General features: G+C 68.1%; 232 protein-coding genes and 1 pseudogene (1 of these 233 cut by a window edge). 126 read left to right on the forward strand and 107 right to left on the reverse strand.

Features of this window, described 5'->3' with window-relative positions; genetic code table 11:
• Positions 1 to 111: 111 nt before the first annotated feature.
• Entirely contained in the window at positions 112 to 489 is a 378-nt protein-coding gene (locus ACFVBH_RS24210; protein WP_354985689.1) for a VOC family protein, read from the forward strand.
• Between the two features lie 148 nt (positions 490 to 637).
• The gene (locus ACFVBH_RS24215) at positions 638 to 1054 is read left to right on the forward strand and encodes a nuclear transport factor 2 family protein (protein WP_379004718.1); all 417 of its coding nucleotides are present in this window, start codon (positions 638 to 640) and stop codon (positions 1052 to 1054) included.
• Positions 1055 to 1140: 86 nt separating this feature from the next.
• On the opposite strand, the gene ACFVBH_RS24220 is transcribed toward ACFVBH_RS24215, so the two are convergent.
• Positions 1141 to 1578 (reverse strand): DUF6069 family protein, encoded by a 438-nt coding sequence (locus ACFVBH_RS24220; RefSeq protein ID WP_379004720.1) that lies wholly within the window; start codon positions 1576 to 1578, stop codon positions 1141 to 1143.
• 156 nt (positions 1579 to 1734) lie between these two features.
• Between ACFVBH_RS24220 and ACFVBH_RS24225 the strand changes: the two genes are divergently transcribed.
• Genes ACFVBH_RS24225 through ACFVBH_RS24240 form a run of 4 tightly spaced genes read left to right on the forward strand, consistent with a single transcriptional unit; the run spans position 1735 to position 3412 of the window.
• A complete protein-coding gene (locus ACFVBH_RS24225) occupies positions 1735 to 2145 on the forward strand; it encodes a nuclear transport factor 2 family protein (RefSeq protein WP_379004723.1) in 411 nt (136 codons plus the stop codon).
• Positions 2146 to 2193: 48 nt separating this feature from the next.
• The gene (locus tag ACFVBH_RS24230) at positions 2194 to 2739 is read left to right on the forward strand and encodes a TetR/AcrR family transcriptional regulator (protein ID WP_379004725.1); all 546 of its coding nucleotides are present in this window, start codon (positions 2194 to 2196) and stop codon (positions 2737 to 2739) included.
• Complete coding sequence (locus tag ACFVBH_RS24235; protein ID WP_379004728.1) at positions 2739 to 3086, forward strand: DMT family transporter; 348 nt, start codon at positions 2739 to 2741, stop codon at positions 3084 to 3086. Before ACFVBH_RS24230 ends, ACFVBH_RS24235 begins: the two co-directional genes overlap by 1 nt.
• Positions 3086 to 3412: a DMT family transporter gene (locus tag ACFVBH_RS24240; protein WP_379004730.1), complete on the forward strand. Its 327-nt coding sequence runs from the start codon at positions 3086 to 3088 to the stop codon at positions 3410 to 3412. Before ACFVBH_RS24235 ends, ACFVBH_RS24240 begins: the two co-directional genes overlap by 1 nt.
• Before the next feature lie 38 nt (positions 3413 to 3450).
• Here ACFVBH_RS24240 and ACFVBH_RS24245 read toward each other — a convergent pair whose 3' ends face one another.
• The 14 genes from ACFVBH_RS24245 to ACFVBH_RS24310 all read right to left on the reverse strand — a co-directional run bounded on the left by ACFVBH_RS24245 (position 3451) and on the right by ACFVBH_RS24310 (position 16568).
• Positions 3451 to 4299: an alpha/beta fold hydrolase gene (locus ACFVBH_RS24245; RefSeq protein WP_379004732.1), complete on the reverse strand. Its 849-nt coding sequence runs from the start codon at positions 4297 to 4299 to the stop codon at positions 3451 to 3453.
• Positions 4296 to 4967: a hypothetical protein gene (locus tag ACFVBH_RS24250; RefSeq protein WP_379004734.1), complete on the reverse strand. Its 672-nt coding sequence runs from the start codon at positions 4965 to 4967 to the stop codon at positions 4296 to 4298. Before ACFVBH_RS24250 ends, ACFVBH_RS24245 begins: the two co-directional genes overlap by 4 nt.
• Before the next feature lie 41 nt (positions 4968 to 5008).
• On the reverse strand, positions 5009 to 5965 hold the full coding sequence (locus tag ACFVBH_RS24255; protein ID WP_379004736.1) for an MlaD family protein: 957 nt from the start codon (positions 5963 to 5965) through the stop codon (positions 5009 to 5011).
• Positions 5962 to 7032, reverse strand: coding sequence for an MlaD family protein (locus ACFVBH_RS24260; protein WP_379004738.1), 1071 nt, complete (start codon positions 7030 to 7032; stop codon positions 5962 to 5964). The genes ACFVBH_RS24255 and ACFVBH_RS24260 overlap by 4 nt, the downstream gene beginning before the upstream one ends.
• Positions 7029 to 8132 (reverse strand): MlaD family protein, encoded by a 1104-nt coding sequence (locus ACFVBH_RS24265; protein ID WP_379004740.1) that lies wholly within the window; start codon positions 8130 to 8132, stop codon positions 7029 to 7031. Before ACFVBH_RS24265 ends, ACFVBH_RS24260 begins: the two co-directional genes overlap by 4 nt.
• Positions 8132 to 9133 carry an MlaD family protein gene (locus tag ACFVBH_RS24270; protein WP_379004742.1) on the reverse strand — a complete coding sequence of 334 codons (1002 nt, stop codon included), beginning with the start codon at positions 9131 to 9133 and terminating at the stop codon, positions 8132 to 8134. Before ACFVBH_RS24270 ends, ACFVBH_RS24265 begins: the two co-directional genes overlap by 1 nt.
• Positions 9121 to 10125: an MlaD family protein gene (locus ACFVBH_RS24275; RefSeq protein WP_379004744.1), complete on the reverse strand. Its 1005-nt coding sequence runs from the start codon at positions 10123 to 10125 to the stop codon at positions 9121 to 9123. Before ACFVBH_RS24275 ends, ACFVBH_RS24270 begins: the two co-directional genes overlap by 13 nt.
• Positions 10122 to 11189: an MlaD family protein gene (locus ACFVBH_RS24280; RefSeq protein ID WP_379004746.1), complete on the reverse strand. Its 1068-nt coding sequence runs from the start codon at positions 11187 to 11189 to the stop codon at positions 10122 to 10124. The genes ACFVBH_RS24275 and ACFVBH_RS24280 overlap by 4 nt, the downstream gene beginning before the upstream one ends.
• A gap of 4 nt (positions 11190 to 11193) precedes the next feature.
• Entirely contained in the window at positions 11194 to 12057 is an 864-nt protein-coding gene (locus ACFVBH_RS24285; RefSeq protein ID WP_354985787.1) for an ABC transporter permease, read from the reverse strand.
• Entirely contained in the window at positions 12054 to 12908 is an 855-nt protein-coding gene (locus ACFVBH_RS24290; RefSeq protein ID WP_379004748.1) for an MlaE family ABC transporter permease, read from the reverse strand. The genes ACFVBH_RS24285 and ACFVBH_RS24290 overlap by 4 nt, the downstream gene beginning before the upstream one ends.
• A gap of 333 nt (positions 12909 to 13241) precedes the next feature.
• The gene (locus ACFVBH_RS24295; RefSeq protein ID WP_379004750.1) at positions 13242 to 13388 is read right to left on the reverse strand and encodes a DUF1059 domain-containing protein; all 147 of its coding nucleotides are present in this window, start codon (positions 13386 to 13388) and stop codon (positions 13242 to 13244) included.
• 376 nt (positions 13389 to 13764) lie between these two features.
• Positions 13765 to 15054 (reverse strand): lipase family protein, encoded by a 1290-nt coding sequence (locus tag ACFVBH_RS24300; protein ID WP_379004752.1) that lies wholly within the window; start codon positions 15052 to 15054, stop codon positions 13765 to 13767.
• A gap of 197 nt (positions 15055 to 15251) precedes the next feature.
• On the reverse strand, positions 15252 to 15809 hold the full coding sequence (locus ACFVBH_RS24305) for a helix-turn-helix domain-containing protein (protein ID WP_354985707.1): 558 nt from the start codon (positions 15807 to 15809) through the stop codon (positions 15252 to 15254).
• A 123-nt stretch (positions 15810 to 15932) separates the two neighbouring features.
• Positions 15933 to 16568 (reverse strand): TetR/AcrR family transcriptional regulator, encoded by a 636-nt coding sequence (locus ACFVBH_RS24310; protein WP_379004755.1) that lies wholly within the window; start codon positions 16566 to 16568, stop codon positions 15933 to 15935.
• A gap of 111 nt (positions 16569 to 16679) precedes the next feature.
• Here ACFVBH_RS24310 and ACFVBH_RS24315 point away from each other — a divergent pair, with 111 nt between their 5' ends.
• Positions 16680 to 18341 carry an MFS transporter gene (locus ACFVBH_RS24315; protein ID WP_379004757.1) on the forward strand — a complete coding sequence of 554 codons (1662 nt, stop codon included), beginning with the start codon at positions 16680 to 16682 and terminating at the stop codon, positions 18339 to 18341.
• On the opposite strand, the gene ACFVBH_RS24320 is transcribed toward ACFVBH_RS24315, so the two are convergent.
• Positions 18243 to 18893, reverse strand: a complete 651-nt coding sequence (locus ACFVBH_RS24320; RefSeq protein WP_379004759.1) for a winged helix-turn-helix transcriptional regulator — start codon at positions 18891 to 18893, stop codon at positions 18243 to 18245. The genes ACFVBH_RS24315 and ACFVBH_RS24320 overlap by 99 nt on opposite strands.
• Before the next feature lie 119 nt (positions 18894 to 19012).
• Here ACFVBH_RS24320 and ACFVBH_RS24325 point away from each other — a divergent pair, with 119 nt between their 5' ends.
• Together ACFVBH_RS24325 and ACFVBH_RS24330 are read left to right on the forward strand one after the other, a co-directional pair.
• Entirely contained in the window at positions 19013 to 19501 is a 489-nt protein-coding gene (locus ACFVBH_RS24325) for a hypothetical protein (protein WP_379004762.1), read from the forward strand.
• Between the two features lie 293 nt (positions 19502 to 19794).
• Positions 19795 to 21387 (forward strand): GMC oxidoreductase, encoded by a 1593-nt coding sequence (locus ACFVBH_RS24330; protein WP_379004764.1) that lies wholly within the window; start codon positions 19795 to 19797, stop codon positions 21385 to 21387.
• A 3-nt stretch (positions 21388 to 21390) separates the two neighbouring features.
• Here the strand turns inward: ACFVBH_RS24330 and ACFVBH_RS24335 are convergent, their stop codons facing one another.
• Positions 21391 to 21948 carry a helix-turn-helix domain-containing protein gene (locus tag ACFVBH_RS24335; protein ID WP_354985711.1) on the reverse strand — a complete coding sequence of 186 codons (558 nt, stop codon included), beginning with the start codon at positions 21946 to 21948 and terminating at the stop codon, positions 21391 to 21393.
• Between the two features lie 243 nt (positions 21949 to 22191).
• Here ACFVBH_RS24335 and ACFVBH_RS24340 point away from each other — a divergent pair, with 243 nt between their 5' ends.
• Positions 22192 to 23481: a GDSL-type esterase/lipase family protein gene (locus ACFVBH_RS24340; protein WP_379004767.1), complete on the forward strand. Its 1290-nt coding sequence runs from the start codon at positions 22192 to 22194 to the stop codon at positions 23479 to 23481.
• Between the two features lie 80 nt (positions 23482 to 23561).
• On the opposite strand, the gene ACFVBH_RS24345 is transcribed toward ACFVBH_RS24340, so the two are convergent.
• On the reverse strand, positions 23562 to 24482 hold the full coding sequence (locus ACFVBH_RS24345) for a replication protein RepA (RefSeq protein ID WP_354985713.1): 921 nt from the start codon (positions 24480 to 24482) through the stop codon (positions 23562 to 23564).
• Positions 24483 to 26058: 1576 nt separating this feature from the next.
• Between ACFVBH_RS24345 and ACFVBH_RS24350 the strand changes: the two genes are divergently transcribed.
• A complete protein-coding gene (locus ACFVBH_RS24350; RefSeq protein ID WP_354985714.1) occupies positions 26059 to 26307 on the forward strand; it encodes a hypothetical protein in 249 nt (82 codons plus the stop codon).
• Between the two features lie 930 nt (positions 26308 to 27237).
• Positions 27238 to 28974: a hypothetical protein gene (locus tag ACFVBH_RS24355; protein WP_379004770.1), complete on the forward strand. Its 1737-nt coding sequence runs from the start codon at positions 27238 to 27240 to the stop codon at positions 28972 to 28974.
• Between the two features lie 47 nt (positions 28975 to 29021).
• Here the strand turns inward: ACFVBH_RS24355 and ACFVBH_RS24360 are convergent, their stop codons facing one another.
• Positions 29022 to 29786, reverse strand: a complete 765-nt coding sequence (locus ACFVBH_RS24360; protein ID WP_379004772.1) for a hypothetical protein — start codon at positions 29784 to 29786, stop codon at positions 29022 to 29024.
• The gene (locus ACFVBH_RS24365) at positions 29787 to 30704 is read right to left on the reverse strand and encodes an AAA family ATPase (protein WP_354985717.1); all 918 of its coding nucleotides are present in this window, start codon (positions 30702 to 30704) and stop codon (positions 29787 to 29789) included.
• Positions 30705 to 31019: 315 nt separating this feature from the next.
• On the opposite strand from ACFVBH_RS24365, the gene ACFVBH_RS24370 reads away from it, so the two are divergent.
• On the forward strand, positions 31020 to 31589 hold the full coding sequence (locus ACFVBH_RS24370) for a hypothetical protein (RefSeq protein ID WP_379004775.1): 570 nt from the start codon (positions 31020 to 31022) through the stop codon (positions 31587 to 31589).
• Between the two features lie 1541 nt (positions 31590 to 33130).
• Here the strand turns inward: ACFVBH_RS24370 and ACFVBH_RS24375 are convergent.
• Positions 33131 to 33499 carry a hypothetical protein gene (locus tag ACFVBH_RS24375; RefSeq protein WP_379004777.1) on the reverse strand — a complete coding sequence of 123 codons (369 nt, stop codon included), beginning with the start codon at positions 33497 to 33499 and terminating at the stop codon, positions 33131 to 33133.
• A gap of 548 nt (positions 33500 to 34047) precedes the next feature.
• On the opposite strand from ACFVBH_RS24375, the gene ACFVBH_RS24380 reads away from it, so the two are divergent.
• Positions 34048 to 36174: a hypothetical protein gene (locus ACFVBH_RS24380; RefSeq protein WP_379004779.1), complete on the forward strand. Its 2127-nt coding sequence runs from the start codon at positions 34048 to 34050 to the stop codon at positions 36172 to 36174.
• 221 nt (positions 36175 to 36395) lie between these two features.
• Positions 36396 to 36860 carry a hypothetical protein gene (locus tag ACFVBH_RS24385; RefSeq protein WP_379004781.1) on the forward strand — a complete coding sequence of 155 codons (465 nt, stop codon included), beginning with the start codon at positions 36396 to 36398 and terminating at the stop codon, positions 36858 to 36860.
• A 48-nt stretch (positions 36861 to 36908) separates the two neighbouring features.
• On the opposite strand, the gene ACFVBH_RS24390 is transcribed toward ACFVBH_RS24385, so the two are convergent.
• From ACFVBH_RS24390 to ACFVBH_RS24425, 8 genes are read right to left on the reverse strand one after another with little or no spacing between them, the layout of a single operon-like run.
• Positions 36909 to 37778, reverse strand: coding sequence for an alpha/beta fold hydrolase (locus ACFVBH_RS24390; protein ID WP_379004783.1), 870 nt, complete (start codon positions 37776 to 37778; stop codon positions 36909 to 36911).
• Between the two features lie 28 nt (positions 37779 to 37806).
• Complete coding sequence (locus tag ACFVBH_RS24395; RefSeq protein ID WP_354985723.1) at positions 37807 to 38772, reverse strand: enoyl-CoA hydratase/isomerase family protein; 966 nt, start codon at positions 38770 to 38772, stop codon at positions 37807 to 37809.
• Between the two features lie 34 nt (positions 38773 to 38806).
• Positions 38807 to 39127 (reverse strand): hypothetical protein, encoded by a 321-nt coding sequence (locus ACFVBH_RS24400; protein WP_379004785.1) that lies wholly within the window; start codon positions 39125 to 39127, stop codon positions 38807 to 38809.
• A gap of 2 nt (positions 39128 to 39129) precedes the next feature.
• Positions 39130 to 39357, reverse strand: coding sequence for a ferredoxin (locus ACFVBH_RS24405; protein WP_379004787.1), 228 nt, complete (start codon positions 39355 to 39357; stop codon positions 39130 to 39132).
• The gene (locus tag ACFVBH_RS24410; protein WP_379004789.1) at positions 39354 to 40661 is read right to left on the reverse strand and encodes an NADH-ubiquinone oxidoreductase-F iron-sulfur binding region domain-containing protein; all 1308 of its coding nucleotides are present in this window, start codon (positions 40659 to 40661) and stop codon (positions 39354 to 39356) included. Before ACFVBH_RS24410 ends, ACFVBH_RS24405 begins: the two co-directional genes overlap by 4 nt.
• Positions 40662 to 40671: 10 nt before the next feature.
• Positions 40672 to 41064, reverse strand: a complete 393-nt coding sequence (locus ACFVBH_RS24415; protein ID WP_354985727.1) for a Rieske 2Fe-2S domain-containing protein — start codon at positions 41062 to 41064, stop codon at positions 40672 to 40674.
• Position 41065: 1 nt separating this feature from the next.
• Complete coding sequence (locus ACFVBH_RS24420; protein ID WP_379004791.1) at positions 41066 to 42214, reverse strand: amidohydrolase family protein; 1149 nt, start codon at positions 42212 to 42214, stop codon at positions 41066 to 41068.
• 20 nt (positions 42215 to 42234) lie between these two features.
• Positions 42235 to 43326, reverse strand: a complete 1092-nt coding sequence (locus tag ACFVBH_RS24425) for an amidohydrolase family protein (protein WP_379004793.1) — start codon at positions 43324 to 43326, stop codon at positions 42235 to 42237.
• A gap of 227 nt (positions 43327 to 43553) precedes the next feature.
• Here ACFVBH_RS24425 and ACFVBH_RS24430 point away from each other — a divergent pair, with 227 nt between their 5' ends.
• The 18 genes from ACFVBH_RS24430 (at position 43554) to ACFVBH_RS24515 (ending at position 62089) form a co-directional block, all read left to right on the forward strand.
• Positions 43554 to 45194, forward strand: a complete 1641-nt coding sequence (locus ACFVBH_RS24430; protein WP_379004795.1) for an FAD-dependent oxidoreductase — start codon at positions 43554 to 43556, stop codon at positions 45192 to 45194.
• 23 nt (positions 45195 to 45217) lie between these two features.
• Entirely contained in the window at positions 45218 to 46081 is an 864-nt protein-coding gene (locus tag ACFVBH_RS24435; RefSeq protein WP_379004797.1) for an alpha/beta fold hydrolase, read from the forward strand.
• 1 nt (position 46082) lies between these two features.
• The gene (locus ACFVBH_RS24440) at positions 46083 to 47747 is read left to right on the forward strand and encodes a bifunctional 3-(3-hydroxy-phenyl)propionate/3-hydroxycinnamic acid hydroxylase (RefSeq protein ID WP_379004799.1); all 1665 of its coding nucleotides are present in this window, start codon (positions 46083 to 46085) and stop codon (positions 47745 to 47747) included.
• Positions 47704 to 48675 (forward strand): 3-carboxyethylcatechol 2,3-dioxygenase, encoded by a 972-nt coding sequence (locus ACFVBH_RS24445; RefSeq protein ID WP_379004801.1) that lies wholly within the window; start codon positions 47704 to 47706, stop codon positions 48673 to 48675. Before ACFVBH_RS24440 ends, ACFVBH_RS24445 begins: the two co-directional genes overlap by 44 nt.
• Positions 48672 to 50417, forward strand: a complete 1746-nt coding sequence (locus ACFVBH_RS24450; RefSeq protein ID WP_379004803.1) for an FAD-binding protein — start codon at positions 48672 to 48674, stop codon at positions 50415 to 50417. Before ACFVBH_RS24445 ends, ACFVBH_RS24450 begins: the two co-directional genes overlap by 4 nt.
• On the forward strand, positions 50414 to 51718 hold the full coding sequence (locus ACFVBH_RS24455; protein ID WP_379004805.1) for an LLM class flavin-dependent oxidoreductase: 1305 nt from the start codon (positions 50414 to 50416) through the stop codon (positions 51716 to 51718). The genes ACFVBH_RS24450 and ACFVBH_RS24455 overlap by 4 nt, the downstream gene beginning before the upstream one ends.
• 14 nt (positions 51719 to 51732) lie before the next feature.
• Complete coding sequence (locus ACFVBH_RS24460) at positions 51733 to 52581, forward strand: coniferyl-alcohol dehydrogenase (RefSeq protein WP_379004807.1); 849 nt, start codon at positions 51733 to 51735, stop codon at positions 52579 to 52581.
• Entirely contained in the window at positions 52581 to 53570 is a 990-nt protein-coding gene (locus ACFVBH_RS24465; RefSeq protein WP_379004809.1) for a cyclase family protein, read from the forward strand. Before ACFVBH_RS24460 ends, ACFVBH_RS24465 begins: the two co-directional genes overlap by 1 nt.
• 33 nt (positions 53571 to 53603) lie before the next feature.
• Positions 53604 to 54221 carry an NADPH-dependent FMN reductase gene (locus ACFVBH_RS24470; protein WP_379004811.1) on the forward strand — a complete coding sequence of 206 codons (618 nt, stop codon included), beginning with the start codon at positions 53604 to 53606 and terminating at the stop codon, positions 54219 to 54221.
• A 46-nt stretch (positions 54222 to 54267) separates the two neighbouring features.
• Positions 54268 to 55110, forward strand: a complete 843-nt coding sequence (locus tag ACFVBH_RS24475) for an alpha/beta fold hydrolase (protein WP_379004813.1) — start codon at positions 54268 to 54270, stop codon at positions 55108 to 55110.
• Entirely contained in the window at positions 55107 to 55973 is an 867-nt protein-coding gene (locus ACFVBH_RS24480; RefSeq protein ID WP_379004815.1) for an SDR family NAD(P)-dependent oxidoreductase, read from the forward strand. Before ACFVBH_RS24475 ends, ACFVBH_RS24480 begins: the two co-directional genes overlap by 4 nt.
• Positions 55970 to 57172 carry an NAD(P)/FAD-dependent oxidoreductase gene (locus tag ACFVBH_RS24485; protein WP_379004817.1) on the forward strand — a complete coding sequence of 401 codons (1203 nt, stop codon included), beginning with the start codon at positions 55970 to 55972 and terminating at the stop codon, positions 57170 to 57172. Before ACFVBH_RS24480 ends, ACFVBH_RS24485 begins: the two co-directional genes overlap by 4 nt.
• Before the next feature lie 13 nt (positions 57173 to 57185).
• Positions 57186 to 57380: a ferredoxin gene (locus ACFVBH_RS24490; protein ID WP_354985742.1), complete on the forward strand. Its 195-nt coding sequence runs from the start codon at positions 57186 to 57188 to the stop codon at positions 57378 to 57380.
• Positions 57381 to 57431: 51 nt separating this feature from the next.
• A complete protein-coding gene (locus ACFVBH_RS24495) occupies positions 57432 to 58664 on the forward strand; it encodes a cytochrome P450 (protein WP_354985743.1) in 1233 nt (410 codons plus the stop codon).
• On the forward strand, positions 58658 to 59443 hold the full coding sequence (locus tag ACFVBH_RS24500) for a 2-keto-4-pentenoate hydratase (RefSeq protein ID WP_379005869.1): 786 nt from the start codon (positions 58658 to 58660) through the stop codon (positions 59441 to 59443). Before ACFVBH_RS24495 ends, ACFVBH_RS24500 begins: the two co-directional genes overlap by 7 nt.
• Positions 59444 to 59489: 46 nt before the next feature.
• Positions 59490 to 60422: an acetaldehyde dehydrogenase (acetylating) gene (locus ACFVBH_RS24505; protein ID WP_379004820.1), complete on the forward strand. Its 933-nt coding sequence runs from the start codon at positions 59490 to 59492 to the stop codon at positions 60420 to 60422.
• Positions 60419 to 61453, forward strand: a complete 1035-nt coding sequence (dmpG, locus tag ACFVBH_RS24510) for a 4-hydroxy-2-oxovalerate aldolase (protein ID WP_379004822.1) — start codon at positions 60419 to 60421, stop codon at positions 61451 to 61453. The genes ACFVBH_RS24505 and dmpG overlap by 4 nt, the downstream gene beginning before the upstream one ends.
• A gap of 318 nt (positions 61454 to 61771) precedes the next feature.
• Positions 61772 to 62089: a DUF222 domain-containing protein gene (locus ACFVBH_RS24515; protein ID WP_379004824.1), complete on the forward strand. Its 318-nt coding sequence runs from the start codon at positions 61772 to 61774 to the stop codon at positions 62087 to 62089.
• A gap of 62 nt (positions 62090 to 62151) precedes the next feature.
• On the opposite strand, the gene ACFVBH_RS24520 is transcribed toward ACFVBH_RS24515, so the two are convergent.
• On the reverse strand, positions 62152 to 62655 hold the full coding sequence (locus tag ACFVBH_RS24520) for a hypothetical protein (RefSeq protein WP_379004826.1): 504 nt from the start codon (positions 62653 to 62655) through the stop codon (positions 62152 to 62154).
• A gap of 117 nt (positions 62656 to 62772) precedes the next feature.
• On the opposite strand from ACFVBH_RS24520, the gene ACFVBH_RS24525 reads away from it, so the two are divergent.
• On the forward strand, positions 62773 to 63015 hold the full coding sequence (locus ACFVBH_RS24525) for a DUF2789 family protein (RefSeq protein ID WP_379004828.1): 243 nt from the start codon (positions 62773 to 62775) through the stop codon (positions 63013 to 63015).
• A gap of 102 nt (positions 63016 to 63117) precedes the next feature.
• Positions 63118 to 64413: a hypothetical protein gene (locus tag ACFVBH_RS24530; RefSeq protein WP_379004830.1), complete on the forward strand. Its 1296-nt coding sequence runs from the start codon at positions 63118 to 63120 to the stop codon at positions 64411 to 64413.
• A 47-nt stretch (positions 64414 to 64460) separates the two neighbouring features.
• Here the strand turns inward: ACFVBH_RS24530 and ACFVBH_RS24535 are convergent, their stop codons facing one another.
• From ACFVBH_RS24535 to ACFVBH_RS24570, 8 genes are all read right to left on the reverse strand, one after another.
• Positions 64461 to 65129, reverse strand: a complete 669-nt coding sequence (locus tag ACFVBH_RS24535) for an HAD family hydrolase (RefSeq protein ID WP_379004832.1) — start codon at positions 65127 to 65129, stop codon at positions 64461 to 64463.
• A gap of 122 nt (positions 65130 to 65251) precedes the next feature.
• Positions 65252 to 65872, reverse strand: a complete 621-nt coding sequence (locus tag ACFVBH_RS24540; protein ID WP_354985754.1) for an SAM-dependent methyltransferase — start codon at positions 65870 to 65872, stop codon at positions 65252 to 65254.
• The gene (locus ACFVBH_RS24545) at positions 65869 to 66618 is read right to left on the reverse strand and encodes a PIG-L deacetylase family protein (RefSeq protein ID WP_379004834.1); all 750 of its coding nucleotides are present in this window, start codon (positions 66616 to 66618) and stop codon (positions 65869 to 65871) included. Before ACFVBH_RS24545 ends, ACFVBH_RS24540 begins: the two co-directional genes overlap by 4 nt.
• Positions 66603 to 67577, reverse strand: a complete 975-nt coding sequence (locus ACFVBH_RS24550; protein WP_379004836.1) for an acyl-CoA dehydrogenase family protein — start codon at positions 67575 to 67577, stop codon at positions 66603 to 66605. Before ACFVBH_RS24550 ends, ACFVBH_RS24545 begins: the two co-directional genes overlap by 16 nt.
• The gene (locus ACFVBH_RS24555) at positions 67570 to 68304 is read right to left on the reverse strand and encodes a glycosyltransferase (RefSeq protein ID WP_379004838.1); all 735 of its coding nucleotides are present in this window, start codon (positions 68302 to 68304) and stop codon (positions 67570 to 67572) included. The genes ACFVBH_RS24550 and ACFVBH_RS24555 overlap by 8 nt, the downstream gene beginning before the upstream one ends.
• A 141-nt stretch (positions 68305 to 68445) precedes the next feature.
• Positions 68446 to 68580, reverse strand: coding sequence for a hypothetical protein (locus ACFVBH_RS24560; protein ID WP_379004840.1), 135 nt, complete (start codon positions 68578 to 68580; stop codon positions 68446 to 68448).
• A 92-nt stretch (positions 68581 to 68672) separates the two neighbouring features.
• Positions 68673 to 69161, reverse strand: a complete 489-nt coding sequence (locus ACFVBH_RS24565) for a hypothetical protein (RefSeq protein ID WP_379004842.1) — start codon at positions 69159 to 69161, stop codon at positions 68673 to 68675.
• 115 nt (positions 69162 to 69276) lie between these two features.
• The gene (locus tag ACFVBH_RS24570; RefSeq protein ID WP_379005871.1) at positions 69277 to 70167 is read right to left on the reverse strand and encodes an aminoglycoside phosphotransferase family protein; all 891 of its coding nucleotides are present in this window, start codon (positions 70165 to 70167) and stop codon (positions 69277 to 69279) included.
• A gap of 299 nt (positions 70168 to 70466) precedes the next feature.
• Here ACFVBH_RS24570 and ACFVBH_RS24575 point away from each other — a divergent pair, with 299 nt between their 5' ends.
• Entirely contained in the window at positions 70467 to 70589 is a 123-nt protein-coding gene (locus tag ACFVBH_RS24575; protein ID WP_354985760.1) for a hypothetical protein, read from the forward strand.
• A 44-nt stretch (positions 70590 to 70633) separates the two neighbouring features.
• A complete protein-coding gene (locus ACFVBH_RS24580; protein ID WP_379004844.1) occupies positions 70634 to 71101 on the forward strand; it encodes a hypothetical protein in 468 nt (155 codons plus the stop codon).
• A 60-nt stretch (positions 71102 to 71161) separates the two neighbouring features.
• Here ACFVBH_RS24580 and pip read toward each other — a convergent pair whose 3' ends face one another.
• Positions 71162 to 72133, reverse strand: coding sequence for a prolyl aminopeptidase (pip, locus tag ACFVBH_RS24585; protein ID WP_379005873.1), 972 nt, complete (start codon positions 72131 to 72133; stop codon positions 71162 to 71164).
• Positions 72134 to 72506: 373 nt separating this feature from the next.
• Here pip and ACFVBH_RS24590 point away from each other — a divergent pair, with 373 nt between their 5' ends.
• Positions 72507 to 73067, forward strand: a complete 561-nt coding sequence (locus ACFVBH_RS24590) for a GNAT family N-acetyltransferase (RefSeq protein WP_379004846.1) — start codon at positions 72507 to 72509, stop codon at positions 73065 to 73067.
• 208 nt (positions 73068 to 73275) lie between these two features.
• Here ACFVBH_RS24590 and ACFVBH_RS24595 read toward each other — a convergent pair whose 3' ends face one another.
• On the reverse strand, positions 73276 to 73839 hold the full coding sequence (locus tag ACFVBH_RS24595; protein ID WP_379004848.1) for a GNAT family N-acetyltransferase: 564 nt from the start codon (positions 73837 to 73839) through the stop codon (positions 73276 to 73278).
• Positions 73836 to 75188: a helix-turn-helix domain-containing protein gene (locus ACFVBH_RS24600; RefSeq protein ID WP_379004850.1), complete on the reverse strand. Its 1353-nt coding sequence runs from the start codon at positions 75186 to 75188 to the stop codon at positions 73836 to 73838. Before ACFVBH_RS24600 ends, ACFVBH_RS24595 begins: the two co-directional genes overlap by 4 nt.
• A 384-nt stretch (positions 75189 to 75572) precedes the next feature.
• On the opposite strand from ACFVBH_RS24600, the gene ACFVBH_RS24605 reads away from it, so the two are divergent.
• The 5 genes from ACFVBH_RS24605 (at position 75573) to ACFVBH_RS24625 (ending at position 78307) form a co-directional block, all read left to right on the forward strand.
• A complete protein-coding gene (locus ACFVBH_RS24605; protein WP_379004852.1) occupies positions 75573 to 75917 on the forward strand; it encodes a hypothetical protein in 345 nt (114 codons plus the stop codon).
• Positions 75914 to 76048, forward strand: a complete 135-nt coding sequence (locus tag ACFVBH_RS24610; protein WP_379004854.1) for a hypothetical protein — start codon at positions 75914 to 75916, stop codon at positions 76046 to 76048. The genes ACFVBH_RS24605 and ACFVBH_RS24610 overlap by 4 nt, the downstream gene beginning before the upstream one ends.
• Positions 76049 to 76169: 121 nt before the next feature.
• On the forward strand, positions 76170 to 76982 hold the full coding sequence (locus tag ACFVBH_RS24615) for a DUF1206 domain-containing protein (protein ID WP_379004856.1): 813 nt from the start codon (positions 76170 to 76172) through the stop codon (positions 76980 to 76982).
• Positions 76983 to 77055: 73 nt separating this feature from the next.
• Positions 77056 to 77406 (forward strand): YybH family protein, encoded by a 351-nt coding sequence (locus ACFVBH_RS24620; protein WP_379004858.1) that lies wholly within the window; start codon positions 77056 to 77058, stop codon positions 77404 to 77406.
• A gap of 271 nt (positions 77407 to 77677) precedes the next feature.
• Positions 77678 to 78307, forward strand: coding sequence for a TetR/AcrR family transcriptional regulator (locus ACFVBH_RS24625; protein WP_379004860.1), 630 nt, complete (start codon positions 77678 to 77680; stop codon positions 78305 to 78307).
• A 36-nt stretch (positions 78308 to 78343) separates the two neighbouring features.
• Here ACFVBH_RS24625 and ACFVBH_RS24630 read toward each other — a convergent pair whose 3' ends face one another.
• Positions 78344 to 80044, reverse strand: a complete 1701-nt coding sequence (locus ACFVBH_RS24630; protein WP_379004862.1) for a hypothetical protein — start codon at positions 80042 to 80044, stop codon at positions 78344 to 78346.
• Positions 80045 to 80553: 509 nt separating this feature from the next.
• Here ACFVBH_RS24630 and ACFVBH_RS24635 point away from each other — a divergent pair.
• Complete coding sequence (locus ACFVBH_RS24635; protein WP_379004864.1) at positions 80554 to 80772, forward strand: hypothetical protein; 219 nt, start codon at positions 80554 to 80556, stop codon at positions 80770 to 80772.
• 46 nt (positions 80773 to 80818) lie between these two features.
• Here ACFVBH_RS24635 and ACFVBH_RS24640 read toward each other — a convergent pair whose 3' ends face one another.
• On the reverse strand, positions 80819 to 81703 hold the full coding sequence (locus ACFVBH_RS24640; protein ID WP_379004866.1) for an alpha/beta fold hydrolase: 885 nt from the start codon (positions 81701 to 81703) through the stop codon (positions 80819 to 80821).
• Positions 81704 to 81870: 167 nt separating this feature from the next.
• Between ACFVBH_RS24640 and ACFVBH_RS24645 the strand changes: the two genes are divergently transcribed.
• Positions 81871 to 82476 (forward strand): dihydrofolate reductase family protein, encoded by a 606-nt coding sequence (locus tag ACFVBH_RS24645; RefSeq protein WP_379004868.1) that lies wholly within the window; start codon positions 81871 to 81873, stop codon positions 82474 to 82476.
• Positions 82477 to 82649: 173 nt separating this feature from the next.
• Here the strand turns inward: ACFVBH_RS24645 and ACFVBH_RS24650 are convergent, their stop codons facing one another.
• Positions 82650 to 82784 carry a hypothetical protein gene (locus tag ACFVBH_RS24650; RefSeq protein WP_379004870.1) on the reverse strand — a complete coding sequence of 45 codons (135 nt, stop codon included), beginning with the start codon at positions 82782 to 82784 and terminating at the stop codon, positions 82650 to 82652.
• Between the two features lie 449 nt (positions 82785 to 83233).
• Here ACFVBH_RS24650 and ACFVBH_RS24655 point away from each other — a divergent pair, with 449 nt between their 5' ends.
• The 3 genes from ACFVBH_RS24655 (at position 83234) to ACFVBH_RS24665 (ending at position 84690) form a co-directional block, all read left to right on the forward strand.
• Positions 83234 to 83623 carry a hypothetical protein gene (locus ACFVBH_RS24655; RefSeq protein ID WP_379004872.1) on the forward strand — a complete coding sequence of 130 codons (390 nt, stop codon included), beginning with the start codon at positions 83234 to 83236 and terminating at the stop codon, positions 83621 to 83623.
• A 261-nt stretch (positions 83624 to 83884) separates the two neighbouring features.
• Positions 83885 to 84232 (forward strand): hypothetical protein, encoded by a 348-nt coding sequence (locus ACFVBH_RS24660; protein WP_379004874.1) that lies wholly within the window; start codon positions 83885 to 83887, stop codon positions 84230 to 84232.
• A complete protein-coding gene (locus tag ACFVBH_RS24665; protein ID WP_379004876.1) occupies positions 84229 to 84690 on the forward strand; it encodes a MerR family transcriptional regulator in 462 nt (153 codons plus the stop codon). The genes ACFVBH_RS24660 and ACFVBH_RS24665 overlap by 4 nt, the downstream gene beginning before the upstream one ends.
• A 372-nt stretch (positions 84691 to 85062) precedes the next feature.
• Here the strand turns inward: ACFVBH_RS24665 and ACFVBH_RS24670 are convergent, their stop codons facing one another.
• The 6 genes from ACFVBH_RS24670 to ACFVBH_RS24695 all read right to left on the reverse strand — a co-directional run bounded on the left by ACFVBH_RS24670 (position 85063) and on the right by ACFVBH_RS24695 (position 92691).
• Positions 85063 to 85746, reverse strand: coding sequence for a helix-turn-helix domain-containing protein (locus ACFVBH_RS24670; protein WP_379004878.1), 684 nt, complete (start codon positions 85744 to 85746; stop codon positions 85063 to 85065).
• 347 nt (positions 85747 to 86093) lie between these two features.
• On the reverse strand, positions 86094 to 86399 hold the full coding sequence (locus tag ACFVBH_RS24675; protein WP_354988728.1) for a DUF1540 domain-containing protein: 306 nt from the start codon (positions 86397 to 86399) through the stop codon (positions 86094 to 86096).
• Positions 86400 to 86555: 156 nt separating this feature from the next.
• On the reverse strand, positions 86556 to 89015 hold the full coding sequence (locus tag ACFVBH_RS24680; protein WP_379004880.1) for a CoA transferase: 2460 nt from the start codon (positions 89013 to 89015) through the stop codon (positions 86556 to 86558).
• 127 nt (positions 89016 to 89142) lie between these two features.
• Positions 89143 to 90270, reverse strand: coding sequence for a M24 family metallopeptidase (locus tag ACFVBH_RS24685; RefSeq protein ID WP_379004882.1), 1128 nt, complete (start codon positions 90268 to 90270; stop codon positions 89143 to 89145).
• Positions 90260 to 91495, reverse strand: a complete 1236-nt coding sequence (locus tag ACFVBH_RS24690) for a M24 family metallopeptidase (RefSeq protein ID WP_379004884.1) — start codon at positions 91493 to 91495, stop codon at positions 90260 to 90262. The genes ACFVBH_RS24685 and ACFVBH_RS24690 overlap by 11 nt, the downstream gene beginning before the upstream one ends.
• A gap of 26 nt (positions 91496 to 91521) precedes the next feature.
• The gene (locus ACFVBH_RS24695; RefSeq protein WP_379004886.1) at positions 91522 to 92691 is read right to left on the reverse strand and encodes an amidohydrolase family protein; all 1170 of its coding nucleotides are present in this window, start codon (positions 92689 to 92691) and stop codon (positions 91522 to 91524) included.
• Positions 92692 to 92825: 134 nt separating this feature from the next.
• Here ACFVBH_RS24695 and ACFVBH_RS24700 point away from each other — a divergent pair, with 134 nt between their 5' ends.
• On the forward strand, positions 92826 to 93437 hold the full coding sequence (locus tag ACFVBH_RS24700; RefSeq protein ID WP_379004889.1) for a hypothetical protein: 612 nt from the start codon (positions 92826 to 92828) through the stop codon (positions 93435 to 93437).
• Between the two features lie 24 nt (positions 93438 to 93461).
• On the opposite strand, the gene ACFVBH_RS24705 is transcribed toward ACFVBH_RS24700, so the two are convergent.
• Entirely contained in the window at positions 93462 to 94112 is a 651-nt protein-coding gene (locus ACFVBH_RS24705) for a TetR/AcrR family transcriptional regulator (RefSeq protein WP_379004891.1), read from the reverse strand.
• Between the two features lie 198 nt (positions 94113 to 94310).
• On the opposite strand from ACFVBH_RS24705, the gene ACFVBH_RS24710 reads away from it, so the two are divergent.
• The 4 genes from ACFVBH_RS24710 to ACFVBH_RS24725 all read left to right on the forward strand — a co-directional run bounded on the left by ACFVBH_RS24710 (position 94311) and on the right by ACFVBH_RS24725 (position 99291).
• Complete coding sequence (locus ACFVBH_RS24710; RefSeq protein WP_379004893.1) at positions 94311 to 95555, forward strand: diguanylate cyclase domain-containing protein; 1245 nt, start codon at positions 94311 to 94313, stop codon at positions 95553 to 95555.
• A gap of 135 nt (positions 95556 to 95690) precedes the next feature.
• Positions 95691 to 96212, forward strand: a complete 522-nt coding sequence (locus tag ACFVBH_RS24715) for a 2Fe-2S iron-sulfur cluster-binding protein (RefSeq protein ID WP_379004895.1) — start codon at positions 95691 to 95693, stop codon at positions 96210 to 96212.
• Positions 96209 to 97204, forward strand: coding sequence for an FAD binding domain-containing protein (locus ACFVBH_RS24720; RefSeq protein ID WP_379004897.1), 996 nt, complete (start codon positions 96209 to 96211; stop codon positions 97202 to 97204). The genes ACFVBH_RS24715 and ACFVBH_RS24720 overlap by 4 nt, the downstream gene beginning before the upstream one ends.
• The gene (locus ACFVBH_RS24725) at positions 97201 to 99291 is read left to right on the forward strand and encodes a xanthine dehydrogenase family protein molybdopterin-binding subunit (protein WP_379004899.1); all 2091 of its coding nucleotides are present in this window, start codon (positions 97201 to 97203) and stop codon (positions 99289 to 99291) included. Before ACFVBH_RS24720 ends, ACFVBH_RS24725 begins: the two co-directional genes overlap by 4 nt.
• Positions 99292 to 99339: 48 nt before the next feature.
• Here the strand turns inward: ACFVBH_RS24725 and ACFVBH_RS24730 are convergent, their stop codons facing one another.
• The 8 genes and pseudogenes from ACFVBH_RS24730 to ACFVBH_RS24765 all read right to left on the reverse strand — a co-directional run bounded on the left by ACFVBH_RS24730 (position 99340) and on the right by ACFVBH_RS24765 (position 106741).
• Positions 99340 to 100170 (reverse strand): hypothetical protein, encoded by an 831-nt coding sequence (locus ACFVBH_RS24730; RefSeq protein ID WP_379004901.1) that lies wholly within the window; start codon positions 100168 to 100170, stop codon positions 99340 to 99342.
• A gap of 197 nt (positions 100171 to 100367) precedes the next feature.
• Positions 100368 to 100967: a hypothetical protein gene (locus ACFVBH_RS24735; RefSeq protein ID WP_379004903.1), complete on the reverse strand. Its 600-nt coding sequence runs from the start codon at positions 100965 to 100967 to the stop codon at positions 100368 to 100370.
• A gap of 72 nt (positions 100968 to 101039) precedes the next feature.
• Positions 101040 to 101570 (reverse strand): twin-arginine translocation pathway signal, encoded by a 531-nt coding sequence (locus tag ACFVBH_RS24740; protein ID WP_379004905.1) that lies wholly within the window; start codon positions 101568 to 101570, stop codon positions 101040 to 101042.
• Positions 101567 to 101938: pseudogene (locus tag ACFVBH_RS24745) on the reverse strand (hypothetical protein); the annotation flags it as partial. The pseudogene ACFVBH_RS24745 and the gene ACFVBH_RS24740, both read right to left, overlap by 4 nt.
• Before the next feature lie 636 nt (positions 101939 to 102574).
• Positions 102575 to 104179 carry an FAD-dependent oxidoreductase gene (locus ACFVBH_RS24750; RefSeq protein ID WP_379004907.1) on the reverse strand — a complete coding sequence of 535 codons (1605 nt, stop codon included), beginning with the start codon at positions 104177 to 104179 and terminating at the stop codon, positions 102575 to 102577.
• A 37-nt stretch (positions 104180 to 104216) separates the two neighbouring features.
• Entirely contained in the window at positions 104217 to 105581 is a 1365-nt protein-coding gene (locus ACFVBH_RS24755) for a cytochrome P450 (protein ID WP_379004909.1), read from the reverse strand.
• Positions 105582 to 105629: 48 nt separating this feature from the next.
• Positions 105630 to 105824: a ferredoxin gene (locus tag ACFVBH_RS24760; RefSeq protein ID WP_354988712.1), complete on the reverse strand. Its 195-nt coding sequence runs from the start codon at positions 105822 to 105824 to the stop codon at positions 105630 to 105632.
• Between the two features lie 56 nt (positions 105825 to 105880).
• Positions 105881 to 106741, reverse strand: a complete 861-nt coding sequence (locus tag ACFVBH_RS24765; RefSeq protein WP_354988711.1) for a mycofactocin-coupled SDR family oxidoreductase — start codon at positions 106739 to 106741, stop codon at positions 105881 to 105883.
• 102 nt (positions 106742 to 106843) lie between these two features.
• Here ACFVBH_RS24765 and ACFVBH_RS24770 point away from each other — a divergent pair, with 102 nt between their 5' ends.
• The 9 genes from ACFVBH_RS24770 to ACFVBH_RS24810 all read left to right on the forward strand — a co-directional run bounded on the left by ACFVBH_RS24770 (position 106844) and on the right by ACFVBH_RS24810 (position 116241).
• Entirely contained in the window at positions 106844 to 107506 is a 663-nt protein-coding gene (locus tag ACFVBH_RS24770) for a TetR/AcrR family transcriptional regulator (RefSeq protein ID WP_379004912.1), read from the forward strand.
• A gap of 109 nt (positions 107507 to 107615) precedes the next feature.
• A complete protein-coding gene (locus tag ACFVBH_RS24775) occupies positions 107616 to 108380 on the forward strand; it encodes an ABC transporter permease (RefSeq protein ID WP_354988730.1) in 765 nt (254 codons plus the stop codon).
• 10 nt (positions 108381 to 108390) lie between these two features.
• The gene (locus ACFVBH_RS24780; protein WP_354988709.1) at positions 108391 to 109236 is read left to right on the forward strand and encodes an ABC transporter permease; all 846 of its coding nucleotides are present in this window, start codon (positions 108391 to 108393) and stop codon (positions 109234 to 109236) included.
• A gap of 56 nt (positions 109237 to 109292) precedes the next feature.
• A complete protein-coding gene (locus ACFVBH_RS24785) occupies positions 109293 to 110396 on the forward strand; it encodes an MCE family protein (RefSeq protein WP_379004915.1) in 1104 nt (367 codons plus the stop codon).
• Positions 110396 to 111418 carry an MCE family protein gene (locus ACFVBH_RS24790; protein ID WP_354988707.1) on the forward strand — a complete coding sequence of 341 codons (1023 nt, stop codon included), beginning with the start codon at positions 110396 to 110398 and terminating at the stop codon, positions 111416 to 111418. The genes ACFVBH_RS24785 and ACFVBH_RS24790 overlap by 1 nt, the downstream gene beginning before the upstream one ends.
• A gap of 2 nt (positions 111419 to 111420) precedes the next feature.
• Positions 111421 to 112440 (forward strand): MCE family protein, encoded by a 1020-nt coding sequence (locus ACFVBH_RS24795; RefSeq protein ID WP_379004917.1) that lies wholly within the window; start codon positions 111421 to 111423, stop codon positions 112438 to 112440.
• A complete protein-coding gene (locus ACFVBH_RS24800; protein WP_379004919.1) occupies positions 112437 to 113681 on the forward strand; it encodes an MCE family protein in 1245 nt (414 codons plus the stop codon). The genes ACFVBH_RS24795 and ACFVBH_RS24800 overlap by 4 nt, the downstream gene beginning before the upstream one ends.
• Positions 113678 to 114820, forward strand: coding sequence for an MCE family protein (locus tag ACFVBH_RS24805; RefSeq protein WP_379004921.1), 1143 nt, complete (start codon positions 113678 to 113680; stop codon positions 114818 to 114820). The genes ACFVBH_RS24800 and ACFVBH_RS24805 overlap by 4 nt, the downstream gene beginning before the upstream one ends.
• A 2-nt stretch (positions 114821 to 114822) precedes the next feature.
• A complete protein-coding gene (locus ACFVBH_RS24810; RefSeq protein ID WP_379005876.1) occupies positions 114823 to 116241 on the forward strand; it encodes an MCE family protein in 1419 nt (472 codons plus the stop codon).
• Here ACFVBH_RS24810 and ACFVBH_RS24815 read toward each other — a convergent pair whose 3' ends face one another.
• The 5 genes from ACFVBH_RS24815 to ACFVBH_RS24835 all read right to left on the reverse strand — a co-directional run bounded on the left by ACFVBH_RS24815 (position 116242) and on the right by ACFVBH_RS24835 (position 118653).
• On the reverse strand, positions 116242 to 116610 hold the full coding sequence (locus ACFVBH_RS24815; RefSeq protein ID WP_354988702.1) for a hypothetical protein: 369 nt from the start codon (positions 116608 to 116610) through the stop codon (positions 116242 to 116244). It lies immediately after the preceding gene.
• Positions 116607 to 116861, reverse strand: a complete 255-nt coding sequence (locus ACFVBH_RS24820) for a hypothetical protein (RefSeq protein ID WP_354988701.1) — start codon at positions 116859 to 116861, stop codon at positions 116607 to 116609. Before ACFVBH_RS24820 ends, ACFVBH_RS24815 begins: the two co-directional genes overlap by 4 nt.
• Before the next feature lie 49 nt (positions 116862 to 116910).
• Positions 116911 to 117435, reverse strand: coding sequence for a hypothetical protein (locus ACFVBH_RS24825; protein ID WP_379004924.1), 525 nt, complete (start codon positions 117433 to 117435; stop codon positions 116911 to 116913).
• Positions 117436 to 117515: 80 nt separating this feature from the next.
• Positions 117516 to 117998, reverse strand: a complete 483-nt coding sequence (locus ACFVBH_RS24830) for a hypothetical protein (RefSeq protein WP_379004926.1) — start codon at positions 117996 to 117998, stop codon at positions 117516 to 117518.
• 88 nt (positions 117999 to 118086) lie between these two features.
• Entirely contained in the window at positions 118087 to 118653 is a 567-nt protein-coding gene (locus ACFVBH_RS24835; RefSeq protein WP_379004928.1) for a hypothetical protein, read from the reverse strand.
• Between ACFVBH_RS24835 and ACFVBH_RS24840 the strand changes: the two genes are divergently transcribed.
• Both ACFVBH_RS24840 and ACFVBH_RS24845 read left to right on the forward strand, forming a co-directional pair.
• The gene (locus ACFVBH_RS24840; protein ID WP_379005878.1) at positions 118625 to 118849 is read left to right on the forward strand and encodes a nickel-binding protein; all 225 of its coding nucleotides are present in this window, start codon (positions 118625 to 118627) and stop codon (positions 118847 to 118849) included. The two genes, ACFVBH_RS24835 and ACFVBH_RS24840, sit on opposite strands and share 29 nt — an antisense overlap.
• 335 nt (positions 118850 to 119184) lie before the next feature.
• Entirely contained in the window at positions 119185 to 119697 is a 513-nt protein-coding gene (locus ACFVBH_RS24845; protein WP_379004930.1) for a hypothetical protein, read from the forward strand.
• A gap of 116 nt (positions 119698 to 119813) precedes the next feature.
• Here the strand turns inward: ACFVBH_RS24845 and ACFVBH_RS24850 are convergent, their stop codons facing one another.
• Entirely contained in the window at positions 119814 to 120098 is a 285-nt protein-coding gene (locus tag ACFVBH_RS24850; RefSeq protein WP_354988695.1) for a hypothetical protein, read from the reverse strand.
• A gap of 56 nt (positions 120099 to 120154) precedes the next feature.
• Positions 120155 to 120988, reverse strand: coding sequence for an SDR family oxidoreductase (locus tag ACFVBH_RS24855; RefSeq protein ID WP_354988694.1), 834 nt, complete (start codon positions 120986 to 120988; stop codon positions 120155 to 120157).
• Between the two features lie 81 nt (positions 120989 to 121069).
• On the opposite strand from ACFVBH_RS24855, the gene ACFVBH_RS24860 reads away from it, so the two are divergent.
• Together ACFVBH_RS24860 and ACFVBH_RS24865 are read left to right on the forward strand one after the other, a co-directional pair.
• Entirely contained in the window at positions 121070 to 121537 is a 468-nt protein-coding gene (locus ACFVBH_RS24860) for a cobalamin-dependent protein (RefSeq protein ID WP_379004933.1), read from the forward strand.
• A gap of 23 nt (positions 121538 to 121560) precedes the next feature.
• A complete protein-coding gene (locus ACFVBH_RS24865) occupies positions 121561 to 122517 on the forward strand; it encodes a TIGR03564 family F420-dependent LLM class oxidoreductase (protein ID WP_379004935.1) in 957 nt (318 codons plus the stop codon).
• Between the two features lie 208 nt (positions 122518 to 122725).
• On the opposite strand, the gene ACFVBH_RS24870 is transcribed toward ACFVBH_RS24865, so the two are convergent.
• Positions 122726 to 123733: a 2Fe-2S iron-sulfur cluster-binding protein gene (locus ACFVBH_RS24870; protein WP_379004937.1), complete on the reverse strand. Its 1008-nt coding sequence runs from the start codon at positions 123731 to 123733 to the stop codon at positions 122726 to 122728.
• 76 nt (positions 123734 to 123809) lie between these two features.
• On the opposite strand from ACFVBH_RS24870, the gene ACFVBH_RS24875 reads away from it, so the two are divergent.
• From ACFVBH_RS24875 to ACFVBH_RS24890, 4 genes are read left to right on the forward strand one after another with little or no spacing between them, the layout of a single operon-like run.
• On the forward strand, positions 123810 to 125222 hold the full coding sequence (locus tag ACFVBH_RS24875; RefSeq protein ID WP_379004939.1) for a class I adenylate-forming enzyme family protein: 1413 nt from the start codon (positions 123810 to 123812) through the stop codon (positions 125220 to 125222).
• Entirely contained in the window at positions 125200 to 126105 is a 906-nt protein-coding gene (locus tag ACFVBH_RS24880) for an acyl-CoA dehydrogenase family protein (protein WP_379004941.1), read from the forward strand. Before ACFVBH_RS24875 ends, ACFVBH_RS24880 begins: the two co-directional genes overlap by 23 nt.
• Positions 126092 to 127180, forward strand: coding sequence for an acyl-CoA dehydrogenase family protein (locus tag ACFVBH_RS24885; protein WP_379004943.1), 1089 nt, complete (start codon positions 126092 to 126094; stop codon positions 127178 to 127180). The genes ACFVBH_RS24880 and ACFVBH_RS24885 overlap by 14 nt, the downstream gene beginning before the upstream one ends.
• Before the next feature lies 1 nt (position 127181).
• The gene (locus tag ACFVBH_RS24890) at positions 127182 to 127949 is read left to right on the forward strand and encodes an enoyl-CoA hydratase/isomerase family protein (protein ID WP_379004945.1); all 768 of its coding nucleotides are present in this window, start codon (positions 127182 to 127184) and stop codon (positions 127947 to 127949) included.
• Positions 127950 to 128114: 165 nt separating this feature from the next.
• Here ACFVBH_RS24890 and ACFVBH_RS24895 read toward each other — a convergent pair whose 3' ends face one another.
• On the reverse strand, positions 128115 to 130205 hold the full coding sequence (locus ACFVBH_RS24895) for a CocE/NonD family hydrolase (protein WP_379004947.1): 2091 nt from the start codon (positions 130203 to 130205) through the stop codon (positions 128115 to 128117).
• A gap of 245 nt (positions 130206 to 130450) precedes the next feature.
• Between ACFVBH_RS24895 and ACFVBH_RS24900 the strand changes: the two genes are divergently transcribed.
• The gene (locus tag ACFVBH_RS24900) at positions 130451 to 131557 is read left to right on the forward strand and encodes an AraC family transcriptional regulator (protein WP_379004949.1); all 1107 of its coding nucleotides are present in this window, start codon (positions 130451 to 130453) and stop codon (positions 131555 to 131557) included.
• A 38-nt stretch (positions 131558 to 131595) separates the two neighbouring features.
• Here the strand turns inward: ACFVBH_RS24900 and ACFVBH_RS24905 are convergent, their stop codons facing one another.
• Complete coding sequence (locus ACFVBH_RS24905; protein WP_379004951.1) at positions 131596 to 131781, reverse strand: hypothetical protein; 186 nt, start codon at positions 131779 to 131781, stop codon at positions 131596 to 131598.
• Between the two features lie 31 nt (positions 131782 to 131812).
• A complete protein-coding gene (locus tag ACFVBH_RS24910; protein ID WP_354988683.1) occupies positions 131813 to 132577 on the reverse strand; it encodes an SDR family NAD(P)-dependent oxidoreductase in 765 nt (254 codons plus the stop codon).
• A 53-nt stretch (positions 132578 to 132630) separates the two neighbouring features.
• On the opposite strand from ACFVBH_RS24910, the gene ACFVBH_RS24915 reads away from it, so the two are divergent.
• The 3 genes from ACFVBH_RS24915 to ACFVBH_RS24925 all read left to right on the forward strand — a co-directional run bounded on the left by ACFVBH_RS24915 (position 132631) and on the right by ACFVBH_RS24925 (position 136116).
• On the forward strand, positions 132631 to 134061 hold the full coding sequence (locus ACFVBH_RS24915; RefSeq protein WP_379004953.1) for a class I adenylate-forming enzyme family protein: 1431 nt from the start codon (positions 132631 to 132633) through the stop codon (positions 134059 to 134061).
• Complete coding sequence (locus ACFVBH_RS24920; RefSeq protein WP_379004955.1) at positions 134054 to 135202, forward strand: thiolase family protein; 1149 nt, start codon at positions 134054 to 134056, stop codon at positions 135200 to 135202. The genes ACFVBH_RS24915 and ACFVBH_RS24920 overlap by 8 nt, the downstream gene beginning before the upstream one ends.
• Before the next feature lie 137 nt (positions 135203 to 135339).
• Positions 135340 to 136116 (forward strand): ArgK/MeaB family GTPase, encoded by a 777-nt coding sequence (locus ACFVBH_RS24925; protein ID WP_379004957.1) that lies wholly within the window; start codon positions 135340 to 135342, stop codon positions 136114 to 136116.
• A 57-nt stretch (positions 136117 to 136173) separates the two neighbouring features.
• On the opposite strand, the gene ACFVBH_RS24930 is transcribed toward ACFVBH_RS24925, so the two are convergent.
• Both ACFVBH_RS24930 and ACFVBH_RS24935 read right to left on the reverse strand, forming a co-directional pair.
• Positions 136174 to 136986, reverse strand: coding sequence for an acyl-CoA thioesterase (locus ACFVBH_RS24930; protein ID WP_379004959.1), 813 nt, complete (start codon positions 136984 to 136986; stop codon positions 136174 to 136176).
• A 43-nt stretch (positions 136987 to 137029) separates the two neighbouring features.
• Positions 137030 to 137683 (reverse strand): TetR/AcrR family transcriptional regulator, encoded by a 654-nt coding sequence (locus ACFVBH_RS24935; RefSeq protein ID WP_354984427.1) that lies wholly within the window; start codon positions 137681 to 137683, stop codon positions 137030 to 137032.
• Between the two features lie 175 nt (positions 137684 to 137858).
• Here ACFVBH_RS24935 and ACFVBH_RS24940 point away from each other — a divergent pair, with 175 nt between their 5' ends.
• The 6 genes from ACFVBH_RS24940 to ACFVBH_RS24965 all read left to right on the forward strand — a co-directional run bounded on the left by ACFVBH_RS24940 (position 137859) and on the right by ACFVBH_RS24965 (position 142108).
• Positions 137859 to 138857 carry an acyl-CoA dehydrogenase family protein gene (locus ACFVBH_RS24940; RefSeq protein ID WP_379004962.1) on the forward strand — a complete coding sequence of 333 codons (999 nt, stop codon included), beginning with the start codon at positions 137859 to 137861 and terminating at the stop codon, positions 138855 to 138857.
• Complete coding sequence (locus ACFVBH_RS24945; protein WP_354984425.1) at positions 138841 to 140022, forward strand: acyl-CoA dehydrogenase family protein; 1182 nt, start codon at positions 138841 to 138843, stop codon at positions 140020 to 140022. Before ACFVBH_RS24940 ends, ACFVBH_RS24945 begins: the two co-directional genes overlap by 17 nt.
• 2 nt (positions 140023 to 140024) lie before the next feature.
• Complete coding sequence (locus ACFVBH_RS24950) at positions 140025 to 140816, forward strand: enoyl-CoA hydratase (protein WP_354984424.1); 792 nt, start codon at positions 140025 to 140027, stop codon at positions 140814 to 140816.
• Positions 140817 to 140919: 103 nt separating this feature from the next.
• Positions 140920 to 141414 (forward strand): hypothetical protein, encoded by a 495-nt coding sequence (locus ACFVBH_RS24955; protein WP_379004965.1) that lies wholly within the window; start codon positions 140920 to 140922, stop codon positions 141412 to 141414.
• Positions 141415 to 141515: 101 nt separating this feature from the next.
• On the forward strand, positions 141516 to 141851 hold the full coding sequence (locus ACFVBH_RS24960; RefSeq protein WP_354984422.1) for a DUF6247 family protein: 336 nt from the start codon (positions 141516 to 141518) through the stop codon (positions 141849 to 141851).
• 2 nt (positions 141852 to 141853) lie between these two features.
• Complete coding sequence (locus ACFVBH_RS24965) at positions 141854 to 142108, forward strand: hypothetical protein (protein WP_379004967.1); 255 nt, start codon at positions 141854 to 141856, stop codon at positions 142106 to 142108.
• 3 nt (positions 142109 to 142111) lie between these two features.
• Here the strand turns inward: ACFVBH_RS24965 and ACFVBH_RS24970 are convergent, their stop codons facing one another.
• The 3 genes from ACFVBH_RS24970 to ACFVBH_RS24980 are packed head-to-tail and all read right to left on the reverse strand — an operon-like array spanning position 142112 to position 145661.
• Positions 142112 to 143053, reverse strand: a complete 942-nt coding sequence (locus tag ACFVBH_RS24970) for an HpcH/HpaI aldolase/citrate lyase family protein (protein ID WP_379004969.1) — start codon at positions 143051 to 143053, stop codon at positions 142112 to 142114.
• 38 nt (positions 143054 to 143091) lie between these two features.
• Complete coding sequence (locus ACFVBH_RS24975) at positions 143092 to 144276, reverse strand: CaiB/BaiF CoA transferase family protein (RefSeq protein ID WP_379005881.1); 1185 nt, start codon at positions 144274 to 144276, stop codon at positions 143092 to 143094.
• A gap of 8 nt (positions 144277 to 144284) precedes the next feature.
• Positions 144285 to 145661, reverse strand: a complete 1377-nt coding sequence (locus ACFVBH_RS24980) for an LLM class flavin-dependent oxidoreductase (protein ID WP_379004971.1) — start codon at positions 145659 to 145661, stop codon at positions 144285 to 144287.
• A gap of 68 nt (positions 145662 to 145729) precedes the next feature.
• Between ACFVBH_RS24980 and ACFVBH_RS24985 the strand changes: the two genes are divergently transcribed.
• Positions 145730 to 146401 (forward strand): GntR family transcriptional regulator, encoded by a 672-nt coding sequence (locus ACFVBH_RS24985; RefSeq protein WP_379004973.1) that lies wholly within the window; start codon positions 145730 to 145732, stop codon positions 146399 to 146401.
• Between the two features lie 64 nt (positions 146402 to 146465).
• Positions 146466 to 147152 (forward strand): ANTAR domain-containing protein, encoded by a 687-nt coding sequence (locus ACFVBH_RS24990; RefSeq protein WP_354984417.1) that lies wholly within the window; start codon positions 146466 to 146468, stop codon positions 147150 to 147152.
• 14 nt (positions 147153 to 147166) lie between these two features.
• Here ACFVBH_RS24990 and ACFVBH_RS24995 read toward each other — a convergent pair whose 3' ends face one another.
• Complete coding sequence (locus ACFVBH_RS24995) at positions 147167 to 147388, reverse strand: hypothetical protein (RefSeq protein ID WP_379004976.1); 222 nt, start codon at positions 147386 to 147388, stop codon at positions 147167 to 147169.
• A 568-nt stretch (positions 147389 to 147956) separates the two neighbouring features.
• Between ACFVBH_RS24995 and ACFVBH_RS25000 the strand changes: the two genes are divergently transcribed.
• On the forward strand, positions 147957 to 148148 hold the full coding sequence (locus ACFVBH_RS25000; protein WP_379004978.1) for a hypothetical protein: 192 nt from the start codon (positions 147957 to 147959) through the stop codon (positions 148146 to 148148).
• Between the two features lie 128 nt (positions 148149 to 148276).
• On the opposite strand, the gene ACFVBH_RS25005 is transcribed toward ACFVBH_RS25000, so the two are convergent.
• Positions 148277 to 148792 carry a hypothetical protein gene (locus ACFVBH_RS25005; RefSeq protein WP_379004980.1) on the reverse strand — a complete coding sequence of 172 codons (516 nt, stop codon included), beginning with the start codon at positions 148790 to 148792 and terminating at the stop codon, positions 148277 to 148279.
• 211 nt (positions 148793 to 149003) lie between these two features.
• Between ACFVBH_RS25005 and ACFVBH_RS25010 the strand changes: the two genes are divergently transcribed.
• Complete coding sequence (locus tag ACFVBH_RS25010; protein ID WP_379004982.1) at positions 149004 to 149552, forward strand: ferredoxin; 549 nt, start codon at positions 149004 to 149006, stop codon at positions 149550 to 149552.
• Positions 149553 to 149580: 28 nt separating this feature from the next.
• Here ACFVBH_RS25010 and ACFVBH_RS25015 read toward each other — a convergent pair whose 3' ends face one another.
• Both ACFVBH_RS25015 and ACFVBH_RS25020 read right to left on the reverse strand, forming a co-directional pair.
• Positions 149581 to 150192 (reverse strand): TenA family protein, encoded by a 612-nt coding sequence (locus tag ACFVBH_RS25015; protein ID WP_379004984.1) that lies wholly within the window; start codon positions 150190 to 150192, stop codon positions 149581 to 149583.
• 438 nt (positions 150193 to 150630) lie between these two features.
• Complete coding sequence (locus ACFVBH_RS25020) at positions 150631 to 151341, reverse strand: enoyl-CoA hydratase/isomerase family protein (RefSeq protein WP_379004986.1); 711 nt, start codon at positions 151339 to 151341, stop codon at positions 150631 to 150633.
• A 283-nt stretch (positions 151342 to 151624) separates the two neighbouring features.
• Between ACFVBH_RS25020 and ACFVBH_RS25025 the strand changes: the two genes are divergently transcribed.
• The 7 genes from ACFVBH_RS25025 (at position 151625) to ACFVBH_RS25055 (ending at position 157930) form a co-directional block, all read left to right on the forward strand.
• Positions 151625 to 152035: a VOC family protein gene (locus ACFVBH_RS25025; protein ID WP_379004988.1), complete on the forward strand. Its 411-nt coding sequence runs from the start codon at positions 151625 to 151627 to the stop codon at positions 152033 to 152035.
• 269 nt (positions 152036 to 152304) lie between these two features.
• Complete coding sequence (locus ACFVBH_RS25030; RefSeq protein WP_379004990.1) at positions 152305 to 152739, forward strand: NUDIX domain-containing protein; 435 nt, start codon at positions 152305 to 152307, stop codon at positions 152737 to 152739.
• A 107-nt stretch (positions 152740 to 152846) separates the two neighbouring features.
• On the forward strand, positions 152847 to 154136 hold the full coding sequence (locus ACFVBH_RS25035) for a hypothetical protein (RefSeq protein ID WP_379004992.1): 1290 nt from the start codon (positions 152847 to 152849) through the stop codon (positions 154134 to 154136).
• Positions 154133 to 154921 carry a hypothetical protein gene (locus ACFVBH_RS25040; protein ID WP_379004994.1) on the forward strand — a complete coding sequence of 263 codons (789 nt, stop codon included), beginning with the start codon at positions 154133 to 154135 and terminating at the stop codon, positions 154919 to 154921. Before ACFVBH_RS25035 ends, ACFVBH_RS25040 begins: the two co-directional genes overlap by 4 nt.
• 272 nt (positions 154922 to 155193) lie before the next feature.
• Complete coding sequence (locus ACFVBH_RS25045) at positions 155194 to 156429, forward strand: MFS transporter (RefSeq protein ID WP_379004996.1); 1236 nt, start codon at positions 155194 to 155196, stop codon at positions 156427 to 156429.
• 144 nt (positions 156430 to 156573) lie between these two features.
• On the forward strand, positions 156574 to 157383 hold the full coding sequence (locus tag ACFVBH_RS25050; protein ID WP_379004998.1) for an IclR family transcriptional regulator: 810 nt from the start codon (positions 156574 to 156576) through the stop codon (positions 157381 to 157383).
• A gap of 154 nt (positions 157384 to 157537) precedes the next feature.
• Positions 157538 to 157930, forward strand: a complete 393-nt coding sequence (locus tag ACFVBH_RS25055) for a peptidase inhibitor family I36 protein (protein ID WP_379005000.1) — start codon at positions 157538 to 157540, stop codon at positions 157928 to 157930.
• Between the two features lie 142 nt (positions 157931 to 158072).
• Here ACFVBH_RS25055 and ACFVBH_RS25060 read toward each other — a convergent pair whose 3' ends face one another.
• The 3 genes from ACFVBH_RS25060 to ACFVBH_RS25070 form a co-directional block, all read right to left on the reverse strand.
• On the reverse strand, positions 158073 to 158942 hold the full coding sequence (locus tag ACFVBH_RS25060; RefSeq protein WP_379005002.1) for a GyrI-like domain-containing protein: 870 nt from the start codon (positions 158940 to 158942) through the stop codon (positions 158073 to 158075).
• A gap of 327 nt (positions 158943 to 159269) precedes the next feature.
• The gene (locus ACFVBH_RS25065; RefSeq protein WP_379005004.1) at positions 159270 to 160364 is read right to left on the reverse strand and encodes a hypothetical protein; all 1095 of its coding nucleotides are present in this window, start codon (positions 160362 to 160364) and stop codon (positions 159270 to 159272) included.
• Between the two features lie 225 nt (positions 160365 to 160589).
• Entirely contained in the window at positions 160590 to 160991 is a 402-nt protein-coding gene (locus ACFVBH_RS25070) for a hypothetical protein (protein ID WP_379005006.1), read from the reverse strand.
• 141 nt (positions 160992 to 161132) lie between these two features.
• On the opposite strand from ACFVBH_RS25070, the gene ACFVBH_RS25075 reads away from it, so the two are divergent.
• Both ACFVBH_RS25075 and ACFVBH_RS25080 read left to right on the forward strand, forming a co-directional pair.
• A complete protein-coding gene (locus ACFVBH_RS25075) occupies positions 161133 to 161495 on the forward strand; it encodes a nuclear transport factor 2 family protein (protein WP_379005008.1) in 363 nt (120 codons plus the stop codon).
• Between the two features lie 114 nt (positions 161496 to 161609).
• Positions 161610 to 161843, forward strand: a complete 234-nt coding sequence (locus tag ACFVBH_RS25080; protein WP_354984397.1) for a hypothetical protein — start codon at positions 161610 to 161612, stop codon at positions 161841 to 161843.
• Between the two features lie 4 nt (positions 161844 to 161847).
• On the opposite strand, the gene ACFVBH_RS25085 is transcribed toward ACFVBH_RS25080, so the two are convergent.
• The 7 genes from ACFVBH_RS25085 to ACFVBH_RS25115 are packed head-to-tail and all read right to left on the reverse strand — an operon-like array spanning position 161848 to position 167516.
• Entirely contained in the window at positions 161848 to 162636 is a 789-nt protein-coding gene (locus tag ACFVBH_RS25085) for an acyl-CoA dehydrogenase family protein (protein ID WP_379005011.1), read from the reverse strand.
• 2 nt (positions 162637 to 162638) lie between these two features.
• Positions 162639 to 163757, reverse strand: a complete 1119-nt coding sequence (locus tag ACFVBH_RS25090) for an acyl-CoA dehydrogenase family protein (RefSeq protein WP_379005013.1) — start codon at positions 163755 to 163757, stop codon at positions 162639 to 162641.
• Positions 163754 to 164170, reverse strand: a complete 417-nt coding sequence (locus ACFVBH_RS25095) for a nuclear transport factor 2 family protein (RefSeq protein WP_354984394.1) — start codon at positions 164168 to 164170, stop codon at positions 163754 to 163756. Before ACFVBH_RS25095 ends, ACFVBH_RS25090 begins: the two co-directional genes overlap by 4 nt.
• Entirely contained in the window at positions 164154 to 165374 is a 1221-nt protein-coding gene (locus ACFVBH_RS25100) for an amidohydrolase family protein (protein ID WP_379005015.1), read from the reverse strand. The genes ACFVBH_RS25095 and ACFVBH_RS25100 overlap by 17 nt, the downstream gene beginning before the upstream one ends.
• A 4-nt stretch (positions 165375 to 165378) precedes the next feature.
• On the reverse strand, positions 165379 to 165726 hold the full coding sequence (locus ACFVBH_RS25105; protein ID WP_379005017.1) for a hypothetical protein: 348 nt from the start codon (positions 165724 to 165726) through the stop codon (positions 165379 to 165381).
• Positions 165710 to 166978, reverse strand: a complete 1269-nt coding sequence (locus ACFVBH_RS25110) for an aromatic ring-hydroxylating dioxygenase subunit alpha (protein WP_354984391.1) — start codon at positions 166976 to 166978, stop codon at positions 165710 to 165712. The genes ACFVBH_RS25105 and ACFVBH_RS25110 overlap by 17 nt, the downstream gene beginning before the upstream one ends.
• 4 nt (positions 166979 to 166982) lie before the next feature.
• Positions 166983 to 167516, reverse strand: a complete 534-nt coding sequence (locus ACFVBH_RS25115) for a carboxymuconolactone decarboxylase family protein (protein WP_354984390.1) — start codon at positions 167514 to 167516, stop codon at positions 166983 to 166985.
• Between the two features lie 230 nt (positions 167517 to 167746).
• Here ACFVBH_RS25115 and ACFVBH_RS25120 point away from each other — a divergent pair, with 230 nt between their 5' ends.
• The 12 genes from ACFVBH_RS25120 (at position 167747) to ACFVBH_RS25175 (ending at position 180982) form a co-directional block, all read left to right on the forward strand.
• On the forward strand, positions 167747 to 169129 hold the full coding sequence (locus ACFVBH_RS25120; RefSeq protein WP_354984389.1) for an ABC transporter substrate-binding protein: 1383 nt from the start codon (positions 167747 to 167749) through the stop codon (positions 169127 to 169129).
• A 29-nt stretch (positions 169130 to 169158) separates the two neighbouring features.
• Positions 169159 to 171285, forward strand: coding sequence for an ABC transporter permease (locus ACFVBH_RS25125; RefSeq protein ID WP_379005021.1), 2127 nt, complete (start codon positions 169159 to 169161; stop codon positions 171283 to 171285).
• The gene (locus ACFVBH_RS25130) at positions 171263 to 172051 is read left to right on the forward strand and encodes an ABC transporter ATP-binding protein (protein ID WP_354984387.1); all 789 of its coding nucleotides are present in this window, start codon (positions 171263 to 171265) and stop codon (positions 172049 to 172051) included. Before ACFVBH_RS25125 ends, ACFVBH_RS25130 begins: the two co-directional genes overlap by 23 nt.
• Positions 172048 to 172875 (forward strand): ABC transporter ATP-binding protein, encoded by an 828-nt coding sequence (locus ACFVBH_RS25135; RefSeq protein WP_379005024.1) that lies wholly within the window; start codon positions 172048 to 172050, stop codon positions 172873 to 172875. Before ACFVBH_RS25130 ends, ACFVBH_RS25135 begins: the two co-directional genes overlap by 4 nt.
• Positions 172872 to 173243: a hypothetical protein gene (locus ACFVBH_RS25140; RefSeq protein ID WP_379005027.1), complete on the forward strand. Its 372-nt coding sequence runs from the start codon at positions 172872 to 172874 to the stop codon at positions 173241 to 173243. The genes ACFVBH_RS25135 and ACFVBH_RS25140 overlap by 4 nt, the downstream gene beginning before the upstream one ends.
• On the forward strand, positions 173215 to 173523 hold the full coding sequence (locus ACFVBH_RS25145; protein ID WP_379005029.1) for a hypothetical protein: 309 nt from the start codon (positions 173215 to 173217) through the stop codon (positions 173521 to 173523). The genes ACFVBH_RS25140 and ACFVBH_RS25145 overlap by 29 nt, the downstream gene beginning before the upstream one ends.
• A 271-nt stretch (positions 173524 to 173794) precedes the next feature.
• Positions 173795 to 174961 carry an acyl-CoA dehydrogenase family protein gene (locus ACFVBH_RS25150; RefSeq protein WP_354984432.1) on the forward strand — a complete coding sequence of 389 codons (1167 nt, stop codon included), beginning with the start codon at positions 173795 to 173797 and terminating at the stop codon, positions 174959 to 174961.
• On the forward strand, positions 174961 to 175725 hold the full coding sequence (locus ACFVBH_RS25155; RefSeq protein ID WP_379005031.1) for an SDR family NAD(P)-dependent oxidoreductase: 765 nt from the start codon (positions 174961 to 174963) through the stop codon (positions 175723 to 175725). Before ACFVBH_RS25150 ends, ACFVBH_RS25155 begins: the two co-directional genes overlap by 1 nt.
• Complete coding sequence (locus ACFVBH_RS25160) at positions 175725 to 176555, forward strand: enoyl-CoA hydratase/isomerase family protein (RefSeq protein ID WP_379005033.1); 831 nt, start codon at positions 175725 to 175727, stop codon at positions 176553 to 176555. Before ACFVBH_RS25155 ends, ACFVBH_RS25160 begins: the two co-directional genes overlap by 1 nt.
• A gap of 3 nt (positions 176556 to 176558) precedes the next feature.
• On the forward strand, positions 176559 to 177704 hold the full coding sequence (locus tag ACFVBH_RS25165) for a thiolase family protein (protein WP_379005035.1): 1146 nt from the start codon (positions 176559 to 176561) through the stop codon (positions 177702 to 177704).
• Positions 177705 to 177719: 15 nt separating this feature from the next.
• Positions 177720 to 178871 (forward strand): acyl-CoA dehydrogenase family protein, encoded by a 1152-nt coding sequence (locus ACFVBH_RS25170; RefSeq protein ID WP_379005037.1) that lies wholly within the window; start codon positions 177720 to 177722, stop codon positions 178869 to 178871.
• A 71-nt stretch (positions 178872 to 178942) separates the two neighbouring features.
• Positions 178943 to 180982, forward strand: coding sequence for a nitrate- and nitrite sensing domain-containing protein (locus tag ACFVBH_RS25175; RefSeq protein ID WP_379005039.1), 2040 nt, complete (start codon positions 178943 to 178945; stop codon positions 180980 to 180982).
• A gap of 85 nt (positions 180983 to 181067) precedes the next feature.
• Here ACFVBH_RS25175 and ACFVBH_RS25180 read toward each other — a convergent pair whose 3' ends face one another.
• From ACFVBH_RS25180 to ACFVBH_RS25215, 8 genes are all read right to left on the reverse strand, one after another.
• Positions 181068 to 182489, reverse strand: a complete 1422-nt coding sequence (locus tag ACFVBH_RS25180) for an aldehyde dehydrogenase family protein (RefSeq protein WP_379005041.1) — start codon at positions 182487 to 182489, stop codon at positions 181068 to 181070.
• A 2-nt stretch (positions 182490 to 182491) separates the two neighbouring features.
• Complete coding sequence (locus tag ACFVBH_RS25185; RefSeq protein ID WP_354984377.1) at positions 182492 to 184198, reverse strand: thiamine pyrophosphate-binding protein; 1707 nt, start codon at positions 184196 to 184198, stop codon at positions 182492 to 182494.
• Positions 184188 to 185114 carry an SDR family NAD(P)-dependent oxidoreductase gene (locus ACFVBH_RS25190; protein ID WP_354984376.1) on the reverse strand — a complete coding sequence of 309 codons (927 nt, stop codon included), beginning with the start codon at positions 185112 to 185114 and terminating at the stop codon, positions 184188 to 184190. The genes ACFVBH_RS25185 and ACFVBH_RS25190 overlap by 11 nt, the downstream gene beginning before the upstream one ends.
• Positions 185115 to 185145: 31 nt before the next feature.
• Positions 185146 to 186969 carry a flavin-containing monooxygenase gene (locus ACFVBH_RS25195; protein WP_379005044.1) on the reverse strand — a complete coding sequence of 608 codons (1824 nt, stop codon included), beginning with the start codon at positions 186967 to 186969 and terminating at the stop codon, positions 185146 to 185148.
• Positions 186970 to 186997: 28 nt separating this feature from the next.
• The gene (locus ACFVBH_RS25200; RefSeq protein ID WP_379005046.1) at positions 186998 to 188368 is read right to left on the reverse strand and encodes an SRPBCC family protein; all 1371 of its coding nucleotides are present in this window, start codon (positions 188366 to 188368) and stop codon (positions 186998 to 187000) included.
• 27 nt (positions 188369 to 188395) lie between these two features.
• Positions 188396 to 189241, reverse strand: a complete 846-nt coding sequence (locus ACFVBH_RS25205; RefSeq protein ID WP_379005048.1) for an SDR family NAD(P)-dependent oxidoreductase — start codon at positions 189239 to 189241, stop codon at positions 188396 to 188398.
• 7 nt (positions 189242 to 189248) lie between these two features.
• A complete protein-coding gene (locus ACFVBH_RS25210) occupies positions 189249 to 190847 on the reverse strand; it encodes an SMP-30/gluconolactonase/LRE family protein (protein ID WP_379005050.1) in 1599 nt (532 codons plus the stop codon).
• Between the two features lie 408 nt (positions 190848 to 191255).
• Entirely contained in the window at positions 191256 to 192071 is an 816-nt protein-coding gene (locus tag ACFVBH_RS25215; protein ID WP_379005052.1) for a FadR/GntR family transcriptional regulator, read from the reverse strand.
• Positions 192072 to 192196: 125 nt separating this feature from the next.
• On the opposite strand from ACFVBH_RS25215, the gene ACFVBH_RS25220 reads away from it, so the two are divergent.
• The 5 genes from ACFVBH_RS25220 to ACFVBH_RS25240 are packed head-to-tail and all read left to right on the forward strand — an operon-like array spanning position 192197 to position 197413.
• Positions 192197 to 193363 (forward strand): acyl-CoA dehydrogenase family protein, encoded by a 1167-nt coding sequence (locus ACFVBH_RS25220; protein WP_379005055.1) that lies wholly within the window; start codon positions 192197 to 192199, stop codon positions 193361 to 193363.
• Between the two features lie 23 nt (positions 193364 to 193386).
• Positions 193387 to 194334, forward strand: coding sequence for an acyl-CoA dehydrogenase family protein (locus tag ACFVBH_RS25225; RefSeq protein WP_379005057.1), 948 nt, complete (start codon positions 193387 to 193389; stop codon positions 194332 to 194334).
• A gap of 3 nt (positions 194335 to 194337) precedes the next feature.
• Positions 194338 to 195120 (forward strand): enoyl-CoA hydratase/isomerase family protein, encoded by a 783-nt coding sequence (locus tag ACFVBH_RS25230; protein WP_379005059.1) that lies wholly within the window; start codon positions 194338 to 194340, stop codon positions 195118 to 195120.
• Positions 195117 to 196343, forward strand: a complete 1227-nt coding sequence (locus ACFVBH_RS25235; RefSeq protein ID WP_379005061.1) for an acyl-CoA dehydrogenase family protein — start codon at positions 195117 to 195119, stop codon at positions 196341 to 196343. Before ACFVBH_RS25230 ends, ACFVBH_RS25235 begins: the two co-directional genes overlap by 4 nt.
• A complete protein-coding gene (locus ACFVBH_RS25240; protein ID WP_379005063.1) occupies positions 196343 to 197413 on the forward strand; it encodes an acyl-CoA dehydrogenase family protein in 1071 nt (356 codons plus the stop codon). The genes ACFVBH_RS25235 and ACFVBH_RS25240 overlap by 1 nt, the downstream gene beginning before the upstream one ends.
• 23 nt (positions 197414 to 197436) lie before the next feature.
• Here ACFVBH_RS25240 and ACFVBH_RS25245 read toward each other — a convergent pair whose 3' ends face one another.
• The gene (locus ACFVBH_RS25245; protein WP_379005065.1) at positions 197437 to 197772 is read right to left on the reverse strand and encodes a hypothetical protein; all 336 of its coding nucleotides are present in this window, start codon (positions 197770 to 197772) and stop codon (positions 197437 to 197439) included.
• A gap of 160 nt (positions 197773 to 197932) precedes the next feature.
• On the opposite strand from ACFVBH_RS25245, the gene ACFVBH_RS25250 reads away from it, so the two are divergent.
• From ACFVBH_RS25250 to ACFVBH_RS25260, 3 genes are all read left to right on the forward strand, one after another.
• Entirely contained in the window at positions 197933 to 198328 is a 396-nt protein-coding gene (locus ACFVBH_RS25250) for a hypothetical protein (protein ID WP_379005067.1), read from the forward strand.
• Between the two features lie 140 nt (positions 198329 to 198468).
• Positions 198469 to 199776, forward strand: a complete 1308-nt coding sequence (locus ACFVBH_RS25255; protein WP_379005069.1) for a DUF1254 domain-containing protein — start codon at positions 198469 to 198471, stop codon at positions 199774 to 199776.
• Between the two features lie 240 nt (positions 199777 to 200016).
• Complete coding sequence (locus ACFVBH_RS25260) at positions 200017 to 200871, forward strand: hypothetical protein (RefSeq protein WP_379005071.1); 855 nt, start codon at positions 200017 to 200019, stop codon at positions 200869 to 200871.
• A gap of 29 nt (positions 200872 to 200900) precedes the next feature.
• Here ACFVBH_RS25260 and ACFVBH_RS25265 read toward each other — a convergent pair whose 3' ends face one another.
• On the reverse strand, positions 200901 to 201272 hold the full coding sequence (locus ACFVBH_RS25265) for a hypothetical protein (RefSeq protein WP_379005073.1): 372 nt from the start codon (positions 201270 to 201272) through the stop codon (positions 200901 to 200903).
• A 534-nt stretch (positions 201273 to 201806) separates the two neighbouring features.
• Between ACFVBH_RS25265 and ACFVBH_RS25270 the strand changes: the two genes are divergently transcribed.
• The 6 genes from ACFVBH_RS25270 (at position 201807) to ACFVBH_RS25295 (ending at position 208480) form a co-directional block, all read left to right on the forward strand.
• Positions 201807 to 203174 (forward strand): helix-turn-helix domain-containing protein, encoded by a 1368-nt coding sequence (locus tag ACFVBH_RS25270; RefSeq protein ID WP_379005075.1) that lies wholly within the window; start codon positions 201807 to 201809, stop codon positions 203172 to 203174.
• A gap of 14 nt (positions 203175 to 203188) precedes the next feature.
• On the forward strand, positions 203189 to 203860 hold the full coding sequence (locus ACFVBH_RS25275; protein ID WP_379005077.1) for a RibD family protein: 672 nt from the start codon (positions 203189 to 203191) through the stop codon (positions 203858 to 203860).
• Between the two features lie 172 nt (positions 203861 to 204032).
• A complete protein-coding gene (locus tag ACFVBH_RS25280; protein ID WP_354984360.1) occupies positions 204033 to 204455 on the forward strand; it encodes a DUF6325 family protein in 423 nt (140 codons plus the stop codon).
• 13 nt (positions 204456 to 204468) lie between these two features.
• The gene (locus tag ACFVBH_RS25285) at positions 204469 to 204768 is read left to right on the forward strand and encodes an SHOCT domain-containing protein (protein WP_379005079.1); all 300 of its coding nucleotides are present in this window, start codon (positions 204469 to 204471) and stop codon (positions 204766 to 204768) included.
• A gap of 169 nt (positions 204769 to 204937) precedes the next feature.
• Positions 204938 to 205849: a formylglycine-generating enzyme family protein gene (locus ACFVBH_RS25290; RefSeq protein WP_379005884.1), complete on the forward strand. Its 912-nt coding sequence runs from the start codon at positions 204938 to 204940 to the stop codon at positions 205847 to 205849.
• Positions 205850 to 205975: 126 nt separating this feature from the next.
• On the forward strand, positions 205976 to 208480 hold the full coding sequence (locus tag ACFVBH_RS25295) for an arylsulfatase (protein WP_379005081.1): 2505 nt from the start codon (positions 205976 to 205978) through the stop codon (positions 208478 to 208480).
• A gap of 200 nt (positions 208481 to 208680) precedes the next feature.
• Here ACFVBH_RS25295 and ACFVBH_RS25300 read toward each other — a convergent pair whose 3' ends face one another.
• Positions 208681 to 209520: a LysR family transcriptional regulator gene (locus tag ACFVBH_RS25300; RefSeq protein WP_379005083.1), complete on the reverse strand. Its 840-nt coding sequence runs from the start codon at positions 209518 to 209520 to the stop codon at positions 208681 to 208683.
• Positions 209521 to 209625: 105 nt separating this feature from the next.
• Here ACFVBH_RS25300 and ACFVBH_RS25305 point away from each other — a divergent pair, with 105 nt between their 5' ends.
• The 4 genes from ACFVBH_RS25305 to ACFVBH_RS25320 all read left to right on the forward strand — a co-directional run bounded on the left by ACFVBH_RS25305 (position 209626) and on the right by ACFVBH_RS25320 (position 212911).
• Positions 209626 to 210351 (forward strand): SDR family oxidoreductase, encoded by a 726-nt coding sequence (locus ACFVBH_RS25305; protein ID WP_379005086.1) that lies wholly within the window; start codon positions 209626 to 209628, stop codon positions 210349 to 210351.
• 40 nt (positions 210352 to 210391) lie between these two features.
• Complete coding sequence (locus ACFVBH_RS25310; RefSeq protein ID WP_379005088.1) at positions 210392 to 211312, forward strand: NADP-dependent oxidoreductase; 921 nt, start codon at positions 210392 to 210394, stop codon at positions 211310 to 211312.
• Between the two features lie 30 nt (positions 211313 to 211342).
• Entirely contained in the window at positions 211343 to 211861 is a 519-nt protein-coding gene (locus ACFVBH_RS25315; protein WP_379005090.1) for a MarR family winged helix-turn-helix transcriptional regulator, read from the forward strand.
• Between the two features lie 144 nt (positions 211862 to 212005).
• Positions 212006 to 212911 carry an LLM class flavin-dependent oxidoreductase gene (locus tag ACFVBH_RS25320; protein WP_379005092.1) on the forward strand — a complete coding sequence of 302 codons (906 nt, stop codon included), beginning with the start codon at positions 212006 to 212008 and terminating at the stop codon, positions 212909 to 212911.
• On the opposite strand, the gene ACFVBH_RS25325 is transcribed toward ACFVBH_RS25320, so the two are convergent.
• Positions 212904 to 213860 (reverse strand): LysR family transcriptional regulator, encoded by a 957-nt coding sequence (locus ACFVBH_RS25325; protein WP_379005094.1) that lies wholly within the window; start codon positions 213858 to 213860, stop codon positions 212904 to 212906. The two genes, ACFVBH_RS25320 and ACFVBH_RS25325, sit on opposite strands and share 8 nt — an antisense overlap.
• 121 nt (positions 213861 to 213981) lie before the next feature.
• Between ACFVBH_RS25325 and ACFVBH_RS25330 the strand changes: the two genes are divergently transcribed.
• Both ACFVBH_RS25330 and ACFVBH_RS25335 read left to right on the forward strand, forming a co-directional pair.
• Positions 213982 to 215262 carry an MFS transporter gene (locus ACFVBH_RS25330; protein ID WP_379005096.1) on the forward strand — a complete coding sequence of 427 codons (1281 nt, stop codon included), beginning with the start codon at positions 213982 to 213984 and terminating at the stop codon, positions 215260 to 215262.
• Between the two features lie 24 nt (positions 215263 to 215286).
• A complete protein-coding gene (locus tag ACFVBH_RS25335) occupies positions 215287 to 217185 on the forward strand; it encodes an alkyl/aryl-sulfatase (RefSeq protein WP_379005098.1) in 1899 nt (632 codons plus the stop codon).
• Between the two features lie 105 nt (positions 217186 to 217290).
• Here the strand turns inward: ACFVBH_RS25335 and ACFVBH_RS25340 are convergent, their stop codons facing one another.
• The 4 genes from ACFVBH_RS25340 to ACFVBH_RS25355 form a co-directional block, all read right to left on the reverse strand.
• Complete coding sequence (locus ACFVBH_RS25340; protein ID WP_379005100.1) at positions 217291 to 218196, reverse strand: hypothetical protein; 906 nt, start codon at positions 218194 to 218196, stop codon at positions 217291 to 217293.
• Between the two features lie 421 nt (positions 218197 to 218617).
• Positions 218618 to 218866, reverse strand: a complete 249-nt coding sequence (locus ACFVBH_RS25345) for a Clp protease N-terminal domain-containing protein (protein ID WP_379005102.1) — start codon at positions 218864 to 218866, stop codon at positions 218618 to 218620.
• Positions 218859 to 219188 carry a hypothetical protein gene (locus ACFVBH_RS25350; protein WP_354984346.1) on the reverse strand — a complete coding sequence of 110 codons (330 nt, stop codon included), beginning with the start codon at positions 219186 to 219188 and terminating at the stop codon, positions 218859 to 218861. The genes ACFVBH_RS25345 and ACFVBH_RS25350 overlap by 8 nt, the downstream gene beginning before the upstream one ends.
• Positions 219185 to 219439, reverse strand: coding sequence for a MarR family transcriptional regulator (locus ACFVBH_RS25355; RefSeq protein ID WP_354984345.1), 255 nt, complete (start codon positions 219437 to 219439; stop codon positions 219185 to 219187). Before ACFVBH_RS25355 ends, ACFVBH_RS25350 begins: the two co-directional genes overlap by 4 nt.
• 256 nt (positions 219440 to 219695) lie before the next feature.
• On the opposite strand from ACFVBH_RS25355, the gene ACFVBH_RS25360 reads away from it, so the two are divergent.
• Complete coding sequence (locus ACFVBH_RS25360; RefSeq protein WP_379005104.1) at positions 219696 to 220952, forward strand: hypothetical protein; 1257 nt, start codon at positions 219696 to 219698, stop codon at positions 220950 to 220952.
• Here ACFVBH_RS25360 and ACFVBH_RS25365 read toward each other — a convergent pair.
• The gene (locus ACFVBH_RS25365; protein ID WP_379005106.1) at positions 220949 to 221599 is read right to left on the reverse strand and encodes an HAD family hydrolase; all 651 of its coding nucleotides are present in this window, start codon (positions 221597 to 221599) and stop codon (positions 220949 to 220951) included. The two genes, ACFVBH_RS25360 and ACFVBH_RS25365, sit on opposite strands and share 4 nt — an antisense overlap.
• Before the next feature lie 119 nt (positions 221600 to 221718).
• Positions 221719 to 222962: the 3' portion of an alpha-(1->6)-mannopyranosyltransferase A gene (locus tag ACFVBH_RS25370; protein WP_379005108.1), read on the reverse strand. The gene runs 337 nt beyond the window's last position; 1244 of the gene's 1581 nt are visible here — the last part of the coding sequence; the start codon falls outside the window, past its right edge — the gene reads right to left on this strand; it ends in the stop codon at positions 221719 to 221721.

A 222962-nucleotide genomic window follows, 5' to 3' on the forward strand; every position in this document is an offset into this window, starting at 1 on the left:
GCGTCGCGGTGCGGCCGAAGAGCTTTCATCCGAGTCGGCGGGGCCGCCTGTGGTAACCATGGACGTGGAGCGGCCCGGCACCAGGCGGAGGCCGGGAGCCTCGGGGTAGCCATGACCGCAATTGCCAGATTCGGAGCGATCGCGCTCGACAGCGACGACCCGCAGGGACTCGCCGCGTTCTACCGCGCGCTGCTGGGTTTCGACCTGTACTACGAATCCGACGACTTGATCGTGCTTCAGGGCGAGCACATGATGTTGACGGTCGAGCGGGTGGCCGGACATCGGCGGCCGGACTGGCCGAGCGGTGAGGTGCCCAAGCAAATGCACCTCGATCTGTTCGTGTCCGATCTCGATGCCTCCGAACACGCGGCGATCGAGATCGGAGCGAGCAAGCCGGATTTCCAGCCGGCCCCCGATCGCTGGCGGGTACTCGTCGACCCCGCGGGCCACCCTTTCTGCCTGACCCTCCCGCCTCGCGCCAAAGGATGATTCCGCGCGACTCGATCTGAACCCGCACGCATTCTTCGTGTTTCGATCACCCGCAACGGAAATCGCTAACGGGAAGCCCGGTTCGACCCCACGCACCCGCCGCACGTGAACTACACTGTGTAGTAGAAGTGCCGACGAGGGAGTTCCAGTGGATGACGATGTGATCGCACGGTTCTGCGCGGCAACCGAAGCCGGCGACATCGACGCCGTGCTAGGGACTCTCGCGACCGACGCGGAGCTGGTGTCGCCACTGGCCGGTCGCGCCATCTTTCGAGGCCATCATGATCTGCGCGTGCTGTTCTCGATTCTGCTTCCCGAGCTGACCGGCTTCACCTGGCGCCACGTGGTCAGGGGTGACCGAACTGCCGTCGCGGTCGCCGAAGCGCGTGTCCTGGGCGTGCGAATCGGGGACGCGATGCTGATCGAACTGGATACCCACGGCCGGATACAACGCCTGACGCCACATATTCGCCCCTGGCTCGGACTGACGCTGCTGGCGATCGCCTTGCTCCCCAAACTCGTTCGCCATCTGCCCGTAATCCGGCGGGCCATGTCGCATAGCTGATTCCAACCGGTGGCGCACCATGCCGCGCGGGGCAGAGACACCGCAGGGCCCGCATCCCGAGGGATGCGGGCCCTGCCGAAGGCCGATTACCGAATCAGCTTGCGCCGCATCGCTTCGGTGGCGAACACCAGCGCCGGCACCAGGGTCAGGTGGGTGACCGCCAGGGCAACGGTCGAGGCGGTGTCGAAATCAGCGGCAATGGTCAGGGCGATGGTGCCGACCGCCAGCACCGAGCCGATCACCGCCGCCACGCGCAGGATCCCCGGCCACTTGTACGACAGCAGCGCCGCCGCGGTGAGGCCGATCAGCAGCGGGACGACGGTCAGCATGAGAATTCCGCCGGGCGCGACACTTTGGACCTTTCCGTCGGTGGTCGTCTCGAATGATCCACCCGCGGCCGCGCCGAGCAACCAGACGATCATGTTCGCCACTACGGCCCCGGCAATGGCGCTCAGCACGGCGACCGGGCGGCTCAGGGCGGGGATGGACACTTTGCGAACGGAGTTGGTGGCTGCGGTTGTCATGATGACCTCCGGTGGAAGAAGCGGTGCGGTTCTCGTGTGCCTCCCATAGTGAAACCTCAATAATTGTTCAGGTCAACCCCTTTGCTCACCGCCCTCGAAACGGCAACGTCGCATTTCCGCCAGCACGTGCGACGGGCGGCCGTGAGGATCGGGGGAATGACAGCCGATCCGATGACCACCCTGCACGCCTTCTACCTGGCCGAGGCCGAATACCTCACCGAGGGCGCCGAATTCGAACGGATGGCCGCGCACTTGGCCCCGGACATCGTCATGCACCAGGCGCCCAGCCTTCCCTACGGCGGCGAGTGGCACGGCCACGAGGGTTTTCGGCGGTTCATCGCCGCCATGGGCGAGAGCTGGGATGGACTGTGGTTCGACGAGCAGCAGTTCCTCAGCGCCGACGATCGGATCGTGGTCCACACCCGCGGACGGCTGCGCGCGCGACGCACGGGCCGAACGCTGAATACGTCTCTGCTGCAATGGATCAGCTTCCGGGACGGCTTGATCACCGAGTTCCGCCCGTACTACCTCGACACCGCGGCCGTGCTGGCCGCGCTCGCCGACTGATCGGTCCGCGCCTGTTTACTTTACCTTCCGGATGGTAAAGTAAAATCCGTGGTTACCAATGCGCGAGCCAAGATCCTCGACGGAGCCCTCGAGCTCCTGCGTGTGGAGAACGGCGGCAGCATCACCCTCGATGCCGCCGCCAAACAGGTCGGCCTCACCAAACCCGGTCTGATGTACCACTTCCCGACCAAGGAAGCCCTGATGCTCGGCGTCGTCGACCATGTCGCCGCCCGCTGGGAACGCAAGCTGATCGATCATCTGGGCTGCGAGCCACAGCAGGCGAGCGCGACGCAGCGGATCGCCAGCTACGTCGAGGTCGCGCTGACCGGGTCGTTCGATCGCGCCGATTTCGCGATCTGCGCGGACGCGGTCTACCACCCGGCGCTCACCACGACCTGGGTCGCGCGATTCGAGCCCTGGCTCGCCCTCCCGCCCGAACTCTCCGCGGCACAGCGCGCCCGGCTCACCGCGGCGCGGCTGCTGGCCGACGGGTACTGGACCGCCGCCGCGACCGGCGTCTTTCCCGTTCCCGAACACGAACGCGCGGCGCTGCTCGCGGTCGTCAGAGATCTCTTGAAAGGCACGAACCCCTGATGCGGAAATGGTTACTGCTGGTGGCCGCGATCGGGCTCGAGGTCACCGCGACCCTGTCCCTGCGGGCCGCCCTCGATCACCCGGGCTGGTACATCCTGGTCGCCACCGGATACATCGGCGCTTTCATAGCGCTGAGCCTGCTCCTGCGGGCCGGCATGGCCCTCGGTGTCGCCTACGGCATCTGGGGCGCCAGCGGTGTCGCGTTGACAGCGGTGCTGGCCGCCGTCCTGTTCGGCGACCCCCTCACCGCCGCGATGGTCGCGGGCATCGCCCTGGTCATCGCCGGGGTCCTGTGCGTCGAACTGGGCTCGCACCCCGCCCCCGCCGAGCAGGAAGGCGCGCACTGATGGGCTGGTTGTTCCTGGCGTCGGCGATTGTCGCGGAGGTCTCGGCGACGCTGTCCCTGCGGATGGCCTCCCAGGCGGACGCGAACAAGTCCTGGTACGGCGTCGTCGCCGCGGGCTATGTCGCCGCGTTCACCTTCCTCACCCAGGCGCTGGCCCAGGGCATGGGAATCGGTGTCGCCTACGGCATTTGGGCAGCGGCCGGCGTCGCACTCACCGCGCTGGCGTCCCGGGTCCTGTTCGCCGAACCGCTCACCAAGGTCATGATCGCCGGCATAGCCCTGATCGTGGCAGGCGTGCTCCTGATCGAACTGAGCACCACGCACTAGCGCGAATGACGCGGGCGCGGTGCACGTTCGACCTCGGTTCAGCCCACGATGCGGTGGATGATCGCCGTGCTGAGCCGGGCGGGCTCCTGTTCCGGGACCCAGTGACCTGTTGCTGCCAGCTCCACGAATTCATAAGGCGCGGTGACGTGTTCGGCGCAGCCGTAGGCCGCCGAACGGGAGACCGCCATGTCGTCGGCGCCCCAGACGAAGGTCGTGGGCACCGTCACCGGGGGTACCTCGTGCCAGCTGGTGCCCCGGGCGCGGTACCAGTTCAGTGCGGCGCTCATCGCGCCGGGCTCGGAGAGCAGGCGGATGTGGGCGTCGGCGGTTTCGCGGGTGAGTGCGTCGCCGTAACCCAGGCGGAGGGCGGCGGCGTCGTTCGTCAGCAGCAGGTCGGCGGTGCCGTCCTGTTCCAGGAGGCCCAGATACGCCGACATCTCCTGTTGTTCGGGGTCGGTGCCGATCGCCCGGGCGAAGGCCGCGGGGTGCGGCACCGAGACCGCGGTCAGGGATGTCACGCGGTCGGGGTGGTGGGCGGCGGTTGCCCAGGCGACGATCGCGCCCCAGTCGTGGCCGACGAGGTGGACGGTGTCGAGCGCGAGGGCATCGCACAGGCCGACGACGTCGGCCACCAGTTCGCTCAGGCGGTAGGCCTCGACCGGATGGTGGCGGGCGCCGGCGGAGTAGCCGCGCTGGTTCGGGGCGTAGCTGGTGATCCCGAACGCGCTCAGGTGCTGGGCGACCGCATGCCAGGAGGCGGCGCTCTGCGGGAACCCGTGCAGGAGCAGGGCCGTCGTGCGCTGCGCGGTGGAAACCGGTCCCGCGCGGTGCACCTCGAAGTTCGAGTCGCCCACCGGGACCAGCAGGGTCGGTGTCGCGGTGGTCATTTCGCGGGGAAAGCGTTCTGCAGGCCGCCCACCTCGGTGATCTTCCAGGCGGCGTTGCGATCGATGGTCAGGGAGTAGGTCACGGTGGTGGTCGCGCCGTCGGGGGTCTGGGCGCTGGTCGAGGTGACCTCGAGGTAGGCATTGATCTTGTAGATGCCGCCCGCTTCGGAGAGGATCGAGGCCGAGAGCGGGGTGGCCTTGGAGGTCCACTGCAGCGGGAGCAGGATCTGCTCCAATTGCGGGGCGGTGGCGTCGAACTTCGCGGACAGCTGCGGGGTGGTGCCCGCTTTCAGGCGGGTCAGCCACGCTTTGGTGTCGTGGTAATCGATGGTGGATGCCCCGACCGCGTAGTCGGTGGCGACCTGCTCGGCGTGCCGCTCGTCGGCCGCCCGGGAATCACGATCGGCCAGTTCGGATCTCGCGGAGTTGTAGAGCATCCCCAGGACGATGATCACCACCAGCGGCAGCACCAGCGCGACCGCGTTCCGCAGGGTCGACAGGGAGATCGAAATCGAGCGCTGACCGTTGGCGGGCGCGGGCGCGGGAGGGGACTTGGGGGTCTTCGCCAAAACCGCAGGCGCCGTGCCGGTCTCCGTCGCAGCCGCACCTGTCTCGGCCGCCCCGGACTCCGGACCGGTCCCGGTGCCGGCGTCTATCCGTGTTGTCATCGCTGTGGTCCTCTCACCGAAATGTGCTGTGGCCCCATCAATTACTTGACCCCGAGCCGAAAGTGCAGTGTGCCGTCGGCGTCGACGCTCTGCAGCGCCTGTCCCAGCAGCGCGCCGATGTCCAGCGCCGGTACGCGACCAACCGCGTCGGCGACCACCGGCTGCAGCATCGGACCCAGCTGCGCGGCATCGGGCCCGATGCGGGCGATCAGCTCGGTCACCTCCCGCAGGAAGGGAACCAGCCCGTCCCCGGTGAAATACGCCGAGACCGGCCGGCTCTCGGCCAGCGCCGAACCCGACTCCACGATCTTGTTCAGCGTGGTGCCGAACGCGCCGAACTCGGGTCCCGCGGTGGCCAGCGAGGGCCCGAGCCAATCGATGTCCCCACCGAGGGTCTGGATGTCGTCGAAGAGCTGCCGCACCGGCCCGGTCCGGCTGAGCAGGGTCGCGGCCAGCAGCGAGGTCGAGCGCTGCAGGGTCTGCACGGCGGGATCGGTGCCGGTGAAGGCCCGGTCGAAGGTGCCGACCAGGTTCGAGATGACCGCCGGATCGAACTGTGCGAGCAATCGCACGAGTTTCGCCGAGAGCGCGGTGATCGTCATGGGCATGCGTACCCGATCAGCCGGAATCCGTTGCCCGTCTTCGAGATACGGGGCGGTCGCGGTCGCAGGTGAGAACTGCACGTAGGGTTCGCCGAGTGCGGAGAGCTGTTCGATCCGTACGGTGCTGGACAGCGGAATCCGGTAGCGGTCCTCGATCCGCAGCCGGACCAGCACGCCCGCGGCGTCCTTGCTGACGGATTCGGTGCGCCCCACCTGCACCCCGGCCAGCAGGATCGGCGCGTTGGGCCCGAGTCCGCCCGAATCGTCGAGCAGCAGTTCGGCATCGACGTAGCCGCGCCGGGGGTCGACGTGCAGCACCCCGAACGCCATGTACGCCACCCCGGCGACCAGGACCGCGACGATGGCCGAGAGTGACACGACCGCGCGAACATTCATCGCACCGCTCCGATCATGCGCAGGGTGCCCAGGATCCGGCCGGTCTGCTCCTCGGGCGAGCCCGTGCCGGGCACACCGCTCACCCCCGCCAGGTTCACCTTCGGTCCCTGCTCGGCGAAGGGGATGATCTTGTTCTGGATCAGGTCGACGAGTTTCTTCATCGTCGAGGGCGAATCGGTGTCCAGGGGGTGCGCGCCGAAGAGCATGGGCACGACCGCCCGGGCGGTGCCGTCCAGCGATTGCACGACGGGTGCGAGCCAGGTCAGACTGGGTGCGACCGGGCCGAGCGCGGTCAGCACGAAGATGACCCCGATCTCGGCGTTGATGGTGTCCACGGTGTGCTGCACGCCGTAGGGGGTCAGCAGGACGTCGAACATCGGCAGGTTCTGCACCAGGCCCTGATCACCGGTGGCGGCGAGCCCGTTCAGCAGGGTGTCGACCGAGTTCAGGTTCTCCCCCATGTCCATCAGGTCCGCCCCGAGCAGTCCGGCCAATCGCGCTGTGTCGGCGGGGTTCTCGGGCATGACACCGTTCATCGTGGTGACGATGGTCTGGATGTCGGTCACCGCGCCGCTGCCCACGAACGCGGAGAGTCCGGCGAAGATGTCCTCGATCGGCAACGCGGCGATGGTCTGCGCGAGTGGAATCGTGGCCCCGGGTTCGAGCACCGAACCCGCGGCGGTAGCGGGCACGCTCAAGGCGATGTGCACATCGCCCAGCGGTGTCTCCTGCCGCAGTGCGGCCGTGGTCTCCGCGGGCAGGCGCACCGAGGTGCGCACGGCGACCTCCGCGACCACGTATCCGCGCCGGCCCGCGATCGTGGCGGCGGCGGGATCGGGGTCGACGAGATCCAGCGCGGTGAGTTCGCCGACGCGCACGCCGTCGGCGAACACCTTCGCGCCAGGGGGCAGGTTGAGCACGTCGGCGAATTCGATGCGCAGCGGGTAGGTCGGGCCGTCGACTCCGGAGCCGGGAACGGTGATCTCCGACGGCTTCCACCCGCAGGCGGTGAGCGTCAGCAGCAGGGCCAGCACCGCGCCGAGCCGGCGGCCGATCCGCCGGTTCATCGTGCGCTCACCGCGCTCAGCAGGGCGGGAAGCAGGGGCACGGTGATGGCTCCGTTCGGATTCGTCCGGCACTGCTGCCCGGTGATCGCCTGCACCCCCGCGCAGACCGCGACCGTATCCTGCTGTGCGAGAGCGATGCTCGGCCCGGCGTAGCCGATGCGCGTCTGCCCGGTCGCCGGGTCCTTCGCCGAGCCGAAACCGCCCGCGATCGCCGGGACCATGGCGATGAGCTCACGCAGCGAACCGACGCCGGACGCGATGAGGCCGGCCAAGTTCTCCACCGAATCCAGCGCGCGCAGCGCGGGCGAGGCGAACATCACGATCACATCGTTGATCTGGGGCAGCGTCTTGCTCAGTCCGTCGACCAGATCGATGATCGGCGGGAAGGCGATGAGGTTGATGTCGTTGAAGGTCTGCGGCAGCCCGGTGATCGTTTCGCGCACCTGCGACCAGCCCGCGCGCGCCCGCCGGGTGAGCTCGCCCAGGGCGTCCAGGAGTGCGCCGATGTGGCCGATGGCGGCGTCGGGCGCGGCCAGCGCCGTTCCCAATTGGTTGATGATCGCGTTGAGTTGGTCGCCGGTGCCGCTGGTGGCCCGGTCGAGCGCGGTCAGTCCCGCACCCAGCGCGGCCTGCTCGGCGGGGTCACCGGCGCCTTCGAGCTGATCGGCGAGATGCGCCAGCGCGTCGAAGGTCTCCGAAAGGCTTTTGGGGGTCAGTGTTTTGGTGATGCACTCCCCCGGGTTCCAGCCCGCGCCCGCCGGTTCGTCCCCGACCAGGGTGAGGGTGCGGTCCGCGAGCAGGGTGTCGCTGACGGTGACCGCGCCGACATCCAGCGGCAGGGTGCGATCGGCCCGGACGGTGAACCGCACCCGGGCCACGGTCCCGGCGAGGTCGATGCCGGTGACCTCGCCGACGCGCACCCCCAGCACGGTGACCGCGCTGCCTTCGTACAGCCCGATGCTGTCGGGCATATCGGCGCAGTAGGCACGGGTGGGCGGGGATTCGTTGCCCGCGGTCAGGGCGATGGCGCCCGCGGCGATCACCACGAGTGCGACCGTGGCGGACATCAACGCGCGCGAGCCCAGGATCCTGTTCAGCATCAACACACACCTCCCGGCACCGGGACGCAGATGCCCGCCACGGTCGCCGCGGATTGATCGACCGAGATGCCGCCTTCGGGCGGCAGCAACGGTAAGAGCTTGTCGCCCATGGCTTTCAGGGACACGATCAGCTCACCCAGCCGAGTGGCGAGCTGCTCGAGCGGTGGTATCGCGTCGGCGAGCGGCTGCGCGCGTTCCTTCAGTCCGCGATCCCAGGCGGTGCCCAGCGGCGCCAGATCCTGCAGCACCGCCGCCAGGTCGTTGAGCGCGTTCGCGACCTGGGTCTTGTTGTTCTGGATGATGTTCACCATCGTGCCCAGCGTGGTCACCAGGCGCGCGAGGACATCGGAGTTCTCGCGCATGGCGGTGAGGTACTCGTCGGCGAAGTTCAGGGTGCGGGAGATGTCGCTGTTCTGCCGGTCGAGGAGACCGACCAGATCCTGGGCGGCCTGCACCGCGGACCGCACCGATTCCGGGCTCTTGTCCAGTGAGTTCGAGAGCTGGGCCAGGTTCTGCCGCAGCACGGTGCCGTCGACCTCGCGTACCGGGCGCACCGCGTCCTGGAACGCCGCGGTGAGGTTGTAGGGGATGCCGACGCGCTCGCGCGGGATGACACCGTTGCCCAGAGATTTGGTGCCCGCCGGTTCGACGGCGAGGTAGTAGCCGCCCACCACGGTGAGCATGCGGATATCCAGAACGCTCTGGTCGCCGATGAACGTCTCGCGCCGCGCGGTGAATTCCATGGCGACCCGATCCGCGAGCAGGGTCAGCGATTTCACCTTCCCGACCGGGATGCCCGCGATGCGCACGTCATCGCCCGGGCGGATGGTCCCGGCCTGGGTGAGTTCGGCGCGGTAGGTGGTCTCGGGGGTGGTGCCGGTGAGATAGACGACGCCGATGCCGGTCACCAGCAGCACGACCGCGCACAGGCCGCCGATCCCCCAGCGCAGGTCGGTATTGCGTGGTTCGCCCTGGCGGACACGAGATTTCAGGAGTTGCACAGCGTGATCCTCTGGCCGGCGATCAGGATTCGGAGCGGCTCGGGAGCCTGTGCGCTGCCGCGCGAGCAGCCCGGTTGCGCATCCGGGCCGGTCCGGGGCAGCGCCGCGGTGACCGACTGGATCAGCCCGGGCATCCGGTCGAAGACCGCGACCGCGTCGTACGGGTCCGGGAACGCCTGTTTGAGCAGTGCGTCCAGGTCCCGGTCGCGGGCGCCGGTGAGTCCGAGCACGGTCAGCATGCTGCGCAGCGGCTGCAGCACCGGGGGAATCTGGTTCGAGAAGTTCACCAGCCCGGGCAGTTTCTCGGCGATGACGACGAACAGGTCGGTGAGGCTGCCCAGGAGCCGGACGGCGTTGCCGGAGTCCCCGCCGATGTGCTCGGAGACCCGGGACAGGTTGGCCACCAACGTACTCAGGACGGTTTGCCGGTCCGAGGCGTACCGGCTCAGTTTGTCGATCGCCCCCAGCGCCGGACCCAGTCCGGTGCCGTTGCCTTCGACGACCGCGAGCAGGCTGGTCGTGAACTGGTTCAGATCCGCCGGGGACAGCTCGCGCAGCACCGGCTGCAAACCGTTGAACAGCGTGGTGATGTCGAAGGCCGAGATGGTCTGATCGACGCCGAATGTGGTTGCTGCGCTGCGACGTTCGCCGGGTTGATCGGGCTGGTCGATCTCGAGGTACCGGAAGCCGGTGAGGTTCTGATAGCGGACAGCGACCTTGGTGTTGGTGAACAGCGGGCGGTCCGCGACGACGGTGAACCGCACCCGGGCCAGGGTGCCCGCCAACTCGACGGCGACGACCTTGCCGACCTGCACCCCGTACAGGCGCACGTCGTCACCGGGCCGCAGTCCGTTCGCGTCGGCGAACATGGCCGTGTGCGTGTCGGTTTCGCCGTCGACCGGGCGGGTGATCAGCGTGAACACGCCCGCCAGAACCAGGACCATCGCCGCCACCGCGAGCAGGACGCGAACGAACAGTGCACGGGTGCTCATGGCTGTCCCTCGTTCGGGTTCGGCAGGCCCGTCACAGCGGCCAGCGGCGCGGCCAGACCGGGCACGAGATCGAGATCGAGATCGATCCGCACGTCCAGCACCGGTCCGTCCGGGCCGGGTCGGAATCCGCGGGCGAGCCGATCGAGCAGTTCACTCGACTGTGCCCCGGCCCCCTGCGGGTCCGGAACCGCGGCGCTGATTCTGTCCAGCACCATCGTCAGCACGGGCAGCAGTCCGCCGAAATACGGTCGCGCCGTGCCGAACAGGGCTGTCACCGCGGGCAGCAGTTCGTTCTGCACGCTCGGCCACATGTACGCGAATTTGGCGATGTGCTCCTCCTCGCTGAGATAGCCGTTGGCGTAGCTGGCGTGCAGCACGGTCAGTCCGCCGGTGACCATGGGTGGCACCCCGGCCAGGGCCGCGCCGTACCGGTCGAACAGCTCCGCGGACGGCCGCTGCGCGGTCTCGACGTAGGAGCGCGCGGTGGTGCCGATGGCCTGCAACAGCGGGGTGAAAGCGCCCAGATCCCGGGAGAATTTGTGCAGCAGTTCGGTCAGCTGCGGGGTCAGGACCTGCTGGGTGAGATCGCCCGTGGAGTTCAGCAGCGCCGCCAGGGTCGCGTCGCGCAGGCGATCGGCGTTGCCCCCGGTGAGGTCGACGGTCGAGCCGTCCTCCAGGGCCGCGCCGGCGCCCTCGGGATGCAGTTCGAGCGCGCTGATGCCGAACAGATTGCCCGGCACGTAGTCGACCGCGAGTCCGGTGGTGAGTCCGAACAGCTGAGATCGCTGCAGGCTCAACTCGATTCGGCGCTGGCCCGCGCGGGCGAACTCGATCGTGGTGACCGATCCGACGCGGACGCCGTCGAGCCGGACGTCGGTGCCGGGACCGATCCCCTCGCCGACGTAGCCGACGACCAGTGCGACATCGATGCCGTCCGCCGGTGCGGACTCCGGGGCCACCCGCCAGGCCGCGCCCGCGACCAGTGCGATCGCGACGGCGCAGATGCCCAGGATGCGGGCGCGACGCGGCCCGACTTCGGTTCCGGGAAGGGTGTATTCGGGCATGGGCTCACCCCGTGAATGTGATGGGGGATTGAAATCCCCAGAGCAGGATCGTGGCGACCATGTCCAGGGCGATGATCGATACCAGACTCGCGCGAATGGCGCGCCCGGACCCGATGCCGACGCCCTCGGGACCGCCGGTGGCGAAAAACCCCTGATAGCAATGGATCAGCACGACGGCGATCGCGAAGATCATGACTTTGACGGTCGCGGCGAACACGTCCCAGGCCAGCACGAATTGGTCGAAGTAGTGGTCGTAGGTGCCTGACGGGGTGCCGTGCACGACGGTCACGATCACCTCGCAGGAGAAGTAGCTCAGGATGAGCGCGACCACGAAAGCCGGTGCCACCGCGATGATTCCGGCGATGACGCGGGTGGTGACGACGAACGGAACCGACCGGATGCCGAGCGATTCCAGGGCGTCGATCTCTTCCGAGATGCGCATCGAGCCGATCTCGGCGGTCATGCGGCAGCCGGCCTGCGCGGCGAAGCCGACGCCCGCCGCGATGGGCGCCAGTTCGCGGGTGACGCCGAACGCGGAAATGAGCCCGCTGAGCTGACCCAGCGACAGCAGATTGAGCGCGCTGTAGGCCTCGATGCCGATCGATGCGCCCATCGCCGCGCCCATGAGCAGCATCAGCGGCACGACGCCGCCGCCGACGATGATCGAGCCACGGCCCCAGGTCATATCGGTGATGACCGAGATCGTCTGGCGGCGGTAGTGCACCAGCGTGTACGGGATCGAGGACAGCACCTGCCAGCAGAAGCCGAGTACGAAACCGAGCGCGTCAATCGGGCGCATGGGTTGCAGGCGGCGCTCGAAGCGGATCGCCCAGCGCAGTCCGGCGGGCCGGTACGGCGCGGCCATCAGGCCATCCTGACGGGCAGGAACATGGTGACCACCTGGGTGATCGCGGTGTTGAGCACGACAACCGCCGCGACCGACATGACGACCGCGGCATTGACGCCGTCGGCGACTCCGCGCGGTCCGCCCTTGGCCTCGAGGCCGCGCTGACAGGCGATGATCACCACCAGGAATCCGAACAGCGTGGCCTTGATGAGCGACACCCACACGTCGATCGGGGTGGTGAAGGAACCGAAGGACTGCCAGTAGCTGCCCGGGGTCACCTCGAGCGCGGTGACCGCGACGGCGAAACCCGAAGCGATGCCGACGAAGACGATGAGGATGTTGAGCAGCGGCGCGACCAGCATCATGGCCGCGATGCGCGGCACCACGAGTCGCTGCACGGGATCGACGCCCATCACACGCATGGCGTCGATCTCCTCGCGCACGGTGCGCGCGCCCAGATCGGCGGCGATGGCGGCGGCTCCGGCCCCGCCGAGCAGCATCGCCGTGGCCATCGGCGCGCCCTGTTTGATCACCCCGAGCCCGCCGGCCGCGCCGATCATGGAGTCGGCGCCGAGCTGGGTGACGATATTGCCGACCTGCGCGGAGACGATGACACCGAACGGGATGGCCATGAGCACGCTGGGCACCGCGGTGACCCGGATCAGGAACCAGGCCTGCACGAGGGTTTCGCGAACTTGGAATCGGCCACGAGCGGCATCGGTGGCCCCGATCGCTATGGCGTGCGCGCCGATTCGGAGTGCGCGCCCGAGGGTGGCCACGCTCGAGAGTACGGTTTCGGCGAAATTGCGCCGGAGTACCGCAGCCGGTTTCGGCGGTGGTTCGATCGCGTCGCCGTATTCGGATTCGAGCACCGTCCGAAGCCGGGAATTAGCGTCATTGCTCTGTGTCATGGATTCCGACGTCGCTGTTCTACTTCGAGGTTCCCGACCGGCGATATCGGATTTTCACCGACCGCCTCGGGCGCCACGTGGACGAGGAAACGAACTCCGCGCGGGCAGCGTTCGTGGGCTACGCGGTGACGCTACCATATGAGCTGGACCACATTCCAGACATCATTCCAGATTAGTGCGCAGTTTTCCGCCCGACAGTGGAAGCGATGATCCGCCCGCCGTGAAGCCACGGCCTACTGCTCGTAAACCGTTGAACACCAAGCAATATGAGAGATGCCGACAGCCGGCACCGGCTCAGTACGCGATGAAGAGAATTTCCTCGCGTGAGTAGTCGTGGGTGGGATGCACCTCGGCCAGGTGCGCGCGAGTCTTGGTCACGAGGTCTTCCTCATCGGTCCCCCGGATGTACTCGCCGCAGGGGCAGTTGAGCCGTGTCTTCATTGGATTCCCTTCCGTCGCAATGCGAGCGAGTCCACCGCGGCAGTTCGCGGGGCACACCCTCCGACACCAAAGCATAGCGGTGTCCAGACAGATGTCCATAAGAAATGTCGGGACGACTCGACGAGATTCACCGCGATCGCGGTCGAGAATTCATTCGGCTTTCAAATAGTGAACGGCGTTCATTTCATCTATTAGCCGATACATCCCGGACCGGGGCACTCCATGCGACACCCAATCCTGGGGCGTCGCGAACGGAACGTCACAGTGACGCTTCACCGTGAAGGCCCACAGCCGGATCATCACACCCTGTGGCGGACACGCCGAGTGCCGCAACGGTCGAATACCGTTGCGGCACCGGCGCTATGAAAGGGACCGGCTACAGGTCAGCGGTCAGCGGATTGCCCGGGGCCACGCTCGCGCAGTTCGACCCCGCCGGTACACCGTCGAAGCGGGCATCGATCCAGGCCATCGCGCCGGTGGTCCAGACCGCCAGGGTCGGGATGTGGCTCAGGCCGTCGTACTCGTGGTACTCGACCGCGCTGTTGCCGGTCGCGCAGTACTGCCGCACGAGACTGCGCACATCGCCCGCGACCATGACGCCGTCGCCGCGCCCGACCGTGGGATTGCTGCCGGGCGTGCCCTCGATGTCACCGCCGGCGCCCTGCGCGATGTACAGCGGAATGGTCGGCGTCGGTGCCGAGCCGAGGTTCACCTTGTCGACCGTATCCACCAGCGCCTGAACGCTGTTCGGATCCGCGTACTCCGGCTTGACCAGCTGCTGCCAGGACAGGCCCGGGTACTGGAAGAGCACGTTCGCGATGGACGCGTCGTGCAGCGCGGCCACGACCTGACGGCCGCGATCGCTCAGATAGGGCGAAAGGTCGATGTCGTACGACCGCGCGATGCCGATGATGGCCATACCGGCCACACCCGCCCAGCCCAGACTGCCACTGACATACCGCAGGTTGTGCGCCGGATTCACCAGCAGTCCGCCCTGGGTCGCGCCGACGATCTTGTCGTTGACCTCGGGGGCGTAGTCGGGGGCGAGCGCGGCGGCCCAGTTGGTGGCGATCGCGCCGCCGGAATACCCGACGAGCCCGATACGGGTGTCCGCGGTCAGACCGGTTTCCCGGGCCTGGGTCGCGGCGCGAATGGAATCCAGAGTGGTCATGCCGTATTCGGGTCCGGCCGCGAAATCCGCCTGCGGCCCTTCGGTGTCGGCGATGATCGCGGTATAGCCGCGCGAGAGGATGTCCGCGATCAGGATGCTCTCGGACGAGAGCACCATGCCGCCGAAGCTCAGGTCACCCGCGATCGAGCGCGAGGGACCGTGCTCGGGACTGAGCGAATCGTAGAACGACTGGTACGCAACGGCTTTCGCCGGATCGACCCCGCCGGGCGGCAGCAGGACGGACGTGACGTTGGCGATCGGGCGGAGCTGCGCGTCGGTGGTGCGATACAGCAGCTGGATCGCGGTGATCGGGGTGGGGATGGACGCGATGTGATAGCTCAGCGTCCGGGTCGCCAGCACGGTGCCGGGTGCGAGATCGCCCAGGGGCGTGGCGCCGCGGTAGGTGTAGAACGAATCGGTGGCCGCGTACGCCGCGGGGGCGGGCACCGTCGTGGACGCGAAAGCGACCGACAGCGCCGCGATCGCCGACAGCATCGGGGCGACCGTACGTGCTCTTCTCAACTTTTTCCCCTCGAAAGCCCGCGAGTAACCCCGCCCACAACCGGACGTAATTGTCCGGTTACCGGTTGGTAGTGTGTCCGCCCTCACCCGGCCGCGTCAAGAGCGAGATCGAGGAAAAAATGAAAATCTGACGTTTCGCCTATGGTCAGCGGCGGTCCGGACCGGACCGGTCAGCGCCGCAGCGAGCGCAGCAGCAGCTGCCAGGACTTGTCGGCGATCGTCGCCCGCTGGTCCTCGGGCGTCCGATTCAGCAGCGCCCCGAGCATGCCCACCGCGAGGAAGATCTCCTCGGCGGTCGCATCGGCACGGATGCTGCCGCGCCGGGTCTCGTCAGCGAGCTTCTCCCCCAGCAGCCCGTAGAGCCGGCCGATCACCTCGGTCAATCGCGAATCGCTGAGATCAGCGCCCGCCAGCGAGTCGAAAAGCGGTGTTACCGTGGTCATTTGCTGAAATATCTGGTCCAGGAGCTCATCCAGGGTGGAGTCCACATCGGCGGCCAGGGCCTCGAGTTGCTCGATATTCTCCCGGAATACGGCCAGGATGATCGCCTCACGATTGGGGAAGTGCCGGTACAGACTTCCCTGCCCCACGCCGGCTTCGCGCGCGATCAGACTCAACGGCACGTTCAGCCCGTGCGCGGCGAAAGCGCCGCGCGCGGCTTCCAACAGCGCGGCACGGTTCTCCGCGGCCGCGGCCGGGCCTTTGTTGACACGTCTTGGCGAGCTCACGCCATTGACGTTATCGGGTGCGGTTCCGGCCCGAGCATCGGTCCCACTCACCGGGACCGGCCCGGAAGCGAAGTCGTTCGCTCGGCGGTTGCGCGTCGAACGGTCGCCGCCATCCGGACCCGGCTACTCGCGCGCGGTGCGGGCGGTCAGGAAGTCATCGACCAGGCGGATGCAATCGGCCTCGGTGACGGGCTCTCCGCCGAGCAGGCGCTGGAAGACGATGGGGCCGACCAGTTGCGCCAGCGCCAGGGCTCGTTCCCGCTCCCCCACCGGTTCCCGCATCTCGAGGCTGTCCAGTACCTCGTCCAGCGGGCGCCGGTACTGCTCGATGATCCGCTCGCGCAGTGACGTAAAAGCCGGGTCCGCACGGTAATCGGCGTGCTCGGCCGTCGCGAGCCAGGCCATGGCCATGACATTGATCGGTGCGTCGTTGATGACCGCGGCCTGGCGGGTGATCAGATCGATGAGCCGGGTGCGCAGGTTTCCGCTGTCCCGGGCCTCGACCACGGGTGGCAGCAGGGCCTGCAGCGCGGTGGCGCGCAGGTGTGCGGCACTGTCGAAATGCCGGTACAGCGTGGTGCGGGCGACCTTCGAGATCCGGGTGACCGCTTCGATGGTCACCGCCTCGATCCCGCCGGCGGTCAGCAACGAGGTGGCCGCCCGCAGCAGATGCGCGCGCGAGCGGGCTTTCCGCGGGTCGCCGTCACCGTCGATCGGCGTCGTGAAATCGGCTTCCGTCGAACTCTTTTCGATTTTCACGCCGATACCATCGCTATTACCGGTTGTGTTACTGGCACTTCTACCGTCCCCCTGGCAAGTGTGCTACTGGTAGTAGCGTAACGCTACCTTCAGTACCTTTGGGAGACGCCGATGACTTCCGGCCCCGCCCGACTATCGACGATGCAGCGCTGGACGCTCGTGCTGTCCTGTCTGGCAATCGTTCTCATCATCGCGTCGATGGCCGCGCTGTACACCGCGCTGCCCCAGATCGTGTCCTCGACGGGTGCGACGCAGCAGCAGCTGACCTGGATCGTGGACAGCTACACCCTCGCGCTGGCCTGTCTGGTGCTGCCGGGCGGGGCGCTCGGCGACCGGTACGGGCGGCGAGCGGCACTCGTCGTGGGCCTGGCGATCTTCGCGGCGGCCTCGCTGGTGCCGGTGTTCGTGGACGGGGTCGGCTGGCTCATCGCGGCCCGGGCGGTGGCCGGTGTCGGCGCGGCCCTGGTGATGCCCTCCACGCTGTCGCTGCTGACCGCGAGCTTCCCCGAATCTCGGCGCGGGCTGGCGGTCGGCATCTGGGCGGGCATGGCCGGCGCGGGCGCCGTGGTGGGCATCATCGGGTCCGGGGTACTGGTGGAACACTGGTCGTGGCAATCGATTCCGCTGGCCATGGGCATCGCGGGGGCGGTCTTCACGATCGCCTCGTGCACACTGCCCGAATCCGCGGATCCCGCGCGGCCGCCGTTCGATCTGCCCGGCTCGGCGCTGTCCAGTCTCGCGGTCGGGCTCCTGGTGCTGGCGATGGTCGAGGTTCCCGCGCGCGGGTGGACGCATCCGGTGCCGTGGGGTGCGATCGCGGGTTCGGTGCTCGCGGGCGCGGTGTTCGTGGTGGTCGAATTGCGAACCCGGCATCCGCTGCTGGATGTTCGGCTGTTCCTGCGCCGCGGATTCGGCAGCGGCGCACTGTCGGTCGCGATCCAGTTCCTGGTCTCGTTCGGGTTGTTCCTGCTCATCGTGCAGTACATGCAGCTGATCCTGGGCTACGGGCCGCTGTGGTCGGCGCTGGCGCTGGCGCCGATGGTCGGGCCGATGATGCTGCTCTCCCCCATCGCGCCCCGCATGGCCGAGCGGTTCGGACTGCGCGTCCCGACCGTACTCGGCCTGATCACGCTCGGCATCGGACTGCTCTCGGTGGCGACCCTGTCCACCGACAGCGGCTACGCGGATCTGGTGTGGCCGTTGCTGATCACCAGCACCGGCATCGGACTGGCCACCGCGCCCGCCACGGCCGCGATCGTGTCCGGGGTGCCGACCGGCAATCACGGGGTGGCGGCCGCGGTCAACGACGCCGCGCGGGAAGTCGGCGCGGCGGTCGGCATCGCGCTGGCGGGCAGCATGCTCGCGGCCGGCTACAGCGATCGCATCACCTCGACGGTGGCGGCGCTGCCCGAGCAGCTGCGCGGACCGGTCTCGGATTCTCTCGCAGCCACTTTGCAGGTCACCGCCCACCTCGGCCCGCAAGCCGACCCCCTCGCGCAGGCCGCGTCGGCGGCGTTCGTCCACGGCACCGGCCAGGCCGCGATCGCCCTGGGCGTGCTGACCCTGGTGAGCGCGGTCGTGATCGGGTTCTTGGCGCCGGGCCGGGTCCGCGCGGCTCCCAGCGTCGAATCGAGCAGCGTCGAATCGGATGCCGCCGAATCGACTACCGCCGATTCAGGCAGCGCCGAAGAGCCGGGCCAGGGTGGGCAGGACCTCGAGGTCGCCGGTTGCGGTGAGCGCGCCCTCGGCCACGGCTCGGGCGAGCGTTTGTGATCCGGCGTTCAGCGCGGCCAGGGTTCGCGCGTCGGTGACCAGTCGCGTGCGGGCGGCCGGTGCCGCGGTAGCGCGAATGTCGATGGTGGCGCCGGTGATGGTGAAGCCGAAGGTGTGGCCGTCGACGGCGAGTTCATAACTGCCGTCGGCTGTTCCGTCGGCCCGGTCCCGATCGAAACGGACCTCCAACGCCAGGGCGACGAGTTCGGGATCCAGGTACTGGTCGTCGGCGAGTTCACCCAGGCGAGCCGATCCCCAGCGCGAGAGCTCGTACAGGACCGGACGTAGCGCCTCCCCGTCGGCGGTGAGGCGGTAGACCGCCGACGCCGCGGGCGGCGGCAGGGTGTCGCGGGTGATCAGCCCCGCGGCGTCGAGTTCCTTGAGGCGCTGACTGAGCAGGCCGGTGCCGATGCCGGGCAGGCCCTCGAGCAGATCCTTGAATCGCTTGGGCCCCAGCAGCAGATTGCGCACGATCAGCAGCGACCACCGCTCCCCGAGCAGATCCAGGGCGGCGGCGATGCCGCAGTACTGGTTGTACGAACGCTTGGCCATGGTTCAGAAAGTTTAGTCTCCTACAGCATCTACTTCAGTATTATGAAGTGTGTAGTTCAGAATTAGTAAGCATTGCCGTTCGGATCGGCGTTCGCCGACCTCGTCCAGGAGGCACTCTCATGACCAATTCCCCTACCGGACCGAGCACTTCGTCCCACGCGTCGCACTCTCCCGAATCGCACGCCGACACCGGCAATCCCACGGGTCCGGGCCCGGCACTCCGCGTGCTGGCGGGTGGCCGGCTGTTGCTCGCGGCCGCGGCCCTGGCTGCTCCGCGCCGATTCGCCGCGGTCGTCGGCGTCGCGAGCTCCCCCGAACTGACATACATGACAAGGATTTACGGCGCCCGGGCCCTGGCGATGGGCTTGGGCTACCTGACCGCGTCCACACCCGAACGGCTGCGCTGGCAGCGGCTGGGCCTGATGGTGGACATCGCCGACACCGGAACCGGTCTCGTCCACCTGGCACGCCGGGATGTTCCCGCCAGAGCCGCGATCGCCATGGTCGCACTCACCGGGTCGTATGCGGTCGCGGCTGCGGCCGACGTGATGGCTCGACGCGGACAGGTCGCCCGCAGCGATCTTCGACCCCGGAAACATGCTGCGTAGACCAGTGTTTGAGCATCCACGACGACCCGATGTCACTTAACGTCGTACATACGACATCCTATAAGACAGTACCTACGACACTAACTACGCCCTAGAGACGATCACGTCGCGCGACGGCAACTCGGGGCCGTGCGCGACGCATTCGGCGAGACCCTGCCCACCACCGCCGATGACGACCCGCCGAAAACCGCCCCTTTATCCGGACAACACTGTCCGGTATCGTCCACGCTCGACAGCTGCCTTGTGGCGACCGTCACGCCCTGGCTTCTCTCCCCCCCGAAGGGTCTCTCCCGATGACAGCACTTTCGCGCCGGTCGATGATGACCGGTGTCGCCGCCGGTGCCGCACTCCTGGCCACCGGCGCCCTGACCCGGCCGGCCCCGGCCGCGGCCCGGGTCAACCGGGTCGAACTCACCCGCGAGGACCACCGCGTCGTGGTGATCGGCTCGGGCTTCGGCGGCGGCGTGACCGCGCTGCGCCTGGCCCAGGCGGGCGTGCAGGTGACAGTGCTCGAACGCGGATTGCGCTGGCGCACCGGACCGAACGCCGAGACCTTCCCGCGGGCGTCCGCACCCGACAAGCGCATCCTCTGGTACCGATCGAGCCCCAACCTCTTCGGTACCCCGATGGTGTTCGAGCCCTACACCGGTCTGGTCGAGGCCGTGCCCGGAACGAATATGACCGCGCTGTGCGCCTCCGGCGTGGGCGGTGGCTCGCTGGTGTACCAGGGCATGTCGCTGCAGCCCACCGAAGACCTGTTCAACACCTGGTTCCCCCAGGAGCTGGACTGGGCGACCCTCAACCGGGTGCATTACCCGCGCGTGGCCCAGATGCTCGGGCTCGCCGAAGCCCCCGACGAACTCATCGCGACCGACAACTACCGGGTCGCACGGATTTTCGCCGATCGCGTCCGGCAGGCGGGGATGCCGCTGTCCAAGATCCCGATGCCCATCGACTGGAACTACGCGCTCGCCGAGCTGCGCGGGGAGATGAAGCCGTCGTATTCCAACGGCGACGGTGCGATGGGCGTGAACAACGGCGGCAAGCATTCGGTCGATGTCACCTACATCGAGCAAGCCGAGGCCACCGGCCGGGTCCGGGTCGAAACGCTGCACGAGGTCACCGACATCGAGCGCGGGCGCGACGGACGCTGGGTGGTGCACGTGCAACGCCTGGACACCACCGGCGCGGTCGTGGAGAACAAGATCCTCACCACCGGGGCCCTGGTCATGGCGGCCGGAAGCCTCAACACGACACGGCTGCTCGTGCGCGCGAGCGCCAAGGGCCAGATCACGGATATGCCCGACGGCCTGGGTCAGGGCTGGGGCACCAACGCCGACCGGATCTATCTCTGGAACGACCCGACGGCGAATTTCGGTGCCGCACAGGGCGGGCCGGTGGTGTACGGCAGCAAGAACTGGAACGACCCGAAGTCCGCGTTCACCATCATCCAGGCGTCGATTCCGCCGATGGGCGTCGACGCCGCCAGCACCATGATGGTCGGCTTCGGCGTCAGCGCGGACCGCGGTCACTTCAGCTACGACACGGCGCGGGACGACGCCACGCTCTACTGGCCGCAAAACGGCGACGGCGACATCCAGAACAACCACATCGGCCCGGCGGCGCATCGCATCGCGGCTTCCACGGGCACCCTGGTCGATACCAACCTCGCGTTCAACTCGACCTGGCATGCCCTGGGCGGGGCCAACATGGGCGTGGTCTGCGACCTGGACGGCCGGGTCAAGGGTCAGCCCGGCCTGTACGTGGTCGACGGCGCGCTGATCCCGGGCACCACCGCGGCCTGCAATCCCTCGATGACGATCGCGGCACTGGCCGAACGGGCCCTGGACAACATCGTGGCCCGCGATATCGGCTCGCTCATCTGAGCATCAACGAAAGAGGCCGTGCGACAAGATATTCCACGCCTGCCGGGAGACCTGCTCCCGGCAGGACGGGTCGGTCTTGGTCAGCAGGGCCGCCAGCATCGACAACGCCATGATCACATCGGCGGCCGTGGCCTCGGTCCGCACGTCACCGCGCTGCGCGGGGTCGTCGATCTTGCCCGAGATCAGGACGAACAACCGGGTCGCCGGTTCGGTGAGCCGTGCGTCGAACGTGGATTCGGGGTCGATGAGCGCGATGAGCGCGGCCGAGTCGGTGAGCTGTTCGACGATCATGTTCAGCAGTTCGCCCAGCGAGCGCCCGGGATCGGCCGCGCGCGCCTCTATTTCGGCGATGTTGTCGTCGAATACCGCGAGCGCGATCGCTTCCCGATTCGGAAAGTGCCGGTACAGCACGCCCTGACCCACACCTGCGGTCCGCGCGATCGCCGACAGCGGTGCGTCGAAGCCGTTCTCGGCGAAAATCGTTCGCGCCGCCGCGAGAATCGCCGCCCGGTTTCCAGCCGCTGCGCTCGGCCCCTTGTTGGTTCGGCGTGCGGTGGTCATCACCTGGAGATTACCGGAGCCGGGCGCCGCCGATCGCGATACCCGTCGCCGATCGGCGCACGAGAACGACCGTTCGACGCCACATTTCGACCTCCGGGCGCAACCCCGATGGGTGTCCACCACACGAATGCCAGTCTCGAGTCCGCCCGCCGACAGCGCGGCTACAGAAGGAATTTCATCATGCGAACAGGCCGAAGACGTCCTGGCTCCCGGTCCCGCCGACCGTCCCCTCGCCGCGGTTCGATGCTCGCCTGCGCGGTGCTCGGTGCGGTCTCGATCGTGGTCCCGGCCGCGTCGGCGACCGCCGATCCCGCCGTACCGGGCTGCGGCGCTGATCATTTCGTGGCCGGTTGGACAGCGAGCGTGACCGACGCGGTCACCCCCTTGGACCCCACCGGCACCGTCGTCCCGTCCGTGGTCTCGGATCAGAGTTTCCGGATGATGATCACCCCGCACCTGGGCGGTTCGACCCTGCGCATCCGGTTGAGCAACCGGTTCGGATTGACTCCGGTCACGTTCGGCGCGGTCACCATCGGGACGCAGGACATCGGCGCGGCGGTGCGGAATCCGCGACCGGTGACCTTCGGCGCGGGTCGCTCGGCGGTGGTGCCGGCGGGCTCGGAGATCGTGAGTGATCCGGTCGAGCTGAGCTTCGCGGCCTTCACCCGGCTGGCGGTGAGCATCCACGTCGCCGGGACCGCGGGACCGCCGACCAAGCACTGGAACGCCAACGCCACCTCGTACTACTCCCCCACCGGCAGTGGCGATCTGACCGGCGGCGACAGCGGTGCGGGGTTCACCGAGAAGACCTATTCGTGGCTCTACGTCGACGCACTCGAGGTCTCGGCCCCGGCGTCGACCCGGTCCATCGTCGCGTTCGGCGACTCGATCACCGACGGCATGATCACCAACTCACCGGTCGGAGTACCCGCCGAGATCGCCCTGGCCGACACCGACGGCCGCTACCCGGACGTGCTGCAACGCCGGCTGGACGCGGCCGGAATCCCCCTGTCCGTGGCCAACGCCGGTATCGGCAGTAATCGGCTGGTCACCGACGGGCAGCCGCTGATGCTCGGCCCCAGCGGAATACAGCGCTTCCGGCGGGACGCGCTCGAGCAGGCCGGGGTCGCGGGCGTGCTCGTTCTCGAGGGCATCAACGACCTGGGACTGCCACCGCAGGCGAACGCGGACCAGATGATCGCCGGTCTCCGGCAGGTGGTGGCCGAGGCACGGCAGGCGGGGGTGAAGATCTGGCTCGGCACGATCCTGCCCGCGGCGGATGCCCTGGTCAACGGCGTGGCCATCGCACCGGCGAGTGAAGACTTCCGGCAGCGCATCAACGCGTGGATCCGCACCCAGCAGATCGCGGACGGCGTGGTCGATTTCGATGCCGCGCTGCGTGATCCCACCGATCCGACGGTGCTCGCGCGCGCGTACAGCGGCCCGGACCGGCTGCATCCCAATCTCGCCGGATACCGGGCGATGGCCGACGCGGTGGATCTGACGATGCTCGCCGAGGCGCTCGACTGCTGAATCGTGCACGGACTGCAACTACTCGACCCCGCTCCGACCGGGGGATGTCCGCGAATTATGCGCGGACTGCAAGCAGTAGGTCAGGCGCGGGCCAGGGCCCGGAACCCGGGCGAGGCCGGAATGTGCGGCAGGCCCGGTCGCAACACCACACCCTGTTCGGTGGTATCGACGTTGGCCTGCGGATACACGACCAGAACCTGTTTGAGCGCGGCGGTGAAGTCACGCCGGAACTGGTGACGGCGACGGCGATCGGACGAGTCCGCCCCGGACCCGAACTGCGCCATGAGCGATTCCCACGGCACGGTCGTCTCGCGCTTGACCGAGAACATGCGATAGGTCAACCACGCGTAGATGTCCAGGCGCAGCGCCGAACCGCCCAGGGCCTTGATGGCGTTCATGTCCAGCGGAACCGGATGGGCGGTGACCTCGCGGAAGAACTCGTCGCTGAGCCGGACGGTCGAGGTGAACAACGACGGCTGCTCTTCGTCGGTGTCGGTGCCGCACCAGATGTTGTACGCACTGGCGACGTAGAGTTTCGCGCCGATCCGGCGGTTGGCGTCGCCCTTGTACTCGATGGTCAAGGTGGCGTTGAACAGGCGATGCGATTGGTTGCGCATCCGCGTGAGGGAACCGTTCTTCCCCCCGGTCGCGGTCAGGCCCATCGCGCCCATGAAGTCGGTGAGACTGTCCCCCAACACGATTTCCTGCGATCCGGTCCGCACCGCCTCGGTGGAGAGGAAGGTCAGGATCAGCCGTGGCATCGTGCCGTAGGGGTAACCGATGGACTCGGGTTTGTTGTTCTCGTCGGTGGTCATGCCCGGCTGCACCGTCAGGGATAGGTCACCGTTGCGGCGGCCCCACGCCGGAACGTCACCCGGATCCCGATACGGTAGCGACGTCTGGGTGAACACGCGAGCCAGGTAACCGACCTCCTGTTCGCCATCCCATACCTCGGCGGCAGCGCGCACGATGTCCAACGGAGTTCGTTTGGGTCGTGGCATGGCCCCTAGTTTTGCATGATCACAGCGAAATTCCAGTTCTCACCGACCCCGTGTCCGGTTTCGGACGCCTCTTTCCTATCGTTCGCCCCGTCATCGCACGCATAACTCGCGGACACCCGCAGGTAGCGCGCGGGATCGAGCCGGGACGGGCACGCATAACTTGCGGACCGCCACCGAAACATCACCCGGTCAAGACCCCCTGTCGCGGTGCGCCCGGCGCATAACCTGCGGACATCGGCACGTCGGACCGTCGGGCTTCCCGACGTCGGACCGCCAGCCGGCGTCGGGAAGCCGGCCGTATCATCAGGCTCCGACCTGCGGTTCTTCGCGTCCCGCAACGCATAACTCGCGGACATCGGGGGAATCGAGCCGTCCGGACAGCGGATGAGCCGCGCGCGGGCCCCGATGCCACCGTGGTGCGGACAGGTGTCGGCACCGCTTCTGACCAGGGCGTTTCCCGCGACGCAGACGCATAACTTGCGGACATCGCCCCGGTGACGGGCGGTTCGGACGTCACGCATGGCTTGCGGACACCGAAACCCCTTGCCGCCCACGCATAAACGGCGGACGGGCACGCATATCCGGCGGACACGGCACGCATAACTCGCGGACACCGGCGTCCGCGCATAACCGGCGGACACCGCACGCATACCTTGCGGACACACCGCAGCCGATCACGCATACCTTGCGGACGCTGACCGGGTAATCACGCATAGCTTGCGGACGGTGGATAACCGGCGTCCGCGTGTTATGCGTGCGGTGAACGATGATTCTCCACGGGCGAGGTCGTCGTAGTCGCTGGCTGCCGGATAAATTCGCGGACGTCGTGTCCGCGTGTTATGCGCGGCGAATCGCGGGATGCCGCGCATAATAGGCGGACACTTACCGGGGTGAGTTATCCACGCATATCTCGCGGACGTCATACACAGTCCTGTGGACAACTCGGCCGCCGCACACGGATGTCCGCGCATAACACGCGGACATCCGCATTGCCGTTTTCCCAGGACGGCGCGCATAACTTGCGGACGCCGCACGCATAACTTGCGGACGCGGCCCTCGTATTTCCGCAGGTGACACGCAGTAAATGGCGCCCCCATGTAGTTCTTCCCTGTTAGAAAAATCCTGTAGTAGGCTGGCGTCGGCTGTGAACAGAGACCTCGCACGGCCACTCCCAATGACTCCCAGCAACTCTCGCTGCGGTTTCCTCGCTCCCGCTGTGTCCGGGCATGATGTTTGCCCTGATCAGCCAGCGAATCCGGCTCGTATGGGCCGTTGAACGGGTTGCGTCGCAACGTCATTGACGAATCTGCCGATCCACCCCTCGCGCGGCCGCGTACACTCTTCGCGAATCCCGCTCTTGCGGTGAAGACTTCGGATATCCCGGCGCACTCGTCCGGTGCTGCTTTCCCTTTCACGGCCTCACCTGCACAAACGGAGGGCCGGTGCGACCGGGGATTTCCGACGCGATAGCGGGGAGCGGCGTGTCGTTGCGTGTCAACTCGACGGGGGATACATTTCAGTGAAAGATACTTGTTGTACCCATAATTCGGTATCCATCCTTGGCGAGGAGGAGCTAATGGCAGCGGGTGACGCACACACGGGCAAGAAGCCCATGGGCCGCAAGAGTCTCGGGCCGCGGCACGAGACCAAAGTCCGCTACCCCCAAGAGCTCGACCTCCAGGATCTGGCCCGGACCAACGGCTACACCAGCGTCAACCAGTTCATGTCGGACATGCTGTGCGTTCTCGCCGGCCGACCGGATCTGGCCACCCCCCAGGCGGTTCAGACCGTCCGAAGCTTCGAGGAGTTCGCCCAGGCATCGTGATCGCGCTTCCCAGACAACTTCATAGGTAGGCAGAAAAGACCGAAAGCCCTGGCCGTCAGGGCCAGAGCTTCACGGTTAGGTCGATAAGTCAGGGTTGCCGCCCCTTCTCGACCTGCGCCCGCCTTCGGATATCAGCACCCCCATCAGTCTTGCAAACGCCAAAGGGTGCGTATCCGACCAATCACGACAATCAGAAAAGGCTATGGACAGCTCTGAGGATACCGCATGTCCGTGTACCCATGCACGGCAACAGCGGAGTGTTACCCCTCCCCCGGACGGCGTGTCGCTTGCGTGTTCTCGTTTTCGGAGCGAGTCGTCGTCGAAATCGCAGGTCTCTGGTAGCAAAGCTGCATCACGAAGCTCGCTGCCGGAGGACTTCGTGAGAGCTGCTGTACCCCACCAAGCTTGCCCGTCGTCGACCTCAACGGGAGCTCTGCCCACGCGTCGATGAACCGTTCCGCGTTCCGGTAGCACGGGATCGTGCCACCGCCCGCGAACGAATCGTCCCGCGTCCCCGCCCGAGTTCGGTGACCCCGCATACCCGGCCGGCGTCATGACCCGTCGCGCCCCGCACTGCTTCGAGGAGGAAGCCCCCACAGTTCGTCGCTGAACCCACACCCAGACAACGTCATATGGGCATCGAACGAGTCGAGACAGACCACTCCCCCGGAGGGGAGGGCCTGAATCGATATCGAGACTACGGCGAGGCGACCAAACCGCCCCAGACCGAAAGGTTGCGGACCGAGCTGGAACTCGGGATCCGCCGGTGCCACCGTCTTGCAACGGAGGCTGCGCTTGCTCAGCACCTCTGAGGGTAGAGCATGCCCTCACGAGAGTTCCACCCCAACAGTGCGTGACACACCGATGGCGTATGTCACGAATCGGAAACGCACGGCCCGGGTGCGTGAAAAATGTGACACACGTCCGGTTTTGCCGGACATTCACGACATCTCGCCCACGGCCGTCGCCGCTCTCGAGGCCGAGTTGTTCAGGGGACCATGGGTTCTCATCGCCGCGGACAACACCTCCCCCGCTCGCGCCCGGAACCTGTCCGCGGCACGGGCAGACCTCGCGGCGGGCACGGCGCGGTCGATCGCGGGCCGGGTCCGGCCCGGCATCCTGGTCGCGGACATCGACCCACCGCCGGGATACGCGCTCGTGGGCGACGCCTGCGCGGAATCGCTGGTGAAATGGTGTGTGGACCAGGGGCTGCCGTATCTGGTGCGCGAATCGGGCCGCCCCGGTGGCAGGCACGTGCTCACCGCCGCCCGTACGCGACGACATCGGCGGCAATGGCGACAACTGTGCGCGCGCCTGTCCCGGCAGTACGCGATCGACGTCGACGATCGCACCGGAAAGACGCTGCGCCTGCTCAGTTCTCCGCACCGCCAGGGACTGCCCTGCCCGATCCTGTCGTGCACCCTGACCCCGGCCGACATCACCGCCATTCCGCACGCCGCACGCGATTGGGACAGGGGCGTGTCCGGACGGACTCGATTCCGAGGCGCGAGCTCCGGGCAGGGCGCACGCGACGGCTCCCGCTCCGCCCGGGAGTACGGCAAAGCCTGCGCACTGGTCCGCGCCGGTTACCGCGCCGCTGACGCCTGGCATATCGTCGCCGTCGCGGGCTCGAAAGCGCTGACGCGCGGTCGGCGCTGGTGGCAGCGCTACGAGTGGATGCCCGCGGTGACCACGGTGGCAGCCGAGCAGGGCCGTACCGAATCCGAGGCGTGGGCGTTGGCCCGAACGGCTTGTCCCCCGGGGTATGCCCGCATTCGACGCGAATGGTGGCTGGTGCTGTGGGAGCGGGCCGTCGTCGAAGCCACGACCAGCCGCCCCCGGCGATTGCACGTGGGCGACGTCCACGTCGATCTCGCTCGCGACTCGGCCCGCGAAATCGACGTGCTGCGCACGGAACTGGCCACGGCCGGCAACGCGGTGCTGCCGACCCTGCCCATCCGCCCGCAACGCCGTGCCAGCGTCACCAGGGTGCTGTTTCACCTGGCCGAGGTGCTGGTGAAGCGCAACGGCTCGATCAGCGTGCGCGATCTGGCCGAGCGAACCCTGATGGATGCCAAGACGGTTCGGGCGGCGCTGGCGGTGTGCGTGCGGGCCGGTCTGCTGGTGGTGGTCCACCGGTACAGCGGCGGTGCGAAGGACACGGCGGCCTACGGGGTGGGCCCGGAGGTGACGGCCGGGCACGGCGACCACCAAACTTCCCCCACTAGCTGTAGCACCCCCGGGCGTGCCTCCCTCCCCCGCTTGCGCGCCCAGCACGCCGCCGACCGCCACCGCTGGGCACTCCGGTGCGACGCCCTGGCTCAACTGCTGCCTGGAGAGCGTCTGGCCACCAGCAACGGGCGCTCGGCGAAACTGCTGCGCTCCCTGCACCATCAACGCCGCTGGGTCCGCGCGCTCGATGCCGCCCAGCTCGAAACTCGCCGGGCACTGCGCCGCCGCCTGCTGCACGGCATCGACGCGACCGTGCGCTCGGCCTGGCTGAACTGGCTGGGGTTTCGCAAACGGCTGGTCCAATCCGTAGACCGTCTACAGTCCGACAATTGCCGCGATGAGGACCTCTACGTCATCGGTCTCGCCGATGACACCGTGCATCGCGGGCTCCGCGGTGCACGATGGCAGCCGAAAGGGGACTCGTACGCGGCTTGATGCGCCCTTGCCCGGCGGGATCCCGGGGCTTTCGGCAGAGCGGTTGATCAGACCGCGGCCTCGGCCTCGAGGTCGCCGTCGTCCGCGCTCTCCTCGGCTTCGCTTGCGAGCGCCGCGATCTCCTCGGCTTCGCTTGCGAGCGCCGCGATCTCCTCGGCTTCGCTTGCGAGCGCCGCGATCTCCTCGGCGAGGTAGAGCCGGAGCGCCTGGTCCACCAGGGCGCTGCGGCTGCCCGCGTGCCACTCGTCGGCCAGCAGATCGAGCGATTCGACGTCGGTCGAGATGATGCCCGCCAGCGGAATCTTCACCGGAGGTTCGGCGTGACGACGGCGGCGCGGCCGGGAACTGTCGACGCGCTGGAACAGCCGGCCCTTCGGCTTGGCCTCGACCTGCTCGGTGAAGTGTTCGCGCAGTTCGGTTTCGAACTGCTCGATCGCGTCCAGGACGACCTCGCCGTAGCTGCGGCCCCGGCCGCGCTGCTGCTTCTCGGCGTGGGTGAGCCGTCGAAGCGCGTCGGCGACAACCGAAGCCACGTGCGCCTCGGGGGTGGACTGGGTGGCCCGGGCCCGGGCGGGGGCCTGGCGAGTGCGCTTGCTCGCCGCGGGCTCGGCCGCCGGGGCGGGACGGGCGGCCGTCTTTCGCGCGGGTTTGGGCGCGGGCGCCGGTTCCGGAGTTTCGACGGCCCGGAGGGTTTCGACCACGGCCGGAGGTGTGGGCAGGGTCGGCGGCACCGCTGCCGGAGGCGGCGGCGGGGGGAGCAGATCGTCGATGTCGTCGAGATCGTCGGACTTGAAGGCGCCCTTCCGGCTCATTTACACAACCTCCTTCGCGCGTTCGCCGGCAGCGAGGCGAACGAGAATTTCCTTGGTCAGCGCCTGATAGTCCGAAGCCAAGGGTTCCGCGTCACGTGACCAGCGTTTGACGGGCGCCTCGCTCGAATCCTCCCCGCCCTTGGGCGGAGTGAAGTCGATGAGCTCCTGGGGCGTGAGATGGAAGGCGCGTGCGTCGAGCGCGGTGGCCTTGTCCTGCCGGACGAAATTCCGGAACGGCTCGATGCCGGTGCCCTCGAGCAGATCCATGATCTTGCCGAGGGTGTCCTCGTTGCGGCGGACCGCGCGCGGATTGCAGTCGAACAGAATCATTCCCATGAGTTCGACGAGAGCGCCGTTCTTGCGGGCCCACAGGTAGCGGCGGGCGAGCAGTTCCGCGCCGTCGATGCTGCCGTCGTCCTCCTTGGTGGGAACGACCAGCCAGCTCACCACCTGGAGCAGAAGATCCAGGACGCCGCGGTCGCCGGGGCCGGAGTCGATGAGCACGAGATCGTACCGACCGGTGTCGATGAGTGCGTCGAGCGCGTTGAGCAGATTCTCCCGCGGATCGATCCCGTGCTGTTCGGCGTTGGAGACCACCGTGCCGGCCATCGCCAGCAGCTTTCCGCCGCAGACGAGGTCGAGTCCCGGGCGGACATCGAGCACCGGTTCGAGAGCGGAACCGTATTGGAGGGTCATGGCCAGCGAGCGCCCCTCATCGGAGTTCTTCACCCCGAGATCGCGCATCGTGCAGTTGCCCTGCTGATCGGCGTCGACCACGAGCACGCGCTTGTTGCGCTGTGCGACGGCCACCGCGATCGCGGCGACGATGGATGACTTGCCCACTCCCCCCTTCTGATTGGCCACCAGGATGGTTCGTCTGGCAGCTCGGGAAACGGGTAGCAAACGCGTACTGGTCACGGCGGCGACAGTACCCGAGCGAAGATCGTCGAAACAACAACCGCGAGGGGGTGTGTCGCGGTATGTCCTCGTGTCGGTGCGGTCGTCCGAGGTACCGCCAAATGCACTCCACTACAACTGATCTGCTGGTCAGCCTGTTGAGCGGTCGTAGCGGGCGGCTTTGGAAGGGCGGGTACTGCGGTCTAGGAACAGACCGGTGTGTCGACACGCCGAAGGGGCTTGTGGACGGTCGTTGCTTCGGCGGCGCGGGCTGTCTTCGCCGAGGTCGTGACGAGGGTCGGTGAAAGCACCTGTGGGACAGCATGGTGGGAGGTAGTGCCGGTGATATCCGTTGCGATCGTCGTCGAGACCTGTCGTGCGGCCGGATTCGCTGTCGAAGAGAAGGCCGATGACACGACCGTGGATTCGGTCGTCGTCGTGGTCTGTTCGACGTTCGGAGCGGATACCTCATCGCATGCCGCTGCGGTGACAGTAGCTGCGGCGGTACCGATGACCATAATCACGCGCGTACCGGCGGCTATGTCTCTGGCGATAGGAAAGCCCTTGGCTCTCACCTTGTCTCGGGGCATAGCCGAGGTCCGAGATGTGACCTTCTGGATTGCCGAACGAGATGTCTTGACCATGACCGAGGCAATGACCTTGTTGTGCGCCGATTCTGTGGTCGCCGAACGTATCGGCAGTACGACACGAGATACGGCATTTGCCAAGGTCGCAGATGGGGAAGTCGATTCGATCGGATCGGCGGTAAGTGCACGGGTGGCAGCGCTGATCTTTGTTGCGGGCGTAGGGATCGCCCGTGCTGTGCTCGCAGGAACTGTCATCGCACAAGCCGTTTCCAAGGGGATGCATACACCCTCGAGGAAGACCGAGCCTGCGGCCGTCTGATTGGCGATAGAAGTCGCCTTTATAAATACCTGGCCGCGTACCTGATGGAAGGCCTTGCTGTGCGCAGGCTTCCCTGTCGCTTGGACGGCCCGAGTCCGGGGCAGTGAAGTGGCCATGTCTACGGCATTGGAAACCGCCTTGGGCACGGTCCCGCAGGTGCCACTGAATCCGGCAGCCGATGCGGTCGAACCGGAGGTGATCTCAGCGGCAGTTCGTACTCCACCGGAAAGTGCTCTACCTCTGGGTTTATATGCGGCGGTATCGAATCCCCTGCGGGCACCCGTAGTTGAGGCAACACCGAAGGTCGATGAACCCGCCCGCTCTACCGTCTTGCATAACGTCGTATCTAACGTCGTACACACAGTCGGAGCTACTGTCTTGCGTACGACGTTACATGCGACCTTACGACTGGCGGCAGTTACTGTCTGATTGAAAGTTCGCAGCTCAGAGCAAGTATTTGAATCAAGTCTGACAGATCTGAAAGTGTCTCTGATGCTGACGAGTTCAAGACTTGAACCGGATCTGGAAGGGGCTGTCGCGAGTCTTCTTCGAGTGTCATGGTGTCTCACGATGTGTCCTCCTTCCTGGGGTCTCCGGCCTGTATCGCTCCGTGGAAGTCTAACCATTTCCCAGGTGAAAAGCCTGTTGCGACAGTCATGAATCCGTTCGATCCTCGGCGGCGGCAGGGGAGGCCGGGTGGTCCCCTCCCCTCTCGTCCGGAAGTTGTGGCTCGTGCGCGTGGTGCGCGCAATCCTGATCTGCCGGTCATTGGCCGTGCGTGTCCATATGCTGCCGAACCATGTGCGGCAGAGCTGTCGGTGGCGGTGCGACTGCGCGACCCGTATGGCTACATCGAATGCCAAGTTGCCGACGTGAATCGACCGCTCCGCGCTACCGTGCGGACTGCGGACTGCTGACCGGAGTGCCGGTGAGTTTCGGGTGGCACACGGGCGTGCTGCCTGGCACGAGGACGACGCTGGGGAACGGCGTCCCGCGCTGATTCGCCGGCGCACTTCGCGTGCGCGTCCGTGCAGCGCTCTGTCGTGCTGAGCGGGACTTCCCGGCGCACCGCGGGGTTCGGAGAAGGGCCGCGTCGACGACCGCGGCAACTCCGATCGAGTCGGCGCAGGCGTAGTCGTCGAAGCGCCACCACGCCATCCGACGCGGGCGGGGATGTTCACGCGATGACCGGTGATGGCCGGAAGGGAGGCGGTCGCAGATGTCGGGTGCGCGAAGTCGGCTTCTGCATCCGCGCACCGGGTGCTTCTTGCTTCGATGGCATGCCATGCTGACGAATGCCGCTCAGGGAGGGGAACTGTCAACGGCAGGGCCGGCCGAGAACGACACCTTGCACGGCCGCAGTAGTCGTCGGCGGATACGGGTACGGCGTCACGCGGGCGCTTCGGCGAGCGACGAGGCCGCGGTGGAGCGATCGGGCGAGGGTGAGCCCGACGTGGGTGGAGCAATCCGAGGACACGAAGGCTTGTCGGCGAATCCGCGTGTGTGTCTCTGCGAATCGAGGTTCAGCGCTGGTGGCGCGGTCACGATGCCGACGGACATCCTCCTTTCGCGCGCGTGTCCAGCGTGCCCGCGGTGCGTGCACGAGAACGCTCAGCGAGCGTCGAATCGAGCCGGCGATATCGCCCGCGGTTGATCGTCGATGCTCGGATGGCCGGAATCGCACCGGATCTCGGCGGGCCCTTGTTACTGATCTGCGGACCGTGGGTCATGTCGACGGGGGAGTGCGCGATCGGGAATTCATGTGCGGAAACCCGCTGAGCACGGGGTTTGCTGGTGGAATGCTCGAATCCACTCGAAATCGGCTGTTTTCGTCGAAGTTCACCCCTTTTGAGAACTACAAAACCCCGCAAAGGCCCCTGAATGATCTTCTGCGCGAAGATCACTGCCATCTGGCACCCGTGTGTGATTTTGCGGAGAAAGTCGCTCAGCGTGGAATATGGCGGCATCAGCCCTCTGGCCTGGGCATTCGGTTGCCGCGCCGGGTGAAAGCGGCTCCGGGACGGGCTGATCGGCCTCGGGTGGGGGAGGGGAGGGGGGCGAGTCGGGACCCCGGCACCCGCACGCCTCGTGCCGCCGCCTCGTGTCCCGGCTCGCCATCGAACGGGACCGCGCCGCCCTGTACGCGCGAGCGACCTCGTCGGCCGGAATTCGCGGTCGTGTACCGAGATCCGAAGCGGTAAGATTTTCCGTGTCGAAACCGGCTGAACCGGCAGGTCAGCGGCATGATGGTGCTGGTGACGAGATGCGAACGGGTTGTTCACGAGGTCGCCGGACGTCGGGGTTGTCCGGGGTGAACTATGGCCGGTCCCAGCCACATTGACGTTTTTTGTTCTGGCGCATGATAATTTGCGTTCCGGTGGCTCGACAATGAATTGCCCCAGCTCAATTGATGTTTCGATGTCGATCGGCGGGTGTTCACCGGGCAGGAAGGCACACAGTGACGACCGACCTCGCGGCGATCGGGGGCGAAAACAGCGGCGAATTCGCCGTTCCCGCGGTGTCGCCGGGCACCCGGCGGATGTACGACTCGTCCTGGCGACGCTTCGAATCATGGTGCGCGGCGAACGGCTGCGTCTCCCTGCCCGCCGACGCCGAGAGCGTGATTCGGTACCTGACCGAGGCGGCGACCCCGCGCGGACGGGGCGAACGCACCTACCGGACGGCCACGTTCGGAGTCTGGCTCGCCGCCATCGGCGATCGGCACCAGGCCGCCGGATTCCCGCACCCCGGCCGGGATCCCCGGGTCACGCTGGCCCTGCGTGATATTCGTGCCCGTGCTGCCTCGGCCGGGTCGACCCCGGCTCGCGAGGCCCCGCGGCTCAGCGTCGAGGAGCTGTCGGCGCTCGTGGCCGGCATCGAAGCGGACGCGCGCGGATGGGCCGCCCGGGCGCTCGCCCGCCGCGACATCGCGCTCCTGGTCCTGGGCTCCGACCGCCGCCTGAACCACAGCGCCCTGACCCGGCTGTACATCGAGGACGTGGGGCCGGACGACGGTGGGGGAGGGGAGGGGCTGCGGGTCCGGATCCGCCGAACACGCGGTGACGGCGCGGAATACGTGTTCCTGGCCAAGGATCGGTCCGACAGTCGCCGCTGCCCGCCCTGCGTGGTGCACCGCTGGCTCTGTGTCCTCGCCGCCTACGACCGGGCCGAAAGCGGTGCCGCGGAGCCGGATCGGCTTGTCGTGCCGGGAGCGGACCCTACGGCGCCGGGGGAGGCCGGGACCGGTATTCCGGGTGCGGAGGGACTCATGGCCGTGGACCTGACGGCCGGACGCGGAGCGCTGGCGGTCACCCGGTTGATGGGTCACGACGACGTGGACCCCGAGGAGCACAGCTGCGAGACCCCATTGCCCGACGTGCCTTCGAGGACAGCTCCGCTGTTCCGGCCGATGCGCGGCGGTGTTCCGCACGAAAAACAGCCTCTGACCGCGAGTTCCGTCGGCCGAGTATGGCAGCGGCGGGCCGCGGCGGCCGTATCGCGAGCGACCATCGTTGCCGAGCCGGGCGCGTGCCGGGAGGCGGCCGCGCGGGAACACTCACCCGTGCAGCCCGATTCGGCCGTCGCGGGGCACCCGGTGGGCCTCGCCGAGCGCTACCACCGTGGTTGGGCGACGTTCGCTCGCTGGTGCGCGGCCACCGATCGGCGGGCCCTGCCTGCGACACCGACCACCGTGGCCGCCTACCTGCATGAACACCCCGGCAAAACGGCCACCCAGCGCGGCCGACTGACGGCGGTGAATCAGGCGCATATCGCCGCCGGCCTGCCCGCGCCGGGCAGGGCCGCGGCTCTGCGCGGCGCGCTCAATGCACATCGCGCACATCGGCATTCCGCTCTGCGCCGGCGGGTCGAGCGGCTGCTGCCGCAGCTGCCGGTCTGGGGGTGGACCGCGGGACTGTTCGGCCGTCGCAACGCCGCGCTGCTGGTGCTGGCCGCCGCCGGTCTCACCTACCCGCAGATCGCCGCCCTCACCCAGCGCGACCTGCGCTCGAGTGGTGAACACGTGATAGTCGGCGATCACCTGGCGCTGCTGGAGCCGACCGGCGACCCGGCGACCTGCCCGATCGAGGTGCTGTGCCGCTGGACCGACGCGTTGCGTCTGGCTCCGCACCCGGCCGGTCGCGGCCGCCTCGCCCACCACCTGGGCCGCCGGGACCTGCCCGCCACCGGTCTCGATGTCGCCCACGAGCACCTGCCGCTGTTCACCAGTTTCGATTCCCGCGGCTACACCCCCATGCACGATTACGAGATGCTCTGGCTGCAACCGTTGTCCGCCACCGCGATCGCCGCGATCGTCGCCGCCCATGTCCGCGGCCCGGTACCGGCCTACCGCCTGATGTCCGAGGCCGCGCGCACCGAGCAGCTGCCCGAACCCCCCGAACCGGTGTTCGTCGAACCGATCCTGGCCGACACCTACGACGCCGGAATCGCTGCCCGCCACCGCGATCACGAGCGCCTCGACGACCTCGACGAGCTGTGGGACGACTTCGACGATCAGGCCGACGAGGTGGCCCGCATGCTCGAACGCGCACTCGCCCTGGCCCAGGGGACGCCGGACGCCACGTGACGATTCGGCGCCGGTACACCTATGACCCCTGCCTGAAACGTGGGAACATGTATATATGCGCAACTAACGATTAAAGGGCGACATGTCGCCGCTCGGAACGAGCCCAAGTCACGAGAAAACGAAAAGCCGCATCGAAGGAGCCGGCCCGGCATCGCGAAAGACCCCCGAACATGTTGTGGCGGAACGGTTCCGGTGATCGGCCTGGGAGATAGCATGGGCACATGCGAACCGCGGTGCTGCGAGTGAACGTCGATCCGACGAAGGATCTCGACGATGCCCGGCTCGCCGCCGGCCTCGCACGGCTACGGGAACAGGCGGGGGAGCGGTCCGTCGTGATCGAGGACGCGGCCGGGGCGGTCGACTCGCGCGAGATTCAAATACTGGTCGACACGACCGACGCGGGGATGGCCCGCCGCGAGGTGGTGCGCTGGTGCGCCGGCGTTTTCGGAACCGTCCCGACCGTAGGCCCGGTGACCTTCCTCAGCCGCGGCACCGACGCCGACGCCCACGGCGTGCTCGCCGGTTTCGGTCTCACCGGCGATGTCGAACGCGCCCCCGACGCGTCCGGTTTCGACGTCGTGTCGGTAACCCTGCGCGCGTCCGACCTCGACCGGGTACCCGAGAGCCGGGTGCAGACCGCCCTGGAGGCGGCCCTGAACTGCGAGGTCCGAATCCTGCTCGGCTGATTCCGCGCAGGACGCAAACGACCCTCGTCAGAGCCATTGGCGAGAAAGTCACTGGTCCGCAAGGAATTTCAGGATCTCCGGGGCGGCCAGTACCCAGGTGTCGAACATGTTGTAGTGGTCGGCGCGGCCGGTCACGAAGTCTTCCATCGCGCGCTCCCAGGCGTCTTCGGGCCAGGGGGGATCGATCAGGACCGAGTTCTCGATCAGGCAGTGCACCTCGAGGGAGGTTCGTTTGGGGTGGTCGAGGTCTTTCGCGCCGCCGCGAATGATGAGGGTGGGGGCCTGGATCCGGTCGAACAGGTCGTCTTCCACGCCGGGGATCGTCTGGCCGGGTTTGGGGACGTAGGCCTGGAGCCAGAGTAGTGACAGGCGCAGGAAATCCTCGCGATCCAGACTCAGCAGGCGGTCGCGATTGCGCGGATTGGCCTCCACGCGTTCGCGCCATTCCCGCAGGCGCAGCAGGCCTTCGATACCGCGGCCGCGCACCGCCTGCAGGCTCGGCAGGATGTAGTGGGCGCCGAGGTTGAGGGTGCCGTAGATGCCGCCGACGATGTTCCAGAGCACCAGGCGCGACACCAGTTCCGGGTACAGGATCGCGGTCAGCATGGAGTCGCGGGCCCCGCCCGAACCGCCCGCGAGCACGCAGGGGCCCAGCTCGAGCGCGGTGAGCAGCCCGCGCAGCGTGTCGGCGCGCATATGGGATTCGGTCCGGCCGAAGAACTGGACGTCGGACGCACCGCAGTTGGGTCGGTCCCACAGCAGCACCCGGTGCCCGCCGGCCACCAGGGCTTCGGCCAGGGGCCGCAGTCCGGGAATGTCCATCCCGTAGCGGCCGCCGGGGGTCAGCACGATGAGTTCGCCGGTGTCGCCGAGGATTTCGTACACGACGTGGCCGTCGTTGATCACTACCGAGGGCATGACGGTCCTGTCTGGATTCGGCGCCGGTCTAGGACGCGCGCTTCTTGGCCTTCTTCTTGCGGCCGGATTTGCTGAGCCGGAAGTCGGGCGGGAACGCGGCGTCGTTGTCCTTGACCGCGGTGTTCAGGCCCGCGGCGTGGGCATCGGCGAGCATGAGTTCGTCGGCGTCGGGGCGGGCGTACCCGCCGAAGGATTCGAAAATGCCGCTGAGCAGGCTGCCCATGTACTCGCCCTGATGCTGCTTCATGATCTCGAAGAAGATCTTCTGCATGAAGACCGTGTCCGTCGGCCGGTTGCGGGCGCACGCCAGCGCGTACTTCTCGGTCTCGGCTTCCAGATCCGCGCGGGTGACGACCCGGTTCAGGAAGTTGCAGTCCAGCATCTCCTGCGCGGTGAAAGGCCGTCCGGTGAAGACCATTTCCTGGAATTTGCGCAGGCCCATGGTCTGCGCCCAGGTCCACATGCGCGGTCCCCAGCCGTAGTAGCGGAAGGAGGGGTGCCCGAACAGGGCGTCGTCGGAGGAGATGACGAGGTCGGCGTCGGTGGCCTGGTAGAAGTGCCAGCCGTAGCAGTACCCCTTGACCTCGACGATGCTGATCTTCTTGAACTCCTGCAGACTGCGGCAGCCCGCACCGGGATTGGCGTACCACTGCCCGATACTCGCGCCGTGCCGGAAGGATCCCGGCGGGGGATAGCGCACTTCGTCGGGTCCGATGCGGTATTCGCTCAGGCGGGGACCCTGGTCCGGATCGTTCTGGACCTCTAGGAATTCGGGCAGGTCCGCGCCGGTGCCGAAGTCCTCGCCTTCGCCGCGCACGATCAGAACCTTCACCTCGTCGTCGATGTTGGCCCGGTGCAGCAGGTCCGCGTAGCGCAGGCGGGCGGCCATGGTGGGGGCGTTGAGGTGTTCGGGGCGATCGAAGGTGATCGTCGCGATCCGGGTCTGGGGATCCTTGCTGTATCGGATGATCTTTTCCGGGTCGGGCGCGGACATGGTGCGGTTCCTTTCGCGGTGTGGGACGTGCGGTTCAGCGCGAACGCCACACCGTCATGGCCACCGTGGTCAGGTCCAGGGTTTCGTCGAGGGGGATCTCGCCCGCGCGAGCGCGGCGGAAGAATTCGGCGAGTACGGTCTCGGGTTCGCCGTCGAGTTCGTAGACCGCCAGGTAGCGGTGTGCGGGGGAGGGTTGTCCGGGGATGTCGGTGGCGGCGATCTCGTAGCGGGCGCCGCCGGTGACGCCGGGGACCGCGGTGACGTCGGCCAGGTGTTTGGTGTCGTACCAGTCGTTGAATTCGGCGTCGCGGCCGGTGACGGCGTTGGAGAAGACGAGCAGTTTCGAGCCGGACATGGTCAAGCCTCCGAATTGGGTTGGGGTGCGGTGGTTTCGGGCATGGCGATGATGGCGTGTACCGGGCAGTCCAGCAGGGCGCGCAGTACGGCGTCCTGGTCGCCGTCGGCGATCTCGCCGTTTCCGGCGAGCGCGGCGTAGCCCCAGTCATCGAGCGGGAAGTGCGCAGGTGCGTGTTTGGCGCACAGGCCGAAGCCGTCGCACAGGGTGCGGTCCAGGCGGATTCTCACGGGATGAGCTCCTGCTCCACCGCGAACGGGGTGTCCGCGAGATATGCGTGCACCGCGCAGTCGGGGCATCGATTATCCAGGTGCGCTTTAACTTCGGTGTCGAAGCGGTCCAGCAGGGTGGCGGCGGCGTTGGTGGCGGCGTCGAGCGTGCCGCACGCGCCGCGCCCGCGCAGTACCCGCGACCAGCGCCGGAGCCGGGCCAGGTCGCCGGTGTCTGCGAGCCCGTCGCGCAGGGCGGTCGCGACCGCGGCCATGGCGGCGGTGCCGTTGAAGCAGGATCCGCACTGTCCGGCGTTCTCGCGGCGGAAGTAGTCCAGGATCGCCGCGGCCACCGCGACGGGGCATTCGGTGGTGAGCAGGGTGAGCGATCCGCAGCCCAGGGCGAACCCTTGTGCGCGCAGGGATTCGGGGTCGAGCCGGGCGCTCACGATGCTTCGGTCCGCCAGTCCCGTGAAGTATCCGCCCAGCAGTGCGCCGCGGACCGTGTCGTGTGAAATTCCGTGCAGGGTAAGCAGATCGGCGAAGCGATAGCCGTGCGGCACCTCGTACAGGGCAGGCGGCCGGTCACCGCCGGTGACCGTCGCGAGGAAGGTGCCCGGGGAGTGCTCGGTGCCCGCCGTGCGGAAGGCGTGCGCGCCGTGCCGGTGAATCCAGGCCAGCTGGGCGAGGGTTTCGACATTGCTGACGACGGTGGGACGCTGGTGCACCCCGTGCTCGAAGGGGCGCGGTGGTTTGTCCGAGGGCAGCGCGGGCCCGCCATTGATGGCCCGAACGGCCGCGGTTTCCTCACCGGCGACGTAGGCGGGGTCGACGGTCACCAATTCGATGGCGGGACCGCCGAATTCGCGAGGATGCTCGTCCAGTTCGGTGAGCGCGGCGTCGACGCGGCTCGCGGCTCGGGGGTCGGAGAGGTACAGGTAGGCGCGGTCCGCGCCGGCCACGGTCGCGGCGATGCGCAGCCCGTCCAGGACCAGGTGCGGGCGGTGGCGCAGCAGCCACTTGTCCTTGATCGAGACCGGTTCGCCCTCTTCACCGTTGGCGACGACCACGGTCCGTTCCCCGCGGGCGTGCGCGGCGGCGACGGTGGCTAGTTTGGTGGCCAGGGGGAAGGCCGCGCCGCCGCGCCCGCGCAGGCCGCTCGCACGGACCTCGTCGAGAACGGCTGTGCCCGAGGCGATCGGCCCGTAGCCGCCGGATTCCCGGTAGGCGGGCAGGTCTTCGGGGTCGGCGAAGGTGCGCAGTAGCCGGGGCGGGCCGCCCAGGGCCGAGACGGTGAGCCCGCGATGCGGGTGAGCGTTCAACATCGAGTCCTGTTCACGCGGTGACGATGACGTCGTCGCCCGACACCCGGACCGGATAGGTGCGGATGCTCCATTCCGGTTTGACCGCGGTGGTGCCGGTGGCGAGTTCGAATCCCCATTGGTGCCAAGGGCAATAGATGAATTCGCCGTCGCGCACCATGACCGAGTCGCCGGGTACGGATTCGTCCAGCACGGTGCGCCCGCGCGCGCGACCGGAGCACAGCGGTCCGCCTTCGTGCGGGCAGTAGTTGGCGATCGCGTAGAACACCCCGCCCACGTTGTACACCCCGACCCCGTGCCGGCCGATGGGCACGACTTTCGATGCGCCGGGCGGTATTTCGGCGACGGTGGCCACCACGTGTTCGCGGCCCTGGGCCAGGCGGGGCCGCTCGGGTTCCTCGCCCATCTCAGAACACCACGCGCCGCTGGCCCTGCAACGCGGGCACCATGTCGGGCAGGTGATAGGTCTCGATGCCGTTGAGGCACATGACCTTTTCCCGAGCTGCCGGGGGCAGGTGCTTGACCAGCCAGCGGGGATCGTCGAAGGTCCAGTGCGGGTAGTCCGAGGAGTAGAGCAGGATCTTGTCCGCTTCCATCCATTCGAACGCGCGGGTGAGCTCGGTCTTGTCCTCGGGGTAGTCCAGCGGCTGGGTGGTGAACCTGATGTGCTCTTTGACGTAGTCGCTGGGCTTGCGCTTGATGCCGGTGAACGATCCGCGCCGGGCGTAGATGGCGTCCATGCGCCACATGAGCGGCAGGATCCAGGTGAAGGCGTGTTCGACGAACACGATGCGCAGGGCCGGATGCCGGTCGAAGACGCCGTCGAAGATGAGGCTCATGATCTGGTTGGCCGCCAGCAGTGAGTAGGTGACCATGAAATCGTGGTTGTAGCTGGGGAATCCGACCGGCGGCATGGGCATGGTCTCGAACGCCCCGCGGCTCAGGTGGCAGCTCACGACCAGGTCGTGCTTGGTGGCCGCGGCCCAGATCGGATCGTATTTGGGGTCGCCCCAGGACGGCCGTGGCTCGGCTTTGATGAGGATCTGGGCCATGTAGTCGTGCCCGGCCCAGAATTCGATTTCGCGCAGTGCGGCGACCGGGTCGTCGATGGCCACGCAGATCGATCCGCGCCAGCGTTGATGCCAGTTGTTGCGCGGGTCGAGCCAGTGGTTGGCCAGCCAGTGGTTGATGCCGGTGGCCAGGGCGGAGGTGGCTTCGGGGAGCCGGGCGGCCTTGACGGTGGGTTCGAGGATCGCGATGTCGGAGCCCGCGTCCAGGATCAGCTGCCGGAAGGCCAGTTCGGGGTCGCTGCCGGGGAATTCGCCGTCGGCGGGGAAAGTGTCCACGCGCATGGCGAGCGAATGCGCGTAGTCGGGGGCGTCGTAGAGGATAGTGTCTCCGACGCGGTGGCTCAGGAAGTAGGAGCTGCGCAGCGGTTCGGGGATGTACTGCACGAGTTCTCCGCGCCGGGGCACGGGGTGGACGTCGGAATCCACCACGCGCAGCGGAACCAGTTCCGGGGTGGTCTCGGGAACGCGTTCGTGTGCCAAGGTCATGGTCGTCCTCCCTGCGGCGTTCAGCGGGCCGCGGCCGGTGCGGGGATGTCGATGCCGTACAGCCGGGCGGCGTTGCGCCAGTAGAGCTTGTCGCGCTGGTCGGGGCGCAGGGTCGAGGGCAGCGCGTCGAGATCGGCGCCGTGCCAGTGCGGGTAGCTCGAGCCGAACATCACCATGTCGGCCTTGCCGGTGAATTCGAGCCAGTCGCCGGCGAATTCGGTGTCCCCGGGTCCGTCGAGCGCGCCGTGCACGAAGTGCACGTGCCCGGGCAGGTAGTCGCTCGGCATCCGCGGGGCCCACGGGGTTTGTTCCAGGTGCGGGCGGCCGAAGGTGTCCATGCGCCAGCTGAAGGGGGTGAGCATGTCGCCCGCGCCGTCGGCGAAGACCACGCGCAGGCCCGGGAAGCGCTCGAAGACGCCTTCGGCGATCATGTTCATCAGGTGGTAGACGTAGTTGAGCGCCATGAAGCCCAGGTACTGCTCGTAGGTGCGGGTGTGCCCGGATGGGGTGGGCGGCAAGCCGATCGACTCCCCGGTCTCGATATGCATCGCCACCGGTAGCCCGGCCGCGGCGGCGGCTTCCCACAGCGGCCAGAACTGCGGTTTGCCGTACAGTTCGCGCGATTGCAGCGGGATTCCGAGCTGTACGACGCGGGGATGCTCGCCCCAGCGGGCGATGTCGCGCAGTGCGCCGGTGATGTCCTCGGGGTTCACGCGCAGGGTGCCGCGAAAGCGGGCGCCGTGGACCTCGTGTTCGAGCCAGCGGGTGACGAGCATGTCGTTGTGTGCCGAGAGCACCGCGGTGGTCAGGTGCCGGTCGGGCAGGATGCCGCGGGTCATGGGGTGCAGCACGGCCACATCCACGCCGCGGTCGGCGAACAGGTGCTGGGCCACCAGGTCGGGGTCCGAGCCCGGGTAGCTCTTGCCGGGACCGCGGGTGCCGGGGGCGTATTCGCCGCCGGGTGCGCCGTACCAGTCCATTTCGGCGTCGGGGATGCCGCGGCTGTTGAAGGGTTCGCGCAGGTGCGCACGCATATCGGCGTTGGAGGCGAAGAAGATGTGCACGCTGGCGTCGATCACCGGGGTGCGGGTGCCGTCGGGCAGCAGTCTCATCGCGCGCCTCTCACCTCATCGAAACGTCGTTCTCGTTTGATGAGAACAGTACTCTCGCGATTTTCACAGAGCAAGACTCCAACGTTCGCGCAGGGCCGATGTGTCGACCGGACACGTCGGCGGGGTTTACGAGCTCTCACGGGTAGCCGCACACCGACAGATGGAGATTGCGATATCGAGGTAGTGAGAATACGATTCTGGCTATTCGAGAATCGAGGTCTAGAGCTGTGTCTTCGCAACAGGATTCGAACGACCGTGCCTGGGATACCGAGGTCGACGTCGTCGTACTGGGCAGCGGCGCCGCGGGATTGACCGCCGCGCTGACAGCGGCCACCGCCGGCGCCTCGACGCTGGTGTGCGAGAAGGCCGCCACCGTCGGCGGCACCAGCGCCGTCTCGGGCGGCATCGCCTGGATCCCGGCCCACGACCGCGCCGCCGATGGACCGCTGAGCGTGGCCGATGCCCTGAGCTACCTGCACGCGCAAGCCCTCGATTCGATGGACGACGACCTGGTGGAGGTCTTCGTGCGCACCGGCGCGCGCATGATCGAGTTCGTCGAAGCGCACAGCCCGCTGCGCTTCGAAGTCGCCGGCGCCTTCCCCGATTACAAGCCCGAACTGCCCGGCGGCCGCCCCGGCGGCGGCCGCTCCCTCAGCGCCGTCGCCTTCGACCTGGCCAGGCTCGGACCCTGGCGCGACCGGCTGACGGCCTTTCCCGCCGACTGGAGCAACGTCGGCTTCGACGCCGAAACCCGTGCGCGACTGCACGCTTCGGCGGCCGCGGACGCCGACCTGTGCGTCGCCGGGACCGCACTGGTGGCGAGCCTGCTGGCCGGGGTCCTGGCGGCCGGGGTCGAGATCCGCACCGCGTCGCGAGCGGTCGAGCTGATCGCCGACGCGCAGGACACCATCACCGGCGTACGCCTGGACACCGCCGACGGTCCGGTGCGCGTGCGCGCCCGCGGCGGCGTGGTCCTGGCCACCGGCGGCTTCGAATGGGATCCGCGCCTGGTGCGCGCGTACCTGCGCGGGCCCATGCACGGTGCGGTGTCCCCGCCCAACAACACCGGCGACGGGCTGCGCATGGCCATGGCGCACGGCGCGGAGCTGGGCACCATGAGCGAAGCCTGGTGGGTGCCGATCGTGCGCATCCCCGGCGACACCATCGACGGCCGACGACGCAGTCGCAGTGTGCGATTGGAGCGCACCCGCCCGCGCAGCATCATGGTCAACCGGGCCGGTCGGCGCTTCGTCAACGAAGCCGGTGAATACAACGCCATGTCCGGCGCCTTCCACTACCTCGACCCGCGCGGCGGGTACGTCAACGATCCGGGCTGGATCGTCTTCGACGCCGAACATCTGCGCCGCTACGGCTTCCTCGGCATCGCGCCCGGGGACCCGGTGCCCGAATGGTTCTGTGAGTCGGCCGATCTCACCGAGCTCGCGGCCAAAACCGGTATCGACCCGGCCGGGTTGAGCGCGACCGTCACCGCCTGGAATCACGCGGTGGCCCGCGAACACGACCCGGATTTCGGGCGCGGCTCGAGCGCCTACGACGGCTACTGGGGCGACGAGCACGCCGCGACCGCGGCCGGGCGCACCCTCGGCCCCTTGGACACCGCCCCCTACTACGCGGTCCCGGTCACCGTAGGCGCCATGGGCACCAAGGGCGGACCGCGCACCGACCGCGACGGCCGGGTGCTGCACGTGAACGGCGCGGTCATCCCCGGCCTGTTCGCCGCGGGCAACGCCATGGCCGGTGTCACCGGCCGCGCCTACGGCGGGGCGGGCGGAACCCTGGGCCCCGGCATGGTTTTCGGCTTCCGCGCCGGGCACGCGGCCGCGACCGGCAAATCGGCAGAGCTGTGAACACGGCAGAGGGAGGCACGAGAGTGGCCGAGTACGAGAGCATCTGGAGCGACCTGCAGGGGGTCGCGTTCACCCAGGGTTACCTCGATGTGGGCGGGGTGCGCACCCGCTACCTGCACGCCGGTGAACGGGACAAACCCACGCTGGTGCTGCTGCACGGCTCAGGCGGGCACGCCGAGGCGTACGTCCGCAATCTGGCCGCGCACGCCGAGCACTTCTCGACCTGGTCCATCGACATGCTCGGGCACGGCTACACCGACAAGCCCGGGCATCCCCTGGAAATCTCGCACTACGTCGAGCATCTGGTGCGCTTCCTGGACGAGATCGGCGTGGACCGCGTCCACGTCAGCGGCGAATCGCTCGGCGGCTGGGTCGCCGCGCGCTTCGCGATCGACCACCCCGGGCGCGTGCACCGGCTCGTGCTCAACACCGCCGGCGGCTCCCAGGCCGACCCGCAGGTCATGGCCCGCATCGTCACCCTGTCCATGGCCGCGGTCTCGGACCCGGACTGGGACACCGTGCAGGCCCGCATCACATGGCTGATGGCCGACAAGACCAAGGGCTACGACGACATCGTCGCCAGCCGCCAGCGCATCTACCGTCAGCCCGGATTCGTGGCCGCCATGAGCGACATCATGGCCCTGCAGGACCCGGTCATCCGAGCCCGAAACCTGCTGGGCCCGAACGAGTACGGCTCCATCACCGCCCCCACCCTGGTGCTGTGGACCAGCGACGACCCCACCGCCGACGTGGCCGAGGGCCGCCGCATCGCAGCCATGATCCCGGGCGCGCGATTCGAGCTGATGCCCGGCTGCGGGCACTGGCCGCAGTACGAGGACGCCAAAACCTTCGACGCCCTGCACGTGGGCTTCCTGCTGGCGGACTGAGATGACCGCGAAATCCCTTGTCACCGAAGTCGACGTGCTGATCGTCGGCGCCGGCCCGGTGGGGCTGACCCTGGCCAACACGCTCGGCGGGCACGGGGTCCGGACCCTCGTGGCCGAGGAACGACCCACCCTGATCGACTACCCGCGCGGGGTCGGCCTCGACGACGAATCGTTGCGCACCTTCCAATCGATCGGGCTCATCGAGCAGGTCCTGCCGCACACCACCCCCGACCAGATCATGCGATTCGTCGACGCGGACCGCCGGCTGCTGGCCGAAATCGCCCCCGTCGACACCTCTTTCGGCTGGCCCAAGCGCAACGGATTCGTCCAGCCGCTGGTCGACGCCGAACTGCTGGCGGGGCTCGAGCGCTTCGAAACCGTCGAAGTGGCCTGGTCCTCGGCCATGGCCACCTGCGTGGACACCGGCTCGCGCGTCACCGTCGAACTCGACACCCCTGCCGGCCCGCGCCTGATCAGCGCCGCCTACGTCGTAGGCTGCGACGGCGGGCGCAGCGCCACCCGCAAACAGCTGGGGGTGTCCTTCGAGGGCACCACCTCCCCGACCCGCTGGCTGGTGGTCGACATCGCCACCGACCCGCTCGGGCACCCCAACATCGAGGTCGCCGCCGATCCCGCGCGCCCGAACGTCTCGGTGTCCATCGCCCACGGCATCCGCCGCTTCGAGTTCATGATCCACGACCACGAAAGCGATTCCCGCGCAGCCGATCCGGCGTTCGTCGCCGGACTGCTCGGCGCGTTCGTGCCCTATCCCGAACGCCTGGACATCATCCGGCAGCGCCTGTACACCCACCATTCACGCATCGCGGGCCGATTCCGGTGCGGGCGAATACTGCTGGCCGGGGACGCTGCGCACCTGATGCCGGTCTGGCAGGGCCAGGGCTACAACAGCGGCATCCGCGACGCGGCGAATCTCGGCTGGAAACTCGCCGCGGTGGTCACCGGCCGCGCCCGCGACAGCCTGCTCGACAGCTATGACCAGGAACGGCGCGCGCACGCACGCGCCATGATCGACCTGTCCACCCTCGTCGGGCGGGTCATCTCACCCACCGATCGCCGGGTCGCCGCCGTCCGCGACGCCCTGGTCCGCGCCGCCGCGGCGATACCGCCGGTCAAGAACTACGTCCTGGGTATGCGCTTCAAGCCGATGCCCCGGTACGACCGGGGTGCGGTGGTCCATGCGCATTCGCGGTCACCGCGCTCGGCGGTGGGCACCCTTTTCGTGCAGCCGCGCGTGGACACCAGAGAACACACCGGCGTCCTTCTCGACGATGTCCTCGGGCCCTGGTTCGCGGTGCTGTGCTGGAACAACCAGCCGCGCGCGGTGCTCGGCGAGAGCGAGTTCGCGCGGTGGAAAGCCCTGGGCGCGAAGTTCATCGCCGCCCGCCCGCACACCCAGCTGCACTGGGCCGGGCACGACGACCCCGACGTGACGGTGGTCGGCGACCGCACCGGCGCGCTGAAACGCTGGTTCGACGGCCACCGCGACTCGGTGCTGTTCCTGCGCCCGGACCGCTGTATCGCCGGGGCCACCATCGCGCAATCGGCCCCCGAACTCAGCGCCGATCTGCTGCGCGCCCTCGCCCTGACCCCAGGAGGAAACGATGCCGCTGGCCCTGTGCTGCGTCTCGCACAGCCCGCTTCTTGAACTCCCCGGCCCCGACCGCGAACTGCTCGACGACGTGAGCGCGGCGGTGGGCGCGGCCGCGCACTTCGTGCGCGAGTTCGATCCCGAACTGGTGGTGACCTTCTCACCCGACCACTACAACGGCTTCTTCTACCGCACCATGCCGCAGTTCTGCGTCGGCACCGCCGCGCACGCGGTCGGGGACTACGGCACCTACGCCGGAGCGCTGAACGTGGACGGCGACCTCGCCCTCGAACTGGCCGAAGCGGCCCTGCACGCCGGGATCGACGTCGCGGTGTCGGTGGCCATGGACGTCGACCACGGCACCGTGCAACCCCTGGGGCAGCTGTTCCCGGACGTGGGCGCGGTGCCGATCGTGCCGATATTCCTCAATTCCGTTGCCGCGCCGCTCGCCCCGATCCACCGCGCCCGGGCCCTGGGCACCGCGGTCGGAGAATTCCTGGGGACGCTCGGCAAACGCGTCCTGGTCCTGGGATCGGGCGGACTCTCGCACGATCCGCCGGTGCCGACCCTGGCCGGCGCCACCGGTGCCGTCCGCGAACGACTCGTGCACGGCGGCCCCGTGACCGCCGAACGGCGCGCCGCACGCGAGCGCCAGGTCATCGCCGCCGCACAGGAATTCGACTCCGGGGTAAGCACGCTGCGACCGCTCAACCCGAGCTGGGACCGGGAATTCCTGACCCTGCTCGACGACAACCGGCTCGAACAGGTCGACACCTGGACGAACCCGTGGATCACCGGGGAAGCGGGCAACTCCGCCCACGAGATCCGCACCTGGGTCGCCGCGTTCGCCGCCCTGGCCACCCAGGGCCGATACGACGTGCGCGACCGCTACTACCGGCCCGCGCCCGCGCTCATCGCCGGATTCGCGCTGCGCACCGCGCTCCCGGCCGCCGGGGGCGCACCGAACGATCGGAGAGCCGCGTGAGCACCGAAACAACGCCTCCCGCACCACCTTCGGAAGGCGGGTTCGACCACACGGTCGACGTGCTCGTCATCGGATCCGGCGGCGGCGGGCTCACCGCGGCCCTGGCCGCGCGGGCGGCGGGCCTGCGCACGCTGGTCGTCGAGAAATCCGCGCACTACGGCGGATCCACCGCGCTCTCCGGCGGCGGCATCTGGGTGCCGGGCGCCCCCGCGCAACGCCGCGACGGCTACACCCCCGACCCCGAACAGGTGCTGGTGTACCTGCGCGCCATCACCGAGGGCCTGGTCAGCGACGCCCGCCTGCGCGCCTACGTCGAGCAGGCCCCCGCGATGATGGAGTTCCTCGAAAAGCTCAGCACGCGGCTGGAATTCGTGTGGAAGCCCGGCTACGCCGACTACTACCCGGAACTGCCCGGCGGCTCGGTGCAGGGCAGCACCATCAACGTCCCGCCGCTGGACCTGCGGGTGCTGGGCGAGGACGAAGCCACCCTGCTGGCACCGCTCGCGCTCGCGCCCAAAGGGATCTGGCTCGGGCCCAAGGACCTGCTCCAGTTCTACCAGGTGCGCCAGTCCTGGCGCGGCAAAGCCGTGCTGCTCAAACTCGTCTGGCGCATGGTCCGCGCCCGGGTCTTCGGCGACCGCATCGCCGCCATCGGCCAATCCCTGGTCGCCCGGCTGCGACTGGCTATGCGCGAGAACGACATCCCACTGTGGCTCAGCGCCCCCATGACCGAATTGATCACCGACTCCGGCGGCGCCGTGCTCGGCGCGGTCATCGAGCGGGACGGGCATTCGCAGCGGGTACGCGCGCACGGCGGGGTGGTGCTGGCCACCGGCGGCTTCGAACAGGACATGGCCTGGCGCAAGGAACACGAGCCGGTCATCGATCAGAACTGGAGCTTCGGCAATCCCGCCGCCACCGGCGACGGCATCCGCGCCGGGATGCGCGCCGGCGCGGACACCGAGCTGATGGACGAGTCCTGGTGGTTCCCCGCCATCCAATGGCCGGACGGGCGTATGCAATTCATGCTCAACGAACGCATGATGCCCGCGCAGTTCATCGTCAACGGCGCGGGGGAGCGGTACATCAACGAGGCCGCGCCCTACATGGACTTCGGGCACGCCATGCTCGCCGGCGAACGCGCCGGGGTCACCCACCTGCCCAGCTGGCTCATCACCGATGACCGCTCGTGGCGGCGGTATGTGATCGCCGGTCACCTGCCCCTGCCCAAGATCCCGTTCGCGCCGGTCCCGACCGGGACCGCGATCCCGCCGCACTGGCTCGAATCCGGCGTGGTCAAGACCGCGAACACCTGGGAAGCGCTCGCCGAACAGATCGGCGTGCCCCCGGATCGCCTGCGCGCCACCGCCGAACGCTTCGACACCCTCGCCCGCGCCGGCCACGACGACGACTTCCGTCGCGGGGACAGCGTCTACGACAACTACTACGGCGATCACACCCTGCCCAACCCCAACCTGCTGCCCCTGGGGAAACCGCCCTACTACGCCTTCCGGATGGTCCTGGGCGATCTGGGCACCTCCGGCGGTCTGCGCACCGACGAGCACGCGCGCGTGCTGAGCGCGGACGGCACGGTGATCGACGGGCTCTACGCGACCGGCAACGCCACCGCCGCGGTCATGGGCCGCAGCTACGCCGGGGCGGGCGCCACCATCGGCCCGGCGATGACTTTCGGATACATAGCGGCCCAGCATATTTCGGCAACCCACGGAGGAAACCAATGAAGATATCCCTGTTCTACGAGTTCGCCCTGCCCAAGCCGTGGGTGCCCGAAGACGAGCGACTGCTGTTCCAGGAGGGCCTGGCCGAGGTCGAGGCCGCCGACAAGGCCGGTTTCTCCACCGTCTGGCTCACCGAGCACCACTTCCTCGAGGAGTACTGTCACTCCACCGCGCCCGAGATCTTCCTGGCTGCGGCGAGCCAGCGCACCAAGGACATTCGGCTCGGATTCGGCATCATGCACATGCCGCCGGCCATCAACCACCCCGCCCGCGTGGCCGAACGCGTCGCCACCCTGGACCTGATCTCGGGCGGGCGCGTGGAATTCGGCACCGGCGAATCCTCCTCGGTCGGCGAGCTCGGCGGATTCATGATCGACCCGGCCGACAAGCGCGGGCAGTGGGAGGAAGCCCTCGACGTCGCCATCCGCTGCATGACCGAGGACCCGTTCACCGGATTCAAGGGCGAACACATCGAAATGCCCGCCCGCAACGTCATTCCCAAGCCCTACCAGCGCCCGCACCCGCCGGTGTGGGTCGCCTGCACCCGGCCCTCCTCGGTGCAGATGGCCGCGCAGAAGGGCATCGGCGCGCTCAGCTTCGCCTACACCGGGCCCGAAGCGCTCGGTGACCGTGTGCGCGGCTACTACAAGGAATTCGAAGAGAACGCCGCCCCGACGATCCCGGTGCTCAACCCGAACATCCTGGCCATCGGCGGCGACCTGTCGATGATGGTGGCCCCCACCGACAAACAGGCCATCGACCGGCTCGGCGTGGGCGGCGGGTTCTTCTCCTTCGGCATCATGCACTACTACATGACCGGCCAGCACACCCCCGGCCGCACCGGGGTGTGGGAGAAGTACCTCGACGCGGTCAAGGGCGACGAGACCCTGGCCTACGGACCCGGGCGCGGTGCGATCGGCTCCCCGGAGACCGTGCGCGAATTCCTGCGCGGCTACGAGGCATCCGGGGTGGACGAGATCATCCTGCTGCTCAACCCGCGCAGCCACGAAGCCACCATGGAATCGATCGAACTGATGGGCAAGCACGTGCTGCCCGAGTTCATCGAACGCGACGAGAAGGCCGTCGCCGCGAAGGCCAAGCGCCTCGAGCCGATCATCGAGCAGGCCGAGAAGCGCCGCAAGCCCCTGGCCTCGCCCGCGCTCGACGAGAACTACGCCTTCGGCGGACTGCCCACCGGGCGCGGCGGCGACTACATCGCCAACGAGGTGCCCGAGGCCATGGCCGAAATGGACCAGGGCCGTGAGGAAGCCGCCCAGCGGCTCGACGACCAGCCGCAGAGCTAGCACGGGGCATGGCGATGGAATCGATCGAACAGAGCTGGCGCTATGACGGGCGCCGAGCGGTGGTGACCGGCTGCGCGTCGGGCATCGGCGCGGCCGTGGCCCGCCAGGTGCGCGCGCTCGGCGGCACCGTGATCGGCCTGGACGTGACCGAGAACGCCACCGGCGTCGACGAATTCCATCGCCTGGACCTGGCCGACCCCGGCTCGATCGACCGCGCCGCCGCCGCGGTCGGGGAGCGGGTGGACACCCTGTTCAACATCGCGGGCGTCTCCTCGGGCATCGGTGACCCGCTGCGGGTGGTGACCATCAACCTGCTGGGCACCCGCCGCCTCACCGAGGCCATCACCGCGCGCATGGGCGCGGGCGCGACCGTGGCGAGCGTGTCGTCACTGGCCGCGACCGGCTACCTCGAGCACCGCGAGCAATCCGACGCGCTGCTGGACACCGCCGACATGGCCGAGGGAATCGACTGGTGCCGTGCGCATCCCGAGGCCCTGGCCGACGGCGGCTACCGGCTGTCCAAGGAAGCCCTCATCCACTACACGATGCGCCGCACCGTGCCCCTGGGCGCGCGCGGCATCCGAATCAACTGCACCGCACCGGGAGTCACCGAGACCCCGATCCTGGATCAGCTGCGGACCGCCTACGGCCCCGGCTTCCTGGACGACATCGGCAAACCGCTGGGCCGGGTCTCCACCCCCGGCGAACAGGCGGCGGCCCTGGTGTTCCTCAACAGCGCGGCCGCCGGCTACATCACCGGTCAGGTGCTGTGGGTCGACGGCGGCAACCTCGCCGCCCGCCTGGCGGGCGAATCCGCCATCCCGGCCGCCGCGGCGGCGACCAGCGTTGAAAGCGAGCCATAGTGGCCAACCTGACCGAATTCCATCGCGTCGCCGAACAGGTGCGCAACTGGGGCCGCTGGGGCGCGGCCGACGAACTCGGCACCCTCAACCTCATCACGCCCGAGAAAGTCGCCGCAGCGGCGGCACTGGTGCGTCACGGCAAGGTGTTCTCCCTGGGCATCGACTTCGGCTCCGCCGGACCCCAGGGCGCCTTCCAGTTCCGCAGCAACCCGGTGCACGTCATGACCGTCGACGGCGGCGACGCCCGCACCCTGGCCGAGTACGGCCCGAAATGGTTGCGCAACAGCGTCGCCCAGGAACTGAGCGCCTTCTTCGCCGACAATCCGTTCCGGTTCAACGACGACCTGATCATCATGCCGCTGCAGGCCGCCACCCAGTGGGACGCGCTCTCGCACGTCTACTACGACGAGCAGCTCTACAACGGCTTCCCCGCCAGTTCGGTCACCAGCCTGGGCGCGGTGCACTGCGGCATCGACAAGGTCGACGGCAAGGGCATCACCACCCGGGGAGTCCTGCTGGACCTGGTCCGCCATCGCAAGGCCGACACCTACCTGGCCGCCGGGCAGCCCATCACCCCCGAAGAGCTCGACGAAGTCGTTGCCGCACAGGGGGTCACGGTCGGCTCGGGTGACATCCTGCTCATCCACACCGGCTGGATGGCCCGCTTCCACGAGACCGGGGACGGGGCCGAAGCCTATTCCGGCCTGGACTGGCGCTGCGCGCAATGGCTGCACGAGCGCGACATCGCCGCGGTGGCCGCGGACAACCTCATGGTCGAGGACACCGTCTCCGGGGTCGAGGGCACCTTCCTGCCCATGCACATGCTGTGCCTGCGCGACATGGGCCTGATGCTCGGCGAGTACTGGGACCTGACCGCGCTGGCCGCGGACTGCGCCGCCGACGGCGTCTACGAATTCCAGCTGATCGCACCGCCCTTGCGCGTGGTGGGCGCGGTCGGCTCACCCATCAATCCCATCGCCATCAAATAGCGACGGGCACTACGGGAAACACGAGGTTCGGTCATGAGCGTGAGTACGGCATCGGCGGACACCGCCACCGGCATCGACGGGGATCCGCGTCCGTTCGTCGTGGGCATCGGCGGCACCCTGCGCGCGGGATCATCTACCGAAAAAGCACTGCGGCAGTGCCTTTCGGCGGTGGAACGCCAGGGCGGGCGCACCGCGCTGTTCAGCGGCGAGGACATCAACCTGCCCATGTACAACCCGCACGACCTCGAGCGCACCCCCGCGGCCGCGGCCATGGTGGCGGCCCTGCGCGCCGCCGATGCCGTGGTCATCGGCTCGCCCGGCTATCACGGCGGGGTGTCCGGGCTGGTCAAGAATGCCCTGGACTACATCGAGGACCTGCGCGGGGACGCCACGGTGTACCTGGACAACAAGCCGTGGGGCGTGATCACCTGCGCGTACGGCTGGCAGGCCGCGGTCGCGACCCTCGGCCAGCTGCGGGTGATCGGCCACGCGCTGCGCGCCTGGCCCACCCCGCTCGGCGTGGCGATCAACTCCGCCGATCCGATCTGGAACGCCGAGGGCGACCTGATCGACGAGACCGTCAGCGGCCAGCTCGAGATGCTGGCCACCCAGATCCTGACCTTCGCCGCGGCCGGGCGGGCTTCCTCGTGACGGCGGGACTCGCCGGGACTTCGGCGCGGGCTCCCGAGGGGTTCGCGTGAGCACCGTCCGCCGCACGCTGGTCGTGGACGGCGCGGTCACCAGCTATCTCGAGGCCGGGGCGGGCGAGCCGGTCGTGCTGTTGCACGGCGGCGAATTCGGCGGCAGCGCCGAGATCGGCTGGGAGCACACCATCGACGCGCTCGCCGCGCACTACCGGGTGCTCGCTCCGGACATGCTGGGCTACGGGCAGTCGGCCAAACTCGTCGACTTCACCGACGGGCGCGGACTGCGCATCCGCCACATCGCCCGCTGGCTCGGGCTGCTCGGCGTCGACTCGGCGCACTTCGTGGGCAATTCGATGGGCGCGATCAACCTGCTGGTCGACGCCACCTCCGCCGCACCCCGGCTGGCCATGCGCAGCCTGGTCGCCATCTGCGGCGGCGGGGAGATCCAGCAGAACGAGCACCTGCGCGCCCTGCAGGAGTACGACGCCACCGTCGCCGGGATGCGCGCCATCGTGACCGCGCTGTTCCACGGCAGCTCTTTCGCCGCCGATGAGGTGCTGGTGGCCCGCCGCCACGAGTCCAGCGTCGCGCCCGGCGCGTGGGAAGCGCTGGCGGCGGCACGTTTTCGGCGACCCGGCCTGGACGCGCCGCCACCGCCGTCCGCCGACCGCGCCTACGACCGCATCACCGTGCCCGCGCTGCTCATCGAGGGCGAGCGCGACAAACTGCTGCCCGCCGGCTGGGCCGGGCAGCTGGCGGACCGCATTCCCAAGGGCCACGCGGCGGTCGTGCCCGAGGCCGGGCACTGCCCGCAGCTCGAGCGGCCCGCGCTCGTCAACGCGCTGCTGCTGGAATTCCTCGGCGCGCAGACCGGAAAGGAACAGCTGCCATGACCGACGAACTGGCGGGCAAGGTCGCCGTCGTCACCGGCGGCGCGAGCGGGATCGGGCGGGCAACGGTCGCCCGCTTCGTCGCCGCGGGCGCACGCGTGGTGGTCGCCGACCTCGATGCCGAAGCCGGTGCGCGCTCGATCGCCGCGCACGGTGACAATGCGGTCTTCGTGACCGCGAACGTGGCCGACCCCGAACAGGTCCGGGCGCTGGTGGCACACGCGGTGACCACGTTCGGCGGCCTGCACGTGATGTGCAACAACGCCGGCATCTCCGGGACCATGCACAAGACCTTTCTGCACGACGACCTCGCGGACTTCACGAAGGTGCTGGGGGTCAACCTGCTCGGGGTGATGGCGGGCACCCGGTACGCGGGCGAGCACATGGCCGCGCACGGCGGCGGGTCGATCATCAACCTGTCCTCGGTCGGCGGGGTGATGGCCGGCGGCGGCGTACAGACCTACCGTGCGTCCAAGGCCGCGGTCATCCACTTCACCAAATCCGCGGCGATCGAACTGGCGCAGTACGACATTCGCGTCAACTGCCTCGCGCCCGGCAACATCCCCACCGGCCTGCTGGCCGCCTCGGCCACCGCGATGCGCTCGGAGGTGAGCGAGAAGTTCACCGCCGCCGCCCGCGCGGCCATGCGCGCGGACCGGCCACTGCAACGCGAAGGCACCCCGGAGGACGTGGCCGAGTTGGCGCTGTACTTCGCGGGCGACGTCTCCAGGTACGTCACCGGGACGGTGGTGCCGATCGACGGCGGCACGGTCGCGGGAAAACCGTTGCGGTCGTTGCGGAAACCGGACGATGCAGCCGCCACCGAGAACGGGTCGGCGCGCCGGCCGGTCGCGGAGCGGTCATGAGCACCGGGCGCGGCGCGCGCCGCACCGGGGTCCTGGTGGTCGGCGCCTCGGCGGCCGGGCTCGCCACCGTGGAAGCCCTGCGCCGCGAGGGCTACACCGACCCGATCACCCTGCTGGGCGGCGAACACCACCTGCCCTACGACCGGCCGCCGCTGTCCAAACAGGTGCTCTCGGGCGCGTGGCGACCCGAACAGACGCTGCTGCGCCCACCCCGTCAGCTCACCGGCTTCGACTGCGACTTCGTACTCGGAAAGCCCGCGCTCGCACTCGATCTCGCAAGCCGCACGGTCAGCACCGCGACCGGAGAGTTCACCGCCGACCATGTGGTCCTGGCCACCGGAGCCACACCCCGGTTGTTCCCCGGCACCGAGGGCATCACCGGCGTGCACGTGCTGCGCACCCTGGACGACGCCCTGGCCCTGCGCGACGCCCTGCGGACCGCCCGGCGGGTCGTCGTGGTCGGCGAAGGCGTCCTCGGCGCCGAAATCGCCGCCACCGCAAGCCGATCCGGTCTGGACGTCACCCTGACCGGACCGCAGAGCGCGCCCATGGCCGCCCAGCTCGGCCCCCTGGCCGCCGAGCGGCTGGCCGCCCTGCACACCGGTGAAGGCGTGCGGCTGCGACTGGGTGTCGGAGTGCGGGGCTGCACCGCCCGCGACGGCGCGGTAACCGGTGTCGTACTGGAGGATTCGCACGAGCTGCCCGCCGACCTGGTCGTGATCGCCATCGGCGCGATACCGATGACCGACTGGCTCATCGACAGTGGGCTGACCTTGGACAACGGCATCGTCTGCGACGCCCAGGGCCGCACCGCCCCCGGCGTCTACGCGGCCGGCGACGTCGCCCGCTGGCACCACCCCGCCCTCGGAACCGCGATCCGCCTGGAGAACCGCACCAGCGCCACCCTGCAGGCCGGGGTGGTCGCGGCGACCATCACCGGCGTGGAGCGGGCGCATCAGCCGATCCCGTACTTCTGGACCGATCAGTTCGACGCCAAGATCCAGGTGCACGGCCTCATCACCGCCGACGCGAACGCCCGTGTCGTGGAAGGCGATCCGGCCGACGGCCGATTCGTGGTCGCCTTCGATCGCGCGGGCGTGCCCGCCGCGGTCCTGGGCTGGAACATGCCCAAACAGGTCGCCGCGTACCGGCGTGCGCTCGTCGAGGTCTATTCCCCGGCCCCCGTGCCCGCACCCTAGAAAGCGAAATCCCATGAAAGTCACTGTCGATCAGGTCAAATGCGTCGCGGCCGGGCACTGCGTCATGCACGCCGAGCAGGTCTTCGACCAGCGCGACGAGGACGGCATCGTGGTGCTGCTCGACGCCGATCCCCCCGCCGAACTCGCCGCCGACGTGCGGCAGGCGGCCGCGGTATGCCCGGCCACCGCCATCCACGTCGAGGACTGAACCCATCGCCGGGGGCTGACGCCCGGTCCCCGGCTGCACCCAGGAGGAACCGTGTCCGACACCGTCACCGACGCGACCACGGCCGATATCGCCGAGTACCCGATGCACCGTTCCGCGGGCTGTCCCTTCGCCCCGCCCGCGGAAGCGTTGCGGCTCAACCGGACCGCGCCGCTGAACCGGGTGCGGATCTGGGACGGCAGCACCCCGTGGCTGGTCACCGGCTATCAGGAGTACAAGACCCTGATGTCGGATCCGCGCGTGAGCGTCGACCACCACCGGCCCGGGTTCCCGCACTGGAACGAGGGCATGGCCGCCATCGCCGCGAGCCGCCCGAACTCGGTGTTCACCACCGACGGCGAGCAGCACAGCCGGTACCGGCGCATGCTCACCAAACCCTTCACCGTCAAACGGGTGAACCTGCTGCGCGAGGTCATCCAGCGCGTCACCGACGAGCACATCGACGCGATGCTGGCCGGACCCAAACCCGTCGACCTGGTCGCCGCGCTCGCCCTGCCGGTGCCGACGGTCATGATCAGCGAAATGCTCGGGGTGCCCTACGAGGATCACGAGTACTTCCAGGAGCAGGCCACCGCGAGTGTGGACCGCTACGCCACGGCCGAGCGCGCCGCCGAGAGCCGGGTCGGGCTCTCGCGCTACCTGGTCGAACTGATCAAGACCAAACTCGAGTCGCCCGCCGAGGACGTGGTCTCCGACATCGCCGAACGCCTGCGCTCGGGGGAGATCGATATGAGCGAGGCCGCCCAGCTGGGCACCGGCCTGCTCATCGCCGGGCACGAGACCAGCGCCAACATGATCTCCCTCGGCACCCTGGCCCTGCTGCAGAACCCGGACCAGTTCGCGCTGTTGCGCGACAGCGACGATCCCAAACTTGTGTCGAGCGCCGTCGAGGAGCTGATGCGCTATCTCGGGATCATTCAGAACGGGCAGCGCCGAATCGCGCTGGAGGACATCGAGATCGGCGGGCAGACGGTGCGCGCCGGGGACGGCCTCATCTTCGATCTGGCCCCCGCGAACTGGGACGAGCGCGCCTGGGAACAGCCCGAACGACTCGACCTGACCCGTCCGGCCGCCCAGCACGTCGGCTTCGGCTTCGGGCCGCACCAGTGCGTCGGCCAGCAGCTGGCGCGCGCGGAGCTGCAGATCGTCTTCCGGACCCTGGTCCGGCGAATCCCGAACCTGCGCTTGGCGATTCCGTTCGAGGAGGTCACCTTCAAGGACGACCGCCTGGCCTACGGGGTCTACGAACTGCCGGTCACCTGGTGAGTGCCGGGCTGCGCGACGGCCTGGCCGCGCGCCTGGCCGCCGCGGAGCGGTCGGGCGTGCCCATCGGGCCGCTCACCACCGAGCATCCCGAGCTCGACGTGGTGGACGCGTACGAGATCCAGTTGATCAATATTCGGCGGCGCGTGCGATCGGGGGCACGCGTGGTCGGGCACAAGGTCGGACTGTCCTCGCTCGCCATGCAGGCCATGATGGGCGTCGACGAACCCGACTACGGGCATCTGCTCGACGACATGGAGTTGTCACCAGATCGCCCGGTCCGCACCGCCGACTACCTGTGCCCGCGCGTGGAAGTCGAGGTGGCGTTCCTGCTGGGCGCGGATCTGCCCGGCGCGGACTGCACCGAAGCCGACGTACTGGCCGGGACCGCGGCGTTCGCGCCCGCGCTCGAGCTCATCGACTCGCGGATCGAGAACTGGTCCATCCGGTTGTGCGACACCATCGCCGACAACGCCTCCTCCGCCGGGTACGTGCTCGGGCGCGAGCGGGTCGCGCCCGGGGACATCGACATCACCGCGATCGAGGCCGTGCTGTCTCGCGACGGCAGCGAGGTCGCGCGCGGGCGCAGTGACGCGGTGCTGGGCAATCCGGCCACCGCGGTCGCGTGGCTGGCCCGGACGGTGGACCGGTTCGGGGTCCGCCTGCGCGCGGGCGACGTGGTGCTGCCCGGCTCGTGCACGCGCGCGATCGACGTGCTGCCCGGCAGCGAATTCACCGCCGACTTCGCGGGTTTGGGCGCGGTCGGCCTGCGCTTCGAATAGCTCGTCTCCGGAATTCGAACAGCCCGCCTCTGGAACAGGGAGTGTCATGTCTGCGAAAAGCCCCGCCGCGCCGGCCAAGGCGTCGGTCGCCATCGTCGGGTCCGGCAATATCGGCACCGACCTGCTCTACAAACTGCTGCGCTCACCCCGGCTCGAACCGCGCTGGATGATCGGAATCGACTCCGCCAGTGAGGGATTGCGGCGCGCGGCCGGATTCGGCCTGGACACCACCGACAAGGGCGTGGACTGGCTGCTGGATCGGGCCGAGCTGCCGGACCTGGTGTTCGAGGCCACCTCGGCGGGCGTGCATCGCGCGGCCGCGCCCCGATACGCGGCGGCGGGAATCCGGGTGGTCGATCTGACCCCGGCCGCCGTCGGTCCCGCGGTGATCCCGCCGGCCAACCTGCACGCGCACCTGGACGCACCCAACGTCAACATGATCACCTGCGGCGGGCAGGCCACGATCCCGATCGTGCACGCGGTGTCGCGGGTGTGCGAGGTGCCGATCGCGGAGATCGTGGCGTCGGTGTCCTCGGTGTCGGCCGGGCCCGGAACCCGCGCCAATATCGACGAGTTCACCACCGTGACCGCGCGCGGCGTCCAGGACATCGGCGGGGCCGGGCGCGGCAAGGCGATCATCATCCTGAATCCGGCCGAGCCGCCGATGATCATGCGCGACACCGTGTTCTGCGCCATCCCCGAGGACGCGGACCGCGCCGCGATCACCGATTCGATCCACCGCATGGTCGGCGAGGTGCAAACCTATGTGCCCGGCTACCGGCTGCTCAACGAACCCCAATTCGATGAGCCGTCGGTCAACTCCGGTGGCCGGGCCCTGGTCACCACGTTCGTGGAAGTCGAAGGCGCGGGCGACTTCCTGCCCCCGTACGCCGGCAACCTCGACATCATGACCGCGGCCGCCACCAAGGTCGGCGAGGAGATCGCCGCCACCCTGCTCGGGAAGGACTCGCAGCGATGAGCGACCACTGGGACATTCGCATCACCGACACCTCCCTGCGCGACGGCTCGCACCACAAACGCCACCAGTTCACCGGCGACGAGGTCCGCTCGGTCGTGGCGGCGCTGGACGCGTCCGGGGTGCCGGTCATCGAGGTCACCCACGGTGACGGGCTCGGGGGCTCGTCGTTCAACTACGGATTCTCCAAAACCCCCGAGCAGGAACTGATCCGGATCGCGGCCGAGACGGTCACCACCGCGCGGATCGCGTTCCTCATGCTGCCCGGCGTGGGAACCAAGGACGATATCGCGCGGGCGCAGGACAACGGCGGGGTCATCTGCCGCATCGCCACCCACTGCACCGAGGCCGATGTCTCGATCCAGCACTTCGGCCTGGCTCGCGAATTGGGTTTGGAGACGGTCGGATTCCTGATGATGTCGCACACGGTCACCCCCGAGCGCCTGGCCGCGCAGGCCCGGATCATGGCGGACGCGGGCTGCCAGTGCGTCTACGTCGTCGACTCCGCGGGCGCGCTGGTCATGGAAGGTGTCACCGACCGGGTCGCGGCCCTGGTCGCCGAACTCGGCGACGACGCCCAGGTAGGGTTCCACGGCCACGAGAATCTCGGCCTCGGTGTCGCCAACTCGATAGCCGCCGTGCGCGCGGGCGCGAAGCAGATCGACGGCAGCACACGACGATTCGGCGCGGGCGCGGGCAACGCCCCCGTGGAGGCGCTGATCGGCGTCTTCGACAAGATCGGCGTCAAGACCGGTATCGACTTCTTCGCCATCGCCGACGCCGCGGAAGACGTCGTCCGCCCCACGATGCCCGCCGAATGCCTCCTGGACCGCAACGCCCTGATCATGGGCTATTCCGGGGTGTACTCGAGCTTCCTCAAACACGCCGTGCGCCAAGCGGATCGCTACGGGGTCCCCGCCCACCACCTGCTGCACCGCGCGGGTCGGCGGAAGCTGATCGGCGGGCAGGAGGATCAGCTGATCGACATCGCCCTCGAGATCCTGCGCGAACGCGAGGATCCGCCGAGTCGGTGAGCAACAGGGGCGCAGGGCCCGTGGTGCATCGATCGGCACGGCGCGGAACTCGGTGCAGGAGGGGACCGTCTCGCAGCTGAAACAGCGGTTGTCCCGGAGCTGGAACAGCAGTGTCTCGATCCCGATGTATCCCAGCTCAGGCCCATGTTCGAACGGCTCGTCGACGAATCACGTGCGTATCCTGCCGCAAGGTGCGTGCGTGTTTCGCCGCAAGGTGTGTGCGTGTTCTGCCGCTGCTCGGACGCGCGTTTTGCCGAGGGCGTGACCACCTGCCGGGTTGATCGAACATATGTTCTAATTCGATGTATGCTGACCCGCGTGACCAAACATTCGACCGCGCTGGCGCCGAGTGCTCCAGCCCCGGGCTGGCCGGATCTGACCGACGCAGACCTACTGCGCACCCTCGTCGAAACCGAACGCCGTCGCCGCCGGCTGGACGCCGCGATGCGCGCGGCGGTCTCCGAGGCCGAGCGTCGCGGGCTGGCCGTGGACACCGGCTACCGCGACACCGTGGATCTTCTGATCGACCTACTCCGGATCAGCGCCCACGAGGCTCGCCGCCGGATCGAATACGCGGTACCCCACCCCCGCCCGCGCGCCAAGAAAGTATGGCGCGTGCTGGCGGCGGCGAGCTGACCCCCGCGCGGGTGGTCCGGTTCGATCGCGGACCCGCGAGGCCGTGATCGAACCGGAGTCGGTCACGAACCCGACGAACCACCGAAGAGCGGCAGCACGAGCGCCGCGGAACCGGACGTGGATCCGGAGTTCAAGGAACTGCCGATGATGTTGCAGGTGGTCGCGACCGCGGACCCCAGCGACAGCGAAAGATTCGGGTAGCTCGACGGGTTGGGCGGGCAGATGCTCACCTTGACCGACCGGCTGGAGCTGCCCTGGCTGACGGTGACCGTGTACGCCCCCACGGCGGGCGGGGTCCAGGTGATGTCCACGAACCCGTTGAGCCCGTCCGAGCTACCGAACGGGGTGCCCTGCCCGATGGTGGTCCCGTTGATCGACAAGGTGACCGGACTGAGCCGGTCGGCCCCGCTGGTCGTGACCGAGACCTGGCAGGGAACGGATGGCGTGGCGCACCCAACTCCGAAGGAGTCGACGGTGGCATGGGCGGCCGGTGCCAGCAGCGCAGGCAGGGCGAGTGCGGGCGCGCAAAGTAGCCCGGCGGCAGCGACCCGGGATGAGTTGACCATGGCAGGGGATCGTATGCGAAGCACTGTTGTTTCAACTGCGAAGCGCTGCCCCTGCTTTCCGGGGGTAGGCAACCGCTGTGTAGTCCGGATCTCCTCTGTCACAGCTAGATTCAGAGGATGGACTCCGAGGATGACGAGCAGTACACGCTACAAGAACTGTTCGAGATGCTGGGACTGCCCAGCGCCCCCGCGGACATCGATAGTTTCGTAACCCGGCATTCGATAACGAAGCGGGGTGTCCACCTGTTCGACGCCCACTTCTGGACTCGGCACCAGCGGGAATACTTCTGGGATCTACACGAGGACGGACACTGCGAACAAGCCTTCAACGAACTGGACGAACTCCTGCGGCGCACCTGAAGCCGTCGCGGTCGACTTCATTGCCTGCGCACAAGAACCGCTGTCCCCGAACAATTTCGGCGGCTCGGAGGCAGGACGCGTTGTGACCGATACGGTGTCGAGGTGGAAGATGTAGCCGGTATGGATTGGCGCCTGTGGTCCAATGAGGGCTGGCTGTCATCGTCGGATGTGTCGATGCTGATCGAGCTCGGGCATGTCGAAGCAGTTGAGCGGCTATCGGTTCGCGGCGACTGGTTCTGTGCGCGGGGACTCGCGGACCTACATCGGTCGCGGGCGCAGTACGACGCGGCGATCGAGGCGTTGCGGCCGTTCGCCGACACCGGTTGGTGGACCGCCATAGAGTCCGTGGCCGAGCTTCTGGCCGAAGCCGGGCGGATCGATGAGGCTGTCGACCTGTGCGTCCCGAATGTCGCGAACGGTGAACGCAACGCCATCGGGTACTACGCGAACGTGCTGGCGGGCACTGGGCGCGCCGAGGAGGCGTTCGATCTGTTGCTGCCGCACATCGATGATTGGTGGCACGCGCGGGCACTGATGAGGATTGGTGTCGAATTGGGCCGCGAGGAAGCACTTGCGCCACTCCTCGAGGAGTCGCTCGAACGTCTCCGGTCGCCCGGTGCAGAAGTTCCCGGCGTTACCTTCCATATCGAGATTCTCGCGGAGTTGCTCGAAGCGCAGGGTCGACTCGATAGGGCAATCGCTGTGCTCCGCTCGGATCTGTACTCCAGCAATATCGTTGAGCACTTGGCTTCATTGCTGATCCGTCATCACCGCTTCGATGAGTTACGCGAACTGCTCATTTCACGTCCCGATGCCAGGGAGATCTGGCACATAGTCGAATCCCTTCCCGCGAACTCCGATATCGATCGCGTCGCGGCCGCCATCCGGGCGATGCCCGAGCCCGCAGCATGTCATGCGACGTATCACCCGAGTGCGGCGCTGGGGCAGTTGCTGATCCGAGCAGGCCGAACCACCGAGGGGGTGGTGGAGCTGCGCAAGGCGCTGGATCCCGACGATCTCGTTTCCCTGCACTTCTTCTGGATGCTGCTCGTCGAGTACGGATGTGTGGACGAAGCCCTGTCGCTCATCGACGACTGCGCAGTCCTGACCGGCGCGATGACCCCAGATCTGCTGGATGAGCGCGTATCTGTGCTCGCTGCGGCCGGCCGCACGATCGAGGCGATCGAGGAGCTGAGAAGCCGCCCCGCTGCTCAGCAATCAGCCGATGCGACATACCTTTCCCAGCTGTTGGTCTCGGTAGGCCGGATCGATGCGGCCGTCGAGGTGCTGGAACCCGGCTTTCGCGCAGGAAACCACATTGACGACATGGCGAGATTGATGATCCGCCAGGGGCGGGTAGCGGAAGGCCTGGAACTCCTGTGCCGCGCCGAGCGCTAGGCGGGTCGGGTTGTGCACCGGGACTGACGTCGCGCGGGGCTCCGACCTCACAGCAACGCTGCGATCGGGCTGTCGTCGAGGTGATGCAGCAACCGCGCTACGTCGTCGCACACGTACGCCGCACCCTCCTGCTCGAGTTCGGCTCGGGCGATGCCACCGCTGAGTACCCCGACCGCCGGTACCCCGACCGGGAGGCACGCGCGCACATCCCACACCGTGTCACCGACGAACACGGCGCGGTCGTTGGGAACGCCGGCACGATCGAGGGCGACCCGCACGATTGCGGGGTCCGGTTTGGCTGTGTCCACGTCCTCACCGCCGGTCACCGCGTAGAGCGCCGCGTCGCTGTCGAGTAGCTTGCGCAGCACCGCGAGCTCGTCCGGCGGCGCGGAGGTGGCGAGCAGTACCCGCAGCCCTCGCGAGGACAGCTCGGCCAGGATCTCGCGCGCGCCCGGCAGCAGCGTGAGTTCGTCGGCCGAATCCAGATAGAGGCGACTATGCCAGTCATCGGCTCGGGCGGACGCGGCGTCATCGAGCTCACCGGCCAGGGTCTGGATCAGCTGGTCCCCGTCCATGCCGATGGCGCGGTGGATGCGCCATGTCGGCACGATGACATCCACTTCGGCGAACGCCCGATGCCACGCCCGGGCGTGCAGATAGTTGGAGTCGACCAGCGTGCCGTCGACATCGAACAGAACCGCTGCGGGCTCGGACATGATCTACCTCCTGCTTCGTCGGTGAAGGTTCGTTGACGGTGGAGCCGCGCCGTCCGGCGCGGAGATCCGGGGCTCGCGCCGGTACCCGTCCAGGCCGGTCGAGGGCGCGAGCACGTGCGTGGTCACACGATGCCCTCGCGTTGTGCGACCGAGCGCTGGTCGCCCGCAACCGGGGTGAACACCTCGAGCAGCATGTCTTCATCGCGATACCGCGCAAGGCGTACCAGCCCTGGATGTTCGGCGACGATCATGTGAACTTGTTCGCCGCTGAGGGGGTAGTCCGGAGCCGGGTGGAGCCAGTGCACGCACAGCAGCGTGCCGTCCGGCTCGAGGTGCTCGACGGTCCTGTCGAGGGCGATCCGCAATTCGTCGCCGTCGAGGTAGTAGCAGACTTCGCTGAAGACGATCAGGTCGAATTGTGTACCGGGCCAGTCGTCCCCGAGCGCCCAGACCGTGAAGTCGACAGTATCCGCACCATCGCCGAGTCGCAGGGCGGCGGTGCGCAGCGGCTCGTCGGTGATGTCGGTTGCGGTGATCCGGTCGCAGACGTGGGCGAGCTCGGCGGTGAGAGTGCCGATACCGCAGCCGGGTTCGAAGGCGTGCCGATAGCGGGGCCGGGGCAGGGCGGCGAGTGTGAGCGCGCGCTTGCGGCGCTCGTACCAGCGGGTGGCGAACTGCCACGGGTCGGCCTCGCGCCGGTACAGGGCTTCGAAGTAGCCGGCAGGCAGGCGGTTCGGGGTCATAGCAGGAAGGTTTCGGTCGGACCGGTGAAGCGGCGCAGGATGTGCTGCGGCAGGATCGGCTCGTCCCCCGGCAGATCCGACAACGGCTGCGTCTGGCTTCGGAACCGGCTCAGCGCACGGCATTTGGCGCTGTGGGCCGCCGGGGGTAAGGCCAGCGTTCTTGCTCGGGAGTGCTCGAGCAGCGGATTCGCCGGTGTGGCCCAGTGCCACATCCAGATCGGGTACTGCAGCAGTCGCGCGCCCGTGCGTGCGCACGCCGCCGCGGCCGCGCGCCCGACGGCTTCGTGATCGGGGTGCCCGTCATGCGCCCAGCTCGCCGCGCACCAGACCGGCTCTCCGCCCGGCCGCGCCAGCAGCATCGACAGTCGCTCGGTGAGGTCGTGTTCGTGCCGCGTCAGGTCGCCGTCGGGCAGGTGCAGCCGGAGCGGTGGCTCAGCGCCCAATTCTGTTGCCGCGGCATGTGATTCCTTGATGCGCAGGGCGGTCAGACGGTCTCGGGAGTGGGTGGGGGAGTTCGGGTGGGAGGCCTCGCCGTCGGTGACCGCGACGACGGTGACCGGGATGCCGTTCGCGCGGGCCAGCGCGATCAGCCCGCCCACACCCAGAACCTCGTCGTCCGGGTGCGGCGCCACCACGACCAGCTCGCGCCAGCCGGTCACCGTGAGCGGCGCGCAGTCGGCGCGCCACCGTTCCCAGATGGCGTCCTGTGTGCCGGGCGCCCGCAGATCGATCACAGGAGTGCCCACGAAGTATCTCCTTCGCCGATGTCGTGGCCCAGCGCGGCCAGATCCGCTTCACCATGGCTCTGCCGCAGGTAGACGGTCAGATCGGCGACGCGGCGCGCGTGCGCGGAGTTCATGCACAGCGGTGCGGCGCCCAGGGCTCGGCCTACGCGATCGAGGGTGATGGTGGCGGCGTCCTCCACGATCGCGCGCACGACCCGGGCTCGGATCCGTGCCCGGGTGGGATCGCCCGCCGGGTCGTGATCGATATCGGCGGCGGCGCGGCTCAAGCTCAGTCGTGCCGCGCCCAGGGTACTGGCGACCGCTCCCAGATGGGCGGCGACGTGCGCGTCCGCCTTACCCGTCGCGACGCGCTCGTGCAGCGGGCGCGCTACCTCGCAGGCGCTGCCGTACCAGCAGGCCGCGACGCCGATCGCCCCGTGCCAGAACCCGGGCCTGTCGATGTAAGCTCCCGGCTGCCCGACCGGAGCGGCCGTGGCGTGCGTGAAATCCATTGCACCGGAATCGGAGTCGCGCATGCCCACCGCGTGCCACGAGTCCGGGACCGGCCGCACGGCCGGGCTGTGCAGTGGCACCGCGAACAGCCGCCGGTGCTCCCCGTGCCGCGCGGTGACCAGCGCGTGGGTGCAGATGTTCGCGCCCGAGCACCAGAGTTTGCGGCCGGTCAATTCCCAGCCCCCGGTGGTCTGCTCGGCGTGGACCAGGGGCTCGGGCGGCTCGGCAGCCCATACGCCCCACACCTCGCCGGGCAGCGGTGCCGCGCCACCGAGTTCGTCCAGGATCGCGGCCGCGTCGGTGTGCGCTTCGGCCAAACGGCCAAGCACGGTGTCCTGCGCCGCGAACGCGGCCAGGCTGCGGAACCTGTCGAGCGTCCGGCCCTGTCCGGGGAGCGGTAGGTCGAGCTCGCCGGATCGGGAGAGTTCGTGCAGCCGCTCGGCGATACTGTTCAAGCCTTCAGGCACTGTCGACCTCGTTGGGCCAGCGCGCATCCACGGCTTGCAGGTGCGCGGCGAAACCGTTCGGTGCGCGGCCGTTGCGGCGGCCGGAGGTTGACACCACGACATCATCGGCCCACACGATCGTGCGCCCCGCCGCTATCGCACGATGAACGAACTCGACGTCCTCATCGGCGGGCAGGTCGAGGAAACCGCCTGTACCCCAGTACATGTCGGCTCGAAATCCGAGATTCGCGCCGTGAATGTGCTCGTGCCCGGCGGACCCGCGGCGCTCGTACTGCCGCTGGTAGCGCAGGCGGGTGGCACGGCTGTATCCACTCCAGTCCGTCACGGTGACGACGCCGGCCACCAGGTCTGCCCCGCGCCGCGCGTACCGGAGCTGGCGGGTCAGCCATGCGGGGTCGACCTGCGAATCGGCGTCGGTCGTCGCGAACCAGGTACCGGGACCGCTGCTCGAGCGTACCGCCGCGAACCCAGCCGCCCGCGCCGCGCCCACATTGCGCTGATGGATGACCACCGAGTTCACCGCCAGCGCACCTGCCGCCTGTGCGGAGCCATCCGTGCAGCCATCGAGAACCACTTGAATCCGCACGGGAACCCGGACCTGCTCCGCGCTCCGCAACAGCGCTCGCACGCAGTCGGGAAGCCGTCGTTCCTCGTCGCGAACAGGCACGACGACGACGATGTCGCTGATCGGTGGCAGACATCCGAGCCGGTCATCCGAAACGATCATGGTCAGCGCATACCCGCGGTACCGGGCCGCAAACCGCGGTCGAATCCGGGGCGGGATGCTCGGTTCACGTACCTCGCCCGGCCGCGTCCGCCCGAAATCGGGGCGGTGGAATCGCCCCCGGTGCTGCGCCGGCTCGGATCGTCAGATCGTGTCGTTGTTGCTCGAGGGCGGGTTGCCGGTGTTCAGGTCGGTGTTGTCGGGGCCCCGGCCGGACCGCCGTAACAGCACGACCGCGCCGACCAGGACCACGAGTCCAATGATTATCAAGATCTCCATATGGTGCGCGTACCCCGGCGATGCTGGGCTAACCGCCCGCGAACTCGAGGATCTGCCGGGGCACACCACGATCTCGCCCTAACCGCGTGCGCTCAGCCCAGCGTGAACGTGGCGCGGCCCGCGATGTGCTCCAGGTCCACATTCTGCGGGTAGACCTCGGAATAGGTGTCGAGCCACGCCTCCACCTTCCCGGCGCCCGGGCCCATGCCCATTCCGGTGATCACACCGTCCGGCAGGCCGACCACCGTGGTGCCCTCGACCCGCTGGGACTGGCCGCTGGTCCGGCCGGTGTCGAGGTTCCGCCAGTGCACCGTGACGTGGTACGCCCCGCAGAAGTCCCCGGTCTGGGTGATCTTCAACCGGACGCCGAAGACCCCGGACTGCGGCTGGGGCACGGTTTCGGCGTTGATGATCGCGGCGCAGTTGGGACCCGGAACCCGGGTCAGGGTCGGGGTGAACTGGGCGACCTGGTCGCCGGGGTTGGCGCCGGCGGCCCCGGCGAGACCGCTCCACGCGGTCACCAGCGCCGCCGCGACGACACCGGTGCGAAGCGTGAACTGTTGCAGGGAAACACTTTTCATTCTCATACCTGTGTGTCGGCACCGCCGTGGAGGGCGTTATCGGCACCCCGGCCCGTCACTTTCAGGGGCAGGAGAACAAGGGGCCGAGGGTTCACCCGCATCGCGGCAACGGCTGTCAGGCGCCGCTTACGATGCGGTCCAACGTTTTTCGGCCGACTCGACTCAGCGCGGGGTTGCTGTCGGCGTAATACCAGACCAGGCCGATGGCCTGCTGGAACGCCCATGCCCTGCCGCGCTCCCACTCCAGGTTGTCGACGTCGAGTCGGTCGCGCAGGACCTGCCTCGAGGCCGTGCCGAGCAGGTGCCAGGCACTCACCAGGTCCAGCGCGGGGTCCGCCGCCGCGAGACCGCCCGTGTCCAGCACGCCCGTGAGCCGGCCGTCGGCCACCAGGATGTTGCCGGGAATCAGGTCGCAGTGATTCATCACATCGGGATCGCTGCCGCGGGGGAGTGTGCGCAACCGCTCCCAGATGTGCCGCAGCAGAACAACATCCAGGAGACCGTTACTGCGAGTGAGGCAGGTGGCGACCCAGTCGTCATGGGACCTGAGATCTCCGCCTCGCCCATTGCCGTCGAACGTGCGCCCGCGAGCATCGATACTTCGCACGCCGATGATGAACTCGGCCAAGTCCATTGCGAAGGAGGAAGATTCGCCGGGATCCGCGTCCAGCGCAACCTCGCCCTCGAGCCACGTCTGAATCGACCACGGCAGCGGGTATCCGCCACCGGGTTCGCCGATGGCAACCGGTTCCGGCGTTGCGAACCGGGTCCGCCCGACGACCTCGCGGGCCGCCGCGGCCTCCCTGTGCAGTTCCGAACGGACCTGCACAGGGTCGGCGAACCGCATTCGAAACCGCAACGCCAAGTCGTCACCGAGCCGGAAAATCGAATGCACCGTCCCACTCCCCGGCGCATGCCGAATATCGAGCCCACGCCATTGCGGGAATTGTTCGTCGACCAAGGCGCGCACGGTCCCGAGCGAGACTTCCAGCTGGTTCGGATGCATGGTCACGACGGCAGCCTCACAGAGGTGGCTGCCCGGAACAAGCGATTTCCCCGCGGTGCGATCGTGTGTCGCCGACACGGCTCGGCCGCCCCATTCACGCGCCGCGCGACAGCGAGATCGCCATTGATTTGCCGAATCATCGGTATTGTTTGCCGCGCGCGGTTCTTTATGCGCTGTTCGGCATCGGAAGTCCGATGCTGTCGCCTTCTTCTGGTGAAGGAAATCCGACCCAAGCTTCACCAACCGGCTGTGGGCCATTATTCCGGTCACCGCCTCGAAGAACACGAGAAGGAGGATCGATGTCAGCAACGCTGTCCGCGGGGCTGGTCGAATTGGGTTCGGCGGCACTGGTTCTGGCTGAGGAAGTCACCAGCATCGTCGCGAACGTCGTCTTCATCCTGAGCGTGTTCGGTCTGCTGTGATCCGCCGCGGCCACGCGTGCCACTCGCGCCATGAAGGAGCTGGAATGACTACCCGCGCAAGTATTTTCGTCTCGGCGATGGCGGTAGCGGCGGCGCTGCCCCTGATTGCCGGTACGGCGTCGGCCGATCCCGATATCGCGCCCACCTGCCAGGTGCCGGCCGAGTCGACGGAACAGATGCTGGTGATGTGGGGCAATGTGCCCGCTGTTCCGGCGGGTATCCGCGGCGACAACCTCACCCTGGTCCGCTTCACCGGCCCGGGCACTTTCCGCTATTCGGTGGTCGGTGTCAGCGGCTGGCAGGAGGGCACGTTCACCCGGGAGAGCTCCGCCCCCGGCGTCGCGGTCTTTCACGGCACCGAACACACCACGTCGGACCCGATCGAGTTCACCATCACCCTGACCTGCCGCACCGAGACCACCGGAAACTACAGCTACACGACGCCGTCGATGCCGGAACCGCTGTCGTCGGACGCACCCGCCGTCTATCGGTTCGCCCCGCTCGCGAAATAGTCGATACCGCGTGCGGTGAGGTGGCTCCGCGTCGGCGGACGCGGAGCCACCTCGGACATGTCAGTCCGCGAATCGGGCGACAGCGTCGAATATGCTCTCCGCCAAGGCTGGGCTGCCGGTGTGCCCGGAGTCCTCGATGATCCGCAGCTCGGCCTCGGGCCACGCGCGCGCGAGTTCCCAGGCCGTGCGCACCGGTGCCGACAGGTCGAGACGACCGTGGATCAGAACCCCGGGTATCCCCGCGAGCCGATGCGCCTCACGCAGCAACTGACCATCGTCGAGCCAGCCCGCGTGCGCGAAGTAGTGACTGCAGATCCGCACGAACGCCAATTGCTCCCTGTCCGCGGGCGCGCTGTATTGCCCCGGCGCACCCAAGGTTTCATGCGCGATCACCGCATCCTCCCAGGCACACCACTCCCGCGCGGCCTGCTCGCGCACCGCTGGTTCTGCGTGTTCCATCAATTGCCGGTAGCCCTCGACCAGGTCTCCATCCCGATACTCGGTGGACCCGCCGAGCCGGAACCGCTCCCATTCGACAGGCCGAAGCATCCGCATCCCGCGATAGAGCCAGTCGATTTCCCGCTGCCGGGCGGTGAACACCCCGACCAACACGATTCCGATCACCCGGTCGGGATGCCGCTGCGCATACGCGAGAATCAGCGTGGACCCCCAGGAACCCCCGTAAAGCACCCATTTCTCGATTCCGAGCTGCTCCCGCAACACCTCCATGTCGGCCAGCAGATGCTCGGTCGTGTTGTGCGCCATGTCAACAGCGGGATCCGATGCGTGCGGCAGGCTCTCCCCACACCCGCGCTGATCGAACAGCACGATCCGAAACACCCCCGGATCGAAGGTCTTCCGAGCCCCGCGCCGCCCGCCCGCACCCGGCCCACCGTGCACCACCAGCACCGCCCGCCCACCCGGGTTTCCGCTCGTCTCCCAGTAGATCCGGTTGCCGTCACCGACTTCAAGCAGCCCGGACGCGTAGGGCTCGATCGACGGAAACGGTTGACGGGCACTGGATGCGGGCACGGCCGCCACGGTACCGGTGCGACATCCTGCTACCGCTGTGGTGGCAGTTCGCGTACAAGCACATGTAGCGTCGGCGCATCCGCCCAGTTGGGGCGCAGTGTGCCGACACGCTGCCATCCCCAGTTAGCAGCAAGTGCCAGCATCCTCTCGACGACCGCGCCGAGATTTCTCCACCACCGGTCAGTGCCGCCGCACCGGACTCCCGATGGAAGATCGCGTTGCCTCTCTGGTCCGAAGAAGCACTGTATGTGGAATCCCGGATGGGCGGAGTGTGCGAACTCTGCAGGTTTGATTCCGCTATGAGCAAGCGTTCGCGCTTCGCGAGCCGCCGAACGAGTATTCGGTTCGGTTCGGGATATCTATCCTCGCTCGTGTGGGTGAGATTGCGGTGCGAGCGGTGACGGCGGTCGAGGCGGCGACGCGGTTGGATGACATCGGCGCGCTGTACATGCGGGTGTTCTCGGAGCCGCCGAACATCCCCGATACACCAGCCAATCACCGCGCCACCATGATTCGCCTCCTGGCCGACGCCAGCGTCGCCATCGTCCTCGCCGACGACTCGGACGATGGGTTGGTCGGGTTCGCCTACGGGTACGGGCTGACATCGAATCGTTGGTGGCAGGGATTGCGAGAGCCGGTGACACCGGAGTTCACCGAGGAATGGGAGGGCCGGACCTTCGCGGTGATCGACGTCGGCGTAGCCCCGGACCGGCGTCGCCAAGGTATCGGCCGCAGTCTGATGGATGCGCTGCTGGCGGGACTGCCTTACGAGCGTGTCACGTTGGGAATGATTCCCGCTCTCGGCGAGACCGCGGGGGCGTTCTATACCGCGACAGGGTGGACTCTGGTCGGTCGCCAGGACAGTCCGCCGGATGCGGGCTGGACCAGTCCCGAGTTCGATGTCTATGTACGGGAACTCGGGACAATCCGGTAGTCGCTCACTGCGGTATCGAGTGCTCGCACCGGTGCCGAATCGGCCCAGCGGTCAATCGCCGATCGCAAATCGGTCGCCGAGGCCACCAGCTGCGGGTATCGGTTGGCCGCGGTCAGCATCCCGCAGTTCCGGCAACAGCTGGCGCGGCATCGAGGTCTCCTACGCTGATGTAGGCCATCATCAGATCGATGTTGCTGTATTCCGCTTGCTAGTGATTGATGTAGATCAGGACGTCGAACTTCGGCGCGTTCTCCCATTGAGGCCGAAGGGATCCGACCCGATGCCATCCCCATTTGAGGTACGCCGCGTAGGCGCGGTCGTTGTCCGGCTCGACGAGCAAGGTCGCGCGCTGTTCCGGTCGGCTACCGATCAGTTCGTCGTGTAAGGCGCGTGCGAGTCCCTGACCGGTGTGTTCGGCGCACACCATGATCTCGCTGAGTGCGAAAGTCCGCGACCCGTCTTCAAGGGTGAAGTCACGGATGTCGCCTTCGTCCAACGTGAGTTGTTCCCACCATCGCGCGTTCGCCGGCAGAGGCCAGCCCCAAGTTTGGCCGGCAGGTTTGTCATCGACGCGCGCGAGGACCAGTTCGAATCCGCTGCTGCGGCGGGGATCGGTGTAGGCATCGAACCGGTTCATGAATTCTGTTGGTGAGTCGAATGGATCGCCTGAAGCGATAGCTTCGGTGTACGAGCGACGGTAGATGTCTTCGACAACGGCGCGGAGTTCGCGAGCTCGGGTGGCCGAGTAGTGTTCGAAGCTGGGGGTGGTCACGATGCAATGGCCTTCTCTGTGAGGGCATCGAACAGGTGGCGGAACTCGTCCCCGGATGCTGACTGTCCCACCGAATGGCGAACGGGCTCGAGCACTCTCAGCGTTCGCACTGATGAGATTGTGGCGAGCTTCTTGAGCACCGGAAGGCCCTCTCCGACAGCACCATTGATGTCGCGCAGTTGTATTCGCGACGCGGCTGACCATGCGCTGAGGTGCAGGGAGTTGCGGACGCTGGATTGTTGGTCTGCCGCTGCGGCGTAGAGCGCGACCGATCGAGTTGTTTCGCCCAGATCGCCATAGCCGCGGGCTTCGTGTCCCGCGATCTCGGAGTGTGTGACGAACCGCAACCATTGCGGGCACTGCTCGAGGGGTTCGTAGTGCGCCGCGCTGTCCATCTCGCGCCAGGCGGTTGCGAGGGCACGACCGAAGGCGACGCGGTCACCGACCATCCCTTGGGCTTGGGCCTCGCGGACCGCGACGAGTGCATGAATCCGGCCGGGTGGGCGGCCGCGCATGAGATCGCGTGCACGGCGAATGAGTTTCAACGCGTGATAAGGGCTTCCGATGCCGGCGCGGCTCAGGGCGATGGATTGATTCGCGGAGTACAGGCAGGTGTGTGCGAGGAGGTCGTTGTCGTTGGATTCGGTTCCGAGTGCCAGCGCATCGGAATACAAGCGGCGGGCGAGAGGGTGGCGATCGGCATCATAGGCGAGCCAGCCGGCCATTACTGCGAGATGTCCTGTCGCGCTAGCGAATGCGTCACCGACCGCCTCGTCATAGCTGCAGGTGTCGAGCTTGTGTTTGGCGAGCGCGAGTTGCTCGACAGCGAAATCGACAAGGCCCGCGCCGCCGGACCGCTGATCCTCGACCTCCAACGCGTCCACACCTGTAAGCAGACGCCGGACATCGCCTGCGTCGAGGCGGTTCTGCTCGCCTGCGAGCATGGCAACAAGCCCCATCGTCGCCAGGGTTCCGAATTCACGTCGTTTCACGTCGTCGTCCACTTCCCATGCGTACAGGCCGAGCTCACCTGCCCTTGGCCGGTGTGGTGTGGCATCGATCGGATCCTCGTTACTACTAGGGACAGGATGCCCGGCGGTTGTTGATTGCGCAGCGTCGAGTGCTGCACAAAACCTTTGCAGCTGTGCGGCACTGAGGTTGGCCAGGACTGTATCGAGGGCCTCCGCCGAACGACCGACAACCGGACGGTCCAGACTGGCTCGCTGCTCCCACTTCTGAATGGTCGAAGTCTGAAACCCGATGACTTCGTGCAACTCCTCTTGGGACAGGCGCAGGGCGGCCTTGCGCAGCGCCTTTACCTCTGTCGCTGTCCACTTCTCGACAATCATGGTTGCCCCTGCTCCACCCTCGCAACGGTCCGTAACAGAAGCGTACGACCAGCGTCGTAGTTCCATGGGTGGGATCAGGGAGCTGAGCCGAGCAGGCTGAATCCAGCCCCGGTGCCGGGTTCAGCCGCAGCATCGACCAAGTTCGTAACTACGGGACGATGCCGACCGCCCCAGGTGCCGGGTGCACTCCACGTTATTCAGGGACCGGGAGGCACCCGACATGGAAATCATCCTCGTCGCGTTAGTACTTGCCATCGCACCGGCGGCATTCAGACACATGGCCCCGGCTAACTGCCACCAGAACGGACCCAGCGTTGCTGAGATCCAGGCGCGCTTGGTGATCGAAACCGCTCGAACCTATGTCCCAGTCGGTAGGGGGTGGCGATGATGCTTGGTGAGCCCACCGCGCTCGACTATCTGCGGGCCGACATCTCTGGAACTCGGGAGGAATGGGACACGGCCCAAACGCGTTCTGTGGCCAGTCGTCTCGGCTACGTCGTCGCGAGAACTGTTGTGTTCGACCAGTACACGGACGCACCGGTCGACCGCCTGATCAATGTCGTGCGCAATCTGGGAGCCGAAGCGGTGATCGTGCCGAGCTTGTCTCATTTCGGCGGCATAGTTCCTGCGGCGTTGGTTCAGGCCGTGGACCTGATCACCGTCGAGCCGTATGCGACGTACGTGCGGGGGAGTGCCGGCCAGCCGCCGGACGAAATGGGAGCACGGTGAGCGGGCGCTGGAAAAAGGACCAATGCGACGTCAATCGCCTTGCTGCTGGCTATCGCCTCGCACCCGACGAGGAGGTGATCGGCGGCGCAGTCTCGATCCTCGCTTTTGTCGTCGTCGGGCCGGGGCGCTGAGATACGTATCGGCTAGGGGCGCTCGCATGCTCACGCCGTCCGACGTTTGGATCGCGTCGTTCGGGCAATGCCCGAACCGTCCGATGTCGGCCCGCGGTTGCGGCTTTTTCTGGGTGTGATTATGGCGAACACGAATCAGGTTCATCACGAGGTGTCCGGGAACGCGCTGTTCCAATTCGCGGTACGAGTAGGGCTGGTGGCGTACGGCGTTGTCCATCTGCTCGTGGGCTGGCTCTGTGTGCAGGTGGCGCTCGGCGACGCCGGCGGCCGAGCGGACAAGACCGGTGCGCTGCAGCACCTCGCGGAGAACGCGGGTGGCAAATCGGTGTTGTGGCTCATCGCCATCGGGCTCGGGTTCACCGCGCTCTGGCAGCTGCTCGAGGCCGGCACCGGCCCGCGCAACACCAGCAGACAGAAGGTGTCGCGCGCGACCAACGTCGGGGAGGCGATCCTGTTCGCCTACCTCGCCTTCAGTGCGGTCAAGCTCGCGAACGGTAAGCCGGCCTCCTCGACCGACCAGGCGCAGCAAGGGCTCGTCGGCAGCATGCTCGACAAAGAGTGGGGCAAACCGGTGGTGATCGTCATCGGGCTCGCCATCATCGCCGTTGGCGCGTTCGTCGCCCACCACGGGTGGACGAAGCGATTCCGCGAGGAGCAGGACTTCAGCACCGTCAGCCGGTCGACCGAACGACTCGTGATCCGGCTCGGGCAGATCGGCTACGCGGCGGTGGGCGCGGTGTACGCCGGCGCGGGGGCGCTCGTGATCGCGGCCGCGGTACAGAGTCAGCCGCACAAGGCGACCGGGTTGGACGTGGCCCTCAAAACCCTGGCCGCCCAGTCCTACGGCACCCCGCTGCTGCTGATCGTCGCGCTCGGTCTGGCGGCGTTCGGCGCCTTCGCCCTTCTCGACGCCCGTTTTCACAAGGTCGACTAGCTGGCCCGAATTTATCGATACGCGGCCATCGGGCCACTGTTGCGCTCCGGGTGCATCGAGAAAGCTTGTCCCCATGAGCAACAACGTGGCCACCGAGCCGAATGACCTGGGTAAGTTCTTCATCGAGCGCGCGAACGCCGGCGACGTCGACGGATTGGTGGCGCTGTACGAGCCGGACGCGGTGCTGGCGTTCCCGCCCGGCAGTGTCGCCACCGGGCACGCGGAAATCCGCAAGGTGTACGAGCAGTTCGTCGCCGCCGCACCGGTTCTCGTTCCCGGCCGCCAGCATCCGCAACTGGTCAGCGGGGATGTCGCGCTGACCGCCTGCACCCTGGACAATGGCGAGGTGACCGTCGAGGTCGCGCGCCGCCAGCCCGACGGGTCGTGGCTGTGGGCGGTGGATCAGCCGACCGTCGCGTCGTAGGTCGACCGTGGTGGGGCCGGCGCGAACCGGCCCCCGCCGCTGGAGCATGTAGCGACCTCGCCGTCGGGCACGGCGCGTTGAGCCCGCACCGGAGACAGGGCAGTCGGCGATCTACACCCCGGCGACGCGATGCGCGCCGACGCCGTGCGAGTAGGTTGACATGATGCAAGTTCCGCGACATCGGCCGGCACCCGGTTCGGCCCGATAAGGCGCACTGCCCATTACAGCCTCCGCCCGGCGGGGGAGCGAGCCGGAAGTCGGGGTGGATCTCATGGTGGACGCGACTGCGCTGGGACCCGAGCGGCGGGTGCGGCTGTCAGGTCCCGAGCGTGAGCAGCAGTTGCTCGACGTCGCCGAAGGGCTGTTCACCGAGCGGGGATACGAAGGGGTGACCCTGGACGAGATCGCCCGCACCGCAGGGGTTTCGCGTCCGATCGTCTACCAGCATCACGGGTCCAAGGACGGCATATTCATCGCCTGCGTCCGTCGCGCGCGTGAGCAGTTCGAGCGCAGTGTCATCGACAGCCTCGATCCCGCCGACGCCGATATGGATTCGGCGATACGGGCCGGTGGCGCACCGTATTTCGAGCTCATCGCCGCCAATCCCCGGCGGTGGGCGCTGCTGTTCACGAGCTCCGCCAGCCTGACGGGCGAGGTGGCCGACCAGCTCACCGAACTGCGTGCCGCCACGATCGCCCGCATCGCCGAACTGGCCCGCCCGTTCCTGCACGAGCTGCCAGACCACGAGCTGACCGCCTTCGCCTACGCGATCTCCGGCATCGGGGAGCAACTCGGGCGGTGGTGGTTGCAGAACCGCGCGGTTCCCCAGGCGCAGGTGCTGGATCTGTACTGCACGCTTGTAGTGGGGGCCGCCCGTGCCCTGACGGGCTCTTCTTCCTGAGTCGAAAGCGCTGTGGGGGAAAACCACTCGCGATTCTCAGCGCACCTTGAATCCCGCCCCGGTGGTGATCTCGGTACCCACCCGGACGGGCCCGCCCTCGACCACCGCGATGTCGGGCATCACCGAACGGATATCGCGATCGATGTCGATACCGGGCATGAGATGGGTCAGGACCACTCCGTGCTCGCCGAGCCGGAAAGCGCCCACCTGGGTGACGTAGTAGACCGTCTTGCCACGCCGATACGCGGACGGGCCGTCGAAGGTGATCTCTCGAACCCGCGACACCAGTTTGGCGCTGCCGCCATCACTCAGCCGCAGCTGCCCGTCGCCGGTGACGCGGGCCTGCGCGCCGCGCCGCCACGAACCCACGAACACCACGGTCGGTGCGGCATCGGCGATGTCGATGAAGCCGCCGGGCCCGATCGAATGCTCCACGCCGGGTCCGGTGCGCGACACGTTGACGTTGCCCGCGACATCGAATTCGAGCATGCCCAGACATGCCGCGGACAGCTTCGTCGCGAAATGCCGGAACATCCAGGCGGAACTGTGCAACTCTTGCGGGCCGATCGCCACCCCGAAGAGCCCGCCGGGAACCGGAGTGCCACCGAGAACCCCTGTCTCCAAGCAGAACTGGAATCGCCCGTCCTCGGCGCCGGTGTGCATCACCGAAGCGACTTCCTCCGGCAGACCGGTTCCGATATTGACCCAGTCACCACCGGCGGTGTTCTCGCCGATCAGCTCGGCGGCGAGCCGGGCCACCGCACGGTCCGCGTCACCGCGCACGGGCGCGGCCCCCATCAGCCGATCCAGTACGGCGGTCCGCTGCAGGATCCGGTCACGGTCGCCGTCGGCGCCGGGCAGAAAGTCGCTGCGCTGCCGGGTTTGCGGCAGCGACGCAACCTGTTCGGCATGACGGGACACCACGATCGCGTCGACCTGATCGACTGTCAGCGCCGGTGCTCCCGCGATCTGCTCGTCATCGAGAATCCCCGCCACCATGACCAGCACCTGCCCTCCGCCCGCCCGGGCGGCCCGGGCGATGTCATCCATCTCGGTCAGGCAATTCGCACCGTCGAAATAGATGTTGCCGCGCGCATCGGCCCAGGGCGCGAAGAACACCGCCGTATCGATCTGCGGCAACCGGTAATCGATCATCTCTCCGTTCGGGCTGGACATACTCGGCCCGGAATCCGCGCACAACACCGTCCCCGCCCCGACGCGGGTGTCGACGAACGTCCCCACCCCGATCGGTGACGACAGGGTCCGGACCCCGTCGGCCTGGCCCTCGATCAACCGCGACAGCACCCCCTGCGGGAACACGTGCATCTCCAGGTCACCGGCCGCCGCACGGTCGCGCAGGCCCGGCATCGTCTGGGTGTGCCCGGTGATCACCTGGGCCAGCAGCCCCGGCGCGGTGAGATCGTCGAGCGTGCCCGGCAGCTTGCCCCGGCCCCCGCCGCCCCCGCAGTGAATCCAGGTCAGCCCCGCCGGATGCCCGGTCTCCGCGAACTGGTCCCGGATCGCGAAGTACAGGGTCGAGGCCCGCCCGTGCGCCCCGAGCCCCGCACCCGCCACGACCGCGCTGTCCTCGATCATCGCCGCGGCCCGCCGCGCCGAAACGAACACGGGCGCCATGCCTTCGGGCCGGTGGTCACGGTTGTAGCGCTTCCAGGTCGGCAACCAACGCACCAGCTGAACGCCGCAATCGACCCAGTCCACGATCGAAGACATCCGCACGCTGTTCTCCCTCATCAGAGCAAAGGACCGGCGCGCCAAGCGATCTCGAGGCGTCACGACCGGCGTCCTCTGGTTACGAAGTGTAACTTACGTTTCGTAACTTTGGGGTTGTCGCACAAGTGCACAGGCGTGATCGCTATTACGCCGCGTTCCCAGCCGAGGAAGGTTCGAGTGCGACCCGGACCTGGCCTCGAGTGCCCGGCACCCACCGAAAAGCTCTGCCTCACACACATACCGGGGATATACCTCCGCTGGGCCGACTCAATCGGCACCCTGTGTGCAGCGACCGCATCGACGGGGAGGGCACCGGTGGGGGTACGCGGCCTCTGGAATGCACGCCCGCTCATGCTCTTTCAGTGCGCGAGGGCGCTGGATCTCGCCACGCAAACACGTGTCCTGTTGCAGGGTTGAACCGTGGGACGTGATCGGCGCACCTTCGTGGATCACATCTTGGCCTGCGCCGGAGTTGCGTGGAGCCCGGTGCGCACGCTGCTCGTATGTTTGGGTCCATGGCCCCCATACGCGTCTACCTCACCGATACCGCAACCCAATTCGCGACTTCGCCGGACGGTTCGCCGCTGGTCAAGGGTCACGTCGAGGCCGACTCGATCGCGTTCGAGGCCGGGGGCTGGGTTCGGTGCAGGATCGCCTCGCCCGAGGGTGAGGAGTGGTTGACGCTGCCCCCGCACGCGGTCGCCGGGATCGCGGGGCGCGGCGACAACGTGTGATCGGTTGGAGCCCTTCGTCAGCGCGGTGCGGAGTTGCGAGCGGTCGTCACCGGTTGTGCGCACCGACGGTCGCGGCGAATTGCCGGATCAGGGACGCGAGGCGGTCGGGCTGGTCTTCGGCCACCCAGGTGCGAGAGTTCTCGATCATCTCCAACCGCGCGTTGGGGAAGTCGGCAGCAAGCCTGTGGCCGTGCCGAATGGGGAATACCTCGTCCTCGGGCGACCATGCGATCAACACCGGCAGGGTGACCGACGAGAACTGGCGGGCCGCCTCGAGGGTGTACCTGTTGTCGACCGCCCGCAGAAACTTGATCGCGTCGGTGAGCACACCGCGTTCGTTGATCAGCCCCCGCAGGTAATGGTCGAGAACCTCCACATCGATTGGGCCACTGTGCAATTGACCGAATCCGTACCGGGATCGAGCGCAGCCGAGCCGGATCGCCTCGATGCGCAGAACTCGCGCTGCCAGGGGCGTGATGCCCGGGACCCGGGCGATCCGGCACAGATAGTCGAACTGTGGCGGCGGGAAGTTCTCATAGGCGTCGCAGGGAGTCAGCACCAGTCCGCCGACTCGATCCGGCCGCCGGGTGACAACCAGTTGGGAGACCATGCCGCCGCCGTCGTTTCCGACCAGAATCACGTCGTTCAGGTCGAGGTGGTCGAGGACGTCGGCGACGGTGCCGGCCAGCCCGATGGGAGTCAGATCCGCCTGCGCGGACATCGGCAGGTGGTGCGCGCCGAACGGCCAATCCGCCGTTATGCATCGATACTCGTCCGCGAGCGCCGGCACCACCTTGCGCCACGCGGCGGCGTTGGCGAACAACCCCTGGACGAAGACCACCGGCTGTCCGGTGCCGCGTTCATAGATTCGAACGGGCCCCTGTGGCAGCGAGAGAACCCGTGAAACACCCAGCTCCGCAGTAATACTCATGTCGATGCTCCCTTTGTTCGCGTTCGAACAGCATCGCTCGCAGGTTCGCCGCGGCGCTTCCAGAAACAAGCTGCGCAGCTCGCCATACGCCGGGTTTCCGGCCCGGCCGATGAGTTTGCGCCCACCGACCGGTCAGAACCCATAACACCCAACGAAAGGACACCGCCATGTCGGAGCTTCTGGTCGACTTCATCACCTCCCTCGACGGATACGCGTCCGGAGAGGGCTGGCCCGGCTTCTGGGGCCTCGAGGGCCCGGAGTACCTCGCCTGGCTGGGCGAGCAGCCCGAGGCCACGTACCTGATGGGCGCGAACACCTACCGCCTGATGTCGGGCTTCGCCGCCGGCGACGTCCCCGACGGCCAGGCCGAGTTCCGCCCCGAGGAAGAGGCATCGGTCGACGGCCTCACGAAGGCGACCAAAGTCGTGTTCTCGTCCTCCCTCGAGGCTCCGCTGACGTGGTCCAACTCCACGCTGGTTCGCGACGACGCCGTCGAGGCGGTCCGCGCGATGAAGTCGAGCCGCTCGGAGCTGCTCACCACAATCGGGAGCCTGAGCCTGTGCCGGTCCCTGCTGCGCGCCGGCCTCGTCGACCGGTTCCGCGTGGTGATGTTCCCGGTGATCACCGGCGCCACGGGCGCGGAGCGCATCTACGACGGTTACCCGGACGTGGCCCTGGACATGACCGAGCACCGCACGTTCGATAGCGGCATCCAACTGGTCGAATACAAGCCCCGGGTACTCGAGCACCCGCCACTGGGTGCCCCCGCGTGAGTTTGGTCCGGATCGGGACGTGTGAAACCTCGGAGAGGTGTTGTGCCGCAGCAGACTGCGGCCGCGGCCTCTCCACCCCGAACACGGTGGCAGATTGCAGATTTGCTTCTCGAGTAGACGCCGTGGCTGGTCGCCGCCGCAGGTGATGTGTGCGTCGGCCCGGCACGCCGGCATCACTCGCCGGCCTTCTCCACGGCCCGGCGGGTGCACCATTGCCTGGTGGTGACGCGCCCGAATCCGTTGGCGGTCAGCAGGTTCAGTTCGACCAGGGCCAGCCAGTCTCCGGAACTCGAACGCGCCCATGCCAAGAGGAGCCCCGGTGAGCGGCCCGTGACCAGGAGTCCGCCCGAGCGGACCCACAAGGGAGTTCATCGGCGCCGAAGTGTGTGCCGTCGGTGAAAATGGCCAATCCCAGGTCCACGGTGACCGGCACGGGAGGTTGGACCAGGCGGCGCGGTGAGGGGCCGGCGGACGGCTCCGGCCAGTATTCGAACATATTTTCGAATAGTAGACCTTGCGGTCTGTTTCGAGTAGTCCGCCCGGCGGGCGGGAGCGGACCGTCCGGTGTGGCAGGCTGCCGAGGGTGAACTGCGGGGTGAGGATTCGACGGTGGGGGTGTTCGGCGCTGGCGTGCGTGGGGGTCGCGCTGCTATCGGGGTGTGGTGCGCCGGTTCCGCCGACCGCGCTGCCGGCTGATTGCCACAGGAGGTTCGACTTCGATGCCAACGACACCGACCGGCTGGGCGAGGATCGCCGGTTGAGTCTGGAGATGGCCACCGCGCGCGGCGGGGGAGATCCGGTCACCCTCGGGGAGTTGACGGTTCGGGCCGGGTGGCCGGTGGACGGGTGGGACCGGATGGTCATCGTCCGGAGCGAGCGGGCGGCCGAGCTCAACGCGGACTCGCAGATATTCGACATCTGCTGGGAGAATCTGCCCGAAACGTCGCACGGCTGGCACTACGACAGCGCGCTCCGCGAGGCGTTCTTCTTGTTCTTCGCGGGGGAGCGGCCGGTCCAATCGGTGCGCTTCGATCCGGGGAAGGCACCCGCGGACTTCCGCGCGCACGCGGTGGTTTATCCGGGCACGGTGATGACTCCGATCCTCACCGGAGGGGCCGGGGCGGCGGTGTTCCGCGCGGCACCATGACGGCCGCTTCCGCCGCGCTACAGCGCAGGTACCTTCGCCTATCGTCGGAGGTGTGCGGGGCCGGACTTGGACGTCGGTAATGGATTCCCGCGCAGCCACTCCCACCTCACGAACTCTTCGCCCCTGGCTTGATTCTGTTGCTTTCGGGGTACCAGCAGCATTCGACGAAAATCGAGTAGATCCGCCGTAGACGATGGGTCTCACCGTTTGGTGGTGTCAGGGGTTGCATCCTGTACCTGGGTACAGGCTTACCGTCGATACATGACGATCACACCAGCTCACAATGATTGGGTGCCGAGCTCGTGCACCTTGCCCACTGTCGAGCAGCCGATCCGGGTAGCCAAGTTCGACCACTTGTTCACCACCGCCGCGCGTGTGGTCCGCCGGCCCGCTCCAGGACGGCTGGAGGTGGTCGTGGACCCGGCCGCGGAAACTCTCGCGCGGGAGCTGGCCGGGCGGGAATCGAGCTGCTGTTCGTTCTTCACCTTCGAGTTCACCAGCACCACACAGGGGTTGGTGATGAGCGTGAGCGTCCCGCCGACCTACACCGAGGTGCTCGATGCATTCGCCGCGCGCACCGAATCCGCGATCGCCGCTGGCGGGCGGTGAGCGCGTTGCGTACCGGTCAGCTGGCGGCCGCGGCCGGGGTGAACGCCCAGACCCTGCGCTACTACGAGCGACGCGGCTTGCTCGCCGAACCCGAGCGGACTCTGGGCGGTCACCGGCTGTATCCCCAGGATTCGGTGACGGTGTTGCGGGTGATCAAGGCAGCTCAACGGCTCGGGTTCACTCTGGACGAGGTCGCCGAACTGCTCGAAGGCACTCGGGTCGGGTCGCGTCGGCGCGCCGCCGCCGGGCTACGGGCGCGGGTGGGCGAGAAGCTGGTCGAGGTCGATGCCAAGCTCGCCGAGCTCACCGAAGTTCGAGACACCCTGCGCGCGGCGCTGGCCGCCGGCTGCGAGGACCTGCTGGTGTGCAGCGAGTCTCCCGGATGCCCGGTCCCGTTCGACGGCGCTCCCGCCACCGATTCGACGGACCGCGAGTGCGAGGGTCGTTGTGGCTGTTGAGAAGACGCGCGGCCCTCGCTCGTCGGCCACCCTCGCCGCCGGTGTGCTGCTGTGCCTGGGACGCTGCCTGGTCCCGGTGTTGATCGCGGTGCTCCAAGCACGACGCCCCGGAACCGATCGGTTCCGGGGCGTCGTATGTTCAGGGTGTCGGCGTCCAACAAGCGCCTCTCGGCGGGTGGTCGCTCGTAGCGACGATGGGGTGGGGCCCGGGGCTGTCCGAACGCCGACATTCGAGTTCAACGGGCCGATGGCGTGGGTGATTCCGGGACCGAGTGTGATCTGGGCCGCGACCTCGTACGGCGACAGCTAGACGCCCGGACCGTGCCCGGCTACCTCCCGGAGCCGCACATCCCGGCTCCTGCACCGAGCCGCTCAGCCGCAGGTCGTAGTCTCCTCGGAATGGTCGGCGGAGCCAATGCTGATTCGGAGATCGCGCAGCATCCGCTCGATTTGCTTCTCCCAGCCGGGAGTGCGATCCCCTACCGAGTGGATAGCGGTCCGTAATGCGGTGATCCCGATCTGGCTCGCAGTCAGCACATCTTCCGATTCGACGCTGAGCTGTACCTGTACGGCCACGTCATCGGGGTAGCTCACCGCAACCTCACGGATTCGATCCAGGGTGCGAAGCTCGTTGACGATTGCGTCCACGCGCCGCTTGATGAAATCGCCGTGATCGGAGCCATCATGTTTCATCTGTACTCGGAATCCGACATCCCAACTGCGCGAGCGATTCTCGGAGAGTTCGGTTTCACTCACGACACGGAGGCCGATTCGACTCGCGGCCGCATCCATGTCTATCGGATCCGCTGAGTTCAGTGCGACGCCATAGCCCAATGCATGCATCATCTGCGCCAGGCTTCGCAAGGTGAGGTTCCTGCGGCCACTCAGTCGCTGACTGATCTCGGTCGGTCGAACGCCGAGCTTGTCCGCGAGTTGCTTCTTGGTGGTGCCGGTTTCGTGTAGTGCCTCGTGGACCATCTCGGTAGCGGCGAGCACAAGGCGCTCCTCTGCGACGAGCGCATCGGCTTCCGGGGTGCGGGGGAACCAGGTGTTCATTGCTTGTGCGCCTCCTTCCAGATTTCGTTCGCCTTCGCCGCGTGGGTGGCACACACCTTGCGGTCCGATGACTTTCCGGCCCCGTGCAAAGCTTCCAACTGAAGTGAAGTCATAACTTCACTTTGAAGCCTGAGTTGAGAGATGCCGCGGGTTTGCCCAGATGTGCCCGAAAAGTGTCACTTTCTGACACCTGTGGCAGGCAAAAGCCGCCAGGTCATGAACCTGGCGGCTGGTTGGTATTGATTCGCAGCTAGCGGAAACTCGGTGCGGGGCGAGGCAGGCGACGTTCGTGAAGCAACCGCATCCCACGCCGGCCCGAGCGGCCGGCGCGGTGGATCACTCGAAATTCAGCGGGCGCTATAGGTCAGGCAGCGGGCGGTGTCCGTCCCGGAGCCGGGGCCTACGTGGATGTCGCTGGCCGTGCATTCGAGGTCGCGATTGTGGGTGCAGTCGGCTCGTTGGCAGGCGCCGACCATGCTGGTGGTGACCGTGTCGAGGCCGCCTTTGACCGACAGGGGGATGAAGGTTCCGCAGTCGGCCGTGCCGTTGTGGCCGGAGACGTTGATCGCGTAGGCGTGGCAACCGTCGTGGTTGTTGTAGGAACAGTTGCTGACCGTGCACTCGGCTACGTGCGGCATTTCCATTGTGGTCATGTCACTCCTCCAGGTGATTGAAGGGTTTCGATGCTGTGCCCAGGCTAGCCCTTGATGCAGGGCATCAAAAGGCAGGTCAGGCTACCCTCACCGGGAGGATGGGTGCGTCCGGCCGCTGGGTATCACCACTTGCGTATGCATTCGCCGATCAGTTGCTCACGGCTTGTTCGCCTTCAGGACCTCGGGTGTTCCGCCCACCGTTCCGTCGTCGATCAGCGTGGCGATGTCGTCGGGAGAGATGCCCAGGGCCGCCAGAATCTCGGTGTTGTGCTGGCCGAGCAGTGGCGCGGGAGAGCGGTGGAAGGTGCCGGGTCCATGGGAGAAGTGAACGGGCAGGGTGCTGTGGCGCGCGGTGGGCAGCACGGGGTGGGAGACGGGTTCGAAGAAGTGGCGGGCCTCGAGTTGGGGTAGTTCGGGCTGACGGTGGGGCTGCATGACCTTGGCCACGGGAACCCCTGCGTCCCAGAGGATTCGGATGATCGCGTCGCTGTCGTGGCGCGCGCACCAGGCGGCCAGACGGGTGTCGATCAGGTCGTGTTCGCGGCGGCGGCCCGCGGCGGTGGCCAGGCCGGGCACGCGCGCCCATTCCGGATTGCCCAGGGCGGTAACGAGTTTGTCCCACTGATCGTCGGTCTCGACGGCCAGCGCTATCCAGCAGTCCTTGCGGCCGAACTCGTCGGCGCCGGACGCGCGGTAGAGGTTCTGTGGGGCGGCGACCGGCCCGCGGTTGCCGTCGCGCTCCAGGAGCGCGCCGTAGGCCGAGTGCTCGATGACCTGTTCGGCGGCGACGTTCAGGGCAGCCTCGACCATCGCGGCCTCGACCAGGACGCCGGCCCCGGTGGTGCGGCGGTGCTCGAGCGCCAGCAACAGCGCGTTGAGGGCGTGGACGCCGGCGTTCGGATCACCGATCGAATAGGGCTCCACCGGATTTCGGTCGCGGTGTCCGGTGAGCCAGGTCAGGCCCGAGGTGTCCTCGATGACGTAGGCGAAGGCGGGGTTGTCGCGCCACGGCCCGGTCAGGCCGAACCCGGGCATGCGGACCATGATCGCGTCCGCGCGCAGCGCGCGTACCTCGTCGTAATCCAGGCCGAACTGTTCCAGGACCCGCGGCGTGTAGTTCTCGACGATCACATCCGAGCGAGCGACCAAGCGGCGCAATACTTCCCGGCCCTGATCGGAGCGGAAGTCCAGGGTCAGCCCGCGTTTGTTGGTGTTCAGCCCGGTGAAGATCGGGGACTGTTCCCACCACAGATCCTCGGACATGGGAACGCCCGCGACCAGGCGGGTGCCGTCGGGGCGCTGCGCGGACTCCACGTGCACCACGTCCGCGCCCAGCATTGCCAGGTAATGGGTGCAGGAGGGCCCGGCCCAGAACGTGGTCAGATCCAGCACGCGCAATCCGCGGAACGGCAGCGGATCGGGTTCGCGCGCACTCGATGCCCGCCCGTTGGCGGTGGCGGGCGGCGGCGCGGATCGATAGTGCGCGGTGTGCTCACCGAGCCGGGGCGCGGGTTCGGGCGCGCGCAGCAGCGGTGGCGTCGTGCGATACGGCGGCCCGGGCTGGCGAAATCCGTCGCGCGGGTTGGTGGTGAACGATCCTCGATCGGCGTGCTGGTCGAGGTCGAAAGCGTTGGCGCCGTGCGCGATCGGTCCGCTGGGAATCCGGAACGCGGTGGCCAGGTCGCTGATCACCGCCACCGGATGCGCGGCCATCCACTCCGCGATCTCCGGCGCTTTGCGGTTGGCGGTTTCGGTGATCCCGGCCTCCAGGCCCTCGTCGATCCACTCCGGGTGCCCGACCATCGCGCACAGGTCGAACCACTGCTGCGCGGTCCCGCACCCCACCGCCACCATGCCGTCCGCCGCCCCGGCCACCCCCGGCACGCTGAGCCGCCGCTGGGTCCGGAACGCCCGGCCCAGCCCCTCGTAGAACGACACCGGGTAATAGGTCAGCCCCAGGATCTGGGTCTCGAGCATCGATACGTCGCACAGCTCCCCGGCCCGCGTGCCCAGCGTGCGCCACCGCGCGGTCAGCGTGGCGGCCGAAGCGTAAGCGCCCGCGAACCATTCGCCGATTCGCCCGCCCACGTGCACGGGCGGCTCGTCGGGAGCACCGCGTCCCAGCCCGATGATTCCGCCCGACCAGGCTTGCAGGGTGAACTCGGTGGCGGCCCTGCCCGCCCATGGACCGTCGAGGCCGAACGGGGTGATCGTCGTGACCACCAGGTGCGGGTGTCTGCGCCGAATCTCCTTCGGCGACAGATGCGGATGCTCAGCCAGCGGAGAGCCCGGAGTCCAGACCACGGCCTGCGATTCGCCGAGCACCTTCTCCACCAGAGCCAGATCGCTCGAGGGGTCGGCAACCACACTGTGTTTGGAGCCGGCGAGAAACGCGAACAGCGCGCCGTCCGCACCGGGAGCGAGAGCGGTCCCCGACGCGGTCCAGCAACGCAGAGAATCACCCTGCGGCGCTTCGAGTTTCACGACCTCCGCCCCGCCGTCGGCGAGCAGCTTCGTGCAGTACCCGCCCGCGATGCCGCTGGACAGATCGGCCACTCGCCACCCGCGCAGGGGTGTCAGCGGTACGGAACCGTTGCCGGATCGATTGGATGCCATTGTCTCTCACCGTGATCGGGGTCGGCACCGCGCGCCCGTCGGCCCGGTGCGATCGGCAGCACCACCTGCCGCGTGATCCCGGCCGCACCCACCGGAGCGGTGCGCGGCCGAGTCGAACGACATCGCGCTATCGATGCGGCCAATGCGGTGCGTCGGTCAATACCCGCGCACTGTCGTCGGTGATGAGGACCGCGTCGCGCCCGAAGATCGCGCCGACGCCCGCCTCCCACACGTAACCGGTGACCGCGAGCACCATGCCGGGTTCGAGCACCTCGGCCGCGGCGGTCTCGGGCAGCTGCGGCGAGACCACCGGCGGGTCGAACCCCATCCCGAGCCCCCGCGCGACCGGCATGGGCGGCAACGGCTCGCCCGCCCTCTCGTACGCGGAGAGCAGGCCGGACGCACTCGCGCCCGGACGGCACGCCTCGATCAGCCTGCCCCACAGCCCATCCCAGCGGCGGTAGAGCGCACGCGCACCCTCGTGCCCGGAGTCGCCCACCGGATACGTGCGGGCCACCTCGCCGATGTAACCGTCGCCGAGCACGCTCGCCGACACCGCGACCAGATCTCCGTCGCGCACCCGGCGATCGCCATCGCGCCGCCGCCACGGATGCTCGCGCGAGGTCACCCACGCCGAATCCTGGGCGGCCGGGGTGCTGATGCCGCCCGCGGTCATGGCCTCGAGCAGCACACCGGTCAATTCCTGTTCGGCGACACCGGGAACCAGTCGCGTGATGGCGCTCTCCAGCCCCAGCTGCGCGACCTCCAGCGCCACACCCAGCGTCGCGATCTCCTCGGGTGTCTTGATGCGCCGCGCGGCCCGCATGGCGGTTTCCCCGTCGACGAGCTCGGCGTTCGGGAACGCCAGCGGCAGCAATTTCGCGAAGGTGGGTGAGAGCGCGTCGGTGCCGACCCGGCGCGCGGTGTCCGCGCCGCCGATGCCGCGCAGCACCTCGATCAGGTTCATCGGATTCCAGGCGAGCCCGTAGAGATGCTCGTGCGGAATGTCCTCGGGCACACCCTCGTCCCAGGTGCTCAGCAGATGTACCGCGCCGCTCTCGCGCACCAGGGTGGCGACCGGTCCGAAGGGCCGCGTGCCGGCGACCCATAGTTGCGGCGCGCCCGCGACGTAGCGGGCGTTGCCCTGGCGTCCCAGCACCAGTACGTCCAGATCGTGCGCGCGCATCTGTTCGAGTGCGCGTTCGCGGCGTCCCTGTCGCAGTGCCCGTTCGTCGGGCAGGATCTCAGTTCTCATAGGGCGCGTAGGGGTAGTCGGTGAGTGCGGTCCAGCCGTCCTCGGTGATCACGATGATTTCCTCACTGCGGTACCCGCCCGTGCCGTCCTCCCAGACGACCGGTTCGAGCACCAGCACCATGCCGGGTTCGAAAACGAAGTTCTCGTCGTAGTCCGCGCCCAGATCGGTGCCGATCATGGGCATCTCCGCGGCGCTGACGCCGATGCCGTGGCCCAGATAAAAGTGCGGCAGCCACGGTTTGTTGCCGTCGTTGGCCGCGATGGCCGCACGGGCCAGATCCGCCGCGGTGGCGCCCGCCTTGGTGACGTCCAGAACCGCGGTCAGAATGTCGCGCCAGCGCCGGAATTGACTGCGCTGGCGGGCATTCGGGGTGTCCCCGACCAGCCAGGTGCGCCCGAAGTCCGAACAGTATCCGCCGTAGGTGATGCTGACATCGGTCCACAGCACGTCGCCGGCGGCCAGTTCGCGTTCGGTGGTCAGCAGCGGCAGCGCCAGATCACCGTGTGTGGTCCACACCCCCGCGGCCTTGGTCTCGGGCATCACCTGCCAGATCGCGTCGAGCATGGTGGCCCCGGCGCCGAGTTCGAAAGCGCGCCGGATGAATTGGGCCGAGAGATCGATCTGCCTGCGCCCGGGCACCGCGGCGGCCTGCACGTCCACGATGGCCTGTTCGGTGATGCGGCAGGCCGTGCGGATGCAGGAGATCTCGTCGGGGGTCTTGATCAGTTTGGCCGGGCCGACCACGGTCGAGGCATCCACCGGCGGACCGGCGGGGAACAGTTCGGACTGTGCGCGCAGCATGGCCCCGGTGCACTCGTCGACCGCGATGGTCGCGCCCGTGGGCCGCAGCTCGGCGAGCTGCCGTGCGAAAAGCTTCACGCCCTCGTCGAATTCGAGATACACCGGCCCGTGCACGTGATCGGCGGGCAGTGCGGATTCCCCGGCTGTGCCCTCCCGGAACGGCAGGAACAGGTGCGGCCAGGGGTCGCCGGCCACCACGACGGCCACGGGCCGTTCCACGTGTGCGAGTCCGGCGTCCCCGAGCGGCCAGTTGGCCCCGGTCGCGTAGGCCACGTTGCTGTTGTTGAGCAGCACCAGCATGTCGATGCCCTGCGCGGCCATCGACGCGCGCAGCCGGGCCCCGGTGTCGCGGCGCATGCGCGCGCGGTCGGGCACGTCGGGTATCTCGAACGAGGCGAGCCCGGGGGAGAGGAAGGATGTCATCGGATTTCAGTCGCTTTCACCGGGGTTCACAGGCCCAGGAATTCCCCGACATTGGCGCTGACGATGCGGGCGGCGTCGGCCGGGCCCACCGCCTGCACCACCGCGGCCAGGGACTTCTCCGAGTAGCCGAAGGTGCTCTCGTTGTGCGGATAGTCCGAGGACCACATGACGCGGTCCACGCCGATCTGGTCGATCAGCGACAGCCCGAGCGGGTCCACCATGAACGAGGCGCGCATGTGTGTGCGCCAGTAGTACCGCACGTCGTGTTCGACCGGGCGATCGAGCATGTGCTGGAAGGAGGCGAGCATGTGCTCGGCGTCCTGCAGCGCGGCGGGCACCCAGTTGATCCCGCCTTCGAACCAGCCCACGTTCAGGCCCGGATGCCGGTCGAGGATGCCGCTGAAGATGTACTTGGAGAACAGCTCCCGGAACGGCGCGACATTGTGCATCATGCCGACCGCGACGCTGTTGACCTCGCACGGCGCCGACAGCGGGGATTCGCCGATGTGGTGCGAGACCGGCACGCCGGATTCCTCGATCGCCTCCCACACCGGGATCATGGCCGCGCCGCCGTAGTCGATGACCTTGCCGTCGTCGTCCTTTCCGGCCGAGAGCGGCAGCAGGAATGTCTTGAGCCCCAGCGACTTCAGCTCGGCAAGGGTGCGGCGCGCACCGTCCCCGTCCCACCAGTTGATGAGGCCGACGCCGTAGAAACAGCCGTTGGACCGTTCCTGGAGTTCGGCGATGTAGGCGTTGTAGATCCGGAAGCACAGTTCGCGAATCTCTTTGTCCGGGTAGAAGAGCAGCGCCAGCAGGGCGTTCGGGAAGGCGAGTTCCTTCGCGATGCCGTCCGCGCGCAGGTCGGCGATGCGTGCGTCCAGGTCCGCGCTGCCCGAGCCCGCCAGCGGGTCGTACTGCATCAGGACGTGGCTGAAATCGCCCGGCAGGAACGACTTTCCCTTGCGCCCGAGCTGGTAGGCGCCGTCCTCGTACCAGACCCGAGGCGCCTTGTCCTTGAGGGACTCGGGGAATCGTTCGAAGAAGATGTCGTGCGCCAGCGAGATGTGGTTGTCGGCGGAGAACACCTCGGTGCCGGTGGGCAGGCCGAGGGTCCCCGCGGCGTGACCGCGCCGATCCTTGGGCGGGCCGAAGCCGCCGGGCGGATACAGGGAAGCGCTGCTGGTCGGAGCCGACATCTGGATCCTCCATGGGGGTCGTTCGGTAGGCGAGAATGACGTTATCATTTTTGGAGAGGCATGTACATCATGATCAACTAGTGCGGCGCAATTTCTAGGTTCCTAACTGGGAGAATGGTGTTATCGTCAGAATCATGGATGCTCGCTCATTCGACTCTTCTCAGCGTGCCGGTGCGCGCGATTCCCGGATCATCGGCGCCCGCGACCGATTCGAATGGGGGAACATCCGCTACCGCCTGGATGTGGTGGCGGCCAATATCGCGGACGTGGTCGAACACGCCGGCGGCTGGCTCTTCGACCGCGCCTCCGCGGGGTGGGAAGTGAGCGTGCTGGTGGACGAGCTCACCGACGACGACCGGCCGATGCGCATCCTGGGCGCGGAGGTGCTGGACCTGAAGGCGGTCCTGGACTCGGGGGGATCGGGTCGTCAACCACATGCGATCGCCATCGCCGCCGATGTCATCGACCGCGACGCGCGAACAGGTGAAGGATTGCGACTCGCTATGGCGGACGGCGGGATTCAAGTGGTGGGGTGGGGCGCGGGCTGGCCCGCCAACGCCTTCCCGGTCGATCCCGTCCTGCATCGGCTCAGCGCGGCCGCGCGCGTGTTCAAGGCGCAGGCGCTGACCGCGGCCGGGCTCGGCGAGGACTCCGAGGTGCCGCGCCGGGTGGACGCCACCGAAAGGCTGTGCAGCGGAATGTCCAATTGGCCGCCGATCGTCGCGGATCTGAGCCCGCTGAGCTGATCGGCCGCGCGTCTCGCGGGTGACTCAGTGCGGGTCGCCGGTCAAGCCCGCGGCGCAGAACCGCCAGACGTCGGCGGCGTCGATCGGGTCGGTGTCGTCGGCCGCGGTGGGCCGGGCGATGTACATGACCGCCTGCATGGTGATGGCGGCCAGCCGGCGCGGATTCGCGTCCGGGGCGAGCAATCCCGAATCCGCTGCGTCGGTGAGCAATTCGGTGAACAGCGTGAAGTGTGACGCGTGCGCCTTGCGTACCGCCGCCGGGTCCGCGCGCAGCAGCTGCGGGGCGAATTCGGTGAAGAGCGGGCGGTAGGTGCCGGGGTCGGGGCGGCACAGCTGGAACAGCAGTTCCACGGCGATACGCAGTTTCGCGATCGGGTCGTCGTAATTGGCGGTGGCCGCGCGGATCTGGTCGACGGTGCGGTCCAGGGTCTCCTCGTACAGCGCGAGCAGCAGCTCGTGCTTGCCGTTGAAGCGGGTGTAGAAGCTGGTCAGCGACTGCCCGGCGCGTTCGACCACCTCCAGCACCGTGATGTCGGTGCTGCCCTTCTCGGTGATGGCGGCCTGGGCGGCATCCAGGAAACGGTTCGCGCGCTGTCCGGCGCGCTGGCGGGCGGTGTGCAGCGAACGATCCACCGATCGCCGCATCCAGGCCGGTTGGGGTTCCTGGGTCCGCATCCTTCGATCATATGGCCGGGTGCGCGCCGAAGCGATATCTAATTCTTCAAAACTGAGAATTACGTTCTTTCGGAGTTCGCGCCGCGCGGCGGTCTCCTGCGCCGCGCGGCTAGTAGATTTGCCCCAGGATTACCGCGAGTCGGATCATGCCCGTCGCCACCCGGCGGCTCCGCACCGGCGACCATCCGAAGGGCGTAGATGAGCGATGCCGAGCACCTGGCGGGGATGTGGTGGCAGGTACTGACCACCGCCGGCTGGCAGGTCCCGGAGAGTTCGCTGGTCGGGTGGGTCGAGGAATTGCTCGCCACGATGACGGCCGCGGAATTCGATCCCGACGCCGGTGCGCGGGTGGGCGCAGGGCTGGCGACCGCGGGCCTGCGGGACGCGACGGTGCCCGCGGTTTCGGCCGGGGTGCTCTTTCGCTTGGCCGAGCACACCGACCGTCCCGACGCCGCCGCCCGGATGGCGACCGTGCTGGCGACCCTGGGCACCGGGTATCACCTGCGCCGCGCCGAATTGCTGGCTGAGCCCGAGCCCGAAACCGAGTCCGAGCAACGCGTGAAGCTGTTCCGCGCGATGTTCGAGCGGGTGTCGATCGCGGTGGCGCTGGGAAATGTCGACGGCACCCCGCTGCTGGTGAACCCCGCGTTCGTCGAACTGCTCGGCATTTCCACCGAGGTGCAGAAGATCGCGCCCTTCGACCACAGCCACCCCGACGACATGGAGGAGATCCGCACCCTGATCTTCGATCAGCTGGTGCCCGCACGGACCGGAACCGTCCGGCTCGAGCGCCGGACCCTGCGCGCCGACGGCGGCACCGGCTGGTCGCGCTTCGCGATCACCTATCTGGCCGACGTGGGCGGCAAGGACTACCTGATGGCCATCGGTGAGGACGTCACCGAACGACGGCAACTGCAGGACGAACTGCACCACCAGGCCCGCGTGGACGCGTTGACCGGGCTCGCCAACCGCCGCGAACTGCTCGAGCGGATGAGCGCCATGCTCACCGCGGCCGGGCCCGGCGACCGGGCCGGGCTGTGCTTCGTCGATCTGGACCGGTTCAAGGGCATCAACGACCGCTTCGGGCACCGCATCGGCGACCAGGTCTTGATCGCGGTCGCGGCGCGGCTGGAGAACGCGGTCCGCGACCGGGACTGCGTGGTGGCCCGGCTCGGGGGCGACGAGTTCGTGGTGCTGATCCTGCCGCCCGTGGACAGTGAACAGGTCGGTGCGATCGGCGCTGACCTGCTGGAGGCGCTGGCCGATCCCGTTGCGGTGCAGGGGCATCGGCTGCCGGTGTCGGCCAGCATCGGCGCGGTCGTCACACCGGTGACGACCACCGACGCCGAAACCCTGCTCGAGGCCGCGGATGTGAGCCTGTACCAGGCGAAGACGCACGCGCAGGGCAAAGTCGTGCTGCACACGCTGGTGCCCCCGGCCTGAAGCGAAGCTCGAGAACAGCCTGGCCGGCCGATCAACGGGGGTCCGGCGCGAACCGCACGAAGTCAGTCCGCCGGGCCGAATCAACAAGATCGCAGCGGAGCGATTCGGCCCGAGCAATACGGGTATGCGGGCACAATGGGACCCGCAGACACTCGGACCTACCTCACCCTGGTCGTCGACGGTGAACAACGGTCGCTGCTCGTGGACAACCGGTCGACCCTGCTCGACGCCCTACGGGAAGGGCTCGGGGTGACCGCACCGAAGAAGGGCTGCGACCACGGCCAGTGCGGGTCGTGCACCGTTCTGCTCGACGGCCGCCGCGTCACCACCTGCCTCACGTTCGCGGTCGCCAACGACGGCGCGCACATCCGCACCGCGGCAGGGCTGGCGACGAATGATGATCTGCATGCCATGCAACAGGCCTTTCTCGATCAGGACGGCCTGCAATGCGGCTACTGCACCCCGGGCCAGATCTGCTCCGCGGTGGGCATGCTCGACGAGGTGAAATCGGGCCACGCCAGCTACGTGACCGACGATCTCGCGGCGGAGCCGGAACTCACCGACGCGGAGATCCGGGAGCGGATGAGCGGCAATCTGTGCCGATGCGCGGCCTACCCGAACATCCTGGCCGCGATCCGGCAGTCGGCCGCGTCATGATCCCGTTCGAATACCATCGCGCAAGCAGTGCGCAGGACGCGGTGACGGTGCTGGCCGAACGTCCGGATGCGGTATTCCTCGGCGGCGGAACGAATCTCGTCGACCATATGAAGCTCGGTGTCGTGGCGCCACGACTGCTGGTGGATGTCAGCCGCCTGCCGCTCACCGACGTCACCGAGACCCCCGACGGAGGCTTGCGGATCGGCGCGGAAGTCCGCAACAGCGATCTGGCGGCCGACCCGCTGGTGCGTGCTCGCTACCCCGCCCTGTCACGGGCGCTGCTGGCCGGCGCTTCCGGGCAGCTGCGCAATCTGGCCACCACGGCCGGAAACCTGCTGCAACGCACCAGATGCGTCTACTTCCAAGACGTCAGCACCCCGTGCAACAAACGCGAGCCCGGCAGCGGCTGCTCCGCGATCGGCGGCTACGTCCGTTATCACGCGATCCTCGGCGCCACACCGCACTGCGTGGCGACCCACCCCTCGGACATGGCCGTCGCGCTGAGCATGCTGGATGCGCGAGTGGTGCTGCAGGATCTCGGCGGCGAGCGGCGAATCGCGCTCGCGGACTTCTATCGATTGCCGGGCGACCGCCCCGACCGGGACACCGTGCTCGCCCACGGTCAGCTCGTCACCGCCGTCGAGATTCCCCCACCCCCGTCCGGTGCCAAGTCCAACTATCGAAAGGTGCGCGACCGGGCCTCCTACGCCTTCGCCCTCGTTTCGGTTGCCGCCGAACTGGTTCGAGACCCCGGCGGTGATATAGCCCAGGCGCGCATCGCATTCGGCGGTGTCGCACATGTGCCGTGGCGCGCCAAGGAGGCCGAGAAAGTACTGCGCGGATCCCCCGCGACGGACGACTCGTTCGCGCGTGCGGCTCACGCCGAACTGGTCCACGCGAAACCTCTGGCGGGCAACGAGTTCAAAGTCGATCTGGCACAGCGAACCTTGGTCGCCACGCTGCGCTCGCTCTCCGACGGGGCATCGCGATGACCGCTCTCGAAGGCAACTCGATCGGGGCGCCGCTGCCCCGGGTCGACGGACCGGCAAAGGTCACAGGTGCAGCCCGATACGCTTTCGAACACCCGGTCGACAAAGCCACGTACCTGCATCCGATCCAGGCCACCGTCGCCAAGGGCCGCGTATCCGCGATGGACACCGCGCCGGCCGAACGCATGGACGGGGTACTCGCCGTACTCACGGTGTTCAACGCCCCGAAGCTTGCGGACACTTCGGATGGTGAGCTCAGCATCCTGCAAAACGATCAGGTGCATTTCCGCGGCCAGCTCATCGGCGCGGTCCTCGCCGAATCTCTCGAAATCGCCCGGCACGCGGCGGATTCGGTGACCGTCGACTACGCGGCAGACCCCCACCACAGCGAACTTCGCCCGGACGATCCTGCGCTCTACGCCCCCGAAGAAGTCAGCGACGGTTCGCCCACCGACACCGAACAGGGCGACGTCGAGGCCGCGCTGCGTGCTGCCGCCGTGACTATCGATCAGACCTACACCACCCCCACCGAACACAACAATCCGATGGAACCCCATGCCTCCATCGCGATGTGGGACGAATCCTCCGGACAGCCACGGCTGACGCTCTACGACTCGACGCAGGGCGTGCACACCGTCCGAAAGACACTCGCGCCGCTGTTCGGCCTGGAACTCGACCGGATGCGTGTGATCGCGCCGCACGTCGGCGGTGGTTTCGGGGCCAAGGGCGCCCCCCACGCGCACAACGTGCTCGTCATCATGGCGGCCCAGCGCAGCGGCGGGCGGCCGGTGAAGCTGGCGCTGACCCGGCAGCAGATGTTCGCGCTCGTCGGCTATCGCACGCCGACGATTCAGCGGATCAGGCTCGGCGCCGACACCGACGGCTCGCTGACCGCGCTGTGGCACGCGGCGATCGAATCCACCTCCACCGTCAAGGAGTTCGCCGAGCAGACCGCGGTCGTGTCACGCACGATGTATGCCACACCCAATCGGCGGACATCACATCGCCTCGCCGCGCTCGATGTGCCCGTTCCGTTCTGGATGCGCGCGCCCGGCGAATGCCCCGGCATGTTCGCGGCCGAGGTCGCGATGGATGAACTCGCCATCGCGTGCGGAATCGATCCGATCGAACTGCGCATCCGCAACGAACCCGAGCGTGACCCCGAGACAGGCAGGCCCTGGTCCGGGCGGCAGGTGCTGCAGTGCCTGCGCATCGGCGCCGAGCGGTTCGGCTGGCACGATCGCGACGCCGCGCCTCGCAGCCGGACGCGCGGCGAGTGGCTGATCGGAACCGGGGTGGCCGCGTCGACCTATCCGGTGAACGTGAGTCCGGGCAATACGGCCCGGATCGAATTCCGGGCCGACGGTCGTTTCGAGGTGCGGATCGGCGCCGCCGACATCGGCACCGGCACGTGGACCGCACTAACCCAGATCGCCGCCGATGCACTCTGCTGCGATATGGAAGCGGTGGAGTTGCGGATCGGCGATACCGATCTGCCGTCCGCGTCGGTCGCGGGCGGGTCGTCGGGAATCACCTCGTGGGGTACGGCCGTCGTCACCGCCGCCCGGGCTTTCCGCGCCGAACACGGCACCGCCCCCGCGATCGGGGCGGCAACCACCGCCGACGCGCCGGAGAACCCCGACACCGAGGAGTTCGCGATGCATTCCTTCGGCGCTCAATTCGCCGAAGTGGCTGTGCACCGCGACACCTGCGAGGTTCGGGTGCCGCGCATGCTGGGAGTGTTCTCCGTCGGGCGCGCGATCAACGCGCGCACGCTGCGATCACAGCTCATCGGCGGCATGACGATGGGACTGTCGATGGCGCTGCACGAGGAGAGCGTGCGCGATCACCGTTTCGGCCACGTGGTGACCCAGGACTTCGCCGGGTATCACATCAGCGCACACGCGGATGTGCAGGACATCGAAGCGATCTGGCTGGATGAATCGGACGAGCACGCCAACCCGATGGGTTCACGGGGAGCCGGTGAGATCGGGATCGTCGGCGCCGCAGCCGCTCTGGCCAATGCCGTGCACCACGCGACCGGGGTTCGAGTCCGGGATCTGCCGATCACCGTGGATCGGCTGTTGTGATGAACCACGGTTCCTTTCGTATCCGATGCCGCTCTCGGCGAAGACCGATCAGCAGGTGAAGGGATAGCAGTTGCGTGTTGTCGTCGGGCTCGGTGCCGGCGGCGAGGTCGGCTGCTGCTGACCGGTCGGGCCGGGTGTGCCGGACGGGACACTGACCCGAACGTTCTCGCCGGGCTTGCTCGGGTCGGTGTGTGCGCGTACGTCGGCCAGCAGCCACCACACGCCGCCGATCAGCACGGCCAGCGCGAGCAGTCCGGCCACCGCACTGTGCACACGCTCGCGCGGAATTTTCCGAATGGAGGCCGGAACTCTCGGCCTCGGGCGGGTGCGTTGCGCTACGGGCTCGGGCCGAGCACGCCGTGCTTTTCGTGCCGAGTTGAACGCCGTCAACGCTTGCGAAGCTCGAACGATCGAAAAGTAGGGGCGGACAGCACCGATCACCCGCCAAGTCGATGGGCCGGTTGGCGACCTCTTGCGAGTTCGCGGTCGTAAATTGTTCAGCCGCAGATAATCTGCCCACTCCGGGGGCGGGAACGTAACGGGGACTGCCCGCTTGGGCTCGCCCCGGTCCGGTGGTTCGCGACCACATGCCGGGTCTGCGACGGCGATGTCGCCGCTTTCGGTTGCGATGAAGGAAATCTCGTCGTCTTCGGACCGAGGAGCCTTCGTCAGCGACGCGGGTTCGGGCATCGCGGAACCGGTATCGAGATCCGGGTTGTCGTCGGCCCCCGGCCGATCGTCTTCGGGCTCCTCATCCAGCCACGAGTACGGATCGCCTTCCCAGTCGGTCTCCTCCGGAGCGGGTAGCAGAATCGGCTCGGGAGCTGACGCGGGCCAGGCGGCGGATTCGTCCGGTTGCTCACCGTTGTGGACCAGCACTGGCCTTTCACTTTCACTCGTGCGGCGACACCGACTTCGATGCGATCACCACACGATAGCCAGCCCCCTCGACACGCGGCGAACCGCCTCGAAACCGAACGGTTCGCGAATGTGTCTGCGGCGCAGCAGAACCGGCATGCGTCGGTGTGGCTCCGGCTCCGCGCCTTCGGGCTGGAGCGGGATTAGTGAATGCGTGATCAGTGCGCGGGGATCTCGCCATCCGGGTGCTCGATGAGTGATTCGAGCAAGACTGTCAGTGGACGCGCGTCCGTCGATGCCCCCGCGGCGGCCAGAACCGGAAGCGTCGTGGACGCGATCAGGGCCAATATCCCGGCGTTCGCCAAGGGCAGCAGGACCACACCGTCGGCCACCTGGGCGGCATGGATGTCGGAGATCAACCCGGCAAGCCCCGCGGGAGTTCCTATGTAGCGCAGCGTGGTCGGTGACGGCGGCGTCTCCACGAGGGCATCCAGGCGTTCGAGCGCACGTCGAGCGCTCGAGACGTCTTCAGCGATGATCACCTCCAGGTCGACGAGCACGATCGCCGCCGTCGGATCGTCACCCTCGGCGACGGCCTGTGCACGCATCCGGGCCGTGCGCCGCTTCGTACCGAGCAGATCGGTGGTGCGCACGCGCCGTACTGTCGCGGGGTCCAGCGGGCGTGCGGTGCTCAGCTCGATCCAGGTCTCGGCGAGCACGAGCGGATGCTCGTGGACCGCGCCGGGGTGAAATCCCGCACCGGTCGGCTCGATCGCCAGGCACAGTGCGGTGCCGATGTCGGAGAGCGAACGAGACATGGTGATTCCCTTCCGGATTCGCGGCGTTCTGGATGCGGTGCCGCCGTCCACACGGGCGCGGATCGGCAGGTATCAGACGGGGTCGAACGCCGAGATGCGCCAGGAATCGTCCACTCGGGCGAGGGTGACCCGGACGCTGCTGGCGGTCAGGGCCGGTTCGGGTTTCTCGGCGCTGGTGGTGGTCTGGTTGATGAATACCAGCACGGTCGCCGCCTCCGCGCCCAGGTCCGAGACCGCCGCGCGCACGATCGTGGCGCTGGTCTTGACCGACTTCTCCTTGGCCGCCGGGGTGACGATCTGCTGGGTGAACTGGGTGTAGTAGGCCAGGAAATCGCCGGTGAGATGGGCTTTGGCGGTATCGAAGTCGTGGTCGAGGGTCTCGGGGGCGTACGACAGCAGGGCGATGGTGCCGTCCTTGGCCGCGGCGAGGGCGGCGGCGGAACCGGTGTCGTCGGTGCGGCTGTCGGGCAGATATTGCCACCGGATCAGGCTCGCCGCGACGAGCACGGCGGCGATGGCGGTGACCGCGAGCAGGGTGATACCGGGTGCGCGGCGCACGAGCGCCACGACGCGCAGCGCGCGATTGCGAAGTGCGATGATCACGGGACGAACTCCACCTTCGACATCTTCAGTTGGCCGTCGACCCGGGTCACGGTGACGCTGAGCCGCCAGACGCGCGGTTCCTGTTTGGCCCCGGCGGAATTGGTGATCTGCGAGGTCGCCGCGACGAGTACGACCGCCGAATCCTCGGTCATCGATTCCACCGCGGTGGCGTTGACCCTGCCCTCGGTGGTGACCTGGGACTGCTCGACCACCTTCGTGAAATCTTCCGCGCGACTTTGGAAGTCGTCGCGGAACGCGCCGGTGGAGTTGTCCAGGACCCGCTGCACGTCGTCCTTGGCGCGATTGAAGTCCAAAGAGGTGAGCGCGACGACGCCCTGTTTGGCGGCGGCGCTGAACTCGGCTGTGCGCCTGTCGGTATCGCTGACGCGGTGGTGGTTCCACACCGAGAACGCACCGACCGCGATCGAAGCGACCAGCACCGCGGTGGCCAGCACGAGGACCGCCGTGCGGCGGCCGCCCGATCGGGCGCGCGACACCCACCGCCGCAACCTAGAGCCGCCGGGCTCGCCTACCGTGTCGTCGGAGGTTCTCGCAGTGGCGGATTCGATGACCTTCTCGGCCTTCGCACCGGGGTCGGTGTCGTCGGTACCGAGGTCGACGATGAGCACGCCGTCGTCGGTCGGTGCGTCGTCCGCCGCGGGTTCCGCGCGGACCGTGCCCTCGGACGACGGTATCGAAGTGCCGGCCTCGGCACCCGTGCTCGATGGCGGCGTCGACTCGGGTGCGTCGTCGGCTTCCGCCGGTGAGACATCGGTGCTCGAGACGGCCTCGGCTCGGCGGCGCAGGGCCACCGCTCGCGCACGGGCGCGCGCCGCCGTCGCCATGGCCTCCGCGGCCGCGGCATCCGCCTCGGCCTCCTCCGCCGCGGACAACAGCAGGCTGGTGTCCGCGCGCGTCAGCGCACCGATATCGGAATCGATGTCGATGCCCGGGTCCACGAGATCCTTCATCACGCCTCCAAATCGACGGTGTGGGCGACGGTCTCAGCCGCGAGAGCCCGCCAGCAGCTCCGGGATGGTGACGAACTTGACGCGGGGCCGGGCCGCGCTCGCGCCCCGGGCGCGTTCGGCGTCGTCGATGGCGCGCCACCCCGGCCAATCGACCGGGGTTATCCCGCGCCCGGCAAGCAGCTCCCGCACCGCCCCCCGGTCGCCGACATCCCTGTGCAGCGTGCCCGCGGCGTAGTCGGCCAGCAGTTGCGCCACCGTTTCGGCCGCGCACGTGCGATTGGTCCCGATGACACCGCGCGGGCCGCGTTTGATCCAGCCGGTGACATAGGTCCCCGGCAGTGTCCGCCCGTCCGAATCCACCACCCGGCCACGCTCGTTCGGGATGATCCCGGCCGCGTCGTCGAAGGGCAGCCCCGCCAGCGCCCGCCCCCGGAAACCGATGGACCGCAACACCAGTGCGGTGTCGAGCAGTTCTGTCGCGTTCTCACCCGGGACGGTGGAGAGCACTCGCACGCCCGTCACCCGCTCGCGACCGGTCAGCTCCACCGGGGAGGAATTGAAGCGGAACACGATTCGCCTGTTCCCCGGCGTGGTTCCGCGGTCGGCGTATTCGCGAGCCAGTTCCAGCTTGATGGTGGTCTCCACGTCGTCATCCGGATGCGCGGTCAGATCGCCGCCTTCGATGACCACGTCGATGCCCGGCAGATGCCCCAGGGCATGGAACTCGCCCGCGGAGAACGCGCCTTCGCGCGGCCCGCGCCGGCCCAGGATCACGACTTCGCCGATTCCGCTGTCCGCCAGCGCGTCCGCCGCGTGCTCGGCGATGTCGGTGCGCCCCAGCGCCGGCGCGTCCAGCAGCAGCATCCGGGCCACGTCCAGGGCGACGTTGCCGTTGCCGATGATCACCGCGCGCGAACCCGACAGCTCGAAACTGCGATCGGCGTGGTCGGGATGCCCGTTGTACCAGCCGACGAAATCCGCGGCGGCGTAGTTGCCGGGCAGCTCTTCGCCCGCGATGCCCAGATCCCGGCTGTCGGAAGCGCCCACCGCGTAGATCACCGCGTGATGGTGGGCGAGCAGCTCGTCATGGGTGATGTCCCGCCCGGCCTCCACGTGCAGATGACAGCCGAAACGGCTGTCGGAGAACGCGCGATCGAAGATCTTCACGATCGACTTGGTGCGCTGATGGTCGGGCGCGACCCCGGCCCGGATCAGGCCGAAGGGGGTCGGCAGTCGTTCGAAGAGATCGACTTCTACCCCGGGAATGCCGAGCAGCTCCGCCGCGGCGTAGCAGGCCGCCGGACCCGCGCCCACCACCGCGACCCGCAGCTCCGCGCGTGCCGGAGCCGGCGAAACAGTTTCGGGCACGGTCGCTTCGAGCGGATGACGCTGGAAGTACGCGGCATTGATGTCGCGGAACCGCTCCAGCTCCGGCGGCAGGTCGTACTCGGAGTAGACCGCGCCTACCGGGCATTCGTCCGCGCACGCGCCACAGTCGATGCACGTCTCGGGATCGATGAAGAGCATCTGCGCGCCCGGCTCGCCGACAGCGCCGGCGAGCGGGCGAATGCAGTCCACCGGGCAGGCCGGTACACAGCTGGCGTCCTTGCAGCAGTTCTGGGTGATCACGTACGCCAAAGCCGGAACTCCCTACACGAGGTGGTGATCGGACGCGTCAGTCGATGACCGCGGCCTGGGAACGCACGGTGACCGGTGCGGCCAGCTGCTGTTCGACGCAGATGCGCTGGAGCTTGGCCAGGGTCTCGTCGAGCCCGGGACCCAGGCGCGGACCGGGGGTGAAGGTGGCCGGGAGTTTCCGCATGCCCTGGATGACGCCGATCGTGTCGTAGTGCACGGCGCCCGCGGGGTCGCAGTGGAAGTCCGGCATCCGGTCCAGCACCGCGGTGAGCATGGATTTGAACACCGTGCGCGCGACATTGGAGCCGATGCACCGGTGAATGCCGAGCCCGAAGCTGAAGTGCCGGTTGCCTTTACGGTCCAGCTCGATACGGTTCGGATCCGGGAACACCGAGGGGTCGCGGTTGGCCATCGCCCAGGACAGCCACAGCCGCTCGCCCTCTTCGAACCGGGTTTGCGCCGCGTCGAAGTCGGCGGCGATGGTGCGCCCGTCGCCCGGGGCCGGGGTGAAGTAGCGCAGGAACTCCTCGGTGGCCGGATTGAGCAGGGTTTCCCGCTCGCGGCTGAGCTGCTCGCGCTGATCGGTGTTGTCGGACAACCACTCCAGGGCGTGCGCGGTGAGCGCGGTGGTGGTGTCGAAGCCGCCGCCGATGATCAGGCCCAGCATGCCCAGGATCTCGAGGTCGGGTGCGGGTTCGCCGTCGATCCGCAACTGGATCAGTCCGTCCACCAGGCCCGGGCGCGGATTCTCGCGAATCTCGTGCAGGTTGATCACCAGGTCCAGGCCCATCTGGCGGTGCATCTCCGCGACCCGCACCGCGTCGGGCGAGTTCTCGGGGGTGTAAACCGCCGCGTGGACAGGTTCGCTGTAGGTCGACCACTTGTCCAGGGAGATGCCGAGCATGGCCAGGGTCAGCACCGCGGGCACGATGTTGGCCAGATCATCGACGAAATCGATGCTGCCGCTCTCGATCTTCTCGTCCAGGCTGGCCCGGACGACCTCGTCGATGAACGGCTCCCAGCGCTTGACCGCGGCGGGGGACAGGTAGGGGTTCAGCACCGCCCGGTAGATGCGGTGCTCGGGGTCGTCCATCTCCAGGATGCCGCCGCGCACCACCGCCGCCCGGCGCGCGGTCGGGATGGAAATGCCCTTGTAGCCCTTGCGTTCTCCGCGCAGATCGTGGTCGTTGGACACGTGCGGGCAGCGCGCGAGTTCGAAGACCGCGTCCGCGCTGCTGGCCACCCAGTGACCTTCGTAGGTGTCGGTCCAGGCCACCGGGCAGCGTTCGTGCAGCTCCTCGGTGATCTTCTCGAAGTGACCGCGGTAGTCGGCGGTGTGGCGGTCGAAGTGGTATCTGTTGCGCTTGCGATCCTCGCCGACGGCGACATCGTCGATGCTCACTGTGTGTTCCTCCGGTGGTCCGATGTGACGCCTGTCGGCGGGGTCGCCTCAGATGAGGGTGATGGCGCGTTCGGGGCAGGATCGTGCGGCTTCGCGCACCGGCTCCTCCTGATCGCCGGGGACGTCACCGTCGTACACCGGCGACGAGTGACCGTCGATCTCGCTGAGCTCGAACGCCGCCGGTGCGCTCAGGGCGCACAGCGTATGGCCTTGGCAGCGTTCCGAATCGACCTGGACCTTCATCGTCCATTCCTCGCTATCGTTCCGTAATCGGCTGTGCGCATTGAGATTCCGACCGATCAGATGTGGTAGTCGTACCACTTGAGGTACCCGCCGCCGTCGATGCGCGCGGCGGTGCCGGTGACGTAACGGGCCTCGTCCGAGGCCAGGTACAGCACGGCGTTGCTGATGTCCTCGGGGTCGACGTAGCGGATCGGCATCGCCTGCTGCACGGCGAACACCGGCTCGGCGTCCTCGCGGGTCGGGTGTTCGAGATCGGGCCGGAACGAGCGGTACATCGGCTCGCTCTGCAGCATGGGCGTGTTGACGTTCGTCGGGTGAATCACGTTGGCGCGGATGCCCAGCGGCGCGATATTGGTCGCCAGGTCGTGCACGTAGGCGGACAGGGCGCGCTTGGAGTGCACGTAGGCGTAGCCACCGGGATCCTTGCCGGGCTGATCCTTCTTCGAGGCGTCCATGAGCGCGGCGACCGAGCCGGTGGCGATGATCGAGGCGCCCGAGCTCAGATGCGGCAGCGCGACCTGGATGGCGTTGATGGTGCCGATCAGGTTGACGTCGATGACATCGGACCACGCCTGCACGGGCGGCGTGCCCTTCATGCCGGCGATACCGGCCTGTGCCACAACGATATCGAGCCTGCCGAGTTCGGCGACGCCGGCCTCGAGCGCGGTCCGCAGCTCGTCGGCCTTGCGCACGTCGGCCTTGGCGGTGACCACGCGGCGGCCGGTCTTGGTGACCAGGCGCGCGGTCTCCTCGAGGTCCTCGGGCCGGGCCAGTGCGTAGCCCAGGCTCGCGATGTCCTCGCACAGGTCGACCGCGATGATGTCGGCGCCCTCCTCGGCCAGACGCACGGCGTGGCTGCGGCCCTGACCGCGTGCGGCGCCCGTGATGAATGCGACCTTGCCCTCAACACGTCCCACGGTATTCCTCCGGATTTGTTGATCTCAGTTCGGAAGAATGCCCCTTCCGTGAATGAGAACGGTACTCTACCAAGGGGTGACCAGCAAGGGAGGCGGACGGCCATGAGCACGACGGGTGAAACCCGGCAGGCCGCATGGAAGCAGCGCGCGGTCGATCGCGCACTGCGCGCCGCCGCGGTGCGCGCGGAACTGCGCGTCGATCAGTTCCTGGACGCGGCGCAGGCGCTCATCACGGAGAAGGGCGGCATCGACTTCACCGTGCAGGAGATCGTCGACCGCTCGGGACAATCCCTGCGCAGCTTCTATCTCCAGTTCGACGGCAAGCATCAGTTGCTGCTCGCGCTGTACGAGGAGGCCGTGGCCAAGACCGCGGCCCAGATCCGCGCGGCCGCACAGACACTCGACGATCCGCTCGATCGCCTGCGGGTCGCGGTCGAGCTGCTGTTCCAGCTGTGCCGCCCCGATCCGGATGCCTACCGGCCGCTGTTCACCGACTTCTCCCCGCAGCTGCGCACCTCGAACCCCACCGAGGTGCGGGTCGCGCACGCGACGCTGTTCGTGGTGTTCGCCGATCTGCTAGAGGGCGTCGGCGCGGCCGGGCGGCTGCGGGCCGGTGGCAATCCGCGCCGGCTGGCCGCGATCACGATGCAGACCGTCATGTACATCGCCCATCCCGGGACGGTCGACGGCGACCTGCGGCCGATCACCGCCGGTGAGGTGTGGGCGTTCTGCGCGCACGGGATCACGGGTCCCGGCGAGTATTGAATTCTCAAATCGGGCATGTAGGCTAAGTCACATTCGAGAATGCCATTTCCCAACGGTGTGGAGGGGCGGTGAGCTCATGGCCTCGAAACTGATTCCCCGATCCACCTGGATGGCGCGGCGGAGTACGGGCGTATTCCAAACCATCGGCGGTTTGTTCGCCATGTCCGCGGACGCGGTCCGCTTCGTATTCGTGCGGCCGTTCCAGACCCGCGAATTCCTCGAACAGTCCTGGTTCATCGTGCGGGTCTCGATGATTCCCACTGTGCTGGTGGCGATTCCGTTCACCGTCCTGGTCAGCTTCACCCTCAATATCCTGCTGCGCGAACTCGGCGCCGCGGATCTGAGCGGCGCCGGCGCGGCCTTCGGGGCGGTGACCCAGGTCGGCCCGATGGTGACGGTGCTGATCGTCGCGGGCGCGGGTGCGACGGCGATGTGCGCGGATCTGGGTTCACGCACCATCCGTGAGGAGATAGACGCCATGCGGGTGCTGGGCATCGACCCGGTCCAGCGGCTCGTCACCCCGCGCATGCTCGCCTCCGGGCTGGTGGCATTCCTGCTGAACAACCTCGTCTGCATCATCGGCATCCTGGGCGGCTACGTCTTCTCCGTCTTCGTCCAGGACGTCAACCCGGGCGCGTTCGCCGCCGGGCTCACCCTGCTGACCGGCCTCGACGAGGTGCTCATCTCATCGGTGAAGGCGCTGCTGTTCGGGTTCGTCGCGGGTCTGGTGGCGTGCTATCGCGGGCTGATCGTGACCGGCGGCGCGAAATCGGTCGGCAACGCGGTCAACGAAACGGTTGTCTACGCGTTCATGTCGCTGTTCGTCATCAATGTCGTGGTCACCGCGGTCGGCATCCAGATGACGGCGCGATGAAGGGGGATCAATGACCATCGCCGCCAGATATCCGGCGACGCTCCGACGCGTGCGCCGCCCGATCAACAGTGTGGGTCGCGTCGGCGACCACACCATCTTCTACGTCAAGGCGCTCACCCGGACCCCGTACGCGGCCGCGCACTATCGCCGCGAGACGATCCGGCTCATCGCCGAAATCAGCATGGGCGCGGGCGCGCTGGCGGTCTTCGGCGGCACCGTGGTGATCGTCGGCTTCCTCACCCTGGCCACCGGCGGCACCCTCGCGGTGCAGGGCTACAGCTCGCTGGGCAACATCGGCATCGAGGCGCTGACCGGATTCCTGTCCGCGTTCATCAACGTCCGCATCTCCGCGCCCGTGGTCGCGGGCATCGGACTGGCGGCGACGTTCGGCGCGGGCGCGACCGCGCAACTGGGGGCCATGCGCATCAACGAGGAGATCGACGCCCTCGAATCTCTGGCCATCGAACCGATCGCCTACCTGGTCAGCACCCGGCTGGTGGCCGGCATGGTCGCCATCACCCCGCTGTACGCGCTGGCTGTCATCGCCTCGTTCATCGCGAGCCGTTTCACCACCGTCGTCCTGCTCGGGCAGTCGGCCGGGCTCTACGACCACTACTTCTCCACCTTCCTCAATCCCATCGATCTGGTGTGGTCGTTCGTGCAGGCGCTGGCCATGGCGCTGACGATCCTGCTGATACACACCTACTTCGGCTTCTTCGCCAGTGGCGGGCCCGCGGGGGTGGGGATCGCGGTCGGCAACGCCGTGCGCACCTCGCTCATCGCGGTGGTCTCGGTGACGCTGCTGGTCTCGCTGGCGGTCTACGGCGCCAACGGGAATTTCAATCTCTCGGGATAGGCATATCGGTGTTCTCGAATCTGTTGCGCCCCTTGGTGGGTCTACTGTCCATCGGGATGGTCGCGGGTGCCGTCGGCGGCGCGATCACCCTCTTCGAAGGCGGACTCGACGACACCGTGCCGGTCACCGTGCTCTCGAGCCGCGCGGGGCTGGTGATGTACCCCGACGCCAAGGTGCAGATGCGCGGGGTCACGGTCGGCAAGGTCGCCGAGATCCACGAGCGCGCGGACGGCACGGCGGTGATCCGGCTGGCCATCGATTCCGGGCAACTGTCGAAGATCCCGGCCAACGTCTCGGTCGACATCGCGTCCACCACCGTGTTCGGTGCGAAGTACGTGCAGTTCATCGCGCCCGAAAAGCCCTCGACCGCAGCGCTTTCCGCCGGTCAGACCTTCGACGCCGACCATGTGACCGTCGAGATCAACACCATCTTCCAGCAGCTCACCCAGGTGCTGGGCAAGGTCGAACCCGAGAAGCTGAACGCCACCCTCGGGGCCATCGCGACCGCGACCAAGGGCCGGGGCCAGCGGATCGGTCAGCTGCTCACGGACCTGGAAGCCTTTCTGGCGCAACTGGAACCGGCGCTGCCCGCCCTGAACACCGATCTCATTCAGCTGCCCGTGGTAGCCGCGGCCTACGCCGACGGCGCTCCGGCACTGGTGAGCACCGCCGCCGACGCGACCGCCATCGGCGCCACCCTGATCGACGAGCAGCAGAACCTGGACGCGCTGCTGACCGGGGTGATCGGACTGTCCGACAGCGGAAACCAGGTGCTGGCCGACAATCAGGACGCGCTCGCGAGCACCCTGCACCTGCTGGTGCCGACCGTGCAGCTCACCAACGAGTATCGCGAAGCACTGCGCTGCGGGATCGAGGGTCTGGCCAGACTGGACCGCCTGCCGCCCGCCGAAGCCGAGGGCGTCATGATCTCGGCGAACTTCCTGTTCGGCACCTTCCCCTACAGCTACCCCGAGAGCCTGCCCAAGGTCGCGGCCAAGGGTGGTCCGCAGTGCGTCGGGATGCCCGTGCCCTACGACACGCATCCGCCGTTCGTGGTCGCCGACGTCGGCGCGAATCCGTACGCGCGCGGTCAGCAGGGCATCAACTTCAACTCGGAATGGCTGCAGCACCTGCTGTTCGGGACGAACGGGGGCAAATAATGGATCGCCGCAACGGCCCGCTGCTGAAATTCTCCGCCTTCGCCGTGGTCATGGTCGTGCTGTCGGCGCTGCTGATCCTGGTATTCGGTGACTTCCGGGGCGGCGCGTCGACCAACTACTCCGCGGTGTTCGCGGACTCCTCGGGTATTCGCGCGGGTGACACCGTGCGCATCGCGGGGGTGCGGGTGGGCACCGTCGGCACGGTGCGGCTGCGCCCGGACCACTCGGTCACCGTCGATTTCGACACCGACCGCGGCGTCGCCCTCACCACCGGCACCCGGGCCGCGGTGCGATATCTGAATCTGGTCGGCGACCGCTACCTGGAACTGACCGAAGGACCGGCCACCACCGAGATACTGCGGGCCGGCGCACAGATCCCGGCCGACAAAACCACGCCCGCACTGGATCTGGACGTCCTGCTCGGTGGGTTGAAGCCGGTGATCGCCGGCCTGAACGCCCGCGACGTCAACGGATTCACCTGGTCGCTGCTGGAAATCCTGCAGGGCAAAGAGGATACGGTCGGCTCGCTGCTCGCGCGCACCACCTCGTTCACCACCACCCTCGCCGACAACGGCGCGGTGGTGCAGCAGCTGATCGACAACCTCAACACGGTGATGGCCACCCTGTCGACGGACGGCGCGCAATTCGGCGGCACCATCGACCGGCTGGAGCAGCTGGTCACCGAACTCTCCCAGGAGCGAGATCCGATCGGGGCCGCGGTCACCGCACTCGACAACGGCACCGCCTCCATCGCCGACCTGCTGACCGATGCCCGGCCGTCGCTGGCCGGCACCGTCGACGAGCTGGCTCGCCTGGCGCCCCAGCTCGACGACACCCAGGAGCGGCTCGAACGCGGAATCACGCTGGCCCCGGAGAACTTTCGCAAGATGGCCCGCACCGGCACCTACGGCAACTTCATCCACTACTACCTGTGCTCGATCTCGGTGCGGGTCAACGATCCGTCCGGTCAGGTCGTGGTGTTGCCCGCGGTCAAGCAGGACACGGGAAGGTGTAGCGCGTAGCCATGCTCGAATATCGCGGCAGAAATCTGGTGCGCCACGGTCTGGTCGGCGTCGTCGTCATCGTCTGTGTGATCCTGATCGGCCTGCAATCGCAGCGCCTGACCAGCTGGGGCACCACGGTGCGCTACGAGGCGGTCTTCACCGAGGCCGGCGGGCTCACCGCCGGAGACGACGTGATCGTCTCCGGGGTCAAGGTCGGGCAGGTCGCCAGGGTGAGCCTGCGCGACGGTGATGCCCGGGTGGTGTTCGCCGTCGAAGCCGGCGTCCGGCTCGGGGATCGCAGCACCGTGCACATCAAAACCGGTTCGCTGCTGGGTAAACGGCTGCTGACGGTGATCTCCGAGGGCGAGGGGGTGCTGCGCCCGGGTCAGATCGTTCCCGTCGAGCGCACGTCCTCGCCGTATTCGCTGACCGACGTGGTCGGCGACCTCACCACGAACGTCTCCGACATCGACACCCAGGCCCTGAATCAGTCACTGGCGCTGCTGTCCTCGACCCTGGACCGGGTCGCCCCGCAGCTGGGCCCGGCCTTCGACGGGCTGAGCCGGATATCGCGCTCGCTCAACGAGCGCAACGATTCGCTGCGTGACCTGCTGGGCGCGACGGCGGATGTGACGGGCATCCTCGCCCAGCGCAGCGACCGGCTGAACGCGTTGCTGCTCAACGGGAACGCGCTCCTGGGCGTGCTGACCGAACGCCGGCAGGCCGTGGTGGATCTGCTGGCCAACACCGCCGCGGTGGCGCGGCAACTATCGGGTGTCGTCGCGGACAACGAGGCCGAATTGGCGCCCACGCTGGATCGGCTGAACTCGGTGGTGGCCATGCTCGAACGCAACCGCGACAACCTCTCCCGGGCGCTGCCCGGCTTCGTGAAGATCATGCGAACCCAGGGCGAGATCGTCTCGAGTGGACCGTTCTACAACGCCTACGTGGTGAATCTCCTGCCGGGATCGCTGATTCAGCCGTTCGTCGAGCAGCAGTTCGGCAACGTGCCGCTGCCCAGCGGGGAGGGTCCGCGATGAACGGGTCGTTGATGCGCAAGCTGGCTGTCCTGCTCGCGGCGGTGCTGGCGCTGGCCGGCGCGGGTGTCGTGGTCCATCGAACCTGGTTCGAGCCCAGGCAGATTCGCGCGGTGTTCAGCGCCACCACCGCCATCTACGTCGGGGACGATGTGCGGGTGGCCGGGGTCCGGGTCGGCCGTATCGCGGCCATCGAACCCCGGGGCACGACCGCGGAGATGGTGCTGGACGTCGACCGTGACATCCGGATTCCCGCCGATGCCAAGGCGGTGGTCGTGGCACAGAGCCTGATCGCGGCCCGCTACGTCCAGCTCACGCCCTCCTATCGCGGATCGGGCGAGGTGCTCGCCGACGACGCGGTGATCCCGCTCGAGCGCACCGCCGTTCCGGTGGAATGGGACGAGGTCAAATCCCAATTGGCGCGCCTGGCCACCGATCTCGGCCCCGACGGGGGAGTGACCGACAGTTCCACCACCGGCCGTTTCATCAACAGCGCGGCGGACGCGCTCGCGGGGAACGGCGGCAAGCTGCGGGACACGCTCACCCAATTGTCCGGCGTGGCAAGAATTCTCGCCGAGGGCAGCGGCTCGATCGTGGACACCATCGAGAACCTGCAGAAGTTCGTCACCGTCCTGCGGGACAGCAACGTGCAGGTCGTCGAATTCCAGAACCGGCTCGCCACCCTGACCAGCCTGCTCGACGACTCGCGCTCGGACCTGGACGCGGCGCTGGTAAGCCTGTCGATCGCGATCGGGGATGTGCAGCGGTTCGTCAACGAGAACCGCGACCGCGCCGGGGAACAGGTGCAACGGCTGGCCGATATCACCCAGCTGCTGGTCGATCAGCGCGGCGACGTGGAAGAGCTCCTGCACCTGGCACCGAACAGCGTCGCGAACTTCTACAACATCTACAACGCCGACACCGGAACCACGCCGGGTGTGTTCTCGCTCAACAACTTCACCAATCCCATCCAGTTCATCTGCGGCGGTATCGCCAGCGTGGAGAACGCGACGGCCGCCGACGCCGCGGCCCGCTGCCACGAATACCTGGGCCCGTTCCTGAAGCTGCTCGAGTTCAATTACCTGCCGTTCGCGGTGAATCCGGTGATCGGTCCCTCCGCGGACCCGAAGAACCTGATCTACACCGACGCGGCGCTGATCCCCCAGGTGGTCGACACCCAGGCGGCCGGGCCTACCCTGCCGAACCTGATCGACATCCTGTTCCCGGGCGGAGGACACCCATGACGCCACAGCGTCTTCCACGCCGCGGCAGACTTCTGCTGCTGGGCGCGTGCGCGATGTTCAGCGCGACCGGCTGCGGCTGGCACGGCGTGAACTCGCTGTCCCTGCCGGGCGCGGCCGGGCACGAGCCGGGTTCCACCGTGCTGCACGTGGAGATGGCCGATGTCGGCACGCTGGTGTCGAATTCGCCGGTCATGATCGATGACGTGGTGGTCGGCAGCGTCGGTGAGATCGCGCTGGCGGGCTGGCACGCGGAGGTCGAGGTGTGGATCCGCCCGGGAACATCGGTGCCGGCCAACGCGGTCGCGGTGATCGGGCAGACCAGCCTGCTGGGGTCGAGCCATCTCGCGCTGAGCATGCCGCCGGGTGTCGCGCCCGCCGGGCGGCTGGAGTCCGGCGCGACCATCGCCCTGAACTCCTCCTCGACCTACCCCTCCACCGAACAGACCCTGGCGTCGCTGTCGCTGGTGGTCAACGGCGGTGGTCTGGGCCAGATCGGGGACATCGTGCACGGGTTGAACGAGGCGTTCACCGGCCGCCAGGACCGCATCGCCACCCTGCTCACCCGTCTCGACACGGTGCTGGGCACCCTGGATGCCCAGCGCGCCAACATCATCGACGCCATCGGCGGGGTGGAACGGCTGGCGGGTACCTTCGCCGCGCAGCGCGACGTGCTCAGCGCGGCGCTGCAGAAGTTGCCGCCCGCCCTGGACACCCTGATCGCGGCCCGCCCGGATCTGGTCACCGCGCTGGACAAACTCCGCACGTTCAGCGACACCGCCACCGGGGTGGTGTCGCAGGTGCGCGGGGATCTGCTGACGAACCTGGCCAATCTCGAGCCCACGGTGCGGACCCTGGCCGATGTCGGCTCGGACATCAACGCCGCCGTCGCCTTCGCGACCGTGTACCCCTACGGCCAGTACGGCATCGATCACGCGATCAAGGGCGACTACATCAATCTCGTTGCCACCGTTGACCTCACGGTGCCGCGACTGCAAAGGGAACTGCTGCTGGGCACGCCGTGGGGTGATCCGACGACGGTCATCCAGGCCGCGGTCGGCGAGCCGGGCTACGCCCGCCAGGTCCACAATCCGCTGACCGCCGGCCTCGAGCCGGCGCCGGAGAATCCCGGGAACCGCTGATGCTGCTGTCACGTTTCGTGCGAACCCAATTGGTGATCTTCTCGATCCTGTCGGTGATCGGGTTGACCGTCATGGCGACCGTGTACATGCGATTGCCCACCCTGGCCGGGATCGGCAGTTACGAGGTGACGGTGGAACTGCCCGCCGCGGGCGGGCTGTACCGGTTCGGCAATGTCACCTACCGGGGTGTCGAGGTCGGCAAGGTCACCGGCGTGGAACTGACCCGGGACGGGGTGCACGCGACCCTGGCCATCGACGAATCCTGGCGGATCCCCGCCGATCTCGATGCCGAGGTGCGCAGCGTCTCCGCGGTGGGCGAGCAGTACGTCGAGTTGCGCCCGCGCACCGATGCCGCGCCGTACCTGCACGACGGTTCGGTGATCGCGTTGCGCGACACCAAGATTCCGCAAGCGGTCGGCCCGATGCTGGACAGCCTGAGCGCGCTGGTGGGAACCATTCCCCAGGACAAGCTCAGTGATCTGCTCGATGAGATGTTCAAGGGCGTGAACGGTGTCGGGTACGACCTGGATTCGTTGATGGCGTCGGCGGGGACGTTGTCTTCGGACCTGAACGGTGTGGCGAGCCAGACGCGCACTCTCATCGAAGACACCGTGCCCCTGCTGGATTCGCAGGCCGCGACCGCCGACGCGATCCGCGTGTGGACCCGGAGTCTGTCCGGGGTCACCGCGCAGCTCGTGGCGAACGATCCCCAGGTGCGCACGCTGCTGGAGACCGGGCCGGGCGCCGCGCGCGATGTGACTGCGCTACTGGACACGATCAAGCCGACCCTTCCGATCCTGCTGGCCAATCTGACCACGGTCGGCCAGCTCGCCGTCACCTATAACGCGGGCATAGAACAGCTGCTGGTGCTGTTGCCGCCCGCGGTCTCGATGATTCAGGCGGTGCATCCCACCAACAACGCCTCGGGCTGGGGTCTGGGCACCTTCCGGCTCTCGGGCACCTCGGACCCACCCGCCTGCACCGTGGGCTTCCTCCCGCAGTCGTCCTGGCGCTCACCGGCGGACATCACGACGATCGACACCCCCGAGGATCTGTACTGCAAGCTGCCCCAGGATTCGCAGATCGCGGTCCGCGGCGCGCGCAACTTCCCGTGTGTGAATCACCCCGGTAAACGGGCCCCGACCGCCGCGCTCTGCAACAGCGATCAGGACTACCAGCCCCTGGCTTCGGATCAGCCCGTACTGGGCCCGAACCCACGGGACCCGAATCTGGAGAACCAGGGCATAGCCCCCGATCCCCGATCCGGCGACGGTCCCGAGAATCTGCTGTCCCCGGGCGTCGGCGTCGCCGGATACGACCCGCGCACCGGGAAATACGTAGGCCCCGACGGCAAGATCTACCGCCAGTCGGATCTGGCCACCCCGGCCGCGGGCCAATGGACCAATCTCATGCCACGCTGACTACCGCTCGGGTGAGATCACCGTATCGGGGGCGACCAGGCCGACCAGCGCGCCGACGACCTGGCGGAGCGTGGCGTCGCTGACCACCCCGATCCGGTCCTGCAGCCACGGCCGGTACACGGGCGTGACGCGGTAGACGACGGCGGACAGGCCGGGCAGCGGATCGACATCGGCGAACGGGACGGCCAGGCCCGGCATCTTCGGGGTCAGCTCGACCGGCACCGCGAGCACCGTCGGCAGAATCGCATTCGCCGCGGTCCGCGACAGGATCAGCACCCGGTCGCCACCCAGCGACGACGGCTTCTCCCGGCCCGCGATGGTCGGCAGGTAGTGCCAGAGTTCTCCGTGTGCAGGGGTCGCGGCGGTCACCACGCGGCGCCGTCGGCGCGAATGGCCGCGGCCATCGCGGCCCGCTCGGCCTCCACCTCGGCGAAGTGCTCGGCGGTGTCACGTCCCTGCGCACGCTCGTAATCAGCGGCGATCCGCGCGGACGTGGTCAGCAGTTTGTCCCGCAACGCCGACTCGACGAACGCCGACAGCCGGATTCCCAGCTGCTCGGCGACAGCCTTGGACTGTTCGAGCACCGTGTCGTCCAGACTCAGCGACGTAGTAGCTTTCATATGAGGAATCCTAGCAACGATCTCGATAGGTTTTGTGCTGAGAATTTCCTCACCTGCTGCCGACCGGTGTTGTCAGGTGCACGCCGCGCGCCTCGTCACGGCAGCTCGTGCCGTATCCGAGCTGTTGGGACGAGGCATAGGTGGGACTGGTGCACTGCCATCCGTCGAAGGCCCGGGTGTTGGTATTGCCGGCGGCGGGGTCGGGCGGGAGCGCCCGGTATCGCGCCAACACGGCTTCCGCCTCGTCGCAGGAGATGGCTCCCGCCTCCACCTTCACGATCGGCTGACCGGTGGACGCGCCACAGGCGGTGCCGGGCGGGACGGTCGCGGACCCGTCCGCGGGCAGCTCGAGCACCGTGATGGAGGTGGGCGGCGTCGGGGAGATGGTGACCGACTTGGAGGTCGGCGGGGGAGAGGTCGAAGCGCGGGTGGTCGTCGTACTGCTCGGCGGAGCGGGCACGGTTGTGGTGGGAAGCGTTGTGCTGGGCGAGGATCCACACCCCGCCGTGAGCGCCAGCAACACTCCACCGGCCAGAACGACCCACCCCGCGATGATTGCCCGCGCTGTCCGCATGCGGTGACGATATCGCTGTCCGACCTCGTGAGCGGTCGATCGAACACCCGCACCGGTCCCGCTGCGATTCGCCCGCACCGCTATTCGCGCGCGGCGCCCTCGGGCCACACGATCGCGACCGGCAGTCCCCTGCCGTGAGCGAGGTCGACGACGGTGCCGGTGCCGCCCTGCTCGCTGGGTTGCGAGTCCCACACGGCGATCAGCCGATCGCTCGATCCCACGAGCACCGCGTTGGCGGCTTCGTAGGCGTCGCGGCCGGCGTCCTCGAAGTCCATCACCCGCACGGTGGTCGCGGCCTCGATGAGTGCGTCGAACTGGGCCAAGTGGCCGGGCTTGACCTTGTCCTCGCGGTAGTTGCGGGAGGGCACCACGACCTCGAGCGCCCCGCCCGCGTCCAGCACAGCCTGTGCGAACACCGAATCCGCGCCACGTGCGATACAGCTGATGCCGACCAGACTCGCCCCGTCACCGGCCGCGGCCAAAATGCGCCGGATCTCGCTGTAGATCAAGGGGACCGAGTCCGCCGTGATGTTCATGTGGCCGGTGACGGCGATACGGGTCATGGTCCATCTCTACCGGTGTCGAGGGCATCCCGAGGGTGGATGCCCGTTCCCGGCTCGCCGAGCGTCGCAGCGACGCCGCGTGAGCCGCTCAGAAAGTCCACTCCCAGCCACCGGCCCAGTTCGGCGGCGCGAAGAGCAGTGTGCCCGTGGGGGTTTGGGAGTCGAACGTCAGCTTGAACTGATACCGGGATCCGGGTGCGAGATCCTCGGGCCAATCGGCCGTCGTGCACCGGTACGCCGCGTCCGACGCGGGATGCGGGTGCGGCACACCCGCGGAGTCCACCAGCTGCCAGTGGTTCCCCGGGTGGAAGAACCCGGGCCCGCCGATCTTGCCCTGGTCGAATTCGCTCGAGGTGGCCGCGTCGACCGAGACGACCACGAACTGCCCGTTCTCCGCGGGCACGGCCGCGGCCTCGGCGCACGCCGCACCGACCTCGATGTTCGTGACGGTCCACTTGATGACCGGTTCCGCACCGGGCTTGCCGACCCCGGACTCTTGCCCGACGGCCTTGACGGTGGCCCCTCGCTGCGAGGTAGCGCCGGCCGGAGCCGTAGCACCGCCCGGCGAACTCTGCACCGAGTCGTCCTCGGCCCCGCAACCCGATAGCAGGGTCGCCGCGATGACGATGGCAACCCCGACCTTGACGTTCTTCATACTTTCCCTTCTCAGCTGGCGGTCAAGATACCCGCCGCCGAAACACGCGGTGGCCGAATCCCTTGCTTGGGCCGACCCCGAGTCGGGAATGGTGTTCTGTCTGTCCGAAGCCCCCGACGCGGAGGCTGTGCGGAGGATCCACGAGCGCGCGGGACACCCCGCCGACAACATCTACCAGGTGCCGGTCCAGGCCTGAGCCCGCCGAGACGCCGGTTCGGGTGAGCCGCACCCGTCGGTTTGTAAAGGTTCTTTGAGACTTGCGCACGCACGGGTGCGGTCGGCGACCGCGCTTGTTAGTTTTGGTAGCTGCGAGGTCGCCTACTCCGCCGCCGCCGCGGGGTCCGTGCGTACGAGAGGCGATCCCGTAAGCCCCGAACCGCGGATTCGGATCCGCGGCTGTGCGCCCGCCATCCGGCGCTCGTTGTGCTCAGGAGTTGTCGTGTCCGATGAAGGAAACCCACCTCCCGTGCGTGTCCCGCACGGGAGCTCGCCCGCCTGCCGCGTCGATATCGCCTCGCCGGGTGTGCGACCGTGAGCACTCCGGGCTCGCGCTACCCACTGTTCCCCGGATCCGCCCCGTTTCTGTCCGCGACCGAACTGCTGCGTGCGATCGACGGCAACGCGGACTCCGATCGGCCCTTGGCGGAATGGGCTCGCGCCCTCGGATCGCTGTACCGGGACTGGCTCGCCGAGCCCGCAGACGTACGTATCGGCAGGCAGATCGCGACGGTCGTGCGTGACATCGACTCCTGGCTGAGCAGCCGCCTGCCGCGTCCGCGCCCCGGCGTACCGCGGGGCACCGACTCGGTGGGCGGGGTGATCGGCCGGGTCGCCGAGGCAGCCGCCGCGGCGCACTGGACACTGCACGATGCCCAGGACACCATCGCGCGCCACCATGCCTGGGAACATCTCGCCGAAATGCGCGCCGGCTACGAGGATCTCGTGGAGATGGTGTCGCGCGGACTGATTCACCTGCCCCGGTCATGGCCGGCGATCAGCTGGCCGGGGATCACCACCGCCGTACCGCGTGAGGCCGGGGCCTAGCGGTGCGCCGGGGCGGATCGGCGCGACACTGTCGGACACCGACCGCCCCATTCATCCGCCGGACCCGTTCGATCAGCGCGCCGACCGAGCTCCGGCGTGCTGAACGGGTCCGGTGCTCAAGCGACCTGGTGCTGTCGCAACGCGGTGCGCAATTCGGTGAGATCGTCGACGGTGGTGTGGGATACCCGCGGCTGGCCGTGCCACCCGCAGGGCAGCCCGCACGTCGGGGTCATCGCGACCTGGACGCGGCCGTTGCCGAAGGTGCGCACCACTTCCGAGGCCTGGGCGGGATAGCCGCAGCGCTCGCAGGAGCCGAAATAGTCGAGTACGTCCCGGACCATCACGTGGACCGGGGCTTCGGGATCGGCGGCAGGGGCGGGTACGGAGTGGAGTTGACGCATGATCGGTTCTCTCTGACAAAGAAATTCGTGAGCTGGGGGCAGCGCGGCCCGGTGACTCAGTCGAGAAACAGGTCGAGCTTGGGGTGATCGCCGCCGCCGTAACCGGACAGGTCGTCGGTGGTCGTATAGCGGGTGACGGCGTCGGAGTCGATGAAGCAGTGGCCGGTGATTTGCGGAGCGGGCTGGGTCACAATGGCGACAGCCGCATCGCCCATAATGCGCGGACTTCGCGAACGCGGCAGCAAATTCTCCGAATCCGTCATATGTGCCACCGCCGCGGTGGCGATGAACGTCTCCGGCCACAGGCAGTTGAAAGCCATTCCGGTACCGGCGAATTCGGCCGCCCAGCCCAGTGTGAGCAGCGTCATCCCGTATTTGGACACGGTGTAGGAGGGGTGCGCGCCCAGCCAGCGCGGGTTCATATTGATCGGCGGCGACAGGGTCAGCACGTGTGCGTTCGGTGATTGCCGCAGGTGCGGTAGGCAGGCCCGGGTCAGCAGGAAGGTGCCGCGGATGTTCACATCCTGCATGAGATCGAATCGCTTGGCGGACAACTCATCCGTGGCCTCGGTGGCGATGGCGCTGGCATTGTTCACACACAGGTCCACGCCGCCGAAGCGTTCGACCGCGGTATCGACAGCGCGCCGCACATCCTCTTCCGAGCGCACATCACCGATGACCGCCGCGGCTTTCCCGCCGGCCGCCTCGATCTCGGCGGCGGCGGTGTGCACGGTGCCGCTCAGTTTCGGGTGCGGTTCCCCGGTCTTGGCCAGCAACACCACATTCGCGCCCTGGGCGGCGGCCGCGACGGCGATCGCGAGGCCGATGCCGCGGCTGGCCCCGGAGATCACCATCGTGCGGTCGGTCAGCGGGCGGTCCGGATCGGTCATGACGCTCCTCGCGGCAAGTGAATATGCGTTTCCCTCAGATGGTATTGGCATTCTCATTTTTCGCAAGTAACGTATCCGCTGATGAGCGACCACACGCAGCCGCCGTTCGCCGGCACGCCGGAGCGAGTCGCACCGGCCGACGCGGTCCGGGTCCCCGTACGAATACTGATCGCCAAGCCCGGGCTGGACGGTCACGATCACGGCGCGAAGATCCTGGCCCGCGCGCTGCGCGATGCCGGTTTCGAGGTGGTCTACACCGGTATTCGCCAGCGCGTCGAGGACATCGTGGCGATCGCGCTGCAGGAGGACGTCGCCGTGATCGGCCTGAGCGTGCTGTCCGGGGCACATCTGCCCCTGACCAGCCGGGTGATCACCGGGCTGCGGGCCGCCGATGCCGCGGACATCGCGGTCGTGGTCGGCGGGACGATCCCGGGAGCGGACGTGCCGGAGCTGTTGCGCGCCGGCGCCGCCGCGGTTTTCACCACGGGGACCTCGCCCGCGGCGATGGTCACCGAGATCCGCGGCCTGACCTCGGTCGAAACCGGATGAAAACCACTAACTTTGGAGGAACCGTGCGCATCGGAGTGATGATCGGGCCGGAGAAGGGCGACACCGCCCGCAAGCTCGAACGCATGCTGCGTGATATCGAGTGGGCCGAGTCCGCGGGGCTGGACACCGCGTGGATTCCGCAGATACCCACCGACTTCGACGCCCTGACCGCCATCGCCGCCATGGCCGCGCGATCGTCCCGGATCGAACTGGGTACGGCGGTCGTTCCTTTGCAGGCCCAGCATCCGATCGCCCTGGCCCGCCAGGCGCTGTCGGTGCAGGCGATGGCCGGTGGCCGTCTCACGCTCGGGGTGGGGCCGTCCCATCACTGGATCGTCGGCGACATGCTAGGCCTGCCGTACGACAAGCCCGCCGCGTACACCCGCGACTATCTCGAGGTGCTGAACGCCGCGGTGAGCGGGCCCGGGCCGGTGCGGGTGCGCAATGACTCGTTCGCCGTGGACAATCCGACCGACCTGACGCCGGGCACGCCGCTGCCGGTGCTGGTCGCGGCGCTGGGGCCGGTGATGCTGCGGGTCGCGGGCGAGCGCGCCGACGGCACCATTCTGTGGATGGCCGACGAGCGCGCGATCGCCGGGCACATCGTTCCCAAGATCACCAAGGCGGCGGCCGACGCGGGCAGGCCGGCTCCGCGTGTTGTCGCCGGGATCCCGGTATGCCTGTGTGCGCGTGCGGATATCGACGCGGCCAAGGAGCGGGCGAATCGCATCCTCGGGGAGGCGGAGATCTCGCCGAACTATCAGCGCCTGCTCGAGCGCGGCGAGGCGCGCGACATCGGTGATCTGTGCATAGCCGGTGACGAGGAGACCATCGCCGCGGGCCTGCGCCGCTACGCGGAGGCGGGCGCGACCGATCTGTCGGTGCGCTTGCTGCCGATCGGTGACACCGTCGCGGACTTGATCGCCTCCAAGCAGCTCACCCGGACGGTCATCGCGGACCTCGCCCGCGAACTGCGCTGAGTCGCCGGCGGACGGCCCGGCAGAACCGGATGAGCGGGTTCTGCTCGGGCCTGCGTGACGGGCACGGCCTGCTCGCGCGGGCGTTTCACGCGGAACCGGAAGCTGTTTCGGCACTGCGTGTTTCAAGTCGGGTAGTGCTCGAGGTGCCGCAGGGTCCCCTCTCCCAGGGGACCCTGTGGCACCTGCTGCGCGGCAAGGCCGCTCGGCCTCACTCGTAGTCGACGGTGATCGACTCGGTATCCGGAACGGCCTGACAGGTCAGGACATACCCTTCGGCCAGCTCGCTGTCGGTGAGCGCCTCGTTCTGCCGCAGGGTGGCGTGCCCCGAGGTCACCTTCGCCATGCAGGTGGCGCAGTTGCCCGCTTCGCAGGAGAAGGGCGGCGCCATCCCCGCGCGCCGAGCGCTTTCCAGCAGCGTCTCACCGTCTTTGCGGGGGACCGACTTCTTCTTGCGATTCAAGATGATGGTGACGGTGCCTGTGGGTGGCGCGGCCGGGGGGGTCGGCGCGGCGGCCGCCGCTCGCGGCGCCGGCGTGCCGAAACGCTCGCTGAAGACCGTCCCTCCGTCCGGCACCGCGAGTTCGACCATCTCCATGAAAGGCTCGGGGCCGCAGATGTAATGGTCGGCCAGCACATCCGCGCCGACGAACCCGCGCACGGCGGCCGCGTCCAGGAAGCCGCCCGCCGAATCCAGATGCCGAACCACGTCCAACCGGCCCGGGTACCGGGCGGCCAGCTCGGCGAGCGCGGCCTCGAAGATCATCGATTCGGCGTCGCGATCCGCGCACAGCAGCCGGATGCGGCGCTCGGTGGTGGCCAGCGCGGACTTGGTGAGCGAGAGCAGCGGTGTGATGCCGCTGCCGCCGCTGAACCCCAGCAGCGGAACCTCGGTGTCGCGCAGGCAGAACCGGCCGGCCGCCTGGGCCACCTCGATCTCGTCGCCCTCGGTGAGGTGATCGTGCATCCAGTTCGAGACCGCGCCGCCCGCAACGCGTTTGACGGTCGTGGTGAATTCCGCGTCGGTCTCGGGCGCGCTGGACATGGAGTAGGAGCGGTACAGCGCCCGGCCGTCGATGGTGACCTTGAAGGTGCAGAACTGCCCGGCCCGGTACGGGATCGGCGCGTCGTGCGGTGCGAGCACGAAGGTCCGGGCGTCGACGCTCTCCTTGACGATCCGGGTCACTGTCGCGCGCTGGAACGCGGGTGGTCTCGCCATGAACCCTCACCTCCTGGTATTAAGATTCTATCAATGTGAGAATATGATTCTCCTACACGAGACGGGATCTTCTCAAATGTCATCCGGGGTTGCGGCGGCAGCGCTCGCCTTCGAGGGGCGCGAGTACTCCCGCGCGGAAATCGACGCGCTGGCCACGGGTCTGGCGCTGGAACTGCGAGACGGTGGAATCCGGGCCGGTGATCGAGTGGCGATCATGTCCTCGAACCGGCCCGAATTCGTCCTGGCGGTGCTCGCGCTGTGGCGGATCGGCGCGGCGGCCGTGCTCATCAGCCCGGCCTACAAGCACGACGAGGTCGCGCACGCGCTGGCCGTGACCGGTGCGGTTCGCGGGATCGGCGATCATCCCGTGCTGGCCGGCCTGCTGCCGGTTCGACACCTCGACGACCCGATCGAGCTTGCGGCGCACACCTTTCCGGACCCGGATCCCGCCGCCGACGCCGTCCTGGTGTTCAGCTCCGGCACCACCGGAATGCCCAAGGCGGTCCGGCACACCCACGCCTCCCTGACCACCGCCGTCCGCCAGTGGCGAGACGTGCTGGGGCTCACCGCCACCGACCGCATGCAGATCGCCACCCCGCCCTCGCACATCCTCGGCCTGCTCAATATCGTCACCGCCCTCGAAGCGGGCACGTGGCTCCGACTGCACCGCCGGTTCGACCTCGGCACGGTCCTGACCTGCATTCAGGACGACCGGATCACCGTGGAGATGGCCGTCGCGCCGATCGCGCTGGCCCTGGCCGGGCACCCGGATATCGAACGCTACGACCTGAGTTCGCTGCGCTTCATCATGTGGGGCGCGACGCCGGTGACCGCCGCGGTCGCCGAGACCGTCACCCGCCGCACCGGTGTGGGCTGGCTGCCCGCCTATGGCGCGAGCGAACTGCCGGTCATCGCCTGCAACCCGATCGGCGCGGCCCGCCTGGACAGCGTCGGCAAAGCCGCTCCCGGCGTGACGTTGCGCGTGGTGTCCCTGGAGACCGGGGAATGCCTGCCGGACAAGGAGATCGGTGAGATCCAGTGTCGCTCGGAGTCGGTGATGGCCGGATATCTGCCCGCCGAAGCAACCGCCGGCGCCTTCGCCGACGGCTGGTACCGTACCGGTGACATCGGCTGGATCGACGGCGACGGCTGGCTCCGCATCACCGACCGAGCCAAGGAGATGATCAAGGTGCGCGGCTTCCAGGTCGCCCCCGCCGAGATCGAGGCCGTGCTGCTGGAGCATCCGGCGGTGACCGACTGCGCGGTGTTCGGCGAACCGGACGAGCGCGACGGCGAGGCGATCGTCGCGGCGGTGGTCACCACCGCCGATGTGCCCTCGCCCGACCTGATCGACCTGGTCGGTGCCCGCCTGGCCACCTACAAGCGACCCCGCCGGGTCGTGTACGTGCCCGAAATCCCGCGCCTGCCTTCGGGTAAGGCGCTGCGGCGAGTACTCAAGGAGAACCATGGACGTCCGGCTGACCGATGAACAACGCCAATTGCGCACCGCCGCCGCGCGATTGGCCGACGAACTGGGTCCGGGCAGCGTTGCCGACCTCGACGACGCACAGCGCCGCGCCCGGCTGGACAAGGCGGTGGAGACCAGCGGCTGGCGGGCACTGCGATCGGACGGCGCGTCCGGGATCGAAGTCGCGCTGGTGGCGGAGGAATTCGGCCGCGGCCTGGTCGACGTCGCCTTCCTGGGGCCGGTGCTCGCCGACGACCTGCGCGGGCAATCGGACAGTGACGACTCGCGGTGGACCGTCGCTGTCGAGGACCGGGCGATCGACGCCCGCGGCAGCGATCGGGTGCTGCTCGTCACGGAGGGGGCGCTGCGGGGGGCTCGGACCGGGGAGATCGCGGCCGGCGCGGACCTCACCCGCGATGCCGCCACCGTGTCGAGCGACCCCGAACCCCTCGGCGAGCTGTCTGCCGCGCGGCAAACTCGGTGGCACGCACTGGCCGTCACCGCCACGACGGCCGACCTGCTCGGCACCGCCCGCGGCGCACAGCAACTGGCGGTCGACTACGCCAAAGTCCGGGAACAGTACGGGCACACGATCGGGTCCTATCAGGCGGTCGCCCATCTGCTGGCCGCCAACCAGGCGCTGATCGAAGGGTCGATCAGCGTGCTGCGCTACGCGGCCTGGGCGGTGGACGAGCTGCCCGCCGCCGACGCGTTGCGCGCCGCCCGCGTGGCCAAGCTCTACACCGCCCGGGCCGCGCGGACGGTGTGCGAGACGGCCATTCAGGTGCACGGCGGCATCGGCAACACCTGGGAGTGCCTGGCGCACGTCTATCTGCGCCGCGCGCTCACCTCCATCGAACTGTTCCCCGTCGGCCTGAAGGAGATCGACCATGGACTTTCGTGACTCCCCGCGGGAAGCGGACTTCCGTGCCCGGCTGCGCACCTGGCTCGCCGCGGTGGCGGGCGAGTTCCCGACGGCGGGCGACGACTATTGGGCGCGCCAGGGCGAGTGGCATCGTGCCCTGCACGGCGCGGGCTTCTTCGGCCTGTCCTGGCCCCGCGAATTCGGCGGCCAAGACCTGCCACCGGTCTTCGACGTCATCCTGGACGAGGAACTCGCCATCGCGGGCGCACCGCCCCGGCCGAGCCTGGGCTACCTGGTGCAGGGCCTGGGGCGGCACGGCGACAAGGACATTCAGCGCCGCTTCCTGCCCGGCATGATCGACGGCACCCAGCGCTGGTGCCAGGGTTTCAGCGAGCCGGACGCCGGGTCGGACCTGGCGTCGTTGCGCACCACCGCCGTTCGCGACGGCGATCACTACGTCGTCAACGGCCACAAGGTCTGGACCAGCTATTCCGATGTCGCGGACTGGTGCCTGCTGCTGGCGCGCACCGACACCGAAGTGCCACGGCACAAGGGCATCTCGGCCTTCGTGATCTCCATGCATCAACCCGGTGTGGTGCAGCGGCCGCTGAAGATGATCAACGGCGTCACCCGGGAATTCGGCCAGGTGAGTTTCGACGGCGCCCGGGTGCCCGCGGAGAACCTGATCGGCGCGCCCGGTGACGGCTGGCGCCTGGCCATGACCGTGGTCGGGCACGAGCGCGAGCCTTCGACCCTGGGCTACGCCGCGCGCTACGGAAAACTGGTGCGCCAGTTGCTGGCTCGCGCCGGCGACGAAGTGCCCGAGGACCTGGCGTGGGCGGCGGTGGAAACCGAGATGCTGCGCCTGCACGTGCGCCGCCGACTGTCCGAACAGCTCGACGGTGTCACCCACGGTCCCGACGGATCCCTGGACAAACTGCTCATGACCTGGGTCGATCAGGCCGTCGGTCACGCCGCGCTGGCGGTCGGCGGCACGTCGGACCCCGATCTGCTGTCCGCGTATTTCTACAGTCGCGCGCAGAGCGTGATGGGCGGGACCTCGCAGATCCAGCAGAACATCATCGCCTCTCGCATTCTCGGACTAGGAGTTTGACATGTACGACCTGCCGGAAGAGATCGACGTCCAGGCGGACGGACCCCTTCGCATCATCACCCTCAATCGGCCCGACGCGCTCAATGCCGTCAACGATGAGCTGCACACGGGCCTGGCGCGGCTCTGGACGCACCTCAACGACGACCTGGACGCCCGGGTCGCGGTGCTCACCGGCGCGGGCAAAGCCTTCTCCGCCGGCGGCGATTTCGCGTATCTGGCCGAGCTGGGCCAGAATTCGCGGCTGCGCGCCAAGACCATCGCCCACGGCCGTGACATCGTGCTGGGGATGGCACGCTGCCGGGTGCCGCTGGTGACCGCGGTCAACGGTCCCGCCGTCGGCCTGGGCTGTTCGCTGGTCGCGCTCAGTGACATCGTCTACATGGCCGAGACCGCCTACCTGAAGGATCCGCACGTCCAGGTCGGCCTGGTGGCCGCCGACGGCGGCCCGCTGACCTGGCCCCTGCACACCAGCCTGCTGCTGGCCAAGGAATACGCCCTCACCGGCGCGAAGATTCCCGCCGACCGCGCGCACACCATGGGCCTGGTCAATCATGTTGTCGCCGATCCGGTCTCGGAGGCCCTGGCCTGCGCCAAGCGCATCCTCGAACTCCCGCGCCAGGCCGTGGAATCCACGAAACGGCTGCTCAACCTGCACCTGGAGCGCGCGGTCCTGGCGACGCTCGACTATGCCAACGCCGCCGAGGACCTCTCCTTCCAGACCGAGGACTTCCGCGCCACGATCGCCCGCCTCACCGCGCCGCGCGGCTGAACGCCCCGCCGCTCCCGCGCTCCATCGCGCGAGCGGCGGTCCGGCCCCGGGCGGCTCGGCGCGAACAGCGCCGCCCAGGGTGGATCGCCTTACCATCGTCGAAAGTCACCGCGGCAGCACCGAATCGAGCGCGCGCCGTGCGATTTCTCGCACGGCGCGGCCGCGTCAGTCCGGAATGGCCGCGGTCAGAGCGATATTGACCCAGCTGGGCGCCGCGGGATCCAGCCGCAGGTGCTCGGGCTTCAGACCGGAATCGGCCAGGAACATCAGCGGCGGCAGACCCTTGGGGAAATTGCTCGCGTAGACGTTGACGCGTAGTCGGTGGCCGGGCTGCAACACCGCGTCGATCGGGGTGAGGGCGATGTCCAGGGTGACGGGCTCACCGGGGACGGTGGGCTGACGCCGATCGAGGTCGAGGAAGTACCGCGGGTCGGTGTAGTCGCCGTTGGCGGAGGTCTTGCTCGCCGCGTCGTCGATCTGGCGCAGCGAGGAGACGAGCTGCCCGGTCGCGATCTGGTTGGACGTTCCGTCGGGCGCGACATCGTTGAGCGTCGCCACCCAGTAGCCGTCGGTGGCGTCGTGAACCACGTTGAGGTGCGCGGCGATCGGACCCGACACCGTGGTGGCCTCGGAGACCGGGGCACTGGTGAAGCTCAGTCCGTCGTGCTCCCAGACGCGCGAGTCCTTGCCGCAGGCGTCCACCAGCGCCGTCACGCCCGCGCTGATCCGCGCGACGTCGCGGCCGCAGATGCTCAACAGGCCCGGTGCGACGGTCAGGTCACGCGGCTGGGATTGCAGCGGTTGCTGCGAAAGTCCGCCGTCGTAGACCGAACCCGACGCGGTGCCCGAGGGCACGTCGTTGAGGTACACGCGCCGGTATGTGGCCTCGGTGCGTGGGAACTCCGCAGCGTCGGTCCACCCGCCGCCCTGCTGTTTGACCACGATCGGCGCGTAATCCTCGATGCCGTTGTCGATTCCGCGCAGCCAGTGGTCGAACCAGGCTCGCTGCAACACATCCAGGCGCGGCGGCATACCCGGGTCGCCGAAACCGGCCACGCCGGAGCCGAGGTGGTAACCGTCACCCATGATGAGCTTCTTCTGCTCGGTGGGCAGCGGGATCGAATTGAAGGTGTCGGTCGGGCTGGTGCCGAAGATGTCGAACCAGGCGCCCACCATGAAGGTCGGCACCCGGATGTTGCCGACGTCGGCTTTGAGCCCCTGCCGGAACGGCGAATTCGGATTCATCAGCCCGCGCGTCTGGGGGGTCAGCTGATCGGGGGTCAGGGCCGTATAACCGTTCACGACCATCTCGACCAGCGTCAACGGGTCGGCGATGCGGTCCCGCAGCCACCGCGACTGCTGCGCGAGATCGAACTTTCCGACCGCGAGAGCGGTGATGTCCGGAATCATCTTGAGCGCGTTGACACCCAGCAGCCACGGCACCAGGAAGCCGACGCCGACCGCACCGCCCGGCCCCGCGATGTCGCCGAAGATATCGGCGCTGCCCTCGTAGGCGAAGACGGCCTTCAGCCCCGGCGGCATCCGGTCGGTGGCCTCGAGCGCACTGATCGCGGTGAACGAGATGCCCATGGTGCCGACGTTGCCGTCACTCCAGTCCTGCCGGGTGATCCAGTCGATCACCTCGGCGGCATCCTGCTTCTCGCGATCGCCGAACACCTGCCAGCTGCCCTCGGAGGACCCGGTACCGCGCAAATCGATCTGCACCAGCGTGTATCCGGCCTCCGCGAGCGCCCAATCCTGCAGCGCGGCTTCGATCGCACCGGAATCGGCCTGGCGGGTCAGGTCGAACAGTCCGTCGATCCCGACCCCGGGCAGGTTGATCGAGGCGATCCAGTCCTCGAGCGGCTTCTTGATGCCGAGGTCGTCGGCCGAGCTCAGCAGCGCCTGGCCGATGAGCATCGGAAGCTTGCCGTAGCCCTGCATCTGCAGGATCACCGGTCGCCGGCCGTCGGGTCGCCGGCCGTCGCGCGCCGGATGGATGATGTCGGCCTTGAGCACCGCGCCGTCGCTCATCGTGATCGGCACCGCGAGATCGGGCGCGACGCCGTTGTAGGGCTGCGGACCGTTCAGGGCCGAATTCCACTGTGCTGCCCGGTCTCCGCCGTCGATCGCGGTGAACCCCCCGCCCGGTCCACCGAAAGCCGTCGGCGTCAGGAACGGCACGGTACCCAGCGCCACCGATGCCACCACCATGCCGCGAATCGCGAACGACTTCGTCCGCCTCCCAGCCCTCATCCTGTGTTCCGCCTCTCAGTCGATTCCTGAGCCAGATTGTTGCTACCGACGGGTAGCGACGACTCGTTCCTGGGCGACATCCTTTTACCCCTACGCGACAGTGGTTGTGCCATATGTCGATCTGTCTGCGTGTTCGGGCCGGTGAAACCGCAGGTCGTGGCTGAGACAATCGGCGCGGGTCTTGTCGCGAGGTGCCGTGCTCGATACGCTGCGAAACCAATTCGACATGGTTGGTGGGGTTGCTGATGGCGACGATGGGGCGTGCCGCGACACTGCGCGGATTCCGCGAATTGGTAGACGAACTCGGGGGTGACGGAGTCGCCCTGCTGCGGCGCTTCGGCATCGCACCGGAGGCGGTGGACTCGGACGACGCGGTCGCGACGTCGGAGTCCATGGGCTGGGCGCTGGAGGTCGCCGCGACCGAATTGCATTGTCCCGACTTCGGATTACGACTGGCCGAACGCCAGGATTTCAGTGTGCTCGGTCCGCTCGCGGTCGCCCTGCTCAACGCGCCGACCGTCGGTACGGCGCTGGCCTGCGCCCAGCGCTACCTGCACATCCATCACGCGGGCATCTCGGTCGAGCTGTGCGCCGATCCCGAGCAACAACCCGGCGTGATCTCGTTGAACTACCGTGACATGGCGGAGGTTTCGGCGTTCAGCCAAGGCATAGACCACGGTGCGGGCTTTCTGCATCGCTTCGTCCGGCACGGCCTCGGCGGCGCGTACGGGCTGCGGACCGTGTACCTGCCGCATCCACCCCGCGCGCCCGCCGCGCGCTATGCCGAATTCTTCGGCGCCGACGTGCGATTCGACATGCCGACCACCCTGCTGCGCTTTCCCGCCGAGTTGCTCGCCCGTCCCATGCTCGGCAGTGACCCGATGCTGCACACGCTGGCCATGGACTATCTCGCGCGCAATTTCTCCGAACTCGACCGCACCATGACAGCCCGGGTGCGCCTCGCCATCGACCGCGCCTTTCTCGAATCCACCGCCGACATCGCCACCGTCGCGGCGATGCTGCACACCGGACCGCGCACCTTGCAGCGCGCCCTGTCGGGTGAGGGCACGACGTTCACCGCGGTTCTCGATACGGCTCGCCGGGACGCGACCTACCGACTCCTGCTGGATACGGACCTTCCGCTGAGCCGCATCACGGTTCTGGTAGGTCTACGAGAGCAATCCGCGCTCACGCGCGTGGTCAGGCGCTGGTACGGCCGCACGCCCCAGGAGATCCGGTCGCAAGGCCGCGCCGGAGCCGTCGCGGCCACGCACGCCAACCGCCGGGCGGCCAATGCCCCCGCCGAGAATTCGCACACCGCACTGGCTCGCCTCATCGCACCCCGCGTCTGAGCGGCCGCGGCGATCGCGCGATGGCCGCGCGGAAGTGTTCAACCGCCGAAGTGAGGCTGATCGGCGGGAACGAGATGGGCGGCTTCGGTCAGGCGGTGTTTGGCCTGGCGCTTGCGCGGGCAGAGGGTGGCCGGGCAGGTCAAGTGCTGCTGCATCACGCGGTGGGCGTTGTCCACGGTCATGACCGGGACGGCCCAGTGGTCGGTGGGGGGAAGGTCGTACATCGTCGGTGTCCTTCCGGCGGAGCGGATTCGGCTATTTGGGCGGGAAGCGCAGGGCGGCGTCGAGGCGGATGACCTCGCCGTTGAGGTAGTCGTTCTCGATGATCGAGGTCGCGAGCTTGGCGTATTCCGCCGAGCGGCCCAGGCGCTTGGGGAAGGGAATCTGCGGGCCCCAGTATGCGGCCAACTTGTCCCCGTTCTTGCCATAGGCGGGCGTGTCGATCATTCCCGGTGCGATGGTGACCACCCGGATGCCCAGCGGCGCGAGATCGCGGGCGGCAACCAGGGTCATGCCGACCACGCCGCCCTTGGCCGCGGCGTAGGGGACCTGGCCGACCTGGCCCTCGAACGCGGCGATGGAGGCGGTGTTGATGATGATGCCGCGCTGATCCTCCTCCAGGGGTTCGGATTTCGCGATGGCGGCCGCGGACAGGCGCAGCACGTTGAAGACGGCGGTCAGGTAGAACTCGATGGTGGTGCGGAAACCGTCCAGGCCCAGGGCCGAGCCGTCGCGGCCGACGAGCCGCCCGCCGCTGGCCGGGCCGCCGTGGGTGTCGACCGAGACGCGCAGCGGCGCCAGCGATTGCGCCTCCGCTATGGCGTCCTGGACCGACTGCTCGTCGGTGGCGTCGGTGCGCACGTAGCGCACACCCAGCTCCCGTTCGAGTTCCTTACCCTTCTCGTCCGCGACGTCGGCGACGACCACCTTGGCGCCGGCGGCGTGCAGCCGCCGCACGGTTGCCTCGCCCAGTCCGCCGGTGCCCCCGACGACCAGTGCCGAGCTGCCGTTGATCTGCATGTGGTATTCCTCTCTTGCAACTACCACTCTCCAATTGTGAGAATAATGTTCTCATGAACATCGGCATGATCCTAGACATGGCCGCGGCGGGCGGCGATCACCCCGTCATCACCTCGGGCGAGCGCTCCCTCACGGCTCCCGAGTTACTCGAGCTCGCGCGCCGCGCCGCGACCCGGCTGCGGAGCTACCCGGCGGTGCTGTACCTCGGCACGAGCCATCCGGCCTATCCGGTCGTGCTGTTCGGGGCCGCCGCGGCGGGAATTCCCTTCGTGCCCTTGAACTATCGACTCGGCGCCGAACAGCTCGCCGCGCTGCGCGACCGGCACCCGGGTGCACTGGTCCTGGAACAGGACGACCTGGACCCCTTCCTGGCCGCGATCGCGGACGAAGCGCCCGCCGAGCAGGACGCCGCGGCCGACGAGGACGCCGTCGCCGCGATCATCTACACCAGCGGCACCACCTCGGCCCCCAAGGCCGCGCTGCTGCGCCACCGGCACCTGACCGCGTATCTGATCAACACCGTCGAGTACGGCGCGGGCATCGGGCAATCGACGCTGGTCTCGGTGCCGCCCTATCACATCGCGGGACTGACGAACCTGCTGTCGAACCTCTACTCGGGCCGCCGCGTGGTCTACCTCCCCGCCTTCGACCCCGAGCGCTGGCTGGAAACCGTTCGCCGCGAAGGCGTTACGCACGCCATGCTGGTGCCGACCATGCTCGCCCGCATCGTCGCGACCGTCGAGGGCGACGATGCGCGGACCCCGACCCTGGTCAGCCTCGCCTACGGCGGATCCCGCACCCCGCGACCGGTGCTGGAAAGAGCCCTGCGGGTATTCGGCTCCACCGGATTCGTGAACGCCTACGGGCTCACCGAAACCGCGTCCTCCGTCGCGCTCCTCGGCCCCGACGACCACCGCACTGCCGCCGCCTCCAGCGACCCCGCGGTGCGCGACCGGCTCGGTTCGGTCGGCCGCCCGCTACCCGGCATCGAGTTCGAGATCCGCAGCGAGGCAGGCGAACCCGTGCCCCAGGGCGACACCGGTCTGGTCTTCGTCCGCGGGGAACAGATCTCCGGCGAATACGGCGACCGCAGCGTGCTCGACGACCGGGGCTGGTTCCCCACCCGCGACCTGGGCCGGCTGGACGCCGAAGGCTACCTGTTCATCGAGGGCCGTGCCGATGACACCATCATCCGCGGCGGCGAGAACATCGCACCGGCCGAGATCGAGGACGTACTGCTGGAATTCCCCGGCATCTCCGAGGCCGCGGTGATCGGCGTCCCCGATCCCGAATGGGGCCAGCGCCTGGTCGCGGTGGTGGTCGGCGCCGGCGATCCCGAACAGATCCGGGACTGGGTCAAACAGCGCCTGCGCTCGTCCAAGACCCCCGACGCCATCGTCTTCCGCCCCGAACTGCCCAAGACCGATACCGGAAAACTGTTGCGCCGCACGCTCGTCGCCGAAATGGAGTCCTCCAATGCCTGACGCAGTCATCGTCTCCGCGCTCCGCACCGCCATCGGGACCGCCCGCAAGGGCACCCTGCGCGACACCAATGCCTTCGACCTGGCTCGGCACGTGGTGAGTGCCGCCTCGGACGGACTCGGCGGCGAATACCGCGTCGACGACGTCATTCTCGGCGAGGGCCGCTACGGCGGCGGCGTGCTGGCCCGGCACGCCGCGGTCACGGCGGGGCTCACCGGCGCACCGGGCCTGGCCCAGAACCGGCACTGCGCGGCCGGTATGTCCGCGGTGCAGACCGCGGCCGCGAACATCCGCGCGGGCATGTCGGACCTGATCATCGCCGGTGGCGTGAACTCCGACTCCACCGCGCCGCGCGCCCGCTTCAAGGTGGGTGCGGACGAGTGGATCGATCCGTGGGTCTCGCCCAGCCATCCCGATCGCCCGGAAGCGCCGTGCATGGACATGTCCATCACGGTCGGCTGGAATACCGCGGTGCGCGTGGGCATCTCGCGCACCGAACAGGACGAGTGGGCGCTGCGCTCGCATCGCAACGCCATCGCCGCGATCGACGAGGGCCGCTTCAAGGAGGAGATCGTCCCGATCGAGACTCCGCACGGAGTCTTCGACACCGACGAGCACCCGCGCCGCGACACGACCCTCGAACGCCTGGCCGCCCTCAAGCCGCTGCACCCGGAAATCGACGGCTTCTCCATCACCGCGGGCAACGCCAGCGGCGCGAACGACGGCGCGGCGGCCCTGGTCGTGGCCAGTTCCGAGCTGGGCCTGCCCGCGCTGGGCGTGATCCGCAGTTGGGTGTCGGTCGGCGTCGATCCCGCCGAGACGGGCCTGGCCCCGATCGAGGCCATCACGCGCGCCGCCGACAAGGCCCGCATCTCGCTCGCCGAGGTGTCGCTGTTCGAGATCAACGAGGCGTTCGCCTCGGTCCCGGTCGCCACCGTGCGCGCACTGAACCTGGACCCTGATCGCGTCAACTACAGCGGCAGCGGATGTTCGCTCGGGCATCCGGTGGCGGCCAGCGGCGCGCGCATGATCGTCACGATGGTGCACGAGTTGCGCAGGCGCGGTGGTGGATACGGCATCGTCGCGATGTGCGCGGGCGGCGGCATGGGCTCGGCCACCGTGCTCGAGGTGCCGGCGCCCTGAACGACTCGGCGGGGCTCGATCGATCGAGCCACACTCGGTTGCGTGATCGCGCAACCGGAACGCGGACCTCGCTGTCCACGCCGGGAAGCTGCCGAGTCGCACACCGTGCCGGGTCACCGGCCGAGGAGAGGCCCGAGATGCACAGCGCCGATGGGATGCCCGCGACCCTCGCACATCCGGTGGACCCGGAGATCGCCGAGTTGCTGGCGCACGCGCGGACCGGCTCGGTGCGCGCGGTGGGTCGCCTCCTGTCACTGGCGGAGGGACCGCGTTGCGCCGACGTCTGTGCCGCCCTCACTTCCGCCGCGGCACGGGTGATCGGGGTGACGGGGCCGCCCGGCACCGGAAAGTCCACCGCCATAGCGGGTTTGGCCGCCGCCTATCGGTCACGCGGCCTTCGGGTCGCGGTGCTCGCGGTCGACCCCACCTCCCCGTTCAGCGGCGGCGCGCTGCTCGGCGACCGGATCCGGATGGCCGAACACGTGGACGATCCCGAGGTGTTGATCCGGTCCCTCGCCACCCGCGGGCACACCGGTGGACTCTCGGCCGCCGTGCCGGTGGCGGTCCGGCTGCTGGCCGCACTGTCCTATGACGTGGTGTTCCTCGAATCGGTGGGCGTCGGTCCGTGCGAGCTCGAGATCGCCGCGGTCGCCGATCTCGTGGTGGTCCTGCTCGATCCAGGGGCCGGGGACGCGGTGCAGGCCGCCAAGGCCGGGCTGCTCGAGATCGCGGATGTGCTGGTGGTCAACAAGGCCGATCGCGAGGGCGCCGAGCAGACCACGCGCGACCTGCACGCCGAATCCGGGGTTCCCGTGCTGACCTTGATCGCCGCCCGCGGTGACGGCATCGACGAATTGGTCGAGGTCATCGACAGGCGGCTCTCGGCGTACCCGCCGCCCCGTGAGCCGGCGTAGGCGCGTGCACCGCGCCCGCGTTCGAGGCGGGTGCGGCTTCGCGCCGGCGTCGAGCGGTTACGCGGGCAGGCGAACCATCGCCTCCTGCGCGTACGAGGCGACCAGGCTCCCCGACTCGGTGAGGATGTCGCCCCGGCCGAAGCAGCGCCCGTGCGCGAGCAGCGGGCTGTGCTGACGCAGCAGCAGCCAGTCGTCGGTGCGGAACGGGCGATGGAACCACAGGGTGTGCGAGGTGACCGCGGACAGGAAGGCGGTGCCGTTGCCGCGCTGGTCGAACCCGGCCACCGGCAGCAGCGCGGTGCCGATCAGGGTGAGGTCGGTGGCATAGGCGGCGATCGCCTGCGACAGCGCGGGTTCCACGACCGGGGTGCGCATCCACAGCTCGTAGTCCGGGGCGCGTGCGGCGGGATCGTTCAGATCGGTGAGCGAGCGCACCTCCCAGGGCAGCAGATCCATGCCGTCGATCTTGTGCTCGGCGGAGGGGAGCGCGGGAATCGGTGCGACACTGTGGAAGTCGGGGCCGTCCTCCGCGCTGTGCAGGGAGATGGAGGCGGTCGCGATGATCTTGCCCGCCTGCTCGGCCGTGGCGGTGACGGTCGCGAAGGTGCGCCCGGCGTGCGCGCGCTCGAGCCGGTAGCGCACGGGCTCGTCGGCGCGACCCTCGCGTGGGAACACCACGTGCAGCGACTTGACCGTCTTGTCGGGAAAACTCAGCGCTGCGGCGCGGGTGAACTGGCCCAGCAACTGGCCGCCGAACACCCGGTGATAGTCCAGCTTCTGATTGCGCCCCTCGAAGACGGTGGTGTCTGCGAGGGGCGGTTGCTCGTCCAGGTTCAGACAGGCGACGAGATCGGTCCACAGCTCGGTCATGCCCCGAGTCTAAGTAAAGTTCTCCTGAATGAGAACAGCGTTCTCAGGCGCGGGTGAAACCGTGCGCGCAGAAGTTCCAGACCTCGGTGGCGGTGATCGGGTTCGGGGTCTCCTCGTCGATCGCCCCGGAGGACTGCGCGGTGAACATGACCGTCTGCATCACCATCGCCGACAGTCGGCGTGGGTTCGCGTCCGCCGGCAACTGCCCGGCCGCGGCGGCCTGTTCCATCAACTCGGTGAACAGGGTCAGCAGCGGCGCGTGCGCCACCTTCACCTGACTCGGATGCGAAAGCAGCAGCTGCGGTGCGAAATCGGTGAACAGCGGGCGCTGTGCGGACGGATCGGGCCGGCACAGTTCGAAGAGCAGTTCGACCGAGATCTGCAACTTGTCCAGGGGATCGGTCTGCCCGTCGGCGGCGGCGCGCAGCTGCTCGGCGGTCCGGCTCAGCGCGTCCTCGAACAGGGCGAGCAGCAGCTCGTGCTTACCGTCGAACTGCAGGTAGAAGCTGCGCAGCGACTGCCGGGAGCGGTCGACGACCTCCTGGACGGTGAAGTCGGTCGATCCCTTCTCGGTGATGATGGCCTGCGCGGCGTCCAGGAAACGCTGAACGCGTTCCTCGGCTCGCACTTTGGCGGCGCGCAGCGAGCGCTCGACAGCGCGCTGCTTCCAGGCTGGCTCTTCGCTCGGGCTGGTCACGGCCGCATCGGTCCTCGGTTGTAGGGGGAGAACATGAATGCACTGTACCGGAGAACGTCGTATTCCTGGACTCTAGGGTCGGCGCGCCTTCCATCGTCGCGAAGGATGACTTTCATTCTAGGAGAATGATATTCTCGCTTGCGTTACGAGCGCATCAGTGAGGAGGCGTGCCGGGATGCTTTTGGAGTTCGACTCCGACCAGCGGCTGTGGCAGAAAACGGTCCGCGAGGTCATCGCCAAACACGGTCCGCCCGAACTGGTGCGCGCGGTCGCGGACCGCGGTGCGAGCACCGACGAACTGTGGCGGGTGTACGTCGATCAGGGCTGGACCGAACTGACCGACCCCGCCGACGCGGTCGAGCTGGCCATCGTTCTCGAAGCCCTCGGCTACGCGACCGATCCGACGCCGTTCCTGGCCACCATGACCCAGTTCGCGCCCCTGGCAGCCGGATCCGGCGACGGCTCGGCCCCGGGCGCGGCCGTGTACGAGGGGGTCACCGCCTTCCACGACGGCACGGGCTGGTTGCTCAGCGGCACCGGGCGCCACGTGCTCGACGGTGATCGCGCCGAGCGGTTCGCCGTCGCCACCCGCGCCGGGGTGTTCACCGTGCCCGCCACGGACGCGATCATCCGGCGGGAGGCGGCGTTCGATCCCGTCCTGCACGTGGCGGAGGTGAGCTTCGCGGGCATCCGCGTCGGCGAGAGCGATCGGATCGACGCCGACATCGAACGCGGCCGCCACGTCGCCCTGACCGGTATGGCGCTGACCATGGTCGGCGCGTGCGCGCGCGTGCTGGACCTGGTGCTCGACCATGTCCGGGGCCGCGAGCAGTTCGGGGTGCCGATCGGCTCGTTCCAGGCGGTCAAACACAAGGCCGCCGATATGCACGTGGCCATCGAAAGAGCGCGGGCCCTGGCCTATTTCGCGGCTCTGACGATCTCGGCCGACGATCCGCGCCGCCGCGTGGCCGCCTCGATGGCCAAGGCCGCGGCGGGGGAGTGCCAGTCGCTGGTGTTCCGGCACGGCATGCAGCTGTTCGGGGCCATGAGCTACACGTGGGAGAACGACCTGCAGTTCGCGCTCAAACGCGCCAAGGCCGGCGAGCTGCTGCTCGGCGGAGTCGTGGCGCATCGGGCGCTGATCGCCGAGGAGTACCGTGCGACTGACTTTTGACGCCGAGGTCGAGGACTTCCGCGCCGCCTTCGTCGAATTCCTGACCGAGCACATGCCGGACCTGGCGCAGGCCCGCGCCGATCGCCCGGTCTCGAGCGCCGAGGTGCCCGACTGGGCGCGGCAGTGGCAGCGCACCCAGTTCGAGCACGGGTGGCTGTTGCCCGGCAACACACCGGAATTCGGTGGTCGCAACGCCTCGATCCTGCAGCAGTACGTGCACCTCGAAGAGCTGTCCCGCCGGCGCATCTACCACAGCTTCAACCCGCAGGGCCTGGGCATCGTGGCGGCGTCGCTGCTGTCCTTCGGCACCGCGGAACAGAAGAAGAACTGGGCCGTGCGGATCCTGCGCGCGGAATTGACCGCGGCCCTGGGCATGAGCGAACCGGGTGCGGGGTCGGACCTGGCCGGGCTGCGCACCCGCGCGGTGCGCGACGGCGACGACTTCGTGGTCAACGGCCAGAAGGTGTGGACCTCCGGCGCGCATCACGCCGACGTGCTGCTGACCTTCGTGCGCACCGATCCCGACGCGCCGAAACACAAGGGCCTGAGCGTTCTGCTGATTCCCACCGACACCCCCGGGGTAACCCGGCGGCCGTTCCCGTCCATCTGCGGTCCGCGCGATGTGGACTTCAACGAGGTGTTCTTCGAGAACGCGCGGGTGCCCGCGGAGAATCTGGTCGGCCCGCTGCACGGCGGCTGGGGCGTGGCCAACGGCTCGCTCGGCCACGAGCGGACCATGCTGTGGCTCAGCTTCGCCGACCGATTGCAGTGCCTGATAGACGATTTCGAGCCGCACAGCGTGTTCGACAGGGACCACTACGCCACCCTGGTCATGGACAATCTGTCGCTGCGCCTGCTCGGTTCGGCGGCGCTGGCGCGGGAGTCGCGCGGGCAGCAGGATGTGGCCGGGTTGTCGGTGCTCAAGCTGCTGGGGTCCGAGGCCGTGCAGACCGCCTCCGAGCACGCCCTCACCGCCGCCGGTCCCGAGGGCCTGCTGAACGAAATGTTCACGGGGCCCATGCATCCGCTGAACCACGACAACACCGTGGGCAGCTGGTTCGAACGGTACGCCCGCAGCTTCGCGGGCACCATCGCGGGCGGAACGTCCGAGATTCAGCGCAACATCATCGCCGAGCGGGTGCTCGGTCTTCCCCGGAGTCGATAAACATGAGCGAGTACATCCGCTACGAGGTCGCCGACAAGATCGCGACCATCAGCCTGAACCGCCCCGAGGCCGCCAACGCTCAGAACGGCGACCTGCTGGACGAATTGGACGCCGCCTGGACCCGGGCCGCCGCGGATCCGGAGGTCGCGGTCATCGTGCTGCGGGCCGAGGGCAAGCACTTCTCGGCGGGGCACGATCTCAAGGACAGCTCCTGGCCGGACCCGTCCCGGATCACCCTCGACACCATCTACGAGATAGAATCCCGTCGCTACCTGGAGTATTCGCTGCGCTGGCGCAACGTGCCCAAGCCGTCCATCGCGGCGGTGCAGGGCCGGTGCATCGCCGGGGCGCTGCTGCTGTGCTGGCCGTGCGATCTCATCGTGGCCGCCGACGACGCGCTGTTCTCCGACCCGGTCGTGCTGATGGGCATCGGCGGCGTCGAATACCACGGGCACACCTGGGAACTGGGGCCGCGCAAAGCCAAGGAGATCCTGTTCACCGGGCGGCCGATCACCGCGACCGAGGCCGAGAGCACCGGCATGGTGAACACTGTCGTGCCGCGCGCCGAACTCGACGCCAAGACCCGTGAGCTCGCCGCCCACATCGCCACCATGCCGCCGTTCGGCCTGCGTCAGGCCAAGCGTGCGGTGAACCAGACCCTGGATGTGCAGGGCTTCTACGCCGCGATCCAGTCGGTGTTCGACATTCATCAGACCGGTCACGGAAATGCGCTCAGCGTCAACGACTTCCCGGTGCTGATGCGACTCGAACAAATGAAAGCGAATATCGAGTAATTCTCCCACCGGATCTACTGTTCGTATTACCGTACGCCCGAGAAACACCCTTCGCGGGGCCCGTCGAGGCCCCGCGCTTCTCCCTTTCAGATGAGGAACCACCATGCGAATCTCTTTCCGTCGCACCTCCGCCGCCGCCCTCGGGGTACTGCTCGCCGCGGCCGCGCTCACCGGCTGTAGTTCGGACGACGATTCCACCTCGGCCAAGACCTCGGCCGCGGTGACCACCACGGCCGCGGCCGCCCGGGCCGACGAGGCCACCACGAAGGCCATCACCGATGCCTTCACCACCTTCTTCAATGCCAAGGCCCCCACCGAGCAGCGCGTCGCCACCGTGGAGAAGGGGCAGGAGTTCGCCCCGGTCCTGCAGGCCGCCGCGGCCAACCCGCAGGCCTCGGGCACCTCGGCCACGGTCTCCGCGGTCAAGGTCGTGGACGGCACGCACGCCGACGTCACCTACACCCTGCTGCTCAACGGCACCCCGGCACTGCCGGACCAGGCCGGCAACGCGGTCAAGGAAGGCGACGAGTGGAAGGTCGCGGCCATCACCTTCTGCGCGCTGCTCTCGCTGCAGGGCGGCACCTCCACCGCCTGCTGACCTGCGCGGACAGCGCCTGCTCGCCGCCGGCCCCGGGAAACGGGCCGAGTCCGGCGCGGCAGGCGGGCGACAGTGTCGAACCGAGCGGATATCGTAGGGCCATGGCCTCACCCGCACCGCGTCACGATCCCGACCCGGGCGCCCCGGCAGCCGAGCCCGGGGCGATCCGGGCCGCGCTGACGCCCACCCTGCGGGCGGAGTTCGATCGCGAATGGGAATTCGTGCTCGAGAAGGCCAAACAAAGCAAGGAACTCTCGGGAATTCACGAGCTGCTGCTCAAATGGCGGCATCTCGCGGCGGCCGAATTGCGGGAGCCGGGTGCGTATTTCGCGCTGCAGGCCAAGGCCGAGCAGATTCAGCGGACCGGGGCCAATCCCGGTGCGGGCAGCGTCGAGGACCTGCGCGCGTTGATCGAGCAGCGGCTGCGGGCGCGCTGAGCGTGTATCGGATCGTCCCCGACCCGGAAACTTTCGACCAGGTCGCGGCTCTGCCCCTGGATGCCCTCGAAGGCTATGCCGAGGTGTTGTCGTTCCTCGAACTCACCCCGTGGGCCGGGCACCCGCAGCACGTGGACAACCCCGAAGGCGCGGTGCGCTACTGGTTGTTCGGACCCGACTCGGCGGGCCAGATCGTGTACCTCGTCCTGGAGAACGTCCGCGAGGTACACGTGCTGCGGGTGTTGTGGATCGGCTGACGCTCAGCGTCCGGCGCTGACGGTGTCCCCGCGCAGCAGGTCGGGATCGATGGCGGCCGCCCGTGCGAGCGTGGCCTGAGCCATCTTGATGTGTGCGGCGTCGACCAGGACGCCGTCGACGCCGACCGCGCCGCGGCCGTTCGCCTCCGCCTCGCGGTAGGCGGCGATATTGCGTTGGGCCAGCGCGATTTCGGCCGCGGTGGGGGAGTAGACGCGATTGGCGATGGGAACCTGGGCGGGGTGGATCGCCCACTTGCCGGTGTAGCCGAGCAGCGACGCGCGGTGTGCGTCGCGTTCGTAGCCTTCGACGTTGCCGTAGTCCGGGTAGGGCGCGTCGATGGCGAGCACGCCGGCGATGCGCGCCGCGACCAGGGTCTTGTTGCGGGCGTAGTGCCAGAAGTCGCCGGGGTAGTCGCCGAGCGGCTCGAAGTTGGTGTCCACGCGCGCGCCCTGGGACAGCGAGAAGTCGCCGACGCCGAAGATGATGGCGTCGATCCGGTCGCTGGCGACCGCGATCTCCTCGGCGTTGGCCAGGCCCTCGACCTCCTCGATCAGCACCTCCAGGCGGATCCGGCGGGTGAGGCCCAGCTTGTCCTCGAGCTGGGTGAGCAGCAGATCCACCCACCACACGTCGCGCGCGGTGCACGCCTTGGGCACGACGATGGTGTGCAGCTTCTCGCGGGCGCGGGTGACGACCTCGATGATGTCGTCGTGGCACCACTTGGTGTCGAGCCCGTTGATCCGGATCGCGGGAACCGTTCGGCCCCAGTCCATCTCGGTGAGCGCGGTAATGGCCTTCTCGCGTGCGGACTCCTTGAGCGACTCGGGGGTGGCGTCCTCGAGGTCCAGGAACACCAGGTCCGCGCCGCAGGAGAGCGCTTTGGCGAACATGTGGTCGTTGCAGGCGGGCAGGGCGAGTTCGGAGCGCCGCACGAGCAGGGTCATCGTCGAATTCCTTCGTGGTTCGGGATTATCGGAGCGGGTCAGAGCACGCCGCGGTGCCGCAGGTCGGCCACCTCGTCGGCGCTCAGGCCCAGCAGTTCGCCGTAGACCTCGGCATTGTGTTCACCCAGCCGCGGGCCGAGATGTTCGACGCGGCCGTGGCTTTCGGAGAAGCGGGGTACCGGGGCCTGCACGGTCATCGTGCCGAGTTCGGCGTCGGCGACCGGGACGAAGACCTCGCGGTGGCGCAACTGCTCATCGCGTAGGAGGTCCTCGATATCGTAGACCGGCGCGGCGGCGACCTCGTGCGCTTCGAACGCCGACATCGCCTGGGCGAGTGTCTGTTTCGACACCCAGTCCGCGACGACGTCGTCCACCTCACGGGCGCGAGCCAGGCGGCGCTGCGGGTCGGAGAACTCCGCGTCGGTGACCAGGTCCGCGCGTCCGATCGCCCGGAACACGCGCAGCGCCAGGGCGGGGGAGCTACCGGACATGGCGAGCCATCTGCCGTCGGCGGTGCGATAGGTGTTGCGCGGCGCGGAGATGTCCCAGCGGTTTCCGGCGCGCTGGGCGACGATGCCGAGCTGGTCGTAGCCGAGCAGGGTCTGTTCGAGCAGGCGCGCGAGGGGATCGACCAGGTTGATGTCGATCAGCTGCCCGGGACCGCCGTGCACGTCCCGGTGATAGAGCGCCATCAGCACCGCGTAGGCCGCGTTCAGCGAGGCCACGCCGTCGGCGAGCATGAACGGCGGCAGGGTCGGCGGGCCGTCCGCCGCGCCGGTGATGTGGGCGAATCCGCTCATGGCTTCGCCCAGGGTGCCGAAGCCGGGACGCTCGCTCTTGGGGCCGGTCAGTCCGAAGCCGGTGATGTGGAGCATGATCACGCGGTCGTTGACCGCGCGCAGGCTCTCGTAGTCCAGGCCCCATTTGCGCAGCGTCTGCGGCCGCGTATTGCTCACCACCACATCGGCTTCGGCCACCAGCCGGCGCAGCAGATCCTGGCCTTCGGCGCCGCGCATGTCCAGGGTGATGGAGCGTTTGTTGCGGGACACCGACTTCCACATCAGGCCGACGCCGTCGCGCTGCGCGCCCCAGGTGCGGATGGGATCCCCGACCCCCGGTTGCTCGACTTTGATCACTTCGGCGCCGAATTCACCGAGGTAGGTCGCCGCCAACGGTGCGGCGGCCAAGGTGGCCAGGTCCAGGACCCGCACACCCGAGAGCATGGCGTTCATTACGCGACCGGTCCGGTGGGCACGGCCGGGCGGCGCACCGCGGGGCGATCCAGTCCGAGATGATCGCGCAGGGTGTTGCCCTCGTAGGCGGTGCGGAACAGGCCGCGCTGTTGCAGGCGCGGAACCACCATGCGCACAACGTCTTCGAACGATCCGGGCATGTGCGTGGCGGCCAGGACGAAGCCGTCGCAGGCGCCGCCGTGGAACCATTCGGCCATCTGGTCGGCGACCTGCTCGCCGGTGCCGACGAACCGCGGGCCCTGCAGCAGGGTCGCGCGGTGGCCGGCCAGGTCGCGGACGGTGACCGTCCCGCCGATATGGGTGCGCAGATTCTGCACCAATCCCCGGATGCCCGAGACCGAGGCGATCAGCTCATCGGTGACCGGGTCGTCGAGATCGTGCTGTGCGAAGTCGTAGTTCATCAGCTCCGACAGCAGTGTCAGCGACGCCATCGGGTGCACCAGGTCCTCGAGCAGCATGGCCTCGCGCTCTCGGGCGTGCTGCTCGGATTCGCCGACCACCGCGTACGCCATGGGACAGATCTTCACCGAGTCCGGATCGCGCCCGGCGTCGGCGATGCGCGCCTTCTGATCGGCGTAGTGGTTGCGGGCGACCTCGAGCCCGGGGTCGCCGGTGAAGATCAATTCCGCCCAGCGCGAGGCGAATTCGCGGCCGCGCCCGGACGAGCCCGCCTGAATGATGACCGGCCGGCCCTGCGGGGTGCGCGGGACGGTCAGCGGTCCGCGCGCGGAGAAGAACCGGCCGACGTGCCCGAGTTCATGCACCTTGCCGGGATCGGCGTATATCCCGGCCGCGCGGTCGTGGATGATCGCGTCCTCGTCCCAGGTGTCCCACAGTCCGCTGACGACCTCGAGGAACTCGTCCGCGCGGTCGTAGCGCTCGTCGTGGCCGAGATGGGCGTTGACGCCGAAGTTCTGGGCTTCGCTGTCGTTGACCGAGGTCACGACGTTCCACGCGGCCCGCCCGCCGGACAGGTGATCCAGGGTGGAGAAGGTCCGCGCCACATGGAAAGGCGCGTAGTACGTGGTCGAATACGTTGCGCCCAAACCGATCCGCGACGTGCTCTGCGCCAGCACACCGAGCACCACGCCCAGATCCAGCTTGACCGGCCGCGCCCCGTAGCGGACCGCCTCGGCCACCGAACCGTCGTAGATGCCCGGCATGGCCAGCCGGTCATCGAAGAACATCAGGTCGAAGCAGCCTTCCTCCAGCTGCCGTCCGACCTTCGCGTAGTAGGACGCGTCGAGGTACCCGTGCTCGGTGGCCGGATGCCGCCACGAACCCGCGTAGACCGAAGTGCTGCCCGCCTGCATAAAAGCGACCAGGGTCATGCGGTCGCGACGCTGTGCTGTCATATTGTGAACGTAACATCTGATATATCAGATATCAAACCTTGTATCCGGCACCTGCTAGGCTCCCGCAAATGGCATCGCGATCAGTCGATATCGGCGGCACAGTGCGCGAACGCGCAGCCCGTGAACTCCGTGACCGCATCCTCACCGGCGCGCTCCCCGCCGGCGCGCGCATAGACCTCGACGCGATCACCGAGGAGTTCGCCACCAGCCGCACCCCCGTCCGCGAGGCGCTGCTGGAGCTGTCGTTCGAGGGCCTGGTTCGCGTGGCGCCCCGCAGCGGCATCACGGTGTTGGGCATCAGCCCCGCCGATGTCATGGACAGCTTCACGATCCTCGGCGTCCTGACCGGCCAGGCCGCCGCCTGGTCGGCGGAACGGGCCACCGACGCCGAACTCGCGCACCTGCGTGAACTCGCCGACGCGGTGGCGAGCCACTCCGGCGAAGACGCGATAGCCGACGCCAATTGGCGCTTCCACCAGCAGATTCACCGCACGTCCCATTCGCCCCGCCTGCTGACTCAAATCAAACAGGCGGCCCGCGTGGTCCCCACGAACTTCCTGCGCGTCTTCCCCGAACACGAACAGAACGCCCTGCACGAACACGATCAGCTCCTGGAGGCGCTGACCGACCGCGACCCGATTCGCGCCCGCGACATCGCCGAACGTCACGTCCTCGATGCGGGCCGCTCGCTCACCGACTGGCTGCGGCGAAACGATCCGGGCGCGCCCGTGGCCGAGTAGCCGCCGGTTTGTCGGAGTCGGTCCCGGGCACTCCTCGATCGAGGATGGGAGGTGCTGGATTCCGATGAGCGGAGATGATGCGGTATTCGAGCCCGTCGACGACGACGCGCAGACCACCGAGTACACCGAGGTCGTGGGCAAGTTCCGGTTCTGGTTCGAGGACCAGCGGTGGGAGTGGTCGCCCGAGATCTGGCAGCTGTACGGGTACGAGCCGGGTGAGAAGGTGCCCACCACCGAGCTGCTGCTGTCGCACAATCATCCCGACGATCGTGCCGCGGTCGCCGACGCGCTGGCCGCCGCGATCCGCGACCACGGCGCCTTCGGCAGCCGCCATCGCGTCATCGACACCTCGGGCGTGCATCACCAGGTTCTGGTGGTGGCCGACGGGATGTTCGACGCCACCGGGACGGTGGTCGGCACCGAGGGATATTTCATCGACCTGACCGCGAGCATCGAACGCAGTCGGCGCGCGACCATCGAAGAGGCGATGCCGGAGTTGATTTCGGCCCGCGCGCAGATCGAACAGGCCAAAGGCGTGCTGATCCTGGCGTACGGCCTCACGCCCGACCAGGCGTTCGCGACCCTGCGCTGGCGCTCACAGGAGACCAACGTGAAACTGCGGGTCCTGGCCGCGCGCCTGGTCGCCGCCGCGCACGCGCTCCGCGGCGGACCCACCCAGCTGCGGATCAAGATGGACCACATCGTGCTGAGCCTGCACGAGTACGAGGATCCGCCGCAGGAACGCAGGTGATGTAGCGATCCCGGTCAATGCCCGGCGCGGGCGTGCCTGCCCGTGTCCGCTGCGGCCGTCATGGCGATCGGGCCCGTGAGTTCGCAGTCCAGGTGGGCCGGGAGCGGCAGGACAAGGGTTGGTTCGTCGAGTTCGCGGTGTATCTGGCGCAGGAACGCGTCGAGGCTCTCGTAATGGGCGAGGATGTGTTCGAGCAGTCGCAGTGCGGTCTCGTGTTCGGTGTGCGCGGTCGTCATCGATCCTCCATCAGGACAGGCGAACCGCGTGGTGCCGCGGTTCGAACCGGGCGGGCAGGCGTCGGCACCGGGTTAGCCGGGTTGGTGCCGGCTGGGTGCTACCCATCGGAGTCGCGGTAAACCGTGACCCGCGTGGCGTGACCTGGCGTGTCGATCCCTTCGCTCACGAATCCGGACATTCGGAACCACTTCGTGTGCAAGCTGTTTGAATCGCGAACAGCGGGTATCTAACCTGCGGCATCTCGCTGCCGAGGAGGCCGATCCTCACCGGTAGCGCAGCGCCAACCGGCCGCTTCGGCGGCCCGGGTCCCGGCCTGTAACGGGACCCTGCTCCACCTCGTGGCGGTGGGCGCCGGCAGCCGGTCGGCGCCCACCGCCACCCGTGTCGCGGGCCGCGTTCCGAAGAGACTCCGGAACCTCTCGTTGTCTGCCACGGTCATTCGCTGACATGTGTGCCGCAGAACACACAATCGAACGCCGAAAATAGGTGTGGCAGCCAGTTTTCCGGGAATATGGGCGACATCGGACCGCAGCGTGGCGGACATCGTTCCTGCGGAAGGTGACCCCCATGGCGATAACGCTCTTGATCACGATCGGCCTGGCCCTGCCCACGGCGGTGCTGGCCGCCTATTCGACGGTGGCCGCCGTCTATTGGTGGGAGCGCCAGCACGCCCGCCTGCCCGCGCGGGTGATCCAAACCTCGGACCCCTTCGTCCGGACGAGCCGCCCACCCATGCCGGTAAGCCGTCGGCGCTTCTAGGTTGATGCGTTGCGCCGCAGCCGTTTCGTGAGTGGCTGCGGCGCAATGAGTCACTGCGGAAGAACACACGTGGGCGACGAGCCGGCCGAACGTCCGGAACTGCCGAATACAGCCCCCGGCACGTAGCTTCAGAGCTCGAACCAAGCCACATCAACCCAGTGCGGAACCCGACCGGCCGCCAGATGAAGGTGGAAGTCGGGACCATCATGCACCCGATCCACCGTGGGGTCGGTCAGTTGGCTGACGGTGCAGACGTAGTCGCCGTTCGGGAGCTCGATCCCGGACCTGTACATATCCTTGTCCGCGTCCACAGCGCAGTCCTCGAACTGCGCAGACATCGTCACAGTCTCGTAGTTGACGACCACCAGCTCACCGCCGGTGACGGTGATCGGGCCAACGGCCTGGCGCACGACGGGCAGCGCGGGGTCCAGTGCGGTGGCCGAGACGTCGATCCGCCATTCGTCCTCGCCACCGGTTCCCCACAGCAGCAATGTCTTACGCTGCATCTCGGACCTGAAGCGGCCGAACAGCGTCTCCAAGGTCCAGTCCTCGTCCACGAACGACCTATAGGCGTGCGGGTCGACAAGTCCGAGGAATCCCGAATCATCAGCCATCTCTTCGATCCGGTGCAGAAACTGGATCATGCGGAAGCCCTCCCCGAATAGGTCGTCGATCAGATGCCCGGTAGTCGCCGACCAATTAGGCACGAGAACGCTTGTGGTACGCAACGCCCGCTCATGTCGCTTACAAGTCGGTTCGGCTGGCCAGGAGGCAAATGCGCGTGCAATTGCGCACGGTGACGACCGAAGGCTGACACGCATCGCCCCGTGCCGAGCAGTAGGGAATGCTGGTGTCGTGAGCGACCTACCGCGCCGCTGGGATCCGATGACTTCGGTTCAGCGCGATCTCAGCGATTCCGTCTACCACGGAGACAAGTGGCAGGACCGGCATTGGCTGAACGTGCCAGGTCCCTTCTATACAGGGCAGACCGACACCTGTTGGACCGGAAGGATTTACGCGCCGCGCAATGTCCTTTACGGCGGTGAGCACTACAACGAATTCGTCTATCGCCAGCCGAAGTCGCCCTCCGAGGTCGAATCCCTATTGGAAGCAGCGGACGCCGACCCGTTCGACGGTTACGCCTGCGATGGGGACTCGCGTTGGACTGCTGAGGCCGTTCGTGCGTGGTGGAGTGGTCGCGGCAAGGTCACCGAGCACCTTGCACAGTTGCTCGCCGAGTACACGAGTGAAGGCGCTCCCAGCCAGTCAGCCGATCCAGCGGAGGGCGTCCGGGACTTTCTCACCTATCTGGCCACCGACCTCGCCACCGACCTGCGGCGGTATGTGTTCAGATTGGAGAACGGTCTATATCCGGCCGACGACGACGCGCTGCCGCATCTGTAACGAGATCCTCCGCGGTTGCCGGCGGAGGTCACCTGGTGCTCAGTGGCACATCCCAGAACGCAAGTTCGTGGCGCATGCCCGTCAGGAACAGTTCCTCGGCGTTGTCGCCGCCCGCTTCGTCGAGCATTTGAGCGCAGCGGGCTGTGAGGGCTGCGAAGCCGGGGTCGGCGTAGGTGTCGATCCAGCGTTGGTAGCGGGGGTCGGCGGGTGGGTTCGCGGCGAGGATGGTGCCAAGGGTGGAGTAGCCCCACATACATGGGTAGAGGGCGGCCAGACCGTCGGCGTAGTTGTCGGCTGAATCCAGCAGGAACGCGGTGTAATTCCTGCACGGTTCGCCCTTGACCGCGCCGTCGAGGTCGGCGGCGAACTCCGTGGCCAGACCGCGGTGTAGTGAGATCTCGTCGTGCAGGGTGGCGTGCGCGAGGTCGACCAGGTCGCCTAGGTGGGCGGCGGGCGCCTGCCAGGCGAGGCGGGAGAAGACTCGGACGTAGTCGAGCAGGAACAGGTAGTCCTGTTCCAGCCAGGAGCGGAATACCGGCTCGGCGAGATCGCCTTTCGCGATCCCGGCCACGGTCGGGTGCGCTAGTTGCTCCTCGACAAGCGGGCGGCCCAATTGCTCCAGGTGTGCTGCAAGCCCCATACGAGTCGCCTCTCCTAACTCTCCCGATCGCGTGGCGACGGCACCGCCGACTGCCACAACCCCTTCGCGTCCGGTTGGACGGTGCGGTGAATGGCGCCGGGTCAACGCACCATAATGCCGCATACCGCGCTGACCGAACGATCCAGCCTGCCGCAGTGGAAGCTCAACCGGCAGTGGTGATCCGAGGTCAACCCGGTGCCATCGGGTCTATTGAGCGAAGGAATGGGAAGTCGACACCGAATTCGACCTCTACGACGATTGCCGCTCCATCGCTGGCGACGCGGGCACCCGCCCAGAAGGGCATCACCGCTGGCTCGATCGGTAGCGACAGCAATATCATCGCCGAGCGTGTCAGACGCTCGGCGAAAGGTCAACGGCCCGAGGCGAACTCGGGCCGGTGATGCGCACACTCATGCCCAGTTCGGTGCGGCCGTGAATCTACGCGCCACCCGCAGCGGAATCGTGGTTGTACTGCGCGACGGACCCGAGCAGGGCCGAGGTGGCGTTGCGATAGAGCGACGACTTGACGTGGCCGAGGGCGGGTCCGCTGGTTGCAGCCAGGCTTTGTGCGTGCTCCACAGCGGATTTCAGGAGGTCGTGCTCATCGGCGACCGCGTCGACCAGGCCCGTTGCCAACGCTTCCGTTCCGCCGTAGCGATGCCCGGTGACCAACGCACGACGGGCTACCGGTAGCGGCAGCTGCGACTGCGCCATTTCCACCATGCCGGGGGCATAGTTGACGCCGAGCGTGACGCCGGGAAAACACACGAAGCCACGATCGCCGCGCATCATCCGGTGATCATGCGCGAGGGTGAGAAAGGCCCCGGCGCCGTAGGCGTGACCGTTGATCGCCGCGACGGTCGGTATCGGCAGTGTGAGAATTCTGGCGAACAAGCGCAGGATGCGGGCGACATTCTCGTTGATCCGGTCCGGGTTTCGCGCGGCCCACTCCACATCGAAGCCGGTGGAGTAGAACTTCCCGGCACCGATCGTGACCAGCCCGCGGGGTCCGGAGGTCGCGGCGACCTCATCGAGCAGAGTCTCCATTTCGCCGACCCAGTCCGGATGGAATCGGTTCTCGGTATCGCGCTCACCCGGGTTGCCCAACTGGAGGATGAAAACTTGTCCCTCGCGCTGCAAGTACGGCATCGGGCCAACATATCCCACGGGCAGGGTGGCTAATCACGCCGAGCAAACGTCACGCCATCTGCACGGTCCACATCTCGTCCGTCCAACGATCAGCTCATGGTTAGAACCGCGGCGGTTCTCGCTCCGGACCAGTGGTGCCGTCGCTGCGGCTGCGAAGGCGTGCCGCGGCTCCGCCCTCGGGTTCCGCAACCTGACAAACTACATCGCCAGATCACTCCGCGAGTCCGGCGGGTTCAGGCCGCAACAACATCCTCGAGTGGGATGAGATCTCTATCGTCGGTCCATGACCACTCGAATGAACCCCTACCTCAGCTTCGCGGGTGATGCCTCGGCCGCCCTGGCGTTCTACCAGGACGTGTTCGGCGGCGTTCTCACTATCAATCACTTCGGCGACTTCGGCACCGACGACCACGGCATGAGCGACCAGGTCATGCACGGCCAGCTGGAAACAGCGTCCGGCCTCACGCTGATGGCCGCCGACATGCTGCCGGGCGAGACATTGCGGCCCGGGAACAACCTCGCGGTCAGCCTCGGCGGGGACGACACCGAGAAGCTGCGCGGCTACTGGCAGGCGCTGTCGGACGGAGGGACCGTGACGGTCGAGCTGGCCACCCAGCCGTGGGGCGACGAGTTCGGGATGTGCGTCGACCGGTTCGGGACCTCGTGGCTGGTCAACATCGCCCGGGGCGGCTGACCTACCCGATCCGCGCTGCGCCCGGTCGGCGATGCCGCGGCCGGCGGCAGTCCCCTTGCGCTCGAACCTCGTCACCGGCCGCTCGGCCCAGCGGTCGGGGACTGTTGATCAAGCAGCGTATTGGTGGGTGAAGGAATCGTCGCAACCGAATCGCCGACGATCTACCCGAACCGCATCCGCATACGTTCTCCCACTGGACTATTGGATGGGCATCAGGCGCCACCGGATCAATCGTTACGACATACCTGGTAGTAGGAGGGACCGCTCGGATGCCCGAGAAGGTGCGTACGAACAAGGTGCTGGTCTACGTCGTGCGCGACGGCAAACTGCTGGTGTTCCGGCATGTGGACTACAGCTACGAGGAAGTCGGCATCCAGGTTCCGGCCGGCAGTGTCCGTCCCGGCGAGGCCCCGCGGGACGCGGCGTTGCGCGAGGCGCGCGAGGAGACCGGGCTCGGTGAGTTCAGGGTTGTGCGCAAGCTCGGCGAATTCGAGTACGACATCTCGCCGTATCGCTGGGAGATTCAGGCGCGGCACGTGTTTCACCTCGAGCTGTGTGAACCTGCCCCGGATCGGTGGGGCAGTCGGGAAGACCACGACGGCCGGGGAAGCCCGACCAGGTTCGAGTGCTTCTGGGTGCCGTTGGCAGCGGCGCACGTCCTGCAGTCGGGCCAAGGCGCCCTGCTGTATCGACTTTTCGAATGATCCGCGCCCTGTCATCGAGTTCGATCACCTGAGTGAATAAGAAAGTCCAAGGCTATCCTTCTCATCCGTCGCCGTGTTAGAACTACCGCGACGGCAAGGAGGCGGTTGTGACACGTCCGTATCGACTGATCATCTGGGGCCCCGGCGACATGGGCGGGCGGGCGTTGCGCACCGCGCTGGAGTCGCCCGATTTCGACGTCGTCGGGGTGAAGGTGTTCAGCCCGCACAAGCACGGCCGCGATATCGGAGAACTGGCCGGACTGCCGCCGGTGGGCGTCGCCGCTACCACCTCCAAGGCGGAAATCCTTGCCCTGGAAGCGGATTGCGTCGTGCACACCCCCACGACCCCGGCGCTGGTGCAGGGCGCGGACGCCGACGTGCTCGACCTGCTGCGTTCGGGGAAGAACGTGGTCTCGGCGGCGTCGTATCACAATCCCGCCATGGCAACCTGGCTGTCCGAATCACGTTCTCCGCTAGAGGTATTGGGGACCGTCTCGCGGATGCGGGTCACCGGCGGCGCCTTCGGGCCGCAGCTGCCCGCGGCGCTGACCGCGTTGCGAACCGCCATGCGAGTGGTGGATTCGAGCCCGGCGCGCCTCGCCCGGCCCGTCCTGGATCGGCTCGCCGCACCGCTGGTGGACCGGGCGATCCCGCGCCGGGCCTCGGGTGCGCGACTGCAGGCCGCGTGCGTGCGCGGCGGGGTTTCCCTGCACGGCACCGGATTGCACCCCGGGCTGATGGTCGAACAGGTGCTGCTGCGGCTGGCCGGGCTCCTGGACGAGGTCCGCGAGGTGAAATTCCTCGAGGTCGGAGACCTGTCCGCCGCGCCGGACGGCATGTGGGGCGGGCTGGCCAGTCTCGGGTTCGGGATGCCGCTGGACGCGGTCGACTCCGACCATGCCATCGCGCTCATGCAGCACTTCTATTTCGACGCCGTGCTCGCCAACGTGGCGCATTCCCTGTTCGGCGCGAACGCCGATCAGGTCCGGGTGGAACGGCACGTCTACCCGGTGCCCGCGCGCACGCGAGTGGTCGCGGGCGGCAGCGTGATCGAACCCGGCACGGTCGGGGCCATCCACATGAGTTACCGCGGGTACCTCGGCGATCGGCTGTTCATGACCAATGCCGAGTGCTGGCACGTGGGTCCGGGCAACGCCCACCTCGGGCCGGATCATCCGGTCAGCTCGTCCGGCGGGCACGTCATCACCCTGGACGGCGACCCCGCCCGGATCGAGATGCGCAACGAGTTGGACGAGGACTCCTACGACGGCGACTGGTCCGCGGTCACCGATATCTCGGTCAAAGCGATGCTCGATGTCATTCCGGCCCTGTGCGCCGCGCCGCCCGGTGTCGCGACGCCGGATCTGAGCCCCCGATTCCGTGTGGAGACAGCATGATCACGCCCATCGCGGTGCTCGGCGCCGGACCGATCGCCGACCGCTTCGCCAAGAATTCGGATGTCGTTGTCACCGAGCCGGATTCGGCGGCGGTGGTGATCCACCTGACCGCCGATGCGGACGAGGTCGTCACCCAGCTCCGCGCGGGCCGCGACGTCGTCACCGCGCTCGCGCTGCGGGCGCTGCCGGTGGACGAGGTGCGCGCGGCCTGCCGGGCGGGCGGGTCCACCCTGCACGCCACCGGCGGCTTCGGATCCGCGGTCGCGGCGCGGCTGACGCGTTCGCTCGCGGCCGCGGCACGCGAGATCACCCGGATCGAACTGATCGAGGAGATCGACGTGCCCGGAGACCCGGTGTTCCCGTGGAACACGGTGTCCGAGGACACGCTGCCCGCCTTCTACGCCGATGCCCTGAAGGTGTTGCACGAAGCGGCGTTCGGCGACGAACCGATCGAATCGCCGAGCGTCGCGATCACGGACTCCGGCGCCCTGCACACCCTCGGAGATCGAACGGCCTACCGCTCGATTCGCACCCACGGCGCCGCCGCCGTACCGCTGCGCTATCGCCTGATCATCGCCACCGCGGCCGGAACCTCCACCGCCACGGTAGATTTCCACCCGACCGACGCCCTGCACCCGGCTGACCACCTGACCTACCGGGAACTGCTCACCGCGATCGGCCCGATCCAGGCGGCCGCCCCCGGCATCGCCCGCCGCGACCTCGCCATCACCTATCTGCGCGCGGACGACCGACTGTCTGCGCCCAGTCCCGGGCACCGCGGCTGACCGTCGACGCCTGCCGGCCGGTGCACCCGAGACTGTCGACGGCTCGATGCACCGGCTGCGGGGAGACGCGTCGGCCCCCTTCTTCCGCCCGAAATCGTCTGTGCGACTGACCTGCGGCAGGCGCGGGCCGCACACGCGACCGGCCCGGTGCGCGTGCGGACCTATCGCACCGAGTCGCGTTGACACCTTTCTGCCCCGGCTCAAAGCCTTTCTGCGACTGAAGATCTCGCTCCTGGCGGACTCCGAGTAGTCGGTGTAGGCTGCCCGGTCCGATGAACGAGACAGGGGACGTCCCCGCATCGACCGCACCGCTCGGACGAAACCGCGAATTCCGGCTGCTGTGGATCGGGCAGGCGGTCTCGATGCTCGGAGCCCGCGTTGTCGCCGTCGCCACGCCGCTCGTCGTGCTGCGCTACTTCCACTCACCCGCGCTGGCCGGTATCGCCGCGTTCGTAGCGTTCCTGCCCGGCGTGACGATCCAGCTGCCCGCGGGGGTCTGGGTGGATCGCTGGGACCGCCGCCGGGTCATGATCGCTGCCGAATCGGGTCGGCTGATTGCCTTCACCAGCCTCGCCGTAGCCGGACTCGCGGGACTGTTCACGCCCGCGCACCTGCTCGCGGTGCTCCTGGCCGAGGGTGTCGCTCGCACCTTCTTCGGGCTGGCCGAGTTCTCCGCGCTGCCGATGGTCGTCGCCAGGACCCATATCACCACGGCCTTGTCCCGCAACGAGATACGCACGCGGGTGGCCACATTGCTCGGCCCGGGTGTGGCCGGGGTGCTCTTCTCGATCGGGTCCCTTCTCCCGTTCGTGTTCGGTGCGCTCTCCGCGCTCGTGGCCTGCTGGAGCAGCTATCTCCTGCGCGGACCGTTGACCGCGACCGCTTCGGCGAATGCACACCGGGGCATGCGTGACGACCTCGCCGAGGGCATGCGATGGATGCGCCGGAATCCATTCTTCCTGTGGTCGGCGGTGATCATTTCCGGCTACGGCATCGTCGGGATGGGATTCCCGCTGGCTGCCACCCTGCAACTCCAGGCGCTGGGCGCGAGCCCCGGCTACATCGGATTCGCCCTGGGCGCACTCGGATTCGGCGGTCTGATCGGTGCCGCCCTCGCTCCGAGAATCATTCCGCGATCGAGCACGTCGACAGTGATCATCGCGGTGCCCTGGGCCATCGGGGCGAGTCTGCTTCTGGCGACCGCGATGCCGACCCCGCTGCTGTTCGCTTTCTGGCTGCCCCCGGTGTCGATAGCGGCGGTCCTGATGAACGTCGCGCTCGGCGCAGCGCGTCTGCACGCCATCCCCGAGCATTTGCGCGCCCGCGTCGCCGGCGTCACCGGCATGATCTGCGCGCCGGGTCCGCTCGGCGCGCTCCTGGTGGGGTTCACGACCGCACTGTGGAGCACCCGCGCCGCGATGCTGGTATTGGCCTGCGGCATGCTCGTGGTCGCATGCGCGGCCCTCGCCTGTCCAGACTTGGGGGAAGTCGACCGGCCACCGACATGACCGGTCGTGGCAGCCGATCGGGCAACGTTCGTCAGCGGTCCGGTGCACCTGCGGAGGCACCGCGCCGAATCGCGTTGACACTGTTCTGCTCTGGTCTCACACTGACCGAGTCGCGGTCTCCTCCTGGGAGAGTGGTGGGTGCGGATGGCTGATGACCACACGGTGGTCGGGCGGGTGATGGCCATCGTCGACGCGCTGGCCGCGGCGGCCGAGCCGCTGGGACTGGCGGCGTTGACCCGTGCGACGAAGCTGCCCAAGCCGACGGTGCGGCGTATCGCCAACGACCTGGTGCGACAGCAGGTGCTGGAGTCGACGTCGGACGGATATCGTCTCGGGCCCCGACTGTCCTATTACGGTTCCCGCGCGGTTCGCGATGACCCGCTGTTCCTGGCGGCCCCGCCGTATCTGCGCGATCTGTCGTTGCGCGCCCACGGCGAGATCAGTTGGTGCGGGGCGTTTCGCGGCGGTGAGCTGGTGGTCGCGCAGCCGGTGTTCGGGCACGAGTACCGCGAGTTGGCGCTGCAGCACAAGTGGCCCTCGGCCACCATGCTCGGACCCAGCGTCGCGCTCACCGCCGGGGGCCGCTTGCAGACGGCGTTCGACCCGGAACTCAGCGAGCGCCTCGCGCACAGCGGATGCCGGCCCCTGACCCGGCATTCGGTGACGGCTCCCCGGGAACTGGGCGCGCTCTTCGAAGCGGCGCGGGCAACCGGTTTGGCGTACGAACGCGAGCAGGTCCTGACGGGTTGGAGCTGCGTCGCCGCGGTCATCCGCGACGCGAACGAGGTGCCGGTGGGTGTTCTCGGACTCATCGGCCGAAGCTCCTCATCGGCCCAGCGTTCCACCCAGCGGGCGCTGCTCGCGGCGGCGGATTCGATGTCCCGGGAACTGCGTTCGAGCACACGAGCCCAGCTCGCCCCTGGGCTGCCGGTCACCGATCGGCCGAGGTACTGACCCGTGGCCGTCGTGATGCCCCCGTGTCACTGAGTGATACGCCCGCACAAGCCGACCTGCGCGAATACCCCCGAAGGAATGTCGTTGTGCCGCAGCCGGATATCGGTGACAGCACGGGACAACGTGCACCACTTCGAATTCTGGGGAGTTCCCAATGTTCGCTCACACCATCCACACCCTGCGGTCGGCGGCCGTCGCGACCGGTGTCGCGATCACCGCGACGGCGGCCGTGCTGACCGGGGCCGCCCCGGCCTCGGCGAGCCCGGCCTATCCCTGTGCCGGCGGCCAGTTCTGCGGATTCGACCTGGCCAACGGTCAGGGCGACATGGTCGTCGGTCGCGGCAGCACCTGCGCGTTCTACGACATCGGCAGCGCCGGTTACGGCGACCGTGTCAGCTCCTACCGCAACCGCACCGGCTCGACGGTGAACCTCTACAACTGGACGGGCCAGCGCTGGCAGCTGCTCGTGTCGGTCCCCAATGACCGGCAGGGCAACATGCCCGCCTCGGTCGACAACCAGACGGACGCGGTCGAGATCTGCGCTTGACCCTCCCGGGTGCGAGCGAGGATCTCGCTCGCACCCACCGAGCCGGGGCTCACGATCGATCACGCCGGTGCATGCGGATGATCGACCGGTGCTCCGGCGGAGTGGCGCACTGCCGCCCGCCGCGGCAGTGCGTGCAGGCGAACTACTCCGGCTCGACGGGGAGCCACAGCTCGCAGGTAGCGGTGCTGAAGTCCGGTGCGCGGTCGAGGATCGCGACGATGGACGGGCCCGGCCGCAGCCGCCACGGATTGGAGGGAAACCAGTCGGTGGCGGTCGCGGCCCAGGTCTGCTGCAGGGTCTGCGGATGAGCTCCGGTGGTGCGGAAGACCGCCCACTTGCCGCCCGGAACATCGATGGCGTCGAGGTCGCCCGGAGCCGACGTATCCTGCTGGACAGCGACGCCGTGCAGGTAGGTCAGTTCACTCCCCTCGGTGCCGTCCGGGTCGACGTCGTCGCAGACCTGCAGCAGGCCGGCCGGGTCGGTGTCGCCGAGGCCCTTGAGCCGCGAATGCTCTTGCGGCGGAATAGCGTTGATGTGCTGCTGAATATGCGGATTGATGCCCTGGTGGATGAGCGGTACTCGGGCGGCGTGCCCGACGAGCCGGAATGCGGGCCGGTCGACGATGCGGGTGTCCATGGGGGTGCTCCCTTCGACGGTCAGGCGGAACCTGAGCTGCGGTTGTGTGCGAAGGGGGCCTCCGTCTCGGCGCACCTGACCCGGGGTGGCGCCGTGGACCGCCCGGAACGCCCGCCCGAACGCCTCGGTCGAGCCGTACCCGTGCCGGACAGCGATGCTCAGCAGATCCTCTTCGCCGCGCACGACGTCGGCGGCCGCGACGGTCATGCGCCGCCGCCGCACGTACTCCGACAGCGGCATCGCCGCCAGCGACGAGAACATCCGGCGCAGGTGGTACTCGGTGGTGCCGAGCGCACCCGCCAGTCCGCCGATGTCGAGTTCCTGGGTGAGCTGCTCCTCGACGAGATCGACGAGCCGGTTGAGTGCCGAGATCACGAGGCCTCCTTCCACCACAACTCTGGCGCGCGGCGTTCCGGTCGCGCCCGATCACAGCGATCCGATTCGATCATGCGTGTGCGGCCTGCGCGTCACTCGATGCGGGGTGTCATCCCGCTCCCGACCGGGCAACCCGACGACGACCTCACCCACCTCCGCGAGCCGGGGCGAACGGCTAGTGGTTCCCCGGCGATCGAGCCGACAGGAAACACACCGACCGCTGGAGCAACTGGTCCGTCGGTCGCCGCCTGCCCACGAGGGTCCTCGCGTGATGAGTGCCGATCCAGAAGACGGCGTCCGACGGCGAGTGCGGTGGACGACAGGTCCTCAGCTCGCCAGCTCGGCCAGGACGAACTGTTCGTAGGCACGGTGGACGTCGAGGTTGCCACCGCCGAAAACCGCTTCGACATGAGCTCTGGTGACCGCGCCGGTGGTGGCGGCGTTCAGCAACCGCGACGTTGCCTGCCGGACCTGGTCATCCGGCCGGTGGGTGATCAGCCCGGCGACGGTTTCGCAGACCGTGCCGTCGGTCCAGACGGCCGGAACCGCGTTGGAAAGCAGTGCGGCATCGGGTGATTGGCCGCGATACCAGTGTCCGCCGTCCCACCAGTAGGCGAAGTTCAGGCGGCCGTCGTGTGCGCGATCGTTCAGGACCGAGTGCGTGATCCATTCCGGCGCACCGGCCAGCGGCTGCGCGGGACCGTGATCGGTGGCGCCGCCGGACAGCACCGCCCGGTTGCGGGGCAGCCGCCGCAGGGTAGCGCCGCTGCCCGTGCGGCCTTCGAACGTCGCGGTGCTCGCCGAGACGATGCGGGGTCCGACGTCGGAACCGATCGCGACGAGGGCCGCCGCCAGCACGGTCCATCGCGTCCAAACCGCGGGCAGCGCATCGAATTTGGTGTCCGCGAGAGAGGGAACAACCGGGGCGGCCGGCGCCGCTGTCCGCGCGGTGGAGGGCTCCGGTGCCCGGAAGGCGGTGTAGCCGGACGCGCGGACCGGTTCGGGTGCGGGCGGAGGCGGCGGGAGTGCGGGCACGGGTGCGCGGTGGGGAGCCGGTGCGGGATGACCGAGCGGAGCGGGCATGTGGGCGCGGTCCGCAGGGCGAGCGGGTGTGCTCGGTGTGTTCTGTCGCCCTTTGCGGTCCGGGATCGCGCCCAGGATTCCGCCCACGACCAACAACCCGCCGAGTCCGATCAGGATGAAGTCGCCGTTGCCCTTGTTGTCTTCGACTTCTTCTTTGGTCTGCGAGCTGGATCCGCTCCGGCACAGATCCCCGGAATCCATCACCGTCCCGCCGCACATGGCCGGCTGCTGCGAGGCCTTGTAGACGATGAACCACAGCGCGAGCCCGCCCAGGATCATGAGCATGGCGACCACGAATACGCCTATGCCGCCGGTTTTCTGCTCATCGGTACTGCTCAATGTCCCCACCTGTCGAAATTCGGCCGACGATCCCCCCGGCGTGCCTGAGAGATCGTGCCATATCGCCGTTTCAGAGGGCTCGGGGACGACACCGTGCTGTCGTGGTACGGACATGAGCCGACGGACCTCGCGACTTTCCGGGTCGGTGAGCTAGTCGATATCGACGCCCGGGTCGATCCGGACCGTGCACCGCCCGGCCTGCGAATCCGGCAGGGCGCCGGGACGTTACCGGGGTTCGGTGATCGACAGCGCGCCGACGGCGGCCACCCAGGCGGCGGTGAGGTGGATGGCGGCGACGCCGTCGCCGGTGCCCAGGGCCCGGGTGAACGCCTCGTCGATCCGGTCCGACCGGATGTGGTCGATGATCAACTCGCTGTCGAGGTCCTCGTTCGGCGGCAGGACGGCCAGGCAGTCGAGGATCGCGGCTTGCAGCCGGCCCGGGGGCAGCGCGGCGATCAGGTCGCTGTTCTCGGTCAGCAGCGTGGTGGCGAAGGCGTTGATCACCTCGTGCAGGTCGTCGATGTGGCCGCTGTCGCTGATCGCGGTCCCGATCGATTCGACGCGGGTGCGGTCACTTTCGACGTAGGCCCCGACGAGGTCCATTACCAGCGTGTACGGCACGGTCATCGTGCCAGTTCAGCACATCGGTCCGCCCGGCTCCGGGCATTCGATCGCCCCTGACCGATTCGTCGGGATCGGCTGTGTCGTTTCGCTGTTCGCGAAACGCCGGGACGGGACGCGTCGGAATCGAGCTGGCACAGTGAAGGGATGGAGAAGGATTTGCGGGACGCCGAACGACGACTTCAGGAGGCGCAGCTGGCCGGTGACGTCGGGGCGCTGGACGAGTTGCTCGACGATCGGCTGATCTTCACCCTGGGTGCGGACACGTTCACCAAGGCCGACGACCTCGAGCTGCACCGGACCAAGGCCCAGGTCATGAGCAAACTGGTGGAAGAGGAACTGACAGTTCTCGTGGCGGGCACAACCGGGGTGACGTGGTTCCTCGGCACCGTCGAGGGCACCGTACACGGCGCACCCTTCGCGGCGCGGATGCGCTACACCCGCACCTGGGCACACGACGACGCGCACGGCTGGCGCATCGTCGCCGCCCACGCTTCCGTGCTCGAGTAATCCGCCGCGCCGGTTTCGCTCGCCGGCACCCAGATCGCCGGGCCACGACCGGGTGTCGCCACGCCGAACCGGAGCATCGGGCAGCTTTCGCGGCCGGTGCGCGAGAATGCGTCGATGGACACTGTCACCGTCTCGCACCTGCGGGAACTGCTGGCCGCGGCGGATCCCGATGCCTGCCTGGTCATGGCCGAGGGCCGCGTGCAGGTCGTACCGGCCGCCGACGCACCGGGTTTGGTGCTGATCGATCGCGACACGGTCCTGAAGCAGCTGGGACCCGACCCCGATCACACGGCGCTGCTCGACTACGCGGCCACGCTGGACGCGGAACTGCGCATGCAGGGCGGGTAGTCGATCAGGTCAGTTGCGCCAGGCGCGGGGCGTGGCCCAGCGTCCGGATCAGCGCTCCCGCCTCGCGGGTGAGTTCCCGGCTGCTGCCGAGCAGCCCGTCCAGCACCAGGGTCCGGCGCACGTGCCGGTGCAGGTCGTGTTCGGCGGTGAAGCCGATACCGGCCAGGACCTGCTGGCAGTGGCGGGCGGTGGTGAGGGCGGCCTGACCGGTGGCGGCTTTCGCCAGGAGAGCGCCCAATTCGTCGGTGGCGACGGACAGGGTGGCCTCGGCGGCCTCCAGGGCCACGAGGGACTCGGCCAGGCGGTGTCGGACCGCCTGGAACGAGGACAGGGGACGGCCGAACTGGGTGCGGGTCAGCGCGTGTGTTCGGGCCAGGGTGAGCATCGCGTGGCCGGTGCCCAGGAGCCACCAGGACAGGGCACGACGGCCCGGGGCCAGGGGGAGTTCCGCGCCGGTGGGGATCGGGTGCAGGGGTAGGTCGGGGTCCAGGGCATCGGGGCGGTGGCCGGTGCGGTCCCACAGGAGCCAGCGGCCGCCGGCGCCCGGGAGGGGCATCGTGCCGCCGAGGGGTTGACCCGCGGCGTGCAGCAGCACGTCGTTGAGAAGCGGTGCGTGCGTGCCGGTTTCGCCCAGGAGGCGGAACACCAGCGCGGTGGCGGCGTCGGGGTGCTCGATCAGCAGGTCGGGCCAGCCCGCCCCGGTCAGCGCCGCATCCACCGCGGCCGCGGGTGTGGATGTCAGGACCTTGCGGAAAGTCTCGGTGAGCAACCGGGTTTCGTCGGGAGCGAGCATCGCTACTCCTTGCCGAGGTCGAGGAGGCGGCGGGCGATGATGTTGCGCTGGATCTCGGCGGTCCCGCCGTAGATGGTGGCCGCCCGCGAGTAGAGGTATTCGGTCCGCCACACCGGGTCGTCGAATTCGATCGCGCCCGGGAGCAGTTCGCGAGCCGTGTCGAACAGGCGTTGTTCGGCGGTGGCGAGCAATACCTTGTCCACGGAGGTCTCCGGACCCAGGTGTGCGCCGGAAGCCAAGCGGTCCTGGGTGATTCGGGAGCGGCAGCGGGCGGCGTGCAGGGCCAGGTAGGCCGCGCCGAGTTCGGCGTCGTCGGGGATCGCGGTCTGTTCGAGCAGCCGGTCCAGGCGCGTGAACAGGTAGGCGATGCGATGCCAGAAGCACGTGGAGCGCTCGTGGGGGAGCAGGTCCATGGCCACGCGCCAGCCATCGCCGGGCGCGCCGAGCATGCGGTCCGCGGGGACCACGACGTTGTCGAAGTAGACCTCGGCGAACTCGTCCACCCCGTGCATGGTGCGCAATGGGCGCACGGTGATGCCGGGGGTGTCCATGTCGACCAGGAACGCGGTGATGCCGTCGTGGCCGGGCGCGGTGCGGGTGAGCAGGACACAGCGCGTGGCGTATTGGGCCAGGCTGGTCCACACCTTCTGGCCGTCGATGACCCAGCTGTCCCCGTCCGGGACGGCGCGGGTTCTGAGCGAGGCGAGGTCACTGCCGGAGCCGGGCTCGGAAAACCCCTGGCACCACTGTTCTTCCCCGGACAGCAGCCGGGGCACCAGGTCGGCGGCCAGTTCGGCACTCGCGTAGGAGATGACGGTCGGGGCCAGCACCTCGATCATCGAATAGATCCCGGGTTCGGCGAGATCGCGGGTCGCCACCTCCTCACCCAGGACCGCGCGCAGCACGGCGGGCCCGCCGAGCCCGCCGACCGCCACTGGCCAGCCGTATCGCATCCAGCCCGCCTCGTACAGCGCCCGGCGCACCCGCGCCAGCTGCGCGACCTGGGCGTCCAGCGAATGGTCCACCGGGGGAGTCAGATCGTTGGCGTCGAGCCAGGCGCGCACACCGTCCCGGAACTCGGTGACGGTGGGCGCGGATCCCGGTTCGGTTGTCGCGGTCATGCTTTCGAACGCTCGAAGGCGTGCGGGATGCCGGAGTCGTGCTCACCGCTGCGTCGGATGAACGTCATCCGGCGGGTTCGCAGTCGCCAGCCGTCCGCACCACGCTCGTAGGTGTCGGTGTAGTACCCGATTCGCATGTCGTGGGTGCTGTGCTCGACGAAACACAGCGGCTGGGTACCGGTCGCGGTGTCCCCGTCGATGTCGAGAACCGGTGTGCCGGTCAGGAAAAGCCCCTTGGGTGCCGCTTCAACCAGCTCCGGGAACTGGTCCAGGGGGTAGGTGTCACCGAAGGCGCTGTAGTTGCCGTCGGGGGTGAATACCGCCAGCACGCCGTCGATGTCGCCCTTGGTCATGGAAACCGCGTACCGGGCCAGCAGTTGCTGGAGTTCGAGCAGATCATCGGTTCTGGACATGAACCTTGCCGCCTTTCATCACGAAGCGCACATCCCGGGTGACGGTGATGTCGGCGATCGGGTCATCGGGCACCGCGATGACATCGGCCAGCTGCCCGGGCGCGAGCCGGCCGCGATCGGTGACCCCGATCAGTTCGGCGCCGCGTATCGTCGCCGCCCGCAGCACATCCAGCGCGGGGATGCCGCGCTCGACCAGGGCCACCAGCTCATCGGCGTTGCGGCCGTGCGGGATAGCGGGCGCGTCGGTGCCGACCGCGATCTTCACCCCCGCCTTGTACGCGGCCAGCACCGAAGTGCGTGCGCGCGGGAACATCTCGGCGGCCTTGGCCTGCAACGCGGGCGCGGCCTTGGACACATCCATGGCGTCGGCCAGCCGCGTGGTGGGCACCAGCCAGGTGCCGTGTTCCACCATCCGGTCGATGGCGTCGTCGTCGAGCAGGAATCCGTGTTCGATGCAATCGATTCCGGCGTCCACCGCGTGCCGCACCGCGTCCGCGCCATGGGTGTGCGCGGCCACCTTGAGCCCGCGCCGGTGCGCCTCGTCGACGATGGCGCGCAGCTCCTCGTCCGAATAGTGCTGCGCCCCGGGCGCTCCGGTCAGTGACATCACCCCGCCCGAGACGCACACCTTGATCAGGTCCGCACCGTGCTTGATCTGGTAGCGCACGGCCTTGCGCACCTCGTCCACGCCGTTGGCGATCCCCTCCTCCACCGACAGCGAGAGCACGTCGGGGGCGAAGGCGGAGAACATGGTCGGATCCAGATGCCCGCCGGTCGGGGTGATGGCGTGCCCGGCGGCGACGATGCGGGGTCCCTCGATCCACCCCGCGTCGATCGCCTTGCGCAGCGCCACATCCAGCAGGTAGCCACCGGTTTTGACGAACAGCCCCAGATTGCGCACGGTGGTGAAACCCGCGCGCAGGGTGCGCCGGGCGTTGCCCACCGCGCGCAGCATGCGCAGCGCCGGATCGTCGGTGACGCTGGAGGCCAGCCCGGTTTCTCCGCGCCCGCCCATGAGGAGGTTGACCTCCATGTCCATGAACCCGGGCAGCAGGATGACGTCCCCGAGGTCGAGCACGTCACCGGTCGCCGGACCACCGACCCCGGTGATCCGCTCGCCGTCGATGTGCAGCAGTCCGGGCCGGATGATCTCGCCGGTGTCGATGTCGAGCAGGCCCGCGGCCTTCAGCGTCAGCGCCGTCATCGCCCTAGACCACCGGTTCGGAGACGATGTCCACCCACGCAGCGCCGGAATCCGGCACCCGGGGCTGCTTCCACACCTCGACGGGGAACGACACCATCACCAGCGATTGCAGCAGGTGGAACAGCGCGCGCACCGGATCGGGCAGATCGTTCAACTCGAACTTGTCGATGTAGTCCATCGCCGGTTCGAGCCGCGGGAAGGCGGCGTCGTAGAACGCCTGCATCTCGTCCATGGTCGAGGCCAAGCGCTTGGCGTAGCGCTCGGGCTCGGTGGCCAGGATCCAGCCGGAAAACGGCTCCAGATCGGCGAATTCGTCCGGGAGCTGGGTCGTGGGCTCAGTTGGCGCTGTCATTGCGGTACTCCTCGACGATGCGCTGGGCGGTCTTGTGCAGGTGGCGAAGCAGGATTTCCTGGTCGTTGAGCGGGAAATCGGTGACCTCGCGGGTGGCGATCATGGTCTGGGTGGCCTCGAGGGTGTTCGCGTCCTGGAGCGCGTACTCCTTGAACGTCACCGCCGCCAGCTCCTGGGCCAGGCGTTCCCGCGCGGTGCGCGCGGGAACGAAGTACAGGCTGGCTTCGAAGATGTGCTTGTTCACCGCGGTCGGCCAGTAGTGGTAGGTGAGATACCAGCCGGGGGCCCAGCACAGCAGCGACATGTTCGGGAAGAACTCGAATTCGTCGATGCCCCAGGCCTTGTGGCGTGCCGGGTTGAGCCCGGTCGGCAACGGGTCCAGGCCCTCGATGTCGGGCACGTCCCACGGCCCGAACAGCCCGCTGCGCAGGACGCGTTCGATGGGCTTGACCATGTCCAGGTCCTTGGGCGGAGCCATACCGCCCCAGGACGAGATCATCGAGTGCGGTGCGGCGATCTCGTAGTGCAGTGCCTCGTAACCCGTTTGGGTGAGCTTGTCGGCCTCGTCCTTGACCGCCTGCTTCTGATGCAGGATCGGCGCGTGATAGAACTCGGCGAAGGCGTCGATGAAGAGCTTCCAGTTCGCGCCGATTTCGGACCGGTAGCTGTAGACCTCGGTCATCTCGGCGAACGGGTAGCCTTCGAGGCCCTTGGCCAGCGGGCCGAGGTACTCGTCCAGCGGCTTGGCGTCGGGATCGAGGTTGACGAAGATGAACCCCTCCCACACCTCGCAGCGCACGCTCTTGAGCCCGTAATCGGCCTTGTCCAGGTCGAAGAACTCCTTCTCCTGCTGGACGAAGGTGAGCTTGCCGGTGAGGTCGTACCGCCAGGCGTGGTACTTGCAGGTGAACTGGCGGCAGGTGCCGGCGGTCTCCTCGTTCGGGAAGTCGTCCCACACGAGCTTGTTGCCACGGTGGCGGCAGATGTTGTGGAAGGCGCGGACTTCGCCGTCGGTGCCCTTGACGATGATGAGCGAGGTGCCGACGCAGGCCAGTTCCTTGGTGAAGTAGCTGCCCCCGCGCGGCAGCCGGTTGATCCGGCCCACGTTGAGCCAGCTCTTGCGGAAGATGGCCTGCCGCTCGGCCTCGTAGAACTCCGGGTCGATGGAGTCCGTGTAGTCGACCGGCTCGGTCCCCAGTTCGGGATAGTTCTGGGTCCAGCTTCCCGCTGCCGGTTTGGTGAAGTGTGCCAACGCATTACCTTTCGTGGTGTTCGGGCTGTACACCGAAGCTGTTGAACGCCATGGCCAGCACGCTGTAGCCGCCGACGGTGAAGACGAAGTCCATGAGCTGGCGCTCGTCCAGGTACGAGCACAGCTCGCCCCAGGTGCGGTCGCCGAGGGCGTTGTGCTCGGCGAGTTCGTCCACCGCGGTCAGGACCGCCTGGTCGTAGGGGTCGGTGCTGACGCCGCTCTGGATGGCGGCGATGTCCTCGGGGGTGATGCCGGCCTCGGCCGCGATCGAGACGTGGCTGTCCCATTCGTAGGCGCACGAGCTGCGATGGGCCACGCGCAGCACCACGAGTTCACGGACCCGCGCGGGCAGGCTGGACCGGAACAGGACGTAGACCCCGAAACCGAGGAAGGCCTCGGTGAGGTCGGGATGGCGCACCAGTGTCGACATGGCCGGGCCCGCGCCGTCGGGGTGACGTCGATCGCGGGGGAGCAGCGCGCGTAGCGCACTGCGGGTCCGGTCGTCCCATTCGTCTGCCGGTAAGGGTGGCAGCCGCATCCGCACCTCCTGAGGAGAATCTGATTCTCATAAAGTGACTACTAGATTTCCACGGGTGTGTCATGCTGTCAACGCCAGGTGAGTCCGGTGCTCCGGATCCAGCCTGGCCGCCGCCACCCGGGCGGCGCGGCACCGTGGCCGATGCGGGACAGGATATTGATTCTCACTATTGGAGAATGTAATTTTCTCGAACGAGGTCCGATGCCGGGGCTCGCAGAGGAGGACACACGGTGAAACCGCGCCGAACACGCCGATTGCTCATCGCCCTGACGACGCTGGCACTGCTGGCTTCCGGCTGCGGGCGCGGCGACGATCCCGTCGCCGAGGAACCCACCGTCGCGAGCGCCACGTCCGGCGACTTCGGCGACCTGACCGGCGTGTGCGGGCCCGGTAGCGCGAAAGGCTCCACCGCGCAGGGGGTCTCGGACAGCGAGATCGAGATCGGCGTCTTCACCGACATGGGGTTCACCAAGAACCCCGAATTCTCCGAGACCGCCAAGGTTTTCACCCAGTGGTGCAACGCCGCGGGCGGCATCAACGGCCGCAAGCTGGTCGCGAACATGCGCGACGCCAAGCTCATGGAGTATCGCCAGCGCATGATCGAGTCCTGTCGCGAGGACTTCTTCCTCGTCGGCGGCGGCGCGGCCCTGGACGGGCTGGGCGTGAAGGACCGGCTGTCCTGCCTGCTGCCCGAATTCCCCGGCCAGGTCGTGCAGGCCGCCAACGCCGGCTCCGATCTGCAGCTCGCCGCGGGATCCTCGGCCGCCGGGCCGGTCAATCAGTACACCGGTTCCGAACACTGGCTGATCAAGGAGGCGTACCCGGCCTCGGCCGGTGCCGTCGGCTTCATCGTCGGCGATTCCCCCGCGGTCAAGCCGACCGCCGAGAAGATGGCGGCCTCGCTCACCGCGGCCGGCGCGACGATCGTCTACAACGACCTGTACCCCGCCGCGGGCGTCTCGGACTGGACGCCGTACGCGCAGGCCATCAAGGCGAAAGGCGTACGCGGGCTGATCTTCCTGGGCGACTTCCGCCAGCTCGCCAAGCTCGAGGACGTGCTCACCGGCATGGACTACAAGCCCGACTGGATCGACGCCAACAGCAACGCCTACAACCCCTCGTTCATCGAGGCCGCGAAGAACTCGCTGTCGGCGCAGAACAACATCGCCGATCTGAGCGAGATCGCGCCGCTGGATTCCGCGGACAAGGTGCCCGCGGTCAAGCAGCTGCGCGAGTTGTTCGCCAAATACGCCCCGGACGCGGCCATCACCTACCCGGCACTGCGCGGGTTCCAGAGCTGGCTGCTGTTCGCGAAATCGGCGACCGGCTGCGGTGATCAACTCACCCGCGCCTGCGTCTACAACGCCGCCCGCAAGGAAACCGCGTGGACCGGAGGCGGTTTGACCGCGCCGGTGAACCTGTCCACCCCCGCCAGCGAGCAGGTGCGCTGCTTCAACGTTCAGCGCGCGACCCCCGAGGGCTGGAAGAGCATCGACTTCAAGCCGGATACCGGGGTCTTCCGATGCAATATCCCGACCTTCCGTTTCCAGGGCGAGTACACCAAGGCCGTGACGCTGGCCGATGTCGGCAAGTCCCTCAGCGATCTGAAGTGACGGAGACGATCTGACGTGACGGGACACTGATGGAGCAGTTCATCGCCTTCGGCGTCGTCGGCCTGAGCACCGCGGCGATCTACGCCGTCATAGGCAGCGGTCTGGTGCTGACCTACACCACCACCGGTGTGTTCAACTTCGCCCACGGTGCGGCCGGCATGGTGTCGGCATTCGTGTACTGGCAGTTCACGATCGGCTGGGGCTGGCCGGTGCCGCTGGCGCTGATCGTGGTGCTCGGGGTGTTCGCGCCCCTGTTCGGGGTGTTGTTCGGCAAGGCCCTGGCCCCCACCCAGGGGCTGGGCGACGCCGAGAAACTCGTCATGACCATCGCGCTGCTCAGCGGGTTGATCGTGCTGGCGCGCTGGGTCTGGGATCCGAACGTCGCGCGGTCGCTGCCGACCTTCTTCGCCGATGTCACCCCGATTCGGGTGGGTGCGGTGACCGTCACCTGGCATCAGATACTGACGATGGCGGTCGCCGTCGCCGTGGCGGTGGGGCTGCGAATCCTGCTGTATCGCAGCCGGATCGGCGTGGAGATGCGAGCCACCGTGGACGATCGCGCGCTGGTGGGCCTGACCGGGGCCGATCCCCGGCGGGCCAACCGGTTCGCCTGGATCCTCGGGATCGAGCTCGCCGCGGTGGGCGGCATCCTCATCGCGCCGATGGTGGCGCTGGACGCCGCGCAACTGTCCCTGCTGATCGTGAGCGCCTACACCGCCGCGATATTCGGGCGCCTCCGCAATCTGCCCATGACGTTCGTGGGCGCGATCGTCGTCGGCTGCCTGGAAAGCTACCTCGCCGGCTATCTGCCGCAGAACGACTACCTGCCCGGATTGCGTTTGGCCGCACCGGCATTGCTGCTGTTGCTGGCGCTGCTGCTGTTCCCGCACGGCCGCCTGCGCGGTCGCGACCGGACCCTCGCCGCGGTGCCGCTGCCCACCTGGTCCGGCTCGGCCGCGTTCGCCGGGGTCGTGGCCGCACTGGGTGTGGTGCTGGCGACGGTGCTCGCCGAAGCCGATCTCATCACCTACGGTTCGATCTTCGCCTTCGGCGTCATCGCGCTCTCGTTCGTGCCGCTGACCGGGTTCGCGGGCCAGATCTCGCTGTGCCAGCTGAGTTTCGCCGGCATCGGCGCGGCGACCTGCGCGCAGGTGGGCGCGGCGGGGCAGTGGTGGGCGGTGCCCGCGGCCATGCTCGCCGCCGGTGTGGCGGGCGCGGTGATCGCGATCCCCGCGCTGCGGCTCTCGGGGGTGTACCTGGCCCTGGCGACCGCCGCCTTCGCGGTCGTCCTGGACCGCTGGTTGTTCAACCTGCCGCCCTTCGAGCTGTTCGGCGTCCGCGTCGCGCTGTTCGAACAGGGCTCGGTCTCGCTCGTCGGCCCGAGCCTGTTCGGGTTCACCCTCGACACCACCGCCGAGATCACCGTCTTCGCGGCCGTCTGCCTGGCCCTGGCCGGCTTGGCGGTGGTCGCTCTGCGCCGCAGTCGATTCGGCCGCCGTCTCATCGCGCTGCGTGACAGCGAGGCCGCCTACGCGACCCTGGGCGGCAATCCGCTGACCGCCCGCATTCTGGTGTTCGCGCTGTCGGCGGCCCTGGCCGGGCTGGGCGGCGCGCTCTACGGCATGCAGCAGCAGGCGGTGACGTCCGACCAGTTCGGCCTGGTGCCCGGCATGCCGATCTTCTTGATCGTGGTGATGGGCGGGCTCGGCATGGTCGGGGCCGGTCTGTTCACCGGCGCGGTGCTGGCCGGTCCGCTGGCCGCGATCCCCGCGCTCTGGCCCGCCCTGTCGAACCTGGCCCAGGTACTGCCCGCCGCGGGCGGCATCGCCTTCGGCGGCGGCGTCCTGCGGACCGGGGCACTGGCGAGCATGCGGTCCGAATGGCTGGGCACGCTGCGTGATCGGCTCGTCGCGCCGGTGCTCGCGCTGGCTGTCGCGCTGTGCTGGATCGCCAACGTAACCGATGTGATCGACGGCTGGTCCTTCACCGGCGGAGTGGTGCTCGCCGTCATCGGCGCACGACTCTGGCACGCCCGCCGCGCCCGCCCGCCGGAGCCGGAAACCGTTGCGGTGCCGGTGGAATGGTGGGGCGTGCGCAAGCCCTGGACGCCCGAGGACAGGGAGGTACTCGATCATGCCGTCGCCACCGCACGCTGAGACCGGAACCGCGGACGCCACGACGATCACCGCGCCGCAGCCGATCGTGAGCCAGGACGCACACCTGTACGTCGAGAACGTGACCGTCGCGTTCGGCGGGCACCGTGCCCTCGACGGCGCGGGTCTGCACGCCCGCAGCGGTGCGGTGACCGGGTTGATCGGACCGAACGGGGCCGGAAAATCGACCCTGTTCGACGTCATCTGCGGACTGCGCGCTCCCGGCTCCGGTCGCGTGGTGATCGGCGGCCGCGATGTCACCGGCCACGGTCCGGCCCGCCGGGCGCGGCACGGCCTGGCCCGCACCTTCCAGCGCCTGGAACTGTTCGGCCGCTTGACCGTTCGGGACAACCTGCTGGTCGCCGCCGAACTCGGACCCGAGCGCCGGCGCGCGGCCCGCGCGGTGGACGACCTGCTCGAACGCCTGGGCCTGACCGCCCTGGCCGATACCTCGGCCGACGAATTGCCCACGGGCACCGGCCGTCTGGTCGAGGTGGGCCGCGCCATGGCAGCTCGCCCGAGCCTGGTCCTGCTCGATGAGCCCGCCGCCGGTCAGGATCCGAGCGAAACCGAGCGCTTCGGTGCGCTGCTGCGGTCACTGGCCGCCGAGGGCACCGCGGTCCTGCTGGTCGAACACGACATGGGACTGGTCATGGAGGTCTGCGACGAGCTGTTCGTCCTGGACCTGGGCACGGTCATCGCCGCCGGCCCGCCCGCCGCGGTGCAGGCGAACAAGGCTGTCATCGCCGCCTATCTGGGGGAGATATGAGTTCGCGAGCGACGACCACCGCCGGATCTCCGGGCGCGGTGGCGGTGAGCGAGGAGTCGGCCACCGGTGCGTCGGCCGACGCCATCGAGAGCAGTCCTCCCACAGCGATATCGGCGGAAACCCCGCTGCTGGAACTGCGCGGTGTGCGCGCGGCCTACGGGGCGATCACCGTCCTGCACGGCGTCGATCTGAGCGTCGCGGCGGGCAAGGTGGTTGCCCTGCTCGGACCCAACGGAGCGGGCAAGACCACCGCGCTGCGGGTCGCGGCGGGCATCCATCCGGTCACCGGCGGCGACGTAGTCCTGGGTGATCGCGTGGTCACCGGGGCGGATCCGCGGGACCTGGCCCGCGCGGGCGTCTGCCTGATTCCCGAGGGCCGCGGCGTCTTTCCCAATCTCAGCGTGCTGGACAACCTGCTGATGATGACCTTCACCGGTCGTTCGCGTGCGGAGATCCAGGAGACCGCGTTCGCCCGGTTCCCGATTCTGGCCCGGCGCGCCAACCAGATCGCGGGCACCATGTCCGGCGGCGAACAGCAGATGCTGGCGCTGGCCCGCGGGCTCGCCACCGATCCGGCCGTGCTGCTGCTGGACGAATTGTCCATGGGCCTGGCGCCCCTGGTGGTCGGCGGGCTGTACGAGCAGGTCGCCGAGATCGCCCGGCAGGGCGTGGCGGTGCTGGTCGTGGAACAGTTCGCGGCCGCCGTCCTCGACATCGCCGATCACGCGGCCGTGCTGGTGCGCGGGCGGGTCGCCGCGCACGGGCGGCCCGACGCCGAATTCCGCAACGACCTCGCAGCCCACTATCTAGGAAGTACGACATGACCGAGTCCCGCGCGGACCGCTTCGTCCGCGAACTCACCGACCTGAAGATCCCCGATCCGGCCGCCGGGCGGGCCCGGCTGTGGCTGCGCACCGGAATCGCGCTGATGGCGGCGGGTCTGGTGCTCGCGCTGTCCGCGTACTTCCTCTCGCACGGCACCAAGAACCCGCTGACCCAGCGCGACGCCATCACCCTGGCGCTGGGCGGGGTGGCCACCAGCGTGGTCGGTTCGGCGATCTTCCTGCGCTACTCGCTGACCGAATTCCTGCGCTTCTGGCTGGCACGACAATCGCACGATCTCGCCCTGCTGGGGGATCGACTGGCGGAGAAGGAGATTCACGATGACGACATTGTCTCTGCGACCCGGTGAGCAACTGGCCAGCGCGGTGTGCGCGACCCGAGTGGTCGTGGTGCGCACGCCGGGCGCCGAACCGGTGAACCTGACCTGTGGCGGTTCGCCCATGGTCGCTGCGGCCACGGCCGAGCCGAAAGACGATGCGGGCCAGGCGGTCACGCTGATCGGCAAGCGCTACGTCGACGCCGCCGAACAGGTCGAGCTGCTGTGTACGCGCTCGGGCAGCGGCGAACTCGCGCTCGACGGCGTGGCCCTGACCCTCAAGGCCGCCAAAGCACTGCCCGCCTCGGATTGAGCGCGGGCCCACGGACATCGCGCCGATCACGCCGGGCAGTTCGCCCGGCGGGCGCGGAACACATCCCGGTGCCTCCACGTGCCGGGATCGATGACGGCCGTCGTCGGCGCGCCGCCGCCCCGGGGTACAGGCCGGTGCGGTTCGGACGCGTTCGGCCGTCGAGATGAGCCGCCGATGCGGGCGGACCGGCAGACTCCGCCCGCATCGGCGCGCCCACGGGGCCGATGGCCCCGTGCGAGGAGAAAGGCAGGCCCCACCCATGTCCGAGGGCATGAATTTCGAACTCTCCGAAGATCAGCACCTGATCCGCAAGGCTGTCGCCGAACTGTCCCGGCGCTTCGACGATCAGTACTGGATGGAGAAGGACCAGGCGCACGAATTCCCGTCGGAGTTCTACTCCGCGATCGCTTCGGGCGGATGGCTGGGCATCACCATTCCCGAGCAGTACGGCGGGCACGGCATGGGCATCACCGAGGCCACGCTGCTGGCCGAGGAGGTGGCGCGCTCGGGCGGCGGCATGAACGCCGCCAGTTCGATCCACATGTCGATCTTCGGCATGAATCCGGTGGTGATGCACGGGTCCGACGAGCTGAAGGCCCGGACCCTGCCGCACGTGGCCACCGGTGAGCTGCACGTGTGTTTCGGCGTCACCGAGCCGACAGCGGGCCTGGACACCACGCGCATCACCACCTTCGCCAAACGCGTGGGCGACGACTACGTGATCAACGGGCGCAAGGTGTGGATCTCCAAAGCCCTGGAGTCCGACAAGATCCTGCTGCTCACCCGCACCACCCCGTACGACGAGGTGGTCAAGAAGACCGATGGCATGACGCTGTTCCTGACCGATCTGGACCGCGCGCACATCGATATCCGCCCGATCAAGAAGATGGGCCGCAACGCGGTCAGCTCCAACGAGCTGTTCATCGACGATCTGCGCGTCCCGGTGCGGGATCGAGTCGGCGAGGAGGGCAAGGGTTTTCAGTATCTGCTGGACGGACTGAATCCCGAGCGCATGCTCATCGCCGCCGAGGCGCTGGGCCTGGGCCGGGTGGCCCTGGACCGCGCGGTGCGCTACGCCAACGAGCGCGTGGTCTTCGACCGGCCCATCGGCATGAACCAGGGCGTGCAGTTCCCGCTCGCGGACTCTCTCGCCCACTTGGACGCCGCCGAGCTCATGCTGCGCAAGGCGACCTGGCTCTACGACCACGGAAAACCCTGTGGGCGCGAGGCGAATACCGCCAAATACCTGTGCGCGGAGGCCGGCTTCACCGCCACCGACCGGGCGCTGCAGACACACGGCGGCATGGGCTACTCCGAGGAGTACCACGTGTCGCGCTATTTCCGGGAGGCCCGCGTCATGCGGATCGCGCCCATCAGCCAAGAAATGATCTTGAACTACCTGGGTTCACACACCCTGGGACTGCCGAGGAGTTACTGATGACCCAGCGCGCACCATTCGACCTCACCGGGCGCTCGGCGCTGGTGACCGGCGCCGCGGGCGGCATCGGAGCGGCCGTGGCACAGGCCCTGGCCGCCGCCGGCGCCACCGTCCTGGTCACCGACGTGGACGGTGACGCGGCTGCGGCCGTCGCGGAGAAGATCCGCGGAAACGGCGGCGCGGCTGCGAGTTTCGCGCTCGACGTGGCGGACCGGTCCGCCGCCGACGCCGCGGTCGCCACGGCCGCCGAACCCACCGGCGGCACCCTGCACATCCTGGTCAACAACGCCGGGGTGACCGACCCCGCGATGTTCGCCGACACCACCGCCGAGTCGGTGCGGCGACTGTTCGACATTCACGCGCTCGGCGCGATCAATTGCGCGCAGGCCGCACTGGCCGCGCTACCGACCGACGGCACCGGCCGCATCATCAACGTCACCTCCGCGGCCGCCCTGGTCGGCACCCTGGGTCAGGTGAACTACTCGGCCGCCAAGGCCGCGATCATCGGCATCACCAAATCCCTGGCGAAAGAGCTGGCGCGCAAGCACATTCTGGTCAACGCACTGGCGCCGCTGGCCGCCACGCCCATGACCGCCACCATCCGCACCGATGAGCGCTTCGCCGAACAGATGCTGAATCGAATTCCGCTGCGGCGCTGGGCCGAACCCGAGGAGGTCGCCGGCGCTTTCGTCTTCCTGGCCTCGGACGCGGCGTCGTTCATCACTGGCCAGGTGCTGCCGGTGGACGGCGGCATGGTGATGTGATGAGCGAGCCGCCGGTGCTGTTGAGCACCGACCGGGACGGCGTCCGCACCCTCACCCTCAATCGCCCGCACCGCAAGAACGCCATCGACCCGGCGCTGTGGTCCGCGCTGGCCGAAGCCCTGCGGCGCACCGCCGATGACCGTTCGGTGCGCGCGCTGATAGTGGCCGGGGCCGGGGACGCGTTCTGCTCGGGCGCCGACATCGGCGCACCCGACCTCCGGCACCCGGTGTACCGGATGCGGGCGCTGACCGATGTGGCCCTGCTGCTGCGCGAGCTGCCGATTCCCACCGTGGCGAAGGTGGCCGGGGTGGCGATGGGCGCGGGCTGGAACCTGGCGCTGGGCTGCGATCTGGTTGTCGCGACCCCGGAATCGACCTTCTGCCAGATCTTCACCAAGCGCGGGCTGACCCTGGATCTGGGCGGCTCCTGGCTGCTGCCCCGCCTGATCGGACTGCAACAGGCCAAACGCCTTGCCCTGCTGGCCGAGACCATCGACGCCGGACAGGCGCTCGAGCTGGGATTGGTCACCTGGGTGGTGCCCGGGACGGACATCGACGCCTTCACCGACGAGCTGGGCGAGCGACTGGCCGCCGGTCCGCCGGTGGCGCTCGCCCAGACCAAAGCCCTGCTGGACGCGGGCGCGGAGACGGCGTTCCGGGACGCGCTCGCCGCCGAAGCTCGCGCCCAGGGCCTCAATTTCGCGACCGCGGACGCCCCCGAGGCCTACGCGGCGTTCGCCCAGCGCCGCGAACCCCGGTTCACCGGGCGCTGGACCGCGCCGCGCCGGGGACCCGAGCACGCGGCGACATCGACCGAGAACGGAGCATGAGCGATGCGGGAAGTCATTGTGGCGGGTGCGGTTCGCACCCCCGTCGGGCGGCGCGGTGGCGGATTGTCCGGGGTACACCCCGCCGATCTGTCGGCGCAGGTGCTCAACGAGCTGGCGGCGCGAACCGGGATCGACCCGGCGCTCGTCGACGACGTGATCTGGGGCTGCGTCTCCCAGGTCGGGGACCAGTCCAGCAACATCGCCCGCTACGCGGTGCTGGCGGCGGGCTGGCCGGAATCGGTGCCGGGGACCACCGTCAACCGCGCGTGCGGTTCGAGTCAGCAGGCCGTGGACTTCGCCGCCCAGGCCGTGGCGTCCGGGCAGCAGGATCTCGTGGTCGCGGGTGGGGTGGAGGTGATGAGCCGGGTCCCGCTGGGCGCGGCCCGGGGCACCGGAATGCCCTACGGTCCAAAGGCATTGGCGCGATACGACGGGTTCTCCTTCAACCAGGGCCTGTCGGCCGAACTGATCGCCGTCAAGTGGGCGCTCGACCGTACCCGGGTCGACGACTATGCCGCTCGATCACACGAGCTGGCCGCCCGCGCGCAGGACGCGGGCGCGTTCGACGCCCAGATCATGCCGGTGACAACCGATTCGGGCACCGTGAGCGCCGACGAGGGTGTGCGGCGCGGCACCAGCGTGAAGAGCCTGGCCGGGCTGTCGCCGTCCTTCCAGGAGGACGGCGTGCTGCACGCGGGCAATTCGTCGCAGATCTCCGACGGCGCCGCGGCGCTGCTGCTCACCACCCCGGACAAGGCACGCGAACTCGGGCTGACCCCCCTCGCGCGCTACCGGGCGGGCGCGGTGGCCGGCGCGGACCCGGTGCTCATGCTCACCGGCCCCATCCCGGCCACCGCCAAAGTACTGGCCAAAGCCGGGGTGTCCCTGGCAGATATCGGGGTCTTCGAGGTGAACGAGGCGTTCGCCCCGGTCCCGCTGGCCTGGCTGGCCGAGACCGGAGCGGACCTCGCCCTGGTCAACCCGCTCGGCGGCGCGATCGCACTGGGCCATCCGCTCGGCGGGTCCGGCGCGGTGCTGATGACCCGCATGATCCATCACATGCGGGACAACGGGATTCGATTCGGCCTGCAGACCATGTGCGAGGGCGGCGGCACCGCCAACGCCACCGTCGTCGAACTCATCCCCTGATCGAGAGGGCCCATCGTGCGCCGCGACCTGTTCACCTCCGAACACGACGAATTCCGCTTGCTGGTCCGGGATTTCGTGAAGCAGAAGATCGTGCCCGACTACGCCGACTGGGAACGGGCCGGACTCATGCCGCGGGAGATCTTCGGCGCCATGGGCGATCTCGGCATGCTGGGCATCGCGCTGCCGCAGGAGTACGGCGGCGCGGGCCTGCGGGACTACCGGTTCAACATGGTGTTGCAGGAGGAGGCGGCACGGGCGCTGGTGACCCTGGGCACCGTGCGCACCCAGCTCGATGTCATCCTGCCCTACTTCCTCGAATACGCCGACGCCGCACAGCGGGAACGCTGGTTCCCTGGGCTGGCCGCGGGCAGGCTGCTGACCGCCATCGCCATGACGGAGCCCGGGACCGGTTCGGATCTGGCGGGCATGCGCACCCGCGCGGTGCGCGACGGGGACGACTACATCCTCAACGGCGCCAAGACCTTCATCACCGGCGGCCTGCACGCTGATCTGATCATCGTGGTCGCCCGCACGGCGACCGATCCGGAGAACCGCCGGGCGGGTCTGACCCTGCTGGTGGTGGAGGACGGCATGGCCGGGTTCACTCGCGGCCGAATGCTGGAGAAGCTGGGCTGCAAGGTGCAGGACACGATGGAGCTGAACTTCGACAATGTGCGCGTGCCGCAGGCGAATCGACTCGGGGAGGACGGGGCGGCGTTCGGCTACCTGGGGCGGAATCTGCCGCAGGAGCGGATCACCGTCGCGGTCGGCTCGGTAGCCCAGGCCGGGGCGGCCATCGCCGCGACCGTGGATTACGTCAAGCAGCGCAAGGCCTTCGGGACGCCGGTGTCCTCGTTCCAGAACACCAAGTTCGAACTGGCCGCCATGTCGGCCGAGGTGGAGGCCGCCCAGGCCATGGCGGACCGGGCGGTGAGCGAACTGGTCGAGGGCAGGCTGTCGGGTGCCGACGCGGCGCGCGTGAAGCTGTTCTGCACCGAGGTGCAGGGCCGGGTGGTCGATCGCTGCCTGCAGCTGTTCGGCGGCTACGGGTACATGCTCGAGTACCCGATCGCGCGGCTCTACGCCGATGCGCGGGTGGCCCGGATCTACGCCGGCACCAGTGAGGTCATGAAGCTGATCGTCGCCCGCGAACTGGGACTTTCCTGATATGGAAGTTTTGATATGCAATTTTGAGAATTGCATTGTTCATGTGATCTAGATCTCGTTATACTTTGCCGATGTTCAAGGCGAAACCCGGTGTGCGGGTACGCATCCTGGCAATCGCTCTCGTTCCCAGCCTCACGTTGCTCGGGGTCGGCGTCGGCACGACCGGCTATCTGGTCTCGACCAGCCGGCACGACGAGGAGTGGGCGTCGAAGATGCTCGACGGCATCGCCCCGGTCTCGGAGCTGGTGGCCGCCATCCAGCAGGAGCGCCAGGTCACCCTGTGGATCTACGCCGGGTCGGCGCCCGAACCGGGCGCGCTCGCGGCCGCCCGGCAGCGCGTGGATTCGGCGCTGCGGCAGATGAATCCGACCGAGGACGCGCTGCGGGCGCTGGGTCGCGAGGACCTCAAGGACTCGGTCGGTGACCTGAACCTGCTCGAGAAACTGCTGGGCGGTCAGCGCACCGCCTTCGACGCGGGAGCGGTGAGCCTGAACGAGGCCTACGCCTTCTACGGCCGCCTGCCCGACATGGTCATCCTGGGCACCCGCATGATCCAGGACCAGGCTCCCAACGCGGAGAGCGCGGGCAAGCTGAACCTGGCCGCGGAGGCCCTCACCGCGCAGGAGGCCCTGAATCGGGCCAATGCCCTCGCGGCGTCGCTGGCCGGCGACGGTGGGCTGCCCGACGTGCTCGCCGCCGAATATCAGCGATTGGTCGGGTACGCGCACAGCCTGGTCGAGAACTTCGCCAAGGACCTGTCCTCCGATCAGGCCCAGGGTGCGCAGCGCCTGCTGCAATCGATGGCGTGGAAGCGCATGACCGGGGTGGAGAGCGCTCTCCTGCAGCGCGCCGACGCCCGCCGGATCGCCGCGGCCTCGGGTCTCACCGGCAGCGCGATGCAGGCACTGTTCGCGACCCCGCTGCCGGTCAGTACCCAGGAATGGCAGGACGCGGTCACCGAGGTCTCGACGGTCCTGACCGGGTTCTGGAACGCGCACAATCACCGGGCTCAGACCCTGGCCATCGAGGCCGCCAAGGCCACGCGCGGGGACGCGATGCTGGCCGGAACCGCCGTGCTGCTGCTGGCCGCCGGCGCGATCGCGGTCGCGCTGCTGCTGGCCGACCGCATCATTCGCCGACTGCGGCGACTGCGCAATCGCACCCTGGCGCTGGCCAATACCGGCCTGCCCGAGGTGATGCGGCGTCTGCGCGCGGGCGAAACCGTGGAGCCCGCCGCGGAAGTCGCGGTCCTGAATTTCGGCGACGACGAGATCGGGCAGGTGGCGGACGCTTTCGGGCACGCGCACACCATCGCGATCTCCGCGGCGGTGACCGAGGCCCGCACGCGCGGCGGCGTCGAATCGGTGGTGCTCAATATCGCGCACCGCAGTCAGGTGATGGTGCACCGCCAGCTCGAGATCCTCGACGACGTCGAAGCGTCCCAGGAGGATCCGGCCCTGCTGGAGGTGTTCTTCCGGCTCGATCATCTGGTCACCCGCGAACGCCGCAACGCCGAGAATCTGATCATTTTGGCGGGCGGTCAGCCGGGACGCCAATGGCGGCAACCGGTTTCGCTCATGGAGGTGGTGCGCTCCGGGGTCGGGGAGACCATCGACTACACCCGCTCCCGGATCACCCGCATGCCCGACGTGGCGGTCGCCGGGACCGTGGTGGCGGACCTGTTGCACCTGCTGGCCGAGCTGATCGACAACGCCGTGGCGTTCTCGCCGCCGAAGGCGCCGGTGGAGATCATCGGCACCGTCGTCGGCAAGGGCGTGGCGATCGAGATCATCGACCAGGGCGTCGGCCTGCCCGCGTCGGAGAAGCAGCGGCTGGACCATATGCTCTCCACCCCACCGGATTTCGGTGTGCACACCCTCTTCGAAGACTCGCGTCTCGGCCTCTTCGTGGTGGCCCGCCTCGCGGCCCGGCACGGCATCGTCGTGCGCCTGGGTGAATCGGACTACGGCGGCGTCCGCGCGGTGGTCCTGGTCCCGTCGCGCCTGGTGGTCGCTCCCACCCAGCCGGCCAACCCGCCGAAGCCGGCCTCGGCCCAGCTGGAATCGGTGGCCGGGCCAGGCCAACCGGCCGGGCCCCTCGGCCCGTCGTAGCCCCATCCGGGACGCGATATCGCCCCGCGAGCACGATGCTCACGGGGCGATATCGAGCGTGATGAGGCGCTGTCTCCGAAGATGATCAGGCGCCGTAGCCCACGATGCTCTTGATCTCCAGGTAGTCGTGGAAGCCGAACTCGCCCCACTCCCTGCCGTTTCCGCTCTTGCGATAGCCGCCGAACGCGCAGTGGAAGTCGAACGCGTCGTTGATGGTGACGTACCCGGCGCGCAGCCGGCGGGCCACCGCGCGGGTCTGTTCCGGGTCGGCTCCGGCGACATTGGCGGCCAAGCCGTATTCGGTGTCGTTGGCGATGTCCACGGCGTGGTCGATGTCGTCGTAGCCGAGAATCGCGAGCACCGGCCCGAAGATCTCCTCGCGCGCGATCGTCATGTCATTGGTGACGTTCGCGAAGATCGTCGGCTTGACGTAGTAGCCGGTGGTCAGCCCGTCCGGTCGCCCGGTACCGCCGATCACCAGGGTCGCGCCCTCGTCGATGCCCCGCTGGATCAGGCCCTGCACCTTCTCGAACTGCGGCCCCGAAACCACCGGGCCGAGTGCGACATCGCCGGCGGGATCGCCGACGGTGAGCGCCGTAGCCGCGGTGCGCGCGGCCGTGACGGCCTCGTCCATGCGGGCCCGGGGAACCAGCATGCGGGTCAGGGCGCTACAGGTCTGGCCGGTGTTCATCATGACCGGGCCGATGGCGGCGGCGACGTTGGCCGCCAGGTTCGCGTCGTCGAGCACGATGTTCGGGCTCTTGCCGCCGAGTTCCTGCACGACCCGTTTGACGCTGGGCGCCGCGTTGCGGGCGACCTCGATTCCGGCGCGCGTGGACCCCGTGAAAGAGATCAGATCCACGTCCGGATGCGCGGACAGCGGCACGCCCACGCCGGGACCGTCACCCTGGATCAGGTTGAACACGCCCGCGGGAACCCCCGCGGCATCGAGGATCTCGGCGAAGATCTGACCGCTGAACGGCGCGCGTTCGGCCGGCTTGAGCACGATGGTGCACCCGGTGGCCAACGCCGGGAACACCTTCACCGCGATCAGGCTCAACGGCCAGTTCCACGGCGTGATGAGTCCGCACACCCCGATCGGCTCGCGCACGATGCGGGTGTCCCCGCGCTGCTCCTCGAAGGCGAAGCGCTCGAGCACCTCGATGGCGGTGTCCAGGTGCCCGGTGCCCAGATTCAGCTGGAACCCGCCCGCCAGCGCGGCGGGCGCGCCCATCTCCTCGGTCAGGGCCGCGGCCAGATCCGAGGACCGTTTGGCGTACTGCTCGCCGATCGCCCGCAGCACCGAAACTCGTTCGGCGACCGTGGTAGTCGACCAGGCGGGAAAGGCCGCACGGGCAGCCGCCACGGCCGCGTCGACGTCGGCTGCCGATCCGCTCGCGACCCGGCCGCAGACCTGCTCGGTCGCCGGGTTCACGACCTCGAAGAACTCCGTTCGGACCGGATCGACCCAGGCGCCGCCGATGTAGAACCTGCCGTATTCGCGCATGACTACTGCGTCCCTTCCGCGTACCAGGTACGGAACTCGTCGTAACTGGGCATCTCCTCGGAGTTGGCCTTCGGGTCGACCGCCACGTGGATGACCCCGACCTTGCCGCTGGCGTAGGCGCGTGCGATGGCCGGCCCGATCTCCTCTTCCTTCTCCACGTACTCGCCGTAGCACCCGAAGCCCTCGGCGACCTTGTCCAGGCGGACATCGGTGCTCCAGTGGGTGCCGGTCTCGAGCGACCCCTGCCCGAACAGTCCCTTGTACACGCCGACCTCGAGGCCCCACGCGTAGTCCACGGCCACCACGCAGACCAGTGGAAGTCCTAGTCGCGCAGCGGTTTCCAGTTCGGCGATGTGGAACTGGAAGGAGGAGTCACCGCTGATCAACATGACCGGCCGTGTGCGGCCCTGTGCGACCGAAGCCCCTACCGCGTAGGGGATTCCGGTCCCCAGGTGCCCGAAGTTCTGATTCCAGATGACATCGCGGGGCTTGGCCTGGGAGTAGGTCCAGCCGAAGATCGTGGTGGCCCCACCGTCGCGCACCATGATGCCGTCGGCGGGAAATGCCTTGGTGGCCTCCACGATCAAGCGTGCGGGATGCACCGGAGATCGTCCCGAGGGCGCGGTCTCGGCCAGCTCGGCCAGACGCGCGGCGTCCTGTTCGATCCAGCCCGCCAGCTCGGGGGCCGGGGTGCGCGGGGTATCTCGCAGCGCGGCGGTCAGCTGGGGCACGATGGCCCGCAGGTCGCCGACCAGGGGCACGTCGATGGCGCGGTTCACGCCGATGGCCTCCGGATTCTGTTCCACCAGAATCCATTTACGGTTGGCTTCGTTCGCGACCCAGTGCCGCCCGACCCCGTAGTGCACGGGTTCGCCGAGTTCGGTGCCGATGGCCAGGCACAGATCCGAGGCCACCACCGCCTCGATGGCGGACGGGGAGAACCCGTAGGCGAAGGTGCGATCCTCGAGGCCCTCGATGAAGGAGGTGCCGCCGGAGGTCTGGATGACCGGGCACGCCATGACCTCGGCCAGCTCGCGCACCGCGGCCCCGGCGCGGGTGGTGTGCACCCCGTGCCCGACCAGCAGGATCGGCTGCGCGGCGGACCGGATCAGCTCGGCTGCCTCGTCGATCAGGTTCTGGCCCGCGGTCTGACCGACGAGCCGATACCGGTGCGGCGGCAGCGGTTCCGGGACGTCGAGTTCCTCCTGGATGATGCCCTTGGGCCATTCGATGTACACCGGTCCCGGGGTGCCGGTGAGCGCGCGGCGCAGGCCCTCGCGAATGATCTCGTCGGTCTGATCGGCGTATTCGATACTGGCGCTGTACTTCACCGATGGGGTGAACAGTTCGGCCTGCTTCACGAACTGGATCCGCCCGCGCCGCACCCGCTGTTCGGTGATCCGGGCACGCTGGCCGCCGAGGAAGATGACGGGGGAGTTCTCCACCTTCGCGCACATCATGGCGGCGGCCAGATTCGCCACGCCCGGTCCCAGGGTGCCGATGCAGACCGCGGCCTTACCGGTCATCCGCGAGACCGCCTCGGCCATGAAGCCCGCCGATTCCTCGTGGTGCGGTGCGATCACATTCCAGCCGCGTTCCTCGGCGAGATGGAACATGTGCACGAAGTTCGGGTCGGGAATACCGAAGATCGTGTCGATGCCCTCGGCCTCGAAGAGCTGAAGGATGCGTTCGAAAACCTTAACGGCCATGGTTGGCTGCCTCCGTGGCTAGCTCGAAACTCTTGGTCAGATGAACGGTGTGGCCGTCGGGCACCGGGGCCAGGGTCCAGGCGCCCGCGGTGTCGCGAATGCCCTGGATCTGCGCGCCGATCTCCTCGACGCTCCAGTCGGGCCGGTAGACCCCCGGGGTCTCGGCGATGTACGCGCGCGCCACCCGGCCCGCCACGGCCACCAGCATTTCGCCGGTGACGGAACAGGATTCGTGTGCCAGCCAGCCGACCGCGGGCGCGATGAGCTCGGGCCCCATCGGGGGATAGGCCGAGGTGTCCAGGCCGTCGGCCAGGCGGGTGACCGCCGCGGGCACGATGACGTTGCTCTTGATGTCGTGCTCGGCCCCTTCCAGGGCGATCACGTTCGAGAGCCCGATCATCGCGGACTTGGACACGGCGTAGTTCACCACGCCCTTGTTGCCGTACAGCCCGCCGATGGAGGAGGTGAGCACCACGCGCCCGTACCCGGCGTCGGCCATGACCGGGAACGCCGGTCGCACCAGGTGATACGCACCGCGCAGGTGGACGTCGAGAACGGATTCGAAGTCCTCGTAGGACAATTCGCGCAGTGAGCCGTAGCGCACGTTGCCCGCGTTGTGGATGAGGATGTCCAGCCGGCCGTAGCACCCCAGCGCGGTGTCGATGATCGCCTGCCCACCGTCGGGCGTGGCCACCGATTTGGTGCAGGCGATGGCCGTGCCGCCGGCCGCCTCGATCTCCCGGACGACCGAGACCGCGGGGTTCGCGTCGACGCCGTCGCCGCGCACACTGCTGCCCGGATCGTTCACCACCACCTTCGCCCCGCGCGCGGCCAGCAGCAGCGCGTAGGCCCGGCCCAGACCGCGGCCGCCGCCGGTGACCACGGCGACCCGGCCGTCGTATCTCAGTTCATCCACGAAATATCCTCTCCAGCAACGACGTACGCGACTACTTGCCGACGCTCAAACCCGGCATGTCCCCGGCGTCCCGCCAGCCCTGCAGCACGTCCTCGAACGCGTAGAAGCCCGGCCAGTAGGGCTCGCCCAGATGCGAGCGAATGTTCTTCTCGCCTTCGTTGTTGTAGTAGCCGGGCGTGCACTCACGCTGGAACGCCGAATTGTCGATGGCGGTCTCGCGCACGGTGGCGACCCACGCGGCCACCGCCTCCGCGGTCGGCTCCACGGTGGTGATCCCGTCGGCCACGGCCTGTCCGAGAATGTGCGCGATGTGTTTGGCCTGCTGATCGAAGACCGCGGTGATGCTGGCGGTGACCCCGCCCTGCAGGAACCCGGTGAAGAAGACGTTCGGGAAGCCGTGGGTGGTGAGCCCGTGCAGGGTCGAATAGCCCTGCGCCCAATGCTCGTACAGCGAGAGCCCGTCGCGGCCGGTGAACGGCGCGATCCCCAGGCGGCGATCCAGATCGGTGGTGATCTCGAAGCCGCTGGCGAAGATGATGCAGTCCACCTCGTGCTCGACGCCGTTCGCGACGATGCCCTTGGCGGTGATCCGCTCCACGCCCTTGGTGGCCGCGACGTCGACCAGCGTGACGTTGTCGCGGTTGTACGTCGGCAGGTATTCATCGCTGAAACACGGCCGCTTGCACAGGAACCGGTAGTAGGGCTTGAGCGCCTCGGCGATCGCCGGGTCGTTCACGAGCTCGTCCACGCGCTGCCGGACGCGCTCCATCGCCCGGTAGTCCTCGATCTCGCGCAGCTCGACGAACTTCTCCGGGGTCAGCGACGCCCAGCCGTTGCTCGCGCTGATGTTCGCTTCCAGATTCCGGGAGACCTCGGTCCAGCCGTCGCAGATCAGATCCTTCTCACCCGGAGCGAACGCCTCGAACGCGGCGGTGTGGAAGTTGCGCTTGCGCACCTCGGTCCAGCCGGGCTCGAGGGTCGCGGCCCAGTCGGGATCGGTGGGGATGTCGCCGCGCTCGTTGATGAACGACGGCGTGCGCTGGAAGACGTACAGGTGCTCGGCGGATTCGGCGATGTGCGGAATGACCTGGACGCCACTCGCTCCCGTTCCGATGACCGCGACCTTCTTGCCGGCGAGCCTGTCCAGCCCGCCGCGCGAGCTGCCGCCGGTGTAGTCGTAATCCCAGCGCGCGCTGTGGAAGGTGTGGCCCTCGAAGTCGCCGATGCCGGGGATGCCGGGCAGTTTCGGCTTGTTGAACGGTCCCTGCGCCATGATCACGAACCGGGCCCGGAGGTCGTCGCCGCGATTGGTGCCGATGCGCCAGCGCTCGATCGCCGCGTCCCATTCCAGGGATTTGACCATGGTGCCGAAGATGGCCCGCTCGTACAGGTCGTAGTGCTTGCCGATGCGCTGGGCGTGCTCGAAGTTCTCGTCCCCGCGGGTGTACTTCTCGCTCGGGATATAGCCGGTCTCCTCGAGCAGCGGCAGATACAGGTAGCTGTCGGTGTCGACCTGGATCCCCGGGTAGCGGTTCCAATACCAGACACCGCCGAAATCGCCCGCGTGCTCGATGATTCGGAAGTCGGTGACCCCCGCCTCGCGCAGCCGCGCCCCGGCGAGCAGCCCGGCCCAGCCGCCGCCCAGCACCGCGACGCCGATCTCCTCGGTGATCGGCTCGCGCGGCACCACCGGGGAGTAGGGGTCGCCCTCGTGGAACTGCTCGAACCCGCTCTCGGTGGTCAGGTACTGGTCCTGACCCTCGGTCCGCAGGCGCTTATCGCGTTCGGCGAGGTATTTCGCGCGCAGCGCGGGCAGATCGATCTCGGGCGTCTGCGTGGGTGTGCAGTCTTGCATTGTGTGTTTCCTTGTCGGAGAAGCTGATTCAGGCCAGGTCTCGGGGTTCGCCGGTCCCCATGTAGGTGGCCAGGTTGTGGTGCAGGTTCACGACGCTGCGTTCGCGGTAGGGATTGGGTTTGGGGCCGGAGAACCCGCGGCTCTTCATGCCCTGCTGGACGGCGGCCATATTGTCGAAGTCCTGGGGCAGCACCGTGCGCCAGCCGGGATCGCCGACCGGGGTGTACTCCCATTCGGTCTCGGGTTCCTCGCCGAGCGGGAACAGCTCGAAGACCGCGGCCTCGAACACGCATTTGTCCGGGTCCTGGCCGTAGGGCCGGAATCGGTAGCAGAGCATGTTGTTCAGTGCGTGGCCGATCTGGAAGTTGGGGAAGATCTGCCACGCGGTCCCCGCGCGTGCGACCACGGCGGGATCGATCTTCGGCCAGATCACCCCGCGCGCTTCGTCTTCCGCGCGGGCGGTGTCGAGCCAGTAGCGCAGCACCTCGGGGGCCGGTGTGCCCTCGGGGACTTCGTCGACGAGCCGGTTCGCCACGTCGACGAGGGTGCGGGTGGTGTTGGTATTGGCGTTCTCCCAGGTGAAGTTCTGGAGTTCGGCCGTGGCCAACCGGGCGTCCGGGCCGCTGCCCAGGCGCACCTTGGCCTGGTTCTCCTCCATGCCCTTGGGCGCGTCGTAGCCGATGTTGCTGTGCTTGCCCTGGGCCCGCGCCCAGCCCAGGAACTGGCCGAAGTTCATGAACTCCGGGTGCGTGTAGGGGACGTGGTAGGTCTCCATGAACGCCTCGAAGGCGACCTTCCAGTTGCAGTCGAAGGTCAGCCAGCGCCGCCACCGGTAGCGCATGTTCTCGAGTTCGAAATGCTCGAGCAGGCTCGCGGCCGGTTCCAGGTAGTCCCGCAGCGGCTCGCACTCGGGATCCATGTTGATGAAAACCCAACCGCCCCAGGTGTCCACCTGTACCCGCGCGAGGCCGTCATTGCGTTCGGTGAGCCCGCAGGTCCAGTCCCCGCGTTCGGCGGCGAAGGTGTTGCGGCCCTCGAGGTCGTAGCGCCAGCCGTGGAAACCGCAGACGAATTGCCGTGCCGCGCCGCGGGCGTCGTGCGCGCCGGGCGGGGTGTCGACGAGCCGGCGGCCGCGGTGCGCGCACACGTTGTGGTAGGCGCGAATCGTGTCCGGCGCGGTGCGCACCACGATGATCGAGTCGGCCATGATCTCGTACGTGAGGTAGTCGCCGACCTTCGCGATCTCCTCCACGCGACAGACCTGCTGCCATACCTTGGCCCACAGCTTGTCGCCTTCGGCGCGGGCGTACTCCGGCGAGATGTAGGCCTCGACCCCGATCTGCTTCGGGGTTGCGAGCGGTTCGGCAGGGGCGGAAGTGTTTTCGACGGTATCGGTCACGACATCCTCCTGAGGTTGACCGTGGTGTCAGCGGGTGAGTGAGGCGCGGAAGTCCTCGTTCTCGAGGAACAGCGAGGTGTTGTCGGCCCCCAGGTGGGTCCACTTGAGGTTCAGCCCGCCGTCCACGAGCAGGGTCTGCCCCGTGATGTAGGTGGACAGGTCCGAGAGCAGGAACAGGATGGGGCCGGCCTGTTCCTCGGGCGTGCCGCGCCGCCCCATCGCGATCGCGCGCTGATCGCGTTCGGGATCGTCGCCGACGTAGGCGCGCGAGGCCGGGGTGGCGGTGACGCCGGGGGCGACCGCGTTGACCCGGATCCCGTGCCCGGCCAGCTCGACCGCCAGCGTGCGGGTCACCGCGACGAGCGCGGATTTCGCTGTGCCGTAGGCGATATGGAACGGGGCGGTGTTCATGCCGCTGATCGAGGAGATGGACACGATCGAGCCGGGGTGTCCGGTGGCGGCCAGCTCGGCCGCCACCGCCTGGCTCATGAAGAACATCGACTCGAGGTTCTGGGTGAACAGGGCGCGCCAGTTGTCCCGGGGCACCCGGATCGCGGGCATCCAGTCGGCGAGCGCCGCGCCACCGGCGACGTTGACGAGCCCGTGCAATTGCCCGGGTGTGCGGCGGGCGTGCTCGAGCACCGTGGCCACGCCCTCGTCGGTGGACGCGTCGGCGGCCAGCGGAATCACCGGAAGGCCCTGTGCTGCGAGGGGTTCGACGTGTTCGGCGAGGTTCTGCGGCGAGCGGCTCACCGCGAGGACGGTCGCGCCCGCGCCGGCGACCAGCCTGGTCACGGCGGTGCCGATGCCGCCGCCGCCCGCGCCGGAGACGATGACGATGCGCCCGTCGAGCCCGAAACCCGGTTCGGTCATGGGGGACTCACGCTCCGATCGTCAGCGCCATGACGCTGCCCTCGGCATCGGCCGAGAGGTAGACGGTGCCGTCCGGACCGGCGGCCAGGCCCGCGAACGGGCCCATGGGGCCGGAGAACGGCGGGCTGGCGTTGAGCGGTTTGGCGACGACCCCGTCGGGTGCGCCGACCGGCAGATTGGCGGCCAGCGTGCGCCGGACCTTGGTCTCGAGATCGACGCCGATGAGCGCCTTGAGGCCCACGTCGAGAATAATTAACTCATTGCCGCGCAGCAGGATTCCCTGCGGCGACTCGAGTCCGTCGACCACCGTGTCCACGCCGCCACCGCCGATCGAGACTACCCGTCCGCCGCCGGATTCGGAGACCAGCACCGAGCCGTCCGGGCCGAAGGCCACGCCCATCGGGGCGCTCAGGCCGGACGCGAGCACCTCGACCTCGCCGCTCGCCCGGATCGAGAGCACGCGCCCGGTGCCGAGTTCGGCGGTGACGACGGTGCGGTTCGCGGTCGCGACCAGGCCGTAGAGCTGGTCGAATCCCTCGGCCACGACCTGAGGTTCGGCGTCGGCGCCCGGCTGGAAGAAGGTGACCTGGCCGCTCGAGGTGGTGCCGACGAACTCGCCGGGGCCGACGACGGTGAACCCGCGGATGTAGCCGGGGGTGTTGGGGCTGAAAAGCGAAGCGACGGTGTGCAGTTTGCCTGCGCGCAGCACGTAGAAGAACGTGCCGTCGGCGACATACAGCACGCCCTCGGGCGTGACCGCCAGGTCCAGGGGCCACAGCAGGCCCCCTTCCAGCAGCGCCCTGGTCTGCCCGCCGGCCAGGATCTCGGTGATCTCGCCGCAGAAGTTGGAGACGAACAGCCGGTCGCCGACGAACGTGCAGTTGTCCAGGCCCGAGTTCAGTTGCGCCAGTAGGGCACGCTCGCCGGTGCGCGGGTTGATGCGCAGCACCTCGCCGGTGTGCACCTGGGTGGAGACGATGAAGCCCTGCGGGTCGAACTTGACCGAGTCGGGGACGCCGAGGTCACCGACCACGCGTTCGGGCTCGCCGCCGTCGGGGTCGATGCGCCAGATGTCGTTGGTGCCCATGACCGGGTAATAGAGCAGCCCGTCCGGGCCGACCTCCATGGCGTTGGGCATGATCAGGTTGTCCTGCAACACCTTCGGCGCGCTGCCGTCCAGCGGCAGTTCCATCAGCCGGCCGCCGGGTCGGCATTCGTTGACGAACAACCGGCCCTGGTGCACGGTGATGCCGTTGGCGCCGGGCAGGTCGTCGCGCAGCACCCGCGAGCGGCCGTCCTTGCCGCGCACGCTCACCCGCGCGTCCAGGTATTCGGTGGCGATGATGTTGCCGTCGGGGTCGAAGGCGATGTCGTCGGGTGCGACGATGTCGCCGCCCTTGGCGCTGATGGTTTCGATGTCGCCGGTGGTGATGTCGATGGCGCTGATCGTGCTGCCTGCGACCTGGGCGACGTATATCCGGTTGTCGGCGCCGGTGCGCAGGCCGTTCGCCCCGAAGAGCCGGCTGGGCGGCGTCAGTCGTTCGATGCGCACGCCGTCGGCGAGGGTGATGGATGTGGTGCTGCTGTAGCGCGCCCCTTGAGACAAGGCGGGGCCTCCCGTGTGAGTGCGAAGTGCGGTCGCGGATGTCGGGCTGCGCTGCCGGGGGCGATTCCGTGGGCGTGATGCAGGCCACTGATCCGTGGGAGTACGCTACTTCAATCCTCATAAGGATAGCAATAGTTCGGGGTTGAGAGCCCTGGATCGGGCAAGGATCGCGGGGTTGTGGAAGGTGTCGTACTGTCCGGTCCGGATGCAGCTCTGTCAACGAATAGTGCAGTTGGACAGCGCTATTCGAGCAAATTGGGACCGGTTATCCAGTGTGCCGGCGGGCTACGGCCCGTAGTCTGGAAGACTTACGTAAGTCTCGGCAGAGAATTGAATACTGACATGAGAGAACAGCATTATCGCACGTACAGGCCAGATGTGGCGCCCGGATTCGGGTAGAAGCACGCCTCAGATGCGCGTGCGAGGGGTCGACCCGAAGGCCGAGCGCGCGGACGCGGCCGCATTGACCACGCCGTCGCCGAACCGATCGATCACCAGGGCCTGGGTGGCGGTCAGATGCGTGCGGTACAGCCGCTCGGCCTCGGACGCGCGCCCGGCCGCGATCTCGCGCACGATGCGCCGGTGGGTGCGCACCACCTCGGACGCTTCATCCGCGGAGGGATACTCCCCGCGCTTGGTGAGTGCCTCCGCCCACGCCTCCTCCTGGGTCGACCACAGCGCGACCAGGGTGCTCACCACGTAGCGCACGGTGAGGTTGGGGGTGAAAGAGACGATGAGATCGTGGAACTCGCGCGCGGTGTGGGTGAAGGCGACGCCGTCCTCGACCAGCGCCGCGCAGGCGTCGGCGTTCGCGGTCAGGGCCGGGACCACGGTCTCGGCCCGATCGGCGCGCTCGGCGCAGGCCCGCGCGCACTGCGGTTCCAGCAGTCGCAGGCCATCGGCCAGGTCCCCGAGGGTGACCCGGGCGCCCTGCAGGGCCAGACCCAGGTGATACGCCGCCGAGGACTCGTCGGGCCGATGCACCTCCGCGCCACCGACATTGCCGCGCCGGACCGTGACCAGGCCCTCGGTCTCGAGAATGCGCAGGGCCTCGCGGATCGAGGGATAGCTGACCCCGAAGTCCTGCACCAGCTGCTCCTGGGTGGGCAGGCGGTAGTCTTCGTCACCGGCGAGTATGCGTGAACGCAGTTCCGCGGCAACGGTTTCGGCGATACGCAGCTGCGGTGTGCGACCGGCGGGCCGGCCCCGCCGGGCAGAGGTCACGCCGACCGTCCCGGATTCGTGCGCACGCCCACCGGCGCCTCTGGTTGCATTGGCGGGAGTCTAGTCACCGGCGTATTGGCCTTCAAACATTGCTATCCTTATGAGGATTGAAGTAGCCTCCGCCCATGGACTTCACAATGGGAGAGTCCGTCGCGACGCTCAGGGGGGACCTGCGGCGTTTGATAGCGGACGAGGTCCCGGCCGATTTTCTCGGTGCTTTCACCGACGATCCCGCCGATCTGGCCGTGGCCCAGCGCTTCTGCCGGTTGCTGTCGGACCGGGGGCTGCTGTGCGCGGCGTGGCCCGAGGAATTCGGCGGGCGCGGGGCCTCGATCTGGGAACAGACCGCGGTCCGCGAGGAGATGTGGGCGCGGCACGAACCCCGGGGCGCGCAGTACATGGGCGTGAACTGGGTCGGGCCGACGATCATGCGGCACGGCAGCGCCGAACAGCAGCGCAAACACCTGCCGCCCATCGCCCGCGGCGAGGTGATCTGGTGTCAGGGCTTCAGCGAGCCCGACGCCGGTTCGGACCTGGCCTCGCTGCGGACCACCGCGCGCCGCGACGGGGACGGCTGGCACATCTCCGGCCAGAAGATCTGGACCTCCTACGCCACGATGGCGCAGTGGTGCTTCCTGCTGGCGCGAACCTCGGTCGAGGAGCGAAAACAACAGGGCCTCACGGTGTTTCTGCTACCCATGTCCGATCCCGGCATCGAGGTACGGCCGATTCGCGCCATGCTCGGACCGCATCATCTCAACGAGGTATTCCTGGACGGGGTGCGCGCCACCGAGGCCGACGTACTGGGCGAGGTGGGTCGCGGCTGGTCCGTGGTGCAGGAGGTGCTGGCGTTCGAACGCGTCGGCATCGCGCGCTACGCGCGCTGCGAACGGCTGCTGCACGCCGCCCCCGATGTACTCGGCGCACGCTGGGATGCCCTGCCCGCGGACCTGCGCGGTCGTTGGGCGCGGGGGCTGACGCACTGCCGGCGGGCCCGCCTGCTCGCCTACCAGGTTGTGGCACTCCAGGATTCGGGCCGGGTATCCCCGGCGGACGCAGCCGTCTACCGGATCGCGGTGACCCGGCTGGACCAGGAGAGCGCCGCGGTGCTCAGCGAGATAGCGCAGGTGGCCGACCCCGGCGATCCGGCGCAACGCCGGTTCCGCCGTGCGGTCGAGGATCACTGGCGCTACGCCAACGCGGCCACCGTCGCCTCCGGGAGCATCGAGATGCAGCGGATCCTGCTGGCTCGAAACCTATTGGCGTCGCGCGCGATTCGCGACGCGGCCTGAATCCTCGTGGCGGAAGAGCTGACATGAACATCGAGCTGTGTGACGAGGCCCGGGAATTCGGCCGGGAGTCGCTGCGCGCCTTCCGCGCCGCCGGCGGAGACGAGCTGTTGCAGCGAGCCGAGACCGAGCCGGCGGTGCGCGGGGACCTCGTGGAGCCCCTACTGACCGCGCTCGGCGCCTGGGACCTCGCGCCGCGGGACGACGCGGTGGAGCTCGAAGCCGCTGCGGCCCTGTGCCGGAGCGCCGGGTACTACGCCGTTCCCTATCCGATCGCCGAACGCCTGGTGCGGGTGCCGGAATCGGACGGGCTGATCGTGGTGGATGGACCCGAACCCGGTGGTGCGGTCGCGGGACTCGACCTACGCTGGTCCGCGGTCACGCTGTCCGGCGAGCGAGCCGAAATCACACCGCGAGAACCGGATTCGCCGCCGCGCACCTCGATGTTCGTGGCTCGGCTCGAACCGGGGCCACCGAGCCCGGTCACCCCGGACGGCGAGCGCGATGCGGCGCTGGCCTTGGCGCTGCCGTGCTGGACGCTGCTCGGCATGCTCGACCGGGCCATGGATCTCGCCCGAGACCACGTGCTCGTGCGCGAGCAGTTCGGGCGGCCGCTCGCGGAGTTCCAGTCCGTGCAGTTCCAGCTGACCGATGCCGAAGTCGAGCGCCGGGGCGTGGAAATGCTTGCCCGCTATGCGCTCTGGAGCATCCAGGACCGCCGGGCGGACGCGCTGAACGACGCGCTCGCGGCCCGGCTGGCCGCCGTCGAAGCCGCCGACATCGTGTTCCGGGTCGCGCACCAGGTTCACGGCGCCCTCGGCTTCTGCGACGAGTCGCCACTGTCCTGGCTGTCCCGGTACAGCCTGCCCCTGCGCCGGTTCCCCTGCGGCCGGTCGGGTACCGAAGCCGCGCTGACCCGCCGCATCGAGGGGCACGGCCTGGCCGGGCTCTTCTCCGAACCCACAGGAGCGTGACGCGTGGCCTACGACCTACCTCCCGAACTCACCGTCGAGAGTGACGGCCCGATCCGCACGGTGATCATCAACCGGCCCGAGGATCTGAACGCGGTGAACCAGGCCCTGCACTGGGCGCTGGCCAATGTCTGGCGGCAGCTCGCGGCCGATACCGAAGCCCGCGTGGTGATCCTGACCGGCGCGGGCCGGACCTTCAGCGCCGGTGGAGATCTGGACTGGATCACCTCGTTTCTCGAGGACCCGGTGGGACGCGACGAGAGCATTCGCGAAGGCGCGCAGATCATCGAGGAGATGCTGCGTTTCCCGCTGCCGGTGATCGCGGCGGTGAACGGGGCGGCCGTCGGGCTCGGCGCGAGCCTGGCCGTGCTGTCGGACATCGTGCTCATCTCCGAGCGCGCGCACCTGGCGGATCCGCACGTGGCGGTGGGTCTGGTGGCGGGGGACGGGGGCGCGGCGTTCTGGCCGCTGCTCACCCCCATTCTGCGATCGCGGGAATACCTATATACCGGAGACCGCATCGACGCCGCGACCGCGGTAGAGGTGGGATTGGCCAGCCGGGTGGTTCCGGCGCAGGACCTGCTCGCCGAAGCGCGCACGCTGGCTCATCGCCTGGCCGCGCAGCCGGCCGAGGCGCTGCGGGCTACCAAACGCGTTGTGAACATGTATCTTTCGCAGGCGCTGGCCGGTCCGATGCAAGCCGGGTTCGCCGCGGAGGTGGTGACCATGCAGTCGGCCGAGCATCGCGAGAAGCTGACGGCGCTGCGGCAGCGGGTGCGGGCGCGATGACCGGGCTCGCCGCGCCGGGGCATCTCGCCGATACCGCCGACCTCGGGGAATTCCGTGCCGCCGTGCGCGATTGGTGCCGCGACAATGTTCCCGTGGACTGGCGGCGCGCCCAGACGGGCGCCTCGGAGTCGGAGTTCGTCGCGTTCCAGCGGGAGTGGTTCGAGCTGTTGCACCGTGCCGGATTCGCGGTGCCGCACTGGCCCCGCGAGCACGGCGGCGGCATGTCCGTCGAGCGGCAGGTCGTGCTCTATCAGGAACTCGCCGCGCACGACGCGCCCCGGCTGGTGCTGTCCTTCGTCGCGATCCATCACGCCGCGGCCACCCTGCTCGGGGCCGGCACACCCGAGCAGATCGCCCGCCACCTGCCCGCCATCGCCGCGGGCGAGATCTGGGTGCAGGGTTTCTCCGAGCCCGAAGCCGGGTCCGACCTGGCCGCGCTGCGAACCTCCGCCCGGCGTGAGGGTGCGGAGTTCGTCGTGACCGGTCAGAAAGTGTGGGCCAGCGGCGCCCAGTACGCGGACTGGTGCCTGTTGCTGGCCCGCACCGATCCGGATGCGCCCAAGCGACAAGGTATTTCGTACTTCCTGCTCGATATGCGCAGTCCCGGAATCGAAGTCCGGCCGATCCGGCAGGCGACCGGGGAAGCGCACTTCTGTGAGATCTTCCTGGATCAGGTGCGGATCCCGGCCGCCAACCTCATCGGTCCCGAACACGGGGGCTGGCAGGTGGCGCAGCGGACCCTGGGTGCCGAACGCGGATTGACCATGCTGGAGCTCGCCGAGCGCCTCGGCAACGCCGGATTCGACCGCCTGGTGCGCGAATGCCTGACCCCGGACCCGCTGGGCGGGCGGCCCATCGATGATCCCCTGGTGGCCGACCGCCTCGCCGTCCTGGACATCGAGATCACCGGACTGCGAGCGCTGTGCCGGGATCTGGTCGAACGTCACGCCACCGATACCGTCGGCCCCGCCGATGCCTCGATCGTGAAGCTCTACTACAGCGAATTGCTGCAGCGCACCATGGATTTCGCCACCGAGATCGGCGGCGTCCCCGCCCACACCGTCCTGCGCAAGCCGATGTCCGGCGGCTGGGAGTCCGGGGCCTGGGTTCTGGATTTCATCGGCTCCTGGGAGTGGACGATTCCGGGCGGGGCCAGCGAGATCCAGCGCACCATCATCGCCGAACGCGGCCTCGGCCTCCCGCGCCCCTCGAAGGAGAGCTGATGGTTCCCGCCACCGAGTTCGCCGAACTGCACGGGGAGTTGCGGCAGGTTGCCCGCGACCTGCTCGGCCGGTCGGATCCGGCCCGCGCGGTGGATTGGGCCACGATGGCGCGCGCCGGGTGGCTAGGTCTGGAGGTGGGCGTCGAATACGACGGTGCGGCAGCGACATTCACCGAAGTCGCGGTGCTACTCGGTGAGATCGGCCGCGCCGCGGCGTGTACGGCGTACCCCGGCGTCGCCGCGCTCGGACTCGGGGCGCTGCTGGCCGTGGCACCCGATCCCGACCGCGATCACCTACTGGCGGAATCGGTTTCCGGTGCGGCCGTTCCGGTCACGGTCCTGGACAGCCGAAACATGACCGCCGCCAAACCCACGTTCCACCTGGCCGGCGGCCACCTGCGAGGCGACGCGGACCTGGTGCTCGACGCCCCCCTCGCGACGCACCTGCTGGTCCCCGCCTTCACCCGCGACGGATCCCGCGTGCTGGCCATGGTCATCCCCGGCACGCCCGGCCTTACCGTGTCCGCCCGCCCCGCCGTAGACCACACCCGCCGCCTGGGCCGCGTTCACGCCGACAACGTCCGCGCGGCGGCGGTCTGGGACCTGGTTCCCGACCCTCGCACTGCCCTGGGCCACCTCCACGACCGCGCCGCCCTGGCAACGGCCTGCGACAGCCTCGGCATCAGCGAGGCGATGCTCGAGGCCACCGTCGCCTACACGAAGGTTCGTCACCAGTTCGGCTGCCCGATAGGCACTTTCCAGGCGGTGCAGCACGCCTGCGCGGACATGCTCGTGGACATCACGGTTGCCCGCCAATTGCTGGCCGCCGCGATCCGGGCCATGGCGACGAACGACCCCGGCACTCCCACCGCGGTCTCGATGGCCAAGTCCCACACCACCGCCGCGGCCGTCCGCATAGCCGGAAAGGCGATGCAACTGCACGGCGGCATCGGCTACACGTGGGAACACAACCTCCACACCTACCTGAAACGTGCCACTCTGAACCGCTCCCTCTTCGGCTCACCCGCGGCCCACCGCCGCCGCCTGGCCACCCGATACCTGGACCGGTAGCGGCCGTTCCGCACGTGCGCCGGTCACATCGGCGGAGTGTCCACGAACTCCCCGAGGAGTCGAAGCCCGTACTGCCGCTCCACTTCTGCCACCGCGTCGGCAGGCAACTCCGGATTCTCATAGGTGATATTGAGCCAAAGAACCGGCAGCGCACCGGCAACCGCCAACAGTCGCTCGGGCACGAGTAGGTCGTTCGTCATGTCCTCGACCGTGAAGTACGCGCGCGCCTGGAATCGTGCAGACGGATACGACTCGAGGATCGGCCCGAGCATGCCCTTCAGCTCGAGGAGCCGGTCGTAGGCGTCCCGCTTGGTCTCCGCCCGCAGCGGTCCCGCCCATTCACGGCATGCCAGCGACATCGCTCGACAGTACAACCGTGGCGTGGATGCACGGGGTGTCGTGTCCGCAATACAGTCGCTGCCCGGCTGACCAGTGATTTGCTGGTCTTGTCGGCCCGGTGCGGCAGGATGCTCGTGCGCCCGGGACGACAGGTTCCGGCGCCGAAAGAAGGGCGGGGACATGACATTCCACCGATTCACCGAGTCCGCACGACGCGCAGCTCTGCTCGGCGCGCTGCCGCTTGCTCTCCTTGCCGGACCGGCGGTGGGCACCGGACATGCCGCCGAGGATCCACTGACCACCTGGTGCGATCTGTACCTCGGTCAGAGCAAGGCCGAAGTGATGGCCGCGATGGGAACAACGAACGGGCACCGGGCCGATTCGCTCGTCGAATTCATCCAGTGGATGCACGAGGGGTCGACGACCGCGGAGTGGAATCCGGACGGCGCGATCCTGTTCGCGGCCTTCGACAAGGACAACGTCACGATCAAGCTGCTGGCCTACGACGCGGCAGCCGGGGTCGACGGTGCCACCGCGCCCGCGGGCATTACCTGCGAGCCGTGGCGCGCCTCCTGATCCTGAACCGGGGCGGGGTGTGCGGATCGGCGTAGCGAACGCGGCAATCCGGACGCGAGTGTCGGCGTATGGTTGCTGAAGATTGCCAGCAAATTGCTCGACCGTGGCAGTCAGACGTACCGCACTTCGACGGAGGCGTGATGAGCGTACTGTCCGATGATCTGCACACCTTGAGCTACGAAGCGTATGTCTACCTGTACCCGCTGGTGACGATGGACATCACCCGCACGCAGCAGACCGCGGGCGCGGCGGATTCGGCGTCGTTGTTCGGTCCGCTGAATCAGTTCCATCATGTGCGCCGGTTCCCGGACGCCGACTTCCGATCGGTGGTGCGTCCGAACTTCGACACCCTCTATTCATCCGCGCATCTGGACCTCACCCGCGGCCCGGTCCGCCTCCACGTTCCCGACAGCGGCGACCGCTACTTCATGCTGCCGATCCTCGACGCGTGGACCGATGTGTTCGCCAACCCCGGCAAACGCACCACCGGCACCGGCGAACAGGACTACATCATCACCGGTCCCGGTTACCGCGGCACGGTGCCCGACGGGGTGCCCGTGCTGAACTGCCCGACGCCGCACGCCTGGATCATCGGACGCACCCAGACCAACGGCCCCGCCGACTACGACGCGGTCCACCAATTCCAGGAGGGACTGGGCCTCACCGAACTGGGCGAGCCCGCCCCCCTTCGATCCGACCCGACCATCGACACCACGACCGAACCGCTGCGGACGGTCAACACCATGCCGGCCACCGACTTCTTCGTCCGCGCTGCCGCCGCGTTGCGTGTCGATCCGCCGCACAGCACCGATTTCTCACAACTGGCCCGCATCTCGCTGCTCGGGATCGTGCCCGGCCGGGATTTCGACCCCACCCGGTTCTCCGCGGACGAACTCGCCGCCATCGAGTCCGGGGTGGCGGCAGCCCGGACCGGGCTGGGTGCATCGATTCCCAAACTCGCGCCGCCCGTCAACGGCTGGGTCACCGTTCTCGGCGCGATGGGCGTCTACGGCAACGACTACGCCAAACGGGCCACCATCACCCTGGTCGGGCTGGGCGCGAACCCGCCCGAAGACGCGATCTACCCCCTGGCCGTCACCGATGCCGACGGCGACCCCATGACCGGTGAAACCGACTACGTCATTCACTTCGCCGAGGGCAAACTCCCACCCGCCGCGGCGTTCTGGTCGGTCACGATGTACGACGCCGAAGGTTTCCAGATCCCCAACGAGCTCGACCGCTTCGCCCTCGGAGACCGAGATGCCCTGCAATACAACGAGAACGGCTCCCTGGATATCTACATTTCGACCAAAAACCCCGGCCCCGAACGGGAATCGAACTGGCTCCCCGCCCCCGCCGGCCCGGTCGGGATCACGATGCGCCTCTACGCACCCCGCCCCGAAGCTCTCGACGGAACCTGGACTCCACCCCCGATTCGCAAGGCCTGAGTGTGCTTGAATCGGCGGTCGGTCACCGTGATCCGCGGCCGAGTAGCGCGTTCCGCGCTGGTGAGTAGTTTCGCGGTGGGCGGATTCGTGCGTGGCCGGGAGGATTCGGCACGTGCCCCAGAATTCGACTGCCCCGCAACAGGTATTCGTCCACCCGCGCTTGCTTTGGACCGGCTCGGCCCTACTGCTGACCGGCCGCTCGTGCCGGCAACGTAGTTCTGCTGGGAAGCGGTAGATCCCGTGCGGGAAGTCCCGATCGTAGGGGAGTTCGTCGGGGGCCTGATCGTAGGCGCCGCGCCCCTGGCTTCGTCGCTCCTGATCCTGTACATCGTGCTGCGGTTGTGGGTCAATCGCGTCACGATGCGATTGCTCGGCCGGGGCATCGTCGCAACCGGTATGTACCAACTGCTCCACGGCGTGGCGGTGGTCCCGATAGCCCTGTGGCTTTCGCTTCTCCCCTTGGCATTGTGGTGGTTCTACTGCGGTGCAGTCACTTTCGCAGTAGGCGTTTCGATCGCGCTGATACTCCAGCTGCTGGTCTACCCATTCGCGAGGTTCCTGTACATCTTCCTATGGGACAACCCGGAGGCCCTGCTGAATGAGGCGTCCCATCCCGTCGACACCAGCGCAAGGAGCGGAAGGACAAGGCGTGCTTATGATCTCGACGTGACGTATGCGCTGTATGCCTGGGGAAGCTTCATCGACGAGGTCGGCCTGAACCGCGATCCGGGCTGGCTCGACGCCGCCCTGCTGCGCGGCGAGCGGGACGTTGTCAGCACCGACTTGATGATCGGTGATACCGAGACGTTGCGCGTGGATGGGCCGGGCACGATCTTCGACGTCGACGGCCGGAGGCTCCGCGGCCACGACCTGGTGGGCCGCGACCTGACCGCCGCGAACTGGCAGGTCGCACACATCCTGGTGGCCACCGACGGCACCCGGGAACATGCGCTGACGTTCATGGCGGAGGTCGAGCAGGACGGCGAGTACGAGATCGACGATGAGCCGCAGGACAATCCGGTCGGCGTGGGCGAGGTCGTGAAGCTGTGGTCGGACCAGCACGGCCAGTGGGATCTGGCCCTGGTCCGGGTGTAGTCGGCAGTCCTCGGCTACGGCATTCTTGGTCAACTCGAGGCGGGGTCGTCCAGCGCAATCGACTTCATCCCGTGCCGATCGGCCACGAGTCGTTGGCGTTCTTCCAGGCAGTAGAGATCAACAACCTTGACCAATGACTCGATGTCGCAGTTTCGGAGATGGTTTCGGTTGAAGGCGAATGCGGCCTCGGCGCGGGTATTCCATGCGAGGTTCATCAAGCGGAGGACAGCCTTGTCGTCCCCCGGCTCGATGAACTCCATCGCGAAGAGTTGAAACCCGTGTTCCTCGGCGGAGCGTCGCAGCGTCGCATCCAGCTCGACGATGTTTGGCAGATCGTGCGGCAACAGGCCGATCGCACGTCCGGTTGCGACCGGGGTAGGCGAGAACCCTGTGCGGTTCATCAGTACCTCCCCGGTAGTGGTCCGTATGCGCGATATGAGGGTTGCCTGCTGACTCGTCGCCCGCGGTCGGTCGATCGCCATCTCGCCGGGCCCTGGAGAGTGGCCATCACAAGCCCTGATCGCCTCAGCCCCAACAGCGCCCGGCGGATGGACGTCTCGGGAATTCCTGTCGTGCGAGTCAGCTGTCGGACGGTCATGGCTTCAGTGACGCTCGACACCGGCAGTGCGGCAAGAATTGTTGCCTGTTGTTCGGTGAGGGCCATGACTATCGACCCCCGCTGACCGGTGGGATCGGTGCTCCTGCCGGTATGAAGGCCATCGCGAGAACTACTTCCATGTCGGTGCCCCCAGTTCCTTGCATGCCGTTGGACGTGCAGACGTCGGCGGTTGTCGACGCTGCCGGTCGGTATCGCCGGTTCTGTCCGGTGATCAGGTACTACTTCCAACCTTGGCTGTCCTCAGCTGCTGAAAGAAGTGACCGCAGGTGTACCGCGCGAGTACTCTCGGGCCACCGAATCGGTTAGGGGTGAGCCGATGGCCACGTGTGCTCGATGGACCGGCATCGAAACCAACGCTTTTCGAATAGCGCTGCGGCTCAAGCAGGAGCCGTTCGCAGAGTTTGTCGGCGTGTCACTGGACACCGTGAAGAAGTGGGAACGTCGTCGAGAGACGATTGCGCTGAGTAGCGCTTACGCGGCGCGCATGGATGAGCGACTACTGGCCGCGGACGCGGCCGTCGTACAGCGCTTTCAATCGCTACTCGGCACAGGAGCCGCATCACAGACACCCCTCGCCGAGACGCCTAGCTCCGATTTCTTGGACGGTGATGACAGCGTCGTGGTCTCCGGTCGCACGCTCGCGGGCGAGATCGTTCTCGTATCGGTGCCGCGTCGGACATTCGTCACCTCGGTCGGCGCCGGCGCGGTCTGGGCAGTGACTGCCGGTGGTGACGCGGCGATGAGAAAAGCATTGGCAGGCAAGGCGTTTGCCGGAATGTTCGCCGGCGCTCGAATCGACCACATCAAGCACTTCAACTCGCTACGGATGTCGTTGATCGAGTCCGACAACGTCTACGGATCGGCGCGCACCCTCCCGCATGTCGTCAGTGCGCTTGACCTGTTGGATCAACTCAAGCGATCGAAAGTCGCTGACGCCGAAACTCTTTTGAAGATGCGGGCGATGTTCGCCGAGACGGCCGCGTGGCAGTTCCAAGACCAGTGCGACTATGCCAGCGCCCAGTTCTGGGCGGCGCGTGCACTGCAGTGGTCACACCAATTGGCAGACGACTACTACATCGGCCTCTCGCTGGTGCGGATGAGTCAGCTGGCCTGCGACCAGGGCGATGCTGACGAAGCCGAAGAGCTGGCCACCGCGGCGCACCGCAGCGCTCCCGGCGATTCGCTGTTCGCCGCAGCATCGCTGACGTTCCGAGCACATGCGTTGGCGCTCGATCACGACCGTGCCGGAAGTGCCCGCGCCTACGATCAGGCGCGGCGAACTGTCGAGCGCGCCGGCCAGGATCCGGAATGGGGGATGTTCCTCGACGATTCCTACATCGACGCCCACCAAGCTCACACATTCGCTGAAATCGGGGAATTTACGAGCGCGACAAGACAGTTCGAAGACGCGATATCGCGCATGCAGCCCGGTTACCTGCGCGACAAGGGGGTTTACCTGGCTCGCGCGGCAGTGGCACACATGTACGCGGGCGAAATCGAACCGGCCGCTGCCCTCGGAACGGAGGCGTTGGAGATCGGTGTGGGCACCGCCTCGGCGCGCATACTGCGCAAGGTGCGGCAGCTGTCGGGCATGATCGACACCGGCAGTACCCAAGCCGGCGTCGCGGAGTTCCGGGATGCCTTCGCGACCTGGAAGGCTCAGGAGTGGCCCGACCGTATGTAGTGCTTTCTGTTGCTGTGAGTCTCGACGGCTACATCGACGACACTATTCCCGAACGGCTCTACCTCTCCAACGATCGGGACTTCGACGGTGTCGATCAGCTGCGAGCCGAGTCGGATGCGATCCTGATCGGTGCGGAAACAGTGCGACGCGACGATCCACGGCTGTGGCTCAGGAGCCGTGAGCGGCGCGATTCCCGTGTGGCCGAAGGGAAGCCGGCGAACCTGTTGAAGGTTACGGTGACCCGTTCCGGGAACATTTCGCCCGATGCCCGCATGTTCCATCACCATGTCGAGGCGGGTCGGCCGATCGTCTACACCACAGCAGACGGGGCTGCGAAGATCGGTGAATCTTTGGACGGGGTCGCCGATGTCCTCGAGATCGGCGGCGAGGACTTCTGGGGGGCGCTGCTGGACGATTTGGAAAAGCGCGGAGTGCGCCAACTGATCGTCGAGGGCGGGACCCAAATCCACACGGCCTTTCTCGAAGCCGGACTGGCGGACGAACTGCGCTACGCCGTCGCACCCCTGCTCATCGGGCAGGGCGTCGCGCCACGGTTCGTGAACCCCGCCGAATTCCCCGGTGGTTCGCGTCGCCGGCTGGAGTTCGTCGACTGCACCGCCCTCGACGATGTCGTGGTTCTGCGGTACCGCCCGAAGAACACCAGCGAGATACCGCCCGGGGATTAGTGGCATTCGGTGGCGCAAGCGCATCGGCGAATCTCGTGTCCGACTTACCGGCGAGCGCAGGATCCACCGCTGGCTCGTCGGAGACCGGCCGTGCGACGGGAGGCCCCGGGAACCTCCGCTTCATCCGATTCGGGTGAGGCATCTCCGGCCGTCGAGCCGGATCATGGCCCGCATGTCCGAATCAGCCGCGGGCCTGGGCCCGGTAGAACTGGTCGTGCTCACCTTTCCCGGCAACGTGCTGGCGTCCGCGGTCACCGCGGAACTGCGGGCGGTGCTGGACGGGGGATTTGTGAGCGTCTTGGACCTCGTGTATCTGTCCAAGGACGCCGACGGCGACATCACCGAGAAAGAGTTCGGGGAACCGCTCGACGAGCTCGGGCTGGGGGAATTGGCCGCGGCGCGTGAGTTGATCAGCAACGAGGATCTGGAGCTCGTGCGCGGAGCGCTGCCGGCGGGGTCCTCGGCGGTGATCGTGGTGTACGAGCAGACGTGGGCGCGCGGGCTGGGGGAGGCGGTGCGCGCCGCCGGGGGTGAGGTCGAACTGCACGTCCAGGTCCCGCGCGACGTCCTTGCCGCCGCGTTGGTCGACGCCTAGAAAGGGTGCGGAAATGCTTCGCAGAGGACGAATCGGACGGCCCGGGCTGCTGGGCACGGTGGCGCGCACGGCGGTCGTCGCAGGGACGGCCAGCGCCACCGCGAACGCGGTCAACCGGCGCGGCGAGCAGCGCGCGGCCGAACAGCAGGCCTACGCCGCGCAGAACGCACCGGTCCAGCCCGTCTACGCCCCGCCTGCCGCGCCCCAGGGCGAGGATCTCGTGGCCAAGCTGGAACAGCTGGGCAAGCTGCACGCCACCGGCGTGCTGTCGGACGCGGAGTTCGCCGCCGCGAAATCCCAGCTGCTCGGCTGAATTCCACCCCGCCGTTCGCTGGCACCCGAGCCGCTCCTGCTGCTGCGGCGTGGCGAACTCTCCGCCGACTCCCGAAAAGGCAAGGTGGAGGCCACGATCGAGGTCCGGTGAGCGGCGGTGGAGGTGGTCGGTGCAGACGAGCGGTTCGGTGACTTCGGCACGCAAAGGAATGGTGTGCGTCCCGGGCGGTGAGTTCGTGATGGGCTCGCTGGACTTCTTTCCCGAGGAGCAGCCGCTGCGCACGGTGTCGGTCGAGCCGTTCTGGATGGACGCGCACCCGGTGACCAACACCGCGTTTCGCCGGTTCGTGCGCGCGACCGACTACGTGACCATGGCCGAGCGGGAGCTGAATCCGGCCGATTTCCCGGGCGCCGACCCGGCGGATCTGGTGCCCGGCGCGCTGGTGTTCACGCCGACCTCCGGGCCGGTGCCGCTCGACGATTGGCGGCGGTGGTGGTCGTGGTCCGCGGGCGCGTGCTGGCGGCATCCCGGCGGAGCCGGCACGAATCTCGATGGGCGCGAACACCATCCGGTGATTCACATCGCGTACGCCGACGCGGCCGCCTACGCCGAATGGGCGGGCAAGACGCTGCCGAGCGAGGAGCAGTGGGAGTTCGCCGCACGTGGCGGACTGGCCGAAACCACCTACGCCTGGGGTGCGGAGTTCGAACCGCGCGGACGGCGCATGGCCAATACCTGGGTGGGTCGATTCCCCTGGGAGTTCCTGCCGGGCCGGGGACAGACGGCGCGACCCGGCACGACCAAGGTCGCCGGCTATCCGCCCAACGGATACGGCCTGTTCGACATGACCGGCAACGTGTGGGAGTGGACAACCGACTACTTCCGTCCCGGCCATCGGGAGGCTCCGGCGACTTCGTGTTGCAGCCCGACCGGCGGACCCGCGGGGTTCGAACCACCCCCGCTCGAGCCGGGTGAACGGTTCGCGCGCCGGGTGGTCAAGGGCGGGTCGTATCTCTGCGCGCCGAACTACTGCCTGCGCTACCGTCCGGCCGCTCGGCAGGGGCAGACCGAGGACACCGCGACCGCCCATCTCGGCTTCCGCTGCATCACGCCCAATTGACGAACCGGCAAACGATAGTCGATCGATCGAACTGGGGTTATAGGCTTTGGCTAAGATTTAGCAACTTTTCTGCGGGGCAGTGCGTCAGCACTACGAGCGTCGAAACAGCGTGCCTAGTCTCCGGGCATGACTTCGTTGGATGGCGAGCAGTCGAACGATTCCGAACCCACTCCCGCGCCCCGCAAACTCTCGAGGCGATTCATGCTCGGCGGCCTCGCGGCAGCGGGTGCGGGCGCTGCGGCCGCCCCACTGCTGGCCGCCTGCGGCAACGACAAGTCCGACGGCCCGCCGGGATACGGGACCGGGATCAACGAGGGCTTCGATGGCGACATCGAGCTCGACGTCCGCGATTCCAAGCCGGACTGGACCCCCTTCGAGGTGAAGAAGGCCCCCGAAGGCGCACCCAACGTGCTGGTGGTGCTGTTCGACGACACCGGCCTGGCGTCGTGGTCTCCCTACGGTGGCCGGATCAATATGCCGACCCTCCAGAAGCTGGCCGACGAGGGCCTGACCTACACACAGTGGCACACCACCGCCCTGTGCTCGCCCACCCGCTCCACCATGCTGACCGGGCGCAACCATCACGTGAACCGATTCGCCTCGATCACCGAGTCCACCAACGGTTTTCCCGGCGCGGCCGGTCGCCTGCCCGCGCAGTGCGCGACGGTCGGTCAGATCCTGCAGGACAACGGCTACTCCACGTTCTGGGTGGGCAAGAACCACAACGTGCCCGAGGAGGACGTGTCCTCCGGCGGCTCGAAGTCGGAATGGCCCCTGGCGAAGGGTTTCGACCGGTACTACGGCTTCCTCGGCGGTGAAACCAACAACTGGTATCCGGACCTGGTGGAGGACAACCGGTTCATCGAACCCCCGCAGACCCCGGAACAGGGCTATCACCTGTCGAAGGACCTGGCGGACAACGCGATCAAGATGATCCGCGATCAGCGCTCCTCGAATCCGTCCAAGCCCTGGTACATGTGGTTCTGCCCCGGCGCAAACCACGCCCCGCATCACAGCCCGGCCGAATACGCCGAGAAGTACAAGGGCCAGTTCGACGACGGCTACGAGGCGTACCGCACGTGGGTGCTGGGCCGGATGATCGACAAGGGCATCATGCCCCAGGGCACCCAGCTCACCCCGCTGAACCCGCTGCCGAAAGACGTTGCGCTGGACGATGATCAGGTGCTGCCGTGGGATTCGCTCAGCGCCGATCAGAAGCGGTTGTTCTCCCGCATGGCGGAGGTCTTCGCCGGATTCTCCGAGTACACCGATGCGCAGGTGGGCCGGATCATCGACTTCCTGGACCAGACCGGACAGCGGGAGAACACGGTCATCATGTTCGCCGCGGACAACGGCGCATCCGGTGAGGGCTCGCCGAACGGATCGGTGAACGAGAACAAATTCTTCAACGGCTATCCGGACTCGCTCGAAGAGAACATGCGGTACATCGATGTTCTGGGCACTCCGGCGACCTACAACCACTACCCGACGGGCTGGGCCGCGGCGTTCTCCACACCGTTCCAGATGTTCAAGCGCTACGCCCAGTTCTCCGGCGGCACCTGCGATCCGCTGGTCATCTCCTGGCCCAAGGGCATCAAGGCCAAAGGCCAACTGCGCCACCAGTACCACCACAGCACCGACATCGTCGCCACCATCTACGACGTCACCGGCGTGGAGATGCCCGACACCTACCGCGGCGTCAAACAGTATCCGCTCAACGGTGTTTCGATGCGGTACACCTTCGACGATCCCGACGCGGCCACCAAGAAGGAAAAGCAGTACTACGCCATGCTCGGCACCCGCGGCATCTGGCAGGACGGCTGGAAGGCATCCGCGATCCACGCCGCGATCTCGGGCGAAGGTCATTTCGACGACGACAAGTGGGAGCTCTACCACGTCGACGAAGACCGCTCCGAATCCAAGAACCTCGCCGACGAGAATCCGGACAAGCTCAAAGAGCTCATCGCGCTGTGGAATACCGAAGCCAAGGACAACTACGTCCTGCCGCTCGACGACCGCACCGCCGTCGAACAGCTCGGCGTCGAACGCCCGCAGGCCGAGCCCCCGCGCGACAAGTACGTCTACTACCCCGGCACCTCGCCGGTTCCCGAGGGCGTGGCGGTCAATATCCGCGGCAAGTCCTACAAGATCCTCGCCGATGTCGATCTCGCCCCCGATGCGCAGGGCGTGATCTTCGCGCACGGTTCACGATTCGGCGGTCACACGCTGTTCGTGAAGGACAACACCCTGCATTACGTCTACAACTTCCTCGGCATCGCTCCGGAGCAGGACTTCGTCGCCTCGCAGCCGCTCACCCCCGGCAAGCACGTGGTGGGTATGGAGTTCAAGATCGAGGGCAAGGGTCCCGACGGCGAATCCACCGGCACCACAACGCTGTACATCGACGGCCAGCCGGTCGGCACCGGACCCATGCGCGCCCAGGTCGGCAAATTCACCCTCGCGGGTGACGGGTTGTGCGTCGGCTGGGACAGCGGCGACAACGTGTCGCAGCAGTACCAGCATCCCGGCACGTTCACCGGCGGCACCATCGCCGACGTCACCATCTCCACGGGCAACGAGACCTACGCCGATCTGCAGAAGGAAGCCGCGGCGGCGCTGTCGCGCAACTAGCGGTATCGAATTGCGTTGTGGAGTAGCACAAAGCGCTTCCTCGCAGCGTCGCCCAACGTCGGCCCGAGCTCCCCGGAGCGGGCCGGCGTTGTGTCGGTCATATGATGCGCACGGAAGATCGTGGTGCGGGCTGAGACTTCGCGCCGCGCCTTGGATGCGGCGGCTGCCGGTGACTCTCGACCACCGCGCGGTGCGCCGGCCTAGAGGCGCGTAGCCGAACGAACCAGGTCCGCAACGGCTTTGGACCTGCTGTGCGGCGGCCAGGCGATGACGGTCGTGACCGCCGGTGCGTCCGGCACGGGCACGATCGCGTGCTCGTCGCGGAGCTGGGCGCGAACCGACTCGGGCATCAGCGCGCAGGCTCGTCCGAGTGCGATCAGCTGGGTCAACTGGGTGTGGTCGCGGACCTGCGGTCCGGGGCCGTCCGGATAGCTCCCATCCCGGCGCGGCCAGCGTGGCAGGGGCAGGTCCGGCAGGTCGGTGATCTCGGCCATCGACAGGTGGGACCGGGTCGAGAGGGGATGCCCCGCGGGCAGGACCGCGACCTGCTGTTCGGTGTGCAGGTCCTCGGTATCCAGTCCGGATGTCGTGTCGTACGGCCGGTGAAGGAGCGCGACGTCGGCATGCCCGTTGCGGAGCAGGCCCTCGGGTTCGCCCGGCCCGCAGAGCATCACCTCGACGTCGATCGCGAAGGGCTCGGCGGCGTAGGCGTCCAACAGCTTCGACAGCAGTTCCCTGGACGCGCCGGCCTTGGTGGCCAGCACCACCCCGGGCCGGTCGGCGGCGGCGCGGCGGGTGCGGCGTTCGGCGGCCTCGACCGCTTCGAGTGCGAGTCGAGCCTCGCGCAACAGCACTGCTCCCGCGTCGGTCAAAGCGATGGCGCGAGTCGTGCGGTGCAGCAGGACGACTCCGAGCCGCCGTTCGAGTTGCTGAATGGCTCGCGAGAGTGGTGGTTGCGCGATCGTGAGCCGCTGGGCCGCCCGCCCGAAGTGCAACTCCTCGGCGACGGCGACGAAATAGCGCAGCTCTCGCGTTTCCACCGGGACATCGTATCCGCCCGCAACCACCATCGATACCCGTGCGGTATCAATGTTCACTCGATCGGTCTTGGACGCGGAGTCGGGGGCCGCAGCAGGATCGTTCCTGTGAGTGAACAGACGATTGCGCTGGTGACCGGCGCGAACAAGGGAATCGGCTACGAGATCGCCGCTGGCCTGGGCGCCCTCGGCTGGCGCGTCGGTGTGGGTGCGCGTGATCGGCAGCGCCGGGAGACCGCCGTGGAGAAGCTGCGCGCGGCGGGGGCCGACGCGTTCGCCGTGCCGCTCGACGTCACCGATGACGCGAGTGTGGCCGCGGCGGCCGAGCTGATCGCCGATCAGGCCGGCGGGCTCGATGTGCTGGTCAACAACGCGGCGATCACCGGCGGTTTCCCGCAGTCGCCGACCACGGTGGCACCCGAGACCGTGCGAGATGTCGTGGATTCCAACGTGATCGGGGTCATCAGAGTGACCAACGCGATGCTGCCGATGCTGCGCGCCTCGACCGCGCCGCGGATCGTCAACATGTCCAGCAGCGTCGGCTCGCTGACGCTGCAGACCACGCCCGGCATCGACATGGGTCCGCTGCCCGTCGCCTACCTGGCCTCGAAGACCTTCCTCAACACCCTGACCATCCAGTACGCCAAGGAACTGGCCGGGGCCGGTATCTTGATCAACTCGGGGTGCCCCGGGTACACCGCGACAGACCTCAACGACTTCCGCGGCGTCCGGACGCCGGAACAGGGTGCGGCCATTGCGATTCGGCTCGCGACGCTGGCCGCCGACGGTCCGACCGGCGGGTTCTTCGACGACGCCGGTGCGGTGCCGTGGTGACGGTTCCTTCGCGAAGCCGGGTATACGCCGAAGGAGAAGCATGAAGGCGGTCAGATACGACGGGTTCGGCGGTATCGGCGTCCTGCGGATCGACGAGGTGGACCGCCCGGTACCCGGGGCCGGTCAGGTCCTCGTGCGGGTCGAAGCGGCGGGCATCAACCCCGGTGAAGCGGCCATTCGAACCGGGGCGATGGCCGACATCTTTCCCTCGGCCTTCCCATCGGGGCAGGGGAGCGATCTCGCCGGTGTCGTCGCGGAAGTCGGCGCCTGGGCCGGTCGATTCGCCATCGGCGACGAGGTGATCGGCTTCTCCGAGAAGCGTTCTGCTCAAGCGGAGTTGGTCCTGGTCGAGGTCGGGAACCTCGTGCATAAGCCGGTCGAGGTTCCCTGGGCGGTGGCGGGCGGTCTCTACGTCGCCGGTGTGACGGCCTGGGGCGCGGTGCATTCCGTGCACCTCGAGCAGGGCGACACCGTCGTCGTCTCCGCGGCCGCCGGGGGAGTCGGCTCACTCGCCGTCCAGCTCGCCCGCCGAGCGGGAGCCACGGTGATCGGCCTGGCGAGCAGGCGCAACCATGAGTGGCTGCGTGGTCACGGCGTGATCCCGGTCGAATACGGTGACGGCGTCATCGACCGGATCGAGGCCGAGACCCCCGGTGGCGTGGATGCGTTCATCGACACCCACGGCGACGGCTACGTCGAACTTGCCCTCGCCCTCGGTGTGTCGCCCGAAAGAATCGACACCATTGCCGATTTCGCCGCGGCCGCGAAGTACGGCGTCAAGACCGAACCCGGTCCCAACCCCCGCCCGGGCGCCGAGATCCTCACCGAGCTGGCCACCCTGGTCGCGGCAGGCCGCCTCGAGGTTCCGATCGCGAAGGTGTACCCGCTTTCCCGGGTCCGCGAGGCCTACGCGGACCTCGAACGCCGCCACACCCACGGCAAGATCGTGCTCGAACCCTGACCCGCCCCGGGTGGGCATATCGCGTCAATCGTGCAGAAATTGTCGCGCAACCAGGTAATTCGCACTACGAACTACGATATCGGTCCCATGTATCCTGGCCGGGTGAGCAAGAATTATGACGGCCATATCGGCGTGGTATCCGGGCTGGTGCGGTCGGCGTTCCTGGTAGATGCCGTCTATACGGAATCGGCTCGAGAGCACGGCATCACCATGCAGCAGGGGCAATTGCTGTGCCTGCTGATGGCGCGACCGAAGAGCATGGGAGAGCTGGGCGCGCTGCTGCGGCTGGCGAAGTCGAGCGTCACAGGCCTGGTCGAACGCACCGAGCGCAACGGGTGGGTGAGCCGGGAGCCGGATCTGCGGGACGCGCGGACGATCCGCGTCGCGCTCACGCCGGCGGGGGATCGGTTCGCCCGGACGTTCTATGCCGAAACGTGCGCGCGGATCGAGCGATTGACCGACACCCTCGACCCCGCCGAGCGGGATGGGCTGGGTGAGCTCCTCGGCCGCGTCGTGGCGGACAACCAGGTTCCGGAACTGTTCGTGTAGTCGACAGCCGCACCTCGCCACTTGCAGTTCGTAGTACGAACTATTATGGTTCGTACTACGAACTTAATTGCTGGTTGAAGAGTGCGGGCGCCGCCGGTCTCCGAGAGTCGTTGAGCTACGCACTGTTTCGCGAAAGGTGCTCCCATGTCCCTACCCGATGTCACCTTCGGATTCGGCGCACACAGCGGCGTCGACGACATTCCCGAACTACTGCGTGCGGCCGAACAGGCCGACCGAGACGGACTCGACCTCTTCTCCCTGTCGGACCACCCCTACCTCGCCGACCGCGTCGACGCTTACGCCGCAATCGGTTTCGTCCTCGGCCGCACCCGGCGCATCGCGGGGATCGCCAATGTGACCAACCTGCCCACCCGTCCCGCCCCCATGCTCTCGCGCACCGTGACCTCGCTCGCTGCCCTGTCCGGCGGCCGCATCGTCCTCGGCATGGGCGCGGGCGGCCTCTGGAATCGCATCGCCGATATGGGTGTTCCGCCCCTGTCCGCCGGCGACGCCGTCGATGCCTTCGAAGAGGCGATCACACTGGTGCGCAAACTCTCCGGCGGCGGTGGGCCCGTCACACATCAGGGCCGCTTCTACCGCGTGCACAACATCGACCCCGCCGCCACGCCGGCGCCGCCGGTGTGGACCGGGTCGGTCGGCAAGAAGTCCCTGGCCGCCACCGGCCGGGTGGCCGACGGCTGGATCCCGGGCCACGCCGCCGACTGGCGCAGCGACCGCTACCGCACGTCCCGCCCCATCATCGACGCCGCGGCGCTGGAAGTCGGCCGCGATCCCGGCGAGATCCGCACCGTCTACAACCTCCCCGGCATCATCACCGACCAGCCGCTGCCCGACACGCGCAACCCTGAAGGCCGTTGGCTCGGCGGTTCCCCGGACCAGTGGATAGCGGAACTGACCGAGGCCGTACTGCACTACGGCGCAGGAGGTTTCACGCTCTTCTCACCCTCGGGCGGTATGCAGGACTCCCGTTCCCTCGCTGTCTGGGCGCAAGAAATCGCCCCGGCCGTCCGGACTGCGATCGTCAAGTAGCGGTCTGTCGGTCGGCTGCCTTCGCCCATGCCGGTAGCCACGTTCCGCGATCGGGTTCGCTCGCTCGCCGGGACCGAAGGTGATCGCGGAGCGCGGGGAGGCCCGGGTGGGGATTGTCGGCCCGCCAGATGATCGATATGGGGTAGATCGGTGTCGGGTTGTGGATCGAGACGCGTCGTAGGTCGTAGCTGTCCGGCCAGAGGTAGCGCGAACCGGCGCCGATGAGTGTAGACAGGCCGGCTGAGGCGGAGATTTCTTCCAGCACAGACTCTTTGGCGAAGACCGGACCGCCGCGGTCGATGGTGAAGCCGAGGATGCTGGCGAATTCGGCGTAGTAGTCGGCCACCTCGCCGTGGGCCGGCAGGCCGGGCATCCAGATTCGGTGCCCGGCCAACTGTGCGGGTGTGATCGCGGGACCCGCACCGAGGGGATGGCGCGGGCCGGTGAGTAGCTGGTGGGGTTCGTCGACGGCGCGGGCCGTGCGAATCGTCGGGGGAAGAGGGTGGTGGGCCGGGACCGCGTGGAAGGTGGCGTCGATCGTTCCCGCGTCCACGGCGGCCACCGCGGCGTCGAGGTCGGCGTCCATGAGCGTGACGACGTCCAGTCCGATCGTGGGGTGGGTGCGATGGAAATCGTGCAGGGCATCCGCCGAAACGATGCGGCGGGCAACGACATCGACGCGCAGCGGGCGACTGCCGGGACGTACGGACGCGTCGGCGCGGTGGACGGCGTCGAGTATCGCGCGGGCGTGGGGCAGGAACGTCCGGCCGTCGGCCGTGAGCTCGACGCCCCGGGGCGTGCGGGCGAACAGGCGCACGCTCAAGTGCTTCTCCAGGGCGGCAACGCGTTTGGACACCGCCTGCTGAGTGATCGCCAGCTCGGCCGCGGCCTCCTGGAACTGGCCCACCTCCGCGGCGGTGACGAAGGTGCGTACGGCGTCGAGATCCACCACGCAGAACCTACCCGTACAACCGATGGTTGTGGCTCGCCGAGCGCGCGGTTGTTTGATCGCGGACCCGCGGAATTGCTTTGATCTCGGCGTTCGACAGCGAAGGCGGGAGGTGGCGCGGGTGGTCGGCGGACGAGATCTGGGGCGGCGGTTCGGATGGTTGTGGGGGTCCTACGCGGTCAGCGCCTACGGGTCCGGGCTCGGCTTCGGTGCGTTGCCGCTGATCGCGGTGCTGGTGCTGGACGCGAGCGTGTTGCAGGTGTCGGTGCTGTCCGCCGTGGGGCCGGCGGTGGGCGCGCTGATCGCGTTGCCGCTGGGCCCGTGGGTGGAGTTCCGGCGCAAGCGACCGGTGATGATCGCGATGGACTTCACGCGGTTCGCAGCGATGCTGACGATCCCGGTCGCGTACGCCACCGGCAGGTTGAGTTTCGCGCAACTGCTGATCGTGGCGGCGGTGGTCGCAGCCGCCAAGATCGTGTTCGGCGCGGCGAGTGGGGCCTACCTGAAAAGCCTTGTCCGGCGGGAAGATCTGCTGGTCGCCAATGCGCGGTTCGAGTCGACGACGTGGAGTTCGATTGCGATCGGACCACCCCTGGGCGGTGCGGCGATCGGACTCTTCGGACCGGTGATCACCGTGGTGGCCGACGCCCTGAGCTACCTGCTCTCCGCGCTCGGGGTAATGGCGATCGGCGGCGGCGAGCAAGCGCCGGAGCGGAGCGGCAAGCCCGGACTGCGCGCAGCCGATGTGCTCGAGGGCTGGCGGCACCTGCTCACCCATCGCGGTCTGCGCGCGCTCTACCTGAACCAACTCTTGGTCAGCGGCTCGATCATGGCGACCGAACCCGTGCTGGCCGTGTTGATGCTCCGCGATCTCGGCTTCGCGCCCTGGCAGTACGCACTGGCCTTCGCCGCCCCCTGCGTCGGCGGACTGATCGGCTCACGCCTCGCCCCCCGCGTCGTAGCGCGCTACGGCCAACAGCGAGTCCTGCAGCTGTTCGGTGCATTTCGCGCGGTATGGCTGATCGGTCTGGCCCTGGTCCACCCCGGCGTCTCCGGTCTCGCGATCGTGATCCTCATCGAACTGGCGATCATCGTCGGCATGAGCCTGTACAACCCCGTGCTGGCGACCTACCGGCTCGAGAACACCCCCGATGACCTGGTGACCCGCACACTGTCGGCCTGGTCGATCGGCAGCGGCGTCACCATCGCCGCGCTCGGCGCTCTGAGCGGGTTGCTCGCGAGCCTGACCGGTCCGCGCACGGTCCTGGTGGTCGCCGGTCTCCTGGTCCTGCTGAGCCCGTTGCTGCTACCTCAAGGCCGCGACGCCTCCGGCCCGGTTTCACCCCGTTCGGGTGACTCCCCGACGGCCCGTCCGACGCTAGGTTCGGCCCGTCGGACATGAAAGCTTCCCGTGAACGGAGTCAGCATGTGCTACCAGCCCAAGGCCGCCACCGCACAGACCGCACAGGTCAACCGGGACGCGGCCGCGCTGTACGACCTCGCGAACACGCAGGACTTCACCGATTCGCGGCGCGGGCTGATTGCCGAGTTGCCCGGAAACGTCGTCCGGGAGGACGGCGGGGTGGTTTTCGATCCCCAGGACTTCGCGTGGATCAGGGACGAGGACGCCGCACCGGACACGGTGAACCCGAGCCTGTGGCGGCAGAGCCAGATCATTCGCCACGGCGGGCTGTACAAGATCGCGGACGGGCTCTACCAGGTCCGCAACAACGACATCGCCAACCTGACGATGATCGAGGGCGAGGACGGTCTCATCGTCATCGACTGCATGGCCGGTGTGGAATCCGCACGCCAGGGCATGGATCTGATTCGCGAGCACGTCAGCGACAAGCCGGTCGCCGCGGTGATCTACACCCACACCCATATCGACCACTACGGCGGCGTGAAGGGCGTGGTCGATCCCGAGGACGTCGCCTCGGGGAAGGTGCCGATCATCGCGCCCGGTCGCCAGTTCGACAAGTTCGCCCTCGGGGAGAACGTCATCGCCGGAAACGCCATGGCCCGGCGCAGCTTCTACGCCTTCGGCGGACTGCTCGATCTGAATGCCCAGGGCCACATCACCTGCGGCCTGGGCATCGTGAGCACGGCCGGCCCGACGATCTCCTACATCTCACCCACGGATCTGATCACCGAGACCGGCGTCCGCCGCGAGATCGCAGGTATCGAGTTCGAGTTCCTCTATGCCCCCGACACCGAGGCTCCGGAGGAAATGCACATCTGGATCCCGCAGCTCAAGGCCCTGACCTGCGCGGAGAATGCCAACCACTCGCTGCACAACATCCAGACGTTGCGCGGTGCGCGGACACGCGACGCACGCAACTTCGCCCGCTACCTGGACGAAACCCTCGAGCGCTGGGGCGATGAGGCCGAGGTGCATTACGGACCGCACACCTGGCCCGTGTGGGGCAACGAGCAGGTGACGGGCTTCATCGCCGCCCAGCGCGATGCCTACAAATACATTCACGACCAGGCGCTGCGTCTGGCGAACAAGGGCTACACCCCGCTCGAGGCCGCCGAGGTGATCGAGCTGCCCGAGGAGTTGCGCCGGACCTGGGCCAACCGCGGCTACCACGGCACCCTGCATCACGATGTGCGCGCGGTGTTCCACAAGGAACTGGGCATGTGGGACGGCGACCCGGTGTCGCTGCACCCGCACCCGCCGGTCGACTCCGCGCGGCGTTTCGTCGAATTCGCCGGCGCCGACGCGATTCTCGCCGAAGGCAAACGCGCGTTCGAGGCCGGCGATTACCGGTGGGCCACCGAGATCCTGCACAAACTGGTCTTCGCCGACCCCGACAACACCGCCGCCCGCGAACTACAGGCCGACGCCTACGAACAGATGGGCTACCAGGCCGAAGGCCCCCAGTGGCGAGGTATCTTCCTCAGCGCCGCAAAGGAATTACGCCTCGGCGTTCAACCCCCGCCCTACGTGACCGCGAGCCAGGACACGATCCTTGCGATGCCGGTGGACCTGCTGCTCGACTTCCTCGCGGTCCAGATAATCGGCGATCAGGCGGTAGCATCCGACATCACGATCAACCTGAACTTCACCGACATCGCCGAGGAATGGACGCTGTGGATCCGGCGCGGGGTCCTCAACGCACGCCGCGGAAAAGCCGCCGATGCGCGTCTGACGGTGACCGGCCCGAAACAGGCGTTGACCGGGGTGCTGCTGAAACCGGCCGTGGCGGACAAACTTTCGTCGGAGAAGGTCATCCAACTCGACGGCGACTCGTCCGTGCTGAAGGAAATGGCCGCGGTCCTGGACACCTTCGAGCCGACGTTCCCGATGGTGACTCCCTGATCCGGCTTCCCGGTGCGCCGCAGCCTTGTGATCCGGGTGGGTGGGTAAAGCAGATTCACACTGCGGCGTCGCTCGGTTGCGGTACGGCAGAGTGGTCGATGATGTTCAGGCAACAGCCCTGCCCAGCCAGTGCCGTGCGCGAGGATCGATCCGCTGCCCGATGATGGCCGAGACCTGTTCGAGCAATGCTGGTTGGATCTCGATCCCCACTGCTCGCGGTCCGGGATCGCCCATGAGCGAGAGGACACGGGGGACCAGGTCGCCGGGGATCTGCTGTACGCGTCGGTCAACCACCTCACCGGCGAGCGTTCCGCCATCGGTGTACGTACTGATCAACTCCCACACCAACGGCGCATCGGTGGGCTGGAGAAAGATGTCGCACAGGCGGCATCCGATCGCACCGGGGAAGATCGTGTGCCGGTCGCACAGGTCGACGAGGTACGGCCGCGGCGCGACAGTCCAGTCCCCGAAACCGGAGTCGGTCGCCGCACCGGGGTCGAACGTGGTGAGCATCCGCGTGAACGCACCGAGGATGTGGTCGATCGCCGGGGTGTAGTGCAGCTTCTGCCACCCCGTGCGATGGTTCGCTCGGTCGAGCATTTCGATGAAGAAGTCCTGCTCACTTCGGTGTTCGTGTGTCCACGGCACCTCCGCGAGGTCGAAACCGCCCGTCCCGCGGCCATATCGGACCAGGTCGCAGAAGTGCAGCACCAGGTTCCGCTGCCACGCCGTGCTCGCGATCGACGATCCGGCCAGCGCGATCACGTCGCAGAACACGTCGGTGCCGCCGTTCGTCATGTAGACGTCCAGACCCACGGAATCTGCGCTGAAATGGTTGCCCACGGCACTGACCTTACCGGCGTCGATCCGCCTGACACCTCGCGGCGTTGTTTGCGAAATAAATTGTCGTGCAGTCGGTCTGGGTGCACTCCAGCACGTCACGTCACCGAATCTGTCTCGTGGTCGCCACGGCGGCGATGAGACAAACGGTATGAATGTGCCTGTGAGCATGCGACTTCCAACCACACGGGAAGAACTCGAATTCGTCCAGCGGTGGGTGGTGGCCGATCTTCGCAGGCCCGGCCGGTACATGAGGCTCAAAGGCATCGTTCCGCTGTTGGACCGGACCGAGCAAGCTCGGTTCGAAGCCGGCCTTGCCCGAGACGCCCGTCAGATCACCGACGACGAGCTGTGCACGTCAACGTGTGACCGCTAGAAGCAGCACCTCCACCCAGATGATGGTCTTGGTGATCTGGGTTCAGTTCTCGGGCGTGGATTCCAGCCCGCAGGATTTGTCGGCGGCCGCTGTGCCGTCACCGACCATGAGCACGCCAGCGAAAGCCAGCATGATCACGGCGAGGATCGAAATGGGTTGGGGTGTCCGGGATGTGGAGCGAACGCGCATGACGCGATCGCTTGTGAGTGGAGCGGGTCAGAGTCGGGCGGCCGGCGGGGCGGGGGTGCACCGTTTGGCCAGCTCGGCCAGGCGGGCGAAGAGGATGTCCGGTTCCATCCCGAGCGCGTGCAGCCGATCGACAGGGATCCTGGCCGGGTGCCGCAGCAGGGCGAAGAGCACATGCTCGGTTCCGGTTTGGGCGTCACCTGCGGCGTCCGCGATGGAATCGGCGGACGCCAAGAGCGCCACAAGATCCGGTGCCCCGGCGATGTCGGTCTCAGGCATGAGTGGCTACCTCATTCGATGATCGGTGTCGGGGATAGGTGCGATGTGGGTCGACGGTGATGATGTCGGCGACGGCCAAGATGAGGTCCGGGATTCGGCTGTCGAAGTGATCGAGGCTGGGCACGATTACCGCGTCCGCATCTCGGTCGCACACAGCGGCAATCACGCACTGAATGTGGGTGTCGGTGTACGGGCCGAGCGCGATGGTCTTGGCGAGCGTGTAGCCCAATCGTCTGGCCAGGCTGCGGATCTGGATCTCGTCCCAGTCCTGACGTGCACCGGATTCGTCGGTGCGCAGGTAGCCGATAGCGGCGGGGGTCATGACGCGATCGAAGGGAAATCGAGGACGGCGCGGCCGGTCGGGGTGTCGACGTACAGCTTCCCGCGCGCGGTGAGAGCCCAAGCGTCTCCGTGCAATCCGGGATTGCTGGTGGCGAGCCCCCGGCCGCGGAGAGCCTGGGCGCCCTTGCGGACGCGGTCGGCGGACAGGTCGGTGTGGCGGGCGATTTGATCGACGGTGAGGTGACCGCCCGGTGCGAGTGCGGACAGGACGCGTGCCTCGATCGTGGTCATGGCTCTGACCCTTCGGCTGTTGTGTGGTGTGGTTGTGCCCTGGTACCGGAGCGCCGCCGACCGGATCGAAGTGTGGCTACGAACTGTGGTCGGCGACGCCGTTCCCGCTGCGGCGGATTTGGCTGCGGTACTTGGGGAGCTGTCCCAACGATCTCACTACTCGATGTCCCCCTGAAGGGGTTTCAAGAGGACATCGATAGGACATTTTCTGTCCGCATGGGGACATCTAACGTTGGGATCGAGCTACGATGAGGACATGCAGTCGAAGCTACGCGCCGCGCGATTAGCACTCGGTTATCAGTCGCAGAAGGCACTGGCAGCCGCGCTGAATCGGAAGGCCCAGGACATGGGTCTCCGTATCTCGGTCGATCCACGCTCTGTTCGGCGGTGGGAGTCTCCCGAGTCCCCATGGCCTCAGCCCGACCATGCGGCCGCCCTGGAGGCGCTGCTCGGACGTCCGTTGTCCGAGCTGGGATTTAGCCCGGCCCGAGGATCTGCCGCCGCAGACCCTGCCTACTCGACCTCCAGCGGACCCCGCGAGACATGGGCTGCTCGTCACGCAGGCACCTCGGCGAGTGCATTGCCGCAGTCGATCGCGACCGACTTCATGTCCTCCACAGCGGCGCACCGCCGCATGTACTGGTCAGTTCCGGCAGCACGGCTGCAACGCCTTGTTTCGGAGCACGCGGCGCTCGGCTGGGATCTGCTGCACCAAGTCCCAGGCGCGGCCAAACCCCTTATGGCACGGGCGGTAGCGGAATCGAGCCTCCTCGCTGGTCGGCTGGAGTTCTTCGATCTCCAGCAGCCGGACCTTTCGCAGCCGAGTTTCGAGCTCGCTCATCGCGCCGCGTTCGAGGCCGATGATTCGTTGCTCGGCAGTGCGATTCAGGCACACATGGCCTTCGCGCCCGCCTTCTCCGGTGACCCGGACCAGGCCGAACTTGCGCGCGACAAGCTGAGAAGCGCTCGCACGTTCGCGCGACGGGGTGACGCGAGTTTCGAGATGCTGGCATGGCTCGATGCCGTCGAGGCGGAAGTCGAGACCCGGGCCGGTGATACGCAGCGGGCACTTGCCCTCCTGCAGCACGCCGAGGATACCTACGCACAGTACGACCCGGAAACGAACGCCAGTCCGCCATGGCTCGACTGGTTCTCACCTGCCAGGCTCGCAGGCTTCCGAGGCAACACGCAGCTGATCGCGGGACAGAGTGCGGCCGCACGGGAGACGCTCGAACGCGCCCTTGCCGGGCTGCCCGGCGATGCGTTGAAACAGCGTGCGATCTACCACGCCGACCTCGCCGCGGTCGCGGTGCTCGATCGAGATCCCACCACCGCATGCATCGACCTGGAGAAGGCGCTGGAGCTTCTGGGTCAGCATTGGTACGCGACCGCCATGGACCGCGTGAAGTCGGTGCGCCAGTCCCTGCGGGAATGGGATGTCCTGCCGCAGGTTCGAGCACTTGATGATCAGCTGTACAGCTGGCACACCACGATCAAATCGCTGGCGCGCTAACCGTTCTCTGCCGCAGTGATTTTCGGCAGTTCGTTGAGGTCGTGGATCTTCCAATCGGACAGGTCCGCGACCTCGGGCGCGTCACGCTGGATCCAACCCCACGGACCGCGTTGAATGAACGCCGTTCGCATGCCTGCCTTCTTTGCGGGCGCGAGGTCATTGTCCAGGCGGTCGCCGACGTAGACGATCTCGTGCGGCTCACCGGGGGAGACCTCGGCTACCTTTTCGAAGAAGGCCACCTTCGGCTTCTCGATTCCCCAATCATCCGACGTGGCAATGAAATCGGTCGGCAGGTCGAGCGAGCGCAGGATCTTCCCGGAGCGCAACGTCTGGTTTCCCACGATGCCTACCCATACGCCCTGCTCCCGCAGTGCTGAGAGCGCCGGCCGAACGTCCGGGTACAGGTCGTCCTCGCCGTACGTCTCGGGCTTGCCGGCCGCGGCCCGCGCTTCCCGCTCTTCAGCGAGATCGAATCCGGGCTTGAAGACCTGGAATGCCTCGCGGTAGTCCTTGCCCTGGGCGATGGTGGCACCGAAGATGCTGATGAAGGTGTGCCGCGGTACGCCGAGCCAATCGGCCCAGGTCCCGTACTCCCGGGTCTCGTCCACAAGGGTCTCGCCCACATCGAACACCACGCTGCGAATCACTGGCACACGGTACCTCGAGCGAGGTCGCCGACTTGCGCTCGTCGAAGCTGCGGAATCGGGCACAGATCCCCACGTTCGAGCAGGGCGATGGTTGTCCGGGGCGTTCGCCGCCGGGCCTTTCACCTCGCTTCGGAGGCCACCGCTCGGGCGCGGCCCGTGGGTGGTGGCGAACCCAGGCGTAGGGGATCGACCGTGCGGAGCGACAGGGCCGCGACGACGGCCACGCATGTCGCCGCAGCCACGTGCGCGAGGTTGTACAGGCCGTGGTTTCCATCCGGGTTGAAGATCAGCATCAGCCAGGTGCACAGGCCCACCAGCACCGTCAGGGTCGTGGTGCGCAGGGTGAAGGCGGCGGCCAGGGCCAGGGGCCAGGAGTAGTACCAGGGGAGTGCGGCGGGGGACAGGACGATGACGGCGACGAACGCTATCGCTATGCCCTGCACGGCCTCTCGTTCGCTGTGGCGGAACCGCCACCACGTCCAGACGAGCAATGCGGCTAGTCCGAGCATGCACAGTGCCCGGAGCGGGTCGAGCCAGCCATCGAGGCGCAACGGGGTCGTCCAGGTGATGACATCGCGAATCAGCGTCGGGAGCGACAGCCATTGGATGATCTTCTTCGACCCGGACAGCGCGGTCAGCCAGCCGACACCCACGCCCGCGAGCAGGGACGCCGCAGCGAAGACCGCCGCGAAAACCAGCAGGCCCAGCCCCGCAATTTTCGCGAACACGGTCGCCGGGTGCGGTGCAGGCGGGGTTTCGACCGCCGCGCGATCATCCGACCCGTCCGACTGTTCGGCGGCGCGCCTCTCCTTCTCGTGCAGCATCCAGATCCACACCAGGAAGGGCAGCGCGATGCCGGCCGTCGCCTTGATGGCCACGCCTATGGCGACCACGACGATCCCCGCGACGTGATGCCGTTCCAGCACCAGCGCGATGCCCGCGCACATCAGGCCGACCATCAGCATCTCGTTGTGCACGCCGCCGAGCAGGTGGATCAGAACCAGCGGATTGAGCACCGCGAGCCAGAGCGCGACCGTCGGTCGGCCGCCGAGATGTTTGGTCAGGTACGGCACCGCCCACATCATCAGCGCGAGTCCGGGCAGCATGACCAGGCGCAACCCGATGGTGCCCGCGACCACGCTGTCGCCCGTGACCGCGGTGACGCCGCGCGCGAGGAGCAGGAAGATCGGTCCGTAGGGCGCGGTGGTGGTTGTCCAGACCGGGCTCACATTGTCGAGCAGGACACCGGGATTGGCGACCGGCCCGACGGCGTACGGGTCGAAGCCGTCACGCAGCAGGGCGCCCTGGGCAAGGTAGGAGTAGGCGTCGCGACTGAACAGGGGCGCGGCGAACAGCAGGGGGA

The organism is Nocardia sp. NPDC057668 (assembly GCF_042799795.1).
GTDB lineage: Bacteria > Actinomycetota > Actinomycetes > Mycobacteriales > Mycobacteriaceae > Nocardia.

Coding starts and splice junctions, on each gene's coding strand:
- ACFVBH_RS24210 (WP_354985689.1), top strand. CDS start 112: ATGACCGCAATTGCCAGATTCGGAGCGATCGCGCTCGACAGCGACGAC.
- ACFVBH_RS24220 (WP_379004720.1), bottom strand. CDS start 1,578: ATGACAACCGCAGCCACCAACTCCGTTCGCAAAGTGTCCATCCCCGCC.
- ACFVBH_RS24225 (WP_379004723.1), top strand. CDS start 1,735: ATGACAGCCGATCCGATGACCACCCTGCACGCCTTCTACCTGGCCGAG.
- ACFVBH_RS24235 (WP_379004728.1), top strand. CDS start 2,739: ATGCGGAAATGGTTACTGCTGGTGGCCGCGATCGGGCTCGAGGTCACC.
- ACFVBH_RS24240 (WP_379004730.1), top strand. CDS start 3,086: ATGGGCTGGTTGTTCCTGGCGTCGGCGATTGTCGCGGAGGTCTCGGCG.
- ACFVBH_RS24245 (WP_379004732.1), bottom strand. CDS start 4,299: ATGACCACCGCGACACCGACCCTGCTGGTCCCGGTGGGCGACTCGAAC.
- ACFVBH_RS24250 (WP_379004734.1), bottom strand. CDS start 4,967: ATGACAACACGGATAGACGCCGGCACCGGGACCGGTCCGGAGTCCGGG.
- ACFVBH_RS24255 (WP_379004736.1), bottom strand. CDS start 5,965: ATGAATGTTCGCGCGGTCGTGTCACTCTCGGCCATCGTCGCGGTCCTG.
- ACFVBH_RS24260 (WP_379004738.1), bottom strand. CDS start 7,032: ATGAACCGGCGGATCGGCCGCCGGCTCGGCGCGGTGCTGGCCCTGCTG.
- ACFVBH_RS24265 (WP_379004740.1), bottom strand. CDS start 8,132: ATGCTGAACAGGATCCTGGGCTCGCGCGCGTTGATGTCCGCCACGGTC.
- ACFVBH_RS24275 (WP_379004744.1), bottom strand. CDS start 10,125: ATGAGCACCCGTGCACTGTTCGTTCGCGTCCTGCTCGCGGTGGCGGCG.
- ACFVBH_RS24280 (WP_379004746.1), bottom strand. CDS start 11,189: ATGCCCGAATACACCCTTCCCGGAACCGAAGTCGGGCCGCGTCGCGCC.
- ACFVBH_RS24295 (WP_379004750.1), bottom strand. CDS start 13,388: ATGAAGACACGGCTCAACTGCCCCTGCGGCGAGTACATCCGGGGGACC.
- ACFVBH_RS24300 (WP_379004752.1), bottom strand. CDS start 15,054: ATGCTGTCGGCGATCGCGGCGCTGTCGGTCGCTTTCGCGTCCACGACG.
- ACFVBH_RS24315 (WP_379004757.1), top strand. CDS start 16,680: ATGACTTCCGGCCCCGCCCGACTATCGACGATGCAGCGCTGGACGCTC.
- ACFVBH_RS24320 (WP_379004759.1), bottom strand. CDS start 18,893: ATGGCCAAGCGTTCGTACAACCAGTACTGCGGCATCGCCGCCGCCCTG.
- ACFVBH_RS24325 (WP_379004762.1), top strand. CDS start 19,013: ATGACCAATTCCCCTACCGGACCGAGCACTTCGTCCCACGCGTCGCAC.
- ACFVBH_RS24330 (WP_379004764.1), top strand. CDS start 19,795: ATGACAGCACTTTCGCGCCGGTCGATGATGACCGGTGTCGCCGCCGGT.
- ACFVBH_RS24335 (WP_354985711.1), bottom strand. CDS start 21,948: ATGACCACCGCACGCCGAACCAACAAGGGGCCGAGCGCAGCGGCTGGA.
- ACFVBH_RS24340 (WP_379004767.1), top strand. CDS start 22,192: ATGCTCGCCTGCGCGGTGCTCGGTGCGGTCTCGATCGTGGTCCCGGCC.
- ACFVBH_RS24345 (WP_354985713.1), bottom strand. CDS start 24,482: ATGCCACGACCCAAACGAACTCCGTTGGACATCGTGCGCGCTGCCGCC.
- ACFVBH_RS24350 (WP_354985714.1), top strand. CDS start 26,059: ATGGCAGCGGGTGACGCACACACGGGCAAGAAGCCCATGGGCCGCAAG.
- ACFVBH_RS24360 (WP_379004772.1), bottom strand. CDS start 29,786: ATGAGCCGGAAGGGCGCCTTCAAGTCCGACGATCTCGACGACATCGAC.
- ACFVBH_RS24375 (WP_379004777.1), bottom strand. CDS start 33,499: ATGGCAGTGATCTTCGCGCAGAAGATCATTCAGGGGCCTTTGCGGGGT.
- ACFVBH_RS24385 (WP_379004781.1), top strand. CDS start 36,396: ATGCGAACCGCGGTGCTGCGAGTGAACGTCGATCCGACGAAGGATCTC.
- ACFVBH_RS24390 (WP_379004783.1), bottom strand. CDS start 37,778: ATGCCCTCGGTAGTGATCAACGACGGCCACGTCGTGTACGAAATCCTC.
- ACFVBH_RS24395 (WP_354985723.1), bottom strand. CDS start 38,772: ATGTCCGCGCCCGACCCGGAAAAGATCATCCGATACAGCAAGGATCCC.
- ACFVBH_RS24400 (WP_379004785.1), bottom strand. CDS start 39,127: ATGTCCGGCTCGAAACTGCTCGTCTTCTCCAACGCCGTCACCGGCCGC.
- ACFVBH_RS24410 (WP_379004789.1), bottom strand. CDS start 40,661: ATGTTGAACGCTCACCCGCATCGCGGGCTCACCGTCTCGGCCCTGGGC.
- ACFVBH_RS24415 (WP_354985727.1), bottom strand. CDS start 41,064: ATGGGCGAGGAACCCGAGCGGCCCCGCCTGGCCCAGGGCCGCGAACAC.
- ACFVBH_RS24420 (WP_379004791.1), bottom strand. CDS start 42,214: ATGACCTTGGCACACGAACGCGTTCCCGAGACCACCCCGGAACTGGTT.
- ACFVBH_RS24425 (WP_379004793.1), bottom strand. CDS start 43,326: ATGAGACTGCTGCCCGACGGCACCCGCACCCCGGTGATCGACGCCAGC.
- ACFVBH_RS24440 (WP_379004799.1), top strand. CDS start 46,083: ATGACCGCGAAATCCCTTGTCACCGAAGTCGACGTGCTGATCGTCGGC.
- ACFVBH_RS24445 (WP_379004801.1), top strand. CDS start 47,704: ATGCCGCTGGCCCTGTGCTGCGTCTCGCACAGCCCGCTTCTTGAACTC.
- ACFVBH_RS24455 (WP_379004805.1), top strand. CDS start 50,414: ATGAAGATATCCCTGTTCTACGAGTTCGCCCTGCCCAAGCCGTGGGTG.
- ACFVBH_RS24460 (WP_379004807.1), top strand. CDS start 51,733: ATGGAATCGATCGAACAGAGCTGGCGCTATGACGGGCGCCGAGCGGTG.
- ACFVBH_RS24470 (WP_379004811.1), top strand. CDS start 53,604: ATGAGCGTGAGTACGGCATCGGCGGACACCGCCACCGGCATCGACGGG.
- ACFVBH_RS24480 (WP_379004815.1), top strand. CDS start 55,107: ATGACCGACGAACTGGCGGGCAAGGTCGCCGTCGTCACCGGCGGCGCG.
- ACFVBH_RS24485 (WP_379004817.1), top strand. CDS start 55,970: ATGAGCACCGGGCGCGGCGCGCGCCGCACCGGGGTCCTGGTGGTCGGC.
- ACFVBH_RS24490 (WP_354985742.1), top strand. CDS start 57,186: ATGAAAGTCACTGTCGATCAGGTCAAATGCGTCGCGGCCGGGCACTGC.
- ACFVBH_RS24505 (WP_379004820.1), top strand. CDS start 59,490: ATGTCTGCGAAAAGCCCCGCCGCGCCGGCCAAGGCGTCGGTCGCCATC.
- dmpG (WP_379004822.1), top strand. CDS start 60,419: ATGAGCGACCACTGGGACATTCGCATCACCGACACCTCCCTGCGCGAC.
- ACFVBH_RS24520 (WP_379004826.1), bottom strand. CDS start 62,655: ATGGTCAACTCATCCCGGGTCGCTGCCGCCGGGCTACTTTGCGCGCCC.
- ACFVBH_RS24525 (WP_379004828.1), top strand. CDS start 62,773: ATGGACTCCGAGGATGACGAGCAGTACACGCTACAAGAACTGTTCGAG.
- ACFVBH_RS24535 (WP_379004832.1), bottom strand. CDS start 65,129: ATGTCCGAGCCCGCAGCGGTTCTGTTCGATGTCGACGGCACGCTGGTC.
- ACFVBH_RS24540 (WP_354985754.1), bottom strand. CDS start 65,872: ATGACCCCGAACCGCCTGCCTGCCGGCTACTTCGAAGCCCTGTACCGG.
- ACFVBH_RS24555 (WP_379004838.1), bottom strand. CDS start 68,304: ATGATCGTTTCGGATGACCGGCTCGGATGTCTGCCACCGATCAGCGAC.
- ACFVBH_RS24560 (WP_379004840.1), bottom strand. CDS start 68,580: ATGGAGATCTTGATAATCATTGGACTCGTGGTCCTGGTCGGCGCGGTC.
- ACFVBH_RS24565 (WP_379004842.1), bottom strand. CDS start 69,161: ATGAAAAGTGTTTCCCTGCAACAGTTCACGCTTCGCACCGGTGTCGTC.
- ACFVBH_RS24570 (WP_379005871.1), bottom strand. CDS start 70,167: ATGCATCCGAACCAGCTGGAAGTCTCGCTCGGGACCGTGCGCGCCTTG.
- ACFVBH_RS24575 (WP_354985760.1), top strand. CDS start 70,467: ATGTCAGCAACGCTGTCCGCGGGGCTGGTCGAATTGGGTTCGGCGGCA.
- ACFVBH_RS24580 (WP_379004844.1), top strand. CDS start 70,634: ATGACTACCCGCGCAAGTATTTTCGTCTCGGCGATGGCGGTAGCGGCG.
- ACFVBH_RS24600 (WP_379004850.1), bottom strand. CDS start 75,188: ATGATTGTCGAGAAGTGGACAGCGACAGAGGTAAAGGCGCTGCGCAAG.
- ACFVBH_RS24605 (WP_379004852.1), top strand. CDS start 75,573: ATGATGCTTGGTGAGCCCACCGCGCTCGACTATCTGCGGGCCGACATC.
- ACFVBH_RS24615 (WP_379004856.1), top strand. CDS start 76,170: ATGGCGAACACGAATCAGGTTCATCACGAGGTGTCCGGGAACGCGCTG.
- ACFVBH_RS24620 (WP_379004858.1), top strand. CDS start 77,056: ATGAGCAACAACGTGGCCACCGAGCCGAATGACCTGGGTAAGTTCTTC.
- ACFVBH_RS24625 (WP_379004860.1), top strand. CDS start 77,678: ATGGTGGACGCGACTGCGCTGGGACCCGAGCGGCGGGTGCGGCTGTCA.
- ACFVBH_RS24635 (WP_379004864.1), top strand. CDS start 80,554: ATGGCCCCCATACGCGTCTACCTCACCGATACCGCAACCCAATTCGCG.
- ACFVBH_RS24640 (WP_379004866.1), bottom strand. CDS start 81,703: ATGAGTATTACTGCGGAGCTGGGTGTTTCACGGGTTCTCTCGCTGCCA.
- ACFVBH_RS24645 (WP_379004868.1), top strand. CDS start 81,871: ATGTCGGAGCTTCTGGTCGACTTCATCACCTCCCTCGACGGATACGCG.
- ACFVBH_RS24660 (WP_379004874.1), top strand. CDS start 83,885: ATGACGATCACACCAGCTCACAATGATTGGGTGCCGAGCTCGTGCACC.
- ACFVBH_RS24670 (WP_379004878.1), bottom strand. CDS start 85,746: ATGAACACCTGGTTCCCCCGCACCCCGGAAGCCGATGCGCTCGTCGCA.
- ACFVBH_RS24675 (WP_354988728.1), bottom strand. CDS start 86,399: ATGACCACAATGGAAATGCCGCACGTAGCCGAGTGCACGGTCAGCAAC.
- ACFVBH_RS24680 (WP_379004880.1), bottom strand. CDS start 89,015: ATGGCATCCAATCGATCCGGCAACGGTTCCGTACCGCTGACACCCCTG.
- ACFVBH_RS24685 (WP_379004882.1), bottom strand. CDS start 90,270: ATGAGAACTGAGATCCTGCCCGACGAACGGGCACTGCGACAGGGACGC.
- ACFVBH_RS24690 (WP_379004884.1), bottom strand. CDS start 91,495: ATGACATCCTTCCTCTCCCCCGGGCTCGCCTCGTTCGAGATACCCGAC.
- ACFVBH_RS24695 (WP_379004886.1), bottom strand. CDS start 92,691: ATGTCGGCTCCGACCAGCAGCGCTTCCCTGTATCCGCCCGGCGGCTTC.
- ACFVBH_RS24700 (WP_379004889.1), top strand. CDS start 92,826: ATGGATGCTCGCTCATTCGACTCTTCTCAGCGTGCCGGTGCGCGCGAT.
- ACFVBH_RS24705 (WP_379004891.1), bottom strand. CDS start 94,112: ATGCGGACCCAGGAACCCCAACCGGCCTGGATGCGGCGATCGGTGGAT.
- ACFVBH_RS24710 (WP_379004893.1), top strand. CDS start 94,311: ATGAGCGATGCCGAGCACCTGGCGGGGATGTGGTGGCAGGTACTGACC.
- ACFVBH_RS24715 (WP_379004895.1), top strand. CDS start 95,691: ATGGGACCCGCAGACACTCGGACCTACCTCACCCTGGTCGTCGACGGT.
- ACFVBH_RS24720 (WP_379004897.1), top strand. CDS start 96,209: ATGATCCCGTTCGAATACCATCGCGCAAGCAGTGCGCAGGACGCGGTG.
- ACFVBH_RS24725 (WP_379004899.1), top strand. CDS start 97,201: ATGACCGCTCTCGAAGGCAACTCGATCGGGGCGCCGCTGCCCCGGGTC.
- ACFVBH_RS24735 (WP_379004903.1), bottom strand. CDS start 100,967: ATGTCTCGTTCGCTCTCCGACATCGGCACCGCACTGTGCCTGGCGATC.
- ACFVBH_RS24760 (WP_354988712.1), bottom strand. CDS start 105,824: ATGAAGGTCCAGGTCGATTCGGAACGCTGCCAAGGCCATACGCTGTGC.
- ACFVBH_RS24770 (WP_379004912.1), top strand. CDS start 106,844: ATGAGCACGACGGGTGAAACCCGGCAGGCCGCATGGAAGCAGCGCGCG.
- ACFVBH_RS24775 (WP_354988730.1), top strand. CDS start 107,616: ATGGCGCGGCGGAGTACGGGCGTATTCCAAACCATCGGCGGTTTGTTC.
- ACFVBH_RS24780 (WP_354988709.1), top strand. CDS start 108,391: ATGACCATCGCCGCCAGATATCCGGCGACGCTCCGACGCGTGCGCCGC.
- ACFVBH_RS24785 (WP_379004915.1), top strand. CDS start 109,293: ATGGTCGCGGGTGCCGTCGGCGGCGCGATCACCCTCTTCGAAGGCGGA.
- ACFVBH_RS24790 (WP_354988707.1), top strand. CDS start 110,396: ATGGATCGCCGCAACGGCCCGCTGCTGAAATTCTCCGCCTTCGCCGTG.
- ACFVBH_RS24795 (WP_379004917.1), top strand. CDS start 111,421: ATGCTCGAATATCGCGGCAGAAATCTGGTGCGCCACGGTCTGGTCGGC.
- ACFVBH_RS24800 (WP_379004919.1), top strand. CDS start 112,437: ATGAACGGGTCGTTGATGCGCAAGCTGGCTGTCCTGCTCGCGGCGGTG.
- ACFVBH_RS24805 (WP_379004921.1), top strand. CDS start 113,678: ATGACGCCACAGCGTCTTCCACGCCGCGGCAGACTTCTGCTGCTGGGC.
- ACFVBH_RS24820 (WP_354988701.1), bottom strand. CDS start 116,861: ATGAAAGCTACTACGTCGCTGAGTCTGGACGACACGGTGCTCGAACAG.
- ACFVBH_RS24825 (WP_379004924.1), bottom strand. CDS start 117,435: ATGCGGACAGCGCGGGCAATCATCGCGGGGTGGGTCGTTCTGGCCGGT.
- ACFVBH_RS24830 (WP_379004926.1), bottom strand. CDS start 117,998: ATGACCCGTATCGCCGTCACCGGCCACATGAACATCACGGCGGACTCG.
- ACFVBH_RS24840 (WP_379005878.1), top strand. CDS start 118,625: ATGGCAACCCCGACCTTGACGTTCTTCATACTTTCCCTTCTCAGCTGG.
- ACFVBH_RS24835 (WP_379004928.1), bottom strand. CDS start 118,653: ATGAAGAACGTCAAGGTCGGGGTTGCCATCGTCATCGCGGCGACCCTG.
- ACFVBH_RS24850 (WP_354988695.1), bottom strand. CDS start 120,098: ATGCGTCAACTCCACTCCGTACCCGCCCCTGCCGCCGATCCCGAAGCC.
- ACFVBH_RS24855 (WP_354988694.1), bottom strand. CDS start 120,988: ATGACCGATCCGGACCGCCCGCTGACCGACCGCACGATGGTGATCTCC.
- ACFVBH_RS24860 (WP_379004933.1), top strand. CDS start 121,070: ATGAGCGACCACACGCAGCCGCCGTTCGCCGGCACGCCGGAGCGAGTC.
- ACFVBH_RS24870 (WP_379004937.1), bottom strand. CDS start 123,733: ATGGCGAGACCACCCGCGTTCCAGCGCGCGACAGTGACCCGGATCGTC.
- ACFVBH_RS24875 (WP_379004939.1), top strand. CDS start 123,810: ATGTCATCCGGGGTTGCGGCGGCAGCGCTCGCCTTCGAGGGGCGCGAG.
- ACFVBH_RS24880 (WP_379004941.1), top strand. CDS start 125,200: ATGGACGTCCGGCTGACCGATGAACAACGCCAATTGCGCACCGCCGCC.
- ACFVBH_RS24885 (WP_379004943.1), top strand. CDS start 126,092: ATGGACTTTCGTGACTCCCCGCGGGAAGCGGACTTCCGTGCCCGGCTG.
- ACFVBH_RS24890 (WP_379004945.1), top strand. CDS start 127,182: ATGTACGACCTGCCGGAAGAGATCGACGTCCAGGCGGACGGACCCCTT.
- ACFVBH_RS24895 (WP_379004947.1), bottom strand. CDS start 130,205: ATGAGGGCTGGGAGGCGGACGAAGTCGTTCGCGATTCGCGGCATGGTG.
- ACFVBH_RS24900 (WP_379004949.1), top strand. CDS start 130,451: ATGGCGACGATGGGGCGTGCCGCGACACTGCGCGGATTCCGCGAATTG.
- ACFVBH_RS24905 (WP_379004951.1), bottom strand. CDS start 131,781: ATGTACGACCTTCCCCCCACCGACCACTGGGCCGTCCCGGTCATGACC.
- ACFVBH_RS24910 (WP_354988683.1), bottom strand. CDS start 132,577: ATGCAGATCAACGGCAGCTCGGCACTGGTCGTCGGGGGCACCGGCGGA.
- ACFVBH_RS24915 (WP_379004953.1), top strand. CDS start 132,631: ATGAACATCGGCATGATCCTAGACATGGCCGCGGCGGGCGGCGATCAC.
- ACFVBH_RS24920 (WP_379004955.1), top strand. CDS start 134,054: ATGCCTGACGCAGTCATCGTCTCCGCGCTCCGCACCGCCATCGGGACC.
- ACFVBH_RS24925 (WP_379004957.1), top strand. CDS start 135,340: ATGCACAGCGCCGATGGGATGCCCGCGACCCTCGCACATCCGGTGGAC.
- ACFVBH_RS24930 (WP_379004959.1), bottom strand. CDS start 136,986: ATGACCGAGCTGTGGACCGATCTCGTCGCCTGTCTGAACCTGGACGAG.
- ACFVBH_RS24940 (WP_379004962.1), top strand. CDS start 137,859: ATGCTTTTGGAGTTCGACTCCGACCAGCGGCTGTGGCAGAAAACGGTC.
- ACFVBH_RS24950 (WP_354984424.1), top strand. CDS start 140,025: ATGAGCGAGTACATCCGCTACGAGGTCGCCGACAAGATCGCGACCATC.
- ACFVBH_RS24955 (WP_379004965.1), top strand. CDS start 140,920: ATGCGAATCTCTTTCCGTCGCACCTCCGCCGCCGCCCTCGGGGTACTG.
- ACFVBH_RS24960 (WP_354984422.1), top strand. CDS start 141,516: ATGGCCTCACCCGCACCGCGTCACGATCCCGACCCGGGCGCCCCGGCA.
- ACFVBH_RS24970 (WP_379004969.1), bottom strand. CDS start 143,053: ATGACCCTGCTCGTGCGGCGCTCCGAACTCGCCCTGCCCGCCTGCAAC.
- ACFVBH_RS24975 (WP_379005881.1), bottom strand. CDS start 144,276: ATGCTCTCGGGTGTGCGGGTCCTGGACCTGGCCACCTTGGCCGCCGCA.
- ACFVBH_RS24980 (WP_379004971.1), bottom strand. CDS start 145,661: ATGACAGCACAGCGTCGCGACCGCATGACCCTGGTCGCTTTTATGCAG.
- ACFVBH_RS24985 (WP_379004973.1), top strand. CDS start 145,730: ATGGCATCGCGATCAGTCGATATCGGCGGCACAGTGCGCGAACGCGCA.
- ACFVBH_RS24990 (WP_354984417.1), top strand. CDS start 146,466: ATGAGCGGAGATGATGCGGTATTCGAGCCCGTCGACGACGACGCGCAG.
- ACFVBH_RS24995 (WP_379004976.1), bottom strand. CDS start 147,388: ATGACGACCGCGCACACCGAACACGAGACCGCACTGCGACTGCTCGAA.
- ACFVBH_RS25000 (WP_379004978.1), top strand. CDS start 147,957: ATGGCGATAACGCTCTTGATCACGATCGGCCTGGCCCTGCCCACGGCG.
- ACFVBH_RS25005 (WP_379004980.1), bottom strand. CDS start 148,792: ATGATCCAGTTTCTGCACCGGATCGAAGAGATGGCTGATGATTCGGGA.
- ACFVBH_RS25015 (WP_379004984.1), bottom strand. CDS start 150,192: ATGGGGCTTGCAGCACACCTGGAGCAATTGGGCCGCCCGCTTGTCGAG.
- ACFVBH_RS25020 (WP_379004986.1), bottom strand. CDS start 151,341: ATGCCGTACTTGCAGCGCGAGGGACAAGTTTTCATCCTCCAGTTGGGC.
- ACFVBH_RS25025 (WP_379004988.1), top strand. CDS start 151,625: ATGACCACTCGAATGAACCCCTACCTCAGCTTCGCGGGTGATGCCTCG.
- ACFVBH_RS25030 (WP_379004990.1), top strand. CDS start 152,305: ATGCCCGAGAAGGTGCGTACGAACAAGGTGCTGGTCTACGTCGTGCGC.
- ACFVBH_RS25040 (WP_379004994.1), top strand. CDS start 154,133: ATGATCACGCCCATCGCGGTGCTCGGCGCCGGACCGATCGCCGACCGC.
- ACFVBH_RS25045 (WP_379004996.1), top strand. CDS start 155,194: ATGAACGAGACAGGGGACGTCCCCGCATCGACCGCACCGCTCGGACGA.
- ACFVBH_RS25050 (WP_379004998.1), top strand. CDS start 156,574: ATGGCTGATGACCACACGGTGGTCGGGCGGGTGATGGCCATCGTCGAC.
- ACFVBH_RS25055 (WP_379005000.1), top strand. CDS start 157,538: ATGTTCGCTCACACCATCCACACCCTGCGGTCGGCGGCCGTCGCGACC.
- ACFVBH_RS25070 (WP_379005006.1), bottom strand. CDS start 160,991: ATGACCGTGCCGTACACGCTGGTAATGGACCTCGTCGGGGCCTACGTC.
- ACFVBH_RS25075 (WP_379005008.1), top strand. CDS start 161,133: ATGGAGAAGGATTTGCGGGACGCCGAACGACGACTTCAGGAGGCGCAG.
- ACFVBH_RS25080 (WP_354984397.1), top strand. CDS start 161,610: ATGGACACTGTCACCGTCTCGCACCTGCGGGAACTGCTGGCCGCGGCG.
- ACFVBH_RS25085 (WP_379005011.1), bottom strand. CDS start 162,636: ATGCTCGCTCCCGACGAAACCCGGTTGCTCACCGAGACTTTCCGCAAG.
- ACFVBH_RS25090 (WP_379005013.1), bottom strand. CDS start 163,757: ATGACCGCGACAACCGAACCGGGATCCGCGCCCACCGTCACCGAGTTC.
- ACFVBH_RS25095 (WP_354984394.1), bottom strand. CDS start 164,170: ATGTCCAGAACCGATGATCTGCTCGAACTCCAGCAACTGCTGGCCCGG.
- ACFVBH_RS25100 (WP_379005015.1), bottom strand. CDS start 165,374: ATGACGGCGCTGACGCTGAAGGCCGCGGGCCTGCTCGACATCGACACC.
- ACFVBH_RS25105 (WP_379005017.1), bottom strand. CDS start 165,726: ATGACAGCGCCAACTGAGCCCACGACCCAGCTCCCGGACGAATTCGCC.
- ACFVBH_RS25115 (WP_354984390.1), bottom strand. CDS start 167,516: ATGCGGCTGCCACCCTTACCGGCAGACGAATGGGACGACCGGACCCGC.
- ACFVBH_RS25125 (WP_379005021.1), top strand. CDS start 169,159: ATGGAGCAGTTCATCGCCTTCGGCGTCGTCGGCCTGAGCACCGCGGCG.
- ACFVBH_RS25130 (WP_354984387.1), top strand. CDS start 171,263: ATGCCGTCGCCACCGCACGCTGAGACCGGAACCGCGGACGCCACGACG.
- ACFVBH_RS25135 (WP_379005024.1), top strand. CDS start 172,048: ATGAGTTCGCGAGCGACGACCACCGCCGGATCTCCGGGCGCGGTGGCG.
- ACFVBH_RS25140 (WP_379005027.1), top strand. CDS start 172,872: ATGACCGAGTCCCGCGCGGACCGCTTCGTCCGCGAACTCACCGACCTG.
- ACFVBH_RS25145 (WP_379005029.1), top strand. CDS start 173,215: ATGACGACATTGTCTCTGCGACCCGGTGAGCAACTGGCCAGCGCGGTG.
- ACFVBH_RS25150 (WP_354984432.1), top strand. CDS start 173,795: ATGAATTTCGAACTCTCCGAAGATCAGCACCTGATCCGCAAGGCTGTC.
- ACFVBH_RS25155 (WP_379005031.1), top strand. CDS start 174,961: ATGACCCAGCGCGCACCATTCGACCTCACCGGGCGCTCGGCGCTGGTG.
- ACFVBH_RS25160 (WP_379005033.1), top strand. CDS start 175,725: ATGAGCGAGCCGCCGGTGCTGTTGAGCACCGACCGGGACGGCGTCCGC.
- ACFVBH_RS25165 (WP_379005035.1), top strand. CDS start 176,559: ATGCGGGAAGTCATTGTGGCGGGTGCGGTTCGCACCCCCGTCGGGCGG.
- ACFVBH_RS25175 (WP_379005039.1), top strand. CDS start 178,943: ATGTTCAAGGCGAAACCCGGTGTGCGGGTACGCATCCTGGCAATCGCT.
- ACFVBH_RS25180 (WP_379005041.1), bottom strand. CDS start 182,489: ATGCGCGAATACGGCAGGTTCTACATCGGCGGCGCCTGGGTCGATCCG.
- ACFVBH_RS25185 (WP_354984377.1), bottom strand. CDS start 184,198: ATGGCCGTTAAGGTTTTCGAACGCATCCTTCAGCTCTTCGAGGCCGAG.
- ACFVBH_RS25195 (WP_379005044.1), bottom strand. CDS start 186,969: ATGCAAGACTGCACACCCACGCAGACGCCCGAGATCGATCTGCCCGCG.
- ACFVBH_RS25205 (WP_379005048.1), bottom strand. CDS start 189,241: ATGACCGAACCGGGTTTCGGGCTCGACGGGCGCATCGTCATCGTCTCC.
- ACFVBH_RS25220 (WP_379005055.1), top strand. CDS start 192,197: ATGGACTTCACAATGGGAGAGTCCGTCGCGACGCTCAGGGGGGACCTG.
- ACFVBH_RS25225 (WP_379005057.1), top strand. CDS start 193,387: ATGAACATCGAGCTGTGTGACGAGGCCCGGGAATTCGGCCGGGAGTCG.
- ACFVBH_RS25235 (WP_379005061.1), top strand. CDS start 195,117: ATGACCGGGCTCGCCGCGCCGGGGCATCTCGCCGATACCGCCGACCTC.
- ACFVBH_RS25240 (WP_379005063.1), top strand. CDS start 196,343: ATGGTTCCCGCCACCGAGTTCGCCGAACTGCACGGGGAGTTGCGGCAG.
- ACFVBH_RS25245 (WP_379005065.1), bottom strand. CDS start 197,772: ATGTCGCTGGCATGCCGTGAATGGGCGGGACCGCTGCGGGCGGAGACC.
- ACFVBH_RS25250 (WP_379005067.1), top strand. CDS start 197,933: ATGACATTCCACCGATTCACCGAGTCCGCACGACGCGCAGCTCTGCTC.
- ACFVBH_RS25255 (WP_379005069.1), top strand. CDS start 198,469: ATGAGCGTACTGTCCGATGATCTGCACACCTTGAGCTACGAAGCGTAT.
- ACFVBH_RS25265 (WP_379005073.1), bottom strand. CDS start 201,272: ATGAACCGCACAGGGTTCTCGCCTACCCCGGTCGCAACCGGACGTGCG.
- ACFVBH_RS25270 (WP_379005075.1), top strand. CDS start 201,807: ATGGCCACGTGTGCTCGATGGACCGGCATCGAAACCAACGCTTTTCGA.
- ACFVBH_RS25280 (WP_354984360.1), top strand. CDS start 204,033: ATGTCCGAATCAGCCGCGGGCCTGGGCCCGGTAGAACTGGTCGTGCTC.
- ACFVBH_RS25285 (WP_379005079.1), top strand. CDS start 204,469: ATGCTTCGCAGAGGACGAATCGGACGGCCCGGGCTGCTGGGCACGGTG.
- ACFVBH_RS25290 (WP_379005884.1), top strand. CDS start 204,938: ATGGTGTGCGTCCCGGGCGGTGAGTTCGTGATGGGCTCGCTGGACTTC.
- ACFVBH_RS25295 (WP_379005081.1), top strand. CDS start 205,976: ATGACTTCGTTGGATGGCGAGCAGTCGAACGATTCCGAACCCACTCCC.
- ACFVBH_RS25310 (WP_379005088.1), top strand. CDS start 210,392: ATGAAGGCGGTCAGATACGACGGGTTCGGCGGTATCGGCGTCCTGCGG.
- ACFVBH_RS25320 (WP_379005092.1), top strand. CDS start 212,006: ATGTCCCTACCCGATGTCACCTTCGGATTCGGCGCACACAGCGGCGTC.
- ACFVBH_RS25335 (WP_379005098.1), top strand. CDS start 215,287: ATGTGCTACCAGCCCAAGGCCGCCACCGCACAGACCGCACAGGTCAAC.
- ACFVBH_RS25340 (WP_379005100.1), bottom strand. CDS start 218,196: ATGCTCACAGGCACATTCATACCGTTTGTCTCATCGCCGCCGTGGCGA.
- ACFVBH_RS25345 (WP_379005102.1), bottom strand. CDS start 218,866: ATGCCTGAGACCGACATCGCCGGGGCACCGGATCTTGTGGCGCTCTTG.
- ACFVBH_RS25350 (WP_354984346.1), bottom strand. CDS start 219,188: ATGACCCCCGCCGCTATCGGCTACCTGCGCACCGACGAATCCGGTGCA.
- ACFVBH_RS25355 (WP_354984345.1), bottom strand. CDS start 219,439: ATGACCACGATCGAGGCACGCGTCCTGTCCGCACTCGCACCGGGCGGT.
- ACFVBH_RS25360 (WP_379005104.1), top strand. CDS start 219,696: ATGCAGTCGAAGCTACGCGCCGCGCGATTAGCACTCGGTTATCAGTCG.